Annotated in this window: 232 protein-coding genes and 9 tRNA genes (1 of these 241 cut by a window edge); 173 read left to right on the forward strand and 68 right to left on the reverse strand. The window is 53.7% G+C overall.

What is annotated here, in order from left to right:
* Positions 1-115 precede the first annotated feature (115 nt).
* The 9 genes from dnaA to AINA4_RS00045 all read left to right on the forward strand — a co-directional run bounded on the left by dnaA (position 116) and on the right by AINA4_RS00045 (position 10,013).
* Positions 116-1,516 (forward strand): chromosomal replication initiator protein DnaA, encoded by a 1,401-nt coding sequence (dnaA, locus tag AINA4_RS00005; RefSeq protein WP_114129767.1) that lies wholly within the window; start codon positions 116-118, stop codon positions 1,514-1,516.
* 344 nt (positions 1,517-1,860) lie between these two features.
* On the forward strand, positions 1,861-3,003 hold the full coding sequence (gene dnaN / locus AINA4_RS00010) for a DNA polymerase III subunit beta (protein WP_281786894.1): 1,143 nt from the start codon (positions 1,861-1,863) through the stop codon (positions 3,001-3,003).
* Between the two features lie 19 nt (positions 3,004-3,022).
* Positions 3,023-4,150, forward strand: coding sequence for a DNA replication/repair protein RecF (recF, locus tag AINA4_RS00015; RefSeq protein WP_281786896.1), 1,128 nt, complete (start codon positions 3,023-3,025; stop codon positions 4,148-4,150).
* On the forward strand, positions 4,150-4,692 hold the full coding sequence (locus tag AINA4_RS00020; RefSeq protein WP_281786898.1) for a DciA family protein: 543 nt from the start codon (positions 4,150-4,152) through the stop codon (positions 4,690-4,692). The genes recF and AINA4_RS00020 overlap by 1 nt, the downstream gene beginning before the upstream one ends.
* 123 nt (positions 4,693-4,815) lie before the next feature.
* Entirely contained in the window at positions 4,816-6,789 is a 1,974-nt protein-coding gene (gene gyrB, locus AINA4_RS00025) for a DNA topoisomerase (ATP-hydrolyzing) subunit B (RefSeq protein WP_281786900.1), read from the forward strand.
* A complete protein-coding gene (gene gyrA, locus AINA4_RS00030; protein WP_231951735.1) occupies positions 6,779-9,331 on the forward strand; it encodes a DNA gyrase subunit A in 2,553 nt (850 codons plus the stop codon). Before gyrB ends, gyrA begins: the two co-directional genes overlap by 11 nt.
* Entirely contained in the window at positions 9,324-9,761 is a 438-nt protein-coding gene (locus tag AINA4_RS00035; RefSeq protein ID WP_281786902.1) for a DUF3566 domain-containing protein, read from the forward strand. The genes gyrA and AINA4_RS00035 overlap by 8 nt, the downstream gene beginning before the upstream one ends.
* 61 nt (positions 9,762-9,822) lie before the next feature.
* A tRNA-Ile gene (locus AINA4_RS00040) sits at positions 9,823-9,896 on the forward strand.
* 44 nt (positions 9,897-9,940) lie between these two features.
* Positions 9,941-10,013: transfer RNA gene (locus AINA4_RS00045), tRNA-Ala, on the forward strand.
* A gap of 39 nt (positions 10,014-10,052) precedes the next feature.
* Here AINA4_RS00045 and AINA4_RS00050 read toward each other — a convergent pair.
* Positions 10,053-10,418 carry a hypothetical protein gene (locus AINA4_RS00050; RefSeq protein WP_281786904.1) on the reverse strand — a complete coding sequence of 122 codons (366 nt, stop codon included), beginning with the start codon at positions 10,416-10,418 and terminating at the stop codon, positions 10,053-10,055.
* 22 nt (positions 10,419-10,440) lie between these two features.
* On the opposite strand from AINA4_RS00050, the gene AINA4_RS00055 reads away from it, so the two are divergent.
* The gene (locus tag AINA4_RS00055; RefSeq protein ID WP_281786906.1) at positions 10,441-10,707 is read left to right on the forward strand and encodes a YdeI/OmpD-associated family protein; all 267 of its coding nucleotides are present in this window, start codon (positions 10,441-10,443) and stop codon (positions 10,705-10,707) included.
* A 1-nt stretch (position 10,708) separates the two neighbouring features.
* Here AINA4_RS00055 and AINA4_RS00060 read toward each other — a convergent pair whose 3' ends face one another.
* Together AINA4_RS00060 and AINA4_RS00065 are read right to left on the reverse strand one after the other, a co-directional pair.
* On the reverse strand, positions 10,709-11,341 hold the full coding sequence (locus tag AINA4_RS00060) for an LON peptidase substrate-binding domain-containing protein (protein WP_281786908.1): 633 nt from the start codon (positions 11,339-11,341) through the stop codon (positions 10,709-10,711).
* A gap of 5 nt (positions 11,342-11,346) precedes the next feature.
* Complete coding sequence (locus tag AINA4_RS00065; protein ID WP_281786910.1) at positions 11,347-11,829, reverse strand: hypothetical protein; 483 nt, start codon at positions 11,827-11,829, stop codon at positions 11,347-11,349.
* Between the two features lie 100 nt (positions 11,830-11,929).
* On the opposite strand from AINA4_RS00065, the gene AINA4_RS00070 reads away from it, so the two are divergent.
* Positions 11,930-12,469, forward strand: a complete 540-nt coding sequence (locus AINA4_RS00070) for a peptidylprolyl isomerase (RefSeq protein ID WP_281786912.1) — start codon at positions 11,930-11,932, stop codon at positions 12,467-12,469.
* A 141-nt stretch (positions 12,470-12,610) separates the two neighbouring features.
* Positions 12,611-13,357, forward strand: coding sequence for a rhomboid family intramembrane serine protease (locus AINA4_RS00075; protein ID WP_281786913.1), 747 nt, complete (start codon positions 12,611-12,613; stop codon positions 13,355-13,357).
* Between the two features lie 59 nt (positions 13,358-13,416).
* Here AINA4_RS00075 and AINA4_RS00080 read toward each other — a convergent pair whose 3' ends face one another.
* Entirely contained in the window at positions 13,417-13,662 is a 246-nt protein-coding gene (locus tag AINA4_RS00080; protein WP_096382882.1) for a cell division protein CrgA, read from the reverse strand.
* 70 nt (positions 13,663-13,732) lie between these two features.
* Between AINA4_RS00080 and AINA4_RS00085 the strand changes: the two genes are divergently transcribed.
* From AINA4_RS00085 to AINA4_RS00095, 3 genes are read left to right on the forward strand one after another with little or no spacing between them, the layout of a single operon-like run.
* A complete protein-coding gene (locus tag AINA4_RS00085) occupies positions 13,733-14,464 on the forward strand; it encodes a class E sortase (protein WP_281786915.1) in 732 nt (243 codons plus the stop codon).
* Entirely contained in the window at positions 14,464-14,622 is a 159-nt protein-coding gene (locus tag AINA4_RS00090) for a hypothetical protein (protein ID WP_281786917.1), read from the forward strand. The genes AINA4_RS00085 and AINA4_RS00090 overlap by 1 nt, the downstream gene beginning before the upstream one ends.
* Positions 14,619-15,251: a gamma-glutamyl-gamma-aminobutyrate hydrolase family protein gene (locus AINA4_RS00095; RefSeq protein ID WP_281786919.1), complete on the forward strand. Its 633-nt coding sequence runs from the start codon at positions 14,619-14,621 to the stop codon at positions 15,249-15,251. Before AINA4_RS00090 ends, AINA4_RS00095 begins: the two co-directional genes overlap by 4 nt.
* Here AINA4_RS00095 and pknB read toward each other — a convergent pair whose 3' ends face one another.
* From pknB to AINA4_RS00140, 9 genes are all read right to left on the reverse strand, one after another.
* Positions 15,252-17,012 (reverse strand): Stk1 family PASTA domain-containing Ser/Thr kinase, encoded by a 1,761-nt coding sequence (pknB, locus tag AINA4_RS00100; protein WP_281786921.1) that lies wholly within the window; start codon positions 17,010-17,012, stop codon positions 15,252-15,254.
* A gap of 52 nt (positions 17,013-17,064) precedes the next feature.
* Positions 17,065-18,711, reverse strand: a complete 1,647-nt coding sequence (locus AINA4_RS00105; RefSeq protein ID WP_281786923.1) for a protein kinase — start codon at positions 18,709-18,711, stop codon at positions 17,065-17,067.
* The gene (locus tag AINA4_RS00110) at positions 18,708-20,165 is read right to left on the reverse strand and encodes a penicillin-binding transpeptidase domain-containing protein (RefSeq protein WP_281786925.1); all 1,458 of its coding nucleotides are present in this window, start codon (positions 20,163-20,165) and stop codon (positions 18,708-18,710) included. The genes AINA4_RS00105 and AINA4_RS00110 overlap by 4 nt, the downstream gene beginning before the upstream one ends.
* A complete protein-coding gene (locus AINA4_RS00115; protein ID WP_281786927.1) occupies positions 20,165-21,553 on the reverse strand; it encodes an FtsW/RodA/SpoVE family cell cycle protein in 1,389 nt (462 codons plus the stop codon). The genes AINA4_RS00110 and AINA4_RS00115 overlap by 1 nt, the downstream gene beginning before the upstream one ends.
* Entirely contained in the window at positions 21,553-22,782 is a 1,230-nt protein-coding gene (locus AINA4_RS00120) for a protein phosphatase 2C domain-containing protein (RefSeq protein WP_281786929.1), read from the reverse strand. Before AINA4_RS00120 ends, AINA4_RS00115 begins: the two co-directional genes overlap by 1 nt.
* A 9-nt stretch (positions 22,783-22,791) precedes the next feature.
* Positions 22,792-23,307: an FHA domain-containing protein gene (locus tag AINA4_RS00125; protein ID WP_281786931.1), complete on the reverse strand. Its 516-nt coding sequence runs from the start codon at positions 23,305-23,307 to the stop codon at positions 22,792-22,794.
* Complete coding sequence (locus AINA4_RS00130) at positions 23,300-24,031, reverse strand: DUF3662 and FHA domain-containing protein (RefSeq protein ID WP_281786933.1); 732 nt, start codon at positions 24,029-24,031, stop codon at positions 23,300-23,302. Before AINA4_RS00130 ends, AINA4_RS00125 begins: the two co-directional genes overlap by 8 nt.
* An 85-nt stretch (positions 24,032-24,116) precedes the next feature.
* Positions 24,117-25,508 (reverse strand): ATP-binding protein, encoded by a 1,392-nt coding sequence (locus AINA4_RS00135; RefSeq protein WP_281786934.1) that lies wholly within the window; start codon positions 25,506-25,508, stop codon positions 24,117-24,119.
* Entirely contained in the window at positions 25,505-26,182 is a 678-nt protein-coding gene (locus AINA4_RS00140; RefSeq protein ID WP_281786935.1) for a response regulator transcription factor, read from the reverse strand. Before AINA4_RS00140 ends, AINA4_RS00135 begins: the two co-directional genes overlap by 4 nt.
* Before the next feature lie 122 nt (positions 26,183-26,304).
* Here AINA4_RS00140 and AINA4_RS00145 point away from each other — a divergent pair, with 122 nt between their 5' ends.
* From AINA4_RS00145 to AINA4_RS00180, 8 genes are all read left to right on the forward strand, one after another.
* A complete protein-coding gene (locus tag AINA4_RS00145) occupies positions 26,305-26,757 on the forward strand; it encodes a hypothetical protein (protein ID WP_281786936.1) in 453 nt (150 codons plus the stop codon).
* Complete coding sequence (locus AINA4_RS00150) at positions 26,750-27,145, forward strand: hypothetical protein (protein ID WP_281786939.1); 396 nt, start codon at positions 26,750-26,752, stop codon at positions 27,143-27,145. The genes AINA4_RS00145 and AINA4_RS00150 overlap by 8 nt, the downstream gene beginning before the upstream one ends.
* A gap of 4 nt (positions 27,146-27,149) precedes the next feature.
* Positions 27,150-28,106 carry an FAD:protein FMN transferase gene (locus AINA4_RS00155; protein WP_281786940.1) on the forward strand — a complete coding sequence of 319 codons (957 nt, stop codon included), beginning with the start codon at positions 27,150-27,152 and terminating at the stop codon, positions 28,104-28,106.
* Positions 28,103-29,635 (forward strand): 2Fe-2S iron-sulfur cluster-binding protein, encoded by a 1,533-nt coding sequence (locus AINA4_RS00160; RefSeq protein WP_281786942.1) that lies wholly within the window; start codon positions 28,103-28,105, stop codon positions 29,633-29,635. Before AINA4_RS00155 ends, AINA4_RS00160 begins: the two co-directional genes overlap by 4 nt.
* A gap of 47 nt (positions 29,636-29,682) precedes the next feature.
* Positions 29,683-29,765: transfer RNA gene (locus AINA4_RS00165), tRNA-Leu, on the forward strand.
* A 149-nt stretch (positions 29,766-29,914) separates the two neighbouring features.
* Complete coding sequence (locus AINA4_RS00170; protein ID WP_281786943.1) at positions 29,915-30,319, forward strand: hypothetical protein; 405 nt, start codon at positions 29,915-29,917, stop codon at positions 30,317-30,319.
* 190 nt (positions 30,320-30,509) lie between these two features.
* Complete coding sequence (locus AINA4_RS00175) at positions 30,510-30,926, forward strand: hypothetical protein (RefSeq protein WP_281786944.1); 417 nt, start codon at positions 30,510-30,512, stop codon at positions 30,924-30,926.
* A gap of 67 nt (positions 30,927-30,993) precedes the next feature.
* Positions 30,994-31,956 (forward strand): DMT family transporter, encoded by a 963-nt coding sequence (locus AINA4_RS00180; protein WP_281786945.1) that lies wholly within the window; start codon positions 30,994-30,996, stop codon positions 31,954-31,956.
* Here AINA4_RS00180 and AINA4_RS00185 read toward each other — a convergent pair.
* The 4 genes from AINA4_RS00185 to AINA4_RS00200 form a co-directional block, all read right to left on the reverse strand.
* The gene (locus AINA4_RS00185; protein ID WP_281786947.1) at positions 31,953-32,621 is read right to left on the reverse strand and encodes an HAD hydrolase-like protein; all 669 of its coding nucleotides are present in this window, start codon (positions 32,619-32,621) and stop codon (positions 31,953-31,955) included. The genes AINA4_RS00180 and AINA4_RS00185 overlap by 4 nt on opposite strands.
* Before the next feature lie 70 nt (positions 32,622-32,691).
* On the reverse strand, positions 32,692-33,387 hold the full coding sequence (gene nucS, locus AINA4_RS00190; protein WP_096382840.1) for an endonuclease NucS: 696 nt from the start codon (positions 33,385-33,387) through the stop codon (positions 32,692-32,694).
* Positions 33,388-33,391: 4 nt separating this feature from the next.
* On the reverse strand, positions 33,392-34,105 hold the full coding sequence (locus AINA4_RS00195; RefSeq protein WP_281786949.1) for an HAD hydrolase-like protein: 714 nt from the start codon (positions 34,103-34,105) through the stop codon (positions 33,392-33,394).
* A complete protein-coding gene (locus tag AINA4_RS00200) occupies positions 34,102-34,905 on the reverse strand; it encodes an SDR family NAD(P)-dependent oxidoreductase (protein WP_281786951.1) in 804 nt (267 codons plus the stop codon). The genes AINA4_RS00195 and AINA4_RS00200 overlap by 4 nt, the downstream gene beginning before the upstream one ends.
* Positions 34,906-34,969: 64 nt before the next feature.
* Here AINA4_RS00200 and AINA4_RS00205 point away from each other — a divergent pair, with 64 nt between their 5' ends.
* From AINA4_RS00205 to AINA4_RS00235, 7 genes are all read left to right on the forward strand, one after another.
* Positions 34,970-37,018, forward strand: coding sequence for a M13-type metalloendopeptidase (locus AINA4_RS00205; protein ID WP_281786953.1), 2,049 nt, complete (start codon positions 34,970-34,972; stop codon positions 37,016-37,018).
* 21 nt (positions 37,019-37,039) lie between these two features.
* Positions 37,040-38,425, forward strand: coding sequence for a glycine--tRNA ligase (locus tag AINA4_RS00210; protein WP_281786955.1), 1,386 nt, complete (start codon positions 37,040-37,042; stop codon positions 38,423-38,425).
* A gap of 14 nt (positions 38,426-38,439) precedes the next feature.
* Complete coding sequence (locus AINA4_RS00215) at positions 38,440-39,342, forward strand: hypothetical protein (RefSeq protein ID WP_281786956.1); 903 nt, start codon at positions 38,440-38,442, stop codon at positions 39,340-39,342.
* Between the two features lie 49 nt (positions 39,343-39,391).
* Positions 39,392-39,727, forward strand: coding sequence for a YtxH domain-containing protein (locus AINA4_RS00220; RefSeq protein ID WP_281786957.1), 336 nt, complete (start codon positions 39,392-39,394; stop codon positions 39,725-39,727).
* A gap of 2 nt (positions 39,728-39,729) precedes the next feature.
* Positions 39,730-40,152, forward strand: a complete 423-nt coding sequence (locus AINA4_RS00225) for a phage holin family protein (protein ID WP_281786959.1) — start codon at positions 39,730-39,732, stop codon at positions 40,150-40,152.
* Positions 40,142-40,456: a DUF3618 domain-containing protein gene (locus AINA4_RS00230; RefSeq protein WP_281786960.1), complete on the forward strand. Its 315-nt coding sequence runs from the start codon at positions 40,142-40,144 to the stop codon at positions 40,454-40,456. Before AINA4_RS00225 ends, AINA4_RS00230 begins: the two co-directional genes overlap by 11 nt.
* An 84-nt stretch (positions 40,457-40,540) precedes the next feature.
* Positions 40,541-41,329, forward strand: coding sequence for a uroporphyrinogen-III synthase (locus AINA4_RS00235; RefSeq protein ID WP_281786961.1), 789 nt, complete (start codon positions 40,541-40,543; stop codon positions 41,327-41,329).
* Here AINA4_RS00235 and AINA4_RS00240 read toward each other — a convergent pair.
* Positions 41,319-42,224: a rhodanese-related sulfurtransferase gene (locus tag AINA4_RS00240; RefSeq protein ID WP_281786962.1), complete on the reverse strand. Its 906-nt coding sequence runs from the start codon at positions 42,222-42,224 to the stop codon at positions 41,319-41,321. The two genes, AINA4_RS00235 and AINA4_RS00240, sit on opposite strands and share 11 nt — an antisense overlap.
* Before the next feature lie 80 nt (positions 42,225-42,304).
* On the opposite strand from AINA4_RS00240, the gene AINA4_RS00245 reads away from it, so the two are divergent.
* From AINA4_RS00245 to AINA4_RS00290, 10 genes are all read left to right on the forward strand, one after another.
* A complete protein-coding gene (locus AINA4_RS00245) occupies positions 42,305-43,297 on the forward strand; it encodes a metal ABC transporter substrate-binding protein (RefSeq protein WP_281786963.1) in 993 nt (330 codons plus the stop codon).
* Positions 43,294-44,070, forward strand: coding sequence for a metal ABC transporter ATP-binding protein (locus tag AINA4_RS00250; protein WP_281786964.1), 777 nt, complete (start codon positions 43,294-43,296; stop codon positions 44,068-44,070). Before AINA4_RS00245 ends, AINA4_RS00250 begins: the two co-directional genes overlap by 4 nt.
* A gap of 2 nt (positions 44,071-44,072) precedes the next feature.
* Positions 44,073-44,927, forward strand: a complete 855-nt coding sequence (locus AINA4_RS00255; protein WP_281786965.1) for a metal ABC transporter permease — start codon at positions 44,073-44,075, stop codon at positions 44,925-44,927.
* Positions 44,924-45,733, forward strand: a complete 810-nt coding sequence (locus AINA4_RS00260; RefSeq protein WP_281786966.1) for a metal ABC transporter permease — start codon at positions 44,924-44,926, stop codon at positions 45,731-45,733. The genes AINA4_RS00255 and AINA4_RS00260 overlap by 4 nt, the downstream gene beginning before the upstream one ends.
* A complete protein-coding gene (locus tag AINA4_RS00265; protein WP_281786967.1) occupies positions 45,730-46,110 on the forward strand; it encodes a transcriptional repressor in 381 nt (126 codons plus the stop codon). Before AINA4_RS00260 ends, AINA4_RS00265 begins: the two co-directional genes overlap by 4 nt.
* A 218-nt stretch (positions 46,111-46,328) precedes the next feature.
* Positions 46,329-46,565 (forward strand): 50S ribosomal protein L28, encoded by a 237-nt coding sequence (gene rpmB / locus AINA4_RS00270; protein WP_096382802.1) that lies wholly within the window; start codon positions 46,329-46,331, stop codon positions 46,563-46,565.
* Positions 46,565-46,732, forward strand: a complete 168-nt coding sequence (gene rpmG / locus AINA4_RS00275) for a 50S ribosomal protein L33 (RefSeq protein ID WP_114128369.1) — start codon at positions 46,565-46,567, stop codon at positions 46,730-46,732. The genes rpmB and rpmG overlap by 1 nt, the downstream gene beginning before the upstream one ends.
* The gene (rpsN, locus tag AINA4_RS00280) at positions 46,733-47,038 is read left to right on the forward strand and encodes a 30S ribosomal protein S14 (protein ID WP_096382798.1); all 306 of its coding nucleotides are present in this window, start codon (positions 46,733-46,735) and stop codon (positions 47,036-47,038) included.
* 248 nt (positions 47,039-47,286) lie between these two features.
* Positions 47,287-47,565: an HU family DNA-binding protein gene (locus AINA4_RS00285; RefSeq protein WP_096382795.1), complete on the forward strand. Its 279-nt coding sequence runs from the start codon at positions 47,287-47,289 to the stop codon at positions 47,563-47,565.
* Between the two features lie 91 nt (positions 47,566-47,656).
* Complete coding sequence (locus AINA4_RS00290; RefSeq protein ID WP_281786968.1) at positions 47,657-49,630, forward strand: cytochrome c oxidase assembly protein; 1,974 nt, start codon at positions 47,657-47,659, stop codon at positions 49,628-49,630.
* Here AINA4_RS00290 and AINA4_RS00295 read toward each other — a convergent pair.
* Positions 49,627-50,619 (reverse strand): hypothetical protein, encoded by a 993-nt coding sequence (locus tag AINA4_RS00295; RefSeq protein WP_281786969.1) that lies wholly within the window; start codon positions 50,617-50,619, stop codon positions 49,627-49,629. The two genes, AINA4_RS00290 and AINA4_RS00295, sit on opposite strands and share 4 nt — an antisense overlap.
* A 73-nt stretch (positions 50,620-50,692) precedes the next feature.
* Here AINA4_RS00295 and AINA4_RS00300 point away from each other — a divergent pair, with 73 nt between their 5' ends.
* Together AINA4_RS00300 and AINA4_RS00305 are read left to right on the forward strand one after the other, a co-directional pair.
* The gene (locus AINA4_RS00300; RefSeq protein ID WP_281786970.1) at positions 50,693-51,988 is read left to right on the forward strand and encodes a DEAD/DEAH box helicase; all 1,296 of its coding nucleotides are present in this window, start codon (positions 50,693-50,695) and stop codon (positions 51,986-51,988) included.
* A 2-nt stretch (positions 51,989-51,990) separates the two neighbouring features.
* Positions 51,991-52,425, forward strand: a complete 435-nt coding sequence (locus AINA4_RS00305) for a DCC1-like thiol-disulfide oxidoreductase family protein (protein WP_281786971.1) — start codon at positions 51,991-51,993, stop codon at positions 52,423-52,425.
* Here the strand turns inward: AINA4_RS00305 and purB are convergent.
* Positions 52,422-53,801, reverse strand: coding sequence for an adenylosuccinate lyase (gene purB / locus AINA4_RS00310; RefSeq protein WP_281786972.1), 1,380 nt, complete (start codon positions 53,799-53,801; stop codon positions 52,422-52,424). The two genes, AINA4_RS00305 and purB, sit on opposite strands and share 4 nt — an antisense overlap.
* 115 nt (positions 53,802-53,916) lie before the next feature.
* Between purB and AINA4_RS00315 the strand changes: the two genes are divergently transcribed.
* Both AINA4_RS00315 and AINA4_RS00320 read left to right on the forward strand, forming a co-directional pair.
* A complete protein-coding gene (locus AINA4_RS00315; protein ID WP_281786973.1) occupies positions 53,917-54,144 on the forward strand; it encodes a hypothetical protein in 228 nt (75 codons plus the stop codon).
* On the forward strand, positions 54,141-55,481 hold the full coding sequence (locus AINA4_RS00320) for an alpha/beta fold hydrolase (protein ID WP_281786974.1): 1,341 nt from the start codon (positions 54,141-54,143) through the stop codon (positions 55,479-55,481). Before AINA4_RS00315 ends, AINA4_RS00320 begins: the two co-directional genes overlap by 4 nt.
* Positions 55,482-55,487: 6 nt before the next feature.
* On the opposite strand, the gene AINA4_RS00325 is transcribed toward AINA4_RS00320, so the two are convergent.
* On the reverse strand, positions 55,488-55,886 hold the full coding sequence (locus AINA4_RS00325) for a phage holin family protein (protein WP_281786976.1): 399 nt from the start codon (positions 55,884-55,886) through the stop codon (positions 55,488-55,490).
* A 108-nt stretch (positions 55,887-55,994) separates the two neighbouring features.
* Here AINA4_RS00325 and AINA4_RS00330 point away from each other — a divergent pair, with 108 nt between their 5' ends.
* The 3 genes from AINA4_RS00330 to AINA4_RS00340 are packed head-to-tail and all read left to right on the forward strand — an operon-like array spanning position 55,995 to position 59,519.
* Positions 55,995-57,131 carry a thiamine pyrophosphate-dependent dehydrogenase E1 component subunit alpha gene (locus tag AINA4_RS00330; protein WP_281786978.1) on the forward strand — a complete coding sequence of 379 codons (1,137 nt, stop codon included), beginning with the start codon at positions 55,995-55,997 and terminating at the stop codon, positions 57,129-57,131.
* Positions 57,131-58,111, forward strand: coding sequence for an alpha-ketoacid dehydrogenase subunit beta (locus AINA4_RS00335; protein ID WP_281786980.1), 981 nt, complete (start codon positions 57,131-57,133; stop codon positions 58,109-58,111). Before AINA4_RS00330 ends, AINA4_RS00335 begins: the two co-directional genes overlap by 1 nt.
* A gap of 10 nt (positions 58,112-58,121) precedes the next feature.
* Positions 58,122-59,519, forward strand: a complete 1,398-nt coding sequence (locus AINA4_RS00340; RefSeq protein ID WP_281786981.1) for a dihydrolipoamide acetyltransferase family protein — start codon at positions 58,122-58,124, stop codon at positions 59,517-59,519.
* On the opposite strand, the gene AINA4_RS00345 is transcribed toward AINA4_RS00340, so the two are convergent.
* The 4 genes from AINA4_RS00345 to AINA4_RS00360 are packed head-to-tail and all read right to left on the reverse strand — an operon-like array spanning position 59,516 to position 64,125.
* Positions 59,516-60,151: a LysE family translocator gene (locus AINA4_RS00345; protein ID WP_281786984.1), complete on the reverse strand. Its 636-nt coding sequence runs from the start codon at positions 60,149-60,151 to the stop codon at positions 59,516-59,518. The two genes, AINA4_RS00340 and AINA4_RS00345, sit on opposite strands and share 4 nt — an antisense overlap.
* 8 nt (positions 60,152-60,159) lie before the next feature.
* A complete protein-coding gene (locus AINA4_RS00350; RefSeq protein WP_281786986.1) occupies positions 60,160-61,743 on the reverse strand; it encodes an NAD(P)/FAD-dependent oxidoreductase in 1,584 nt (527 codons plus the stop codon).
* A gap of 33 nt (positions 61,744-61,776) precedes the next feature.
* Positions 61,777-62,208, reverse strand: coding sequence for an Lrp/AsnC family transcriptional regulator (locus AINA4_RS00355; protein ID WP_281786987.1), 432 nt, complete (start codon positions 62,206-62,208; stop codon positions 61,777-61,779).
* Positions 62,209-62,250: 42 nt separating this feature from the next.
* Positions 62,251-64,125 (reverse strand): KUP/HAK/KT family potassium transporter, encoded by a 1,875-nt coding sequence (locus AINA4_RS00360; RefSeq protein WP_281786988.1) that lies wholly within the window; start codon positions 64,123-64,125, stop codon positions 62,251-62,253.
* Positions 64,126-64,265: 140 nt separating this feature from the next.
* Between AINA4_RS00360 and AINA4_RS00365 the strand changes: the two genes are divergently transcribed.
* From AINA4_RS00365 to AINA4_RS00380, 4 genes are read left to right on the forward strand one after another with little or no spacing between them, the layout of a single operon-like run.
* Positions 64,266-65,549 carry a MurT ligase domain-containing protein gene (locus AINA4_RS00365; RefSeq protein ID WP_281786990.1) on the forward strand — a complete coding sequence of 428 codons (1,284 nt, stop codon included), beginning with the start codon at positions 64,266-64,268 and terminating at the stop codon, positions 65,547-65,549.
* Positions 65,546-66,265 (forward strand): hypothetical protein, encoded by a 720-nt coding sequence (locus AINA4_RS00370; RefSeq protein ID WP_281786992.1) that lies wholly within the window; start codon positions 65,546-65,548, stop codon positions 66,263-66,265. The genes AINA4_RS00365 and AINA4_RS00370 overlap by 4 nt, the downstream gene beginning before the upstream one ends.
* A 9-nt stretch (positions 66,266-66,274) precedes the next feature.
* Positions 66,275-67,744, forward strand: a complete 1,470-nt coding sequence (locus AINA4_RS00375) for a peptide MFS transporter (protein WP_281786994.1) — start codon at positions 66,275-66,277, stop codon at positions 67,742-67,744.
* Complete coding sequence (locus AINA4_RS00380; protein WP_281786995.1) at positions 67,744-68,589, forward strand: alpha/beta fold hydrolase; 846 nt, start codon at positions 67,744-67,746, stop codon at positions 68,587-68,589. Before AINA4_RS00375 ends, AINA4_RS00380 begins: the two co-directional genes overlap by 1 nt.
* On the opposite strand, the gene AINA4_RS00385 is transcribed toward AINA4_RS00380, so the two are convergent.
* Entirely contained in the window at positions 68,586-68,912 is a 327-nt protein-coding gene (locus AINA4_RS00385) for a GNAT family N-acetyltransferase (RefSeq protein WP_281786996.1), read from the reverse strand. The genes AINA4_RS00380 and AINA4_RS00385 overlap by 4 nt on opposite strands.
* Before the next feature lie 37 nt (positions 68,913-68,949).
* On the opposite strand from AINA4_RS00385, the gene AINA4_RS00390 reads away from it, so the two are divergent.
* The 3 genes from AINA4_RS00390 to AINA4_RS00400 are packed head-to-tail and all read left to right on the forward strand — an operon-like array spanning position 68,950 to position 71,454.
* Complete coding sequence (locus tag AINA4_RS00390) at positions 68,950-69,801, forward strand: site-specific DNA-methyltransferase (RefSeq protein WP_281786997.1); 852 nt, start codon at positions 68,950-68,952, stop codon at positions 69,799-69,801.
* Positions 69,794-70,459, forward strand: coding sequence for a pyridoxamine 5'-phosphate oxidase family protein (locus AINA4_RS00395; protein ID WP_281786998.1), 666 nt, complete (start codon positions 69,794-69,796; stop codon positions 70,457-70,459). The genes AINA4_RS00390 and AINA4_RS00395 overlap by 8 nt, the downstream gene beginning before the upstream one ends.
* A gap of 50 nt (positions 70,460-70,509) precedes the next feature.
* Entirely contained in the window at positions 70,510-71,454 is a 945-nt protein-coding gene (locus AINA4_RS00400) for a hypothetical protein (protein WP_281787000.1), read from the forward strand.
* 73 nt (positions 71,455-71,527) lie between these two features.
* On the opposite strand, the gene AINA4_RS00405 is transcribed toward AINA4_RS00400, so the two are convergent.
* Positions 71,528-73,339 carry an MDR family MFS transporter gene (locus AINA4_RS00405; RefSeq protein WP_281787002.1) on the reverse strand — a complete coding sequence of 604 codons (1,812 nt, stop codon included), beginning with the start codon at positions 73,337-73,339 and terminating at the stop codon, positions 71,528-71,530.
* Positions 73,340-73,453: 114 nt separating this feature from the next.
* On the opposite strand from AINA4_RS00405, the gene AINA4_RS00410 reads away from it, so the two are divergent.
* Both AINA4_RS00410 and AINA4_RS00415 read left to right on the forward strand, forming a co-directional pair.
* On the forward strand, positions 73,454-73,840 hold the full coding sequence (locus AINA4_RS00410; RefSeq protein WP_281787004.1) for a helix-turn-helix domain-containing protein: 387 nt from the start codon (positions 73,454-73,456) through the stop codon (positions 73,838-73,840).
* Positions 73,841-73,842: 2 nt separating this feature from the next.
* A complete protein-coding gene (locus AINA4_RS00415; RefSeq protein ID WP_281787006.1) occupies positions 73,843-74,604 on the forward strand; it encodes a M15 family metallopeptidase in 762 nt (253 codons plus the stop codon).
* On the opposite strand, the gene pgm is transcribed toward AINA4_RS00415, so the two are convergent.
* Entirely contained in the window at positions 74,601-76,223 is a 1,623-nt protein-coding gene (pgm, locus tag AINA4_RS00420) for a phosphoglucomutase (alpha-D-glucose-1,6-bisphosphate-dependent) (protein WP_281787008.1), read from the reverse strand. The genes AINA4_RS00415 and pgm overlap by 4 nt on opposite strands.
* 34 nt (positions 76,224-76,257) lie before the next feature.
* Here pgm and pheA point away from each other — a divergent pair, with 34 nt between their 5' ends.
* From pheA to AINA4_RS00460, 8 genes are all read left to right on the forward strand, one after another.
* Positions 76,258-77,202 carry a prephenate dehydratase gene (gene pheA, locus AINA4_RS00425; RefSeq protein WP_281787010.1) on the forward strand — a complete coding sequence of 315 codons (945 nt, stop codon included), beginning with the start codon at positions 76,258-76,260 and terminating at the stop codon, positions 77,200-77,202.
* A 19-nt stretch (positions 77,203-77,221) separates the two neighbouring features.
* Positions 77,222-78,493, forward strand: coding sequence for a serine--tRNA ligase (gene serS / locus AINA4_RS00430; RefSeq protein WP_281787012.1), 1,272 nt, complete (start codon positions 77,222-77,224; stop codon positions 78,491-78,493).
* On the forward strand, positions 78,490-79,308 hold the full coding sequence (locus tag AINA4_RS00435; RefSeq protein ID WP_096382734.1) for an HAD family hydrolase: 819 nt from the start codon (positions 78,490-78,492) through the stop codon (positions 79,306-79,308). Before serS ends, AINA4_RS00435 begins: the two co-directional genes overlap by 4 nt.
* Positions 79,309-79,402: 94 nt before the next feature.
* A tRNA-Ser gene (locus AINA4_RS00440) sits at positions 79,403-79,490 on the forward strand.
* A gap of 25 nt (positions 79,491-79,515) precedes the next feature.
* Positions 79,516-80,829 (forward strand): LCP family protein, encoded by a 1,314-nt coding sequence (locus AINA4_RS00445; RefSeq protein ID WP_281787014.1) that lies wholly within the window; start codon positions 79,516-79,518, stop codon positions 80,827-80,829.
* Positions 80,830-80,898: 69 nt separating this feature from the next.
* A tRNA-Ser gene (locus AINA4_RS00450) sits at positions 80,899-80,990 on the forward strand.
* A 45-nt stretch (positions 80,991-81,035) separates the two neighbouring features.
* Positions 81,036-81,212, forward strand: a complete 177-nt coding sequence (locus AINA4_RS00455; RefSeq protein WP_281787016.1) for a hypothetical protein — start codon at positions 81,036-81,038, stop codon at positions 81,210-81,212.
* 242 nt (positions 81,213-81,454) lie between these two features.
* The gene (locus AINA4_RS00460) at positions 81,455-83,494 is read left to right on the forward strand and encodes a DEAD/DEAH box helicase (protein ID WP_281787018.1); all 2,040 of its coding nucleotides are present in this window, start codon (positions 81,455-81,457) and stop codon (positions 83,492-83,494) included.
* A 59-nt stretch (positions 83,495-83,553) separates the two neighbouring features.
* On the opposite strand, the gene AINA4_RS00465 is transcribed toward AINA4_RS00460, so the two are convergent.
* Positions 83,554-84,468 carry an EamA family transporter gene (locus AINA4_RS00465; protein WP_281787020.1) on the reverse strand — a complete coding sequence of 305 codons (915 nt, stop codon included), beginning with the start codon at positions 84,466-84,468 and terminating at the stop codon, positions 83,554-83,556.
* 226 nt (positions 84,469-84,694) lie between these two features.
* Between AINA4_RS00465 and AINA4_RS00470 the strand changes: the two genes are divergently transcribed.
* Complete coding sequence (locus AINA4_RS00470; protein ID WP_281787664.1) at positions 84,695-86,683, forward strand: acyl-CoA dehydrogenase; 1,989 nt, start codon at positions 84,695-84,697, stop codon at positions 86,681-86,683.
* 58 nt (positions 86,684-86,741) lie between these two features.
* Here AINA4_RS00470 and AINA4_RS00475 read toward each other — a convergent pair whose 3' ends face one another.
* The gene (locus AINA4_RS00475; RefSeq protein WP_281787022.1) at positions 86,742-88,355 is read right to left on the reverse strand and encodes an MFS transporter; all 1,614 of its coding nucleotides are present in this window, start codon (positions 88,353-88,355) and stop codon (positions 86,742-86,744) included.
* A gap of 57 nt (positions 88,356-88,412) precedes the next feature.
* Between AINA4_RS00475 and AINA4_RS00480 the strand changes: the two genes are divergently transcribed.
* Entirely contained in the window at positions 88,413-89,723 is a 1,311-nt protein-coding gene (locus tag AINA4_RS00480) for an Nramp family divalent metal transporter (RefSeq protein WP_281787024.1), read from the forward strand.
* Here the strand turns inward: AINA4_RS00480 and AINA4_RS00485 are convergent.
* Positions 89,720-89,950, reverse strand: a complete 231-nt coding sequence (locus AINA4_RS00485; RefSeq protein WP_281787026.1) for a DUF5652 family protein — start codon at positions 89,948-89,950, stop codon at positions 89,720-89,722. The genes AINA4_RS00480 and AINA4_RS00485 overlap by 4 nt on opposite strands.
* 60 nt (positions 89,951-90,010) lie before the next feature.
* Here AINA4_RS00485 and AINA4_RS00490 point away from each other — a divergent pair, with 60 nt between their 5' ends.
* From AINA4_RS00490 to AINA4_RS00510, 5 genes are all read left to right on the forward strand, one after another.
* Positions 90,011-90,661, forward strand: coding sequence for a Pr6Pr family membrane protein (locus AINA4_RS00490; RefSeq protein WP_281787028.1), 651 nt, complete (start codon positions 90,011-90,013; stop codon positions 90,659-90,661).
* A gap of 135 nt (positions 90,662-90,796) precedes the next feature.
* A complete protein-coding gene (locus AINA4_RS00495) occupies positions 90,797-92,179 on the forward strand; it encodes a DUF2252 domain-containing protein (RefSeq protein ID WP_281787030.1) in 1,383 nt (460 codons plus the stop codon).
* Positions 92,176-92,907, forward strand: a complete 732-nt coding sequence (locus AINA4_RS00500; protein ID WP_281787032.1) for a dienelactone hydrolase family protein — start codon at positions 92,176-92,178, stop codon at positions 92,905-92,907. Before AINA4_RS00495 ends, AINA4_RS00500 begins: the two co-directional genes overlap by 4 nt.
* Positions 92,908-92,968: 61 nt before the next feature.
* A complete protein-coding gene (gene metH / locus AINA4_RS00505; RefSeq protein WP_281787665.1) occupies positions 92,969-96,529 on the forward strand; it encodes a methionine synthase in 3,561 nt (1,186 codons plus the stop codon).
* A 112-nt stretch (positions 96,530-96,641) separates the two neighbouring features.
* Positions 96,642-97,127, forward strand: coding sequence for a hypothetical protein (locus AINA4_RS00510; protein ID WP_281787034.1), 486 nt, complete (start codon positions 96,642-96,644; stop codon positions 97,125-97,127).
* Here the strand turns inward: AINA4_RS00510 and AINA4_RS00515 are convergent.
* From AINA4_RS00515 to AINA4_RS00525, 3 genes are read right to left on the reverse strand one after another with little or no spacing between them, the layout of a single operon-like run.
* Positions 97,124-97,894: an ECF transporter S component gene (locus AINA4_RS00515; RefSeq protein WP_281787035.1), complete on the reverse strand. Its 771-nt coding sequence runs from the start codon at positions 97,892-97,894 to the stop codon at positions 97,124-97,126. The two genes, AINA4_RS00510 and AINA4_RS00515, sit on opposite strands and share 4 nt — an antisense overlap.
* Complete coding sequence (locus AINA4_RS00520; protein ID WP_281787037.1) at positions 97,888-99,702, reverse strand: ATP-binding cassette domain-containing protein; 1,815 nt, start codon at positions 99,700-99,702, stop codon at positions 97,888-97,890. The genes AINA4_RS00515 and AINA4_RS00520 overlap by 7 nt, the downstream gene beginning before the upstream one ends.
* 35 nt (positions 99,703-99,737) lie before the next feature.
* Positions 99,738-100,250 (reverse strand): hypothetical protein, encoded by a 513-nt coding sequence (locus AINA4_RS00525; RefSeq protein ID WP_281787039.1) that lies wholly within the window; start codon positions 100,248-100,250, stop codon positions 99,738-99,740.
* A gap of 139 nt (positions 100,251-100,389) precedes the next feature.
* Here AINA4_RS00525 and AINA4_RS00530 point away from each other — a divergent pair, with 139 nt between their 5' ends.
* Entirely contained in the window at positions 100,390-101,880 is a 1,491-nt protein-coding gene (locus AINA4_RS00530) for a hypothetical protein (protein ID WP_281787041.1), read from the forward strand.
* A 9-nt stretch (positions 101,881-101,889) separates the two neighbouring features.
* Positions 101,890-102,264, forward strand: coding sequence for a hypothetical protein (locus tag AINA4_RS00535; protein WP_096382699.1), 375 nt, complete (start codon positions 101,890-101,892; stop codon positions 102,262-102,264).
* Here AINA4_RS00535 and AINA4_RS00540 read toward each other — a convergent pair.
* The 8 genes from AINA4_RS00540 to AINA4_RS00575 all read right to left on the reverse strand — a co-directional run bounded on the left by AINA4_RS00540 (position 102,261) and on the right by AINA4_RS00575 (position 110,240).
* Positions 102,261-102,872 (reverse strand): hypothetical protein, encoded by a 612-nt coding sequence (locus AINA4_RS00540; RefSeq protein ID WP_281787043.1) that lies wholly within the window; start codon positions 102,870-102,872, stop codon positions 102,261-102,263. The two genes, AINA4_RS00535 and AINA4_RS00540, sit on opposite strands and share 4 nt — an antisense overlap.
* A 44-nt stretch (positions 102,873-102,916) precedes the next feature.
* The gene (locus AINA4_RS00545) at positions 102,917-104,176 is read right to left on the reverse strand and encodes a chloride channel protein (protein WP_281787045.1); all 1,260 of its coding nucleotides are present in this window, start codon (positions 104,174-104,176) and stop codon (positions 102,917-102,919) included.
* Positions 104,177-104,438: 262 nt separating this feature from the next.
* The gene (locus AINA4_RS00550; protein WP_281787046.1) at positions 104,439-104,999 is read right to left on the reverse strand and encodes a TetR/AcrR family transcriptional regulator; all 561 of its coding nucleotides are present in this window, start codon (positions 104,997-104,999) and stop codon (positions 104,439-104,441) included.
* Between the two features lie 47 nt (positions 105,000-105,046).
* The gene (gene hemL, locus AINA4_RS00555; RefSeq protein WP_281787048.1) at positions 105,047-106,357 is read right to left on the reverse strand and encodes a glutamate-1-semialdehyde 2,1-aminomutase; all 1,311 of its coding nucleotides are present in this window, start codon (positions 106,355-106,357) and stop codon (positions 105,047-105,049) included.
* Entirely contained in the window at positions 106,354-107,328 is a 975-nt protein-coding gene (gene hemB / locus AINA4_RS00560; RefSeq protein WP_280799426.1) for a porphobilinogen synthase, read from the reverse strand. Before hemB ends, hemL begins: the two co-directional genes overlap by 4 nt.
* Positions 107,325-108,071 carry a uroporphyrinogen-III synthase gene (locus tag AINA4_RS00565; protein ID WP_281787050.1) on the reverse strand — a complete coding sequence of 249 codons (747 nt, stop codon included), beginning with the start codon at positions 108,069-108,071 and terminating at the stop codon, positions 107,325-107,327. Before AINA4_RS00565 ends, hemB begins: the two co-directional genes overlap by 4 nt.
* Complete coding sequence (hemC, locus tag AINA4_RS00570; RefSeq protein WP_281787052.1) at positions 108,068-108,994, reverse strand: hydroxymethylbilane synthase; 927 nt, start codon at positions 108,992-108,994, stop codon at positions 108,068-108,070. The genes AINA4_RS00565 and hemC overlap by 4 nt, the downstream gene beginning before the upstream one ends.
* Positions 108,987-110,240: a glutamyl-tRNA reductase gene (locus tag AINA4_RS00575; RefSeq protein ID WP_281787054.1), complete on the reverse strand. Its 1,254-nt coding sequence runs from the start codon at positions 110,238-110,240 to the stop codon at positions 108,987-108,989. The genes hemC and AINA4_RS00575 overlap by 8 nt, the downstream gene beginning before the upstream one ends.
* A gap of 74 nt (positions 110,241-110,314) precedes the next feature.
* Here AINA4_RS00575 and hemE point away from each other — a divergent pair, with 74 nt between their 5' ends.
* Genes hemE through AINA4_RS00595 form a run of 4 tightly spaced genes read left to right on the forward strand, consistent with a single transcriptional unit; the run spans position 110,315 to position 114,529 of the window.
* Positions 110,315-111,394 (forward strand): uroporphyrinogen decarboxylase, encoded by a 1,080-nt coding sequence (hemE, locus tag AINA4_RS00580; RefSeq protein WP_281787056.1) that lies wholly within the window; start codon positions 110,315-110,317, stop codon positions 111,392-111,394.
* On the forward strand, positions 111,391-112,746 hold the full coding sequence (gene hemG / locus AINA4_RS00585; protein ID WP_096382677.1) for a protoporphyrinogen oxidase: 1,356 nt from the start codon (positions 111,391-111,393) through the stop codon (positions 112,744-112,746). The genes hemE and hemG overlap by 4 nt, the downstream gene beginning before the upstream one ends.
* Complete coding sequence (gene hemQ / locus AINA4_RS00590) at positions 112,743-113,429, forward strand: hydrogen peroxide-dependent heme synthase (protein WP_281787058.1); 687 nt, start codon at positions 112,743-112,745, stop codon at positions 113,427-113,429. The genes hemG and hemQ overlap by 4 nt, the downstream gene beginning before the upstream one ends.
* Positions 113,426-114,529, forward strand: a complete 1,104-nt coding sequence (locus tag AINA4_RS00595) for a ferrochelatase (RefSeq protein WP_096382674.1) — start codon at positions 113,426-113,428, stop codon at positions 114,527-114,529. Before hemQ ends, AINA4_RS00595 begins: the two co-directional genes overlap by 4 nt.
* A gap of 72 nt (positions 114,530-114,601) precedes the next feature.
* Here AINA4_RS00595 and AINA4_RS00600 read toward each other — a convergent pair.
* The 3 genes from AINA4_RS00600 to AINA4_RS00610 all read right to left on the reverse strand — a co-directional run bounded on the left by AINA4_RS00600 (position 114,602) and on the right by AINA4_RS00610 (position 114,908).
* Positions 114,602-114,677 (reverse strand) — tRNA-Phe (locus tag AINA4_RS00600).
* Between the two features lie 51 nt (positions 114,678-114,728).
* Positions 114,729-114,802: transfer RNA gene (locus AINA4_RS00605), tRNA-Asp, on the reverse strand.
* A gap of 30 nt (positions 114,803-114,832) precedes the next feature.
* Positions 114,833-114,908: transfer RNA gene (locus tag AINA4_RS00610), tRNA-Glu, on the reverse strand.
* A 167-nt stretch (positions 114,909-115,075) separates the two neighbouring features.
* Here AINA4_RS00610 and AINA4_RS00615 point away from each other — a divergent pair.
* Positions 115,076-116,335, forward strand: coding sequence for a M23 family metallopeptidase (locus AINA4_RS00615; RefSeq protein WP_281787060.1), 1,260 nt, complete (start codon positions 115,076-115,078; stop codon positions 116,333-116,335).
* A gap of 67 nt (positions 116,336-116,402) precedes the next feature.
* On the opposite strand, the gene AINA4_RS00620 is transcribed toward AINA4_RS00615, so the two are convergent.
* Entirely contained in the window at positions 116,403-116,894 is a 492-nt protein-coding gene (locus AINA4_RS00620; protein WP_096382673.1) for an inorganic diphosphatase, read from the reverse strand.
* A 48-nt stretch (positions 116,895-116,942) separates the two neighbouring features.
* On the opposite strand from AINA4_RS00620, the gene tilS reads away from it, so the two are divergent.
* The 14 genes from tilS (at position 116,943) to AINA4_RS00690 (ending at position 129,176) form a co-directional block, all read left to right on the forward strand.
* On the forward strand, positions 116,943-117,980 hold the full coding sequence (gene tilS / locus AINA4_RS00625) for a tRNA lysidine(34) synthetase TilS (RefSeq protein ID WP_281787062.1): 1,038 nt from the start codon (positions 116,943-116,945) through the stop codon (positions 117,978-117,980).
* Positions 117,981-117,992: 12 nt separating this feature from the next.
* Complete coding sequence (hpt, locus tag AINA4_RS00630) at positions 117,993-118,562, forward strand: hypoxanthine phosphoribosyltransferase (RefSeq protein ID WP_281787064.1); 570 nt, start codon at positions 117,993-117,995, stop codon at positions 118,560-118,562.
* Positions 118,563-118,641: 79 nt separating this feature from the next.
* Positions 118,642-120,666, forward strand: coding sequence for an ATP-dependent zinc metalloprotease FtsH (gene ftsH, locus AINA4_RS00635; RefSeq protein WP_281787067.1), 2,025 nt, complete (start codon positions 118,642-118,644; stop codon positions 120,664-120,666).
* 2 nt (positions 120,667-120,668) lie between these two features.
* Complete coding sequence (gene folE / locus AINA4_RS00640; RefSeq protein ID WP_281787068.1) at positions 120,669-121,253, forward strand: GTP cyclohydrolase I FolE; 585 nt, start codon at positions 120,669-120,671, stop codon at positions 121,251-121,253.
* The gene (folP, locus tag AINA4_RS00645) at positions 121,246-122,061 is read left to right on the forward strand and encodes a dihydropteroate synthase (protein ID WP_281787070.1); all 816 of its coding nucleotides are present in this window, start codon (positions 121,246-121,248) and stop codon (positions 122,059-122,061) included. Before folE ends, folP begins: the two co-directional genes overlap by 8 nt.
* Positions 122,012-122,416 (forward strand): dihydroneopterin aldolase, encoded by a 405-nt coding sequence (gene folB / locus AINA4_RS00650; RefSeq protein WP_281787666.1) that lies wholly within the window; start codon positions 122,012-122,014, stop codon positions 122,414-122,416. The genes folP and folB overlap by 50 nt, the downstream gene beginning before the upstream one ends.
* The gene (folK, locus tag AINA4_RS00655) at positions 122,416-122,925 is read left to right on the forward strand and encodes a 2-amino-4-hydroxy-6-hydroxymethyldihydropteridine diphosphokinase (protein ID WP_281787071.1); all 510 of its coding nucleotides are present in this window, start codon (positions 122,416-122,418) and stop codon (positions 122,923-122,925) included. The genes folB and folK overlap by 1 nt, the downstream gene beginning before the upstream one ends.
* Positions 122,922-123,395, forward strand: coding sequence for a DUF3180 domain-containing protein (locus AINA4_RS00660; RefSeq protein ID WP_281787073.1), 474 nt, complete (start codon positions 122,922-122,924; stop codon positions 123,393-123,395). Before folK ends, AINA4_RS00660 begins: the two co-directional genes overlap by 4 nt.
* Positions 123,379-124,107: a DUF2520 domain-containing protein gene (locus tag AINA4_RS00665; protein ID WP_281787075.1), complete on the forward strand. Its 729-nt coding sequence runs from the start codon at positions 123,379-123,381 to the stop codon at positions 124,105-124,107. The genes AINA4_RS00660 and AINA4_RS00665 overlap by 17 nt, the downstream gene beginning before the upstream one ends.
* Entirely contained in the window at positions 124,104-124,973 is an 870-nt protein-coding gene (gene panC / locus AINA4_RS00670) for a pantoate--beta-alanine ligase (RefSeq protein WP_281787077.1), read from the forward strand. Before AINA4_RS00665 ends, panC begins: the two co-directional genes overlap by 4 nt.
* Positions 124,970-126,472 carry a lysine--tRNA ligase gene (lysS, locus tag AINA4_RS00675; protein ID WP_281787079.1) on the forward strand — a complete coding sequence of 501 codons (1,503 nt, stop codon included), beginning with the start codon at positions 124,970-124,972 and terminating at the stop codon, positions 126,470-126,472. The genes panC and lysS overlap by 4 nt, the downstream gene beginning before the upstream one ends.
* Before the next feature lie 27 nt (positions 126,473-126,499).
* Positions 126,500-126,691 carry a hypothetical protein gene (locus AINA4_RS00680; protein WP_281787081.1) on the forward strand — a complete coding sequence of 64 codons (192 nt, stop codon included), beginning with the start codon at positions 126,500-126,502 and terminating at the stop codon, positions 126,689-126,691.
* The gene (cls, locus tag AINA4_RS00685; RefSeq protein ID WP_281787083.1) at positions 126,688-128,151 is read left to right on the forward strand and encodes a cardiolipin synthase; all 1,464 of its coding nucleotides are present in this window, start codon (positions 126,688-126,690) and stop codon (positions 128,149-128,151) included. Before AINA4_RS00680 ends, cls begins: the two co-directional genes overlap by 4 nt.
* 14 nt (positions 128,152-128,165) lie before the next feature.
* Positions 128,166-129,176, forward strand: a complete 1,011-nt coding sequence (locus AINA4_RS00690) for an aldo/keto reductase (protein WP_281787085.1) — start codon at positions 128,166-128,168, stop codon at positions 129,174-129,176.
* A 15-nt stretch (positions 129,177-129,191) separates the two neighbouring features.
* On the opposite strand, the gene AINA4_RS00695 is transcribed toward AINA4_RS00690, so the two are convergent.
* The 3 genes from AINA4_RS00695 to AINA4_RS00705 are packed head-to-tail and all read right to left on the reverse strand — an operon-like array spanning position 129,192 to position 130,953.
* Positions 129,192-129,674: a YbaK/EbsC family protein gene (locus AINA4_RS00695; protein ID WP_281787087.1), complete on the reverse strand. Its 483-nt coding sequence runs from the start codon at positions 129,672-129,674 to the stop codon at positions 129,192-129,194.
* A 2-nt stretch (positions 129,675-129,676) separates the two neighbouring features.
* A complete protein-coding gene (locus AINA4_RS00700; RefSeq protein WP_281787089.1) occupies positions 129,677-130,024 on the reverse strand; it encodes a carboxymuconolactone decarboxylase family protein in 348 nt (115 codons plus the stop codon).
* Positions 130,021-130,953 carry a pirin family protein gene (locus tag AINA4_RS00705; RefSeq protein ID WP_281787091.1) on the reverse strand — a complete coding sequence of 311 codons (933 nt, stop codon included), beginning with the start codon at positions 130,951-130,953 and terminating at the stop codon, positions 130,021-130,023. Before AINA4_RS00705 ends, AINA4_RS00700 begins: the two co-directional genes overlap by 4 nt.
* 183 nt (positions 130,954-131,136) lie before the next feature.
* On the opposite strand from AINA4_RS00705, the gene AINA4_RS00710 reads away from it, so the two are divergent.
* Positions 131,137-133,656: an ATP-dependent Clp protease ATP-binding subunit gene (locus AINA4_RS00710; RefSeq protein ID WP_281787093.1), complete on the forward strand. Its 2,520-nt coding sequence runs from the start codon at positions 131,137-131,139 to the stop codon at positions 133,654-133,656.
* A 3-nt stretch (positions 133,657-133,659) separates the two neighbouring features.
* Here the strand turns inward: AINA4_RS00710 and AINA4_RS00715 are convergent, their stop codons facing one another.
* Both AINA4_RS00715 and AINA4_RS00720 read right to left on the reverse strand, forming a co-directional pair.
* Positions 133,660-134,154, reverse strand: a complete 495-nt coding sequence (locus tag AINA4_RS00715) for a hypothetical protein (protein ID WP_281787095.1) — start codon at positions 134,152-134,154, stop codon at positions 133,660-133,662.
* Complete coding sequence (locus tag AINA4_RS00720; protein WP_281787096.1) at positions 134,147-134,383, reverse strand: helix-turn-helix transcriptional regulator; 237 nt, start codon at positions 134,381-134,383, stop codon at positions 134,147-134,149. The genes AINA4_RS00715 and AINA4_RS00720 overlap by 8 nt, the downstream gene beginning before the upstream one ends.
* A 60-nt stretch (positions 134,384-134,443) precedes the next feature.
* Here AINA4_RS00720 and AINA4_RS00725 point away from each other — a divergent pair, with 60 nt between their 5' ends.
* From AINA4_RS00725 to AINA4_RS00745, 5 genes are all read left to right on the forward strand, one after another.
* Positions 134,444-134,953: an amino-acid N-acetyltransferase gene (locus AINA4_RS00725; RefSeq protein ID WP_281787097.1), complete on the forward strand. Its 510-nt coding sequence runs from the start codon at positions 134,444-134,446 to the stop codon at positions 134,951-134,953.
* A gap of 13 nt (positions 134,954-134,966) precedes the next feature.
* A complete protein-coding gene (locus AINA4_RS00730) occupies positions 134,967-135,608 on the forward strand; it encodes a hypothetical protein (protein ID WP_281787098.1) in 642 nt (213 codons plus the stop codon).
* Positions 135,609-135,648: 40 nt separating this feature from the next.
* A complete protein-coding gene (locus AINA4_RS00735) occupies positions 135,649-136,938 on the forward strand; it encodes a helix-turn-helix domain-containing protein (protein ID WP_281787099.1) in 1,290 nt (429 codons plus the stop codon).
* An 89-nt stretch (positions 136,939-137,027) separates the two neighbouring features.
* Positions 137,028-138,551: an aldehyde dehydrogenase family protein gene (locus tag AINA4_RS00740; RefSeq protein WP_114128443.1), complete on the forward strand. Its 1,524-nt coding sequence runs from the start codon at positions 137,028-137,030 to the stop codon at positions 138,549-138,551.
* A gap of 43 nt (positions 138,552-138,594) precedes the next feature.
* The gene (locus AINA4_RS00745; protein WP_281787102.1) at positions 138,595-138,987 is read left to right on the forward strand and encodes a DUF779 domain-containing protein; all 393 of its coding nucleotides are present in this window, start codon (positions 138,595-138,597) and stop codon (positions 138,985-138,987) included.
* Here the strand turns inward: AINA4_RS00745 and radA are convergent.
* Positions 138,984-140,348 carry a DNA repair protein RadA gene (gene radA, locus AINA4_RS00750; protein WP_281787103.1) on the reverse strand — a complete coding sequence of 455 codons (1,365 nt, stop codon included), beginning with the start codon at positions 140,346-140,348 and terminating at the stop codon, positions 138,984-138,986. The two genes, AINA4_RS00745 and radA, sit on opposite strands and share 4 nt — an antisense overlap.
* 73 nt (positions 140,349-140,421) lie before the next feature.
* Here radA and AINA4_RS00755 point away from each other — a divergent pair.
* Positions 140,422-140,511, forward strand: a tRNA-Ser gene (locus AINA4_RS00755).
* A 74-nt stretch (positions 140,512-140,585) separates the two neighbouring features.
* Here the strand turns inward: AINA4_RS00755 and AINA4_RS00760 are convergent.
* Positions 140,586-141,422 (reverse strand): CPBP family intramembrane glutamic endopeptidase, encoded by an 837-nt coding sequence (locus AINA4_RS00760; protein WP_281787105.1) that lies wholly within the window; start codon positions 141,420-141,422, stop codon positions 140,586-140,588.
* A 107-nt stretch (positions 141,423-141,529) separates the two neighbouring features.
* On the opposite strand from AINA4_RS00760, the gene AINA4_RS00765 reads away from it, so the two are divergent.
* From AINA4_RS00765 to AINA4_RS00800, 8 genes are all read left to right on the forward strand, one after another.
* Positions 141,530-141,871 (forward strand): DUF2834 domain-containing protein, encoded by a 342-nt coding sequence (locus tag AINA4_RS00765; RefSeq protein WP_281787106.1) that lies wholly within the window; start codon positions 141,530-141,532, stop codon positions 141,869-141,871.
* Between the two features lie 9 nt (positions 141,872-141,880).
* Positions 141,881-142,114, forward strand: coding sequence for a hypothetical protein (locus AINA4_RS00770; protein WP_281787108.1), 234 nt, complete (start codon positions 141,881-141,883; stop codon positions 142,112-142,114).
* Positions 142,115-142,367: 253 nt separating this feature from the next.
* On the forward strand, positions 142,368-148,187 hold the full coding sequence (locus tag AINA4_RS00775) for an SdrD B-like domain-containing protein (RefSeq protein WP_281787110.1): 5,820 nt from the start codon (positions 142,368-142,370) through the stop codon (positions 148,185-148,187).
* Between the two features lie 120 nt (positions 148,188-148,307).
* Entirely contained in the window at positions 148,308-148,961 is a 654-nt protein-coding gene (locus tag AINA4_RS00780; protein WP_281787112.1) for a response regulator transcription factor, read from the forward strand.
* A gap of 4 nt (positions 148,962-148,965) precedes the next feature.
* Positions 148,966-150,741: a hypothetical protein gene (locus AINA4_RS00785; RefSeq protein ID WP_281787113.1), complete on the forward strand. Its 1,776-nt coding sequence runs from the start codon at positions 148,966-148,968 to the stop codon at positions 150,739-150,741.
* Positions 150,742-150,828: 87 nt separating this feature from the next.
* Complete coding sequence (locus tag AINA4_RS00790; protein WP_280799381.1) at positions 150,829-151,368, forward strand: NUDIX hydrolase family protein; 540 nt, start codon at positions 150,829-150,831, stop codon at positions 151,366-151,368.
* Positions 151,369-151,486: 118 nt separating this feature from the next.
* The gene (locus AINA4_RS00795) at positions 151,487-152,626 is read left to right on the forward strand and encodes a hypothetical protein (RefSeq protein ID WP_281787114.1); all 1,140 of its coding nucleotides are present in this window, start codon (positions 151,487-151,489) and stop codon (positions 152,624-152,626) included.
* Positions 152,627-152,634: 8 nt separating this feature from the next.
* Complete coding sequence (locus tag AINA4_RS00800) at positions 152,635-153,693, forward strand: hypothetical protein (RefSeq protein ID WP_281787115.1); 1,059 nt, start codon at positions 152,635-152,637, stop codon at positions 153,691-153,693.
* 3 nt (positions 153,694-153,696) lie between these two features.
* Here the strand turns inward: AINA4_RS00800 and AINA4_RS00805 are convergent, their stop codons facing one another.
* From AINA4_RS00805 to AINA4_RS00815, 3 genes are read right to left on the reverse strand one after another with little or no spacing between them, the layout of a single operon-like run.
* A complete protein-coding gene (locus tag AINA4_RS00805) occupies positions 153,697-154,167 on the reverse strand; it encodes a hypothetical protein (RefSeq protein ID WP_281787116.1) in 471 nt (156 codons plus the stop codon).
* 46 nt (positions 154,168-154,213) lie between these two features.
* A complete protein-coding gene (locus AINA4_RS00810; RefSeq protein ID WP_281787117.1) occupies positions 154,214-154,672 on the reverse strand; it encodes a SprT-like domain-containing protein in 459 nt (152 codons plus the stop codon).
* Positions 154,673-154,674: 2 nt separating this feature from the next.
* Positions 154,675-155,535: a fused MFS/spermidine synthase gene (locus tag AINA4_RS00815; RefSeq protein ID WP_281787118.1), complete on the reverse strand. Its 861-nt coding sequence runs from the start codon at positions 155,533-155,535 to the stop codon at positions 154,675-154,677.
* Between the two features lie 234 nt (positions 155,536-155,769).
* Here AINA4_RS00815 and rpoB point away from each other — a divergent pair, with 234 nt between their 5' ends.
* The 44 genes from rpoB to glmM all read left to right on the forward strand — a co-directional run bounded on the left by rpoB (position 155,770) and on the right by glmM (position 192,765).
* Positions 155,770-159,264, forward strand: a complete 3,495-nt coding sequence (gene rpoB, locus AINA4_RS00820; protein WP_281787667.1) for a DNA-directed RNA polymerase subunit beta — start codon at positions 155,770-155,772, stop codon at positions 159,262-159,264.
* A gap of 40 nt (positions 159,265-159,304) precedes the next feature.
* On the forward strand, positions 159,305-163,180 hold the full coding sequence (gene rpoC, locus AINA4_RS00825) for a DNA-directed RNA polymerase subunit beta' (RefSeq protein WP_096382575.1): 3,876 nt from the start codon (positions 159,305-159,307) through the stop codon (positions 163,178-163,180).
* A gap of 86 nt (positions 163,181-163,266) precedes the next feature.
* Positions 163,267-163,920 carry a hypothetical protein gene (locus AINA4_RS00830; RefSeq protein ID WP_281787119.1) on the forward strand — a complete coding sequence of 218 codons (654 nt, stop codon included), beginning with the start codon at positions 163,267-163,269 and terminating at the stop codon, positions 163,918-163,920.
* Between the two features lie 199 nt (positions 163,921-164,119).
* Positions 164,120-164,494 carry a 30S ribosomal protein S12 gene (gene rpsL / locus AINA4_RS00835; RefSeq protein ID WP_096382570.1) on the forward strand — a complete coding sequence of 125 codons (375 nt, stop codon included), beginning with the start codon at positions 164,120-164,122 and terminating at the stop codon, positions 164,492-164,494.
* Positions 164,494-164,964 (forward strand): 30S ribosomal protein S7, encoded by a 471-nt coding sequence (rpsG, locus tag AINA4_RS00840; protein WP_096382567.1) that lies wholly within the window; start codon positions 164,494-164,496, stop codon positions 164,962-164,964. The genes rpsL and rpsG overlap by 1 nt, the downstream gene beginning before the upstream one ends.
* 42 nt (positions 164,965-165,006) lie before the next feature.
* Positions 165,007-167,124: an elongation factor G gene (gene fusA / locus AINA4_RS00845; protein ID WP_281787120.1), complete on the forward strand. Its 2,118-nt coding sequence runs from the start codon at positions 165,007-165,009 to the stop codon at positions 167,122-167,124.
* An 83-nt stretch (positions 167,125-167,207) separates the two neighbouring features.
* Complete coding sequence (gene tuf / locus AINA4_RS00850; RefSeq protein ID WP_096382562.1) at positions 167,208-168,401, forward strand: elongation factor Tu; 1,194 nt, start codon at positions 167,208-167,210, stop codon at positions 168,399-168,401.
* A gap of 81 nt (positions 168,402-168,482) precedes the next feature.
* Positions 168,483-168,758 (forward strand): hypothetical protein, encoded by a 276-nt coding sequence (locus AINA4_RS00855; protein ID WP_281787121.1) that lies wholly within the window; start codon positions 168,483-168,485, stop codon positions 168,756-168,758.
* A 167-nt stretch (positions 168,759-168,925) separates the two neighbouring features.
* Positions 168,926-170,416, forward strand: a complete 1,491-nt coding sequence (locus tag AINA4_RS00860) for an amino acid permease (protein ID WP_281787122.1) — start codon at positions 168,926-168,928, stop codon at positions 170,414-170,416.
* A gap of 75 nt (positions 170,417-170,491) precedes the next feature.
* Positions 170,492-171,388: a cytochrome b/b6 domain-containing protein gene (locus AINA4_RS00865; protein ID WP_281787123.1), complete on the forward strand. Its 897-nt coding sequence runs from the start codon at positions 170,492-170,494 to the stop codon at positions 171,386-171,388.
* An 80-nt stretch (positions 171,389-171,468) separates the two neighbouring features.
* On the forward strand, positions 171,469-173,121 hold the full coding sequence (locus tag AINA4_RS00870) for a SulP family inorganic anion transporter (protein WP_281787124.1): 1,653 nt from the start codon (positions 171,469-171,471) through the stop codon (positions 173,119-173,121).
* Between the two features lie 360 nt (positions 173,122-173,481).
* Positions 173,482-173,790, forward strand: a complete 309-nt coding sequence (gene rpsJ, locus AINA4_RS00875) for a 30S ribosomal protein S10 (RefSeq protein ID WP_030147986.1) — start codon at positions 173,482-173,484, stop codon at positions 173,788-173,790.
* A gap of 8 nt (positions 173,791-173,798) precedes the next feature.
* On the forward strand, positions 173,799-174,455 hold the full coding sequence (rplC, locus tag AINA4_RS00880) for a 50S ribosomal protein L3 (RefSeq protein WP_280799368.1): 657 nt from the start codon (positions 173,799-173,801) through the stop codon (positions 174,453-174,455).
* A 3-nt stretch (positions 174,456-174,458) separates the two neighbouring features.
* Positions 174,459-175,106 carry a 50S ribosomal protein L4 gene (gene rplD / locus AINA4_RS00885; protein ID WP_280799367.1) on the forward strand — a complete coding sequence of 216 codons (648 nt, stop codon included), beginning with the start codon at positions 174,459-174,461 and terminating at the stop codon, positions 175,104-175,106.
* On the forward strand, positions 175,106-175,411 hold the full coding sequence (gene rplW, locus AINA4_RS00890) for a 50S ribosomal protein L23 (RefSeq protein ID WP_096382550.1): 306 nt from the start codon (positions 175,106-175,108) through the stop codon (positions 175,409-175,411). The genes rplD and rplW overlap by 1 nt, the downstream gene beginning before the upstream one ends.
* Before the next feature lie 25 nt (positions 175,412-175,436).
* Complete coding sequence (rplB, locus tag AINA4_RS00895) at positions 175,437-176,273, forward strand: 50S ribosomal protein L2 (RefSeq protein WP_096382548.1); 837 nt, start codon at positions 175,437-175,439, stop codon at positions 176,271-176,273.
* Positions 176,274-176,288: 15 nt separating this feature from the next.
* Complete coding sequence (gene rpsS, locus AINA4_RS00900; RefSeq protein WP_096382546.1) at positions 176,289-176,570, forward strand: 30S ribosomal protein S19; 282 nt, start codon at positions 176,289-176,291, stop codon at positions 176,568-176,570.
* Positions 176,571-176,595: 25 nt separating this feature from the next.
* Positions 176,596-176,991 carry a 50S ribosomal protein L22 gene (gene rplV / locus AINA4_RS00905; protein ID WP_114128466.1) on the forward strand — a complete coding sequence of 132 codons (396 nt, stop codon included), beginning with the start codon at positions 176,596-176,598 and terminating at the stop codon, positions 176,989-176,991.
* Complete coding sequence (gene rpsC / locus AINA4_RS00910) at positions 176,991-177,746, forward strand: 30S ribosomal protein S3 (RefSeq protein ID WP_096382541.1); 756 nt, start codon at positions 176,991-176,993, stop codon at positions 177,744-177,746. The genes rplV and rpsC overlap by 1 nt, the downstream gene beginning before the upstream one ends.
* 2 nt (positions 177,747-177,748) lie before the next feature.
* On the forward strand, positions 177,749-178,168 hold the full coding sequence (gene rplP, locus AINA4_RS00915) for a 50S ribosomal protein L16 (protein ID WP_096382539.1): 420 nt from the start codon (positions 177,749-177,751) through the stop codon (positions 178,166-178,168).
* Positions 178,168-178,470 carry a 50S ribosomal protein L29 gene (rpmC, locus tag AINA4_RS00920; protein WP_096382536.1) on the forward strand — a complete coding sequence of 101 codons (303 nt, stop codon included), beginning with the start codon at positions 178,168-178,170 and terminating at the stop codon, positions 178,468-178,470. The genes rplP and rpmC overlap by 1 nt, the downstream gene beginning before the upstream one ends.
* Positions 178,470-178,766 carry a 30S ribosomal protein S17 gene (gene rpsQ / locus AINA4_RS00925; protein WP_114128467.1) on the forward strand — a complete coding sequence of 99 codons (297 nt, stop codon included), beginning with the start codon at positions 178,470-178,472 and terminating at the stop codon, positions 178,764-178,766. Before rpmC ends, rpsQ begins: the two co-directional genes overlap by 1 nt.
* Positions 178,767-178,797: 31 nt before the next feature.
* The gene (rplN, locus tag AINA4_RS00930; protein WP_096382532.1) at positions 178,798-179,166 is read left to right on the forward strand and encodes a 50S ribosomal protein L14; all 369 of its coding nucleotides are present in this window, start codon (positions 178,798-178,800) and stop codon (positions 179,164-179,166) included.
* 2 nt (positions 179,167-179,168) lie between these two features.
* On the forward strand, positions 179,169-179,528 hold the full coding sequence (gene rplX / locus AINA4_RS00935; protein ID WP_281787125.1) for a 50S ribosomal protein L24: 360 nt from the start codon (positions 179,169-179,171) through the stop codon (positions 179,526-179,528).
* Entirely contained in the window at positions 179,528-180,115 is a 588-nt protein-coding gene (gene rplE / locus AINA4_RS00940) for a 50S ribosomal protein L5 (RefSeq protein WP_096382527.1), read from the forward strand. The genes rplX and rplE overlap by 1 nt, the downstream gene beginning before the upstream one ends.
* A 60-nt stretch (positions 180,116-180,175) precedes the next feature.
* Positions 180,176-180,574, forward strand: coding sequence for a 30S ribosomal protein S8 (rpsH, locus tag AINA4_RS00945; protein WP_114128470.1), 399 nt, complete (start codon positions 180,176-180,178; stop codon positions 180,572-180,574).
* 6 nt (positions 180,575-180,580) lie between these two features.
* Positions 180,581-181,117, forward strand: a complete 537-nt coding sequence (gene rplF, locus AINA4_RS00950; RefSeq protein ID WP_096382523.1) for a 50S ribosomal protein L6 — start codon at positions 180,581-180,583, stop codon at positions 181,115-181,117.
* 2 nt (positions 181,118-181,119) lie between these two features.
* A complete protein-coding gene (gene rplR / locus AINA4_RS00955) occupies positions 181,120-181,491 on the forward strand; it encodes a 50S ribosomal protein L18 (protein ID WP_096382520.1) in 372 nt (123 codons plus the stop codon).
* Positions 181,492-181,532: 41 nt separating this feature from the next.
* Entirely contained in the window at positions 181,533-182,162 is a 630-nt protein-coding gene (rpsE, locus tag AINA4_RS00960; RefSeq protein ID WP_256372996.1) for a 30S ribosomal protein S5, read from the forward strand.
* Positions 182,162-182,347 (forward strand): 50S ribosomal protein L30, encoded by a 186-nt coding sequence (rpmD, locus tag AINA4_RS00965; RefSeq protein WP_280797974.1) that lies wholly within the window; start codon positions 182,162-182,164, stop codon positions 182,345-182,347. Before rpsE ends, rpmD begins: the two co-directional genes overlap by 1 nt.
* Positions 182,347-183,051 (forward strand): 50S ribosomal protein L15, encoded by a 705-nt coding sequence (gene rplO, locus AINA4_RS00970; protein WP_281787126.1) that lies wholly within the window; start codon positions 182,347-182,349, stop codon positions 183,049-183,051. Before rpmD ends, rplO begins: the two co-directional genes overlap by 1 nt.
* A gap of 91 nt (positions 183,052-183,142) precedes the next feature.
* Complete coding sequence (secY, locus tag AINA4_RS00975; RefSeq protein ID WP_281787127.1) at positions 183,143-184,465, forward strand: preprotein translocase subunit SecY; 1,323 nt, start codon at positions 183,143-183,145, stop codon at positions 184,463-184,465.
* The gene (locus AINA4_RS00980; RefSeq protein WP_281787128.1) at positions 184,465-185,052 is read left to right on the forward strand and encodes an adenylate kinase; all 588 of its coding nucleotides are present in this window, start codon (positions 184,465-184,467) and stop codon (positions 185,050-185,052) included. Before secY ends, AINA4_RS00980 begins: the two co-directional genes overlap by 1 nt.
* Before the next feature lie 8 nt (positions 185,053-185,060).
* A complete protein-coding gene (map, locus tag AINA4_RS00985; RefSeq protein WP_281787129.1) occupies positions 185,061-185,906 on the forward strand; it encodes a type I methionyl aminopeptidase in 846 nt (281 codons plus the stop codon).
* Positions 185,907-186,040: 134 nt separating this feature from the next.
* Positions 186,041-186,262: a translation initiation factor IF-1 gene (gene infA / locus AINA4_RS00990; protein ID WP_096382508.1), complete on the forward strand. Its 222-nt coding sequence runs from the start codon at positions 186,041-186,043 to the stop codon at positions 186,260-186,262.
* A gap of 60 nt (positions 186,263-186,322) precedes the next feature.
* A complete protein-coding gene (rpmJ, locus tag AINA4_RS00995) occupies positions 186,323-186,436 on the forward strand; it encodes a 50S ribosomal protein L36 (RefSeq protein ID WP_047561540.1) in 114 nt (37 codons plus the stop codon).
* Positions 186,437-186,602: 166 nt separating this feature from the next.
* A complete protein-coding gene (gene rpsM / locus AINA4_RS01000) occupies positions 186,603-186,977 on the forward strand; it encodes a 30S ribosomal protein S13 (RefSeq protein ID WP_096382505.1) in 375 nt (124 codons plus the stop codon).
* A 44-nt stretch (positions 186,978-187,021) separates the two neighbouring features.
* A complete protein-coding gene (gene rpsK, locus AINA4_RS01005) occupies positions 187,022-187,420 on the forward strand; it encodes a 30S ribosomal protein S11 (protein ID WP_096382503.1) in 399 nt (132 codons plus the stop codon).
* 81 nt (positions 187,421-187,501) lie between these two features.
* Complete coding sequence (locus AINA4_RS01010; RefSeq protein WP_096382500.1) at positions 187,502-188,494, forward strand: DNA-directed RNA polymerase subunit alpha; 993 nt, start codon at positions 187,502-187,504, stop codon at positions 188,492-188,494.
* Positions 188,495-188,545: 51 nt separating this feature from the next.
* Positions 188,546-189,169, forward strand: coding sequence for a 50S ribosomal protein L17 (rplQ, locus tag AINA4_RS01015; protein ID WP_281787130.1), 624 nt, complete (start codon positions 188,546-188,548; stop codon positions 189,167-189,169).
* Between the two features lie 91 nt (positions 189,170-189,260).
* Positions 189,261-190,253 (forward strand): tRNA pseudouridine(38-40) synthase TruA, encoded by a 993-nt coding sequence (truA, locus tag AINA4_RS01020; RefSeq protein ID WP_348773303.1) that lies wholly within the window; start codon positions 189,261-189,263, stop codon positions 190,251-190,253.
* A 148-nt stretch (positions 190,254-190,401) separates the two neighbouring features.
* Complete coding sequence (gene rplM / locus AINA4_RS01025) at positions 190,402-190,848, forward strand: 50S ribosomal protein L13 (protein WP_096382496.1); 447 nt, start codon at positions 190,402-190,404, stop codon at positions 190,846-190,848.
* A 35-nt stretch (positions 190,849-190,883) separates the two neighbouring features.
* A complete protein-coding gene (rpsI, locus tag AINA4_RS01030) occupies positions 190,884-191,375 on the forward strand; it encodes a 30S ribosomal protein S9 (protein ID WP_114128477.1) in 492 nt (163 codons plus the stop codon).
* A gap of 28 nt (positions 191,376-191,403) precedes the next feature.
* A complete protein-coding gene (gene glmM, locus AINA4_RS01035; protein WP_281787131.1) occupies positions 191,404-192,765 on the forward strand; it encodes a phosphoglucosamine mutase in 1,362 nt (453 codons plus the stop codon).
* Between the two features lie 49 nt (positions 192,766-192,814).
* On the opposite strand, the gene AINA4_RS01040 is transcribed toward glmM, so the two are convergent.
* Positions 192,815-193,207 carry a DUF6069 family protein gene (locus tag AINA4_RS01040; protein WP_281787132.1) on the reverse strand — a complete coding sequence of 131 codons (393 nt, stop codon included), beginning with the start codon at positions 193,205-193,207 and terminating at the stop codon, positions 192,815-192,817.
* A 47-nt stretch (positions 193,208-193,254) separates the two neighbouring features.
* Positions 193,255-194,205 (reverse strand): type I pantothenate kinase, encoded by a 951-nt coding sequence (gene coaA / locus AINA4_RS01045; RefSeq protein ID WP_281787133.1) that lies wholly within the window; start codon positions 194,203-194,205, stop codon positions 193,255-193,257.
* Positions 194,206-194,262: 57 nt separating this feature from the next.
* Here coaA and glmS point away from each other — a divergent pair, with 57 nt between their 5' ends.
* Genes glmS through AINA4_RS01090 form a run of 9 tightly spaced genes read left to right on the forward strand, consistent with a single transcriptional unit; the run spans position 194,263 to position 200,890 of the window.
* Positions 194,263-196,113, forward strand: coding sequence for a glutamine--fructose-6-phosphate transaminase (isomerizing) (gene glmS, locus AINA4_RS01050; protein ID WP_281787134.1), 1,851 nt, complete (start codon positions 194,263-194,265; stop codon positions 196,111-196,113).
* 6 nt (positions 196,114-196,119) lie between these two features.
* Positions 196,120-196,479: a holo-ACP synthase gene (locus AINA4_RS01055; protein WP_281787135.1), complete on the forward strand. Its 360-nt coding sequence runs from the start codon at positions 196,120-196,122 to the stop codon at positions 196,477-196,479.
* Positions 196,476-197,603, forward strand: coding sequence for an alanine racemase (gene alr / locus AINA4_RS01060; RefSeq protein ID WP_281787136.1), 1,128 nt, complete (start codon positions 196,476-196,478; stop codon positions 197,601-197,603). Before AINA4_RS01055 ends, alr begins: the two co-directional genes overlap by 4 nt.
* The gene (tsaE, locus tag AINA4_RS01065) at positions 197,603-198,076 is read left to right on the forward strand and encodes a tRNA (adenosine(37)-N6)-threonylcarbamoyltransferase complex ATPase subunit type 1 TsaE (protein ID WP_281787137.1); all 474 of its coding nucleotides are present in this window, start codon (positions 197,603-197,605) and stop codon (positions 198,074-198,076) included. The genes alr and tsaE overlap by 1 nt, the downstream gene beginning before the upstream one ends.
* Positions 198,073-198,714, forward strand: a complete 642-nt coding sequence (gene tsaB, locus AINA4_RS01070) for a tRNA (adenosine(37)-N6)-threonylcarbamoyltransferase complex dimerization subunit type 1 TsaB (protein ID WP_348773304.1) — start codon at positions 198,073-198,075, stop codon at positions 198,712-198,714. Before tsaE ends, tsaB begins: the two co-directional genes overlap by 4 nt.
* Positions 198,711-199,193 (forward strand): ribosomal protein S18-alanine N-acetyltransferase, encoded by a 483-nt coding sequence (gene rimI, locus AINA4_RS01075; protein WP_281787138.1) that lies wholly within the window; start codon positions 198,711-198,713, stop codon positions 199,191-199,193. Before tsaB ends, rimI begins: the two co-directional genes overlap by 4 nt.
* The gene (gene tsaD / locus AINA4_RS01080) at positions 199,193-200,248 is read left to right on the forward strand and encodes a tRNA (adenosine(37)-N6)-threonylcarbamoyltransferase complex transferase subunit TsaD (protein WP_281787139.1); all 1,056 of its coding nucleotides are present in this window, start codon (positions 199,193-199,195) and stop codon (positions 200,246-200,248) included. The genes rimI and tsaD overlap by 1 nt, the downstream gene beginning before the upstream one ends.
* Before the next feature lie 9 nt (positions 200,249-200,257).
* Positions 200,258-200,641 carry a DUF4190 domain-containing protein gene (locus tag AINA4_RS01085; RefSeq protein WP_281787140.1) on the forward strand — a complete coding sequence of 128 codons (384 nt, stop codon included), beginning with the start codon at positions 200,258-200,260 and terminating at the stop codon, positions 200,639-200,641.
* Positions 200,642-200,647: 6 nt separating this feature from the next.
* Entirely contained in the window at positions 200,648-200,890 is a 243-nt protein-coding gene (locus AINA4_RS01090; protein WP_281787141.1) for a DUF4190 domain-containing protein, read from the forward strand.
* Positions 200,891-200,936: 46 nt separating this feature from the next.
* On the opposite strand, the gene AINA4_RS01095 is transcribed toward AINA4_RS01090, so the two are convergent.
* Both AINA4_RS01095 and AINA4_RS01100 read right to left on the reverse strand, forming a co-directional pair.
* Positions 200,937-201,281 (reverse strand): hypothetical protein, encoded by a 345-nt coding sequence (locus tag AINA4_RS01095; RefSeq protein ID WP_281787142.1) that lies wholly within the window; start codon positions 201,279-201,281, stop codon positions 200,937-200,939.
* Between the two features lie 341 nt (positions 201,282-201,622).
* On the reverse strand, positions 201,623-202,813 hold the full coding sequence (locus tag AINA4_RS01100; protein WP_281787143.1) for a class I SAM-dependent methyltransferase: 1,191 nt from the start codon (positions 202,811-202,813) through the stop codon (positions 201,623-201,625).
* A gap of 132 nt (positions 202,814-202,945) precedes the next feature.
* Between AINA4_RS01100 and groES the strand changes: the two genes are divergently transcribed.
* The 5 genes from groES (at position 202,946) to AINA4_RS01125 (ending at position 208,214) form a co-directional block, all read left to right on the forward strand.
* The gene (groES, locus tag AINA4_RS01105; RefSeq protein WP_096382469.1) at positions 202,946-203,242 is read left to right on the forward strand and encodes a co-chaperone GroES; all 297 of its coding nucleotides are present in this window, start codon (positions 202,946-202,948) and stop codon (positions 203,240-203,242) included.
* An 84-nt stretch (positions 203,243-203,326) separates the two neighbouring features.
* Positions 203,327-204,274 (forward strand): EamA family transporter RarD, encoded by a 948-nt coding sequence (gene rarD / locus AINA4_RS01110; RefSeq protein ID WP_281787144.1) that lies wholly within the window; start codon positions 203,327-203,329, stop codon positions 204,272-204,274.
* An 81-nt stretch (positions 204,275-204,355) separates the two neighbouring features.
* The gene (locus tag AINA4_RS01115; RefSeq protein ID WP_280799343.1) at positions 204,356-205,162 is read left to right on the forward strand and encodes an ABC transporter substrate-binding protein; all 807 of its coding nucleotides are present in this window, start codon (positions 204,356-204,358) and stop codon (positions 205,160-205,162) included.
* 201 nt (positions 205,163-205,363) lie between these two features.
* Positions 205,364-206,677: an ABC transporter substrate-binding protein gene (locus tag AINA4_RS01120; protein ID WP_281787145.1), complete on the forward strand. Its 1,314-nt coding sequence runs from the start codon at positions 205,364-205,366 to the stop codon at positions 206,675-206,677.
* A 226-nt stretch (positions 206,678-206,903) separates the two neighbouring features.
* On the forward strand, positions 206,904-208,214 hold the full coding sequence (locus AINA4_RS01125; protein WP_096382457.1) for an ABC transporter substrate-binding protein: 1,311 nt from the start codon (positions 206,904-206,906) through the stop codon (positions 208,212-208,214).
* A gap of 90 nt (positions 208,215-208,304) precedes the next feature.
* On the opposite strand, the gene guaA is transcribed toward AINA4_RS01125, so the two are convergent.
* From guaA to guaB, 6 genes are read right to left on the reverse strand one after another with little or no spacing between them, the layout of a single operon-like run.
* Positions 208,305-209,870: a glutamine-hydrolyzing GMP synthase gene (gene guaA, locus AINA4_RS01130; RefSeq protein WP_281787146.1), complete on the reverse strand. Its 1,566-nt coding sequence runs from the start codon at positions 209,868-209,870 to the stop codon at positions 208,305-208,307.
* Complete coding sequence (locus AINA4_RS01135; protein ID WP_281787147.1) at positions 209,867-210,382, reverse strand: DUF3817 domain-containing protein; 516 nt, start codon at positions 210,380-210,382, stop codon at positions 209,867-209,869. Before AINA4_RS01135 ends, guaA begins: the two co-directional genes overlap by 4 nt.
* Positions 210,383-210,386: 4 nt before the next feature.
* Positions 210,387-211,151, reverse strand: a complete 765-nt coding sequence (locus tag AINA4_RS01140; protein ID WP_281787148.1) for an SURF1 family cytochrome oxidase biogenesis protein — start codon at positions 211,149-211,151, stop codon at positions 210,387-210,389.
* Positions 211,151-212,902 carry a glycerol-3-phosphate dehydrogenase/oxidase gene (locus AINA4_RS01145; RefSeq protein WP_281787149.1) on the reverse strand — a complete coding sequence of 584 codons (1,752 nt, stop codon included), beginning with the start codon at positions 212,900-212,902 and terminating at the stop codon, positions 211,151-211,153. The genes AINA4_RS01140 and AINA4_RS01145 overlap by 1 nt, the downstream gene beginning before the upstream one ends.
* Positions 212,902-214,065, reverse strand: a complete 1,164-nt coding sequence (locus tag AINA4_RS01150; RefSeq protein WP_281787150.1) for a GuaB3 family IMP dehydrogenase-related protein — start codon at positions 214,063-214,065, stop codon at positions 212,902-212,904. The genes AINA4_RS01145 and AINA4_RS01150 overlap by 1 nt, the downstream gene beginning before the upstream one ends.
* Before the next feature lie 23 nt (positions 214,066-214,088).
* Positions 214,089-215,591, reverse strand: coding sequence for an IMP dehydrogenase (guaB, locus tag AINA4_RS01155; RefSeq protein WP_281787151.1), 1,503 nt, complete (start codon positions 215,589-215,591; stop codon positions 214,089-214,091).
* Between the two features lie 261 nt (positions 215,592-215,852).
* On the opposite strand from guaB, the gene AINA4_RS01160 reads away from it, so the two are divergent.
* The 6 genes from AINA4_RS01160 (at position 215,853) to AINA4_RS01185 (ending at position 222,217) form a co-directional block, all read left to right on the forward strand.
* The gene (locus AINA4_RS01160; RefSeq protein WP_281787152.1) at positions 215,853-217,205 is read left to right on the forward strand and encodes a branched-chain amino acid ABC transporter permease; all 1,353 of its coding nucleotides are present in this window, start codon (positions 215,853-215,855) and stop codon (positions 217,203-217,205) included.
* Positions 217,206-217,216: 11 nt separating this feature from the next.
* Positions 217,217-218,203, forward strand: coding sequence for a branched-chain amino acid ABC transporter permease (locus tag AINA4_RS01165; protein WP_281787153.1), 987 nt, complete (start codon positions 217,217-217,219; stop codon positions 218,201-218,203).
* Complete coding sequence (locus AINA4_RS01170; RefSeq protein ID WP_281787154.1) at positions 218,196-219,149, forward strand: ABC transporter ATP-binding protein; 954 nt, start codon at positions 218,196-218,198, stop codon at positions 219,147-219,149. Before AINA4_RS01165 ends, AINA4_RS01170 begins: the two co-directional genes overlap by 8 nt.
* The gene (locus AINA4_RS01175) at positions 219,149-219,910 is read left to right on the forward strand and encodes an ABC transporter ATP-binding protein (RefSeq protein WP_281787155.1); all 762 of its coding nucleotides are present in this window, start codon (positions 219,149-219,151) and stop codon (positions 219,908-219,910) included. The genes AINA4_RS01170 and AINA4_RS01175 overlap by 1 nt, the downstream gene beginning before the upstream one ends.
* A gap of 154 nt (positions 219,911-220,064) precedes the next feature.
* Positions 220,065-221,273, forward strand: a complete 1,209-nt coding sequence (locus tag AINA4_RS01180) for a DUF2130 domain-containing protein (RefSeq protein WP_281787156.1) — start codon at positions 220,065-220,067, stop codon at positions 221,271-221,273.
* Positions 221,273-222,217 carry an HNH endonuclease gene (locus tag AINA4_RS01185; protein WP_281787157.1) on the forward strand — a complete coding sequence of 315 codons (945 nt, stop codon included), beginning with the start codon at positions 221,273-221,275 and terminating at the stop codon, positions 222,215-222,217. Before AINA4_RS01180 ends, AINA4_RS01185 begins: the two co-directional genes overlap by 1 nt.
* 38 nt (positions 222,218-222,255) lie before the next feature.
* Here the strand turns inward: AINA4_RS01185 and AINA4_RS01190 are convergent, their stop codons facing one another.
* A complete protein-coding gene (locus AINA4_RS01190; RefSeq protein WP_281787158.1) occupies positions 222,256-224,016 on the reverse strand; it encodes a DUF262 domain-containing protein in 1,761 nt (586 codons plus the stop codon).
* 284 nt (positions 224,017-224,300) lie between these two features.
* Positions 224,301-224,810, reverse strand: coding sequence for a DUF3293 domain-containing protein (locus AINA4_RS01195; protein ID WP_281787159.1), 510 nt, complete (start codon positions 224,808-224,810; stop codon positions 224,301-224,303).
* A 357-nt stretch (positions 224,811-225,167) separates the two neighbouring features.
* Here AINA4_RS01195 and AINA4_RS01200 point away from each other — a divergent pair, with 357 nt between their 5' ends.
* Entirely contained in the window at positions 225,168-228,524 is a 3,357-nt protein-coding gene (locus tag AINA4_RS01200; protein WP_281787160.1) for a helicase-related protein, read from the forward strand.
* A protein-coding gene (locus AINA4_RS01205; RefSeq protein ID WP_281787161.1) for a DNA methyltransferase crosses the window boundary here: on the forward strand, positions 228,517-230,686 show its 5' portion. The gene runs 749 nt beyond the window's last position; only the first 2,170 of its 2,919 coding nucleotides appear in the window; the start codon lies at positions 228,517-228,519; the stop codon falls past the right edge of the window. Before AINA4_RS01200 ends, AINA4_RS01205 begins: the two co-directional genes overlap by 8 nt.

Raw genomic sequence — 230,686 nt, forward strand, 5'->3', positions numbered from 1 at the left:
AAGAGAGTTATCCCCAGCTTTTCACCCGTGAGGCTCTGGGTCCACGTGAAACACTCATACTTCGGTGGATAACTCGCATTGATTTTGAGAGAGGTTTTCCGTGGCTGACGACGGCATGCGCGATACGTGGAACTCCATCCTCGAAGCTCTTGCATCAGATCCCGGGGTAACTCCACCTCTGTACGGTTTTGCTTCCCTCATAGAACCAAAGGGAATTATGGCCGGAACCTTTTATCTAGAGGTTCCCAACGACTTCACCCGCAGCATGGTTGAACAACGCTTACGTGGACCTTTGCTTTCTGCGATTGGAAGCCTGGGTGAACTGAGCGAAATTTCGACCTTCGCCGTTGTTGTCAACCCAGATTTGGTTGCATTAGACGAGCCAGCTCCGGCTGTTGAAGTTGAAGAAGTCAAAGAGGATCGAAATCCGGTCACTGCGCCAACCATTATGGCGACGGAAAGTGAACTGGAATCACGACTTAACCCTCGTTATAACTTCGACAGTTTTGTTATTGGTGGTTCAAACCGTTTTGCTCATGCAGCAGCTGTTGCTGTTGCTGAAGCACCTGCAAAGGCTTATAACCCTTTATTTATCTATGGTGAATCTGGATTGGGTAAAACCCACTTGTTGCACGCCATTGGTCACTATGCGCAGAGTTTGTATCCCACCATTCGTGTACGTTATGTCAGTAGCGAAGAGTTCACCAACGATTTCATCAACTCCATTGCCAATAACCGTGGCGCTGCTTTTCAATCCCGTTACCGCAATATCGACATTTTGTTGATTGATGACATTCAATTCTTGCAAGGTAAAGCAGAAACTCAAGAAGCATTTTTCCACACCTTCAACACGTTGCATGATCACAACAAACAAGTTGTTATTACGAGCGATGTTCAGCCTAAACATCTCACTGGTTTCGAAGACCGCATGCGCACCCGTTTTGAATGGGGCCTGATTACAGATGTTCAAACACCTGACCTTGAAACGCGTATTGCCATTCTTCGTAAGAAAGCAGAACGCGAAAAGCTCAGTGTTCCAGACGACATCATGGAATTCATTGCTACCAAGGTAACCAGCAATATTCGTGAGCTTGAAGGAACACTCATTCGTGTAACCGCGTTTGCCAACCTCAACAAGCAGGCTGTAGATCTTCCTCTGGTACAAACCGTTCTCAAAGACCTCATCACTCTTGACGAAGATGACATCATTGCGCCGATTGACATCATCAACAACACGGCAGATTACTTCCGCCTCGGTATTGACGAACTAACTGGCACTTCTCGAGCCCAAGCAATTGCTACTGCCCGACAAATTGCTATGTACTTATGTCGTGAAATGACAAACCTTTCTTTGCCAAAGATTGGTCAGCTTTTTGGTGGCCGCGATCACACAACAGTGATGCACGCGTGTAAAAAGATTGCTGAATTAATGAAAGAACGTCGTTCGATTTACAACCAGGTCACCGAGCTCACTACACGTATCAAGCAACGAAACTCGTATTCACGAAACAACTAGGGTTTTCCCCCTGTGGATAACCCTGTGAATATGTGGGGAAATCGCCGGACGGGCCTGTGTATGAAAAATTTATTCTTGTGAATAAGAAAGTTCTTTACCTCTTCTAGATAAGACTCCTTGTGGGAAATACTCACACACCAAACACAACTTACGCTGATGTAGTTTCTAGTAGATATATGGAATTTGTTGAGTTATACACAATATCCACAGGCGTTAAGAAGATTAAAGAGTTATTTAAATGTTCATTGAGGTTCAATAACCTTTATGGGCCGGGCTTATTTCACCTACAAAAACCGCGATAGCATGAAAGACCCGGGTTTGGATTGAAGGAAAGGCGCCTCACGGTGAAGTTTCAAGTAAACAGAGATGTGCTCAGTGAAGCAGTTTCTTTTGCCGTCAAAATGCTCCCAGCGCGCACAACTTTGCCGATTCTCTCGGGAGTGCTTATTGAAGCGACCTCTGAGGGTCTCGTTTTCTCTTCTTTCGATTACGAAGTTTCAACCCAAACCAAAGTAGCTGCAACAGTTGAAACACCAGGACGCGTTTTGGTTTCAGGGCGTTTGTTAGCAGAAATTGCTAACCGTCTACCCAATGCTCCAGTTACTTTTGAAAGCGTTGAGTCGCGTATTCAAGTGAGCTGCGGATCAGCAAACTTCACTCTTCTTTCTATGCCTGTAGAGGAATACCCCACCATTCCCCAGGTTGAGGGAGAAACAGGTGTCCTTCCGGCGGAAGAATTCTCTTCTGCTGTCGCACAGGTTGCTGTAGCTGCATCACGTGATGATGTCACTCCAGTGATTACCGGTGTACAGCTAGAAATCACCGGAAATTCCTTGAGTTTGGTTGCTACAGACCGTTACCGCGTCGCAATCCGGGACATTCCTTGGGAATCCACGGGAACAGTTTCTGAACTTACTGCTCTAGTCCCTGCTCGTACCATGCAAGAAATCGGTAAAACCTTTGGTCACAGCGGAAATATTTCCATTTCAATCACCAACAAAGATGATCGTGAATTGATTGCTTTCACAGCCGATAACAAGACTGTTACCTCGCTGCTGATTAAAGGAAACTTCCCGCCCGTGAAACGTTTGTTCCCCGAAAAGGTTGAAAACTACGCAGTAGTAAACACTGCAGATCTCATTGAAGCAACCCGCCGCGTCAAATTGGTTGTTGAGCGTGAAGCTGCGTTGCGATTTACTTTTGCAAACAACTCATTGACACTAGAAGCCATTGGTGGAGAACAAGCTCAGGCTTCTGAAACTATCGATGCTGTTATTTCAGGGCCAGAAGTTGTTGTTTCACTTAAGCCAGACTTCCTCCTTGATGGATTGGGTGCTGTTCACTCAGAATTTACGCGCATTGGCTTCACCTCTGTTGAGAACCCTGCAAAGCCTGGTCCTGTGTTGATTACAAGCCAAACTTCTAAAGACACTCCTTCCGAAGACGCATACCGCTACTTACTGCAGCCAAACCTGCTTCTTCGCTAAGGCTCAAGGATCCTGAGCGATGCACGTAAGCTCACTCAGTCTTCGAGACTTTAGAAATTACGCCACTGCAGATATTGAACCATCGGTTGGTTCTGTTGTCCTTGTCGGATCTAACGGCCAAGGCAAAACAAATATCGTCGAAGCGATCAATTTTTTAGCAACCCTGGGTTCTCACCGAACAAGTATCGATTCTGCGCTGATTCGCCAAGGATCAGATGCCGCCATCGTGCGAGTAAACCTCGCACACGATGGCCGCACGATCCTTCTCGAAGCTCAATTGAATCGAAATGGCGCAAATAAAGCCCAGGTGAACAGGGCAAATGCTAAATTGCGTGATTTTCCGCGATACATTTCCACGGTCATTTTTGCTCCGGAAGATTTGATGTTAATTCGTGGCGAACCATCCGGGCGCCGCAAGTTCATGGATGACTTGATTATTCAGCGAACGCCGCGATCAGCTGGTGTTGTTTCCGACTACGACCGAGTACTCAAACAGCGCAATACCTTACTGAAAACAGCCAAGGTCAAAGATGTTGAGGCTGGAAACTTAGGAACTCTCGATATTTGGGATGAACGACTGGTTTCTCTAGGAACTGAAATCATGAGCGAGCGTCGCCGGCTACTTGCTGATCTTTCATCACCACTGACCGAGGCTTATCACGCTATTGCCGGCGCAGAGCATGAGGTTTCACTGGAAATTAAGCCCTCCATTACAGGAGCAGACAGCGCAGAAGAGTATTTCGCTGCGTTTACCAAGAGTCTGGAAACCGGCCGCATTCAAGAAATTGAACGTGGAATAACCCTGGTTGGTCCACACCGTGATGATGTGGAATTCACCCTCAACGGATTACCGGCAAAAGGCTATGCCAGTCATGGAGAAACCTGGTCTTATGCACTCTCCTTGAAACTAGCCGCAGCGCGGCTGCTTCGCAGTGAATCAGTATTGGGCGACCCCATCTTGATCTTGGATGATGTCTTTGCCGAGCTTGATTCAGCACGACGCCAACGTCTAGCCGAAGCAGTTGCCGATTTTGAACAAACATTTATCACCGCTGCCGTCGCAGAAGACGTACCAGAAGCTTTGATGACACAGGTGTTTCACGTGCAACGGGGAACAATTCAAGCCCACACAGGTGATCTCGCATAATGAGCTCTGAAGCCAACGGGCCTGGCGCCGCTGACGCGGCGGGGCCCGAAGAGACAGAATCCATGGCGCTGTATGCCCGGCTGAAGTCCCAAGCAACCGGCACTCCCCGGGCACAGCTTTCCCGGGATGCCAAGGCTAGACGTCGAAATGCGCAAGAGCATGCCAGCGAAATGCCCTTTTCTCCCGGGCGAGACCCCAAAGGACTCGATGACGTCCTGGCAAACCTCACACAAGAACTGGGATGGAAGGCGCCATTAGCCCAATCTGATGTGCTGACAGATTGGCCAGAGATCGTTGGCCCGGATATCGCTGCTCGCACTAAAGTTTTGGGAATTACGGACTCCACACTGTCTGTTTTATGCGAGTCAACAGCCTGGGCTACACAACTGAGATTAATGAGTTCTGAAGTGCTCACGAAGGTAATTAATTCCCACCCCGAATCAGGCATCACCGCTATCCGCTTTCAAGGACCCAACGCCCCAAGCTGGAAACGTGGCCCCAAATCAATTCCAGGGCGTGGTCCTCGCGATACTTACGGCTAAGAATAGGTTTCTGGTCAAGCGCTAAATAAAAACGCGCCAGAGCCCGTTTCTCCCGTTTTTCTCAGCTCGAAAAAGATAGAATTAGAGCTGTCACGAAACGTGCAAAAGGGAGTTACGCAACGAATGTCTGAAGAATCTGAAAAGCCAGCACCAGATGGCGAATATGGCGCCAGTAACATTCAGGTTCTTGAAGGACTCGAAGCAGTTCGTAAACGTCCCGGTATGTACATCGGTTCAACCGGACCCCGAGGCTTACATCACCTGGTCTATGAGATCGTAGACAACTCTGTCGACGAGGCGCTCGCAGGATACTGCGATGACATCAAAGTCTTCATGCGCAAAGACGGCAGCATCCGCGTTATTGACAACGGTCGTGGAATTCCGGTGGATACCCACCCCACCGAAGGTAAGTCCACGGTAGAAGTTGTTCTGACAGTTCTGCACGCCGGTGGAAAGTTCGGCGGCGGCGGATACGCCGTATCCGGTGGTCTCCACGGTGTGGGTAGTTCCGTTGTTAACGCGCTGTCATCTCACCTCGAAGTTGAAGTCAAACGTCAAGGCTTCTCCTACACCCAGAGCTACAACATAGGTGTTCCCGAGGCACCCCTCGCCAAGCAGGGACCAACCGATGAGACCGGAACCACCATCACCTTCTGGCCAAGCGCCGACATATTTGAAACCGTCGAGTTTGATTACGAAACCCTGCGTGCTCGATTCCAGCAGATGGCCTTCCTCAACAAGGGCCTGCGGATCACGCTGATTGATGAAAATCAAGAAGATGGTGAAGGCAACCCACTGACCGTTTCCTACATGTTTGAAAACGGGTTGATGGATTACGTCCAGTACTTGAACACCATCAAGAAGAATGACATCGTTCACGACGAGATCATTTACTTCGAATCCGAAGATGCCGAGAAGAAGATTTCTTGTGAAATCGCCATGCAGTGGACCACTGCTTACAGCGAGAGTGTTCACACCTACGCCAACACCATCAACACACACGAGGGTGGAACACACGAAGAAGGTTTCCGTGCAGCAATGACCACACTGGTCAACAAATATGCACGTGAAAAAGGCATCCTCAAAGAAAAGGATGAAAACCTTTCGGGTGACGATGTCCGTGAAGGATTGACGGCCGTTGTCTCGATCAAGCTCGGAGAACCACAGTTCGAAGGTCAGACAAAGACCAAGCTCGGTAACACCGAAGCGAAAGCATTTGTCCAGCGCATCACCGGTGACTTCCTCGGTGACTGGTTCGAACGCAACCCCAATCAGGCCAAAGAAATTATCCGCAAGGCACTGCAAGCAGCAACAGCACGTATGGCTGCACGCAAAGCCCGCGAAACAGCCAGGCGTAAGGGCTTGCTTGAGGGCGGCGGTATGCCCGGCAAGCTCAAGGACTGCGCGAGCAAAGACCCTTCGATTTCAGAAATCTTCATGGTGGAGGGTGACTCCGCAGGTGGTTCAGCCGTTCAAGGCCGCAACCCTGAAACTCAAGCCATCCTTCCTTTGCGAGGCAAGATCCTCAACGTTGAAAAGGCTCGTCTCGACAAGGCATTGGCGAACAACGAAGTCCAAGCCATGATCACGGCTTTTGGTGCAGGTATCGGTGAAGACTTCAACCCAGAAAAAGCCAGGTATCACAAGATCGTGCTCATGGCTGATGCCGACGTTGACGGTCAGCACATCACTACTTTGCTGCTAACTCTTCTCTTCCGTTACATGAAGCCACTGATTGAGCTCGGATATGTCTACCTTGCACAACCACCGCTGTATCGATTGAAGTGGTCGAACGCTGATCACGAGTATGTGTACTCGGATGAACAGAGAGACCGCCAACTTGAAGCTGGCCTTGCTGCCGGCAAGAAGATTCCCAAGGACAACGGAATCCAGCGCTACAAGGGTCTGGGTGAGATGGACTATCGCGAGTTGTGGGACACCACCATGAACCCCGAAACCCGCACGCTGCTTCAGGTCACTCTGGATGATGCGGTAGCTGCCGACGAAATTTTTTCAACCCTGATGGGTGAAGACGTGGAATCACGTCGAAACTTCATCCAGAAGAATGCAAAGGATGTGCGTTTCCTTGACATCTAACGACAACCTCGTCACCACTGACGAAAACGGAGAAAACCGCATCCAGCAGGTAGACCTGCAGCTGGAAATGCAGCGTTCGTACCTCGATTACGCCATGAGTGTGATCGTGGGCCGCGCACTTCCCGACGTTCGTGACGGGCTCAAGCCTGTTCACCGCCGTGTGATTTATGCGATGTACGACGGCGGCTACCGTCCCGACAAGGCATTCTCCAAGTGTGCCCGTGTTGTTGGTGACGTCATGGGTCAGTTCCACCCACACGGTGACTCAGCAATTTATGACGCACTCGTGCGTCTGGTTCAGCCGTGGTCACTGCGCTACCCACTGGCTCTTGGTCAGGGAAACTTCGGTTCTGCCGGCAACGACTCCGCTGCTGCTCCTCGTTACACCGAAACCAAGATGGCGCCGTTGGCGCTGGAAATGGTTCGGGACATCGACGAAGAAACCGTCGACTTCCAGGACAACTACGACGGCCGCACCCAAGAGCCTTCGATTCTTCCTTCCCGCTTCCCCAACCTGTTGGTTAACGGCTCGGTCGGTATTGCTGTGGGTATGGCCACCAACATTCCTCCCCACAACCTGCGCGAAGTAGCCGAGGGTGCACTGTGGGCTCTAGCTAACCCCGATGCAACCCGTGAAGAACTTCTAGAAGCGCTCATTGCTCGCATCAAGGGACCTGACTTCCCAACCGGAGCCCAGATTTTGGGCGTCAAGGGAATCCAGGACGCTTACCGCACAGGACGTGGATCCATCACGATGCGTGCCGTCGTGAACGTGGAAGAACTACAGGGCCGCACCTGTCTGGTCGTCACCGAACTTCCCTACCAGGTCAACCCCGACAACCTTGCCATCAAGATTGCTGAGCTTGTCAAAGACGGCAAGATCACCGGTATCGCAGATATCCGTGATGAGACCTCGGGTCGTACCGGTCAGCGCCTGGTTATCGTTCTTAAGCGTGATGCGGTAGCGAAGGTTGTTCTCAACAACCTCTACAAGCAGACACAGTTGCAGGAAAACTTTGGCGCGAACATGCTCGCCATCGTGGATGGCATTCCTCGTACCCTCTCTATCGATGGTTTCATCTCCAACTGGGTCGAGCACCAAATTGATGTCATTGTTCGTCGCACGCAGTTCCGACTGCGTAAGGCAGAAGAGCGCATGCACATCCTCAAGGGATACCTTGCAGCATTGGATGCTCTCGATGAAGTGATTGCACTGATTCGCAAGAGCCCCACAGTTGAAGATGCGCGTGATGGACTGATGTCCTTCCTCAAGATTGATGAGCTGCAAGCTCGCGCAATCTTGGAAATGCAGCTTCGTCGTCTGGCAGCCCTCGAACGCCAGAAGATCATTGATGAAGCCACTGAGCTCGAAGCACAAATCAAAGAATTCAACGCAATTCTGGCCAGCCCAGCCCGTCAGCGTGAAATTGTGTCTGAAGAACTCACCGACATTGTTGCCCGCTATGGCGATGACCGCCGTTCAGAAATCATGCCTGGTTTCGATGGCGACATGAATGTGGAAGACCTCATTCCTGAAGAGGAAATGGTCATCACCGTGACCCGTGGTGGTTACGTCAAGCGCACTCGCAGCGACAACTACCGTAGTCAGCACCGCGGCGGTCGAGGTGTGAAGGGCGCGCAGCTTCGCGCAGATGACGTCGTAGAGCACTTCTTCGTGACCACAACCCACCACTGGTTGTTGTTCTTCACCAACACCGGACGCGTATACCGCGCCAAGGCTTACGAAGTTCAAGAAGCAGGCCGCGACGCTAAGGGTCAGCACATTGCTAACTTGCTTGCACTGGGACCAGATGAGCAAGTCACTCAGATTCTGGACATTCGCGACTACCAAGCAGCTAAGTATTTAGCCTTGGCAACGCGCGATGGTTTGATCAAGAAGACGGCGCTGACCGAATACGACACCAACCGCACCGGTGGAATCATTGCTATCAAGCTGCGCGAAGGAGACGAACTTGTCTCGGCACTCCTACTTGAAGAAGACTCCGATGTTCTACTCGTCTCGCGCAAGGGTATGAGCATCCGCTTCACCGCAACCGATGAGGCACTGCGCCCCATGGGACGCTCAACCTCGGGTGTGACCGGCATGAAGTTCCGCGGCGGAGACAGCCTGTTGTCTGCATCGTTGGTATCTGACTCCGGATTCGTTTTTGTGGTGACCGAAGGTGGCTACGCCAAGCGAACTGACGCAGACCAATACCGCACACAAAACCGTGGTGGTCTAGGAATCAAGGTTGCCAAGCTCAGCGAAGACCGCGGAGACTTGGTCGGATCACTCATTGTGGGTGAAGATGATGAGGTTCTTGTCGTTCTTGAATCGGGCAAGGTTGTTCGTTCCGCAGTGAACGAAGTTCCTGCCAAGGGCCGTGACACCATGGGTGTTGTATTTGCCCGATTTGAAGAAGGCGACAAGATTCTTGCCGTCGCACGCAATTCAGAGCGTAATCTTGATTCTGCGGAAGAGCAGAACGAAGAAGAAGTAACCAGCGGAGACGCTGTAGTGGAAGAGGCACCAAATGAGTAGCTCCATGGCAGACAAGCTCAAGAGCAAACTCCCCCAAAAGGGAGAAAAGGCACCGAAAGGCCCTGAGGCTAAGCAGGTTCGACTCAAGCTTGTTTATGTTGATTTCATGTCAGCGCTCAAGCTGTCTTTCCTTCTCGGAGTGGCTCAGTTCATTGTTGTCGTCATCGGCACCTTCCTGATTTACCTCGTCTTTGTTCAGACCGGCATCTTCGAAACCGCCAACAGTGTTGCTGGTGAAGTCCTCGGTAGTGGCAGTGGTTTTGATCTGAACTCTGTCGCATCCATTGGTAGGACCGTCGGTGCAGCAGCAGCTGTTGGCCTGGTAAACCTGATTGTCATTACTGTTCTGGGTGCTATCTGCGCTGTTCTCTACAACGCAGCTGCAAAGATCACTGGCGGTCTTTCCGTCGGATTCACCAACCAGCAGTAAACAAACCCAGGCTCGATTTAGAGATTTGCCGAGATTCCGGTAGTCTCGAATCTGCCTAAGCGGGGCTATAGCTCAGGTGGTTAGAGCGCTTCACTGATAATGAAGAGGTCCCAGGTTCAAGTCCTGGTAGCCCCACGCAATTGCACTTTATAAATTGATGTAAAGTAGTAAAAGCAATCGGGGCCTTAGCTCAATTGGTAGAGCGCCTGCTTTGCAAGCAGGAGGTCAGGAGTTCGATTCTCCTAGGCTCCACAGCAAAAAACACCCGCCAGAAATGGCGGGTGTTTTGTTTTACTTCTTGGGCCTCAAGGATCTGTAATCCCAGATAATCTCAGTGCTCAGGCGTAAATATCTCCGGAGATCATCCACGTTTATAGAAGTGACATCCGTGTAGGTGATGCCAGCAGCTCGGTGCTTACCTATCCCTAGAAGGCCAGGTTCTGAGAAGTCTTTCCCACTCCAGAACAACACCTTTACGCCCAGCTTGTGGTCTTGGTATCCCACTACAGGAATGTCATCGAGGAACCACACTGGAGCACCATGCCACACCTTGTATGTCGCGGTGGGGAGTGCTTGAAGGAATTCCTGGAACAGGAAATCAATGACTGGTTTATTCTCTCCGGTCACTGCCTCGTTGTATTTCACCACGTCACTCATGTGTTCAGACTACGCTGACCACATGAGTTCTCGAGAGGTTCGCGATAAGAAAGGCAACCTACGCCGCAAGCTTGTTGAGATGCCTGCAGATGTGAAGCAGGCATTGGAACACCGCGGACTTCGCGCCGACTACGACCACCGGCCTGCCTATCAACGCAACGATTACCTTGCCTGGATTACTCGAGCAGTTCGCCCCGAGATTCGACAAAAGAGATTGAATCAAATGCTGGAAGAATTAGAAAAGGGTGGCGTCTATATGAGAATGGATCACCCAGCCTCAAAGAAGTAGATCAATCTTGAGGAGATTGACCCGCATCGAGTGCGTCCAGATACCTATTCCCGCCAGCGCAGATCGCGAGCGCATTCTCGATGAGTGTCTCAACATCTTCTGATTCCAAAAGGGTGTGAAGTTCCGGACCAGGAACGGGTAGCATCCCTGAGAGCTGCCAAATGGAAGCGATAGGTTCATCAGAGACTTCAGTATCAGCATCCCAGAGCATCTCACCATACTTACTCGCACGAGTGAGCAGGTTACGAACTTCTAATTCAAGACTCATGCGCTGTGAATCAAACTTATAATCCCAGACCAGCTCAGGAAGATACTCCACCTCTGCTCGTGGATAAGGATCTGGTTCTAACCACTTCGTAATGACGAAGCGCTTGGTACCTGTGGCGGTGATGCCCAGGTTCTCATCAGTCATGCCAAAGTCTTCTACTTTGGCAACCGTGCCAATAGTGAGGCGCTCGGGTTGTTGGCCTGCCGCAACACGTTGTGGATACAGGGGAACACCAAAGACCGGGTTATCGGAACCAACGAGGTCCCCCATGAGTTTGAGGTAACGGGGCTCAAATACTCGTAATGCCAAAGGCATGTAGGGCATCAAGACTGACCCCACAGGGAATTGGGGCAGAATCAACGCCATGAGGACTATTCGTCTTCAGAGACCCAGAGTTCGTCATCTGCGCGGAAGGTCTGCCAGACAACGTAACCAACACCAAGAAGCGTAGCTACACCTATGCCAATTGCGATGTACTTTCCAGCGCTCGCGGAGGAGGTAGCAGGTGCAGCCTGAGATACGGCTTTCTTGCCAGCAGCAAGTTTTGCAACCTGCTTGGTCAGTTCTCCGGCACGCTTGTCGCGTGCAGCATCGATGACAGAGAGGGTGCTTCCTATTGCGGCAGCAATAGAGGGAAGAACATCGTCCACGATCTTGTCGCGTGTTGTCGTGGCAGCAGTGCGGGTGCCGCGAACAACGCGCGGCACTACTTCTTCACTTGTGACGCGACCGAGTTCACGACTGGCCTGTCGAACGACACTTCCTGCGTGTGCGAGAACCTGCTGCTGTTCGTGCAACAGTGCTTCAGCTTGCGCTTTGAGTGCTTCTGCTTCTGTCATCTTTTTGCGTGCCATATTCCCATCTTGCCACTGTTGTCTGGGAAAGACACCAGAGCGGTTCCTCGTTCAGCGAACGCGCAGAGAATTGACAGCGTCTGTGTGGAAAGATTGAGGCATGTCAAAACACACTGCAGTTGCCACGATGAACACTTCTCTTGGCCCTATCAAGATCAACCTCTATGGAAACCACGCCCCAAAGGCCGTGAAGAACTTTGTTGGTTTGGCCACTGGAGACATCGAGTGGATCGACCCCAAGACCGGTGCAAAGCGCAATGACCCTCTCTACAACGGCGTCATCTTCCACCGCATCATTCCAGACTTCATGATTCAAGGCGGTGACCCTCTGGGCACCGGTACTGGTGGTCCTGGTTACCAGTTTGATGACGAGATTCACCCTGAACTCGACTTCACTCAGCCTTACATTCTTGCCATGGCTAATGCAGGTACCTACGGAGGTAAGGGAACCAACGGTTCTCAGTTCTTCATCACTACTGCACCCACCACCTGGTTGCAGGGCAAGCACACCATCTTTGGTGAGGTTGCAGATGACGCAAGCCGTGCAATTGTTGACCAGCTGGGTAATGTCTCGACTGATGGCCGTGACCGCCCACTCGATGACGTCGTGATCGAGTCGATCACCGTCGAACAGGTCTAACTTTTCGTGACCAACGAAGCAGGTTGGGGGGCTACCGAGGAGGTAGCCCCTTCCTGTTATCGCCATCCAGACGCAGCAACCTTTGTCCGGTGCCAGCGTTGTGATCGGTCAGTGTGTTACCAGTGCCAAACTCCGGCACCGGTGGGTGTTATCTGCCCGGAATGTCTAGGCCAAGCTCAAGCACGTGCACCCCGAGTAGGACGACAGGCTCTCGGTGGCAAAGCTAACCAAACTCCCGTGGTGACCTATTCCCTCATCGGGATCACGTTCTTCTTTTATGTCCTGCAATTGTTGCCTGGAATAGATGCCACTAGCTTTTTGGCATATGCCCCGTTGTACAGCTACGGCGAATACAATGCCATCGGTGCTCCGTATGAGCCGTGGCGCATGATTACCTCTGTTTTTGCGCATTCAACGGGCTTTATTTTCCACATCCTGTTGAACATGTACACCCTGTGGGTTTTTGGCCAAATGTTGGAGCGTTTGCTCGGCCGCGGTCGTTTTCTTACCCTCTATCTTGCGTCCGGATTAGCCGGATCGTTGGGCGTCATGTTCTGGGCTCCTCACAACACCTTTGTTGTGGGCGCATCCGGCGCCATATTTGGTTTGCTCGGAGCTTTCTTGGTTATTCAACGCAAGCTTGGCGGCGAAACAACCCAGCTATTAGTGCTTGTGGGAATTAACTTGGTCATTGGCTTCCTGCCAGGAATGAGCATCTCGTGGCAAGCACACTTGGGCGGTTTGCTCGGCGGCGCACTGCTGGGCTTGATCTTTGTACAGACCAGGAAGCCCTCACAACAGAAGCTTCAACTTGCTCTGATTAGTCTGACGGTGGCCGTTTTTGTCGGACTTGCCCTCTCACACGCCCCAATGTTTGTGGCGGGTTAACAAGCACAGTTATCCACATGCTTATCCACATGGGGAGAATTACACGCGTGTAATTAGAGTTATCGCCACCTTGTGGTCATCAAGAAACCGATGAAGGCGATGCCAAAACCGACCAAGATGTTCCAGGAACCAAGTGCCATGATGGGCAGAGTTCCCTGGCTGATGTAGAACACAATGATCCACACCAGGCCGATGAGCATGAAGCCAAACATCACTGGCTTGAACCAGACAGGATTCGGCGATTCATGAGCCGAGGTCTCGGGGTTGCGGGGAGCCTTTGTGCGCTTCTTTTTTTCTGCAGCCATAGTGTTCAGAAGTCTACCGAATTCAGCAACCCCACAGAAACACCCAGAGGACCCGGGTAAAGTTGGAAGAGTGTTTAAGCCAGCAACCCTCTCTAGAGTCATGGGCATCGTTGGCGAACTCCTGATCACCTTTGGTGTGATTGTTCTGCTTTTTCTGGCTTGGCAACTCTGGATCAATAACGCTGTTGTGGCAAATCAGCAGCAAGCTGCGTCCCAAGAACTCAGCAAAGAGTGGGCAACAGATAAAGATAAATCTGCGTCTGCACCGGCAAATGAAGACTTCGGCCCGGCACCGGCCTTTGGCGGTGTGGCCGAAGGGGCCAAGTTTGCCACGTTGTACATTCCCCGGTTAGGACCAGACTCTACTCGTGTTGTTGCTAATGGAATCGACCTCAGCACCATTTTGGACAAGGGTTACTATGGCCACTATCCAGATACCCAGTGGCCGGGTCAACCAGGCAACTTTGCGGTAGCTGTGCACCGCACCGGTAATGGAAGCCCATTTGCTGATGCTCCACAGCTTCAGCCAGGGGACAAGATTTATGTTGAAACACAGGACGGTTTCTACACGTACGCCGTGCGCAACTATGAATACGTGCTGCCCACCAGTGTCGACGTGTTGCTTCCTGTGCCCGGCTCTAACAATCCTGCCAACGGACAAAACATCATCACGATCACAACCTGTAATCCTCTACTTGGGGATGCTGAACGCATGATTGTGTATGGCGTGCTGGAATCATGGCGACCACAATCGGCCGGCCCACCACCAGCTATGGTGAAAAGTCAGAGCGGAGTGAGCTGATGTACGCAGCACTGTGGAGAATCTTGCCGGGAAGCCTGTGGGTAAAGATTGCTATTCTGGCGGCAGCAGCAATTGTGGTCATCACAATTCTGATGATGTTTGTTTTCCCTGCCGTGAATACGGCAATTTCAGTGCGAGAGGTGACGGTAACGCAATGACCAGCATTCTCGTTATTGATAACTACGACAGTTTTGTTTACACCCTCAACGGCTACCTCCAAGAACTTGGTGCTGAAACCGTCGTGGTGCGCAACGACCAGATTCCTCTCGAAGAACTTGACGAGACCTTGGCACAGTACGACGGAATTCTTGTTTCACCGGGACCTGGTAAGCCTTCGGATGCGGGAGTTTCCATCGCAGCGGTGCAGAGTGCACACAAACAAGGCATTCCGCTTCTGGGTGTGTGCCTAGGACACCAGGCCATCGGAGAAGCTTTCGGAGCGACAGTGACCAATGCTGAAGAGCTCATGCACGGAAAAACATCACTCATTACTCACGACGCTGGTCAGTTCTATCAGAATGTTCCTCAGCCCTTTACAGCAACGAGATATCACTCGCTAGCTGTGGTCAACGACACTGTTCCAGCGGAACTGTCGGTGACAAGTCAGACTGCAGGCGGCGTGATCATGGGCTTGCAACACGTTTCTGCACCGATCTTTGGTGTGCAATTCCACCCCGAATCCGTGCTCACCGAAGGTGGCTACACCATGCTCGGTAACTGGCTTGAGATTTGCGGGCTCAAGGGTGCTGCACAACTGGCTCTGACAAAGAGCCCATTGATTAGCTAATTAGCCAGCGCAGTAGCTGAGAGTAATTGGAACACCCTGGTTCGACAGTCCCGGAGGAACGGACTGTGAACGAACAGTAGGTTCTGCAGCTTTCGTGCAGCTCATGTCTGCTTGAACAACTGGGAAGAGGTTGAGATCCCCGAGTATGTTACTTGCTTCTGCCACACTCTTTCCACGAACATCAGGAATGTCAATCTTTCCGTTGGAGACGGAGATGTTGACCGTGGCACCTTGGAAACGTTGTGTTCCGAAAACGGGGTCAGTTGCAATTACTGCACCTGCAGCAACTGTGGGGTTTGTTGATTCGGTGACAAGGCCGACCTTAAAGCCAGCGTCTGTGATTGTCGTTTTCGCTTCTTCCAGAGGAAGACCCGACACATCAGGAATAGAAACTTTGGTTTTTCCTGTCGAAACGAAAACTTGAACTAACGCCCCAGGTTCAACAACTGTTTCTTTTCCAGGTTCGGTGCGGATGACCCTGCCGGTTTTGACCAAGCCACTACTTTCTTCCACCTTCGTGGGATAGAGACCAAGGTCCTTTAGTTCTTTTTCTGCAGCCTCATAGGTTTCACCCTTGAGTTCAGGAACCGTCAGCGTTGTTGTGGGGAAGAGATTGACCGGTTTGAGAGTTGCAACCCACAAGCCCATGCCCGCAATGGCACCGAATACCAAGGCAACAATTCCGACAATCGCAACTACTCGTTTAGGTTCTGGCCTGAATTCTTCAGGCTGAATCAGTGTTGGCGCAGTTTGTGGGTCGTCGCCAAACAAGAAAGCAAACTCCTCAGGCAATTCATTGCTTGACGTGTCTGTTTTTTCTAAAGCCGGTTCAGAGATGGGTCCTAGGAGTTCTTCAAGTGGTTCCGACTCTTTCACGGGTGGAAGCGCGGCTGCTACTACTTCAGTTTTTCCAGAAGCAGCGTCCTGAAGCGCGGTGCTAAATGCGCGGGTGGACTGGTAGCGATCCTTGGGAGATTTCGATAAAGCTCTGAGAACAACGGCGTCCAGCGCGGGGGTCACTTTCGCATTGAACGTGCTGGGGGCAACAGGCTGCGCGTGAATGTGTTGGTGAGCCACAGCAACGGCGGTGTCTCCCTCGAAGGGAACTTTACCGGTGAGCATTTCAAAAAGCACTACGCCAATGGCATAGATGTCGGTGCGAGCGTCGACCTTCTTGCCCTGAGCCTGCTCGGGGGAGAAATAGGCAGCAGTTCCCAACACAGAAGTTGTTTGGGCAAGGTCGTCGAATGCAGCAGCTGCAGCTCGAGCAATTCCAAAGTCAAGTACTTTCACGTTCCCCTGACGGGTAATCATGATGTTGTCGGGCTTGATATCACAGTGAACAATTCCAGCGCTGTGAGCAAACTCGACCGCACTCAGGATCTCTCCGGCAACACGAACTGCCTCGGGAACTTTCAGTGGCCCGCGGGCAACAAGCTTGGAAAGCTCGAGGCCCTCAACATATTCCATAACCATGTAGGCACGAATATGTTCGACACCGTCAACATCGGTGACGGTGTCCTCACCCGCATCGAGAACTTTGACAATGTTGGGATGAGTTAGCGAAGAAGCGGAGCGGGCTTCCTGCTGGAATCGTGAGAGAAACTTCTTGTTGTTAGCTAAGTCCTCATTGAGAACCTTAACAGCAACTTTTCTGCCCAAGACAGCATCCTGGGCGATATAGACCTCGGCCATACCACCGCTGCCAACAAGCTTGCCAAGCTCGTAACGCCCGGCGATTACCTGCTTATGTTCTGACACTGATTCCCCTGTAGATAGGCCAAAAGTCTATCAAAGTGAAGGCAATGACAAGTTACGGAACTGTAATTGAGGTTGGGTTAGACATTGCAGGCTCTAAACCGCTGCAAGTAACTTTGTAAGTTATTTTGTATGTTCCAGTTGGAGTTCCATTCATTTGGAACGGTGAATTACCCGAACCGACCGAGGCCCCATTTGAAAAGACTTCGTAGCCAGATAATGCGTGTCCCGAAGGGCAGCTATACGCCTGCCATTGGATGAGGATGTCATTGCCGCTTGCACCTGGAGTACTAGTAACAGTTGGTGCTGTCGGAGTGGTCAAGACGGGCAGAGCGTCGTAGTAGGTCAGGTTGATTGTGGTGCCGTTAGGAACCTGAGGCCCAGTGGGGTTGACGTCATAAACAACACCAACCTTGTCAGCACTTGGTGCCGCAGTACCCTTGACCGCGTTCACGTTCATGTTGAGCTTTTCCAGGGCAGAGGTCGCCTCATCTAAAGACTTTCCAACATAGTCAGCTTTGTTTATCGCTGCTGTTGTTGGTGTCGGGGTACCCGTTGGAGTTTTTGTAGGTGTTTTGGTCGGGTTAGCCGTAGGCGTCTCCGTGGTACTTGTTGGAGTTGGTTCTGGAGAGTTACCACCGGAAGTCAACGCAATGATTCCACCGACCAGAACGAGAAGGAGGACGCCACCAAGCGCAATGAGAGGCCACAACCAGGGGCTGCGCTTCTTCTTTTCTTCCTGGTCAACAGGTTCTGGAGCATCAGGAATGGTTAACACTGTCGTTGCACCAGTTGCTGCGGTGCGAGGCATCACAGTGGTGGCATCGAGTGGAGCAGTGGAGGTTCCGAGAACACCAGGAACTGCTGCTGCGGCGCCCTGGAGATCTCCGCGCCGCAACGCTTGTGCTGCACGTGCAAGATTCGCTGCCGACGCAGGACGATCTGCTGGCTTTTTTGCAATGCAGGAATACACAAGGTTACGAACAGGTTCAGCAATGGTGTCTGGAAGTGGTGGTGGCTCTTCATTGATCTGAGCCATGGCGATGGCAACCTGCGATTCACCGGTGAAGGGGCGCTTACCTGCCAAGCACTCGTAAGCGACAATACCCAGAGAGTAAATGTCTGTGGAGGGTGAAGCGGGGTGACCACTGGCCTGCTCGGGAGAAAGGTATTGAACAGTTCCCATCACCTGACCGGTTGCTGTCAAAGGAACCTGGTCTGCAATACGAGCAATACCAAAGTCGGTGATCTTGACGCGACCCTCAGGGGTAATCAGCATGTTTCCAGGCTTGATATCGCGGTGAACCAGGCCAGCACTGTGTGCTGCCTGCAAGGCAGCAGCAGTTTGAGCCATGATGTCGAGAACCTTGTCTATCGACAATGTCTTCTCACGCTCAATCACCGTCGAGAGAGGTTCACCTGGAACAAGTTCCATCACGAGGTAGGCGGAGCCTTCTTCCTCGCCGTAGTCATAAACGTTGGCGATACCTTCGTGGTTAACCAGGGCAGCGTGACGAGCTTCAGCGCGGAAACGCTCAAGGAACCCGGGGTCTCCCAGGTATTCGTCCTTCAAGATCTTGATGGCGACGAGTCGACCGATCACGAGGTCAGTTGCCTGCCAGACCTCACCCATGCCACCTATGGCAATGCGTGACTGGAGTTCATAACGACCACCAAAGGTCATTCCAGCTGTTGGCCTCATTTGTTTAACCCCGCCTCTAGTACTTTTCTCGCGATTGTTGCTGTTATTTCGTTGGAATCCCCGGACTGTCCGAGGCCGCCACCGTTTTCAACTAAAACAGTGACTGCGTATCGCGGGCTGTCTGCTGGGGCAAACCCGGTAAACCAGAAGGTGAATGGCTCACCATCACCGTTTTCTGCTGTACCAGTTTTACCCGCAACATCAACTCCGCTAATTCTCGCATTAGTTGCCAGTCCAGAGCGAACAGAAGCCACCATCATGTCCCTGAGCGTTGCCGCATTTTCAGGAGACATGGCTTGTGAGAATTCTTTCGCAGAAAACTGGGAAATTGGCTTGAGACTAGGCTCCAGCACTTGGTTGACCGTATTCGGATACATCACCATGCCAGCGTTTGCGATTCCCGCCGAAACCAAAGCAATCTGAAGAGGGGTTGCTCGCACGTCATATTGACCGAATGATGCCAGCGCTGTTTGTGGATCGTCCATAACCACAGGGAATTCGCTCACTGCCGTCTTCATGGGAATTTCGAAGCTCGTGTTGAAACCAAACTTCTTTGCCTGATCCAAAATGGCCTTGCGACCCAGCTCAAGCCCGAGCTCGGCAAAGGGAATGTTGCAGCTTTGCTTCAGTGCTTGCAACAGCGTTACTTCAGCACCGGCACCGGGGCAGGTGCCTCTGTTCCAGTTCTTAATGAAGACATCGGTTCCAGGAAGTTGGAAACTGGCAGGGTTCGGGAAGGTGCTCTCCGGTGTGTATTTACCGGACTCTAACGCTGCGGCGATCATGACGAGTTTGAACACAGAACCAGGAGGGTTCAAATCTCCTGCAATGGACTTATCAACGAGCGGCTTGAGTGGGTCATCGTTGAGCACGTTGTATGCCGCAATGACTTCGTTGGTGTTGTGCGAGGCCAACAGGTTGGGGTCGTATCCTGGCTTGGAAACCATGGCCAGAATCTTCCCTGTGCTGGGTTCGGTAACGATGATTGCGCCTTCATAATCACCGAGAGCATCCCAGGAAGCTTGCTGCAATACAGGGTCGAGTGTGAGTTCAACACTGGCACCTTGAGGTTCTTGACCAGTGAGGATGGCATTGAGCTGGTTGAGGAACTGCGACCCCGTCTTTCCACTGAGGTAGGAGTTCATCGCGCCTTCAATACCAGTCAAACCCTGGGTCAGTGTGAAGTAACCGGTCACATTCGAGTACACGAAAGGGTTCGGGTAGGTGCGCTGGAAGCGGTATTTGTTATCGACAGGAACAGATTCAGCAATTGGAGTTCCCGCAACAAGAATGGGGCCACGCTTATAGCGGTAGCTTTCATACATTGTTCTGGTGTTCCTGCTGTCAGCTGAAAGCTGATCAGCGGTAACGACCTGGACCACGCTGGCGGCAATAAACAGCGCAGTAAACATTCCAATCACCGCGAGGGTGACGCGTTTGAGCTCTCTGTTCATCAGACCACCAACCGCGGTTCGTTCCTGATGGAGTCAGACAAACGCAGCAACAACGCCGCAATCATCCAGTTCGCAACCAGCGAGCTACCACCTGCTGCCAGGAATGGTGTGGTCAGACCCGTCAAAGGAATCACACGCAGCACCCCACCAATCACGATGAAGCACTGCAAGGCAATTGTGAAGGACAGCCCCACTGCGAGCAGCTTGCTGAAGTCATCGTGACCGGCAAAACCGATGCGCAGTCCGCGGCCAACCAGCAAAAGGTAGAGACACAGAATGGCAAAGATTCCGGCCAAGCCTAGTTCTTCTCCCAAGCTGGCAATGATGTAGTCGCTTTGAGAAACCGGGGTGATTTCCGGCATTCCTTCACCCAGACCGGTTCCAATAATCCCGCCGTGGGCCAGGCCAAACAGCCCCTGGACCAACTGGAAACTTCCACCGGTGGCATTGAAGTTGTCGTTGTTGAATGCGTCGTACCAGTTGGCAAATCGGCTGTTGACGTAATCCAACGTTTGGTTGGCAACAACGGCACCCAAGCCGACAAGGCTCAGACCTAGGATGACCCAACTTCCTCGACCTGTAGCGGTGTACAGCATGACAAGGAACAAGCCGAAGAACAGCAAACCAGTTCCTAAGTCACGCTGAAGCACAATCACACTCATTGACAGCGCCCAGACAACCAAGATGGGTCCGAGGTCGCGGCCACGAGGAAAACGCATACCGAGGAACGTGCGCCCCACCATCGACAGGCTTTCTCTGCGTTGCACCAAATAGCCGGCGAAGAAGACAGCAAGTGCAATCTTGGCTATTTCACCCGGTTGGAAGGTCAGGCCTGCAATTTGAATCCACACCCGAGCACCGTTGACTGTTAGTCCCAGTCCGGGAACCATCGGCAAGAGGATAAGGATTACTGCAGCAAGTCCTGCCACGTATGTGTAACGCTGCAGGATGCGCTGGTGACGAATGAGAATAATCGTTCCCAATGCAGCACCCATAGCCAGCGCCGACCAAGCTATTTGCTTAGTTGCAAAACCGTCCCAACCCTCGGCACCTACCGCGAGGTCGATGCGGTAAATCTCGGCAATACCTAAACCGTTGAGAAGAGCAGCAATAGGCAGAATCAACGCATCAGCTTGGGGTGCAACAAATCGCATAGCGATATGAATGGCGAAAACCAATACAGCGAGAAGAGCACAGATTGCTAACGGACCAGCATCTACTTTGCCCAGAACCCCTAACTGCACCAACACCAGCGCGGCAACATTGATCGCACTGGCAAAAATGATGAGAACCAGTTCAACATTGCGCATGCGCTGAGACACACGAACGCGCTTAAGTCGCCCAATGGATCCGGTGGCTACAAAATCTGCTGGAGGAGTGACGCTCATTACTTCTGGGCCTCACTGGCAAGAGAGTCGACCAACGCCTGAGCCTCACCATAGGTGGCGAAAGGGATGGTTTGTGCTATTTGGGCCTTTTGGTAGTCCGTCAAACTTTCCAGAGGTAGATCGGTGTCGACATACACATGAGACAGGCTGATGCCAGCAAAGTTTTGAGAGATACCTTGATAAATCACGACAGAGTCGGCGTCACTGCCGACATAAAACTGGGTTTGGCTCCACCGATAACCCAAGATTCCTGCAATAACGAGAGCGCCGATAACCAGAATGAGAGAACCAATGAGCATGACACGGCGACGAATGCGCCTGGCCTTCACGGCGTCAAGCTGAGCGGTCAGGGGCGGCGGTGGAACCGTCATTCCGCCGGTTGAAATGGGTAGTTTCTTTGGCTTAGGCCGGGGTTTATTTGTGCCTGAGGGAATAAGGCGAGGCTCAGGCCGCTTGATGGGCATGGGGCCTGCAACAGAACCAACAAGCTCAGCAATCTTCTCTGGCCCATCAGCAGTGATGTCCACCACAACAACAGTGACGTTATCGGGTGCGCCACCGGAGAGACTTGCCTGCACAAGAGTATCGGCGGCATCTTCTGCCGTTTCTGCTTCTTGTAAGAACGGAAGTAGCCGGTCGGTATGAACGACACCGGTCAACCCATCTGAGCACAGCATCCAGCGGTCACCAACAGAGACTTCTAACACCACGGTGTCTATTTCTGGAGGCCCGTCCACATCACCGAGTACACGCATAAGTACAGAGCGACGCGGGTGGTCGTGTGCTTCTTCTTCTGTGATGCGGCCACTATCTATCAGGCGCTGCACAAAAGTATGATCAACAGTGACTTGGCTCAAGTTTCCTTCGCGCAAGAGATAAATACGTGAGTCACCAATGTGTGCCAACACAACCTGGTTGCCCACGCGGAGCATCGCACTAACCGTGGTGCCCAGACCAGCAAGTTCAGGATGTTCATAGACAACATCGGCAAGCATGTCATTTGCCTGCAACAGAGTTTGAATCAGATCCTGCTGTGCAGCTTTTACATCGTCGTACTCTTTATCCAGCTGCAGCATGTGGCGTATCACCAGGTGAGAGGCAACATCTCCACCAGCGTGACCACCCATGCCATCGGCAACAACACTGAGATAGGTTCCCGCGTAGCCGGAATCCTGGTTGGATGCCCTGACCTTGCCCACATTGGAGGCTGCTGCGCTGAACTGAGACATATGCCTGGCCTAGCGGCGAACCTCAAAGGTTGTTGCGCCAACGGTAATGGGAGTGTTCAGGGGAATAGGAACAGGCGAGCTGACCCGTGAACCTGCCAGCGTAGTTCCATTGGTGGAGTCCAAGTCTCTTAACAACCACGACCCTCCACGAACCTCAAGACGGGCATGGTGAGTGGAGGTGTAGTCATCCTGAATAACAAGACTGGAGTCAGGAGATCGACCAATAGTAATCACGTCACCTTGCAAAGGAAGTTCCTGGCCAGCGAGATCACCTGAGGTGATTACAAGGCGTAGCGGGGTTCCATCAGCAGGGGCTATGTCTTGTGAAGGCTCAGGAGCCAGACGCGGTTGCGCAGAGGTAAGGAAAGACTGTGCACCAGGCGTGCTTGCCGGTTGTGGGGTGGGAAGTTTACGAACACGTTGACCAAAAAGATCGCTGCGTACCGCGTACACAACAAAGAATACGAAGACCCAGAGCGCAACAAGAAAACCTATGCGCAGGATCAGAAGTGTGAGCTCACTCACGTGGACCCCAGAATCCACCAGGCGCTGACGCTGGAGGAGGTGAAGTAGTTTCTTCACCTGCTGCCTGTGGCAGGAGGCGAAGGGTGATGGAGGTCTGTCCGATTGTGATGATGGAGTCGGCCTCTACTGCAGAGGAGACGAGTTTGTGTCCATTGAGCTTGGAGCCATTAGTGGAACCTAAGTCATTAGCTTGAGCACGGGTGCCATCCCACAGGATTTCCACATGCTTACGCGAGATGCCTGAGTCATCGACGGTGATATCTGCTTCAGTTCCACGTCCGATAATCGTGCGAGATTTGTTGATGGGGTAACGCTTTCCTGCAATTTCTAGAACAGCAACCCAGGTGACAGAGCCACTTACGTTTTCGGACGTGACCTGAACAACTCCCACAGCAAGAGCGGGGTCTTGCTTGAGAGAAATCTTGATGCCCCCAGCGAACTGGTAGTGCTGAGTTGCCGCGTGCTTGGCCACGAGCCGGGTGAGCTCGTCAATGAGGGTGTCACCCATGCTGGACATTTGTTCAAAGTCGGAGGGGGAGAGGTGCACAACAAAACGGTTGGGCGCGATGATGCGGTCACGGGAGAGCACTGCCGCTTTGGTGTCAAGTTCACGACGAAGCGCGGCAGTAATTTCTACAGGCTGCAGACCGGAGCGAAAGGTCTTCGCGAACGCGCCATTGACAACGCGTTCGAGGCCGCGCTCAAGGTTGTCCAGAATGCCCACAGGTCTCCTTTGGGGGATAAATCTCCTCCCCAAATCGTACTCGGCTCACTGTGAGCAAGCTGAATGCGCGCCGGTGCTGGGCTACTTAGTCCTGAGCAAGGCCGAAGGTTGCCGATGCATCCAATCCACCTTCAGGTCGGGGAGTCAATTGTGCTGTTCCTCCTGAGGCTCGGGCCAATTGGGCAACGATAGCTAAACCGAGGCCACTTCCATGACGGTCAGAATTTGCTCGCCAGAATCGGTCAAAAGCTCGAGAACATTCAGCAACACTCAGACCTGGCCCCTGGTCAAGAACATGAAGTTGGGCAACTGAACCTGCGCTGACAACTCGCACAATCAAACGCGAGCCCTCGGGGCTGACCGAAAGAGCGTTGTCGATGTAGTTGTCGACAATTTGTTCGATAGCGTTGGGAACTGCTGTCACTCCCAACTGCTGAGGGCCTTCATAGCGCAGCTTCACACCAGATTCTGCGGCCAGGGCTTTCCAATGATTAACACGATCCTGACTGAGCGCAGCTAGGTCGAATGTTTCACGCTGGACATTCGCAGCTTCTGTTCGGCTGAGCAAGAGCAGGCCCTCAAGGAGGTTGCTCAGACGATCTGCCTCGGCCTCCGCTGCGGCAAGGCGCTCAGTGGCTCCGCCAGGATCAGTTTCTAACAGGTCATGTGCCCGCTCAAGTCGAAGACGCAAGGCCGTTAATGGCGTGCGCAGTTGGTGGGAAGCATCCGCCGCAAAAGTTCTTTGTTGGTTTATCAACAGCTCTAACCGCTCAGCCATGTCGTTGAAGGACTCTGCGAGGGAGCGAATTTCCTTCGCTCCCGCTGTTTCATCAGCGCGCGCCGTGAGGTCACCAGAAGCCAAAGCTTCTGTTGCTTCTTGCAAACGACGCAGTCTTCTTGTGATGGTTCCCGAAACGATATATCCCACAATCGCAGCGAGCAGAAGGGCAATGAGAGCCACCCCACTTAGCAAGCCAATTTGCTCGTTCACCTTGTTCGTCACCACGTAGTCGGGATAGGTCAGCCTCACAGCGCCAAGGATCTCAGAGCCACTCAAAATAGGAACCGTGACATAGAGCAACTCTTGATTCAAGGTTGCGGAGAAGCGATGGCCAGTGCTGATTTTTCCAGACAAGGCTTCAGCGATCTCGGGCCTGTTGAGATACGAGGTTCCCAAATCTGCTTGGTCATCGTCGCTGACAACGACAGCGGTTCCTTCTTTATTCACGATTACCACGCGAGAGCCACCGGCATCGCGATAGTTCTTAACGGTTTGGATCAGCTCGCTGTCATCCTCCGTAGCTAAGGTTTCCAGAGCCTGCTCACTTCGGCCAGCCAATAAGAAAGCGTCACGTTCGAGGGAAGTAATGATTCGGTCGTGTTCAACCTGCTGGAGATAGAAACCCAGAGGGATATCTTGAGCCAAAAGCACAAGCAGCGTCACCGACATCAACGCGGTAATGAAGCGCCATTTCATTGGGGCTGCTCAAATCTGAACCCCACACCTCGAACTGATTCAATCCAGCCTGCGTGGCCAAACTTCTTCCGAATGGCAGCAATGTGTGCATCGAGAGTTTTACTGGTGCCATACCAATTGGTATCCCACACGTCATGCAAAATATCTGAGCGCTTAAACACTGCGCCAGGGTCACTGGTGAGATACTCCACGAGCTCGAATTCTTTAGCAGTGAGGTGTATTTCTTCCTCGTCAAGATAGACACGTTGCGCTCGCAGATCGATGCGCAAAGAACCAAAGACCCTGTCGTTTTCAGGCGCAGGTTGTGTTTCTTCCGGTTGGGTGCGTCGGGTGACAGCTCGAATTCGCGCAACTAACTCGCGCATACCGAAAGGTTTGACAACGTAGTCGTCTGCCCCAATCTCTAAGGCAACAACACGATCAATTTCTTCATCACGAGCACTGACCACGATGATGGGCACACCAGAAACTGCTCTCATTTTGCGACAAACTTCAGTGCCATCCATATCTGGTAGCCCTAAATCTAGGAGGACTATCTCTGGCTCGAACGAGAGAAGTTCTTTCAGCGCGTCTTCACCTGTGGTGACGTGCCGAGTATCGAAAGCAGTTCCGGAAAGACCGTCCAGGATGCCGTCGGCAACGGACTGGTCGTCTTCCACCACGAGTACTCGCATGTTTCCATTCTGTCTCTCCTCTGAAATCCCTGCTATCAGGAGCAGTCATGCTGTGGAAAATTGGATAAATCTTGGATTTTCTCTAGCCGTGCCTTTAATTCCTTTTTCGTAGCGTTGAAGCTATGAAGTCACAACTCTTGACCACACTGTCAATCGTCGGAGTCCTCGGCACGGCGACCACCGCTATGGCTGCAAACACAGATGTTTTGGCCAGCCTTGACTCACCTGAGATTGGTTCAGCAACTGAAGTCCTGTTGCCCGCCACGTCATCAACGACTGAACCGATTGTGTCTGACCCCACAGCAACTCCCGCACCAACTGACCCTTCAGCGACTCCCGCACCTTCTCCAAGCACGAGTTCATCAACAACCTCAGCAAACGGACAAGCTCCATCAGGCGGAGGTGCACCTGGGGCACAACCTGCCGCAGCGCCCGTCGTTAATGGAACTTCTGGCGGATCTGGTTCTCGCGTAGCACCTGCGGCGGGGGTTCCTGGAGCTACCACTTACAACGACGATGACGAAGATCACGAAGATGGGGACCACGAAGAAGAGCACGAGGAAGACGATGACTAAGCGAGTTCACCCCGCTCAGTCAGCACGCAAGCTGGTCGGTGTTGCTTCGGGTGTTGCTCTTGTGGGTATTGTTACTGGCTTCCAGCTTGGCGCTAACGCCCAGGAGTCTCAGCAAGCTCCGGTTGCCACAGAGACAAGCTCCCCCACGTCGTCGTCGACTGAACCTGTTGCACCTACTGCGGCTCCTGAGGCAGTGCCTGCACCAGCAGCGCCTGCGGCACCGGCTGAGAACTCCGCACCGGTGCAACAACAGGCACCCGCAGCTGTTGCACCGGTAGAAGCCCCCGCCCCTGCTCCCGCAGCTCCTGTCCCGGCCGCACCAGTCGCTGTTGCCCCTGCTGCGCCTGCGGCTCCTGTGGTCAACGGAACAACTGGTGGCTCTGGTTAGAGTCATGACTTCCGAGGACATTTCGAAAAGTGCCCTGCGCGCGGCTTTCACTCAAACGAAATCCTTGCCCGGGGTTCTTTCGCGTCCCGCAAAGATTATGGGTGGACATGGAACCATCACTCTTGTTGGGGGTGGCGAGGACATCATGGAGCAATGTTGGGACCTTGCTCAAACCTGTGAGGAATTGTGGAGCAGGTTCATCCCGGAGAGCGATATTTCTCGCCTCAATTGGGCAGAAGGCCAACCCGTGGAGGTTGCGCCCCTCACTAGACAGCTCATCGCCTCGATGATTGCTGGCCATACTCTTACTCGGGGCGCCTATGACCCCACACTGCTGCCAGATGTTTTGGCGGCGGGGTATCAGGCTTCGGTTCTGGATCCGACAAAGACCTCAAGCCTGCCCAGTACTGCACAAGCACCAGGCCATTTGGAAGGAATTGTTTTTTCTGACAACACAGTTGCACTGCCTTTAGGCACAACGTTGGATCCAGGCGGAATCGGCAAAGGGTGTGCCGCGGATGTCATCGCAGACTTTGCTCTAGAAAAGGGCGCATTTGGTGTCATGGTTGAGCTGGGCGGAGACATCGTCGTCAAGGGGGATGCCCCCGATGGCACCGCGTGGATACTCGGTGTCGAAGACCCCATTGATGAAGATAGTCATGTCTCGATTGTTCGCTTGCAAGCAGGAGCGATAGCGACCTCGAGTCAACTCAAGAAGCGTTTTCGTGATGACCAACACCACCTCATTAATCCAGCCACTCACCGCAGTGCAACAAGCGCAGCTCAAACAGTGAGTGTGATTGCTGCCACAGGCGCCCGGGCCGAAGTCCTCACGAAGCGCGGCTTTGTAGATGACGAAAAGACCTTTCTCGATTGGTTGCCTACAGTGGGAGCAGCAGGATTGATTGTTCGCGCGGATAGAACAATTCGGACCTCAGCTAATTGGAGTGTGTACGCATGAATGATCCACATATTTGGTGGTACATCACGCGAGCAAGCGCACTGATTGCTTGGGTGCTTATGACGTTATCTGTGGTGTGGGGAATTTTGCTCTCCACCCGAGTGATGCGCCGCATCGACAACCCTGCCTGGCTGCAAGACCTTCATCGCTATCTCGGCGGCATGACCCTCATCATGGTTGTTCTGCACATGGTCTCGCTCATGCTTGATGGTTGGCTTCAGTTCTCTATTGCTGAAACCTTGGTGCCCTTCGCCACCGACTATAAGCCGCTTGCTGTTGCTTTGGGCATTATTGCGTTCTACATTCTCGTGGCAGTGCAGGGTTCTTCGCTGATGATGAACCTGCTCCCTAGGGCATTTTGGAAGGGGCTGCACTATTCGAGCTATGTCGCGCTTCTCTTGGTTTCGCTGCACGCGGGGTGGAGCGGAACTGATGTGAGCAGCTGGTGGTACAAGGTCCTCGCGATTGTGCTGATTGCCGTTGCCACAATCTCTGTTCTGGTTCGCATCATTGTGGGAACCAAGACGTCAGGAACACGGCCTCAACGCGAATCGGTTGACATGTCCCCAAGTAGCGAGGTCATCCCGGAGATCAAGAAGGTTGAAACTCGCACGATGGTTGTGAGTTCCCTCATTCCTATCGCACAAGATGTATTACTCATCCGCCTTCTTCCTCTTGGCGGTGGGCAACTCCCTGTGTGGTATCCGGGATCACACATTACCCTTCATCTACCTAACGGCATGCAGAGACAGTATTCCTTGTGCAGTGATCCAGCTGAACGATCCCACTTCGAAATTGCTGTCTTGAAGACAAAGCAATCTGAGGGCGGCAGTGAATGGATTCATGCGAACCTCTCTCTTGGGATGACCCTAGAGGTTTCTGGTCCACTTAATCACTTTGAGCTGGAACCCGCGAATGACTACTTGTTTATCGCCGGCGGAATTGGAATTACCCCCATCAAGGCAATGATCGAATCATTGCCCGAGCGCAGGAATTGGAAGCTTATCTACGCTGGACGAAGCAGACAGACTATGGCTTTTGTGGAGGAACTACTCGAGCGCTATCCCGAAAAAGTAGAAGTGTATGCCTCGGATGAAAACGCGGACGCACTGGACGTTTATGCCAATGTCGCGGCCAGCACTGCCGAGGTGTATTGCTGTGGTCCTGAGTCTCTGATGAGTTCGGTCTCCAGTTTTGTTCCCTCGGAACGAATGCACCTGGAGAGGTTCGTTCCTCTTGTTCGGCACAGCTCACTTCCAGCCGAACCTATTGAGGTTGACTGCCGCAAGAGCAAGAAGAGTTTCGTGGTGGATGCGGAAGAAAGCATCCTCGATGCGCTTGAAGAAAAGGGACTTCCTCTGATTGGTTCCTGCCGTAAGGGTGTGTGTGGAAGTTGCGAGGTGAGGGTTGTCGAAGGCACACCCATCCACCTTGATTCTGTTCTTGATGACGAAGAAAAAGACCGGTTACGCGTGATGTATCCCTGCGTTTCCCGCGCTGAAGCAGGCAAGCTCGTTCTCGACATCTAGGCTCAAATGGCGCAGGGGCACTGCTCCGTGATAACCTCGACCAGTTCGCGCGAGTGGCGAAATGGCAGACGCGCTGGCTTCAGGTGCCAGTGCCCGCAAGGGCGTGGGGGTTCAAGTCCCCCCTCGCGCACGAACAAACCCCCGGTTTATTGCCGGGGGTTTTGCCATTTATGACACGAATATCTCTTGAGAAAATTAGTTCATTTTCTGGGTGCAAGCTGAAAGAATCATTTTGAGCGCACTGATGCGCATCCCCCACGTAATTAAGGAGTCATTTTCATGGCTAAGTTCACTTTTGGTAAGGCGGTAGCTGTTGTTGCTATTGCTGCAGCTGCAAGCTTTGGTATGTCTGCATGTGCAACCCCTGCACCTGAGCCAACCGAGACCACCATCGGTGGCGACATCGTTGCACCCATCGAAATCAACTACCAGGAGATCGACGGCCAGACTCTTGAGTTGGTTGTTGGCCAGGTTGTCAACATCAACTATGGCGGCATCAACGACGGTGAAGTTGAAGTTGCTATCTCAGACCCTAAGGTCGTGGAGTACTCCGCAGCTGCTTATGAGAACGACACTCAGTTCTCTGCAGGCTTGTTGGCACTCTCTGGCGGTGAGTCAACCGTGACCTTCACCTTCGCTGGTGAGGACCCACGCGAGCTGAACATCCAGGTTCTTCTCAAGTAGTTCTGCTGAAGTATGAGGGCGCCCCGAAAGGGGCGCCCTTTCTTCGTTAACGCCACCCATTTATCACTCAGAAAACTCCCAGACTACACACAGCTGAATCCCAACTTAAACGAATGGTACAGAGCTAACGTTGTCTTATGAGCACAACAGCTCACACAGCACAAAGACTTTTACACCAAGGAGAAACAACATGATCAAGAACCACAAAATCGCAAAGGCAGGAGCTATTGCAGCTCTTGCTGCAGCAGCAACCTTCAGCCTCGCAGCTTGCTCAAGCGCAGCAGATGAAGATTCATCGGGCGCAGACGAGTCCAGCGAAACCAGCCAGGTCGTTGCCCCCACCATCGTTGACGTAGCAACCGTCAACGGACAGACCGTTGACATCAACAATGGTGCATTCGTGGACATCACCACCGGTGACACTGACCCAGCTGACTGGTCTGCAGTCATCAAGGACCCTGCTGTGGTGGCCTTCACCGCTGGCGGTAAGTCCGGCGATGCAGTCCTCAACCCTGGACTCCAGGGCACCAAGGCAGGATCAACTCAGGTTGAACTGACCAACAAGACCACCGGAGAGGTAGTTACCTTCACTGTCAACGTGAAGTAATTTCTCTCACGGCCTCCAAGACAGACGGCCTCTCCCGAATACGGGAGGGGCCGTTAGTCTGTTAACAATGACCGGTCACCAGCACTCTTCGGCACTGCCGACCTGGTTGGCGTTGGTCGTGGCATTCATTGCCGGGTGCTTCATGACAACCCAAGCTCGCCTCAACGGTGAACTTGCCGTTGATCTCGACAACGGTTTTGTTGCCGCCAGCATTTCCTTCGGGTCTGGGTTTGTGTTGCTGTGCATCATCATGCTGGCCTTTAAGCGTGGGCGGCAAGGCTACGGACGTATTGTTGCTGACATCAAGCAACGCACCATTCCATGGTGGTTCACCTTGGCTGGATGCGCAGGTGCTGGATATGTTCTTTCCCAGTCCATCGTGATTGGTTTCACCGGTGTTGCCCTCTTCACGGTGGCCTTTGTAGCGGGACTCACTATCGGCTCGTTGTTGTTGGATGTCTGGGGTATCGGCCCTGCCGGAAAACGACCCCTTACTCTCAACAGAGTCTTAGGTGCAATGCTCGGTCTAGTTGCTGTCGTAGTGGGAGTAATGGGTCAACCCATTCAGGCCGAAGGCTTGTTCTTGCTTGTTATGCCATTAATTTTTGGGGCAACCGTGGCCTGGCAACAGGCAGCGAACGGTCGGCTAACAGTCTCGGCGGGAACTCCTTGGAGCTCCACGTTTATTAACTTTGGTGTTGGAACAGGGGTGCTGCTCATCGCTACAGCCATTCGTGTCGTCCAAACAGGTTTCCCCACCAGCTTTCCCAGCGAATGGTGGCTATATGCCGGCGGACCTATCGGCATCGTCTTTATTGCAGCAAATGCTGTCGTTGTTCGATCAATCGGTGTGCTGCTGCTGAGCCTCGGAACTATTGCCGGCCAGCTGACTATGGCGATCGTCTTTGACTCTGTGAATTCTCACGGACACCCTTTGGGGCTATCCACTTTTGCCGGCACAGCACTGATATTTGTGGCCGTTCTCATTGCGACGCTTCCTCAGAAGCAGGTAGCAGAGCACGCCGCTTAACCCAGAAGCAGCTCTCGCAAGCGATCTGCTGAATAAACGGTCGCAATTGCTCCGACAGCTTCTGCAGGGGAGCCGTAACCCCACTCAACAATGATCGTGGGCACGTTGTGTGCAGCTGCACCTTCAACGTCATAGATACGGTCACCGATCAACACGGCTTGGGACGTGTCAGCGCCAGCTTTGGCCAACTCAGCGAGGGCGTGACCGACCACATGAGCTTTAGAAGTGCGGGCATCATCCTCAGAAGCACCAGCGATCACAGTGAAGTAAGGGCTGAGCTCAAAGTGATCCAAGATTGCTTGGGCTTGATTCTGTGGCTTGCTGGTTGCAATGCCCAAAGGAATGCCCGCATCACGCAGGGAGTCCAGCAAACCCACAATTCCAGGGAAGATAGCTGAATCGAATGCGCCATCACGGCGATAGTCGTTGCGATAAATCGCGAGCGCTTCCCGCGCCTTTTCTTCTGACAATCCAGCTCGTTCCTGCAAGGAGGACAGCAAAGGAGGACCGATGTACGCCATGAACTCCTCACGGCTTGGAACGGGAAGTCCCAGGTGTGCAAACGTGTCGGTGAGAGCATCGATGATGCCGGGAGCGGAGTCGAGGATGGTGCCGTCCAGATCGAAGAGGACAGCTGACCAAGTGCGGGAAACTACAGAATTCATAACTTGGCAAGCTTAGGGCGCAAACCTGCGAACGTGAACGAAGCTGGCAGGGTTTTCATCCAGAGTGCTTCTAGAACAAGCGGCCGTGCTTGTCTTCAACACCGCGCATCTCGTCATAATCCAAGATGAGGGTGCGAATGCCGCGGTCCTCAGCCAACGTTTTGGCCTGAGGCTTAATTTCCTGGGCAGCAAAGACACCCGTCACAGGTGCCAGGTGGGGGTCACGGTTCATGAGTTCCAGGTATCGAGTCAGTTGCTCAACCCCATCAATCTCGCCCCGGCGCTTAATTTCTACAGCTACGCTGTTTCCTTTCTCATCACGAGCAAGAATGTCCACGGGCCCAATCGCGGTCATGTACTCGCGGCGGACGAGGGTGTACCCCTCACCGAGGAGTTCAATTTGTGCCGCTAAGAGTTCCTGTAGTTCTGCCTCCACACCGTTTTTGATGAGCCCGGGATCTTCACCAAGTTCATGTTCAACATCGTTGTAAATCTCATAAATACTCACAACGAGCATGTCTGCTGTCTTGGCATGAGTGACGCGCCAAATTTCGGTCACTCCCACGTCAGCCTGATCTTTTTCAGGCTCGTGTGTGGTGAGTGAACAGGGTGGACTCATCCAGTTCAGCGGTTTGTAGGACCCGCCATCTGAGTGAATCAATAGAGAGCCATCTTGTTTGAGCATGAGTACTCGTGTTGCCAGAGGAAGGTGTGCACTCAGTCGACCGGCATAGTCAACAGAGCATTTGGCTACAACAAGACGCATAGTTTTAGGCTACTTCGTTGTTCTGCATGAGCAAGTTGAGCAGTTCCTCCGCGTTCGCGACGGTTGCCATAGCTCCAGCGAATTCTTTCTCGTGGGCATAGCCCCATCGCACCAGAACAGTGGGGATGCCGTTGAGCGCGGCACCATCGGTGTCATAGAAACGATCCCCAATCATGAGGGCGTTGGTATTTCCCAGCTGCTTAAGTGCCTCAGCAATAACAGCAGCTTTGTCTTGACGCTTCTCATTTCCGCCAACGATGGCCGAGAAATATTCAGCCATGCCATACGCCTCACACAGACGCTCTGCTTCATGCTGAGGTTTGCTGGTGGCGACAGCCATGGGGAATCCGGCCTCATGCAGCGTTTTGAGCGTGGACAAAATCCATGGAAAGAGATGCTGATCCTCCAGGCCATCTCGCTCTGCAAGTGAGCGGTAGTAGGCACGAGACTCATCCAGATGTTCCGGGGCAATAAATCGCTGCAGTGAAGTGCCGGTCGGGGGACCAATGAGGTATCTCAACTGGTCTGCCGGTGGAGGGGTCACGCCAAAATGCAGGAGCACCTCTGTCAGTCTGCGTACGATGGCCACAGCTGAATCCAGCAAGGTCCCATCCATATCCCACAGCAATGGCGTCCATGGTCCAGCGGTGGAAATCACGGGGCCTGGGGTGTAGTCAACCTCAACGGAGGTAGGTGGAACGGGATTAGCTGCGCTCACGCCTGAGGTATCCGTTCTTCACCAATAGTGTTTCCGCCGTCAACGGCAATGACCTGGCCGGTGATGTAACTGGCGCCCGGGGAAGCAAGCCATGCCACGGCAGAGGCAATCTCCGCGGGAGTGCCGCTGCGCAGTACAGGAACCACGCGCCCTTCGGCGGCTTCGGATTCCAATTGAGATCCAGTAGCAATCCACCCCGGTGCCACCGCATTCGCGGTGATACCGTGAGCAGCTTCATCCACCGCAAGAGCACGCGTGAAGCCAACCATTCCCGCTTTAGCTGCGGCATAAGCCACATCGCCACGTGTTGCCATCAACGAACCTGAAATGGAGCTGATGTTAATGATGCGTCCCCATTTGGCTGAGCGCATGAAGGGAACAACCGCCCTGGTGGCATGAAATGCCGTGGTGAGATTCATCGCCAACGTAGCTTCCCACTGACTTGTTGACATTTCGATGCCGCCCTGTGCAATAGTGTCATCCCCAACTGTCACCATCCCGGCATTATTGACCAGGATGGTAGCTTGAGCAGAGACATCAGCAAGAGCTTTTGACAGCGAAGCTGCCCCGTCTTCACTCTCGAGTGTGCAGACAATCCCGAGGGCATCAATACCTTGAGCTTCCAACTCAGCCACTCGCTCATGAATGCGTTCGGTGGTGCCCGTCACAATAACGCGGGCACCGAGTTCTCCCAGCGCAACTGCACATGCAAAACCAATACCGGTTGGGCTCCCCGCACCCGTGATTAATGCAGTGCTGTTTGCCAAGCTCAAAGATGAGGGCAGATGAGGAAAAGTCATAACTTCAGGCTACCTAACAGCGAACATGCAGATGGAGCGCTGTTCAAACTTCTAGGCTTGACCTATGAGCAAAAACAGCGACCTTTCGGGAATCGACATCATCGAATTAGATGAGAACGTTCGCCCACAAGACGATCTTTACCGTCACGTCAACGGCAAGTGGGAAGAGCGTACCCCTATCCCTGCAGACAAAGCACGCTATGGCTCATTTCACATCCTTGCCGAGGAAGCAGAAAAGGCTGTTCGCGACATCATCATCGAAGGACAGCAAGCCCCCGAAGGAACCCAGCAGCGCACCGTGGGTGATCTGTACACCAGTTTCATGGACACCGAACTGATCGAGTCCTTAGGTGTTGCCCCTATCGAATCTCAGCTTGCTGTTGCTTCGAACGTCGCTACGATTTCGCAGCTCTTAGACACGGTTGCCCGACTCGAACGTCAAGGCGTCGGCGGATTCCTGGAACTGTTCGTCGACAACGATCCCGGCAACCCAGAACGCTATCTGGTTTTCGCGGAACAAGGCGGAATCAATTTGCCAGATGAAAGCTATTTCCGCGATGAGAAGTTTGCTTCTGCACGCGAGGCATACCTCAACCACATTCAACGCATGTTTGAACTCACAGCAGAACACCTGCCCACAACTGCGGGACTCGATAACGCTGCCGTACGCGCACAACGCGTCTTTGATTTAGAGACTGCGCTCGCCGCTGCACACTGGGACAACGTTCGCACCCGTGATTCGGTAGCAACCTATAACCCCATGACCTGGACTGAGGTGAAAGACCTTGTCGCATCCGGTGCGCGCGAAGCGATCGATCTCGAGGCGATTGTGGGATCTGACCCGAATGAGCATGTTGCCGACCTGGACTTGTGGCTCACTGCTCTCGATGCGCCTGCCGGTGCATTGGACACTGTTGTTGTCCGCGAACCAAGCTTCCTGGAAGGACTCGGTGCCCTGCTGACGCAGGAGCACCTCGAAGCATGGCGTGACTGGCTCAGCTGGAACATCATTCACTCGGCAGCTCCATTCCTGCCAGCTGCCTTTGTCTCTGAAAACTTCGACTTCTACGGACGCACCCTCACTGGAACCCCGGAACAGCGCGAGCGCTGGAAGCGCGGAGTGTCCCTCGTTGAAGGATCCATGGGTGAAGCAGTCGGTCGGGTGTATGTGGAGCGACACTTCCCCGAGCGAGCTAAAGCAGAAATGGATGTGTTGGTTGCCAACCTTATTGAGGCCTATCGCCAGTCCATTACTGAACTGGATTGGATGAGCGAAGCAACCAGAAAGCGTGCTCTAGAAAAACTAGATAAGTTCACTCCGAAGGTTGGATACCCCGTCAAGTGGCGGGACTACTCCAGTCTCGTCGTGAGCCCCACCGATCTGGTAGGCAACATGCGACGAGTTGCCGAGTTTGAATTCCAACGTGAACTGGGCAAGATTGGCAAGCCCATTGACCGCGACGAGTGGTTCATGACTCCTCAAACCGTCAACGCCTATTACAACCCGGGCTTTAACGAGATTGTGTTCCCGGCAGCAATCTTGCAGCCACCTTTCTTCCACCCAGATTGGGATGACGCCGCCAACTATGGCTCCATCGGAGCCGTGATTGGCCACGAGATTGGTCACGGTTTTGATGACCAAGGCTCACGCTTTGATGGTGATGGTCTGCTGACTGACTGGTGGACGGATGAGGACCGTGCTGCCTTTGAAGAGCGCACCAAGAGCCTCATTGATCAATACAACGCACTTTCGCCCAAGCAAGTTCCCGGCCACTTCGTCAACGGTGAACTCACCATTGGTGAAAACATTGGTGACCTCGGTGGTCTGGCCATTGCGTGGAAGGCATACCTCATCTCGCTCAATGGTGAGGAGCCTCCGGTCATTGACGGTCTCACCGGTGCGCAGCGCTTCTTCCTCAGCTGGGCACAGTCCTGGCAGCAGAAGGGACGAGATGAAGAAGTCATTCGTCTTCTCGCCATCGACCCCCACTCACCAAACGAATTCCGTTGCAACCAAATTGTCCGCAACATCGATGCGTTCTATGACGCTTTTGATGTTCATCCAGCTGATGAGCTCTGGCTTGATGCCAATGAGCGCGTCAGTATCTGGTAGCCCTTAGTAAGATTGCTCCTTATGGCCCCCACCTCACGTCTTGACGCTGTTATTGCTCTCGCCCAACACCGTGGCTTTGTTTTCCAAGCAGGTGAAATTTATGGCGGCTCCCGCTCCGCATGGGACTACGGCCCCTTGGGCGTTGCCCTGAAAGAGAACATCAAGAAGCAGTGGTGGAACTACATGGTTCAGCGCCGCGACGATGTCGTTGGCTTGGACTCTTCGGTCATTCTTCCCCGTAAGGTATGGGAAGCCTCTGGTCACGTTGAAGTGTTCTCTGACCCACTCGTGGAGTGCACCAGCTGCCATAAGCGCCACCGTGAAGATCACCTCATTGAGGCATTCGAGGAGCGCAAAGGTCGCGCCCCTGAGGGTGGCCTCGCTGAAGTTCCCTGCCCGGACTGTGGAACCCGTGGTGCATGGACTGAACCAAAGCCGTTCTCTGGTTTGCTGAAGACGTACTTAGGTCCCGTCGCCGAAGAAGCAGGTATGCACTATCTGCGCCCCGAAACGGCACAGGGCATCTTTGTGAACTTCGCCAACGTGCTGCAAGCAGCACGTATGAAGCCTCCCTTTGGTATTGGCCAGATTGGTAAGAGCTTCCGCAACGAGATCACTCCTGGAAACTTCATCTTCCGCACCCGTGAGTTTGAACAGATGGAGATGGAATTCTTCGTCGAGCCTGGAACTGACGAAGAGTGGCATCAGTACTGGATTGATCACCGCTTAGCGTGGTATGTCGACTTAGGGATCAACCCCGACAACCTGCGTCTCTACGAACACGCCAAAGAGAAGCTTTCTCACTATTCAAAGCGCACTGTCGATATCGAGTACCGCTTCGGTTTCCAAAGCGGTGAGTTTGGTGAGCTGGAAGGTATTGCAAACCGCACTGATTTTGATCTCAAGACTCACACCGAACACTCTGGCAAAGATCTTTCCTACTTCGATCAGACCAAGAACGAGCGTTGGACCCCTTACGTTATTGAACCTGCGGCTGGTTTGACCAGGTCCTTGATGGCATTCCTTGTCGATGCCTACGTCGAGGAAGAAGTAGAAAACGCCAAGGGCGGAACTGACAAGCGCACCGTGCTCAAACTTGATCCTCGTCTTGCACCGATCAAGGCAGCTGTGCTTCCTCTGTCTCGTAATGAACAGCTTTCTCCCATGGCCAAGGAGCTTGCTTCTGAACTGCGCCAGTCCTGGAATGTTGACTTCGATGACTCAGGTGCCATCGGACGCCGTTACCGTCGTCAAGATGAAATCGGGACGCCGTTCTGCATCACTGTTGACTTTGAATCTCTTGAGGACAAGTCAGTGACCGTTCGTCACCGTGACACTATGGCGCAGGAGCGCATCCTCATCGAGGACCTGCACATGTATCTTGCTCTTGCCCTCAAGGGTGCATAGCTCACCCACGTCTTATGGCAGCAGCAAAGGCTTCCTCATCACGATGTGATGTGTTGACAATTGGTAGCGACCTCGCCGCTTTCGTCGCCGCACTCGATTGTGCCCGTATTGGGCTCAAGGTTGATTTGTGGATTCCGAAGGATGCGGATTTCTCTGGACCAGCAGAGTTCTCTCACCGGGCTGGAATTGTTGCTGCGGTTCTTGATGACCTCGGCGTTGACTACGAGATTGTGATTCCCGCCAAGGGCGAGGAAGAGATCTGTGGCATCCCCGCCAATCCGTTTTCCCCTGCCGTTCGCGCCGCTGTGGGATGGTCGGGCGCCTGGAGAATCTATCTTGACCGCATTAAGCCAGTGCTCACCATTGGCAATGAAACCAATCTCGGCACGCTTGTTTCGCAGCGCTTGGGCGAGGGTGCACTGACCAAACTAGTGAACCCTGTGACCACACAGCGTTATGGCTATCCAGCACAAGAACTTACAGTTGATGCAGTTGCGCCGGGTCTTGCTCAGGCGCTGACTCGCGGCGGCTCGCTGAGCAACGCAGTGGTGGAGCTCATGTTGGCTGATCACCGAATTGTTGAACGTGTGATTGTTCCAGGCGGTCAACAAGCAATTCTTGACGCTGTGATTGCCAAGATGGACTACTTCGCCGAAAAGGTGACGCGGGTCGCGGACCCAACCAAGAAACTGGCATCTGCCTGGAAGAAAGCGGGAGTTATTCTTGCGGACTTCGGTGACGTTTCCATTCCCGAAGAAATTGATCCCGAACGCATCGCTGAGGTAGGAATTTCCTCGAAACTCCCAGGTTTAGAGAGCGCTATCCCAGCTTCACAGCATGCCGCCTTGGGCATGAGAAGGGTGCTTTTGAGTGACCCTGAAAAACCTCCCATTGGGACTCTCAGCTTCGAGGGATAGGCTAGAGATGCAACATATGCGATTTTCGACATATTGAACGGAAGAAATCATGAAGGGCAAGCTCCTTTTCATTGCAGGTCTCGCAATTGGCTACGTCTTTGGCACCCGTGCGGGCCGTCGACGCTACGAGCAGATTAAGTCTGCCGCCCAGAACATCTGGGAGTCAGAGCCCGTTCAGTGGTCAGTCAAACAAGCGCAAGACGCTGTCGGCGATGTCGCTGAAGAGGCGCTCACCGTCGCAAAGCGCGTGATCCACCAGGTCACCGGTGAGAAGCCCGCCGCCAAGAAGGCACCAGCCAAGAAGCCCGCTGCGAAGAAAGCTCCAACCGAGCCCACAGCAAAAATGGCCGCACCAAAAACTGAACCTAAGCCTGCCGCGAAGTAACCATGTCTGCGTCTCAACCGTCAAATAAGGAATCGTCAGAGAAGTCCCTGTTTACGCTGCTGCGTGAATTGCCCGGCATTCTGATGGATCTGCTGCAGGCAGAGTTTGAACAGTTCAAGCGTGAGATGGCACGCAAGCTCAAGAACTTGGGCGTCGGAGCCGTTCTTATTCTTATTGCCGTGACGCTGCTCAGCTTCCTGGCTTTCACTCTGCTGCTAGCTGGCATTTTCGCGCTGGCGCTTGTTATGCCAGCTTGGGCAGCAGCACTGACCGTTGCCGGCATTCTTGTGGTGATCATCGCCATCTTGGTGGGGGTTGCTGCTATGCAATTCAAAAAGGGTAGCCCTCCTTTGCCGACCGAAACTTTTGACAGTGTCGTGAAAGACGCTCATGCCTTCAAGGGAGATGACAACAATGGCATCTAACCCTCAGTTGAAAAAGGTCTCAGAAGAAGAGTTTTATGCAGAGCCTTCATACGTTTCTACTCTGAGCAACACAGAACTCCAGGAGCACCTCAGCGCAACACGGAACAAGCTTTCTGAAACACTCGACGGACTTGAAGATAAAGCCAACGTCCCGAAGCAGCTCGGTAAGGCGAAAGATCGTCTCCAGGCACGCTTCATGGTGATGCGAGAAGAACAACCTCTTGTGTTGCTGGGCATTGGCGTGGGAGCCGTGGCTCTTGCTGGCGCCATCATCGCGGGCGTAATTCGTTCAGCACGGAAGTAGCGCCCGAACACCTAGGTCATTAATGGCCGGTCAGCGGTTTCTTCAGTTTGTTGTCTGGAGCAACAGAGGAGCACAATAGAGGCGATGTCATTTACCTCACCTATTGAGACGCGCCCTCTGTATGGGCATCGCGTCCTTGTACCTCGCGGTGGACCCTGGGGCGACTCTGTCGCATCAGCTCTCCGCGCTAAAGGTGCATCAGCGGTAATTGCACCCATGGTGAACTTTGCTCCAACCGATGATGCCCCTGCGCTTGATGCTGCACTGAAGTCGTTAGCTGCAGGTGAATTCGACTGGGTCACATTAACGAGTGCAACAACAGTCGATGTTCTCTCGGCACACCAGGCGGTCATTCCTGCCAGCACCAAGGTGGCATGTGTTGGTGAAACAACGGCTACCGCTTTGGCGGCTGCTGGCTACAAAGCGGACCTTGCACCCAGCGAAGAGAACACCGCTCACGGCTTGCTCGAAGAGTGGACTGCTGCAACCGGTGGCGTCATTCCTCTTCGTGTTCTCACTCTGCGCTCACAGATTGCGCTTCCTGTTTTGACCGAAGGATTGATTCGTATCGGCCACGATGTTCACTCCGTGGTGGCATACCGTTCTGTCGGTGTTGATGTGTCCGAGGGTGTCATCAATGATGTTCGCCAGGGAAAGTTCAGTGCCATTCTTGTGACGTCGGGTTCTGTTGCAGAACAGATCTCGCTTCAGATAGGCGAAATTCCCGAGAAGACCTTCACGGCAGCAACTGGTCCTCGCACTGCAAAGGATGCGCGTTCATTTGGTTTGCGGATTGATGCCATCGCAGATGAAATCAATATTGAATCAATGGTCGACCTTCTCGTCGACCACGCTTTGAAGACTAAGCCCTAATGTTGGCGTGCTCGTCACAGTAGACGGGCTTGGCTGCACATTCCTCGCAAACAACCATTTGTTCGCGGCAGGATTTGTCGACACAGTTGACCATGTGGTTGGACTTGGTTCCACAGCTCGTGCAGGTGCCTAAGAGTTTGACGTCAGGAGCGAAGTCCATGGTGATGCGCTTGTCGAAGACATAAAGCGAGCCTTCCCAGAGTCCCTGGTTTCCGCGGGCTTCGCCATAGCGAACGATGCCACCATCGATTTGGTAGACCTCCTTGAAGCCGCGGGCCTTCATGATGGGGGTGAGGATCTCGCAACGAATTCCACCTGTGCAGTAGGTGACGATGGGCTTGTCTTTGATGTGGTCGTATTTGCCACTTTCAAGTTCACGCACGAAGTCTTGTGTGGTCATCACGTCAGGAACGATCGCGTTCTTGAAACGACCAATCTCTGCTTCCCAGGCATTGCGTCCGTCGAAGAAGAGGACTTCGTCACCACGCTCTGCCACGAGGGCATCAAGCTCGTGGGGTTTGAGCTTTTTCCCGCCGCCAACGATTCCGCGGTTGTTCACTTCGATTTCGTCGGGCACTCCAAAAGCAACAATCTCAGGACGTGCCTTCACGCTGAGTTTGGGGAAATCGAGGCTCAGGCCGTTTTCGTCAAGCCCTGTGCCATCACTCCACTTGGCATCCATCTTTTTGAAGCCGGGGTATTCCTTTGTTTTGCGCAAGTACATCTTGACGTTGTCGAGGTCACCGCCAACGGTTCCGTTGATGCCGTGCTTCGAGATAAGGATGCGTCCACGCAGGTTCAAGCTTTCACACAGGTCACGCTGCCAGAGACGAATTGCATCAGGGTCAGCAATGGGGGTGAATGCGTAGTAGAGAAGAACTTTGGGAACTGCCATGTGTATAAGGGTACGCGCCCTCGGCGAACATCGCACTATTCATATTGACAATCATTCTCAATAAGGATTAGCTTGGTAACGTGAAAAAAGTAGCCGCTCTCATTGCCCTTGCACTAGGTGCACTCAGTCTGAGTGCCTGCAGTGCACCCGCCGAGAACCCTGAAGGACTGAGCATTGTTGCAACAACAACGCAAGTCACTGAATTCACCAGCACCATAGTTGGCTCCGAAGGAACTGTCACCGGACTGATTCAGCCCAATCAGAGTGCTCACTCTTTTGACCCTTCGGCCAAACAACTGTTGCTGCTATCTCAAGCTGATGCCGTAGTCATGAACGGTGCTGATCTTGAACCGTGGCTCCAAGATGCACTAGATGCCGCTAACTTCCAAGGCGAGATCATCGACGCCTCAACCGGAATCGAACTGCTAGCTGCAGGCGAATCTGAAGAAGATCACGCTGCGCATGCCGAAGATGAACACAATCACGGTGAGGGAGATCCGCATGTGTGGACGTCCCCTGCCAATGCTGAAGTAATGGTCTCGAACATCGCAACAGGACTTACAGCCCTGCCTGAGGTAACTGACCAGATGCAGGCAACCTTTGAGGCAAATGCCACTGCGTATAACCAACAACTGACCATCTTGGATGAGTGGATTGTGGCGAACTTTGCACAAGTTCCCGAGGCACAGCGACTGCTGGTTACCAACCACGACGCATTTACCTACTTTGTTGATGCATACGGCATCACTTTCCTGGGTTCCATCATCCCGAGCTTCGACGACAATGCTGAACCAAGCGCTGCAGAACTTGATGCGCTTATTGCTCTCATTAAGGAGTCCGGTGCAACAGCAGTCTTCTCGGAAAGCTCTATCTCCCCCAAGCTCGCAGAAACCATTGGCACAGAAGCAGGGGTGAAGGTGTATTCAGGTGAAGATGCACTCTATTCAGATTCACTCGGTGTTGCCGGTTCGGAAGGGGAAACCTACATCAAAGCAACAATTCATAATGTGACCAAGCTGATGGAAGCATGGGGATACCCCGTGCTTCCAGTTCCCGCTGAGCTAGCCTCATGAGTCCACGAACGCGGCCGATTCCTATCGTCACCAATGATGCACTCACCATTACTGGAGGTGCCTTCAGCTATGGCACAACCCCGGCGCTGACAGATGTCACAATCACGGTAAAACCCGGTGAAGCCATGGCCCTGATTGGGCCCAATGGTTCTGGTAAGTCAACCCTGCTCAAAGGAGTGTTGGGACTCATTCCACTTGTGGAAGGGTCAATGGGCTTGGGAAAGATCGAAGGCATCGGTTACCTGCCACAGACAGAACATATCGACCCCGAGTTCCCAGTCACCCTCAAGCAGGTCGTCATGATGGGGCGTTATCGCAAGCTGGGATTGTTTCGCTTTCCCTCAAGTTCAGACAGAGCAGCAGTTCGGAAAGCCATCGCCAGTGTGGGGTTGACCAATGTGGCCAACAAGCGTTTTGGGTCGCTTTCTGGAGGACAGCAGCAACGAGGATTCCTCGCTCGTGCCCTAGCGTCAGAGCCAGGGCTTTTGCTTTTGGACGAACCTTTCAACGGTTTAGATCAGCCCAACCGTGATGCATTGATGCAGACTCTGCGTCAACTCAAGTCAGCGGGTGTAGCCATCATCGTGACCACTCACGATTTGGATCTCGCTCGCGAAGTTTGCGACACCGTACTCTTTGTCAACGGTCGTCAAGTTGCTTTCGGGCCCAAAGAAGAAGTTCTTACCCTGGCCAACCTGCAAGAAGTCTTCGCCGACTTCCAGGTTGAAATTGATGAGCACACTGTGGTCGTCCCCGGACACGAAGGTCACTAAAAGTGAACCTGCTCGACTCCTTCACAACCGCATTTACCCTGCCCTTTATGGGCAGGGCTTTGTTGGTGCTGATGGTGTTGAGTATTGCCGCAGGTGTCATCGGTGTTTTTATCAACCTGCGTGGATTGGAATTCCTCAGTGACGGACTGACACATGCTGTATTTCCTGGCCTTGCCGCTGGCTTTGTCTTTGCCGGTCAGGGCGGAGTCATTATCGGTGCACTTGTCGCGGCAGCAGCCGCAACGATTGTGCTCACTCTCATGAGTAACAATCGCGTGACCTCAGATGCCACCACGGCCATCGTGCTCACCGCGATGTTTAGTATCGGTGTGATTATCGTGTCCGCATCCCCAGGCCGTGCTGGTGGGCTGGAACAGCTGCTCTTTGGCCACCTGCTTACCGTGACGAATACTGAAGCCCTCACCACTATTGCTGTCGCAGCTGTTGCCTTGGTGCTTGTCTTACTGACTTTTCGCAGGCAGGTATTTCGCGCGTTTGATCCAGAAGGCAGCGTTGCTGCCGGCTATCGCCGGGTCAGCACCGAGTTGGTCTTGAATGTTGCCATTGCCTTAGTGATTGTTGCGGCGTCCAATGCAGTGGGGAACCTTCTCGTCCTTGCTGTGTTGATTGTGCCCGGGGCACTGTCACGGTTGGTCTCGAGCAAATTAGGTGGCATCTTCGCTGTCGCCATCGGTTCAGCTTTGCTTGCCTCCTGGCTAGGACTTTCCATCGGATTCAATATTTCTGTTGTTGGTGGCGTAGATGTTCCCGCCGGAGCAACCGTCGCGTTGAGCTTTGTTGCGCTCTATGCCATCGCATTGATAGCTCGAGTGCTGCGAAGGGGTGTCAACGCATGAGTTACTTCGAGCGTGCCCTTGTCGTGATTGTGCTCATTGGTGCACTTGCAGGACTTGCAGGAGTCTTGGTTGTGTTGCGCAAGCGTGTGCTTTTTGCCCAAGCTCTCACTCACGCAACATTCCCCGGCGCCGTCATCGCCACCATTCTGGGCGCAAGCCTGCAGGTCGGTGCACTGATTGCCTGTATCAGTTTGGCTGTGATCTTGACATTCCTCAGTCGCATCCGCGGGCAAGGAACTCAGGCAGCATCAGGAGTGATGCTCACTGCAGGTTTTGCTGCGGGAGTTCTGCTGCAAGCGCTAAACCCCAGCATCCCCATTCAAATCGATTCCTTCCTTTTCGGATCAATTCTTTCGGCCACGTGGCTCGACGGAATTGTTGCGGCAGCAGCACTCTTCGCGGTGATTGTGGCATTGCTGATTTGGGGGAAGCAGATACTCTTCTACCTCTTCGACGCTGAAAGCTATGCAGCAACAGGAGCGAAGCCGTGGCTCATGGACGCAGCCTTGCTCCTCATCACCACAGTTGCCATCGTTGCCGCTATTCCTGCCGCTGGCGCAATCTTGGCAATCGCGCTCATCGCCGCTCCGGCAGCTGCCGCCCGGTATTTCACCGACAAAATTGTGGTGATGTTGTGGCTCTCGCCCACGCTCGGAGTGTTTGCCGGAGTCAGCGGCCTTCTTCTTTCTCGGTGGGTTGGAGTCAGTGCCGGCGCAAGCATTGCCCTGGTTTCTGCCACAATCTTCTTCATCGCATGGGGAACATTCACTATGCGCCGCCCTGCAGTTTTGGGAGCAACAGCATGAAACGTAACACCTGGCAACGCGAAGCCGTCAGGACAGCACTGACTGAGCGCGGAGATTTCATCAGCGCACAGAAACTCCATTCAGAACTCAAAGCAGAAGGCTCACCGATTGGTTTGGCTACGGTCTACCGTGCACTAACAGATCTCGTTTCGAGCAATGAGGCAGATGCCCTCCAGTCACCCGATGGAGAAAACCTCTATCGCGCATGTTCGAGTGATGGACATCACCATCACCTAATTTGCCGACAGTGTGGTCACACCGAAGAAATCGAAGCTGAAGCCGTGGAGTCGTGGGCTGCGGAAGTAGCTGCAGACCATGGATTTACTCAGCCACGACACGTTGTGGATGTTTTTGGGCTTTGCCAGAAGTGTTCTTAACGCACCTGCCGGGGTCAACTTTGGCTCAGTGTGGCGGAAGTTGAGCTCAGTGAGTTTGCTTTAACACAGAGCCTCAACGTAGACTTGACCCTTGGCTGCGCGGAATTCCTCGCGTATGCAGTGCACGTTCTCTCTCCCTTCGTGAGTCGGGGGTGTTCGTGTGCAGACAAGGAATCTTGGGCAAGACAATCTCGTCTTGCGGTATTAGGAGGATAGACATGGCTGCGACCTGTCAGGTGACCGGAGCCGTACCCGGCTTTGGGCACAACATTTCACACTCGCACCGACGCACCAAGCGTCGTTTCGATCCCAACATTCAGAAGAAGACGTACTACGTACCTTCTCTTCGTCGTAATGTAACGCTGACTCTGTCGGCTAAGGGAATCAAGGTTATTGACGCACGTGGCATTGAGTCCGTGGTCAAGGACCTTCTCGCTCGTGGGGAGAAGATCTAATGGCTAAGCAACAGGACGTACGTCCCATCATCAAGCTGCGCTCTACCGCGGGAACTGGTTACACCTACGTAACCCGCAAGAACCGCCGCAACACCCCCGACCGTCTTGTACTCAAGAAGTACGACCCCGTAGTGCGTCAGCACGTTGAATTCCGTGAGGAGCGCTAAATGGCTAAGAAAAGCAAGATTGCTCGTAACGAGCAGCGCAAGGTAGTAGTAGAGCGTTACGCTGCAAAGCGTCTCGAACTCAAGAAGGCTCTGGTTGACCCCAACGGTACCCCTGAGTCTCGCGAAGCAGCTCGTCTCGGACTGCAGAAGCTTCCTCGTAACGCTTCTCCCATCCGTGTTCGCAGCCGTGACGCCATCGATGGCCGTCCCCGTGGTGTTCTCACCAAGTTCGGTATCTCTCGTGTGCGTTTCCGCGAAATGGCTCACCGTGGCGAACTGCCCGGTATCACCAAGTCAAGCTGGTAATCCACGCGCATTAACTCTGCTGGCCTCGAACTTCACAAAGTTCGAGGCCAGCACTGATTTAAGCCCATTTCAAACCTTCAACCATCACTTCAAGTGTTCTCGTGCCACGCCGGAGCGAATTCCGCGTAAACACGCGGAAGTGCTGATACTTTTTCGAATGGTCAGACAGACCAAACGAGACGGCCCTTGTGGCTCAACCGTTCCAAACAAAGCGCTACTTCGGTAGCTCAAAGTCCAGGAGGACACAAATGGCTCTCAACAAGTCTGAGGTTGTCGCAGCAGTTGCCGCTCACACCAACCTTTCACAGGCAAACGTCAACGGCGTTATCGACGCTCTCTTCGCAGTTGTTTCTGCTGAAGTTGCTAAGGGTGGAAAGGTAACCATCCCTGGCTTCATCTCCTTCGAGCGCACCAACCGTGCAGCTCGCACCGGTCGTAACCCTCAGACCGGCGCAACCATCCAGATCGCAGCTTCCAAGTCTGTCAAGGTCTCGGCTGGTAGCAAGCTCAAGGCTGCTGTCAAGTAGTCACGAGTTTTACTCGCTTAGGTGGGTGTGGGCCTTCGGGTCCACACCCACTATGCATTTAACCTTCAGCAATAATCTCTAGGCTTGACTTGTGTCTAGATTGTTCAAGATTGCTGCACCAGCACTCGCGCTGCTGGTTGCCTTCATTGCACTCTTGATCGCACTTTCTGTTGGCGGAGGTTCGCGCACACAAGCCCTGGGGGACCCCGGTGATGTTGTTCGAATCGGGCTGCCGATTGCCAAGCTTGCCGTCAACCTGTCTGCGGCAACACTCATTGGTTCACTAGCCCTCGCGCTGTGGGCTTTCGCCTCGCGGGAACGGGCCTACTTTCGCAGCATTGATATCGCCGCTGCTGCAGCGTTAGTTTTGACGCTGGCCTCAGCTGCGACAGCATTCCTAACGTTCCTCAACGTTAGCGCGATGCCCTTCTCACTCGATGACAAGTTCGGTAATCAACTCGGGTTCTTCCTCACCGAAATTGCCTTAGGCCAAGCCTGGTTGATCACGACTATCGTGGCGGCGTTCGTTGCGGTGTTGTGTATCGCGGTGACAAACCAGACCGCACTGTTCTTTGTCGGACTGGCAGCGGTGGGAACCTTGGTTCCCATGGCACTGCAAGGTCACGCAGCTGGTGTCTCAGGCCATGCGATGGCGATTACGTCAATAGGTCTCCACCTCGTCTTTGTTTCTGTCTGGCTCGGTGGTGTGGTCACGCTTGTGTTGCTGCGCGGAATCATTGAGCCCGAGCGACTTCAGGTCATCGTTGCCCGCTTCTCCACGCTGGCCATCATTGCCTTTATCGTGGTAGCTGTTTCTGGTGTGGCCAACGCAATGCTGCGCGTGGGAACACTCGACAACCTTTTTGGAACCGCATATGGACAGCTCGTCCTTGCCAAAGTTGCCGCCATGACTGCCTTGGGAGTTTTTGGTTTCTGGCAGCGCGGTTTCTTGGTCAAGCGCATGACCGGGGCCGCTGTTCAAAAAATGTTCTGGTGGTTTATTGCCATCGAACTAGTTGTCATGGGTATAGCCTCTGGAATAGCAGCCGGGTTGGCACGAACTCCCACACCAGTTGATCAGGTTTTGAACCCCAATCCCACACCAGCCGAGATTCTGACGGGTGAACCTCTTCCTCCGGAGTTCACCTTTGTGCGCCTCTTCACCGAATGGCGCCTAGATCTGATATGGATGCTGGTGTGTGGATTCGGCATCTTCTTCTATCTGGTTGGGGTCTACCGCCTGCACAAACGAGGCGACAAGTGGCCTTGGTATCGCGCAGTGTTATGGGTTTCAGGTCTTTTCCTGCTGTTCTACATCACTAGTGGTGGCATCAACGCCTACGAGATGTATCTCTTCTCAGCTCACATGGGTGCACACATGGCATTGGGAATGATGGTTCCCATCTTGCTGGTTCCAGGTGCTCCGGTCACACTGGCTATGCGTGCCATTGACAAACGTCAGGACGATTCCCGAGGCGGCCGTGAGTGGATTCTCAAAGCAGTGCACTCCGGTTATGCCAATGTAATCTCCCACCCGATATTTGCCACCGTGAACTTTGTTGGTTCGTTGTGGCTGTTCTACTACACCCCCATCTTCCGTTGGGCAACTAGTGACCACATCGGCCACGAGTGGATGATTGTTCACTTCTTGCTAGCTGGATATTTGTTCGTGCAGTCCCTGATCGGTATTGATCCGGTCAAAACGCGATTCCCCTATCCCTTCCGACTGATTCAGCTTCTTGCTGCCATGACGGTGCATGCCTTCTTTGGGCTGGGCGTCATGTCGAGCGAGAACTTGCTCTTAGCCGATTGGTATGGAGCTATGGGCCGAACTTGGGGCTCAACACCGCTCGAAGACCAGCAAGCCGGTGGCGCGATTGCGTGGAGCGTCGGTGAAATTCCAAACATGATCCTTTCGCTCATTATCGGCTACCAATGGTTCCGTTCAGATGCCAGAGAAGCTAAGCGGAAAGACCGTCAAGCAGAGCGCACCGACGATGCAGAACTCAAGGCATATAACGAGATGCTCGCCCGCCAAGCACAACGGGATGCGCAGCAGAGCTAGGTCAACACGATGGCAAGATTGCCATCGCTTCGAATAGTGATGCTGATGTTAATGACCGCATCCACAGTTTGATCAAGCGGGGTTACTGATCCGTCAAAGAGGGACTGCACTTCACCAGTGATGCGCATCTTTCCCACAGCATTCGTGACCTGCCATGTTGTCTCACCGGGTTGGACATCAATGACGGGGTATTCCACAACCTCCCAGGTCGGTTCCCCAACGATGCGGTTACCTGTTTGGTATCCAAAAGGACACCCGGTGGGTTGCAGCACTTGCTGTTTCACGCACTCGTCCAGGTAGTCGTTGACTTCTTTCTGTACGCGCTTATTGAATGCTTTATTTGCCTGTACGTCGACAACAACTTCAGCTGTCTCTCCTGGGCTGGCCACATCAAGCACAACCTTTTTCGCCGTCAGCCAGGTTGAGGTGTGATCAAAGACATAGTTCCCTGGAGCAAACAGGACAAAGGTTCCTGTTCCACCCCACACCGTTGCGTCCTTGCCGGTAGGCGTTGAACGCAGATCGATCTGTCCCGAATCTCCCACACTAAAGGCAGCATCATGCCAAACAGTGACTTTGGCTCTGGCAAGGGGTGGTTCAGCAAACGCCCACGACTCAAACACACCGAACGTGTTTCCTAATCGGGTGAGCACAAAAGTCCCCGACGTTTTCTTTCCCCCGAGGGTGTAGCTCGCGGTGACCGTGGTCTTCTCGTCATTTCCTTGAACATCGGTAATAGAGATATCACTGAGTTGTCCCAAAGCAGAGCCTCGTAACAGCGTCTTATCCACTTCTTCAGGCAGAGCATCTGCAACACCGGGCATAGAAAGCGCCGAGGCAGCATCATGTCGAGCAAGAGCGGACAGGTATTGGTTCACGAAACCCGAAGCGCTAAAGAGCGCGTTGTTGATTCCCACACCAATGAAGAAAGTCAGGATGAGCAAGAGGGCAGTGGCGCCACCTAAAATCACGCCTTGGCGTTTGCTCAATTTCACTTCTTCATCCTACAAACCGCGGCTGGGGGCCACCTTCTGCTCAGGCGGCGGCGAGTAAACTTGGGGAGTGAACACCGTCTCCCTGTCGCCGCAACAGCAGGAGGTGTTTAAGCTCATCGAGGAAACTCGAGAGCACGTGTTCATCACGGGCCGTGCAGGAACAGGCAAGTCCACTCTGCTGAATCATTTGGCATACACAACAGAGAAAACTATTGCGGTGTGTGCTCCCACAGGAGTGGCCGCTTTGAATGTCGGCGGCCAAACAATTCACTCCCTCTTTCGCCTGCCCACTGGATTGATTGGTTCTTTGGATCTGAACCACGGTCCTGACCAGCGCAAGATTTTGAACGCCATCGACACTCTTGTGATCGATGAGGTATCGATGGTCAACGCCGACATCATGGACGCGATAGATCGTGCACTGCGTGAGGCGCGTCACCGTAAAAAGGAGAGCTTCGGTGGCGTGCAGGTCATCATGTTTGGTGACCCTTATCAACTCTCACCTGTTCCACCGCGCACCCCCGAAGAGAAGGAATACCTTCAAGCCCGATATGCCTCGAACTGGTTCTTTGACGCTGCGGTCTGGCAAGACACCCCGCTGCGCATTATTGAACTCACCGAGATTCACCGCCAACGTGACGATGCGTTCAAAGAAATGTTGAACGCTGTTCGTCACGGAACGGTGACACCCTCTTTAGGCGCTGCGCTCAATGCCGCAGGAAACAGACCTGTTCCAGAGGGCGAAGACATCATTATCTTGGCCACCACCAATGCCCGCGTGAATGCCATCAACGCAGAACAGTTAGCCAAACTGCCAGGGAAAAAGAAAGTTGCTGCTGCAGACATCAGTGGTGATTTTGCTGCGAACGCATTCCCCGCCGATGAGGATTTGGAACTCAAGCTCGGTGCTCAAGTGATGTTCTTGCAAAACGACAGTGAGGGCCGCTGGGTCAATGGCACAGTCGGCACTGTCACCAAAATCACGGACACTGTTTTTGTCTCCGTTGCCGGCGTTGAACATGAGGTTCATCCCGTGACCTGGGAGCGATATAAGTACTCCTACAAGTCAAGCACCGATGAGCTCAGCCGTGATGTGGTTGCAGAGTTCACTCAGTTCCCGTTGCGGCTCGCTTGGGCGGTCACGATCCACAAAGCGCAGGGTCAAACCTATGACCGAGCACTGATTGATATGGGTTCTCGGGCTTTTGCACCTGGACAAACCTATGTTGCTCTCAGTCGAATCACCTCCCTTGAGGGTCTTTATCTCTCGCGGCCTTTGCGCCCTTCTGATGTCATTGTTGATCCTGATGTTGAACGGTTTATGGGACGGGTCGAGTCTCTCGGCCAGCCCCTCGAGGGATAGTGATGATTGTCCTCATCGATGGTGACTGCGCACTGTGTGTGGGACTGATCGAATGGTTGGGAAAACGAATCCCTGAAGACAAACTCACAGCTGAGAACATCTGCATTGTTCCGGGCGAATCTGACTGGGGTGCCGAACTGCTTCAGGCGGCCGCAATCACAGACTTTGACTCGGTTGTCGTAATCAGGGATGGCCTTGTTCTTCAAGAAAGCAATGCTGTTCTCGCGCTTTCTGACGTGTTGCCCAGGCGCTGGAATGTGCTTGCCACGATGGCAAGAATCATTCCTCGGCCCTGGCGTGATGCGCTGTATCGGTACGTTGCACGGCACCGAATTAAGTGGTTCGGCCGTAAGGAGATGTGCGCACTCGAGTCACCAATAGCCAGAGTTACCTATGGCCCACGGGGGAAGCTCACACGACCCCCAGGCCGGGATTAGTTCAGGCGATCTACCAGCTGTGAAGCCAAGCCAACGTATCCGGCAGGAGTGAGTTCCAACAGACGAGCCTTCGCTTCGTCACCAATCTCGAGTTCGGAAACAAAAGCAATCAGGTCGTCACGACCAATGCGCTTGCCGCGAGTGAGTTCCTTGAGCAAAGCGTAAGGGTCAGAGATGGTCGAGCGTCCTGCGGCAACTTCTGCACGAATCACTGTCTGGATAGCTTCGCCCAGGATTTCCCAGTTGGTGTCCAAATCGTAAGCAAGGGCATCTGAATCGAGGTCGATTTCGCTCAGTCCACGACGGATGTTATCCAGAGCCAACAGGGAGTGACCAAAACCCACACCCACGTTGCGCTGGGTGGTGGAGTCGGTGAGGTCACGCTGCAGACGGCTGGTCACCAAGGTGGCAGAGAGGGAATCCAAGATTGCGCAGGAGAGCTCGAGGTTTGCCTCAGCGTTCTCGAAACGAATCGGGTTGATCTTGTGAGGCATGGTTGAGGAACCAGTAGCGCCTGCCTGAGGAATCTGGCGGAAGTAGCCCATCGAGATGTAGGTCCAGATGTCTGTGGCCAGGTTGTGTACAACGCGGTTCGCGTGAGAAATCTTGGTGTACAGCTCAGCTTGCCAGTCGTGAGATTCAATCTGAGTAGTCAGCGGGTTCCAGGTCAGACCCAATCCAGTGACGAACTCTTCAGAGATCTGTGGCCAGTTTGCTGCAGGGTCTGCTGCAAGGTGAGCGGAGAAAGTTCCGGTTGCGCCAGAGAACTTACCCAAGTATTCAGAGTGCTCAATCTGCTTCTGAATACGCTCAAGACGGTACACAAACACCGCAAGTTCTTTACCCATGGTGGTGGGGGTTGCAGGCTGACCGTGGGTCTTCGCCAACATCGCTTCGTCGCGGTAGTCTACGGAGAGTTCCCGCAAGCGCGCGATGACGGAGCTCAGCGCTGGCAGCCAAATGTTCTTGGTGGCGTCCCGCACGATGAGGGCGTAAGAGAGGTTGTTGATGTCTTCACTCGTGCAGGCAAAGTGGGTCAGTTCAGCAATGTGATCTAAGCCAAGCTCGGAGAGCTTCGCACGAACCAAATATTCAACAGCTTTAACATCGTGACGGGTTGTGGCTTCGAGGCGAGCAAGCTCATCAATCTCTGCCTGTCCAAAGTTAGTCACGAGTGCACGCAGAGCGGCGATGTTTGCTTCGCTCAAGGGGCTCGTGCCAAACATGCTGTGGTTGGTGAGGTAAATCAACCATTCCACTTCCACCGTCACACGTGCACGGTTGAGCCCTGCCTCAGAGAGGTATTCACCCAATGGGGAAACAACTGCGTGGTATCGACCATCGAGCGGGCTAAGAACCTGAGGAGGAAGCGTCATACCTCTATTCTCCCAAACATTTAGGGCATCCCTTCACAGGCAGAGCGGGGCAATCCTTTCCACAGAAACACCTTGAGACAGTTGTGTCACGGCAATACTCCAGCACAGTAGCCCTGTGCCCGACGACTTCATACCGCTCACCCTGCCACCCCAGACACGCATGATCTGGCATGACCTCGTAGCCACCATTGACGCCAGTATTCACACCCTCCACAACGGTATTCCCGACCCACTGTGGTGGGGTAGCGCCAGAGCCGCCTATGACGCTCAGGTTGAGGACATCATTTCTGAGTTACGTCAGGCCAAGAGGGAGATCCTTACCGCACTGGAGCATCCAGGATGATGCGAACTTTCACCAGCACTGCAGTAGACACCGTCATCCTCGATGATCTCTCCGCCAGATTGCATGCCCGGGCAGTAGAACTCGAGCATGCCCTTTCCCGGGCACTTCACTCCTCCTTCACATCAGCATCATTGCGACACTGTTTTCTTCGAACTGCTCAGTGCGCTCACCGAGTAAAAGATCTCGCAGCGAAAGCTGGTGAGGGGTCCCGGCAGTATGCCCAACGGGAGTTATATCTTCGCGGCGTCACGGAAGAAATCAGTTCCACGCTGTTGTGGAACCTTGGCCGAGTAATGCCGGCTCTGGTGGCTGCCTATGGCCCCGCCATTATTGGTGGCGTGGCCATCGTGCTGGGATTGGCTGCAGCACGACGCATTGCACCTGGAAGTGCCTATGACGCATTTCTGACGCAGTTTGAGAAAAGATTGCCAGATTCAGGACAGGTTTTCAGTAGCCCTCTTCTCGTCACGGCAACGGCACATCTCGTCTCGGGTACCGATGATTTCGTGGCAGGGGTTGTAGGGCTGCCCAAACCATCACGGGATGGGGTTTTCTCCGGAGAAGATGCGATTGCTACCGGAGTGATTGCGGGTTTAGGTCTAGTTGGTGCACGCACCTTGCAAGAGACTCCCGTTCGAGTTCGTGAAGTGTCACAATTCACAGCACCAGCCCCGCAGGGATATCAGGACGTGATTTCACGAATACCTCGTGCCGAGGACGGCGCCGAACAAATCCGCATCGAACGATATGACAGCGGCTATGTGGTGTATCTCGGTGGAACCATCGATGCTGGTGTTGAACCCGGTGCTGAACCGTGGGACATGACCAGCAATATGCATTCAATTGCGGAGCTGGATTCGGGAAGTTATCGTGCAGCTGTGATGGCCATGAAGGAAGCTGGCATCTCAGCCAGCGACAATGTCATTCTTGTCGGCCACTCTCAGGGCGGATTGATTGCAGCACAGCTGGCAGCCTCAGGGGAGTATCGAGTCAGTGATGTGGTGACGGTGGGAGCACCACTGCACCATATTGAGATTCCGGAAGACGTTCATGTTTTGTCAGTCGAACATAGTGAAGACGTCATTCCATCCCTCAGTGGCGTTGCTGCACCGGTGGCAGTGGCCACACATCTCACTGTGAAGCGTTCGCTCTATTCAGGTACGAGTGCACCCAGGGATCAAGTGCTACCTGCACATAACCTTTCCCGCTACATCGAGACAGGTGCGGTCATGGACCGAAGCACCGACAACAAACTAGTTACACAACAGCACCGGCTATCCCAGCACATGCGTGGAACAGCAACGGTCACCACATTTCGTGGTGACCGTGTGCAATGAAAGTAATTAAGCCCCAGCTGCTGGCCGCAGAATCAATCCAAGAAGCCAACTGATAATGGAGAGCACCAAGGCTGCCCAGAAGCCAGCCCAGAAGCCAGCAACCTCGAGGCCGTAACCAAATCCGAAGACCTGAGTCAACCAAGCAACAAACATCAGCAGAAGTCCGTTAACTACCAAGGCCATAAATCCGAGGGTCAAGATAAACAGTGGGAATGCGAGGAAACGAAGTACTCGACCCACAGTTCCGTTGACAAAACCGAAAACAATGGCAACAAAAGCCAAGGTGAGAATGTGACCAATCGCCTGTTGGTCACGGGGAATGATCCAGAGGTTTTCGGGCAGCAATACAGTGGTCAGCCAGAGCGCAATCGCGTTGATCACGACAGAAAGAGAAAAAGACTTCATTCTCTTATTCTCTCAGTTCTCCGATTTAGTGAGTAGCTCCTAGGGTTTTGGCAAGAGATTGTAGAAGACCTACCAGTTAGGACCCCTGAGACGGGATAGATTGGGTACATGGCCGATGAGACTTTAGATCCCATGGTGCAGTTCCTCACGCCCGAAGGTAACTTTGCTCCCAGCGAGAGCGCTGAAGAGTTTATGCCCTACTTCCAGCGCTTGACTGAGGCTGATCACCGCAAGTTCTACCGCGACATGGTTGTCATTCGTCGTTTCGATACCGAAGCAACCAACCTGCAGCGTCAGGGACAACTCGCGTTATGGGTTCCTAGCCACGGCCAAGAGGGTGCACAGGTTGGTTCAGCCCACGCCACCAAAGACCAAGACCACATTTTTCCCGCATACCGCGAGCATGCCATCGGCATGATTCGTGGCATTGATGTCTTAGACATCATCCGTGTTCTTCGCGGATTGACGCACGGCGGCTGGGATCCCAAAAACCCTGCGTATAAGAACTTCCATATCTATACCCTCGTGATTGGTTCGCAGGCTTTGCATGCCACCGGTTATGGCATGGGCATCAACTTTGATGGCACCACCAACACCGGGAACCCTGACACAGACCAGGCCGTCATTGTGTATTTCGGTGATGGTGCAACAAGCCAGGGTGATGTCAGCGAAGCCTTTGTCTTCGCTGCCAGCTATCAAACGCCTCAGGTGTTCTTTGTGCAAAACAACCACTGGGCTATCTCGGTCCCGGTCAGCACTCAAGCACGTGTTCCGCTGTACAAGCGCGGTGAAGGCTTCGGCATCCCCGGCGTTCAGGTAGACGGTAATGACGTCTTTGCGAGCTATGCGGTTACCGCGAAACAGCTCGATGATGCCCGCAGCGGTAAAGGCCCGAGCCTGATCGAGGCACACACCTACCGCATTGGTGCACACACCTCGAGTGATGATCCCACCAAATACCGCACCGATGCGGAACTGGATTCCTGGATCGCCCGCGACCCCATCAGCCGTATGGAAGCATTCCTACGCAACGCAGGTGCGCCCCAGTCCTTCTTTGATGAAGTTCACCAGGAAGCTGCAGACTTCGCCAGCGATATTCGCCGCCGCACCGTCGATTTGAAGAACCCTGAACCTGCCAGCATGTTCAACCACGTTTACACCGACCCACATCCAGTCATGGATGAGCAAAGCGCATGGCTGGCTGCCTATGAGGCATCCTTCGACGAGCAGGGAGGTGGTCACTAGTGGCTATTGAAAACCTTCCATTAGGTAAGGCCATTAACCTGGGTCTGCGTCAGGCGATGCTTAATGACCCCAAGGTCATCATGATGGGTGAAGATATTGGAACCCTCGGTGGTGTCTTCCGTGTCACCGAAGGACTCAAGCAAGAATTTGGCGCTAACCGCGTGCTCGATACCCCGCTCGCCGAATCTGGAATCGTGGGTACAGCCATTGGTTTGGCCATGCGCGGCTACCGCCCCGTTGTCGAGATTCAGTTCAACGGTTTTGTGTATCCCGCCTTTGACCAAATCACTAGCCAGCTGGCGAAGCTCACCAACCGCCACGAGGGCGCCATGCAATTCCCCGTCGTGATCCGTATTCCTTATGGTGGCCACATTGGTGCAGTAGAGCACCACCAGGAAAGCAATGAGGCCTATTTCTTGCACACTGCAGGTTTGCGCGTGGTCAGCCCCTGCAATCCTCACGATGCCTATTGGATGATCCAAGAATCCATCCAGTCCAACGACCCCGTGATCTTCTTCGAGCCCATGAGTCGATACTGGCCCAAGGCAGATGTTGACACCTCAGCATCAAACTTCCCTCTGCATGCATCACGAGTCGTGCGCCAAGGAACCGACGTGACGGTTGTTGGTCACGGAGCGATGGTCAGCGTTCTGCTGCAGGCAGCAGAAGTCGCTGCCCAAGAAGGCATGAGCTTGGAAGTGATCGACCTGCGTTCACTCTCTCCGATTGATTACGCGCCAGTGTTGGAATCCGTTCGCAAGACCGGTCGTTGTGTGATTGCTCAGGAAGCCCCCGGCAATGTGAGCCTGGCTTCAGAGGTTGCCGCCACCATCACAGAGAAGGCCTTCTACTCTCTCGAAGCCCCCGTGCTGCGCGTGACAGGATTCGACACCCCCTTCCCTCCAGCAAAGCTTGAGGCCATCTACCTACCCGACTCGGACCGCGTCCTCGACGCTGTCGACCGAGTGCTGAGTTACTAGGAGTGACCAGATGACGGTATCTAAGTTCTACCTCCCCGACGTGGGTGAAGGCCTTACAGAGGCAGAGATTGTTTCCTGGAAGGTCAAGCCCGGAGACTCCGTCGCCATCAATGACATCTTGGTTGAGATTGAGACGGCCAAGTCTCTGGTTGAACTGCCCAGCCCCTATGAGGGGCAGGTCAGTGAACTGCTTGCCCAAGAAGGTGAAACCGTTGAGGTTGGCACAGCAATCATCACCATTTCTTCTGCCGGCGACTCTATGCTGACAGCGCCCACACCTACCCTCGCTCAGGCAGCAATGGCGAATGAAGTGTTCGTCACCGCAGACAGCGAGATGGATGGCGCCAAGGATGCCAAAGACGAAGCCTCCGGAAGTGTTCTGGTTGGTTACGGCGTTGGTGGCCACGCCGCTACACGCCGTCGTCGTGGTGGAAATGCTCCTGCTCCCACCCCACCAGCTGCACCCGCAGTTGTGACACCCGTTCCTCAAGCACTTACACCTGCTCCTGTTGCTAAGCGCCCAGCATCCCTTCCGGTCACAGAAGCAGTGCCCGTCATTGCGAAGCCGCCTATTCGTAAGTTGGCCAAGGATCTCGACGTGAACCTCGCTGAGGTTCAGGCAACTGGTATTGCCGGAGAAATCACCCGTGATGACGTGATTCGCCACGCCTCACAAGCATCCGTTTTCCGCAACATTCAAACTCCTGAATGGCCTGAAGAGCGCGAAGAGCGCATCCCCGTTAAAGGCGTGCGCAAGGCCATTGCGACGGCGATGGTGCAAAGCGCGTTCACAGCTCCACACGTTTCCGTTTTCGTTGATGTTGATGCCACCCGCACGATGGAGTTCGTCAAGCGACTCAAGAACTCTCCTGACTTTGCTGGTGTGAAGGTGTCGCCACTGCTGATTCTGGCCAAGGCCATCATCTGGGCAGTGCGACGCAACCCCACCGTGAACTCGACGTGGACCGACAAAGAAATCATTGTTCACCGCTATGTGAACTTAGGTGTTGCCGCAGCCACACCGCGTGGTCTCATTGTTCCCAACGTCAAAGACTCTCATGAGATGAGCCTGCTTGAGCTCGCTCAAGCTCTCGAGAAGCTCACCCTGGATGCTCGTGACGGTAAGACCTCCCCAGCTGACATGGCCGGCGGAACAATCACCGTGACCAACATTGGTGTGTTCGGCATGGACACCGGAACCCCCATCCTGAACCCCGGTGAAGTGGGCATCCTTGCCCTGGGAACAATCAAGCAAAAGCCCTGGGTTGTTGACGGTGAGGTTCGTCCACGTTTCGTCACCACCTTAGGTGCTAGCTTTGACCACCGCGTGGTTGATGGTGACGTGGCCAGCCGCTTCTTGGCTGACGTGGCCAGCGTGGTCGAAGAGCCTGCTCTACTTCTTGACTAAAGAGAGTCGAAGAAGGCTACCCAGATAGCCAAGCCAATAATCAGGATGCCTCCGGTGCCCTGAACAATAGCTAAACGCTTGGGGTCTTTGGCAAACCAGTCGCGCGCCAAACCAGCTCCGATGGCATACATCGAGTCACTCAAGACACCAATGATCTCGAAGATCAGTCCCAAGATCAGCAATTGCAGCATGACATTGCCTTGCTTCACATCCACAAAGCCCGGAAGCACCGCGGTGAAGAACACCATGGTCTTGGGATTACTAATTCCCACCAAGAATCCTTCACGCAATGTCTTGAGTTTGGATTGCTGCGGGCCACTGGCGTCAATATCAAAGCCGTGGTCTTTGCGGTGGCGGAACGCTTGGATGCCTAGATAAGCAAGATAGGCCGCACCCAAGTACTTGATTCCATAGAACAGGAACTCTGAACTGGCAACTATGGCGCCCAAGCCCAACACAACAGCAATCAACCAGACTGAGGTGCCTATCGCGTTACCGACAACCGTGAGAACACCGGCGCCCTTGCCCAGGGCAAGAGAGCGCCCGACCGCGAACATGACGGAGGGGCCAGGGATCAAAATGATCACCAGCGCCGCAATGGTGAACGCAATCAGATTCTCAATGGGTGGCATGAGAACAGCTAGCTGCTTTCGAGCACGGCCATGGCGGCGTTGTGGCCACCAATACCGGAGACGGCACCACCGCGACGAGCACCAGAACCACAGAGCAATACTCCGGGGTAGTCAGTTGCCACACCCCACCGAGCTGCAGGGGTGGAGAGATCTTCATCGTCCTCGACCCATGGCCAGGAGAGAAGACCGTGGAAAATGTTTCCACCGGTCATATTGAGGGCATCTTCGAGATCAAGTGTGGTCTTAGTTTCTACACACAGCTCACCATTGGCATCACGCATGAGCACGTCTTCGATGGGCTCAGCGAGCACGCTGTTGAGTGACCGCAATACTGCCTCTTGCAGCTGTGCTCGAACGGCATCATTGTTCTCACGGTTGACCAGAGAGTGAGGTGCGTGAATACCAAACACTGTCAGTGTCTGTGCCCCTGCAGCACGTAGCTCTGGACCCAAAATGCTGGGATCACTGAGCGAGTGGCAATAGATTTCACACGGCATGGTTGACGGAACCTTGCCCGCAGAGGCCTCTTCGAAAGCTTTCTGCAGTTGGCCGTATGTTTCGTTGATGTGGAAGGTTCCGCCAAAAGCTTGCTCAGGTGTAACAGTCGGGTCCGCCAGCTTTGGCAATCTCTTGAGCAGCAAATTGACTTTAACTTGAGCGCCCTCCGGGCGCTTCTCAGGTGCCAGTTCTTCGCCCAACAATTGAGCAAGAACCCAGGGAGAAACGTTAGCGAGAACCCAGGGAGTGCTCACTTCGTGCGCCTGACCGTCCCTGGTGTAGAACACAGCGTTGAGGTCACCAATTGATTCAGCTGGAGCAATAGCTGTAACTTCGGCTTCAGTGAGCAAGGTAGCACCTGCCTGGCGTGCTGCGCGAGCTATCTCACCCGAGACAGCACCCATGCCACCAACGGGCACATCCCAGTCACCCGTGGTGCCGCCAATCACGTGATACAGGAAGCAACGGTTTTGATCCAAGCTGGCATCGTGTGGTGCGGCGAAGGTTCCGATAATGCCGTCAGTGTAAGCAACACCACGAGCAATGTCGCCCTTAATGTCACGTTCGATAACTTCACCGAGTGGGCGTTCGATAAATTCATCCCATACAACGTCGTTCCCCAGGAGCTTCTTGGCTTCTGAGCGTGTGACGAGAGGCTCAGTCACGGTTGGCCACAGCACCTTGGCTAACTCGATGGTCTTGGCATAGAACGCTTCAAAGCCGGCAGCATCTTCTGCTTCACCAATGCGAGAGAACGAGGACGCGGTCGCAGAAGAATCCTGGTTATCTACCAGTAAACCCAGTTCAGGGTTTGCGGGCACTGGAGTGTAGGAAGAGTAGCGGCGACGAATGAGTTTCACATCCAGTCCAAGATCATCAATGATCTTTTGGGGTAGAAGGCTCACCAGGTAGCTGTATCGGGAGAGCCGGGCGTCAATGCCCTCAAATGCCTCAGCAGATATTGCAGCACCACCGACGTGGTCACTTCGCTCCAACACAAGAACAGACCGTCCGGTCTTAGCTAAATAGGCGGCGGCGGTCAGGCCGTTGTGACCCCCGCCAACGATAACGACGTCGTAGGCTTCTTTGCTCATTCCTCCAGCCTAGCGGGGACGTTTGGGAACAAACTATTCGCGATAAATGAGTCGCGACATCACGATAGAGGTTCTCGTGTGGTCCACGTTCGGGGCGTTGCGCACGGCTTCTAGTGCATCCTCCAGGCTGGCAATGTTGTGGCTGCGCATGTGCACAATCGCGTCAGCGCTTCCGGAGACGGTGCCCGCATCGACAACATCTGGAACTCCTTCGAGGAGTCGGCGAAGCTCATCGGGTGCAACCGTGCCACGGCAGAACAATTCGACGTAAGCCTCGGTCTCCAGGCCCTCAACAGAAGGATCAACGTGGATGGTGAATCCACGAATGACCCCGTCAGAGATCAAGCGATCAACACGACGTTTGACGGCTGATGCAGACAGCCCTATGACGCTTCCGATGTCTCCATAGGCGGCTCGAGAGTTCTGACGCAGTTGATCAATGATGCGACGGTCCAAGTTGTCCATGAGATGAGCTTATTAGGGCTCCTGAACTCAGACAGGAATTAGTTACTCCATTGAAATGGAGATCGTGATGACTCGGCCCGGCGGCAACTTGAAATATTCCGAAGCAGATTCTGAATTCCGGTGCATTGCCGAGAAGATGAGATCTTCCACTTTGTTGAGATCACCGGTATGTGGATTCACGAATTTACGTGAAGCAACAAAGTAGGTGGCTTCCTTTTCATCAAAATGCGGCTTAATGTGTTTAGAGCGCAGAGCACGAGGAATATCTGTCCTCTCCATGAAACCGGTGAAGATAGTCACCTTGGCAACGTATTCGGAGAGCTCCGTGTAGAGCGGCTTCTCTTTGGAATAGGGGTGTTCCGTCGTTACCACGTGGACCATGATGATCTTCTCTGGCATCGATTTCAACGCACGAATCTGTGCTTCGAGCGCCTGGGGGACAAGGCTGGGGATCGCAGCTAGGTAAATACCAACAGAATGCGTGACTGAAATCTTTGAGGATTTACGTAATTTGTCTACTTTGTCCCAGGTCATTGACTCATTGGCAAGCATCTCGTTAAGCAGGAATCGACCCTTGCGCCAGATCCACATAATCGAGGCAACAACAAAACCAACAGCTAAAGGAACCCAGGCATCCTTGAAAATCTTGGTGGAAGTTGAAATGACAAACGATAAGTCAATGATGAGGAACAACGACAGCAAAGGAATGGCGAAAACAGGTTTCCACTTCCAGTTTTCGATTGCCACCCAGAACAATGCGATTGTCGTGATGAGCATGGTTCCGGCGATGGCAAAGGCATATGCTCCAGCAAGCGCTGCAGAAGTTTCAAAAATGATGACTAGAGCTATGGCACCAACGCCGACGATGGCGTTGACAAATGGAACATATATTTGCCCGACGTGACGGAAGTTTGTGTGCACAACCTTCATACGAGCTATGAGGCCCATTTGAATTGCTTGGCTCGCAATGGACGCAACGCCTGTAATCAATGCTTGTGAGGCAATGATTGTTGCTGCTGTGGAGAGCAAAACCATATAAATGACCACTGCAGGATTGGGAGCGAGTCCGAAGAAGGGGTTTTCGGCCATTTCAGGTTCACGCAAAACTAGCGCTGCCTGGCCCAGGTAACACAGCACCAAACTGATGTTGACCAGACCAAACCATCCAATCCGAATGGGGGACTTACCGAAATGTCCCAAGTCTGCATACAGAGCCTCTGCTCCCGTGACAGCCAGAATGACAGAAGACATCACGATGAGTGTGAACCATCCGTGACGGGCGATGTACTCGACTGCATAAACCGGGTTGAGACCGATGAGAGCGACGGGGTTCTGGACGAGTTGGAGAACTCCCAAAATTCCAATTGTGGCGAACCACAGCAGCATAACGGGACCAAAAATAGTTCCCAGGAATCCAGTTCCACGGAATTGGAAGATAAACAACAGAGCCAAAATAATGACCGTCGCGGGTACCGCATATTGTGCCAGGTCTGGGTTGATTGATCCCAAACCTTCGGTTGCTGAAAGAACCGAAATAGCAGGAGTAAGTAAACCGTCAGCAAAAAGGAGAGCTGCAGCAAGAAGCATCATAAAGACGATTGCTGCTTTAGTTCCTTTACGCGCCTCTCTAATTCGTTGAGGCAGTTGGGCAAAAAGTGCGAGCACCCCACCTTCGCCATGGTTGTCTGCGCGGAGAACAACAACGAGATATTTGATGCTGACGACAATGGTGATCGTCCAAAAGACCAGCGAGACAATTCCGAGAACATTTTCTTCAGCTGTTCCGCCGGCATTCACTGATTCTTTGAAGGCATAGATAGGGCTTGTTCCAATGTCACCGTAGACGACACCAAGAGCTCCAAAAGCAAGGAGTAGAGAACCTTTGAGGGACTTCGTTGATTGTGCGGCTTTCGCCATGGTGTTCCGTTCGATGAAGAAGTAGGTAGCCGTCAGAATTCGCGACTCACAAGCGTCGAGAATATACCTCTTTGCTTAGAGCATCCATATTTATGACGTACTTCGTCAAGGATTGAAAGGGCAGAGCATAAAGTAGAGGAGTGAATACGCCCCTGCGAACCCGTCTGGCGATTTCTGCAGGAAAACTTGCAGCCGCCACTTCGAGGCTTGCTGGCCGTGGCGAGGGAATGATTATTGGCGGCAAAGTTGCTCTCAGACTTTCCCCCCATGCGCTTAAACATCTCTCCCAAGGACGTGTTGCTGCTCTCGTTTCAGCAACTAATGGAAAGACCTCCACTACACGATTACTTGCCACTGCGCTGAGCCAAAGTGGACCGGTTGCTTCTCCCACCACCGGTGCCAATATGACCGAAGGTGCTGTGTGGGCGCTGGCAACAGGTGAGCCAGGTGCTCAGGCTGTTCTCGAAGTGGACGAGGCTTATTTGCCGCGGATTGTGAAAGAGACACAACCAAAGGTTGTGCTCCTAGGTAACCTCAGCCGTGACCAGCTCGACCGCATGAGTGAAGTGGCCATGCTGGCTCGCAAGTGGCGCAAGATGATTGAACAGAACCCCGAGGTTCTCATCATCGCTAACGCCGATGATCCCATGATTGTTTTTGCTGCAGAAAAGGCAAAGAACATTGTCTGGGTTGCTGCGGGCCAAGCTTGGACCGCAGATTCTTCTGTCTGTCCTGAGTGCGGAACGTTACTCGTGCGTGATGAGAACACATGGAACTGTTCAGGGTGTGGACGCAGCCGCCCAACACCCGATTGGGTTTTTGAGTGGACGGCCTCTGCCGGAAAGCTTCATGCAACGGCGGTCTCGCCGCAGGGCAAGAAATATGACCTGTCAAAACTGAATTTGCCTGGCCGGTTTAATGCGTCAAATGCAACGATGGCGCTTGCTGCGTGCAGTGTGCTCAAAGTTGACCTCGATAAAGCGGTGCAGCTCATGTCGAGTGTGGCTGCAGTTTCAGGTCGCTATGCCATTGTGAAATCGGGCGCCCTCAAGGTTCGTTTGTTGCTTGCAAAGAACCCTGCGGGCTGGAGTGAACTTCTCGACATCATGCCACCGTCACCAACCCCAGTGATCATCATGATTAATTCCAATCATGCTGACGGGCGAGACCCGTCCTGGTTGTGGGACGTTCCCTTTGAACGTTTAGCCGGGCGCACAGTTATTGCATCTGGTAATCGCCGCCGTGATCTTGCTGTTCGACTTTTGCACGCGGGCGTTGATGCTCTGGTTGTGGAGGATCCCTTTGCCGCAGATGCCGATCTGCCTGCCTCTGTTCGAGAGCTTGACGTCATCGACTGCGCAGCAACCTATACGGCATTCCAAAAGATTCGTGTAGGAGCTCTCGAAGGCGAGGTGGATGCATGAGCAAGGTTGTGAAGATTGCTTCGATCTATCCCACCCTGTTGGGAACCTATGGTGATGGCGGCAATGTGGCTGCCCTCAAACACATTGCCGGCCTACATGAGATAGCTGTTGAAATTCTCGAGATTTCTCCTGGCCAAACTGTTCCGCATAACGCAGACATCTATGTTCTTGGCGGTGGTGAAGACACTGCGCAGTCCGCTGCCGCAGCTGCGCTGCACGCCAGCGGTGCGCTCGCCGAGGGTGTGAAGAATGGCGCAGCTGTCTTTGCTATTTGTGCCGGATACCAAATCTTGGGACACACTTTCCTTGACGCTGAAGGCAAACCATCGCAAGGGTTGGCTCTGCTGGATGTCACCACAGATCGTTTGGACAAACGGGCTGTCGGTGAAATGATTGCGATTCCCAGCGAGTTCGCTCCCGCAGGACTCACCCAAGCGTTTACTGGTTATGAAAACCATGGTGGTCACACACACCTAGGGTCTGATGTCCGCCCGCTCGCAACTGTCTCGCAAGGCATCGGAAATGGTGATGGCACCGAAGGCGCCATCAATGGCAGGGTCATCGGAACCTATTTCCACGGACCTTGTTTGGTGCGTAACCCACTCATGGCTGAGCAGTTGCTGAGCTGGGCAATTGATCGCCAGCTAGAACACATCGTTGAGGCTGAAGTTGAAGCACTTCGTCAAGAACGATTCGATTTTGTCTCCAAGAATTAGGATTGCCAGATGACTACTGTCGCACCTGCAACGAAGCCTGAGAAATTATTCTTTGGCCAACCCCGCCAACTCACCACGATCTTTGGCGTGGAAATGTGGGAGCGTTTTTCCTTCTACGGCATGCAGGGAATCCTGCTGTTGTACATGTTCTACCCTGCTGACAAGGGTGGCCTCGGTATCGATGTCAAGGTCGCTACCGGCATCGTCGGCGCCTATGGCGGTGGTGTTTATCTGGCCACCATCTTGGGCGCGTGGTTAGCTGACCGCCTTTTTGGTAGCGAACGTGTCCTGTTCTTTGCTGCCGTCATGGTCATGTTTGGCCACGTGGCACTTGCAGTTCTTCCCGCCTACACCGGACTGATTGTCGGGTTGATTCTGATTGCTATCGGTGCCGGTGGTGTGAAAGCAAATGCCACCAGCATTGTGGGGCAACTTTATGCACCCGGCGATGTTCGCCGAGATGCGGGTTTCTCTCTGTATTACTTAGGTATCAATCTGGGTGCATTCGTTGGCCCGCTCGCTACGGGTTTCTTGCAAACCACCTACGGATTCCACTGGGGCTTTGGCCTAGCTGCAGTCGGTATGGCTGCCGGTTTGACCCAGTACTCGATTGGGCGCCGCAAGCTTCCTGAACAAACACGTCTAGTTCCTAACCCACTTCCTTCAAACAAGAAGTGGGTAGTGGGAGCGTTGGCACTGGCGGGCATTGCCCTCATTGTCATTCTGGTTCTCTCTGGAGTGATCACCAGCGGCAACCTCTCCACCGTGATTATTGTTGTGACGCTTGCTGCAGCTATTGCGTATTTCGTCGTCATCTTGGGCAGCAAGCTCATCACCACAGTGGAACGCAACCGGGTGTTGGCGTTCATTCCACTCTTTATTGCCTGTGCTGCATTCTGGTCTCTGTATCAGCAGCAGTTCACGGTCGTGACTGTCTTTGCCAACGACCAGCTGAACCTGAGCATTTTCGGATGGGACATGCCAGTCTCGTGGGTCCAGTCCATTAACCCCATCTTCATCCTTGCCCTCTCTGGTGTGTTCGCTGCACTGTGGACCAAGTGGGGAACCAAGCAGCCCAGTACCCCGGTCAAGATGGCTTTGGGAACAATCGTGATGGGTATTGCTTTCTTGCTGTTCCTCACGATTTACAGCGCTGCTCCTCACACTGCGCCATTGCTCGCATTGGTTGGGATTTTGTTTGTCTTCACTATTGCTGAGTTGTTGATTTCTCCAGTCAGTCTCTCGGTGAGCACCAAACTGGCACCCACTGCGTTCCGCACCCAGATGGTGGCGCTGTTGTTCCTCTCCAGTGCATTGGGAACAGCGATGTCAGGTCAGCTTGCTGGTCTCTATGACGAGAAGCACCCAGAAATGAACTTCGATTACTTCGCCTACTCTGGCCTGGCAGCTATTGGTCTCGGTATTGTGCTCTTACTCATACGTAAGTGGGTTCTGAAGCTGATGGAAGGCGTTCGCTAATGAAAACGGCCGAATATATTGATCCACAAGGCGTGACCATCGTTTATGACGTGTATTCGGTAGAGAAACCGAGAGCAGTTGTTCAGATTATGCACGGCCTCGGTGATCACGCTGGACGCTATGCACACGTCGCAGCGGCGCTTAACTCGGCAGGCTACTCGGTTTATGCCCCCGATCAGCGTGGCCACGGCCGTACCGGAGTTAAGCAGTTTGGTGGAGATCTTTCCAAGCTAGGAAAGTTGGGCCCGGGTGGCCTGCGCGCTGCGGTGGCAGATTTCACTCAGATGACCGAGATTATTCGGGAGCAAAACCCTGGAGTTCCGATCGTTCTCTTAGGCCACAGCATGGGCTCTTTGATGGGGCAAATCCTGATCAACGATCACGCTGCGGACTACGCCGCCGTGGTGTTCTCGGGAAGTGCCTACCGCCAGCCTGGCTCGATGAATGCTGGCAAGCTCAATAAGCGCTTTGATACACCCGGCTGCACCGGACACGAGTGGCTCAGCCGTGATCCTGCTGTGTGGACATCTTTCAAGGAAGATCCGTGGACCTTTGAAGCAGACACTCTTAAGCTCTATGGCGTTGCCGATGGATTACGCCTGTTCGGCAAGCCCGCCAAAGATATGGCACAGGTTCCCATCTTGCTCATCGTGGGCGAAGATGATCCTTTAGGCGGCAAGCCCAGCAACATCAAGCTCGCCGAGAGCTATATCGAGCGTGCAGGCCAAACAGATGTGACCGTGGGCGTGTATCCCGAGGCTCGTCACGAAATCTTCAACGAGACCAACAAAGAAGAAGTCATCGACGACATGATCTCGTGGATTTCTGAACGGGTAGCGTCCTAAACATTTCGGCAGGTGTTGCCCAGTTCGGCATCCACCCCGCCAGACCGTGCCTTGTCCACGTAGTTTGGGTGCAGATCGAGCCATTGGGTGACAAACCAGCATCCTGAGGTGACCTTCTTGGTCGTGGTGGCAATGATGTCATCAATGGTGCGACGAACCAGGATGGCCCCCAGGCCTTCATTGCGATGAGCGGGGTCAATGAAGGTTCCGGTAATCATGATGTCGTTCTCTCGAGAGAGGTAGTGGGCTACGCCAACTTCCTTGTCATCAATCAGGATGACGTAGCGAGATTTACTGGGCTGGTGAACCACTTCAGTGCTCATAGAACGAGCCTACGACGAGAACTGCCAGAATAGGCAGGTGAGTTCTGCAACCGGTCGCATCATCAAGGGAAACAACCTTGATGTCTTAGCGACGTTGCCAGATGAGTCCGTCACCCTGATTTATATCGACCCGCCGTTCAACACCGGACGTGAACAAACACGAAGCAAGGTCACCTCGGTGCTGGCCGCGGATGATTCGACCAAGGGTTTGGTGGGCTTCAAAGGTAAGAGCTATGAGCGCACGCGCAGCGACCTCATGAAATATGACGATCGCTTTGATGACTATTGGGCGTTCCTTGAGCCGCGCCTGCGCGAGGCGTGGCGTCTGCTAGCTGATGATGGAACGCTCTATCTTCACCTTGACTATCGCGAGGCACACTATGCCAAGGTGATGCTGGACGCCCTCTTTGGCCGTGACAGTTTTATCAACGAACTCATTTGGGCATATGACTATGGCGCAAAGGCCAAGGGTCGCTGGCCTGCCAAGCATGACACCATCCTGGTTTATGTGAAGAACCCGAAGACGTACTACTTCAACTCTGAAGAGGTCGACCGGGAGCCCTATATGGCTCCAGGTTTGGTCACTGCTGAGAAGGCCGCTAAAGGAAAACTTCCCACTGATGTGTGGTGGCACACCATCGTCTCTCCAACCGGCAAAGAGAAGACGGGCTATCCCACGCAAAAGCCTGAAGGTATTCTTCGCCGCATCATTCAAGCCTCCAGTCGCAAGGGCGACACTGTGCTCGACTTCTTTGCTGGGAGTGGAACAACCGGTGCTGCCGCCTTGGGCCTTGGCCGAAACTTCATCTTGGTGGATCAGAACCCTGAATCGCTCAAGGTGATGAAATCTCGTTTTGCTGAGTATGACAAGCAGGTGTCTTTTGAGTAATCACGAACTTCCTCGCACGGAACAAACACGAGTTAAGCGTCTTGATGAAAAGCAAGTCTTTGACCGTGATGCGTTAAACGCTCTTCTCGACGAGGCCATTTATGGTCACGTTGCTGTAGTTCGAGATGGTAAACCGATGGTGTTGCCTGTGGGTATTGGTCGGGATGGCAATCACTTGCTCATTCACGGTTCAACCGGCTCGGGAATCTTCCGAGAAATAGCGGATGGCCGAGACGTGTGTGTGGCGGTGACACTACTGGATGGACTTGTCTATGCACGCTCAGCTTTTGAAAGCTCCATGCATTACCGATCCGCTGTCATCATGGGCACAGCAACAGTTATTGAGGGGGAGCAGAAACTCTCCGCACTTGCGACTCTGACCGACCACATGATGCCAGGTCGCTGGGATGAGGTTCGCGAGACCACCAAGAAAGAACTCGCCGCGACCATGGTGCTGAGCATCCCGTTGGATGTAGCCAGCGTGAAGGTGAGTGCTGGACCGGTTGATGAGTTTGAGGACGATGGAGATGACCGCTCAATCTGGGCTGGCATTCTCCCCTTGCGCGTGGTTGCCGGTGATCCCGTTCCATCTGAAATGACTCCGGAGGGAACCCCCGTGTCACCCTCGGTTATCAAACAACGACAGCGGTTGATCTAATTCCTTGGTTGTGGGGTTCCTCCGCTTCTCACGAGACCTAGACTCAAAGAATGAAGAGCTGGAACCTTAATCCCATCGCTGCAGTTGTCGCATTATTTTGTGCGGTTGCATTTGGCGCGGGGGGAGCCATTGCCTATGTGAACTTGAGTTCAGAGCCCGAAGCTGCTCCAGATAAATCTTCTTCCCTGATGTATGTGTTGAATGCGGGTGAAGGCAATCTTGTTCAGAACGAAGCCAAGAATTACACAATGACATTAAGCGAAACAAGTGAGTCGATTATTTGGTTCACAGATCGACCTGAACGTCTAGCGGACTCTGTCTCGACAGCACGATTTATAGACAGTTGGCAAAAACTAGGTTTTACTGATGATCCTCCCAATATCACCATGACCTTAGAGCCGGCGGACGGCACTTCCAACGAAATGACCATTGTTGCGACATTGACCGATCCTGTATACGACCGAGCTGCCGGAACACTCACAAGTCAGCTGCTGATTGTTTTGGAAGAGGACTTGCGGTCAAACGGTGGTGAACTTGATTTAGAAAAAGCATCAAGTGAAGCTGAACTACCACCATCCTTCGAAAAGGTAACTGTATTTATTGACAATTCAGGATATGTCGATGAAAACGGAGAACTGGTTCTTTGCACCAATGACTTTGGTCAAGAAAACGAAGGGTGTACTACATTTTCTGGTGATCAAATGAGGGAGTTGTGTGAGTCGAACGTTGACTGTGCACGCAATCTAGACGCCGACGGGAATCTCTCAGTGTGCTACACCAACCAGGACTGTGGGTTCTATCCGGCAGACGCACTCCGTGAACTTTGTTACTCAGACGAAGCCTGTTTTCAATACACACAGCTCTATCAAAAGGAAAAACAAGGACAAAGTGATGAGCAACAAATGATTGATACTTTTATCAATGAATCTATTGCCGCCTACGATGAAAAGCTAGGCGTTATCCAACTTTGTGAATCTAGTTCTCCCTGTAAATGAATAAGAAATAGCTACAGAGAAATGCTTGTCTAACAGATCTGCCCCGTGGTTAGCTGGGGCAGATTTGTAACAACTAAGAAGCAGATTTAACTTTCTTCTTTTCCTTGGCTAATGCTTTTTCTTTGTGTGCTTGACGGGCAGCTTCACGCTTTTCTGCCTCTTTGAGTCGAATTGCGCCTGTAGCTGTTCCAGGTTCGACCATGGAGCCCATCATCTCAGCGGCATTTTCAGCGAGCAACACGGCGTCCTCGTCTGCTGCTTCTTGCATTGCAGACTTCTGACGAAGGGGAGTCGCCTTGAGGAACCAGCTGAGGATGAAGGCGATTGTCACAACAACCAGGCCAATCCAATAAACCTGAACGGTTGCGTCAGCAAACCCAACGAGGAAGGGCTTAGCTAATGCTTCGTTGGCCCCAACGAGGAATGAGGTGTCTCCGTTGAGGGAGGTTCCGATGGCGGTTGGGTCTTTGTATATCTGAATGATGGCCGCATTGGCAGGATCTGACGCAATTGCGGGATCTGCCAAAGCTTTGGCTACACCAGCGGTGATTGAGGGTGTGGTGAAGGCAGTCTTGAGTGCTTCAGGAATGGCGGTGAAGAGTACCGAGAACAAGATTGCTGTTCCCGCGGTTCCACCCATCGTGCGGAAGAAGGTGGACGAGCTGGTGGCAACACCAATGTCACGTGGGCCTACAGAGTTCTGGCTGGCCACGGTGAGGGTTTGCATCAGCTGACCCAGACCTGCACCCATGAAGAACATGCCCAACATGACGAACCAGAAGGGGCTATCCCAGGTCAAACGCGTGAAGAGCAAGAAGCCCAAAATCATGAAGGCAGTACCTATGCGGGGGAACCACTTGTAGCTTCCTGTGCGGGACATAATCTGGCCACTCACGATAGATGCAATCATCATGCCTAAGATCATCGGCAGCATGAGCAGACCGCTCTCGGTGGGGGTAGCACCCTTGACCAACTGGAGGTAGAGAGGGATGGTCATCATGGCGCCGAACATTCCAAAACCAACAAACACACCCAAGATGGTGGCCATGGTGAACGTTTGAGACTTGAACATCTTCATGGGGATGAGTGCGTCATCACCCATGGAGCGTTCAATCATGACGAACGCAACAGCAGAAGCTATACCGATGAGATAGCAGGATAGGGATGCTGTGGATAGCCAGCCCCACTCGCGACCCTGCTCGGCGACCAGAAGGAGGGGGACAGTTGCGGTAATGACCGTGGCGGCACCCCACCAGTCAATGCGAACACGGCGGTGCGTCTTGGGCAGGTGGAGTGCCTTGAGAACGATGGCGAGAGCAACGATTCCAATGGGCACGTTAATGAGGAAGACCCAACGCCATCCGGCGATGCCAAGAATTTCTGGAGTTCCAGAAAGCACACCACCGATGAGTGGTCCAATCACACTGGAGACACCAAAGACGGCAAGGAAGAAGCCCTGATACTTTGCGCGCTCACGCGGCGCAAGCATGTCACCCATGATTGCCAGCGGCAGCGCCATCAAACCACCGGCACCCAGTCCCTGAATGGCACGGTATCCAGCCAACGAATACATAGTGTCTGCTGTTCCAGCAAGGAATGAACCGATGACGAAGATACTGATGGCAATGATGAACAGTGGGCGTCGGCCGAAGATGTCGCTGAGCTTGCCATAGAGAGGGGTCGAGATGGTCGACATGATCATGTAGGCCGTGGTGACCCAGGCCTGGAGGGCCATTCCGTCGAGGTCGTCAGCGATGGTGCGCATCGAGGTGCTGACTACGGTTTGGTCGAGAGCAGAGAGGAACATACCGGACATGAGTCCGATCATCACGAGCATGATCTCCCGCTTGGACATCACCGCGTCGGCGACAGCTTTTGCAGACATATAAAGCCTTTGGTTAGAAGGAAAACTTATGTGAAGTTACTAAAAGTAACTGCGGTAACACATAGTATCCTAGAAATGCTCAAGTCGACCACAATTTCCACAGGGGGTGAACACATGAATACTGACCTGAACAGCATCAAAGAACGTATCCAGGCAACGGACAGGGACGTCTTCTTTTCAGTGCTCTCCCACATCGGTGACAAGTGGAGCCTGGTTTTGCTCGGAGTGCTCAGCAGAGAACCTATGCGGTACACCCAATTGGTGGAACGCATCCCCAAGATTTCTCGGCGCATGCTTACTGTCACACTTCGGCAGCTGGAACGTGACGGATTGATTGAACGTGTCGTTCACGCTGAAACACCACCGTGGTTTGAATATGCGCTGACCGAATTGGGTCAAACGCTCATTGTTCCTGTTCGCGCGCTTGCGGACTGGACGCTGGATAACATCGATCTCATTATTGAGAATCGCGCAGCATACGATCGGGAAAACCCTTCCTGATGATGCGCAGAACGACCGCACTGAGCTCAGTGTTGATTGCTTCTGTCTTTCTGGGAGGTTGTGCCACAGGAAGCGTTGACACTGTCACATCAACCCCCACAGTCACTCAGAGCGTAACCGCAAGCCCCACAGCGACGTCAACCCCAACACCAAAGCCTGCTCGCACGCCCTTTTTCAACATCGATGACCCCAACTCCATCACTGTGGTGGTGAATAAACACCGCCCGCTCAATCCCAGCAATTTTGAATCTCCAGACATGGCCGTGCCCACAGCACTATCGAATCCCTATAGTCGCCCCCTGCGTACTGAAGCAGCACAAGCACTCGACCGCATGGCCACCGATGCTTCAGCGGCAGGAATACAGCTCAGCGTGGCAAGTGCATACCGCAGCTATGACACCCAGGTCGCAACCTATAACGGCTTTGTCGCCAGGGATGGCCAAGCACGAGCAGACACCTACTCTGCGAGACCAGGCCACTCTGAACATCAAACCGGGTTAGCTGTTGACCTCAACGATGGCGGTCCCTGCCAAGTCGATGTCTGCTTCGCAGACACTGCCGCAGGGCAGTGGCTTGCAGCCAATTCCTGGCAGTACGGCTTCATTGTTCGCTATCCCAATGGCTTCGACTCCATTACGGGGTATCAGTATGAGCCCTGGCATTTCCGCTATGTCGGTACCCGGGTCTCAACCGCGATGCACAACCTGAACATCCCCACTCTGGAGCAGTTCTTCAATCTCGAACCAGCTCCGAGTTACTACTAAGAGTTCAGCGCAGCGTCAACAATCTTCTTCGCTTCGGCCTGGACCTGCTTGAGATGCTCAGGACCGCGGAACGATTCAGCATAAATTTTGTAGACGTCTTCTGTTCCTGAGGGGCGGGCAGCAAACCAGGCATATTCGGTTTCTACTTTCACCCCGCCAATTGCTTCGCCATTGCCTGGAGCGTGAGAGAGCTTGGCAATAATGGGATCGCCCGCAAGCTCCGTGGCGTTGATGTCATCACCGCTGAGCTTGCCCAGGCGAGCCTTCGCTTCGCGGTCTGCTGGCGCATCCACGCGAGCATAGGCAGGGTCACCAAACTGCTCAGTGAGGTTGGAATACAATTGCGAGGGAGTCTTGCCGGTGACGGCAATAATTTCTGCAGCCAACAAAGCCAAGATGATTCCGTCCTTATCGGTGGTCCACACGGTTCCGTCTTTACGCAGGAACGAGGCACCGGCGCTTTCTTCACCACCGAAACCAACCGAGCCATCTACCAAACCGGGAACAAACCATTTAAAGCCCACCGGAACTTCCCAGAGCACTCGGCCTAAACCATCGGCAACAAAGTTGATCATTGAGCTGGAGACCAGGGTCTTGCCAATGCGGGCATCTTGACGCCATCCGGGACGGTTGGCAAAAAGATATTCAATAGCCACAGCGAGGTAGTGGTTAGGGTTCATCAGTCCCGCATCTGGGGTGACAATGCCGTGACGGTCAGCATCAGCGTCGTTACCTGTGAGCACATCAAAATCGTGCCGCTTCAAAATCAGAGAAGCCATTGCATTGGGGCTTGAAGGATCCATGCGAATCTTCTCATCCCAATCCAACGTCATAAACGACCAGGCTGGGTCAACCTCGGGGTTCACCACGGTGAGGTTGAGTCCATAGCGTTCCTTGATGGCCGTCCAATACGCCACCGATGCACCACCGAGAGGATCAGCACCGATGTGAACGCCGGATTCAGCAATAGCTTGCATATCGATGACATTCTCAAGATCTGCAACGTAGTGCTCGAGGAAGTCATACTCCTCAATCACACTCTCAGGGTTTGTGCGCTTGACATCAACCAAGCCGCCTTCGATGAGTTCATTAGCGCGAGCAGCAATCCAGTTCGTTGCAGAAGAGTCCGCAGGACCACCATGAGGAGGGTTGTATTTGAAACCGCCATCCTGAGGTGGGTTATGGCTGGGAGTCACCACAATGCCGTCAGCTTCATCCCCATGCCCGGCTTTGTTGTATTCCAAGATGGCGTGAGAAACCGCAGGCGTGGGTGTGAAACCGTCACGTGAATCTTTGAACGTACGAACCCCGTTAGCGGCAAGAACTTCCAGTGCAGTTTCATGGGCAGGGCGGGACAGGCCGTGGGTATCCATGCCGATAAAGAGAGGGCCGGTAATTCCCTGCAGGGCACGATATTCCACAATGGCCTGGGTTGTTGCAAGGATGTGTTGCTCATTGAAAGCCGCATTCAGCGAAGAGCCACGGTGGCCACTCGTGCCAAAAACGACGCGCTGTTCAGGCACGGTCATATCTGGAGTCAGGTCGTAATAGGCCCTCACCAACTCACGAATATCAATAAGGTCAGAGGGCAGGGCAGGGGTTCCAGCGCGAGTAGTCACAAGCCAAGTTTGCCAGTGCAGGTACATTTGGAACATGAGTTCTTCAGAAAAAGTTTCAACGGCGCCGGCATACAGCTATCTCGGGCCTGCCGGAACCTTTACTGAAGCTGCCCTCTCGCAGGTTCCTGAAGCCGCCGGAAAGACGTGGCACTCGGTCAATAACGTGGGCGAGGCGCTTGCCGACGTGGTCTCAGGCCGTTCTGTTGCAGCCATGATCGCGATCGAAAATTCTGTCGAAGGTGGCGTCACAGCAACCCAGGACGCTTTGGCCAACATTCCCAACCTGCGCATCATCGGTGAATACCTTGTCCCCGTTGAGTTCGATCTCGTTGCGCGCCAGGGAACTTCCCTCGCCGACATCAACGTCATCAACGCTCACCCAGTCGCCTATGCACAGTGCCGGGGCTGGTTAGAAAAGACCCTGCCTCACCACGGACACATACCCTCTTCGAGCAATGTGGCGGCAGCGGCCAGTCTCCTCGAGACTGACACCGCTGATGCAGCAATAGCTCCTGCGGGAATAGCAAAGCACTACGACGTTGAGGTTTTAGCCTCAAGAATCGCAGACAACCCCAACGCGGTAACCAGATTCGTGCTGGTCAGCAAGACCACCGAACTTCCTGCACCCACCGGTTCAGATAAGACCAGCTTGATTGTGGAGCTACCGGATGACCGCGCCGGTGGTTTGCTGGAGATGTTGGAGCAGTTCGCAACCCGTGGTGTGAATCTGTCGCTGATTCAGTCACGTCCCATCGGGGATGAATTTGGCCGATACCGCTTCGTCATTGACGCGGAAGGTCACGCCCGTGATGAACGCGTTGCTGACGCACTTCTTGGTTTGCGCCGCTTCAGCCCCAAGGTCATCTTCCTGGGTTCCTATCCTCGTGCAGACAAAGTCACCACCCAACATTCCCAGCGTTACGCCGACGGCATCTTCCAAGATGCACGAGCGTGGCTTGCGGAAATACTCGGCGACTAGCCTGAACTAAACTGGGCATGTGATTGACCCAGTATTGCTTCGCGAAAACCCTGACGTTATCCGTGCCTCACAGGTGGCCAGAGGGTCAGACCCTGGATTAGTCGACGCTGCCATCGAAGCTGATGCTGCCCGCCGTGCTGCGCTTGCCTACTTTGAAGAGCTGCGTGCAGAACAGAATGTGTTCAGCAAGAAAGTTGGACAAGCTCAAGGTGACGAGAAGAAAGCACTCCTCGCTGAGGTTGCCGAGCTAGCTGCCAAAGTGAAGGAAGCTAACGCTGCTGCCACAGCAGCTGATGAGGCATACACCGAAGCTGCACGCAAGATTCAAAACCCCATCATCGAGGGAATTCCTTCTGGTGGTGAAGAAAACTTTGTCACCCTGCGTGAAGTGGGAACCATCCCCAGCTTCGACTTTGAAGCCAAAGACCACCTCGAACTTGGTGAACTTCTTGGCGCTATCGACATGCCCCGAGGCACCAAAGTTTCTGGTTCACGTTTTTACTTCCTCAAAGGAATTGGTGCTCGCCTCGAGCTTGCTCTGATGAACTTGGCACTTGATCGTGCACTTGAAGCCGGCTTCATCCCCCTCATCACACCCACACTCGTGCGACCTGACATCATGCAGGGCACCGGATTCTTGGGTGAGCACTCCGACGAAATCTATTACCTCCCCGCAGATGACCTCTATCTCACGGGGACAAGTGAGGTTGCGCTCGCCGGATATCACGCCGATGAAATTATTGATCTCAGCGACGGCCCACTGCGTTATGCCGGATGGTCAACCTGCTATCGCCGTGAAGCAGGTTCTGGCGGTAAAGATACGCGCGGAATTATTCGTGTTCACCAGTTCAACAAACTGGAAATGTTTGTCTACACCACTCCTGAAGAGGCAGAAGCTGAGCACGACCGTCTCGTCACATTGCAAGAAGACATGTTGAAATCCTTGGGTCTTGCCTACCGCGTCATTGATGTGGCTGCCGGAGATTTGGGCTCGAGTGCTGCACGCAAGTTTGATATCGAAGCATGGGTCCCCACTCAGGGTGCCTTCCGAGAACTCACCAGCACCTCGAACTGCACCACGTACCAGTCGCGCCGCCTGGACACCCGCTATCGCACCGACAGCGGAAAGACAGCACCGGTTGCCACGCTCAATGGAACTCTCGCCACAACGCGTTGGCTGGTTGCGATTTTGGAAACCCACCAGCAAGAAGACGGTTCCGTTATTCTTCCTGAAGCTTTGCGCCCTTACCTTGGCGGTGTTTCTGTCCTGACCCCATTGGATGCTCAGTGACCCAGGTTGCCCCAGAAGACCGATGGCTTGTTGCCCTGGATGTTGATGGGACCCTGCTCACCCACCGCGGAGATGTAGCTCCGGAGGTTGTCGAGGCAGTCCGTGCTGCAGCAGCACGAGGTCACGAAGTGATGCTGGCAACGGGACGAGCGCTCGTTGAAACAATTCCCGTGCTGCGCCAACTCGATATTTGGCCGGAATATGTAGTGTGTTCCAACGGAGCTATGCTGCTCAAGCGTGACCCGCTTGCCGATGACGGTTATGTAAAGCATCACGTCGAAACGTTCCGCCCTGAGAATGTGCTCAACCTTGTTAAAGGTCATCTTCCTGAGGGCATGTATGCCGTGGAAGATGAATTCGGTGACTACTACTTCACCGAGCCAATCCCCGGAGTAGATCACAACTTGCTCGCCCACCAGGTCAAGTTCGAAGAACTTCTCAACCTGCGTGCAACGCGTGTAGTCGTTGTTTCTCCCGATCATGAAACAGAAGACTTCCTCCAGGTTGTTGAACGTATTGGTCTTAAGCAGGTGAGCTACTCCATCGGCTGGGCTGCTTGGCTCGATATTGCGCCCGAGGGCGTGAGCAAAGCCTCTGCCTTAGAGAAGGTTCGTGAGGCTCTCGGCTTCCCACGATCTCGACTGTTTGCTGCCGGAGATGGCAACAACGACATTCAAATGATTGAGTGGGCTGCACAGCTAGGACGCGGCGTTGCCATGGGCAATGCAGAGCCAGAAATAAAGGCCGTTGCGAACGAAGTATGCGGCCAAGTACACGAGCTGGGATTGCTCGAAGCACTCAATAAATTGCCTTAAATTCTGCTTTCAGGTCTTTCGCAGGATGCTCTGAGAGCCTAGAGGCTGTCATTCGGGTAGACTCATCCAGTCGAATTCTTCGTGAACTCGACAAGGAGGGCTGTCCGAGCGGCCGATGGAGCTGGTCTTGAAAACCAGTGTGCAGCAATGCATCGTGGGTTCGAATCCCACGCCCTCCGCCATATTCCGTCACTGATCGGGGAAAGCATGAGTGAGCAGAAAGCAACACGTGCGCGCCGCATTCGCAGCGCGCGTGCCGCTATTCGCCACGGCAATGTGGCACCCCGTAAGGGCGGGCGCACTCTCCTGAGTTGGATTGGTGCCGGACTTGCCGTAGTCATGGTTGCTACGGCATCCATTGCCGGTATTGCATTCTGGGATATCTCACGCAGTGCAAAAGAAGGTGTTGCGCTCGCGAACGATCAGCGCATTCCAGACATCGGCGCTATCGAGGGTGGTGTGAACTTCCTTCTGGTTGGTAGTGACTCTCGCGAGGGCACAGACCCCGGAGTTTTCGATGCTGACCCCGGTAGCGTGCTCAACGATGTCAACATCCTGCTTCATATCTCAGCAGATCACACCAATGCAACCGTGGTCTCCATTCCCCGTGACATGGTCGTGCACTACGCGGATTGCCCCGACGGTGGTGGTGGCTGGTCTGGGCCGATCAACGGTGTCCTCAACGAGGGCGGCCTGCCCTGTGTAGTTCTCACCGTTGAAGAACTCACCGGGTTGAGCATTCCCTTTGCCGCCATGATTCAGTTCAACGGTGTGATTGAGATGGCAAATGCCATCGGCGGTGTTGAAGTCTGTGTGGCCGAACCCATCGAGGACGAATACACCCAAACATTCCTCGATGCCGGAATGCACACCCTCTCAGGTCTCCAGGCACTGCAGTTCCTGCGCACCCGTCACGGTGTTGGTGACGGTAGTGACCTCGGCCGTATCTCCAACCAGCAGGTTTTCCTCTCCTCCTTGGTACGCAAGCTCAAGAGTGCACAAACTCTGACCAACCCTGTTGCCCTCTTTGGTCTGGCCAAGGCAGCCATCTCGAACATGACGCTCTCGAACAGCCTCAACAACGTCGACACCATGATGTCTATCGCGATGGCGTTGAAGGACATTCCATTGGAGAACGTTGTCTTCGTTCAATACCCCAGCTCCACAGGGGGAACCGGAATTTATGCCGGCAAGGTTCAGCCCAACCAAGCTGAAGCAGATGCGCTCTTTGCTGCACTTCTCGCAGATCAACCCATTGCATTGAGCGGAACAACCGGTAATGGTTCCGTGGTTGACCCTGATGCGGCAGCAAAAGCTGCTGCTCAAGCTGAAGCAGAAGCAAAGGCAGCAGCCAAAGCTGCCAAGAAGGCGACTGCTACCCCCACTCCTACAGCGACTTCCGGAGCAACCGCAACCCCCACTCCAACCTCAGCTCCAGTTGCTGTGCTGCCGGAGAACGTGAACGGTCAGACCGCAAACGACTACACCTGCTCTGCTGGCCGCACCCTCGACCAGCAATAAAGCTCGATTATTCTCGGCACAACAGTGCCGGTATGATTGCTCTGGTGCTTCTGCATGCCAGAAGTCCAAGGAGACGTCGCATAGTTCGGCCTAGTGCACCACCCTGCTAAGGTGGAGTCCTCGTAAGGGGACCGCGGGTTCAAATCCCGCCGTCTCCGCCAGAAAAGAAGCCCCGTAAGGGGCTTTCTTTATCGGAAAGGCGCATCGTGAAAAGACTCAGCCCCGCACTGTCGGCTTTGTATCTTGTTCTCATGATCACCGTGGTCGTCAGTGTGGATACTGCTTATCTCCAGCAACACCCTGAAGTGCGGCTCATCGGCAACATTCTCATTGTTGCTGTTTTCACCGCGGGGTATTTCTTGCTGGCACGCTTCAAAAAGTAATCCAGCGCTGCTAACTTTCAACTTTTTCTTGAACCTTTGTGCTTTCTCCCGTATAGTCAAAAGGTCGGCTCTTGACACTGCATTGTGATGCAGATGGGTTTGTAAGTCAGGTGGGCCGGTTCCCCAACAATTCTGTTGGTGATAGTCACTCGAAGTGAATCGGTCCCGGCCAAAGACTGCCCGGGTTCTTATCAGCACGTTTGTGTGCTGTTTTGCAACGAATCCAACCCAGAGAAAAAGTCATGCCTAAGAATAAGAAACCTGCCGGCGGTCGTCCGGCTAAGAATTTTGAACCACGCTACGGCGCGAAGAAGTCGGGCGGTCCTTCCGCTGGTTCTCGTAGCCCTGGACACCGCGGATACCGTCCCGAGTCCACTGAAGCACCACGTAAAAACCGCTGGAGCAATGAAGACCGTGACGCACGTCGCGGAGCACCTGCGGGCGAGCGTCCCGCTTACGGTGACCGCGCACCACGTGGTGACCGTAACGAACGCCCCGCCTACAACCGCGGTGAGCGTTCCGAGCGCCCTGCCTACGGTGAGCGCACCGAGCGTCCACGTTACGAGCGTTCTGAACGTGCTTCCTACGGAGATCGTGCACCACGCTCAGATCGTCCAGCATATGGTGAGCGTTCTGAGCGTCCTTCGTTCAACCGTGGTGACCGTAATGAACGTCCCGCATACAACCGTGGAGAACGTCCCGCTTACGGAGATCGCACGGAGCGTCCCCGCTACGACCGTGATGGAGCACGCGCAGAGCGCGCTCCATATGGAGACCGCGCACCGCGGAACGACCGACCTTCCTATGGTGACCGCAACGATCGCCCCGCTTACAACCGCGGTGAGCGTTCAGAGCGCCCACGCTATGAGCGTTCAGATCGTCCCTCCTACGGTGACCGTGCTCCACGCGGAGAGCGTTCCTATGGTGAGCGTAATGACCGTCCCGCACGAAACTTTGGTGGAGACCGTCCACGCTGGAACAAGGACGAGGCACCTCGTCGTTCCGCTTCAGACTTCTATCCCGCAAAGGACGAGAAGGCCCGCTTTACTCCTGAAGAAGACGTCGTACTTGAGCGCCTCGAAGCACAAGCAACCACCGCAGCCGATGTTGACGGTGTGAGCTTCTCCGACCTTGGCTTGGGAGATAACATCTGCCGCCAGCTGACCGCAATGGGTGCTGTTGCACCATTCCCCATTCAGGCAGCAACAATTCCTGATGTGCTCTCCGGCAAGGATGTTCTTGGCCGTGGAAAGACCGGATCGGGTAAGACCATTGCCTTCGGTTCACCTGTTGTTGAACGCCTCATGGAAAACAATGGTGGCAAGGACCGCAAGCAGGGTCGTCCACCCCGTGCACTCATCTTGGCTCCAACCCGTGAGCTCGCAATGCAGATTGACCGCACCGTGCAGCCCATTGCTCGCTCTGTCGGTTTGTTCACCACCACCATCTTTGGTGGAGTTCCTCAGCACAAGCAGGTCATGAGCCTGCGCCGTGGTGTGGACATCATCATTGCGACCCCAGGTCGTTTGGAAGATCTCGTGGAGCAAGGTCACATTGACCTAGGCCACATCGCCATCACTGTGCTCGATGAAGCAGATCACATGTGTGATCTGGGCTTCCTCGAGCCCGTGCAGCGTATCCTCCGCGCCACCAAGGCTGATGGTCAGCGACTGCTGTTCTCGGCAACCTTGGACAAGGGTGTTGCAGCTATTGTGAACGAGTTCCTCAAGGATCCTTCTGTTCACGAGGTTGCTGGTGAAGACCAGGCTTCTTCCACCATTGATCACCGTGTTCTCGTTGTTGATCACCGCGACAAGCCTTTCGTGATTGAACAGCTTGCAGCTCGTGAGGGAAAGACCCTGATCTTCTCGCGCACCCGCGCCTATGCTGAGCAACTTGCTGACCAGCTTGAAGATGCAGGTATTCCTGCAACCAGCTTGCACGGTGACCTGAACCAGAACCGTCGTACTCGTAACCTTCAGTTGCTTACCAGCGGACGTGTCAACGTTCTCGTGGCTACAGATGTTGCTGCACGCGGTATCCACGTCGATGACATTGACTTGGTTATCCAGGCAGATGCACCTGATGAGTACAAGACTTACATGCACCGCGCCGGTCGCACCGGACGTGCAGGCAAGCAGGGAACTGTGGTGACGATTATTCCTCGCACTCGTCAGCGTCGCATGAACGACCTGTTGGGCCGTGCAGAGATCGAAGCCGAAATGGTTCCAGCGTCCCCTGGTGATGAACTGCTTCAGCAGCTCGCATCAGCTAACGCCTAGTTCTCACAAGACGAGTGCCGCGCCCTTCGGGTGCGGCACTCGTTCGTTAACCTAGGGAACTAGCTCAGTGCGAGAAGTGCTGCTGCTGTGAGTGCAAGAACCATACCCACCAGTTGAAGTTTGGTGATCTTCTCCCGCAGCACAAGGGCAGCAAGGATGATGGTTCCTGCTGGATACATCGCGGTGAGCACCGACATCACACTCAAGTTTCCGGTTTGGATTCCCAGTAGCAGCAGTGCGTTTCCGGTGGCGTCTAATACTCCGCAGCCGAGTGCGAGCAGGATTCCGTTGCGGTAGTCGGTTGCTCCGGCGTCACCAACGACGAGGTCTGCCCGGGGTGAGCCATCTTTTCCGAAATAACCTTTTCGGTGTGCCCACCGAATGAGCGCCATGCCGAAAACCACAGAGAACATGATGGTGATGTTCACGAAGCGGTTAAATACCAACGGATAAATTCCGGCATTCGAGGGTGCTTGATCTAAAACAATAAGGAATAGCCCAATCAGGATGCCCGAGATGACTGCGAAGATAATGCCTCGAGCTTTGGGTTTCACCGCTTCTTTTTCTGGGGTGAAAGCAACCAGAACGATAGCAATGGCACCAATGACAAGGGCGACGTAACCAAACCACACCAGGCTTTCGCCGTTAATGAGCAGGGCCCACATCACAGGGAAGATTGCAGAGATCAAAGCACCCAGAGGGGAAAGAATGCTCATGGGGCCAATGGCTAGTGCTGCATAGAGCAAGAGAATGGCTACAGCCCCACATAGTCCAGAGAGCAAGCCCCACACAATGGCGCCGTCACTGATTTCACCGGGGATGATGAAGGTGAAACCAAAGAGGAGAAACAGGCCAATGAGTCCAGCGATGCCGGTGGCCAAAAAGGCACCCATACGCTTGGAAGCGAGGCCTCCGAGGAAGTCACCGCTCCCAAAAACGAGGGCCCCAGACAGGCCAAAAATGACGGTGAGCATTACTCCAGCCTAGATGTTTCCTGAGAGCCTCGGTGAGGAAACAACAAAGATAACCGGTACTACTAGCTCAAAATTGTAGGAGCCCCACACACTGTTTGAAACCGTGTTCGTCATGCGCTCAAATAGGGCATACGTTGTAGGTATCCGCCATGAAAGGCCACACACGATGTCTATCCTCGACAAAGTTGAGACAGTAAATGACGTAGCAACAGAAAATGATGCCGCGATGATTGATCGCGCCTATTTATCGCGCTACTTGCTGGGCAAATGGGCAGATGTTCGCCTTGCTTCGCGTGCTCTCGCTGGCAAGCCTGAAATGCACAACATCCCAGGCCTCGGTATGGATGAACACCGCGCCCGTGTGCTTGGACAACTCAAACTTCTGGTGGAAAACGGACAGGTTCACCGAGCTTTCCCAGCCGCGTATGGCGGGCTCGATGACCACGGTGGAAACTTGGCAGCTTTCCAGGAACTTGTAGCCGCTGACCCCTCACTCCAGATTAAGTCGGGCGTGCAGTGGGGTTTGTTCACTGCTGCAATTGCTCACTTGGGAACCAAAGAACACCACGATCGTTTTCTGCCCTCGGCAATGTCTTTGGAGACCCCTGGTATCTATGCCATGACCGAAACCGGGCACGGCTCCGATGTGTCTTCTATTGCGACAACCGCCACCTTCGATGAGGCAACCGGGGAATGGGTGATCAACACACCTTTCCGCGGAGCATGGAAGGACTACTTGGGTAATGCAGCACTGCACGGAAAAGCAGCAGTGGTTTTCGCTCAACTCATTACCAAGGGAGTCAACCACGGAGTCCACGGGTTCTATGTCCCAATCCGTGATGAGAACGGAAACTTCCTTCCCGGTATCGGCGGAGAAGATGACGGATACAAGGGCGGACTGAACGGTATAGATAACGGCCGTCTGCACTTCGACCACGTCCGCATTCCACGCAACAACCTGCTCAACCGTTACGGTGACGTCGATGAAAACGGCAACTACACCTCACCGATTGCCAGCCCAGGACGTCGATTTTTCACCATGCTGGGAACACTGGTTCAAGGACGTGTCTCCCTTGATGGCGCCTGCGTCAATGCTTCCAAGATTGGTCTGCAAATTGCGGTGACCTACGGCAACCAACGCCGCCAGTTCTCCAACCCTGGCCAGGAAGAAACCGTGCTGCTGGATTACCAGCGCCACCAGCGTCGCCTTATTCCACTCATTGCCACGACTTATGCTCAGACGTTCTCTCAAGAAGTTCTGCTGGAGAAGTTTGATGCCGTCTTTAGTGGCCTTGATGATTCAGACGCGAGCCGCGAAGACTTAGAAACCATGGCCGCTGCCTTCAAGCCGCTGTCCACCTGGCACGCGCTCAAGACTTTGCAGGATTGTCGTGAAGCATGTGGTGGTCAAGGGTTCTTGGCAGAAAACCGACTGACTCTGCTGCGTGCAGATATGGATGTCTATGCGACCTTCGAAGGTGACAACAATGTTCTCCTTCAGCTCGTTGCCAAGCGTCTGCTCACCGATTACAGCAGAAAGTTCAAAGATGCTGACACGGGCTCCCTTGCTCGCCTGGTGATGGAGCAGGTCACCGAACGTGCAGTGACCGGATCTGGTTTGCGCCGTCTGGGCCAGAACGTTCATGACCTTGGCTCAACTGCTCGTTCCGTGAAGGAACTTCGTGACCCTGAAACGCAACGTGATCTGCTCACCGACCGGGTAGAGACGATGATTGCGAACATCGCTCTTGAACTGCGTGATGCAAAGAAGACGGGCGAGGAAGCAGAAGCATTCAACCGAAACCAGAGCGCCCTTATCGAAGCAGCTATTGCACACGGCCACTTGCTGCAATGGGAAGCATTCACTAATGCTCTCGACAAGATCACTGATGAGGGAACTCGTCAGGTTGTGACTTGGGTGCGCGATCTCTTCGGCCTCCACGTCATTGAACAAAACCTGTCCTGGTATTTGATCAACGGTCGTCTTTCTGCGCAGCGCGCATCGGCAGTGACCGCATATGTGGATCGTTTGATCACTCGTCTGCGCCCCCACGCACAAGACCTTGTTGATGCTTTCGGGTATAGGCAAGAGCACCTGCGTGCAGAAATTTCTTCCGGAGTGGAGCAGGAACGACAGGACGAAGCTAGGGCCTACATTGCTGAACTTGTGCGTTCTGGCAAAGCACCCATTCCAGAAAAATCTTCCAGACAGTAGCCTCCAAGCACACAGAAGCCGCCTTCCAGATTCGGAAAGCGGCTTCTGTGGTTAGTGCCTAGATGACGTGGTTTTCGTCAGATTCTTTGATCTGCTCTACTTCCACTTTGCGAGTGGAGCCCAGTGACAAGGTTGCCAAGAAACCAAGGACTAAGAATCCTGCTGCGGCAAAGGCGCCGTAGCGTGTTCCGTCAGAAAGCGCTTGCTTGGCATTATCTGCTACAGGTTGCGTGGTGGGATCTGCCTCAAGCTGGACGATGGCACCACCAGCGCTATCCACAACCGCGGTAACCACCTGAGTCACCTGAGCTTCCGGTAGTCCCTCAGAGGTGAGGTCATTGGTGAGCTGGATTTGCACCGAGGTGAACAAGATTGTTCCCAAGATGGCGATACCCAGTGCGGAACCAAGCTGGCGCGAGGTGCTTTGGGTTCCTGAAGCCTGACCGGATTCTTGGACGGGAACATCCTTCAAGATCACGTTGGTCAGCTGAGCGGTGGCAAGACCAACACCCAAACCGTAAACGAACAACCATGGCACCACGTTGACCCACGATGCACTTGGAGAAATGGCGAAGCCGACACCGGTTACACCCACAATTTCCAGCAGGATACCCATGCGCACCATCGTGACCGGAGAGACACGACCGGACAGACCTCCGGCTAAACCGGAGGCGACGAACGCACCACCGGCGAGACCCAACAGAACAAAACCTGTCTGCAGTGCGTCATAGCCAATAACGAACTGCAACCACAGAGGAAGTGACAAGATGATGCCGAATTCGCCCAACGAGATCACCATGGCTGCGATGTTTCCGTTGCGGAAGGAGGCAATCGTGAACAGGTTGAAGGAGATCAGGGCGGACTTACCCTTGCGAATGCGGTTAGCGCCGTGGGCAATAAACAACGTGGACGCGAGGATGAAGATGAGGAACAGCACAGGAATGATAGAAATCTTTCCTGGCCACGTCCAGTCGCCCACAGTGAATGGCTTGTTGACTTCCCACCAACCGTAGGTGCGGCCTTCGATGAGGGCAAACACCAGAGTCGACATTGCTATGACGGAGTAGAACGCACCCATCCAGTCGATACTGCCTGTGGCGGATTCTTCTTTGGATTCCTTAACCGTGAGCAGTGCACCAATAATGATGATGATTCCGACAGGGATATTGATACCAAAAGCCCAACGCCATGAGTAGTCAGTGGTCAACCATCCACCAAGAAGCGGCCCAACGGCCACCATTCCACCAATGGTTGAACCCCAGATAGCAAAGGCGATGCCTCGCTCTTTGCCCTGGAAAGTGGCATTGACCAACGAAAGTGTGGTGGGCAGAACCATGGCGCCACCGAAACCTTGCAGCACACGAGCAGCAATGAGGATGTCGCCGCTTTGGGAGAATCCGGCAATCACCGAGGACACAACAAAGATGGCCATACCGAGAATCATCACCCGGCGGCGGCCGAAGCGGTCAGCGAGTGCACCAAACACGAGGAGTAACGCGGCAAAGACGAGAGTGTAGGACTCTTGAACCCACTGCACCTGGGTGCTGGTAATTCCTAAGTCTTCGATGATGGAAGGAATCGAGACATTGATGATGGTCGAGTCAACGATGATGAGCGAAACGGCAAGGCTGATAAATAGCAGGCCGAACCAGCGTGTACGTGGAGAAGTCATGAATTCAATCTACTCCCCAGAGCAACTGCGTAGGCTGTAGGCAAGGGAGGTGGGCACATGGCAGAACATGACGTAGAAATCGCCGAACCTCTCGAGCCTGGGCAAAAACCTAGCCCGCACCACCCTTCACGTGAACGCGTTAAGGGAAAAGGGTATTTCCGTCGTCTTGGTCCCGGCATTGTCACTGGCGCTGCCGATGATGATCCTTCTGGAATCGGCACCTATTCTCAGGTAGGTGCTGCCACAGGTAACCGGTTGCTGTGGAGCGCCCCCCTTCTGCTGCCCCTCGCTTTTGCCGTTCAAGAAGCCTGCGCACGTATTGCTCTTGTGACCGGACACGGTTTGGCTGGAGTCATCAAGAGGCGCATGCCTGCCCCCATTTTGTATCTGTGCTTGGCGTTGGTTGTGGTGGCGAACACGGTCAATATTTCTGCAGATCTTGGTTCAATGGCAGCGGCGTTGCAGCTTCTGGTCCCTGTTCCACAGCTTCTGGGGGTGGTGCTTTTCGCCGCAATTATTGTTATCGCTGAGGTGTTTGTTCCGTATCACCAATACGCAAAGATTCTGCGCTGGTTGTGTTTGTCGCTGTTGGCCTATGTGGCCGTGATGTTCGTTGCTCAGGTTGAGTGGTCCCAAGTCCTTCACGATCTCCTGATCCCTCAGTTCACCTGGAGTAAAGGTGACATCGCTTTGTTGATCGCCATTGCAGGAACAACCATCTCTCCCTATCTGTTCTTCTGGCAATCTGCTGAAGAGGTTGAGGAGCGTCGAAAGAGTTCTCACTATCGTGTGACATCAACCCATGTTCGCGCCATGCGCGGAGACGTTTTTGCTGGGATGTTCACCGGTGTCTTCGTTATGGCAGCCATCATGATTACCGCTGCGGCCACCCTGCACAAAAACGGAATCACCGATATTCAAACTGCCGAACAGGCAGCCCAGGCTTTGACCCCGATTGCTGGAGATTTTGCGGGAGTGTTGTTCCTGTTGGGCATTGTGGGAACAGGTTTGCTTAGTGTTCCTGTCCTCGCGGGGGCAAGCTCCTATGCCATGGCTGAAACTTTTGGCTGGCGAGAAAGTTTAGAGAAGCGCCCCAGCCAAGCCAGGGCCTTTTATGGCGTGATTTTCTTTTCCATTCTGGTGGGGCTCATTCTCAACCTCATCGGGCTCAACCCCATGCAGTTCCTTGTCATCGCCGCAATCACCAACGGTTTGGCCGCACCAATCTTGATGGCCGTCATTTGGTGGCTTGCCAGCGATGAAAAACTCTTGGGCAAATGGAAGAGCCCCCTGTGGTCGCGCATACTGTTGGGTATTGCGACTATCGCAATGGCTCTATTGCCATTGCTGTGGTTGTTAGCGCCCTAGGCTGCTACTTCTTCTTGCTTCTTCTTATTGCTGAAGACGAAGAGGTAAAGAATTTCGAGGATACCTGCCGTGTTGAGAACAAACAGCACGGTGAACCATGGAACAGACCTCAATGACCCTGCGCGATACAGCGCGAAGGCCTTCCAGATTGAGCTCCAGAGAACGAGGATAAGGATGAGGGCAAAGAGGCCAGGTTCTTCAACCAGGAGGCCTTGATCAGTGTACATAGCACCAGTTTAGGAAACTCACCCTGTTAGTGAGCTGAAACTGTTGATAACGTCGAGCATGTGAGCACAACGTCGCGCAAAATCACTGCATTAGTCCGCTGGGGAATTTCAGCTTGGGTCTTCGCAGCCATCGCCACCCAAATCTGGTCAGAAGTTGTTAACGATGCCTTCTATCCAGAGAAGTACTTCAGTTACTTCACCATTCAATCCAGCCTGATCAACATCGTCGCGTTTGCGGTCGGTGGCTGGTTAGCGTGGACTCGGGTGCAAGATACGAGACTCTTCACGATTGTTCGTGTCTCTGTCTTCTCGTATGCGATTGTCACCGGTGTCGTTTACAACCTGCTGCTGCGCAACATTCCTTCCGAAGGTTACGAACCTCCTGCATGGTGCAACGAAAGCACACACGTGTGGGTTCCCATCGTGATTGTGCTCGAATGGCTTTTTGCTTCTGGCCGCATCTCCTTGCGTCTCAAAGCAATGTGGTGGGCATTGCTTTATCCACTTGGGTGGGTTGCCTTCACTGTGATTCGAGGAATGATTACTGGATGGTGGCCTTACCCCTTCCTTGAACCGGATGGACCCAACGGAGTTGGAGGGGTAGTGGCATACATCTTTGGCATTGCCGCGTTCATGGCGTTCAATGCGTTTATCGCATTGCTGATTGCCCGTGTGTGGGCTCGCCTGCGCTCACAGCCTCTGCACCCATAGTGAGATCTAGGCTGAAGCAATGAGCGACACGTTCCACACCGTAGGAATTCTTCGGGCCAGTTTCAGGCTGAAAGATGTGATGAAAGTCAAAGCTCACCGAACTGTCGTTCCCTATGCCACGAAGTTGAGGTAGACATGGCTGTGAATTTTGGCGCCCAAGCAGCTATCGAATTCTTTTCTAGGCCCAGACCCACTCGTGAACAACGACGAGTTCTTGGGGAACACCGCCGGGAACAAGTTCCTCTGGAAAGCCATGCAGTTCTCCCTGCACCACACGAACGCATTGATGCGCTGGGTATTTTGCGTGGACAAGAAGCAGATCGCGAACAGTCTTTAGTACCGCTGCGCTATGAGCGCATGTCGCAAAACCCATTCGCCTATCTGCGCGGGGCAGCTGCAGTCATGGCACACGACCTATCTTTGCTGCCCAACAGTGGTATTGAAGTGCAGTTGTGTGGAGATGCTCACCTGGCCAACTTCGGCATGTTTGCTTCACAAGAGCGCAGCCTGGTTTTTGACCTCAACGATTTTGATGAAACCGCCCCAGGCCCTTTTGAATGGGATGTCAAACGTTTAGCAGCCAGCTTTGCGCTGGCTGCTCGCAACAACGGGCTGAGTAAAGAAGAACAGTTCACTGCGTGCAAGATTTCAGCACAGTCCTATCGAGAGTGGATGGCGGCCTTCAGTGAACGTAAAACACTCGATCTGTGGTTTGCGCAGGTTGACGTCGAATGGATGATGTCACAAATGACAAACCCTGACATTCGTTCCATGTTTGAAAAGGCAAGCAATAAAGCCAAGAAGAAAACGGTTGATTCTGCCGTGAACAAACTCACCGAGGTAGTTGACGGGCAGCGACGCTTCCGCGCCGATCCACCCCTGCTGACTCCTATTGATGACGCGGCCGTCGGCACTGTCGTTGAAGCATTAGCACCAGTCTTTACTGACTACATCAGAACGCTACAACCTGATCGTGCCATTTTGCTCTCTCGCTACTCGTTCAAACACCTTGCTTTCAAAGTTGTCGGAGTGGGGTCTGTGGGAACACGCGCATATGTCATGTTGCTCGAATCAGGTGATGGTGAACCTCTGATTCTCCAGGCGAAGCAAGCCAGCGCCTCAGTACTCGAGCCCTATGTGGGGGAGAGTGTTTTCTCTAACTCGGGTGAACGTGTAGTTGTCGGAACCCGCCTCATGCAGGCAACCGGTGACCCTTTCTTGGGGTGGTGTCATGGTGGCGCGGCTACCACACATGATTTTTATTTCCGCCAACTGTGGGACATGAAAGGCTCCATCGACGTGGCAAAGCTCGATGTGGACGGCATCAATTCCTATGCACGCATCTGCGGAGCTGTGCTCGCACGGGCGCAAGCCCGTGCAGGCGATGCCTCCTTCATCACGGGTTACTTGGGGACCACAAAGGTTTTCGATAATGCCATCGCAGAGTACGCCTTGGGCTATGCCGATATTTCTGAACAAGATCATCAACTACTTCTGACAGATTTGGCCACGCAATGACATCTGCATCACCGGTTCTTTCTGATATCTCCATCGCGCTTGATTCGGGCGAGCATATTCCTGGCAGGCTTGCTGTTCCTCAGGGGAAAGGCCCCTTCCCAGCAGTGGTGATTGTGCACGAGGTGTTCGGTATTGATGAATCCATGACCGCCCACATCACTCGGATGGCCAGCGCTGGCTACCTGGTTCTCATGCCTGATCTCTATAGCCGAGGTGGCATGAGGAAATGTTTGAAAGCGACATTCCGCGCACTGGTGGATGGAACTGGTCAGGCATATCTCGATATTGAGGCTGCCAAAAACTATCTCCTGTCCAGGCCTGATTGCACCGGAAAGATTGGCGTGATGGGCTTTTGCATGGGCGGTGGCTTTGCGTTGCAGCTGGTGAATAAAGGCTATGACGCTGCTGCGGTGAATTACGGTCAAGCTGCGAAGGATCTCGATGCACAACTGCAAGGTTCTTGTCCGATTGTGGCCAGCTTCGGAGGGAAGGATCTCTCCCTCAAAGGTGCAGGACCCAAGTTGGAAGCAGCTTTGACCAAGGCAGGTATCCCGCACGACGTGAAGGTATATCCCGAAGCTTCCCACGCATTTATGAACCCCACACAAGCTGGCCCGAAAGCTCTGAGGCCACTGATGAATACCGTGGTCGGTTTCAAGCCACGACCGGAGGAAGCCGCCGATGCCTGGCAGCGCATCGAGCGCTTCTTCGGCGAACATCTTGGCTAATGCACGCCATTAAGCTTGGAGAGTGAATACCCTTCAGCTTCCTGCTCGTTCCAAGGCGCTCATGGACGCGCTGTCCGAGCGCGTCGTTATCGCTGATGGCGCCATGGGAACCATGCTGCAAGATCACAACCCCAGCCTGGACGATTTTCAACAGCTAGAGGGGTGTAACGAAATTCTTAATGTGAGCCGCCCCGACATTGTCGGCGCGGTTCATGATGCCTATTTTGAAACAGGGATCGACTGTGTAGAAACCAACACTTTTGGCGCTAACTGGTCCAACTTGGGTGACTATGGCATTGAAGATCGCATCACAGAACTGGCACAAGCGGGAGCAGAAATTGCTCGAGCTAGTGCTGAAAAGTTTGAAGCTGCTGACGGTCGGATGCGGTGGGTGCTGGGCTCGATGGGTCCGGGAACAAAACTTCCCAGCCTGGGTCACACCACCTATGCACACCTGAAGGCAACATTCGCAGAACAAGCTGTGGGACTTATTCGCGGTGGAGCAGATGCCTTCTTGGTTGAAACTTCGCAGGATCTGCTCCAAACCAAAGCAGCCGTCAACGGCTGCAAGCAAGCCATCGAGGAAGAGGGCATTAAGCTCCCTATCTTTGTTGAAGTCACCGTGGAGACCACCGGAACCATGTTGATGGGTTCCGAGATTGGTGCAGCACTGACCGCTCTCGAGCCGCTCGGCATCGACATGATTGGGTTGAACTGCGCCACCGGTCCCGCCGAAATGAGCGAGCACCTTCGCCAGCTTTCCAAGAACTCCACCGTTCCGGTCATGGTGATGCCCAACGCTGGTTTGCCAGAGCTCACCGCAGACGGCGCTCGTTATCCCCTCGGGCCAGAAGAGTTGGCAACTGCACACGAACAGTTTGTGAAAGAGTTTGGTATTGCCCTGGTTGGTGGCTGCTGTGGCACAACACCTGCCCACCTCAAGGCTGTGGTTGACCGTGTTGGCGGAATGAAACTTACCCCGCGCAATCCCCAGCATGAAGCTGGTGTTGCCAGCCTCTACCAGCACGTTCCTTTTGACCAGGACAACACATTCCTCGCTATCGGTGAACGCACTAACGCCAACGGTTCAAAAGCCTTCCGTGAAGCGATGCTCGAGGGCCGCTGGGATGACTGTGTTGAGATTGCACGCAAGCAAGTTCGTGACGGTGCTCACTTGCTCGATGTCTGCGTGGACTATGTCGGTCGTGATGGCACCGATGACGCCCGCGAAATCGTGTCACGATTCGCGAGTGCGTCCACGCTGCCATTAGTCATCGACTCCACAGAACCTGCCGTGCTGCAGGCGGGAATGGAATTGATTGGTGGCCGTCCGGTTGTGAACTCGGTCAACTTCGAAGATGGCGATGGCCCTGATTCTCGTTTTGGCAGAATTATGCCGCTGGTCAAAGAGCATGGCGCAGCTGTGATTGCTCTGACGATCGACGAAGAAGGTCAGGCGCGCACCACCGAAGACAAGGTGCGCATCGCTAGTCGTTTGATTGACACTCTCGTCAACGACTGGGATATGCGTGTGGATGACATCATCGTTGATGCTCTCACGTTTCCCATTGCCACCGGTCAGGAAGAAACGCGTCGTGACGCGATTGAAACCATTGAAGCTATTCGCCAGATCAATGCGAAATACCCCGGTATCCACACCACACTCGGTGTCTCCAATGTGTCCTTCGGTTTGAACCCCGCCTCGCGTGCTGTGCTGAACTCGGTTTTCATCCACGAAGCTGTGGAGGCCGGACTAGATTCAGCCATTGTGGATGCTGCCAAGATTGTTCCCCTGGCTTCCATCCCAGAACAGCAGCGCAAAGTTGCTTTGGATTTGGTGTGGGACCGTCGCGAATACGATGCTGAGGGCAACCTCACCTATGACCCCCTCGCGACCATGCTGGATCTCTTTGACGGGGTTGACTCGGCCAGCTTGAAAGATGCGCGTGCTGCAGAACTTGCTGCTTTGCCTGTGGGCGAGCGCCTCGAGCGCCGCATTATCGATGGCGAATCCAAAGGCCTCGAGGAGGACCTCGACCTCGCTCGCGCTGAAGGTACTTCAGCACTCGACATCATTAACAATCACTTACTGGCAGGCATGAAGGTGGTAGGCGAGCGTTTCGGCAGTGGTGAAATGCAGCTTCCTTTCGTGTTGCAGTCCGCCGAGGTCATGAAGACCGCCGTGGCGTTGCTTGAACCCCACATGGAAAAAAGTGATGAAGCCGGCAAGGGAACCATTGTCCTGGCCACCGTCCGTGGTGACGTTCACGACATTGGTAAGAACCTGGTGGACATCATCCTCACCAACAACGGCTATGACGTCATCAATATCGGCATCAAGAAAACCATCAACGAAATCATTCAGGCCGCCGAAGAAAACAACGCAGATGTGATCGGCATGAGTGGTTTGCTGGTCAAGAGCACCGTGGTGATGAAAGAAAACCTCGAAGAACTCACGAGTAGAGGGCTAGGCACCAAGTGGCCTGTCATTCTCGGCGGGGCCGCCTTGACCAGAACCTTCGTGGAAGATGATTTGGCCTCTATGTTCGATGGCACCGTGCGATACGCACGCGATGCCTTCGAAGGTTTAGCCCTAATGGAACCACTGGTTGCAATCAGTCGTGGTGCAGATCCTGAGAGCGTTGGATTACCTCAGCTGAAGAAGCGTATTCACAAGCAGAGCCTTCTTGAAGTAACCGAACCCGAGAACATGCCCACTCGGTCGGATGTGGCACTGGATAACCCCGTCCCCACGCCACCATTTTGGGGAACGCGCATCGTCAAGGGTATTGCCTTGGCCGATTACGCGGCTTTCCTCGATGAACGTGCCACGTTCATGGGGCAATGGGGCCTGAAACCCAGCCGTGCTGATGACGGGGCCAGTTATGAAGAGCTAGTCGAGACCGAAGGTCGCCCACGGCTGCGTTATTGGCTTGATCGTATCCTTGCCGAGGGCATGATGGATGCCTCGGTCGTGTATGGCTACTTCCCTGCTGTGTCGGAAGGAGATGACCTTGTCATCCTGAACCACGGCGATGATCCTCAAGGAATTCTGGGTCAACCAGGACTTTTGGCCCCCGATGGTGGCTCAGCACAGCTTCCAGGCGGGGGAGCCATCGGCTCCGACCGCCTGCGATTTACCTTCCCACGCCAACGCCGTGATCGTCACTTGTGCCTGTCTGACTTCGTCAAGTCTCGAGAAAGCGGCCAAGTAGACGTGGTGGGCTTCCAATTGGTCACCGCTGGTGCAACAGTTGACCAGTTCACCGCCAAAATGTTCGCAGAGAACGCTTACCGCGACTACATGGAGCTCAACGGTTTAGCAATGCAGCTCACGGAGTCCTTAGCTGAGTTCTGGCACTCCCGAATGCGTGAAGAACTGGGCTTCAAGGCTGAAGATCCTGAGGATCTCGCCGGAATGTTCAAGCTGAACTACCGCGGTGCTCGTTTCTCCCTGGGTTACCCCGCGTGCCCTGACATGGAGGACCGCCGCAAGGTGGTCGAACTCCTAAGGCCAGAACGCGTCGGAGTTGAACTCTCTGAAGAACTGCAATTACACCCAGAGCAGTCCACTGACGCTTTTGTGTTCCACCACCCTGAGGCAAAGTACTTCTCCGTCTAACTGAGGGTTCTCGTCGGCGTCAAAAGATGCCCATCCTCCTTCAATTCGCATATTTCAAAATATGTACATAATAAATACACAAAATTATGTACAAATTTAGTATTCTCAGAACGTGTGGTACTCAAACCCGGATGTCATCGTCAGCGTTGCCGATGCCAGGGAGAATCTTTCGAAGATTTTGAAGACTTTTCGGGCAGACCCGAATGCTCTTCCCGTGGTGATGGGTGCACACCGCAAACCTGAGGCGGTCATTGTTCCCTATAAGGAATACATGGCCGGTCGAAAGGTCCTCCTGGGCGGATCGGGAAACGTGAGCATGGAAGCACTCGGTGAAATGAGTGACGTTCTCCACAAACTGGCGGCTATGAACAACATTGATGAGTTGGCAATCTTTGGGCCTGCGCTAACAGATTCCCTGCAAGAAGACGATCCTCTCGACATGTTGGTGGGACCTAGCCCACAGGCGACCTATTTTGACTTGGTCCAGTTCGCCACTGAAATGGAGCTGGTACTGCGCAGGTTCGTCAACGTGGTCAACCGTGACGGATTACACCCCATCTCGGATGCACACATCCTCGAAGAGGCTGTGTATATCTAGAGTTTTGCTCGGCGCAGTGCTTTCAAAGCAGGTGCACCAATAAGTGCAAGACCGACTGCCGTGGTGATGGCACGCACGGTGTCCCAGGTGAGAGTCGACGTCAGAAGCGTATAGACCGCAAAGTGGCTGAGGTTCTCAAACAGGCTACCACCAGGAACGTAACTGATATCTGTTGCTGGCCCTACTCCAAACGGCCAGAACCAGAGGTTCATTATTGCGCCAAAAAGATATGAGGCACAGACGCCGTAGACCGCAAGCAGCACAATTTCTTTGCGACGAGATGATTTATCCGTTGGAGCTTTGTTGCGCCCCGGCAACAAACCAGCACCTGCCCCCACCCAGCCGGCGGCAAACATTTGGAAAGCAGTCCAGGGACCAAACCCGCCCCACAGCACAGAAGACAACGCAATGGTGAGCATGCCGAGCAGGAAACCAAATCGTGCACCATAAGCACGACCGCCCAGAATTAGCACAATAAAGACGGCTTCAAAGCCGCCCACCCCCGTGCTGGCAATACGCACGGCAGTGCCCACGGCAGTGAGCAAACCAAGGAGGGCAAGAGTTTTGGAACTGGTGATGCTGCCATCCAAGATCAGCGACATCATCACAACGAGCAAAGGAACAACAGCAAACACAACGAAAGGAATGGCAACTTGAGCCTGGGCGGGAAGTGCTGAAGTGAACAGTGGCCAGGCAAAAGCAGCAAGTGCCATCAGCGAGGCAGCCACCACAAGGCTCGTTCTCAGTGAACTCAGTCGCGTCAGCATGCGTTTACCTGCTCGGGGTGGATGAGTGTCCCTTCTGCCACGGTGAAGATTCGCGCATTGAGACTGCGTGCGAATTCACCATCGTGCGTTGCAAACACCACAACCGTTCCAGTTTCGGCAACACATCGCAGAACCTCTGCCATAGCAGCGCGTGAGTGAGGATCTAGGCCTCGAGTGGGTTCATCGATTGTGATGACACCTGGTTTCCAGCTGAGTTGAAGCGCAATAGCCAAAGCGCGCTGTGTTCCAGCAGATAAGTCACGAGGATGAGTTCTCAACAACTCCGGAGGTAAAACATCACGAGATAACAGAGATCGGAAGGTGAGCTCGGTCAACCCTGTGTCGGCAGGAACACCAGCAATATTGTCCGCATACTCGAGTTCCTCCGCCAGGCTTTCTGTCATGAACAGCCCTGAGGCCTCTTCTGGAACAGCTGCAATTCGGGTAACCCTTTGTGTTGCAGGAAGGGTCGACAGGTCAGTTCCTAAGACCTCCACTACCCCAACAGACTGTGTGCTGCTTAGCCTAGTAAGAAGGGAAGTTTTTCCCACTCCGTTTGCGCCAGTGAGTGCAATGATGTCTCCTGTGCGTGCAGTGAAGGAGACATCACTTAAGATCTTCTTTTCGCCGTGAGCAACTCCTAAGCCGGTGACAGCAAGGACCAGATCAGAACTAGTCAAGGGCAGAGCACGAGGAGGAAACATTGATGCAGGTACAAACTGTCCCTCGGATACTTCCCCAGCTTCAAGCACGAGCCAGCGAGGATCAAGTGCTTGCAATGCTGCTGTGTGGTGTTCAGACAGCACGATGGTCATGCCTGAAGTACGCAGGCGATCCAGAATGTCGATGAGCTCTGACACTGAAGCAGAATCAAGATCTGCCAGTGGCTCATCGAGTAAAAGAATTTGTGGTGATGCCGCCAGTGCACTCGCGAGAGCTACGCGAGTTGCCTGACCAGCTGAGAGTACATCCACGGGCACATCTGCATAGTCACGGAGACCATACTCACTCAGGAGCTCGTCAACTCGGGAAGGAATGAGCTCCTTGGTTTCACCGTGTAGACGAAGAGTAAATTCCAGTTCTTCACGTGCGGTGGATGCAGTGAAACTCAGGCGAACATTTTGGGGAACGAAACCGATTAAGGCTGCGGTGTCGCGCGGTGGAACACGGAGTCGGTCAATGGTGCCCAGTGTGAGAGTACCGGTGGCAATACCCGCATGGAAATGCTGGCTCAGGCCAGCGATGCTTTCAAGCAGCGACGTCTTCCCTGACCCTGTTGCACCGGTTAGCACGGTCACAGTGCCTGGGGCAAAAGAAACGGACAGGTTGTTGAGCACGGTGTGATCAGCGAAGCGCAGTGAGTACTGATCCAACGTGATGGGACTGGGGTTGGCTTCACGAAGTTGCCCCCTCGAGCCAAAACCTGAAAGCTCCATTGAAGCAGCGAGGGCAACGGACTTTTCAACGGTGTGCTCGAGAACGGGAACGACCACGGCAAAACGAGAGGTGATTCCACGCAGGGTTCGATAGGTGTTGATCTTCTTCACTTGAGCAAGCAACGTGGGGAAGCTTGCCAACGCAATCGTCAGCGCTGTTCCGACAGAACGCGAATACTTCAATCCAGAAAGTGAGACCAGCAGCTTCCTGAAGTCAATGAGAGAACTGAATAAACCACAGGCCACGATGACGGCCACAAAAGGGAGTGCAAGCAGTGCTGCTTGCCCCACAGCCATCCAACTGAAGGAACCAAAAAGAAGGCGATAGAAAATACGAAGCGCAATGAAGATGGCGGCAAACGACAGACTCACCCACAAGGGCGTCCATCGTGAGCGGCCGGGCAACATTATTCGCTCACGGGAGTGGGGGTGCTGTCACCGGTGGTGAAAACCAACCCGAGAGACTCACCCTTCTTAATCATCAGATCGCCCAAACCAGACTGGGCATATTCCCACTGGCCGCCGGCAGAAGATTTCTGCCACAGCGCCCAATAGGCGAATGCTGGAGGCATATCTGCACACGATTCGGTGAACTCTGCTTGACCTTCCACAACTACAGGCTCGGTTGGAGAGGGCAACCCGTTGACACGGCAGACAATGGCATCGCCATAGGTTGCCGTTCCTTCGGTTTCGAAGCCTGCCTCGTGCACCACATCAATTGCTTTGGCGGAGTCGCCAGAAATCTCAACACACGTGGTGCTTCCGGTTCCATCGAGAACACCAAAGTTCACAACAACTTCTACGCCGTTACATCCTGAAGTTTCTTCAGAGGTTGTTTCGGTCGGTGCCGAAGAGCAGGCGGTGAGAGTGAGGGCAAGCAGCAGACCACTGGTTGCCAGAAGAGCGCGGGGGATAGACATGGGTTCTCCAGAGTTAGAAATAGTACGCAGCTGGAGGCTTCCTTTGAGTGCGCTGTAGTGTGATTCTATCTTCCGTAAACAAATTTCAAACTTACCCGATGTTGCCTCAAGCTCATCAACCAACTCTGAGGAGCTAGAAATGACAATTGGCCTGAAGAAATTACTGGCCGCAGGCGCAATTGTCGCATCGACAGTGGCACTCAACTCAACCGGCATACTTGCTACGGGCGAGGCAGTTGGCATACCGGTTCCGGACTTATCGGCACAAAGTTTGGGCGGGAGACAACCTGCAGATGCCTTTGGAACAGTTCCTGTTGGTGTTTGTAGTGCATCTTTCCTCGTTCAAGGTGCTGCGGGTGAAGGCCCAGGAGGTGTTGGCGGAAAGGGCGGGTTGATTATTGGCACACTTCCAGTTACTGCTGGTTCCCAACTTTCTCTGACTGCTGGTTCATCCCCTATAGGTGGAATGGCAGGCACTTCTTCTATGTCGCAACTTAATGGTGGAACTGGGTTCTATGCAGGTGGTGCAGGTTCTGCAATCCAGCTAAACAATCATTGGGTTGCCTTAGCAGGTGGGGGTGGTGGTGCCGGTTCAGATTTCTCTGCAAATGGTGGTGATGCTGGAGCTACCGGATCAGCCGGAGGAAATGGAACCTCTGGGGCAGGAGGTGCCGGGGGGTCAATCTTAATAAATAGTGGTGTTATCGATGCTGCAGGACCTAACCCTACAGCTGGTGGCGGCGGCGGAGGAATTGGAGCTAACGGTTCAGCTGGCACTGGAAATAGTGGTGGAGGTGGTGCTGGGAACTCAAGCGGTTCATTGACTGGAACAATCATTTCCGTGAATGGAACTGCTCCCTCAGTAGCGACAGGGAAGGCAGAAGTTACCTACACTTCCTGTGCAACCCCATCCCAGCCTGGATCAATTTCTGAAATAGGACAAACGTCAACTTCTAGGTCAATTTCTTTTGCAGCATCCTCCACATCTGGAATTGCTGTCTCCGGATACAAGTACACGCTAAACGGCGGATCCGCCCAAACTTTATCTACCGCTGGAACTACAACGCTCACTGGAACAATCTCAGGGCTCACGCCGGGAACTGTTTACTCGCTTTCTGTACAACCGAGCTACGTCGTTCCAAATATTCAATCCGAAATCAATCGTGGACAAACAGTGCTTGGTGCGGCAAGAACTTATTCATTGACTATTCCACTGAGCTCAGCAACGAACGTGTACGCAACAGCTAGTGACGGAGTAGCGGTTGTTACCTGGAACAATCCAGCGGACTTGAATTTCTCTGACACAGTCGTAACAGCACAGCCAGGTGGTCAAACATGCACCACCACCAACACAAACTGCACATTCAACAACCTCACAAATGGAACAAACTACACATTTTCTGTAGTGAGTCGGTCAATTAACGCTGGAGCTAACTCGGCCGCAGTAACTTCAAACTCAGTGACCCCAGCGGGAGCGCCTCAATCTCAATCCCAATCTCAATCAGTAACTTCAACAGGACTCGTTCAGACAGGAATGCAGTTTTTCCCACAATTGGAAGCTGCAGTACTTTTCCTCTTGGCTGGAATCGGATTGATTCTGTACCCAAAAATTGTGCGTAGCAGAAATTAGACTTCGTATATGACTGAACACGAACTACTTGAGCTGTGGAACAAAGCACGATTCCACATCGTTGTTTCACAATTTGCCCCCACCTTTTTGCTCATTGTCACCGTGGGTCTCATTACCCTCGGCTTAGCGACGGCGCCACTGTTCCTCACCCTCGCAACAGTCGGAATCTTGCTCGCTTCAGGAATTTTGGGGGCGCTTGCTCAGTACTCCAGCGCAACACAGGCGCAGGCTATCGCTGAAGATCTCGCTGCCGTGAAGAACCCTTCAGCAGCAACACGTCAGGCCATCGCCTTCTCAAAGTGGCTCAACGTTGTGCGCTTTGTGACGCCAACAATCTTCGTGCTGATTTTCTTACTGCTGACTGCAGTTTTGCTTGTGGGTTAGAACCCAAAGTCTCCGAAGTCACCAAACCCGGCGTCACCGAATCCGGCATCACCCATGCCGGGGTCTGCAAATCCACCGTCGGCAGAGATGGTCTCATTTCCACCAAAATCTGATCCAGCATCGCCTCCGGTGTCAGCACCTGCGGTGTCTGCTCCAATATCCATCGGCATGAAAGCAGTCATCAAGCTTGATGCGATGACATAACCGGCAACGCTTCCAAGTAGCGAGCTCGCAAACATGGTTCCAAATCCGGGAGCCCCTCCAGCTTGGCCAAGCGTGCGCTCCATTGTTCCTGGCTGGCGCATTTCAGAGCGTGTGGCTGACACTGCAAGAGCACGGGGCTCCTCGCTCAGGGGAGCTTCTCCAGCAGGAGCGTCTGCACTGAGCTGTGTGTAAAGCATGTGACGCTGCTCGGGGGTGAGCTTGCTAAAGGCTTCCTCATGCACCTGTTCTATTGCTTCAGGGGAAGCGGTGCGGAGCAGGTAGCGGTAACGCTCAACAGCTATCTCGTCTTCGTTGCGAGCAGCACTGGCCTGACGAACCTGCTGTGTGGTGCGACGATATTCTTCGTCCTGATTAGTTCCAAAGAGTTTGTCGAGAAATCCCATGGCTACAATCTATGGCTGGTTGCTGAAAGATTGCCGAAAGATTCTTAGGAGTGAGCTGGAGTCTCCTGGGGAGCCCGGGCATCTGCCATCGCGCGGATGATGAAACCGACCACAGCACCTGTAATGGCAATGGGAGCTATAGCCTCCCCAGCACCACCAATCAGCACTGCGGCAAGAAGTGCACTCGTTGCGGGCAGTTTCAGGAAGGCTGCTGAAGCCCCAGCAATTCCTGCAGCTGCAAAAGCGCTCACAGGTGAACCGGGGAAATGGAGGCTCACTAAAACTCCTACTGCAACGCCTAAGAATGTGATGGGGAAGATTGGTCCACCACGGAAACCAGAACCTAAGGTCAGCGAATAGATCGCTGTCTTGGCTAGCAGAACAAAGATCACAACAAACACTGAGCTCTCGGCAATCAGCCCGGACATTCCGCTGTTGCCACTAAAAAGCAGCTGGTTGAGCTCTATTCCAAAGAAGGTCTGGCCAACAAATACCAGCGCAATAATGATGGCAATCGAGATAAACAAAGTGGGAGCGAACTTCTTGTCAGAGAAGGCTTGAACACGACCACCCAGGGCACGGGTAGACAGTGCAATGAGACCGGCAATGACAGCCACCAACACAGCTCCGAGAAAATCACCAGGGTCGATTGTGGAATAGTCAGGAATTCCCTGCACGGCCAATGGGTGCACTTCAAAACCTTTGAATCTCCAGATTCCGGTTTGAACGATAAAGCTCGCAGCTAAAGCTGTCATCACTGGAAGGATCAGCGCGTAGGGGACTATTCCAATTGCAGCAAACTCCAAGATCATAAAGGCTGTAATAAAGGGGTTGCCGAAAACAGCACCAATTGCAGCAGCACCAGAGATGAACATTGCCGCCTTGCGTGTTTGTTCATCATGACTTCGCGTAGTCAACAGAGCAAGTATGGTTCCCAAGATAATCAGTGGAGCTTCTGGGCCAAGGGAAGCTCCAGCAATCAGGCTCACTAAAGCTGTGAGCAAAATAGCGGGGGCAAATTCACGCGGAGTATCAAAGTGGAATCCGGTCAAAGGTCCGGGACCTGCCTGCCCAGGCATTTTGCGAATCAACAGAATCAACACTGCAGAAACGAGCAGATAGATTCCCGCTAACCACCACGGGGTTTCCGTGAAACCCAGTGAGTGAGGAATAACTCCGTACAGTAGCTCTTGGCCAACTTCAACCAGCTTCAGAAAAAAGGTCGCACCCAAAGCTGCGATGACGCCGTATCTGAATGGATTGATCAGCAAAGCAAGTAGCTGTTTCCAAGGAGAAGTCTTCATCCCTTTATTGTGGCGGGAAACTCGACGTCATGCTCCAGAAAACATAAAAGCCTCTGAATGAATCAGAGGCTTCCAGTGGTGGCTCCGACGGGCGTCGATCCCGTGACCTCACGATTTTCGGTCGTGCGGGGGACGATTCTGATGAATGAGTTTCAGCCACAAACCCATATATTGCTTATTTCTATGGTGCTAATCGTTGACTTAAGTCGGGTTTGTTCTGAGGGTTTAGTGGCATTTACAATTCGGTTTCAAACATGAATTGCTATAGCGCGGCTTCTACTCCAGCAATCACAAATTTCTCTAAAGCAGCTGCTTCTGCGATGAAAGGCTTACCCGAATCGATTCGCTCTGCAGCTGAGGCAATTGCAGCAAAAATCAGGCTGACCTGAGAAGAGGGGTCTTCGATCCCCAACTCTTTTAGTGGCGAAATCAGGCTAGTCATAAAGTAGCCGTGCATTGCCATCAGTTCGCCGCGTTGATCTTCACGCAGATTTTTGACGGAGATCTCTCTGACGACTCGGTGTTCTTTGCTTGCCATGTGTGCCAGGGAGTAGTGAATCCACAAACGAACTTGTTCCATTGGTTCTTGTTCGGCAGAAACAATACGGTCAATCTCATTGCTGAGATCTGCCATGTCGTTGATGAGTAGTTCACCAAGAATGTTTTCTCGGGAAGAGAAGTATTGATAAATCGCGGGGCGTGACAATCCAGTTACGTGGGCGATTCTCGCCATGGAAATTCCCTCGATTCCTGAAGCATCGAGCAACTCGAGAGAAGCCAACAAGATTGCTTCTCTGCGGGTATCTGCAATCTGGGAAACCATGATGGTTAATCCTATAAGCGTGCGGTAATACCGCTTTCAGTAATTTCTCAGCTTGAGCGCAGTTTCACCTGTTGCGCAGCGACTGACGCTGCCTTGGCAATCTTGTCCACGTCGTCATCTGTCAAAGCACCGGAGACAAACCACGCCTCAAATGCAGACGGAGGTACCGAAATTCCCTGTTCAAGAAGCGAATGGAAGAACACCGCAAATGCCGAAGTGTCCTGCTTTTTTGCATCATCAAAGTTACTGACGTTTTGAGAAGTGAAGAAGAAGGAAAAGAGGTTTCCCGCCTGCTGAAAACTGTGTTCGACATCTGCTGCGGTTAAGGCATTGGAGATAGCGGAACCCACTTCAAGAGATCTGGAATCAAGTGCCAAATAAAGCTCAGAGTCACACAGTTCCAGCGTTGCGAGACCCGCAGTGGTGGCAATAGGGTTACCGCTCAGTGTGCCTGCTTGGTAAACAGATCCGCTTGGGGCGAGAAGCTCCATGACGGCAGCAGAGCCACCAACGGCAGCCAAAGGCATACCTCCGCCAATGACCTTCCCGAAGGTAAACAGGTCGGGAGTCCAGTCCTCTTCAGAACCAAACTTTCCCCACCATCCACCTTGAGAAATGCGGAAGCCCGTCATAACCTCATCCAGGATGAACAGCGCACCGTGCTTCTTCGTAATGTCTGAGAGGAACTTGTTGAAACCTGGCAGCGGTGGAACAACACCCATATTCGCGGGGGTTGCTTCAGTGATCACTGCGGCAATCTCAGAACCTCGCTCGGCAAAGAGCTGCGTCACAGCGTCCACGTCGTTGAAGGGAACAACAACGGTGTCCTGAGTTTGACCGGGTGTTACACCTGGCGAGTTGGGCAATCCAAGGGTTGCAATTCCGGAGCCTGACTGAACTAGAAGGGAATCACTGTGCCCGTGGTAGCAACCCGCAAACTTCACGATCAGGTTGCGGCTAGTTGCAGCACGAGCGAGTCGAACTGCTGTCATTACAGCTTCTGTTCCAGAGGAAACAAAACGCACGCGTTCACACGTAGGAACACGAGCTGCAATTTCTTCAGCAAGCAATACTTCGCCCGGTCCTGGTGCACCGAATGAGAATGATTTCTCCATTGCTGACTTCACCCGGCTCACAACATGAGGATGTGCATGTCCCACAATCATGGGACCCCACGAACCCACAAGGTCCACGTATTCGTTGCCGTCAACATCCCAGATCTTTGAGCCTTCGCCTTTAACGAAGTAGCGAGGAGTGCCACCTACCGACTGGAAGGCGCGAACGGGTGAACTCACACCGCCAGGAATGATGCGCTTGGCGCGGTTATGCCATTGAAGTGATGTCTCAAGAGTGGTCATGATTGCTCTTTCAGTTTTTGGGCAAATTCAAGAGCCCAGTAGGTGCAGATAATGTTTGCTCCCGCTCGTTTGAGGGCATAGAGCAGTTCGAAAATGGTTGCCTCGCGCGGGATTACGCCTTGGGCTGCTGCCGTTTCCACCATGGAATACTCGCCCGAAACCACATAGGCGGCCACTGGCTTGGAAGATAGTTGCGCTGCCTGGGTGAGCACGTCCATATATGCGAGCGCAGGTTTCACCATCACCATGTCTGCGCCCTCTTCGAGGTCCAGGAGAATCTCTTCTGCGCCCTCTTTGGTCCGGCGGAAATCTTGTTGATAGGTTTTGCGGTCGCCCGAGAGTTGTGATTCCACGGCATTGCGGAAGGGGCCATAAAAGTTCGAGGCATACTTCGCCGCGTAGGCAAGGATTCCGGTGTTTACAAACCCGCGAGCATCCAGCCCGGCACGAATGGCTGCGACCTGTCCGTCCATCATTCCGCTGGTCCCAAGAAGATCAGCTCCTGCGTCTGCAAGGGCTGATGCCATCGCTACGTAGTGCTCCAGTGTGGCATCATTATCGACAGCACCTGAGGAGTCTAATACTCCACAATGGCCATGATCGGTGAACTCATCCAGACACAGATCCGCCACTAGAACCAGTGCGTCTCCCACATGCTCACGTGCTGCTCTAGTCACTCGAGACATTATTCCCTCGGATAGGCATGCCTGACTTCCTGTCTCATCTCTGTGCTCTGGAACAGCAAAGAACATGACAGAAACGATTCCGGCAGCAATCGCGTCATCGAGGATGTGAAGGAAGGATTCTTCCGTGTGCTGAAGCACTCCAGGCATGCCTGGGATTTCACGAGGTTCAGTAATCCCCTCTTTCACGAAGACGGGGAGCATGAGATTCTTTGGACTTAATGTGACATCTGCAACGAGCTCACGCATCGCTGGGGTTGTCCGGAGTCGTCGGGGACGATTAATCATGAGCCGTGTGCTTTCAGATATTCGGAGATGGTTAGGGCAACAGTTTCAGGGCTTGGATCTGCTGAAACCGCAGAAACGTTCAGTTTGAGCATCCCCGCTTGGGCAGCAGTTGTGAGACCGGCGCAAAAGACGGGGATATCGACAACGCCGTTGAAATTAACAAAAGCTCTAACGGCACTTGGGGAGCGAAGAAGGATACCTGAAATCTGACCTTCAGCAATCTGCTTCACAGATGAGGGGAAATGCGACACAGTTTCCGTCGAATAAATCACTTCTTCAACAAGATCAAAACCGTGCGACTGCAACGTTCGAGAGAGGGACTTCATGGCTATGGAACTTGAGGGGATGACGACAGGGCACGGTTCTGTCTCTGCGATCACCGTGGCTAATGAGTGGGAGTCTGCCTCGGATGCGCGAAGCACATTCACCGCCCCCACGTCACGCAGTTGCTGTTCTGTTTGAGCGCCGATGGCAGCGAATTTAAGGTCAGGCTGCGACTGAATAATCTGTTCGAGCGCACCTGGGCCGAGTTCTGCCTGGAAAAAGGACAACGCATTAGTTGACGTAGCGACGAGCCATTTGTTTCCTGGCGCAATCAAGGCTTCGCGCAGTCGTGCGATGCCCACTGGGTTATCCACCTTGGTAATGCTCAGATAGGGGTCGACAATGCTCTCAACGCCATACGCGTCAAGTGCTGCCCGATCGACATCATTTCTGTTTGCACGGATGAGGAGAATGCTCACTTCCACGCCACCCTCTCTGCGATAGGGCTTGCCTTCAAACGGGAAGCAATTTCTAGACCTAACTCACTTGCCCGGAGGCACTCATCAAGTCCGAGCTCAGCGCTGAGCTCAACCCGCTGGGACTCTCCCGTGCTTTCTACAGAGAGCTCCGCACGAAGAGTGAAGGTTCCCTGATCCAAGGAAGCCCATGCACCAATCGCTGTGGCACAACCAGCGTCCAGGCCGACTAAAACGTGGCGTTCCGCCGAGACAAGTAGTCGGGTCTCCTCATCATTGAGAACAGCAAGGAGCTCTCTGGTCTCTGAATCTTCCGAGCGGCATTCAATAGACAAAGCGCCCTGTCCCGCTGCCGGGATGAAGTCCGTGTTGTCAAAGATTTCACACACCACATCTGCCCGCCCAATACGCTTAAGACCTGCCATTGCGAGCAGAGTGGCATCGAACTCGCCCCGCTCAACTTTGGCAATTCTGGTATCGATATTTCCACGGATGGACATCACGGTGAGATCGGGGCGCAGCTGGCGAATACGTGCCGTACGGCGTGGTGAAGACGTTCCGATGACTGCCCCTGCAGGGAGTTGCATGAGGGGGATATTTCCTCGACTAACAAATCCATCTCGCGAATCTTCGCGGAGAGGAATACAAGCTGTGTCGATTCCTGGAAAGGGTTGGGCGGGGAGGTCTTTCAACGAATGCACAATGAAGTCGACCTCATGCGAGAGGAGTGCATCGCGTAAAGCTGAGACGAACAGACCCGGAGTCTTTGCTTGATTGAGCGGTTCGGTACTGATATCGCCCTGCGTCTGGATCAGTACTTCCTCAATCTGAAGATCGGGATGTTTCAGGCATAGCAGGGAGGTAAAGAGTCGGGTCTGGGTGAGAGCCAGAAGACTTCCTCGCGTGCCCACACGTAATTTAGTCACGCTCATTCACCTCGATGTTGAACAGGAGTCGAACAGCATTGATGTAGTCGTCGTGATTGCCATCAACAGCGAGCTCTTTGGCCTTTACTGAGGGCGCATGCAAGATTGCATTTGTGACCTTGCGCAGGGACTTCTGCACTTCCTCGGCAGCTGAATTCCCGGACTTTCGTCTCACGCTTTCAATCTCTTCATCAACCCAGAGGCCGATGTGTGAGCGGAGAGCGGCAACGACAGGATCAATGCTCCGAGACGCCATACTATTTTCAAAATTAGTCACAGCAGTATGAATGATTTCTCGTGCAGTGATGACAGAATCAATGTGTTCTTGAGGAGCCCGATGTTTGATCTGCTCAAGATCAATCACACTCGTATGCTCAAGTTGAGACACTTCGGGCGCGACATCTTTCGATAGTGATACATCGATGAGGACTAAATCCGGCTTGCCAGATCGGTGGGCGAGTACTTCCTGTGCAAGGGCTACGTCAACGGCATACCCAGTTGCGCCACTTGCGCTAATGATGAGATCTACCTCTGCCATGACCTGGACAAGTTGGTCTTTGCGCACGGGAGTAGTTTCATGGTTTTCTGAAAACTTCTCTGCCCGTCCCGCACGTGAATACACAAAGATGTTGTCAACGCCGAGTCGATGAATTGCCGCAGTAACTACTCTGGAATAAGCACCGGTTCCAATGAGGAGAACGGACTTCCCGGCAATTCCACCCAGCTCTTCTGAAGCGATTTCTAGCGCCGTCATGATGACCGAACGTCCCGAAGCGCCGAGACCAGTTTCTGTCATCACGGCCTTGGCGACAGATGCTGCGTTTTGGAACAAATGGTTCAAGTTTTTGGAGACAAAGCCACGCTGATGCGCTTGTGTGAGTGAGCGTTTTACTTGGCCCGAAATTTCTTCTTCGCCCACAATCATGGACTCAAGTCCTGATGCCACAGAAAACAAGTGCTGGGCAACACTATTGCCATAGAGGACCTTCAACATTGAGGTCACCACGTCAGTAGGAACTCCTAAAGCTTTTGCGACGACAGATGTGACGTAATCCATAGAGTCGTGAAAAGACTCAGCTTCGAAATAGATCTCAAAACGGTTACAGGTCGCCAACACGACGACCCCTTCAAGAACAGAATCGCTCGGACTCAAGGCATTTAGTACCTCTGCCGATGCTGATTCAAACTTCTCGAGATCAGTTAACGGGGTGTCGTGGAAGTCAGTTCCTAAATAGACGAGTGCCACAAAGCTCAAGATAACAACAGGCCTTCTGACACCGTGTCAGCTTTTCTGATCGCACCGCTCTAGAGAATAAGCCTGTGATACTTCCTGCCGAACATCCTCTGAACACCGGCAAGACCAGTGCGTCTCTCTTGGTGCTGAACATGCGCGGTCACCGCACTTGTCCGTTGCCAGTGTGGTTCATGCGGCAAGCAGGGCGTTCACTTCCTGAATATCGGAAGTTGCGCGAAGGCATTGCGATGCTAGACAGTTGCCTCACTCCTGAGCTTGTCGTTGAGATCACCATGCAGCCGGTTCGCCGCCACGGTGTGGATGCTGCTATCTTCTTCTCTGACATTGTGATCCCCCTCAAACTTGCAGGACTCGATGTTGACATCAAGCCAGGAGTTGGGCCTGTGTTGGAACATCCGGTGCGCACCCAAGAAGCCGCCGACGCGTTGCACCACATCGATGCCGACGCCTTTGCTCCCATCACCACCGCTGTTGACATGCTCGTGAAGGAACTGGGTTCAACCCCCCTGATCGGGTTTGGTGGCGCTCCCTTCACCCTCGCCTCCTATCTCATCGAAGGTGGCCCATCGAAAGACCTTCCTCATTCCAGAGAGATGATGCGAAACCAGCCTGAGCTGTGGGCACAGATTTTGAACTGGTGTGCTGACATCACGGCACAGTTCATTTCTGCCCAGGTCGTTGCAGGTGCGAGTGCACTCCAAGTATTTGATAGCTGGGCAGGACGTTTGAGCCCAGAAGAATACGAAACGTTTGCCAAGCCCTATTCAGAACGATTGTTTTCACAGCTTGCACTTCTCGTTGACAAGGATGGAGTTCCGGTTCCGCGCGTTCACTTTGGCGTAGGGACAGAGCCTCTCTTGGAATCCATGCATGGAGTTGGTGCAACCGTGATGGGTATTGATTCGCAGACTGATCTTGCTCGAGCATCTGCCCTCTTCCACGACAAGGTCCCTCTCCAAGGCAACATCTCTACAGAACTGTTGACAGCAAACTGGGAGACGTTGGCAGAACACATAGATGCAGTTATCGCCTCAGGTGCCAATGCTCCAGGTCATGTGGTCAATCTGGGCCATGGTGTTCCTCCTGAAACAGATCCAGACGTGCTCACCCGAATTACTGAATACATCCACCGCACAACAACATGATTCAAGCAGATCGGGTCGTCATTGGTGCCGGGATTTCCGGCTTGCTAGCAGCGCTTCGGGCGACTTCCCGTGGCGAAACGGTTGTAGTTCTCGAGAAAGAAGCGCACGCAGGTGGACTGATTGCCCCCGTCACTATTGGCGAGATTGATATCGATGCTGGCGCTGAAGCGTTTTCAACCGCCGGGGAGAGCTTCCTGCAGCTGCTGAAAGAATTGGGTTTGAACGATCACATCGTTTCCCCCCAGCGAACCGATGCGCGCATCGTTGCCTCCCCGACGCTTCGATATCCGATTCCGCATGGTGTTTTAGGGATCCCGAGTTCACTTGATGACCCCGAGCTCGCTTCCATCATTTCTCCTCAGGGACTGGAAGAAGCTCGCCGCTTAGATTCTCAACCAGTGGGTGAGCTCCAAGGTATGAGCGTGGCGGAATTGGTTGACACACGTCTCGGTTCTGAGTTTGTCGACAAGCTGGTCGAACCTCTGTTTAGCGGGGTTCACGGTTCCTCAGCGCAAACGCTGTCTGCCGAATCCACCATACCCGCACTTCTGCGAGCGATGAGTGAAACAGGTTCTCTGTGTTCAGCAGCACGACAGATTCGTGCCGCCCAGCCGCGGCCTGGAGCCGCTGTGGCAAGTCTTGATGGCGGCATGTTTACTCTCGTCGCTGAGCTCTATCGCCTTTTGCTGAGCAAGAAAGTTTGGTTCTCTTTCAACAGCGACGTCACCAGTGTCCAGCAGGAGAATGACCAGTGGTGCTGTAAAACGAGTAACGGAACCTTCGTCAGCACCCAAATGACTATTGCGACCGGAATCAGCACGGCTGCATACGTCCTCGCCTCCTGGGACAGTCAAGAAGTAGTTGCTGAACTTGCAACACCGGAGACTCATTCCGTCGATGTTGCACTAGTGATTTTGTTGGTCGAATCGACCCAACTGGACTCCTTCCCCCTCGGTAGTGGAGCGCTCATTACGGAGAGCAGTGGCGTGACAGCCAAGGCATCAACTCATGTGAATGCCAAGTGGGAATGGGTAGACAATGCTCTGCCAGAGCATCACCATCTCATTCGCCTGAGTTACGGCAGAGATGGAATTCTTCCCGAGGGCGATCTCATTGCACTTGCTCACGATGACCTTCCCCGCCTCTACCAAATTGATGACGCGACTATTCACAGCGCAACAATTCACCATTGGCCCGGTTCGCTCTATCAAGCAAGTACTGCCGCCAAGGCAAAACAAGAGCAACTTCTTATCACTGCACAAAAACTCGAAGTCGAACTGTGTGGCTCCTACATTTCCGGGAACGGACTACTTGGCATTACTCGTGATCACTACCAAAGGATGACCCCGTGACAGAAACTAAATTCGACACCATCAACGACACCATTCGCTACACCAACTGGACCGCATATCGCATGACGAGTCCCGTCGGTCTGCCTGACGATGCGCAAGAAGAGTTCACCGAATGGGTTGCGAGCTTGGCTGCCCGCGACATCACCCTGCGTGGAACATACGACATTCGAGGGTTCCGTGGCGATACTGCATTGCTGTTATGGATTCATGCCAGCTCTGCAGAAGAAGTTCAGGATGCTCTCAAAGAGTTCTCCCGCCTTGAATTCGGCAAACACTTTGAATCCACCTGGTCTGGAATGGGACTTCATCGCCCTGCAGAGTTCAATCGGACTCACGTGCCCGGCTTCATGTTGGGCAAGGAAGCAAAGAGGTGGCTGTGCATGTATCCCTTCGTGCGCTCTTACGACTGGTACCTCATTCCTGAAGAGGAGCGTCGGGAGATGCTCGTCGAACATGGTGTTGCTGGTCACAAGTATGAAGGCATTACTTCCAGCACGGTGGCGTCTTTTGCTCTTGGCGATTACGAGTGGCTGTTGGCTCTTGAATCTGAAGACCTCCACGAAATTGTCGACATGATGCGCGACCTCCGGTACACCAAAGCCCGTATGCATGTCCGTGAAGAAGTCCCTTTCTTCACTGGCCGCAAAGTTGAACTCTCTCAGATTGCAGGTACTTTCTCATGACTTATGATGCAATACTCCTCACCTCTTTTGGAGGACCTGAAGGTCCAGACGAAGTGATGCCTTTTCTCGAGCGCGTTACTGCCGGACGTGGTGTTCCGCGAGAAAGGTTGGAAGAGGTCTCGCACCACTACCTCGCTCTGGGGGGTGTCAGCCCCATTAACGAACAAAACCGTGCTCTCCTTGCCGCAATGAAGGAGAGGTTCCCTGAACGTGGAATAGATATCCCGATCTATTGGGGTAATCGCAACAGTGCACCGTTCTTTGCTGATGTCGTCAAGGAAATGTATGACAACGGCCATCGTCGTGTTCTTGCGTGGGTGACGAGCGCTTACTCCTCCTACTCAGGGTGCAGACAATATCGAGAGAACCTCTATCAAGCCCTGACGGACAATGACCTCGTCGGCAAAATGGTCATAGACAAAGTTCGTCACTACTTTGATCACCCAGGTTTCCTCCAGCCTGTTATTGGAGACCTTGAGGACAAACTCCAAGCAATGGTCAAGAACGGCCTAGATTTTTCAGAAATCGACGTCATGTTTGCCACCCATTCCATCCCAGATGCCATGGGTGAAACGAGTGGACCACCAGCTTTGCGAGAAACCTTTGAAAAGCCAGGCGGTGCCTATGCAGCGCAACATCTTGCTGCTGCTGAAATAGTGATGGATAAAGTCCACTCTGACCTAGGAATTTCTCCGGTCTCATGGCAGCTCGTCTATCAATCTCGCAGTGGCTCTCCACAGGTACCTTGGCTCGAACCTGACGTAAACGACGCCATTCGGGATATTCACGCATCGGGAAAGAAAGGTGTCATCGTTGTTCCTATCGGTTTCGTGAGCGACCACGTTGAAGTAATTTGGGATCTCGACAACGAAGCACAGGAAACTGCTTTAGAGCTTGGGATGGACTTTGCTCGTGTCACTACTCCTGGGAGTAGCCTCGCTTTTACGGATGGCATCGCGGATCTCATTTTGGAACGGATCAACGAAGCTACGCCTCAAGCACTCTCACCTCTGGGACCTTGGCCAAGCCAATGTGCGGTGGGGTGTTGCCCTAATTTGAGACGTGAACTCAAAGTCATAGCCGAGGCCAGCGCAGAATAAGCAGGAAGCTCTGAAATCTGCTAATGATACATCCGACAGAAAATCTAAAACCCCCGCTCAAGCGGGGTTTGGTGGTGGCTCCGACGGGCGTCGATCCCGTGACCTCACGATTTTCAGTCGTGCGCTCTACCAACTGAGCTACAGAGCCCTAAGCAATAGTGCCGCTTAGATGAAAAACCCTTCCGAAGAAGGGCATCCGCGACCCTGACGGGACTTGAACCCGCGACCTCCGCCGTGACAGGGCGGCGCGCTAACCAACTGCGCTACAGGGCCTTACTTGGTAACTAGTTTCAGTCTATATCCTGGTGACCCCAACGGGATTCGAACCCGTGTTGCCGCCGTGAAAGGGCGGAGTCCTAGGCCGCTAAACGATGGGGCCGGGAAGCAGACTGAAAGCAGCTACCGAGAGTCAAGCATAGGGAATATTTGTGCGCTGCGCCAATCGAACTATCCACAGCTTCGGAGAGCCTTCCCAGCTTTCTCCAAGTTCGCTTGTTACTGTCGAAAAGACCGTGCCTATAAACGAGTGGAGAAAGCATGCCTCGCATGAGTGAAACGCGCGCAGCGTCACTTCGTTCGTTGCGTGTTCTTCCCATCCTGCTGCTAACAGCAGTGCTTGCAGTTGTTGCTCTCGTGGTGGGTAATTCTCTTGCCCAACCTGCTTATGCCGTGGACTATCCGTCCTGGCAGGACGTTCAAAACGCGAAGGCAAACGAGGCAGCAAAGAACGCACAGGTCCAAAAGATTCAAGGTTTGATAGCTGGTCTGCAAGCAGAAGTTGAGGCAACTCAAGCGGAAGCTGAAAAGAAGGGTGCTGAGTATCAGATTGCTCAGCAGAAGTTTGACGAGGCCGACATTCTGGCTCAGAACCTTACCGCTCAAGCACAAGCTAGTGCCGAGAAAGCAAAGAATGCTTCTACCCAGGCGGGACGTCTTGCTGCACAGCTCTATCGCTCAGGTGGTAGTGATCTGAGCATTAACTTGCTGATGCAAAAGACGGCTGATGGAAGTGACAAGCTTCTGCAGAAGCTGGGCAGCATGAGCAAGATGGTCGAACGCTCCAACGCGATCTATGCGCAAGCACAGACTGCAAAGAACGAAGCAGAGTCACTGTCTAAGCAGGCAGAGGTTGCTAAGACTGCACGTGAAGAGCTTCGAGTCCAGGCAGAGACAGCCATGAACGAAGCTATTGCTGCGAACGAGGCTGCCAACGCAAAACTTGCGGAAAGCGAACAGCAGTCAGCAATTCTTGAAGCACAGCTTGCCGCTCTTAAAGACACAACAGCTCAGACCGTTGCTGGTTACCAGGCCGGTGTTGAGGAACGTAAGCGTCAAGAAGAGGAAGCACGACGCCAGGCAGCTGCAGCTGCTGCCGCAGCTCTTGCTGCACAAGGCGTGACAATCTCTGATGCAGGGTGGGCTCACCCCGCACCTGGATATGGCGTAACGAGTGACTACGGCTGGCGTTCTATGGGTGACTTCCACCTCGGAACCGATATTGGGTCACGCTGTGGCTCCCCCCTTTATGCAGCATCAAGTGGAACCGTAACCTATGCCGGTTGGCAGGGTTCTTACGGAAACTTGATTCGTATCAACCACGGGGGCGGAGTTTCTACTGGCTATGCTCACATCAGCCCTGGCGGCATCATGGTGAGTGTCGGTCAATGGGTTTCTGTCGGTCAGCAAATTGCGACAACAGGTACTACCGGTAACTCCACCGGTTGCCACCTCCACTACGAAGTCCGTCTCAACGGATCAACCACCAACCCTCGCGCATTCATGGCAGACCGTGGAGTTGGTTTCTAAACCACAACAGAGTTAACGACTGATGCCCCGCTCGCCAGAGCGGGGCATCAGTATTTTTGCGAAGTACTTAGTGGCCTTCTGCCTTGAGGCGAGCAAAACCGTCAACAACGATTTGCTCTGCTTCGGCAGCGTTGCCCCAACCCTCAACGTTGACAAACTTGCCAGGCTCGAGGTCCTTGTAACGCTTGAAGAAGTGGTCGATTTCGTTCTTGGTCTGCTCAGGAACGTCAGAGATGTCCTGGATGTGTGCCCAGCGAGGGTCCTTAGCTGGAACACAGATGACCTTGGCATCTGATCCAGCTTCGTCGCTCATGTTGAGTACACCAACGGGACGAACGCTGACACCAACGCCAGGGAAGACAGGGTACTCAAGCAGAACCAGTGCGTCTACGGGGTCACCGTCGAGTCCGAGAGTGTTCTCGAAGAATCCGTAATCTGTGGGGTAGACGAAGGTGGTGAACAAAACGCGGTCGAGGTACACACGACCTGTTTCGTGGTCTACCTCATATTTGTTGCGACTTCCCTTAGGGATTTCAATAATGACATCGTACGCGGCCACGAGGGCTCCTTCACGGTTGGGATGAATACCTAATAACGTTACTTGATAATGACTCAACGACCTCGACTCACGCCAGCTGTGGCTGACGTTCGTCGTGCCGTTCGAACGAACCTCGCAGATGTGGAACACGGCAGTGTCGTTCTCGTCGCGCTTAGTGGCGGACCCGATTCTCTTGCTCTAGCGGCCGGGCTTGGCTTTGAAGCCCCGAAATTAGGCCTTCGTGCTGGTGCCGTCATTGTGGATCACGGTTTGCAGGACGGTTCTGCCGAGGTTGCTGCGCGTGCTGCAGCACAAGCTGAAGCACTTGGCTTGGACCCGGTCATTATCCGTTCAGTGAAAGTCGAGCCACAGTCAGGACCTGAGGCTGATGCCCGCACTGCACGCTATGCCGCATTGGAGGCAGTTTCCGAAGAAATAGGTGCTGTGGCTGTTCTGCTAGGCCACACACTCGATGATCAAGCAGAGACTGTTTTGCTCGGGCTCACTCGTGGTTCGGGCGCAACAAGTCTTGCCGGAATGAGCGAGATTAATGGAATCTATCGCCGACCGCTGCTGGGTATTCGTCGTACCGACACGGTTGCCGCGTGTGCTGACCAGCAATTAACCCCCTGGAATGATCCTCACAATGAGGACAGTGCCTACACGCGGGTTCGTATTCGCACTGAGATTATGCCGCTGCTCGAAGACAAGCTCGGACCAGGTGTTGCAGAGGCTCTCGCTCGCACCGCTGAACAACTGCGACAGGATGCCATGGTGTTAGACGCACTCACTGTAGAAATTATGCCGACTGTTCTCCTACCCGCGCTGGGAGAGCCTGCTGATAGCAGGCGCGCTGTGTTGGAGATTTCTCAATTGGAAGCATTGCCCGCGGCCATTCTTAATCGGGTTATCCGGCGCAGTGCACTTGAGGTTTTTTCGGTCAGTTTGAGTGCAGCACACACCACTTCCATTACCAGACTCATTACGCACTGGCATGGACAGGGTGAAGCACACGTTCCCGGTATTAGAGTTGAGCGACAAGGTACTCAACTCGTTATGAGTTCCACCTCGTCCCCGCCCACCGAGTCTTCAGCTCACCAGCACTAAAGGATCGCACGCATGGAGTTGCGCGACGTCGAATCAGACATCACCGAAATCCTCTTCACAGAGGAGCAAATTCAAAACCGCCTCGCTGAGCTTGCTCGCGAGATTGAGCGTGATTACGAGGGCAAAGACGTTCTCATCATTGCCGTTCTCAAGGGCGCTGTGATGGTGCTCAGTGATTTGGTGCGCGAGCTGAAGTTCCACGCACACATCGACTTCATGGCTGTCTCCTCCTATGGTTCCAGCACGAAGTCTTCTGGTGTTGTTCGCATTGTGAAAGACCTCGATGCTGAAATCGCTGGTCGTCACGTGCTGATCGTGGAAGACATCATTGACTCTGGTCTGACCTTGAACTGGTTGATGGGAAACCTCGAGTCTCGTGGTCCTGCCTCGATTGAGGTCGTGGCAATGTTCCGCAAGCCAGAAGCCATCAAAGAACCTGTTGACGTGAAATATGTAGGCTTTGATATTCCTCCTGCCTTCGTTATTGGCTATGGCTTGGACTACAGCGAGGACTACCGCAATGTTCGTGGTTTGGCAGTTCTGGCTCCCCACGTATATGGCGGAGAAGACCCCCACGCCTAAGAATTCATGGGCGGATGTGATTCCGCCCTCGGCAAACACCCAGCGGGCATAGCGTTCCGCCCGATACCCTGAGAAGACCATGAAACTGAAGAACCTTCTGCGCGGTCCCCTGCTGTACATCGTTGTTGCCGTTGTTGCGGTCTGGGTTGGCTCCTCGCTGATCTCCATGACCGGATTCCAATCGGTGAGCACCGATGACGGCTTGACCTTCCTCAAAGACAACAAGGTTGCCAGCGCTACCATCGTTGACATTGAGCAGCGTGTAGATCTCAAGCTCAAAGAAGCTGATGAGAAATACGGCACGGACGTGCAGTTCTTCTATGTTGCCCCTCGTGGTGTTCAGGTTGTCGATGAGGTTAACGCGTCCGACCTGACCGATGGCTTCAACGATGAGGTTCCCAAAGAGAACTGGTTCCTCAGCATGCTGGGTATTCTGTTGCCCGTCATCTTGATCGGTGCCTTCTTCTGGTTCATGCTCTCCTCCATGCAAGGTGGAGGCCGCGGTGTGATGCAGTTTGGTAAGTCACGCGCCAAGATGGTCACCAAGGAAACCCCCACCGTCACCTTTGCTGACGTAGCTGGTGCCAACGAGGCCGTGGAAGAACTGGCAGAAATTGTCGACTTCCTCAAAGAGCCAGAACGCTTCCTTGCCGTTGGAGCTCGCATCCCGAAGGGTGTGCTCCTCTATGGCCCTCCCGGAACGGGTAAAACCCTCCTCGCACGTGCTGTCGCTGGTGAAGCGGGCGTTCCCTTCTTCTCTATTTCTGGTTCCGACTTCGTTGAAATGTTTGTTGGTGTGGGTGCCAGCCGTGTTCGTGACCTTTTCGAACAGGCCAAGCAAAACGCCCCCGCGATTATTTTCATCGATGAAATCGATGCCGTAGGCCGACACCGTGGTGCCGGTATGGGTGGTGGCCACGACGAGCGTGAGCAGACCCTCAACCAGATGCTGGTCGAGATGGACGGATTCGACGTCAAGGCCAACGTGATCTTGATTGCCGCCACCAACCGTCCGGACATTCTTGACCCTGCTCTTCTGCGTCCTGGCCGTTTCGACCGCCAGATTGGTGTGGACGCTCCAGATCTTGAAGGCCGCAAGAAAATCTTGGAAGTTCACGCCAAGGGCAAGCCCATGGCGAAGAACGTTGACCTCGAAGTTGTCGCACGCAAGACTCCAGGTTTCACCGGTGCTGACCTCGCGAACGTCTTGAACGAAGCGGCACTGTTGACTGCCCGTTCCAACGCACAGCTGATCGACAACCGTGCACTGGATGAATCCATTGACCGCGTGATCGCCGGGCCTCAGCGTCGCAGCCGTGTGATGAAGGATCAAGAAAAGCTCATCACTGCTTATCACGAGGGTGGTCACGCTCTGGCAGCTGCTGCAATGAACTTCTCTGACCCCGTGACCAAGGTGACTATCCTTCCTCGTGGTCGCGCACTCGGATACACCATGGTGCTTCCGCTGGAAGATAAGTACTCCGTCACACGTAACGAACTACTTGACCAGCTCACCTATGCCATGGGTGGCCGCGTTGCTGAAGAAATCGTTTTCCACGACCCCACCACCGGTGCATCGAATGACATTGAGAAGGCAACCAACATTGCTCGCAAGATGGTCACCGAATATGGCATGAGCGCAACTGTTGGTTCAGTCAAGCTCGGTGGCGCATCCGGTGAGATGTTCCTCGGTCGCGACATGGGTCACCAGCGAGACTACTCCGAGGTCATGGCAGAGCACGTGGATAAAGAAATCCGTGCTCTCATCGAGAACGCTCACACTGAAGCGTGGAAGGTTCTGAACTCGAACCGTAAAGTTCTGGACCGCCTCGCTACCGAACTTCTTGAGAAGGAAACTCTCGATCACAACCAGCTCGAGGAAATCTTTAAGGATGTGAAGAAGCTTCCTCTGCGCAAGCAGTGGCTTTCGAGCAATGAGCGTCCAGTTTCGAAGCTTCCACCTGTGAAGGTTCCAGCAAAGAAGGCAGAACCAGCTGCGAAGGCAGCTAAGCCTGCCGCCAAGCCAGCTGCCAAGAAGGCTCCTGCCAAGGCAGCAGCTAAGCCTGCTGCGCGCGCACCCAAGAAGCCAAGCACCAAGGCATAATCATGGCTATCGACCGGGCACGTATTGAAGCTGCCGTCGTCGAGCTCCTGCACGCCATCGGCGAGGACCCGACGAAGGAGGGTTTTTCTACGACCCCGGAAAGGGTTGCTCAGGCTTACTCAGAATTCTTTGCTGGCGTGGGAGAAGACCCTCTGGTGCATCTTGCCGAGAGTGTGCCTGTTGACCAACTCTCCGATGCCGTGGTGGTCACGAATATCACCGTTAGGTCGATGTGTGAACATCACCTTCTGCCCTTCTTAGGTGTTGCTCACTTGGCCTATCTGCCCGGCGACCGGGTTGTCGGGTTGGGGAAGCTTCCTCGCGTGGTGAACACTCTTGCCGCACGTCCGCAGATGCAGGAAAGCCTTACCGAACAGATTGCTGACACTCTCGTGGAAGGCTTAGACCCCCGCGGGGTCGTAGTGGTAGTTGAAGCCAAGCACCAGTGTGTGGGAGCACGCGGTGTTGAACAAACAGACAGCCGGACCATCACCATCGCCTCTCGAGGGGAATTGACCGACCCTGTTGCACGTGCTGAAATTATGACGCTGATTGGTACGTCAACCGCAGGACACGAGCATGGCTGAGCACCGCACCCTCATCATGGGGATTCTCAACGTCACTGAAGACTCATTTAGTGACGGCGGAAAATTCCTCAACACCGAAGCCGCCATCAAGCACGGCATCGCCATGATGGAACAAGGCGCGGACATCATCGACATCGGTGGAGAATCAACCAGGCCCGGTGCGCAACGCGTCACCGTGGAAGAAGAACAACTTCGCGTACTGCCGGTGGTGGGAGCGCTGGTGCGCTCTGGCGCCATCGTCAGCATCGACACTATGAACGCCGCCACGGCACTGCTCGCGGTTGAGCACGGGGCAACCTATGTCAACGATGTCTCAGGTGGTCTCGCAGATTTCTTTATGCCCAAGATGGTCGCGCAGTCCGACGCTATGTATATCGCCAGTCACTGGCGTGGCCACTCCGTGGACATGGACAACAAAGCTCTCTATAAAGATGCTCCCACGGACATCACCCGTGAACTGAGCGACCGAGTCGAGGCACTCCTTGAAGAAGGCATCAAACCTGAGAAGCTCATTCTGGATCCTGGCTTAGGTTTTGCAAAAAACTCTGAACACAATTGGCAGATGCTCGGTCGTCTGGATGAGCTCAAAGCACTGGGTTATCCATTGTTGATCGGTGCCTCTCGCAAACGTTTCCTTGCCGCTTTGCTTCCTGAAGACGCCACGATGGAAGATCGTGACTCTGCCAGTGTTGCCGTGAGTGTTTTGGCAGCACAGGCTGGTGCCTGGGGTGTTCGAGTTCATGACGTGGCACGCACATATGGGGCGCTGCGCGTATTGGAATCCTGGAATAAGGGTGCCCGTGGCTAAGGATCGCATCACACTTACCGGTTTACGCGTCCACGCCAACCACGGCGTCTTCGACTTCGAACGCGAACAAGGTCAGCCCTTCATCGTTGATGTCACCGCATGGCTTGACCTCTCACCAGCCGCACTCTCAGATGACCTTGCGCAAACAGTGCACTATGGCGAACTGGCAGAAGAAGTGGTGGCAGCAGTCGCCAGCGAACCAGTAGACCTCATCGAAACAGTCGCAGAACGGGTCGCTCAGGTCGTGCTCGCACATAAGCCAGTTGACCGCGTTGAGGTCACCGTGCACAAACCCGAAGCACCCATCAGCGTCCCCTTTGCCGATGTTGCCGTGACGATAGAGCGCACACGCTAATGGATGCTCAACGCAGAAATGCCGTCATCGCTTTTGGCTCCAACTTGGGCGATCGTGCACAGACAATCCGTGACGCAGCCCGGGAAGTAGGCGACCTGGGCGGAACAGTGTTGTTGTCGATGTCGCCGCTGTATCAATCAGCTGCCATCAAACCTGAGGGTGTCGATCTGGATGCGCCTGAGTATCTCAACGCTGTCGCGTTAATCAACACGGATCTTCCTCCGCAGGATCTGTTGACCGAGCTTGCCGGAATTGAACAAGACCACGGCCGTGAGCGTCACGAACGCTGGGGTGATCGCACCCTCGATCTCGATATTGTGTGGATGGATGGCGTGGAGATGACCACTGAGCATCTCACCATTCCTCACCCTCGCGCACTAGAACGTTCCTTTGTTGTCGTTCCCTGGTGTGATGTTCAACCAGATGCCACAGTAGAACCAGTTGGAGCACTTGCTCCCTTGGCAGATCAACTGCGTCACGAACTTCAACGATGGGAGGCCACAGCATGAAACGCACTGGGCCCGCTCCATTGATTGGGTTGTTCCTCATCGGAACAGTTGCGGCATACCTTCTTGAGCTAATTGTCCAATCACGTGGCGGGTTTATCTATATTCCGCCCATTACGGTTGCCTTTACTCTCTTTGCCGTCGCTATCTGTGTTGTGCTACTGGCTATTCCTATTCGCCGCCGCGTGACAGGAAAACGCAAAGAGCCTGTTGATCCTCTTTACGCTGCCCGGGTTGTCGCTTTGGCAAAGGCAAGCAGTTACGCAGGGGCATTGCTGCTTGGTCTTGGTGCTGGAGTTCTCCTGTATTTATTTGGGCGCCCCATTTCTCCAACCGGCTTCATGCTCGCTAATGCGCTAGCCCAAGTTACTTCCGCTGCTCTACTTATCGCCGCTGGTTTGATTGCCGAATGGTTATGTGTTTTGCCTCCAGAAGATAAAGACGAGGAGACGGTCGGTGAACCAGCAGCGTGATGGACGCCTGGGCGTTGGCATCATCGGTGCTGGAAACGTCGGGCCGATTCTGGGTGCTGCGCTAGCAGGAGCTGGCCATGCTCTTGTCGGGATCTCCGCAATTTCTGAGCAAAGCAAAGAGCGCGCAGCCGCACTACTTCCACAGGTACCCGTCTTGGATGTCACTCAGATTGTTGAGCGCAGCGAACTCGTTCTCATTGCTGTTCCTGATGAGGAACTTCCAGGCTTGATTACCGGCCTTGCCACTGCGGGAGCATGGCAGCCAGGACAGATCGTGCTGCACACCTCGGCGAAGTATGGGGTTGATGTTCTCCTCCCTGCTCAACAAGCAGGAGTAATTCCGCTGGCATTGCATCCGGCAATGGCGTTCACGGGAACCAGCATGGATATTTCCCGACTGAGTGAAAGCTACATTGCCGTGACAGCACCAACACCGGTTTTGCCGATTGGTCAAGCGCTCGCCGTGGAGATGGGTGGCGAACCTATTGTTATTGCCGAGAACCAGCGACCTGCCTATGCCGAGGCCATTGCAACGGCCTCACAGTTTTCACTAGCCATAGTGGAGCAGGCAACCGGATTACTGGCAGAGATGGGCATCGAGAATCCGGGACGCATTGTTGCGCCCTTGATTCGATCCACCGTGGACAACGCCCTCGGTCAGGCAGGAGATGCGTCACGTTTGGGCTTTACTGGAATCGACGATCTCGTATGAGCACACCCGTCGTTCTTCACACCGCGGCCGAGTTAGCAGAACTGAGAGCACGGCTGGCCGCAGATGGTAAGACCCTGGCACTCGTGCCAACTATGGGTGCTCTCCACCGAGGACATTTGGCACTGGTATCACGGGCCCGTGAATTAGCAGATGTGGTGGTGGTTTCCATCTTTGTGAACCCACTGCAGTTTGGTGCTGGGGAAGATTTTGATCGGTATCCGCGCACCCTCGATTCAGATGTTGCTGCGCTAGCCGAAGTAGCAGACTATGTCTTTGCTCCTGATGCAAATGAGGTTTATCCAGATCGACTTGGGGGACAAGCAGTTCCTGCACAGCACGCAGGACCAGTAGGTGATCTGTTTGAAGGGGCAAGCAGACCAGGCCATTTCGATGGTGTGCTGACGGTGGTTGCCAGACTCTTTGATCTCGTGAAGCCAGATGTTGCTGTGTTTGGGCAAAAGGATGCCCAGCAAGTGTTCTTAGTACGTCAGCTCATTTCAGAAAAGAAGCTGCCCATCACCTTTGAGGTGGTTCCCACTGTCCGTGAAGAAGACGGCGTTGCCCTCTCCAGCCGCAACCGTTATCTCAGTGAGGAAGAGCGCGCGGCGGCAGCAGCGCTGCCGCACGCTCTTCTTGCTGCTTCTCATGCAGCACTGCATGAAGGCCTACAGGGTACTCGGGAAGCAGGCATCCGAGCATTCGAGCAGTACCCGCTGGTTAGACTTGAGTATCTCGACCTTGTCGATCCCACCACTTTCTTGCCTGCTGCAGATGACCATCAGGGGCCAGTCACTGTGGTGGTGGCCGCGAAGGTGGGAAATACACGCCTGATTGATACCGAAAACATCGAAAGACTCCACGCATGAGTGAGAACACCGCACCTGAGCCCGAACTGACAGAAGCCGAAGTCAGCGAGCAGAAGGCCGTTCGTCTCACAAAGCGCGAGCGCTTAAACGAACTAGGTATCGGGGCATACCCCGTGACCGTTCCTGTCACCGACAGCATTAGCTCTGTTCGTGAACGCTTTGATGGTCTTGAAGCAGACGCCACCACCGGTGTGACCGTGGGCGTAGCTGGTCGTATTGTTCACCTGCGCAACACTGGCAAGCTGTGCTTTGCCAGTTTGCAGTCAGGTGATGGCAGTCGCATCCAGGCAATGGTTTCTCTGGCAGAAGTCGGCGACGAACAGCTTGAACTTTGGAAAGACCTCGTTGATTTAGGTGACCTCATCTTTGTCAGCGGTGAAGTGATCTCCTCACGCCGCGGTGAACTCTCGATCATGGTCTCCGATTGGAAGATGGCTTCTAAGGCTGTTCTTCCTTTGCCGAACATGCACAATGAGCTCAACGAGGAAACTCGTGTTCGTGCCCGCTACCTTGACCTCATCGTGCGTGAACAAGCACGCAAGACTGTTTTCGCTCGCGCGAAGACCATGGCCTCACTGCGTGAGACCTTCACTTCACTCGACTTCGTTGAGGTTGAAACTCCCATGCTGCAGGTCATGCACGGTGGTGCATCAGCTCGCCCCTTCGTGACCCACTCCAATGCCTTCGATATGGAGCTGTTCTTGCGCATCGCTCCCGAGCTGTATCTGAAGCGTGCACTGGTTGGTGGCATCGAACGTGTCTATGAGATCAACCGCAACTTCCGTAACGAGGGTGCTGACAGCACACACTCACCCGAGTTTGCGATGCTCGAAGCCTATGAGGCATACGGGGACTACAACTCGATTGCAGACCTCACTCAAAAGCTCATACAGGATGCTGCTCTGGCTGTTGCCGGAAGCCACGTGGTCACCTGGGCTGATGGCACCGAGTTTGATCTCGGTGGCCAGTGGGACCGCATCAGCATGTACCACTCACTCAGCGAAGCTTCCGGTGTAGAAATCACTCCTGAAACCTCGGTTGCCGAATTGCAAAAACTGGCAGATAAAGAAGGCGTCGACGTTCACCTGGCTAACCATGGCAAGCTCGTGGAAGAACTGTGGGAGCACTTTGTCAAAGATGGCCTCAGCCGTCCGACCTTCGTCATGGACTTCCCCGTCGAAACAAGCCCGCTCGTGAAGGAGCATCGCTCGATTCCTGGAGTGGTGGAGAAGTGGGATCTCTATGTTCGCGGCTTTGAACTAGCGACCGGTTATTCCGAGCTCAATGACCCTGTCATCCAGCGAGAGCGTTTTGTGCAGCAAGCTGCACTGAGCGCCAAGGGTGATGTTGAAGCAATGCGCTTGGACGAAGATTTCCTCAAAGCTCTCGAGCACGCCATGCCACCTGCCGGCGGCATGGGTATGGGTATGGACCGCCTTCTCATGGCCATCACTGGTCTGGGCATCAGGGAAACCATCCTGTTCCCACTCGTGAAGTAATCAGGTCACACCGGTAGTCTGACAAGCATGGATAACTTCTGGATTAATGCCCTGTGGTCAATCACACCCACTGTCATTCTGGGGCTTTTGTTCTGGTTGATTATTCGGTCAATTTTGCGTTCGGACCGAACCGAACGTGAAACTTATGCGCGGCTTGAGGCGGAAGAGCGCGCCAAGCGTGGTCTCTCTGCGGATGATCAATCGGGGGCCCAACAATGACACAAGGTGATGTGAACTTCTGGATCACCATTGTCCTGTTCCTGATTGACTTCGCTATCCGCGTTGCCGCCATCATCATCGTTCCGCGCAACCGTCGTCCATCCTCTGCTTTGGGCTGGTTGCTCGCCATCTTCTTCATCCCGTTCATCGGTGTGATCTTGTTCCTGCTGATTGGTAGCCCACGACTGGGACGCAAGCGTCGTCGTCGCCAGGCAGAAATCAACCAGTTCATCATGGATGCCACCGAGGGAATGGCAACGGTCAAACACGACAAGTCGTGGCCGGCCTGGTTGGATTCCATCGTTCAGATGAATCGCAATTTGGGCGCCATGCCCATGATCGGTGGAAACAACGCACAGATGCAGATCGATTACGAGAAAAACTTTCTCGATATGGCAGCTGACATCGACAAAGCGAAAAAATATGTTCACGTCGAGTTCTATATCTTGGCGGCTGACTCCACAACAGAACCACTATTCCAAGCGATGGAGCGTGCTGTTCAGCGTGGCGTCAAGGTACGTGTGCTCTTTGACCACATAGCTGGAAAGCGCACCGTCGGTTATAAAGAAACCAAGAAGCGTCTGACTGCTATCGGTGCCGAATGGCACCTCATGCTTCCTTTCCTCCCTCTTGAAGGAAAGTACGAGCGTCCAGATCTGCGCAACCACCGCAAGCTCTTGATCATCGACTCGAAGATCGGCTGGATGGGTTCACAAAACCTCATTGACTCCAGTTACCTCAAGAAGTCCAACATCAAGCGTGGACTGCACTGGAAAGATGCCATGGTTCGCCTGGAAGGACCCATTGTTGCTGGTCTGAACGCCATCTTCATTACTGACTGGTATTCCGAGACAGACATTCTGCTCACACGTGAGGCAGCACCACTGACAACCACGTCCAAGAAGAATGCCCTCGATTGCCAGATCGTTCCCTCAGGACCAGGCTTTGCTTCCGAGAACAACCTGCGGATGTTCTTAGCGTTAATGTATTCAGCACAAGAAAAGATCATCATTACTTCGCCCTACTTCGTTCCCGATGAGTCGTTGATGTATGCCATCACCTCGGCATGCCAGCGTGGTGTTCGTGTGGAACTGTTTGTCTCCGAAATTGGAGATCAGGCGTTGGTGTATCACGCACAGCGTTCCTACTACGAAGCACTGCTTCGTGCCGGTGTTGTTATTTGGCTCTACAAAGCACCCACCATCTTGCACTCCAAGCACATGTCTATCGATGACGAGGTCGCAGTCATCGGATCTTCCAACATGGACATGCGATCCTTTTCCCTCAACCTTGAGGTCTCCCTCATGGTCAAGGGCGCTTCTTTCGTCAAGCAGATGCGCGAGGTTGAAGATGCTTACCGTGAAGACTCTCGTGCGCTCACCCTGGATGAGTGGATGAAGCAGCCTCTGCGCTCAACTGTTCTTGATGGTTTAGCCCGCTTGACGTCTTCACTTCAGTAAAGAAAGTTTTCTCTATGGCATACGAAGCTGCACCTTCTCGCTACGACATCATGAACTACCGCAGAAGCGGTAAATGGGGTTTGAAGCTTCCTGAGATTTCCTTAGGCCTCTGGCACAACTTCGGTGACGAAGGATCTCTCAAGAACCAAAAGCAGATTCTGCGTCGTGCTTTTGACTTGGGCGTGACCCATTTTGATCTCGCAAACAACTACGGCGTTCCTGCCGGCTCTGCCGAGAGCCACTTCGGTGAAGTGCTGGCTTCAGATTTCAAGCCCTATCGCGACGAGATGGTCATCTCGTCCAAAGCCGGATATTTCATGTGGGATGGTCCCTATGGCGAGTGGGGAACTCGGAAGTACCTGATCTCTTCTCTTGATCAGAGCCTGACCCGTATGGGGCTGGACTATGTCGATATCTTCTACTCCCACCGCCCAGACCCCAACACCCCCATTGAAGAAACCATGGGCGCACTGGCTTCGATCGTGCAGCAGGGCAAGGCACTGTATGTTGGAATCTCCTCCTACACGCCAGCGCAAACCATGGCAGCGAGGAAGGAACTGGATCGACTCGGAGTTCCTCTGCTGATTCATCAGCCTCGCTACTCGATGTTTGATCGCACCATCGAACGCTCAGGCCTGCTTTACACCCTTGACGAGATCGGTGCCGGGTGCATCGTTTTCTCGCCACTAGCTCAGGGCCTTCTCACCGATCGTTACCTTGGTGGGGTTCCCAAAGACTCCCGTGCTGCTGTGGGTGAACACCTCAAAGCGTCCACAATCACCGACACCTATCTCGAGCGCGTCCGTGGTCTGGCGGCTATCGCCGAGGCCCGCGGCCAGACGCTCGCTCAGATGGCACTGTTATGGACACTGCGTAACCCTGGGGTCACCTCAGCTTTGATTGGTGCTTCTTCGGTGAAGCAACTCGAAGACAATATCGCAGCTATTCACGGGCCAGAGTTTGAGCCAGAAGAACTCGACGCGATTGATGAATTTGCGGTGCACGGCACCGAATCAGGTAAGTAAAACTAGGCGGAGTTTTTACTCACCAATATCGGCGGGAGTTCCCCCGGTCATGCGAACCAGTTCGCTAAAAGTGGTTTGGTAGACATAGGCCGGGTGACCTCCTGCAGACCAGATGGTGTCGTACTGGGCTAGGTCGTTGTCCACCAGAGTGGGAAGTTCGGTGGCAAGGCCCACGGGTGAGACTCCACCAATGACATAGCCAGTGGCAGCACGAACGTCATCGGCGTTGGCCTTCGTAATCTTCTTTCCACCAAACGCAGCAGAGACTTTGTCGGTGTCCACGCGGTGTCCACCAGAACTCATTACGAGAACGGGTTCGCCATCGGCGAGGAAAACGAGCGAGTTCGCTATCTGGCCCCTCGTAATTCCGAGGCCTTCAGCTGCGGCTTGGGCGGTGTGGGCATTGTCATCGAGGCGAACAACATCACCTTCCGCGCCGTGCTCTTTCAGAGCTCCGCGGAAACGTTCGACAGATTCAGGGTGTTGGATTTCGGTCATGGTTAGTGTTCGTGATTTACAGCGTCACTGATCTGAAGTGCCATTCGCCCGTGGGTAAACGCACCACCTGCACGCAGTGCTGCAGCAATCCACGCTGCTTCGGCAATCTCAGCATCCGTTGCTCCTGCCTTCACGGCGCCCTTGGTGTGAGCATCGATGCAGAAAGAGCACTGTGTGGTGAAGGCCACACTGAGTGCCATGAGCTCGCGGAATTTGAGCGGGATAGCGCGGCCCTCTTCAGCGAAGACCGCATTGTCGAAAGCCAGGAAAGCTTCCATGATGTCGGGGGTTTCTTTTTTATACACTCGACCGAATTTGCGGTTCTCGGTTCCGTCGTAGAGATCACTCATGGCCTGGGCAACTTTCGTGGTCGAAGGTGAACGTGAGGCATTTCTGGGGCAGGAATTACGGGGCCCTCGTATGCGACGGTACCAAATACTCCGTCAGGATTGGAGCCCTCAACAACATCGCTTTGCCACTGCTGACGCATCTGAACGATTTCTTCATGGCTGCGGCCAATGAAGTTCCACCACATCACGAGCTCTTCTTCGAACGGCTCGCCACCGATCATTAACATTCGAGAGGGAACATCACCGGTGGCGATGGTAATGCTGCTGTGGCCAGGCTCAACATAGGCGAGCTCATCTTTGAGGGCCTGCTCATCGTTGACGGTGAGCTCACCCGAATCAATGAGGAAACCGTGCTCATAGCTGTGGTCAACGGGGATGGTGATGGTGGTGTTTTCAGGAATCAAGATTTCAGCAGCAACAAGACCAGTAAACGTAGTGGCTGTGGAGGTGGCGGCCACTCCATCGCCTGTGAGACTTCCCACAAACACAGTGAATTGGGCTGGACCAATAGTCATCCGGGGAGAGACGTGGTGCTCAAAGAAAGGAGCAATGAATCGGTGATCATCGGGAAGTGCAACCCACAACTGCACACCATGAAGTCGGGAGGTGGTGGAAGTCGAAACTTCTGAGTGAGAAATCCCCGCACCTGCAGTCATGAGGTTCACCTGACCAGGGCTAACCAACTGCCTACTTCCCACACTGTCGTGGTGCTCCACTTCACCCTCAAAAAGCCAGGTGACCGTTTGTAAGCCCGTGTGTGGGTGAGGGGCAACATGCATGCCACCACTGTGTTCAACAAGGTCTGGGCCAAAGTGATCAACAAAGCACCAGGCACCAATGGTGGTGCGGTGTCGGTTCGGTAAAGTTCTGCGCACCGTCATCGCTCGCAGGCCACCCAGGGGCACATCGCGAGGAGTCAGAATGCTCATACTTACAGACTACGTTTCGGGGTGGGTATTTATTCCGTGGCACCGGACGTTCCCCCTCCAGCGAACATCACCATTCCAGCTCACGCCGTGGGCGAACAGGGGCATCTTTAAGAGCAATACGGCGTTACTCTCAAAAGCAAGACCTGCACTGGATACGAACACCACAGTGCTGATGGGAGAGAAATGTTTGAGAGATTTACCGACCGCGCTCGCCGCGTCGTTGTCTTGGCGCAAGAAGAAGCCAAGATGCTCAATCACAACTACATCGGCACGGAGCACATCCTTCTAGGTCTCATCCACGAAGGCGAAGGTGTTGCAGCGAAGGCTCTCGAGTCCCTCAACATCTCCCTCGATGCCGTGCGTGAGCAGGTCCAAGACATTATTGGTCAAGGCCAGCAGCAGCCCACCGGCCACATCCCTTTCACTCCACGTGCGAAGAAAGTTCTCGAACTCTCGCTGCGTGAAGCATTGCAGCTTGGTCACAACTACATTGGCACCGAGCACATTCTCTTAGGTCTCATCCGTGAGGGTGAAGGTGTTGCTGCACAGGTTCTGGTCAAGCTCGGTGCTGACCTCAACCGTGTTCGTCAGCAGGTTATTCAGCTTCTCTCTGGCTTCCAGGGCAAGGAGCCTGTTGCTGCCGGAAACAAGGACGAAGCCGCTTCTGCTCAGGGTGGTTCTCAGGTTCTTGACCAGTTTGGTCGCAACCTCACCGCTGCAGCCCGTGAAGGAAAGCTTGACCCTGTTATCGGTCGTGAAAAAGAGATCGAACGCGTCATGCAGATTCTCTCTCGTCGCTCCAAGAACAACCCTGTTCTCATCGGTGAGCCCGGTGTTGGTAAGACTGCCGTTGTGGAAGGTCTTGCTCAGGCGATAGTCTCCGGCAATGTTCCTGAGACCCTCAAGGACAAGCAGCTCTACACACTCGACCTGGGCTCACTCATCGCTGGTTCGCGTTACCGCGGTGACTTTGAAGAGCGTCTCAAAAAGGTCACCAAAGAGATTCGCACCCGCGGAGACATCATCACCTTCATTGATGAGATTCACTCACTCGTCGGTGCTGGTGCTGCTGAAGGCGCCATCGATGCCGCCTCGATCCTCAAGCCACTGCTTGCTCGTGGTGAACTCCAGACCATTGGTGCGACAACTCTGGATGAGTACCGCAAGCACTTTGAGAAGGATGCAGCGCTGGAGCGCCGCTTCCAGCCCATCCAGGTTGCTGAGCCTTCCTTGCCTCACGCAATCAACATCTTGAAGGGTCTGCGCGACCGTTACGAAGCACACCACAAGGTCCAGATCACCGACGGTGCTATTGTCGCGGCTGCTAACCTTGCCGACCGTTACATCCAGGACCGCTTCCTTCCTGATAAGGCCATTGACCTCATCGACGAAGCAGGTGCTCGTCTGCGCCTATCCATCCTCTCCAACCCACCAGAGTTGCGTGAATTGGATGACCAGATTGCTCTGACCCGCAGCAAGAAGGAAGCAGCTATCGAAGATCAAGACTTCGAACGTGCTGCCGCACTGCGTGATGAAGAAAAGCAACTGCAAGCTGAGCGTGTTCGCCGCGAGGCTGAATGGCGCAAGGGTGACGCAGGCGGCCAGGGCATCGTGGACGAGGGCGTTATTGCTGAAGTTCTAGCCCAGGCAACCGGTATCCCCGTCTTCAAGCTCACCGAAGAAGAATCAGCCCGCCTGGTCTTCATGGAGAAGGCTCTTCACCAGCGTGTGATCGGTCAGGAGAAGGCCATCGCGGCTCTGTCCAAGACCATTCGACGCACCCGTGCAGGACTGAAGGACCCCAAGCGTCCTGCTGGTTCCTTCATCTTCGCGGGTCCTACCGGTGTGGGAAAGACTGAGCTTGCTAAAGCACTTGCTGAGTTCCTTTTCGATGACGAAGACGCCATGATTTCTCTCGACATGAGTGAATACGGTGAAAAGCACACCGTCTCACGTCTGTTTGGTGCTCCTCCTGGGTTCGTCGGATTCGAAGAGGGTGGTCAGCTCACCGAGAAGGTGCGCCGCAAGCCATTCAGTGTTGTTCTCTTCGATGAGATTGAGAAGGCACACCCTGACATCTTCAACTCTCTTCTTCAGATTCTGGAAGAGGGTCGTCTCACCGATGGTCAGGGTCGTGTTGTTGACTTCAAGAACACCGTCATCATCATGACCACCAACCTAGGAACCAAGGAAATCTCCGGTGGTCCTGTTGGTTTCCAGCTTGAAGGCGACGCTGTCAATGACTACGACCGCATGCGCGGCAAGGTCAACGAAGAGCTCAAGAAGCACTTCAAGCCTGAGTTCCTCAACCGTGTTGACGACATCATCGTGTTCCCTCAGTTGAGCAAGGAAGAGCTGGTTCAGATCGTGGATCTGTTCACCAAGCGTCTGAGCGACCGCATGATGGATCGCGACATGACCATCGAGCTCACTCAAGCTGCGAAGGACCGCCTCATCGAGGTCGGCTTCGACCCAGCCCTGGGTGCTCGTCCGTTGCGTCGTGCGATGCAGGCCGAGGTCGAAGACCGTCTCTCCGAGAAGATTCTCGAAGGCCAGCTCGCAGCTGGAGACCACGTTCACGTGGACTTCATCGGTGGCGAATTCGTATTCACCACCACTGCGCGTGAAGCTGTTGGTGTGTCCGTTGCCTCTCAGGCCAACGGTATTTCGGCTACACCTGAGATCGTCGCTGAGGGCGAGTAGTTCCTACTCGCCCTTCTCTCCCCAGGCAATGACTGCAGAGGGGAGAGCCGCTAAGAGGAACAAGGTTCCGACGATCAATCCCATGGTTTGTTCGTCACTGAGGAAGTCAATCCGTAATCCAAACGCAGTGCCGATGAAAATTAGTGTGAGTACCGCTGCCATGATCCGGTAGGCGTGCAAATAAGCGTTATCTCTCAGTTGCTGTTGGCGCTCATCAATGAGTTCGTCAGGTGCGTCCGCGATTTGGCGAATAGATGTTCTCAGCAAAAGGTAAACAGTCAACATCAGCACGCATGCACCTAGTGCAACGATGTCATTGATTTTGCCGTCGAAGTAGTCGGTTGCGATTGCAAATGCGTAGAAGGCCGATAGAAGAATCACGAGGGTTCGGCGTGCTCGTGTTGTCCGAAGGTAGTTGAATTTTGTGTCAGTGAGGGACTTTTTCATTTCTTTCTCGGTGACGCCCTCGACCCAATAGACCTTGTTCTCTTTAGACATGTGCTTCTCCAAATTGTTCTAGGGAAAATACAGCAGTTACTTCGTGTTCGAGAACACGGGAGATACGTAAAGCCAGGACCAAACTGGGGCTGTATTCGCCTCTCTCGAGGTAGCCAATTGTTTGGTAATGAACCCCCACCGCATCAGCGAGTTCCTGTCGCGACATGTTCTTCGCGGTCCGCAGCTCTTCAATGCGATTGAAGACGGGTTCCTCGGGATTACGACTCATATTTGTAGCATAAATGCTATGTAGCATTAATGCAACATTTTTGATTGGTAACCTGTCAACATGTCTTTAGAGTCCATTTCTGTGCGTCGTGCTCGCACGGCAGACGTGCCATGGATCTTGGATGTCACGAAACCGCTTGTGGACTCACGGGTTTTGTTGGGCAAAGACGCTGTCTCTATTTATGAGGCTGTTCAAGAATTCCGTATCGCTGAAGACAGCGACGGCAACCGCATCGGCTGTGGTGCTCTGCACGTGATGTGGCAGGACTTGGGTGAAGTTCGTACCCTCGCAGTGACCCCCGAATGGCTGGGCAAAGGCGTTGGTGCTGCCATTTTGGCCAGGCTTGTCGACGATGCCACCGAGTTGGGATTAGGTCGACTCTTTTGCCTCACCTTTGAGGTGGACTTTTTTACCCGCCACGGGTTTGTGGAAGTCTCCGACGCCATCATTGATCCTGAAACCTATGCTCAACTGGTGCTCTCGCACGATGAGGGTGTTGCCGAATTCCTGGATCTTGCCCGTGTAAAACCCAACACTCTGGGAAATACAAGGATGCTGCGCGTCCTGTAGGTAATTTAGGGGCATGAGCTCTCAGATGCCTGGACAACCTAGACGCGTCTCACCCGCGGTGTATCGTCGCCGCAGACTGGTCGCTCTTCTCGCACTCATTGCTGTCGTTACTGCGGTTGTGCTCATCATTGTTCGACCTGGACAGGCAACGCCAGAGCCCACACCTACCGCAACGGCGAAACCCACTCCGACTGTTGTTGCCTCCGAGACTCCAACCCCTAGCCCCACTCCCACCGTTGACGTGTCGTCTTATAAAGAGTGCGCTGTGAAGAACCTCGTGGTCACTCCAGTCACCGATGCGGTCGACTACCAAGCAGGTGTTCTGCCTAATCTGTCTTTGACGATTCAGAACACGGGAAGCACAGCCTGCTACTACAACGTGGGAACATCTGCACAGCAGCTCACCATTACTTCTGGTGCAGAAACCTACTGGGTTTCTACTGACTGCCAAACAGAAAAATCAGATACGGTCGCCATTTTGGAACCCGGTGTGGTCTACCCATCAGCTCCAGTTGCCTGGCCTCGTGAGCGCAGCGCACCCGACACCTGTGGCGGCGTGCGCGATCAGGTTCCTGCAGGTGGTGCTTCCTACTACCTCACTGCCAAAGTGGGCGAAGCAACCTCAAAGACCTCCAGCCAGTTCCTCCTGTACTAGTTCTTTTCTTTGAACGCCGAAGAGGCGTAAGCTCGAGCACGTGACAAGTCCTTGGCTTGCCGACCCCGACGTTGTGGTTTCCGGCACTATTCGCGCAGTCGTTCGCGACTCGTGGTCGCGCGCGGAACAAAGCCAACTTGATCCAGATCGGATGCTGTCTCCACTGCTGTTTGAAAGCAGTGAACTACATGACTATCGCGAAGCACACCCGCTGGCAGAAATGATGCCAGTTATTCGCAAGCTTCTCGTGCGCGATGCAGACAACGATTCAGGAATGCTTGTTGCGGTGGGGGATGCGATGGGGCGCCTGCTCTGGGTTGAAGGTGACCAGGGGCTTAAATCTCGTGCCGAGTCGATGATGTTTGTTGAAGGCTCAGACTGGAGTGAGTCCGTGGCGGGAACCTCGGCACCGGGAACAGCCCTCGCCTTAGACCATGCCATTCAGATTCGCCGGGATGAGCATTACAACCGACTGGTTCACGCCTGGAGTTGCACGGCAGTTCCTGTTCATGACCCTGAGACCAAAGCCATCATTGGTGTCATAGATATCACCGGGGGAGACCAAGCGGTGGATCGTCACACCATGCCCTTGGTGGAGGCAACTGCTCACGCTGTGGAGACAGAGCTCATGGTGAGCAGGCTGCGCAGTCGTGATGCCGCTTCCTCGCGGTCAGCTGCGAATTCCAAGTTTGTCCTGTTCAATAACTTGCCATCCTCAGTGAAGAACAAATCAGCCCGAGCCACCTTGCATATCCTCGGCCGTGACACCGCACTTCTCACCATTGGCGATCACTCCATTGAGCTCACTCAGCGTCATGCCGAGATCATGACCCTGCTGGCTTGGAATCGCTCAGGGTTATCTGCCGAACGGTTGTCGGAACTGTTATGGGGAGACCCTTATGCAACCTCACGCTTGCGCCCAGAAATGGTGCGTTTGCGCAAGCTCCTAGACAAGTTCCATCCAGGAATTGCGCCAGAGTCCAAGCCGTATCGTCTGCCCGAGCAGGTTGAGATAGATGCTCAGCACGTCGTGGCATTGCTCGATCGTGGAGCACACAGGGCAGCGTTGTCCGCGTTCCGCGGGACGCTGCTTCCGGACTCGGTCTCCCCGGGTATTGAAGACATCCGCACTGAAGTGTGTTCACACCTGCGGGAGTCACTACTGAGTGATGCCTCCGTGGATGTCCTGATGGACTATGCCAACTCCGAGCAAGGCTTAGAAGATCTGGATGTGTGGCATCAGGTGCTTAGAATGCTGCCGGCAAAATCTCCTAAGCGAGCACATGTGGTTGCTCACGTGGAGAACCTCGTCTTCCTGCAAGGGCAATAGCTCCCCTTCGCAACTTTCTGCAACCTTTCGGTCCCTAATGTTGGAATGCCATATCCGGCACTACGACAAAGACGTCGAAAGGTACATAAATGACTGTCTATGCAAACCCCGGCACACCTAATGCCGTCATCACGTTCAACCACAAATACGACAACTTCATTGGTGGCAAGTATGTTGCACCGTCGTCAGGTGAATACTTCGAGAACATCACGCCGGTAACCGGCCAGGTGTTCTGCGAGATCGCCCGCGGTAACGCCAAAGATGTTGACATGGCTGTTGCAGCCGGGTGGAAGGCCTTCGAAACCTGGGGCAAGACCAGTGCCACCGAACGTGCCATCATCCTGAACAAGATTGCTGACCGTATGGAAGCAAACCTGGAGCTCCTCGCTGTCGCAGAAACCTGGGACAACGGTAAGCCTGTTCGTGAAACCATGGCCGCAGATATTCCTCTGGCCATTGACCATTTCCGCTACTTCGCTGGTGCCATTCGTGCACAAGAAGGTGGCATCTCCGAACTAGACCACAACACTGTGGCCTACCACTTCCACGAGCCACTGGGTGTTGTTGGCCAGATCATTCCCTGGAACTTCCCCATCCTCATGGCTGTCTGGAAGCTTGCTCCAGCACTGGCTGCAGGTAACTGCATCGTGCTCAAGCCAGCTGAGCAGACCCCTGCATCAATCCACGTACTGCTGGATCTGATCAAGGACCTCATTCCAGATGGTGTGCTCAACATTGTTAACGGTTTCGGTATCGAAGCTGGTGCACCTCTTGCCTCTCACAACAACATTCGCAAGATTGCGTTCACTGGTGAAACCACCACTGGTCGCCTCATCATGCAATACGCAAGTGAGAACTTGATTCCTGTCACCCTCGAACTCGGTGGCAAGAGCCCCAACATCTTCTTCGAAGACGTTGCAGCTCAGAAGGACGCCTACTACGAGAAGGCTCAAGAAGGTTTCACCATGTTCGCCCTGAACCAGGGTGAAGTCTGCACCTGTCCTTCACGTGCACTTATCCAGGGCTCCATCTATGACGGATTCATGGCTGACGCACTGCCTCGTGTGGGCAAGATCATCCAGGGCAACCCTCTGGACACCAACACCATGATTGGTGCACAGGCATCCAACGACCAGCTGGAGAAGATCCTCAGCTACATCGACATTGGTAAGGCTGAAGGCGCCAAGGTTCTTATCGGTGGTGAACGTGCTGACCTCGGTGGTGAACTCTCCGGTGGCTACTACGTCCAGCCCACTGTCTTTGAAGGTAAGAACTCTATGCGTATCTTCCAAGAAGAAATCTTTGGCCCAGTGGTGTCTGTCACCTCCTTCAAGGACTACGACGACGCCATCAGCATCGCCAACGACACCCTCTATGGTCTTGGCGCAGGTGTGTGGAGCCGTACTGGCGACATCGCTTACCGTGCTGGCCGTGCCATTGAGGCCGGTCGTGTGTGGACCAACACCTACCACCAGTACCCTGCTCACGCTGCCTTCGGTGGCTACAAGCAGTCTGGTATCGGTCGCGAGAACCACAAGATGATGCTCGATCACTACCAGCAGACCAAGAACCTCTTGGTCTCCTACGCAGAAGGACCCATGGGCTTCTTCTAAATCGGCATTATCAAACAGGTAACAAACACAGGAGAATCATTACATGGACCTCACCAGAGTTGATTACACACCAGAAGCCGCTGAGCTTCTGCGCAAGATGACTCTCAAGCACGGTCCGTTGATGTTTCACCAGTCGGGGGGCTGCTGTGATGGCAGCTCCCCGATGTGTTACCCCGTCGGGATGTTTCGGGTCGGGGGATCCGACGTCCTGCTACAGAAGCTCGAGATTGACGGTTTGGAACCAATCGAGTTTTATATGTCGGCATCGCAATATGAGTATTGGAAATACACCCACCTCACCGTTGATGTGGTGAAGGGTCGAGGTAGCGGATTCTCTGTTGAAGCTCCCGAGGGAGTCCGTTTCATGATTCGCTCACGCATGCTGACAGACGAGGAGATCGAACACTTCGGCCTCCTCAAAGCCGAAGCTGTTTAGAACGCAGCATCGATTTCGCGCTCGCGGGCGTCCTTGGCTGTGTCAAAGGCTGCCTTGAGAGCTGAACGTAGCGTTCCCACATTGTGATCAATACGGGTACTAAATCCCAAGCGGGTCGCTTCGGCATCACGTTGCTTACCACCAGTGACAGGGCGGATTTCTCCGGCCAGAGAGATTTCACCAAACGCTGCCACAGTGTGAGCGATGGGCTTGTCATGGAATGCACTCGCCACAGCAATGGCAATGGCCAAGTCGGCACCAGGCTCATTCAGACGAACACCACCAACAGTTGAAACATAGACATCCTTGTCACTGAGTTTGAGTCCAGCGCGACGTTCGAGCACAGCAAGAAGCATTGCTACGCGTGAACTGTCTAACCCGTTGGTGACTCGGCGAGGATTGGGTGCACTGCTGGGAACCACCAGCGCCTGAATTTCCACAGGCAATGGCCGCTTACCTTCCAATGCAACCGTTGCACACGTTCCCGAAACAGCAACGGAAGACCTACTCAAGAACAAACCACTGGGGTCGGGGACTTCGGCAATACCGTCTCCGGTCATTTCGAAGCAGCCCACTTCGTCGGTGGGCCCAAAGCGGTTCTTCAGTGCGCGGACAAACCGCAAGGCGGTTTGTCGGTCGCCTTCGAAGTGGCAGACAACATCAACTAAGTGTTCGAGAAGTCTGGGTCCGGCAATAGTGCCGTCTTTGGTGACGTGACCAACCAAGAGGATAGGAAGGTTGCGTTCCTTTGCTACGCGAATGAGAACGCTGGCAACCTCGCGCACTTGACTGGGACCACCCGCAAGACCATCCACTGCAGAACTGGCTACAGTCTGCACAGAGTCAACTATGAGCAAGGCAGGTTGCACCGCATCAATTTGGCCAATGATGGTGGAGAGATCTGTCTCAGCTGCGAGATAGAGGTTCTCAGTTAGTGCGCCCGTGCGGGACGCACGCAAGCGCACTTGACTCACGGACTCTTCTGCGCTGACATAAAGAACCTTGATGCCGGTCTTGGCAGCGCGGGATGCCACCTCGAGAAGCAGCGTTGATTTACCCACACCGGGTTCACCAGAAAGCAGGATGGCAGCACCGGGAACAATTCCTCCGCCAAGTACACGGTCAAACTCGTTGATGCCGCTGGCCCAGTGAGTGAGTTCGCCATCGGCGGGAACTTCCGTGATAGGTCTGGCGGCATTGTCTTCGCTGACAAAAACCGGGGTCATCTTGACTTGGATGCCGGTCTTTGTTGACTCCTCAACGACGGTCCCCCACGCCTGGCATTCACCACAACGACCAACCCACTTAACTGTGTTCCAGCCACATTCAGTGCAGGTGTATCCAGGAGTTGCTTTGGCCATGCCGACAGCCTAGCTGTGGCGGCGGACAGTGGATTGGTGGCGTGCGCAAGCTGTGCGTAAACTCTTTACTACTGGTTCCGTGTCCGAGCGGCCGAAGGTGCAACTCTCGAAAAGTTGTGTACGTGAAAGCGTACCGTGGGTTCAAATCCCACCGGGACCGCCAGAAAAGCCCCCTCAATTTCATGCTCTATGAACTTCAGGGGGCTTTATCTTTTCTCGACCTCAGCGATTTATCTACTACGGTGCTGGGAACAAGAAGATGGGTGCCCACTGGGGGTGGTAGGCATAAATCAGAACTAGGAAGACAACAACATCAAAGAGTAAGTGCACGGTAATGACGTAGTAGACCGATTTACTCTTCTCAAAAATCCACGCTTGAATGAGCGCGAACGGAATAGTGAGCAGCGGCCCCCACGAGCGGTAACCAAGTTCCCACAGGAACGAAACAAAAACGATGGCTTGTAAACCATTAGCAACCCACAACGGGAAGTGTCGCCTCAAGAGCGCGAAGATAGTGCAGATGAAGAAGAGCTCATCCCAGATGCCAACAAAGCCAACGCCAACAAACAGTCGAGCAATTTCGGACGGCTCGGCGACTGCTGGCCAGTTGAGGTAACTTCCCGAGCCGATGAAATACACCGGCAGGATGAGCCATCCCAAAACGAGAACTAGTCCAAGCCAGATCCACTCCAGCCTGGTCCACGGTTGTCCTGGTCTACCTGGGAACGTAATCGCATGGTCTTTGAATACCCACCTACTCAGTGAGTAGGGAACAGCAACAGCCAGAACCAGCACTGTTCCCATCAGGGCGATATTGCCCCATTCAAGATTGGCCTTAAGAGAAATCTGTTCAATTCCCACCAAGGGAATGGCGATGAGCAAAAGGTCCCTGGCAAAGCACCATGAGATCGAGAACGCGAGAGCGAGTCCTGCAACAACGGTGAGGTATCCCCACGAGGTGTGGAATACAAAAAACAGCGGAGCAGAACTGACAACTAACAGCGCGGAGAGAAACATCCGAGCCTGAGTCCACTGAGTTGCGGGCAGGGTAAAACTGGGCGCACTGGCAGTCATGCCTCAAGAGTAAGTGACGATGGTTCGGAGTACTCTCAGCAAATTTCAAGCATTGAGTTTGAGTGCTCACGCGCTAGGGTGAAGTCACGACAGAGGGGCAATACATCATGCATAAAAAGCTGTTCTGGGTTTATCTCGTGCTCTCTATTGTGGGACTGATCACTGCCTGGATTTTCAATGGGATTGCTGTGATGAATCAGGAGGACTACCTCGGTGCCTGGTTTGGGTCTGCGGTTGACTGGGTACTTTCGGCCGATCTCACTATCGTTGCCATCGCGGTCGTGGTGTTCATGATCACCGAATCCCGACGTATCGGAATGAAACGAGTGTGGCTCTATATCCTGCTCTCAGGTGTGACCGCGATGGCTTTCACCTTCCCACTGTTCATGGCCATGCGTGAACGTCGACTGGGTGAACTTTCTTCAACTGCTCCTGCTCTAAAGAACTAGGCTGGCACCATGGAAAACGAAAACTCGGTCATGAGTGTGGGATCGAAGAACTCGGTGTTGAGTTTGTGGTCAACGAATTCGTTTATGTCCATTGGTTCTCGAGGCTCAGCTTTTTCCATCGGCTCGATTGGATCTTTCGGCAGCATTCTCTCCATTGGCTCATTTCTGAGCGTCCTGAGCATAATGTCGAGCCTCGCTTTTCTGGGTTTGATGGCTTCCAAGAAGCGCATGAAGCGTAAATAAGTTTCACTCTCATATTTCTCCACTGCTGAGGGGGTTTCCCCTCCCGGCGGGGAATTCACCATGTGCCATGTCGCGCAAAAATTGCGAGTTGACCATTCTTGAATTCAAGGTGATCTAACGGACGTGAGGCATGCCCGTGCAGTTATTTTCTCGCTCGAGAGTAACGAAAACTCGGCGTGCCCTCAGGCGGCTTCGCCGCCGTCAACTGGCCTCGGCAAGATTCTTACTCGTCACAATTTTGACTTTAGGAATCGTGGCCTCAGGCGCAAATACAGCTCAAGCTGTTGATGCAGTGACATTGAGTGTTTCTGCCACTAGTGTGGCCCCTGGTTCCACGGTTGATTTAACTGCATCCATGCCAGTTGTTTCGGCGGGCTCAACGACCCAGACCTTGACACAAACTATTGACCCAACAAAAGTCAAACTAACGAGCGTAAACGACATTACTTACCCTGCCGGATGGACTCTCTCGTTCTCCACTGATGGAACAACCTTTACGACAACAGCACCCACAACAACTAATGGCTGGGCTTCAGTCGTCGCTGTCAGAGCATCCGGTCCAATAAATTCAAATGGAGCGGATGGAAATGGCTACCAAATCGCAACCGGAACTGCTACTGGTTCTGCAGTAAGTCTGACCCCTGCGTCAATTCCCTCTTCTGGAGTCAGCGGCACGGATGGATACCAAGCATTCTTTGATGCAGGTCGCACACGTGTTTTCAATCTTTTTCACCACTCAGTTGGGGCCACTCTTGATTGCCACGTTATTGCAACTGGTTCAACATGTGTGGGATTTCCATTTAACTATGGTGGTTCAACTGAAGAGGCAGCACATGGTGTGGTTGTGGGGAACACGATTTGGGCAGCAAGCCTTTCCGGGTTCTATTGCATAGATATCTCTGCTGTTTTGGCCAACACAGGAAACACCGTTGGAGGAGGTTCGCCAGCTAGATGCTTTGGTGCAAGCGCGCTCGTCCCCGGAACCTCTAGCTTGCCCTTGGTTTACTTCACGGGAGCATCTCAACTTGGTCAAGCGGAGGAAACAAAACTTTATGCTCTCAGGACGAATGCTGTTTCGGGCGCACAGGTTTATTGCATTGATACTGCAACTCGCGCTCTTTGCTCGGTCCCAACTCTGGACACAATGATCAGCAAAGGCGCACAAGCTGATGGTGATGTTGAACTCATTGGGCAGAATTTGTACGTTTTTGTCTCAACCGACACGGGCCAAAACACTGTCAATTGCATCAATGTAGTATCTGGCAATCGCTGTGCTGGCTGGAATAGTAATTTTCTTGCTCAATCAAGCGGTGCCTATTGGAATCAAATGGGCAAATTTGCTCAGATTCCCAATGCTCAGGGAATTTTGAGAGGCATTTGCTACCTCCGCAATGAAACAAATATCACGTGGACTGATCAGCTATGGGCAGATCAACCTTGCTGGAACTTAGACGGTTCCACATTTACGCCGGGTTCCATTAATCTCCCGCGTCTTTCACCTGGAATTTTTCGAACCTACGGTAGCCCGGTTGTTTTGGGCTCGAGGCTATACATGAGCAACGGTAATACCGGAACTAATTTGGGTGAAATTTTATGTTACGACGCCGCAGCAAACAATGGCATGGGTGGCCGTTGCAACGGTGCGGCAAGTAACGCAGCATTCCTTCCACCCTCACTCGCGGAAAATTACACTGTCACCCCAGACCCACTTATTCAAGACTGCATTTGGGTTGCAAGACACACTGACCCGGTTCTCAAGACATTCAATATTTTGACTGGTCAAAGTGGCTGTTCTGCCCTTTCTCCCACAACAGCAACATTTGCAGGCAACGTCATTGTTCCTCGTATGTCATGTAGCAGTGGCTCACAACAGGTGCGGTCCTGGGTTTCATTCATGCTGAGTAGTGCAGGATCTGGATCATTCACTTCTGCAAAACTGACAATTAAGAATTCATCAAATACCGTCATCGCAGGCTGGGTGGATGTCCCACTTTCGCTCAATAGTCCCCTAGATTTGAGTTCATTGAGCACTGTAGATACAGGAACCACCCCAACATTTAGTGTTGCGTTTAACGGAATAACAGGTTCAATTACAACCGCAACGGCGGTCCTTAAAGCAGTGGGTGACGCACCAGAACTGTGTACCAGAGTCACAGCGGTGTATCCATGCCCAAGCGGTCTAGGCCCCATGTCTTCTTTACCAGACTTAGCTACAACTGTCGGAGCATTTGGAACTTCTGTGTTGGGCGGCGTGACGACGACGCTGACTTCTGCATCGCGGAACCTAACAGTGCAAGCACCGTCGTTAGGTTTTTGCACGACCTCAATTTCCGGCCGAGCAGGTGATGCTGGGGGAGGTACTTCAGGTACTGCCATACCGGGCGTGACGGTCACTTTGTTAGATTCCTCGGGAAACCCCATTCTCAGTAATGGAAGCCCTGTCACGACAACTACTGCAAGTGATGGCACTTACACTTTCGCCAACCTTTTACCTAACTCATACAGGGTGAGCTTCAACAGTCCTTCAGGAAAAACCCTTGTCAGCTCCACCACCTCATCCGGCGCTGCAGGAACTACCGTCGGTGCGAGCAGTAATCTGACTGCGATCTGTCCTGGTGGCGGAACCGGGACCACTCTTCAATCCAATTTCAGAACTATTTCGGGTTCTTCTGTTCTAGATAGAACTACTCCTACAAACCTTGTTCAAAACGGTGACTTCACAACGGCGAATACACCTGGGGATCACATGTATTTGTTTGGAACAGTTGGCGGGACAAGAACAGTCAACGGTGTGACCGCTCCAATTGGAACTATTCCGAACTGGACTATTACTGGTGGTGGAACAGATACTTACGCTTTTTGGTCGAAGAATCTTGATTATGCCCCCATTGCGAGTATTAGAACGACTACATCTGCAGGCAATAACCAAAATCTTGTGTACTTCGGCAATGAAGCCGGAGCATCGGTAACTCCTGCGGTTACTTACAACGCAGATGGCTGGTCTGCAGGAACGCACACCCTCACAACCTCCGGGCCAGCGTATGGAACAGGTTCCAATCCTCCTCAGCTAAGCCAAACAATCTCAACTGTTGCAGGAAAGACTTATCGCCTCCAGTTCTTGCAGGCATATGAAAACTATGGAAGTTTGGCTGGTATCGCTGCTTTGGATATTTCCGGATACTCCCGCAGCTATTTCAAGGTCCTTAAAGCTGTCACACGAAACACCATTGAGTTTGTTGCGACTTCATCATCAACAACCATTTCCTTCTTGAGCTGGGGGCACCTCCCTTCAGCTACCGAGCTAGCTCTTGATGATGTCATTGTCAACGAATGTGCGCCAGCACCATCGACTTTAAACTCACCGCTCGCGGCCACCGTCGTTGGTACGAATGCTGTCGTGAATGCGTTGTACTCGCTTCCAGCTGCTGCTGGTTCTGACCTTTCTTCTGGCGCCTGGGACTCCAATCAGACGATCAGCCCCTTAACTAATGACAATGCGTCATCGGGAGCAACACTGACTGCCTCCAGTGTGAAGGTGTGCACAACATCGACATCGACAGGGTCGTGCACGGGAACGACGTTGACCGTTCCAGGTGAAGGAACATATACGGCGAACGCCAACGGCACCGTCACCTTTGATCCGCTGCCTACGTTCTCGGGAACTGCAACCCCGGTTAAGTACGTCGTTTCTGATTCTGCATCGAATGTAGTTTCGTCAACGATTACTGCGTCTGTTTCCGCTCCTGCTCCTTCGTCAGCTTCGGCGGATTCGACCTCGGGGTTGAAGGGTGCAACTCAGACAGTCACCCCCCAGTCGAATGACACACCTGGTGCCGGTATTACGTTTGTGAATTCGTCGGTGAAGTTGTGCGCGGTGGGGATTTTGCCACCGAACTGTTCGGCTACGTCACTCACGAATGCTGCTGGTACGTATTCGGTGAACGCCACGACGGGCGTAATCACCTTCACACCTGATGCATCGTTTAGTGGTGTTGCTCCTGCGTTGACGTATCAGGTCTCGGATACGTCGGGTCAGACGGTGTCGTCGACCTATACGGCTACGGTGACCGGTGTCCCCACCACAGATAATGAATCCACCAGTGGTGCCTGGAACCAGCCACAGTCGGTGAGTTTGATTACCGGCGATGTTGCCGGTTATGGCACAACATTGACTTCTTCAAGTGTGAAGTTGTGTGGCCCAAGTGATACTGCACCGAACTGTTCCCAGACGTCGTTGACGGTTGCTGGTGTGGGAACGTATGTGGTGGATTCGACAGGTTCGGTTACGTTCACACCGCTTGCTTCCTTTACGGGCACTGCTGCTGCGGTGACGTATTCGGTGACGGATTCGTTGAACCAGAAAGCTACGGGAACGTATACGGCGGCGGTGACACCTCCTGCAGCTCCTGCTGCGTCTTCGGAGCAGAAGGCCGTGTTGCCTGGAGGTACGGTCTCTTTCACAGCGACGGTGTCAGGATCTTCTCCTCTGGCAACGGGTACTCAGCTGAAGACGGGCGCTTCTGGTGGTCCACAGTTTGTGTGTCCCGTTACTGGTGCCTCGTCCTGCTCTGCCACCTCGGTGGTTGTCACGGGTGAGGGCACGTGGACAATGAACCAAACCACAGGCGTTGCCACATTTATTGCCAGCAATTCGGCAACACCTGGCACGCTCACTGCGGTGACGTATCGGGTTACGGATGTGACAGGGCAGACAGCAATAGCAACGTTGACTCCTATTGTTCCTCCGGCACCAACTGCTGCTGCTGACGCTTCACGTGGTGCTGTGGATGCAACACAGTTCGTTGCCGTGTTGGGTAATGACGCTCCTGGTGCTGCTGTTGCCGGCCTCGTTGGTTCCACGGTGAAATTGTGTGATGTGAACCAGAGCGCTCCTAGCTGCACTCTCACGTCAAAGACGGTTGCAGGTGAGGGAACCTATACCGTTCTCGCGAATGGCGTGGTGAAGTTTGTTCCTGTTTCGGGCTATCACGGCACTGCTACGACCGTGAACTATCAAGTCCAAGATGCTCTTGGTCAAACAGCGAACTCCACTCTTCAAGTTGTTGTTGTTCCACCACCGTTCCCCCTGGCAACAATCGATACTGGCTCTGCTGCATATGGACAAACGGTCACGTTGAAGCCTCTTCTCAACGATGCGCCTGGAGTTGTTCCTTCCGGAGAAACAGCTCCTGCACCCAACATTGTTGCTGCTTCGTTGAGGTTGTGTGGTGCTGGTCAAAGTGCGCCTACGTGTTCTGCAACGAGCGTCACCACCGCGGATGGAACTTATGTTCTCAACGCCTCTACCGGTGAGGTGGTGTTCACTCCAGCCACTGGTTTCAGTGGCACGGTGACCTCTCCTGTGACCTATCAGGTCAGTAATGACTGGACGGGACTGTCGGGCCCTGGCACAGCTACTTCAGTGTTACTGCCGACAATCGCACCTCCTGGCTCACCTGTTGCGGTCGCCGATACGCGAGAGACTTCACCGATGACGCCGGTCACACTCTCTCCTGTTACTAATGATGTGAATGGAACAGGAACGCTTGTTCCCGCCAGCCTCAGGCTGTGTTCTTCAAGTGAGATTGCACCTGCTTGCACACAAACCACAGTGACAGTCAACGAAGGTGTGTTCACGGTGAATACGTCCACCGGTGACGTGACGTTCACTCCTAATAGTTCGTTCGACGCAACTCATCCCGCGCAGGTCGCCTATGCAATCCAGGACTCGTTGAACTTGTGGACCCATGCCACCATCACGATTACTGATCCTCCTCTTGCGCCGTTGTCACAAGTTGCAAACCTTGCACAAACAGGCATGAACTTCTTTGGAGGGCCCGGACCATTTAGCGTTCTGGTTTCCCTCGTAGCTGGAGTTACTCTCGTTGCGTATGCAAAGTATTCACGACTCAAGCCTGGAACTCACATGCTCAAGATTGAATACTCTGACTCATATGTCAAACTCATGGACACCTTGGCGGGAACTGCTGTTCCTGCCACAAGAGAACCCGACGTTTACGAGGACAAGGACGTTCCACAAACCTATCGATACGTTGACGGCAGACCAGACTGATTTGCGATAAGTGCTCTCCATAGACAATGAGGGGTTTTCCCACATTTGTCCTTGCATTTACCCAGAATCACGCTGATTCTTGTTAAATCTGTATCTAAACGAAAGCACGTCATGCCTTCCATGAACTCAATCAGAGTTGCTGTTGTTGAGGATCAGCAGCTTTTTCGGGAGTTGCTGACCACTTATCTTGATTCGGTTGATGACATCGAGGTTGTTGTTTCTGCAGGCACGGTTGAAGCCGCTCGCGCCATGATTCACGAGAACGAGGTTGATGTCGCCATATTGGACATTGATCTACCGGACGGAAATGGAATTGGACTTGGAGTTAGCCTCCGAAGAGACCAACCACACATCGGCATTCTTCTTTTGTCGGAGAAAGACCTTTTGGAGTTGGTAAGGACTTTGCCGAAAGATACCCAACGCGGATGGAGCTATCTAGCTAAGTCCTCCTCGACCGATTTGGAAGTTTTGACTTCAACGATAAGGTCAACTGCACGTGGCTACTCGGTCATCGATCCCAAACTTGCATTACGGGTTGATGCCCGGGAAGGAACAGGAGTTGCGGCACTTTCAGCTCGCCAATTCGAGGTGTTGCGTTTGCTGGCGACAGGTAAATCAACAGAAGCGATTGCTGCCGAGATGGAGTTGGCTCCCAATTCAGTGGTGAATATGTTGACAGCTATTTACAGCACTTTGAAGGTACCTGAGGACGCTAACCCACGCGTCTACGCGGTTCTTCAATTCCTGTCTGATACGGCACGAGAAATCAACTAGTGCAGTGATAAAGAAGTGGTTCGCGCTACTCACCCAGCGTGTCATGGGGGATAAAGCGTATTCGCTTCCAACTTTCTTGGTTGTTGTAGTTCCAGCGACGCTGTTAGCTGTTATTGCGGATCCTGCTGCGACCGGCAGTAATTTTTTTGCCTGGGCCGCAGTTGTTGTCTCCGCTTCTGTAATTGCTGGCGTTTTTTTCATTCTTTATGGTCGAGTGGTTTTTTCTACAGTTCCACGGCGTTACAGACTCGCAACCGGGCTTTTCGGATATGCGCTTATTGGCGCACTACGTGGTGGCCTCATTGGCTTATTGAGCCAGTGGAGTGGAGTTTTAGAGTCAATTAATTGGCAATTTAGACTCGGCGGAGGAGCACTCGTTGGCCTCGTGCTACTGCCAGTCGCAGCAGCATTCGTCAACGACTACTTCGCATTCCAAGCTTCACTGAGAGAGTTAATGTCAAGTAGAAAACGGCTCTCAGAACTTACAGCTAATGCCCAGTCAGAGTTAGATTCTGAACGTGCATTGATGCTAGAAAGCATCAACTCAAAGCTAACTGCCGCAGTTGATGAAATCTCAGTTCAAGCCAGCCCGGGTCAATCTGTTGAGTCCTATCGCACTGTAGTAAAGAACTTATTGGGCGTTGCAGAAACAGTGGTACGTCCTTTGAGTCGACAACTTCTTTCCGGTGCACAAATCCCCAGCACATCGACCGCCGATAAAGGTCTGGGAACAGGAACCGTACAAGATCTAGTGAGAGCTTCAACACTTGCTCAGCCATTTCGGCCCCTTCCAATTACCCTGATTTGGGCAGCAATCGGGGCATCAACTATGTCTGCGCTGAAACCAGGTTTTCCAGAAATTTTGGCTTATCCACTTTTTGTTTCTTTGACAGGGCTGTTTTTGTGGCTGGGTAAGAAGTTCCTCGTACCTCACTTGCCAAGGGTCTTATTCACAACCCGTCTTGTCATTATTTTCTGTTGGTTTGTTATTGTCTCCTTCGTTCCCGCGTATCTCAGTTGGCTACCCTTGGCGCAAACTCAACGCGATGGCTTTAGCTCGCTGACTGCTACGTTGCTCATCCTTGACCCCGTAGCAACATTCATTATGTGTTGTGTTTTTGCCTCCTTTGCAGGCCTCAAAAGTGAGCGCGCGCGCATTCTGGCTGAAAACAATGCCATCAATAACGACCTGAGGTGGAAGCTAGCTTCGATTAGAGGTCTTCTCCGTGCGCAAAGAATGGAACTCTCCCGCACCGTTCATGGTGACGTTCAGTCAGTGTTTATTGCCGTCGCTTTGAAACTCCAAACAGCAATTTCAAAGGGCTCGGTCAGCGATGTTGTGCTGGAGGAAATCAAGCAGGAGTTGGCTGCAGTAGCTAACTTCACAGTGGGAGCCAAGGAGTATCCGATGCTCGGCCAGGCTGTGGAAGAGCTTCGATCGTTGTGGGGAGAGAGTCTTGTAATCTCGTTCAATCAGGATTCTGAATCTGAACCAGTGATCGCCACCAACGACGTGCTTCGGGCAACACTCATTGACGTCATGTGGGAGGCCGTGACTAACGCAGTAAAGCACGGCTTTGCTCGAGAAGTTTCCATTTCCGTCAGACGCGTTGGACAGACAATTCAAATGTGGGTTGAAAATGATGGCACCCCAGTTCCTGAAAACTTCGATGTCGGTGCCGGGTCCGAACTTATTGCTGAGGTCACTGTCAAATTTGACCTTCGTAACTCGGGCAACAAAGTAGTACTTCTAGCCGATATTCCAATATTTGCTCTCTAGTTTTCAGAACTTTCAGTTCGAAGTTGAGTTCTGGCTCGCTCGGGATATATCCCACAGCCACAGCTCTGATTCCGGTAGAAATAGGTCATGAGCGTGCGAACTCCTGATCCCAACGGCGGCTGGCTAAGTGACGACGAGCTTTCCTCGATCCGCCGCCGACTTCCCCTTCTCTACGTTGAGGCGGTGCCTGTTCGGGTTGACGGTCTCGGTGTTGTTACCGAAGTTGGATTGTTACTTCGCGCTAATTCGACCGGCGAAATGACCCGCACCATCGTCTCAGGCCGAGTGATGTATGGCGAGACTCTACGCGAAGCGCTGTTTCGCCACCTTGAAAAAGACTTAGGCCCCATGGCGTTCCCGCTCCTGCCTGCTAATCCCAATCCTTTCCACGTGGCTGAGTATTTTCCTCTTCCGGGCATCTCGCAGTTCACTGATGAACGCCAACACGCGGTCTCCTTGGCCTATGTGGTCCCCGTCACGGGTACCTGTGACCCGCGTCAAGACGCTTTGGAAATTACCTGGCTCACACCTCGCGAAGCAGCTAGCGATGCCGTGACCTCTGAAATGGAAGGTGGTCGCGGAGCATTACTTCGCGCGGCGCTGGCTTCTGTGGGAGCACTGAACTAAAGAAATGCGGTCAAGGGGATAACCCCCGGCTTATACAAAACCCCTGTTTTTGCTCTAAATTCTGCCCGTATACTGATTCAGATTGTTTAATCCAGGTTTGTCGAGGCGAAAGGACATCGTGGATATCGAACTTCCCGTTGTGCCTGACAAAAAAGGACTAGATCCCCAGCAGGTTAACGTAGCGCTGACTGACGTGCAGATTGAGGTCTCACGCCTGGAATCGGAGCGCGCAGAAATTGATAAGCGTATCGACGCCCTCACTCGTGAGGTTGCTGAAGTTCGAAGTGCTCTCAAGCGTGCCAGTGCAAAGCCTTCCTTCTCCGACCTGGGTGCAGCTTTCGAGCAGACTCTTCGCGTTGCCGAAGAACAGGCTGGCAAGCTCATCGCTGATGCCCAGACGACAAGCGCTCTCACTCGACGCTCTGCCGAAGAAGAAGCCGCAACTGTCACAGAGAACGCCAAGAAGCAGGCAGCCAAGCTCCTTGCCGACACTGAGGCACGTGTTGAACGCCTGATTAAAGAATCAGATAAGAAACTCAATGACGCACTGAGTACCGCTCGTTCCACTCTCGCTAACGCTGAAATTCAGCATGATGAGGCTATGAAGATTGCAGAAGCAATCACCATTGAGGGCGCTCAAAAGCGTGAAACCCTCGAAACAGAGCTTGCTCAAGAAATAGAACAGTCACGAAGTGAGATCGGAACTTTGCGTCAGGTTCACGAGCGGGACAAGCGTCGCATCGAAGAAGAGATTGACGTTCTGCGCGCTAAGGCGGAGCGTGACAACGGTCGCCTTATCGCTGAAAACGAAACATATATCGCCCGGCTTCTTGAAGAATCACAAAAGAATCTGGACATTGCACGTGAACGTGCTCGCGAGATTCTTGTCGAATCGCAAAAGAACTATGCAGCTTCACGCCAGGAGGGTGTGGCCTTGGTTCGCGAAGCTCGCGAAACTGCGGCAGGAATTATTCGCCGTGCTCGTGCTCGTGCCAACACCTTAACTGAGCGTCTCGAAGAACGTTCAGCAATCTTGCTGGAAAACGGCGAAAACCTGCTCGACGGCATCAACACCGAACGTGAGACTGTCGAAGCCTTCAATTCAGAACTTCGCATCATTGCTCTTTCTGAGCAGAACCAAGATGACGACACCCTGTTGAACTATGTCTCCGTAGCAGATGATGAGCTCGCTGAAGAACTCACCGTCGAAGCGTTGGACATGAACGATGATTCCCCAACCGATGAGATGAAACGGTAGGGCTGAAAATGGATCTGACCCGCTCCTTTAAGACCGTTCGTCGCAACGGCTATGACCCCAATGACGTCAAGCGTGTCTTCCGTGATGCTGAAGCACGCATGGAAGAACTTCGCCAGAGCACTCGCTCAGGTATTGCAACTGTTGAAAAGTTGGAACGTGAGCTCGCCGACTTCCGTGACGCTCTTCGTCGCTCTAACGCCAAACCCACTTTCGCCGATTTAGGTTCAGCCTTTGAGCAAACCCTCCGTGTTGCAGAAGAACAGGCTGACAAGCTTGTTGCCGATGCCGAAGCAGACGCCAAGGTTGTTCGCGAGTCTGCTCGAGCTGAGGCAGAAACAGTTACACGCGCAGCCAAGAACAAAGCGTCTGCATTGCTCGCCGAGACTGAAGAGTCGATTGAAGATAAGCGCTTAGAAGTTGAGCGTGAAATTGCTCAACTGAACATGAAGGCTGAATCTCTCATTCTTCAGGGCAACACCGCTAAAGAAACTGCGCAGCGTCGTGACGCTGCTCTGCTTGCCGAAGCAGAGCGTGATGCTGCTGATGTTCGCGCTCGTTTGCACCAAGAGATCGAAGACGCAAAGACTGAGCTGGAAACATTGCGTCAGATTGCCGAGCGTGAACAGCTTCGTATTGAGCGTGAAATCAAGCTCGCAATGGAAGAGTCAGAGCGTGAGCGTCTTGCCCGCCACGAAGAAGCTGTTGCTTTTGTCGAAGCACAAACTCAGGAAGCGAATGAGCTTCTTCGCGCTGCGGAAGAAGAAGCACAAAGTCTCAACCAGCAGATGGATGACTTTGCTGCAACAACCCGCTCAGATGCTGAAGCTCTTCTCAACGCAGCACGTGAGAGTGCAACCAACCTGATTAGCCGTGCTCGTTCACGCGCTGAAACATTGGCTATCCTCTTCGACGAGCACGCTCTCGAAATGATGGAGAAGGCAGAGCGTCGTCGTGACAGCCTCGAACGTCAGCGTGAGGCAATGCGTGAATTCTCACTCGAGCTTAAGGCACTGGCTTCGGCGGATGCCATGGTTTCGCTCGACGAATCTGAATCGCAGCGCGACTAAGTTCTAGCTCCAGGTTGGGGCAAGCTTCTTCAGCTTTGCTCCGCGAATCTGCCAGAACGTCCACAGCCCTATAAAGACAAAGGGCGTGAGCAGTCCAGCTTTGACGACCAAGCGGTCGCGGTAAAGCGTCTGGTTGTTATCTGCAGGTGAGATGGCCATGCGATGATCCCAGTTCTTGACCATTTTCATGGGACCACTGAGCGGCTTGCCTGAGTCAATCATCATGCGAACGCCGCCGGGACGCTGGGTGAAACTGACGTCAATGGTTTGGTGGCCCATCGGGATGATGCCGAATAAGCGCATGGAAACTTCGTGGGGTCCATCACCTATCCACGCCTGAGGAAAGCCACTTTGTTCTTTGGAAACAATCTTGAGCCAGGGAGAGGAAACCGCCGTGAACACCTTCGGGTTGGCAATAGCTCGCCAGGCAACATCAGGTTCGCAATCGAGTGTGAGTCGGAGAAAGACGTTCATGGGTGCCCCTGGTGTTGTGTGGGGGATATCCCCCTCACTTCACACGCTAGCTGATTTCTCGCTTTTCCCAGTGAATTAAATTGGCACGATTAAATCCGCGGCCGCATTCACCGCAGCTCAGGACTTTTTTGGGCTGACGGAAACGGTAGTGTTCATGCCCTGCTGGGCAGGTTCCCAGCCAGGGGGCAAGTTCATGTGCCGCGCTTCCGTCATGGGTACGCTTGCCGTCATATCCCAAGTCGTAGGCAATCTTTTTCCAGGTTGGGCCGTGCCCGGCACGGGGTCCTGCTATCGCGTGGGCAACTTCGTGCAAAAGAATCTGGTGGACCTCATCGTCTTCATATTTGGCTGCTAAGTGCCTAGAGACAGAGATCTTTTTCTCTGTGAAATTACACAGACCTGCCCGCGTGCGAGCATGGTCGAATCCGAAACTCCACACAGCGGGGTCAAGATGCAGGCGGATGAGGGCATCCGCCCACTTGGTTACTCGTTCCAGATCTGCCATGACTACTTTTTCGAAATCTGGAAGATCGTTTTATTCGGGGTGGGGGAGGCTATTGCGGTGGTGTCCAACACAATAGGGGCGCTACCAATGAACTGTTTCATTTCTGCACCCTCAACAGCTTTTGCTGGGTGCGGTCCACCAGCAAGCAGGCGTGGAAGCCAGTGACCAATGGCAGGATCCTGGGTTCCCACGAGAACCACATTTCCGAAGCGCCGCCCTTTGAGAACTTGTGTTTCTGCCAAAGCAATCACATGGGGAAGGACGGCGTTCAGTGTTGCTGCTTGACCCCGGGCAAAAGCTAAGCCTGGACCGTCGGCCACATTAACAATGAGCACACCAGTAGGAGCTAGAAGCTTGGCTGCCTCGGTGTAGAACTCAACGCTGGTGACATGAGCGGGAGTGCGGGCGCCACTAAAAACATCCACGATGACCACGTCGACGTTGCCGTGAAGTCCACTGGGCAATTTGCCCAGGACTTCACGAGCATCGCCATAACGAATACGAATGTTTGCATTTTTTTGCAAGGGAAGGTGCTCCCGGACAAAGTCGATGAGGTCTTGCTCGAGTTCGATGACCTGTTGCCTGGAGCCTGGACGAGTTGCCTCGATATAGCGGGGGAGCGTGAGAGCGCCACCGCCTAAGTGAACTGCAGTAATTGGTGCCCCGGTTTCGCCAACTTGGTCGAGGACGTGGCCAATGCGACGAATGTATTCAAAAAAGAGCTCGCTGGGATCGTCAATAAAGACATGAGATTGGGGGGTTCCATCGATATCAAGGATGTAAGCGCCGTCTTGATAGGGATCGGGCTCGATGGTTGCGCGCAGGCCGGAAGACTTCAGGGTGATGGCCGGGTTGTTCGCCATGTGCTTACACCACCAGAAAAATCCAACTAGACATTGGCCCGCAAACCGTTATAGAGTTGTAATTTGCGCTCGATGTTTTGTCATGCCCTCATATTGCGGTCGGGGTGACAGTACAACAATCTCGTGGAGAACTCTACGAGTGGCCCCACTTTAGCGGGTCTCATCGGGTTTGCAATTTATCCCACACCAACCACAACCATGATGGTCCATGACGGACCCACGGAGGTTATTTCCTTGGCTGCTGCGCGCAACGCAAAAGACACCAAGTCCATCAAGAACGGCCGTAGTGCATCGCGCTTGTCGTTCGCGAAGATTACGGACACTCTGACTGTTCCCGATCTTCTGGCACTTCAGACCGAGAGCTTTGACTGGCTCGTCGGAAATGAACACTGGCAGAAGCGTGTGGAGGAAGCAAAGAAGGAAGGTCGCCAGGACCTGCCTTCACGCACTGGTCTTGAAGAGATCTTTGAAGAGATCTCTCCCATCGAGAACCTCGATGAGACCATGCAGCTCTCTTTCACCAACCCCTACCTCGAGCCTGAGAAGTACTCGATCTTCGAGTGCAAGGAGCGTGGCAAGACCTACGCTGCTCCTCTCTATGTCGAGGCTGAGTTCATGAACCACGTCACGGGTGAAATCAAGACCCAGACCGTGTTCATGGGTGACTTCCCCCTCATGACCGAAAAGGGAACCTTCATCATTAACGGCACCGAGCGTGTTGTTGTGTCTCAGCTGGTTCGTTCACCCGGTGTGTACTTCGAGCGTGCACAGGAAAAGACCTCCGACAAGGACGTCTACTCCGCACGCATCATTCCTAGCCGTGGCGCATGGCTCGAATTCGAAATCGACAAGCGTGACGCTGTTGGTGTTCGTATCGACCGTAAGCGTAAGCAGTCTGTCACCGTCTTCCTCAAGGCCCTCGGTCTGACCAGTGAAGAAATCGCAACCGAGTTTGCCGGTTACGACTCCATCCTGCAGACCCTGGAAAAGGACACCATCCTCACCAAGGAAGACGCACTACGCGACATTTACCGCAAGCTCCGTCCAGGCGAGCAGGTTGCTGCTGAAGCTGCACGTGCCCTGCTGGACAACTTCTACTTCAGCCCCAAGCGTTACGACCTGGCCAAGGTTGGTCGTTACAAGATCAACCGCAAGCTCGGTCTTGAAGCTCCGCTGACTGACTCTGTTCTTCGCGTTGAAGACATCATTGCAACCATCAAGTACCTGGTTGCTCTGCACAACGACGAGAAGACCTTCCCCGGTGTTCGCGATGGCAAGAAGGTTGACATTCGTCTCGACGTAGACGACATCGACCACTTCGGTAACCGTCGTATCCGCGCCGTCGGTGAGCTCATCCAGAACCAGGTTCGTACTGGTCTGTCCCGTATGGAGCGCGTTGTCCGCGAGCGTATGACCACTCAGGACATTGAGGCAATTACTCCTCAGACCCTGATCAACGTACGTCCCGTTGTGGCAGCAATCAAGGAGTTCTTCGGAACCTCTCAGCTGTCACAGTTCATGGACCAGAACAACCCGCTTGCTGGTTTGACCCACAAGCGTCGTCTGTCCGCTCTGGGCCCTGGTGGTCTTTCTCGTGAGCGTGCAGGTGTTGAGGTTCGTGACGTTCACTCCTCTCACTACGGACGTATGTGTCCTATTGAAACTCCTGAAGGTCCCAACATTGGTCTGATTGGTTCGCTCGCATCCTTCGCGCGTATCAACGCCTTTGGTTTCATTGAGACCCCCTACCGCCGCGTCGTCAAGGGCAAGGTAACCGAGCACATCGATTACCTCACCGCTTCGGAAGAAGATGACTTCGTTGTGGCACAGGCAAACGCTCCACTAACCAAGGACAGCCACTTCGCTGAAGAGCGTGTTCTGGTTCGTCGTAAGGGTGGCGAGGTTGAACTCGTTCCTGCGGCTGAGGTGGACTACATGGACGTGTCTCCACGTCAGATGGTGTCTGTTGGTACCTCGCTGATTCCATTCCTCGAGCACGACGATGCAAACCGCGCACTTATGGGTGCCAACATGCAGCGTCAGGCTGTGCCACTGCTGCGCAGCGAAAGCCCACTGGTTGGTACCGGTATGGAAAACTTCGCCGCAATCGATGCTGGTGACGTGATCCTCGCTAACGCTGCTGGTGTTGTCTCTGAGGTATCGGCTGATGTCGTCACCGTTCAGCTCGACGCTGGTGGAACCGAGGACTACTTCCTGCGCAAGTTCGACCGCTCGAACCAGGGCACCAGCTACAACCACCGTGTCATCGTGACCGCTGGTGAGCGTGTTGAGGTAGGTCAGGTCATCGCTGATGGTCCTGCCACCGAAAACGGTGAATTGGCTCTGGGTAAGAACCTACTTGTGGCATTCATGCCGTGGGAAGGTCATAACTTCGAGGACGCAATCATCCTCTCCCAGCGTCTGGTTCAGGACGACGTTCTTTCTTCGATTCACATCGAGGAATATGACGTTGATGCTCGTGACACCAAGCTGGGTAAGGAAGAGATCACTCGCGACCTGCCCAACGTGTCCCCTGAATTGATCGCTAACCTCGATGAGCGCGGCATCATCCGTATCGGTGCTGAGGTTCGCCCCGGCGACATCCTCGTCGGTAAGGTCACTCCTAAGGGTGAGACCGAGCTTTCTGCTGAAGAGCGCTTGCTGCGCGCTATCTTCAACGAGAAGAGCCGCGAAGTTCGCGACACTTCATTGAAGGTGCCTCACGGTGAAGCCGGAACCATCATTGGTGTGAAGGTATTCGACGCAGAGAACGACGAAGACGAGCTCGGCTCGGGCGTCAACCAGCGCGTTGTTGTCTACATCGCCCAGAAGCGTAAGATCACCGAAGGTGACAAGCTTGCTGGTCGTCACGGAAACAAGGGTGTTATCGCCAAGATCCTCCCCGTTGAAGACATGCCATTCCTCGAAGACGGAACTCCTGTCGACGTCGTACTCAACCCATTGGGTATTCCCGGTCGTATGAACTTCGGTCAGGTTTTGGAAACCCACCTCGGCTGGATCGCGAAGCAGGGTTGGAAGGTTGAAGGCAACCCAGAATGGGCTGCAAACCTTCCTGCAGAAGCATTCGAGGCTGCCCCAGGCACCAAGGTTGCAACCCCCGTGTTCGACGGTGCTCTCGAGGAGGAAATCGCTGGTCTGCTCGATGTGACCACACCTACTCGTGATGGACAGCGCCTCATCGGTGCTTCCGGTAAGGCCCGTCTGTTCGACGGTCGTTCCGGTGAGCCATTCCCTGAGCCCATCTCTGTGGGTTACATGTACATCCTGAAGCTGCACCACCTTGTCGATGACAAGATTCACGCACGTTCAACGGGTCCTTACTCGATGATCACGCAGCAGCCTCTTGGTGGTAAGGCACAGTTCGGTGGACAGCGCTTTGGTGAGATGGAGGTGTGGGCACTGGAAGCTTATGGTGCCGCTTACGCACTTCAGGAACTTCTCACCATCAAGTCCGACGACATCGTGGGCCGTGTCAAGGTTTACGAAGCCATCGTCAAGGGCGAGAACATCCAGGAGCCCGGTATCCCCGAGTCGTTCCGTGTTCTCATGAAGGAAATGCAGTCCCTCGGTCTCAACGTTGAGGTTCTCAACGAAGCTGGCGATGTCGTCAGCCTCCGCGACGCCGACGATGAGGCATACCGCGCCGCTGAAGAGCTCGGTATCAACATCTCTACCCGTTTCGAGTCTTCGTCCATCGACGAGATCTAAACGACAGTCAGACAAGTAAGAATCTAAGGAAAGAGTTAAATTGCTCGACGCAACCGCTTTTGACAAGCTTCGTATCGGTCTGGCCACTGCTGACGACATTCGTCGTTGGTCGTTTGGTGAGGTCAAGAAGCCCGAAACAATCAACTACCGTACCCTCAAGCCTGAGAAGGACGGCCTCTTTGGTGAGCAGATCTTCGGACCTTCTCGCGACTGGGAATGCTCCTGTGGCAAGTACAAGCGTGTCCGCTTCAAGGGCATCGTCTGTGAGCGCTGTGGCGTAGAGGTCACCAAGTCATCCGTGCGCCGTGAGCGCATGGGTCACATTGAGTTGGCCGCTCCCGTTACCCACATCTGGTACTTCAAGGGTGTTCCTAGCCGTCTGGGTTACCTCCTGGACATGGCACCGAAGGACCTTGAAAAGGTCATCTACTTCGCTGCCTACATGGTTATCGACATCGATGAAGAGGGCCGTCATGCTGACATGCCTGGTCTGGAGAACGAGCTTCGTCTCGAGCTGAAGACCCTTGGAGACCAGCGCGATGCTCGCATTGCTGACCGCATGCAGCGTCTGGAAAACGACCTCGCAGCTCTCGAAGCTGAAGGTGCAAAGTCAGACCAGAAGCGTCGTGCGAAGGACGTAGCTGAGAAGGAAATGTCTCAGATCCGCAAGTCCATCGACGACGAAATCGCTCGCCTCGAGCGCGTCTGGGAAGACTTCCGCAACCTCAAGGTTGGCGACCTCAAGCCTGAAGACGCTGTCTTCAACGAGCTGGTAGACCGCTACGGCCTGTACTTCGACGCCTTCATGGGTGCTGAAGCAATCAAGCGCCGTCTAGAAACCTTCGACCTGGAAGCAGAAGCGGAAGCTCTGCGTCTGGAAATCACCGAAGGTAAGGGTGCTAAGAAGATCCGTGCGATCAAGCGCCTCAAGGTTGTATCTTCCTTCATCAACACCGGAACCAGCCCTGCGGCTATGGTTCTCGATGTTGTTCCCGTTATCCCACCAGAGCTTCGCCCCATGGTTCAGCTCGACGGTGGACGCTTTGCGACCTCTGACCTCAACGACCTTTACCGTCGTGTGATCAACCGCAACAACCGTCTGCGTCGTCTGCTTGACCTGGGTGCTCCAGAGATCATCGTGAACAACGAAAAGCGCATGCTGCAGGAAGCAGTTGACGCGCTGTTCGACAACGGTCGTCGTGGACGTCCAGTTACCGGAACCGGTAACCGTGCGCTCAAGTCACTCTCTGACATGCTCAAGGGTAAGCAGGGTCGTTTCCGTCAGAACCTGCTTGGTAAGCGCGTGGACTACTCCGGTCGTTCCGTGATTATCGTTGGTCCTCAGCTCAAGCTGCACCAGTGTGGTCTGCCTAAGCAGATGGCGCTCGAGCTGTTCAAGCCATTCGTCATCAAGCGTCTGATCGACCTGAGCCACGCTCAGAACATCAAGAGCGCCAAGCGCATGGTTGAGCGTAGCCGCCCCCAGGTGTGGGATGTTCTCGAAGAGATCATCCGCGAACGTCCTGTTCTGCTGAACCGCGCACCAACCCTGCATCGTCTCGGTATTCAGGCATTTGAACCTCAGCTCATTGAAGGTAAGGCTATTCAGCTTCACCCTCTCGTGTGTGCTGCGTTCAACGCTGACTTCGACGGTGACCAGATGGCTGTTCACCTTCCTCTGTCGGTTGAGGCTCAGGCCGAAGCACGCATCTTGATGCTTGCTTCGAACAACATCCTCAAGCCTTCAGACGGTCGCCCCGTGACCCTGCCTACTCAGGACATGATCATTGGTCTGCACCACCTCACTACCGTGAAGGAAGGTGCAACCGGTGAAGGTCGCGCATTCAGCTCGATTGCTGAGGCAATCCTCGCTCACGACCAGCACACGCTGGACCTCAACGCGATGGCACGCATTCGTCTGAATGATGTTGTCTTTGCTGAGGGTGAAGCACCTGAGGGTTACACCGGTGGTCCCGTTTTGGTCAACACCACTTTGGGTCAGGCACTGTTCAACGAGGCTCTGCCCGCTGACTACCCCTACGTCCAGAAGGTTGCGGACAAGGGAACCATCTCTGCAATCGTCAACGACCTCGCTGAGCGTTACCCCAAGACTGTGGTTGCGGCGACCCTTGACAACATCAAGGACGCTGGTTTCCACTGGGCTACTCGCTCCGGTGTGACCGTTGCACTCTCCGACGTTCTGACTCCTCCAAACAAGCGCGAAATCGTTGCTGGTTACGAGAAGTTGGCTGCGAAGGTTCAGTCTGAGTTCGAGAAGGGCATGATCACTGACAACGAACGTCGTCAGGAACTGATCAAGATCTGGACCGACGCTACCGCTGAAGTTGCTGAAGCTATGCAGAAGAACTTCCCTGCGAACAACACCATTAACCGCATGGTCACCTCTGGTGCTCGTGGTAACTGGCTGCAGGTTCGTAACATCGCGGGTATGCGTGGCCTGGTGAACAACCCGAAGGGTGAAATTATCCCTCGCCCGATCATCAACTCTTACCGTGAAGGTCTCTCCGTTGTGGAGTACTTCATCGCTACCCACGGTGCTCGTAAGGGTCTGGCTGACACTGCTCTGCGTACCGCAGACTCCGGTTACCTCACTCGTCGTCTCGTCGACGTCTCGCAGGATGTCATCATCCGCGAAGAGGACTGTGGCACCACTAAGGGTCTCGACCTGCCAATCGCTGCCGCTAACGCAGCCGGTGAGCTGGTTCGTGACGCCAACGTGGAGAACTCCATCTACGCTCGTAGCCTCGCTGCAGACGCAGTCGACGCTCAGGGTAACGTCATCGCCAAGGCTGGCGACGACGCAGGTGACGTTCTGATCGACACCCTCATCGCTGCTGGCATCAACGAGGTCAAGGTCCGTTCGGTCCTGACCTGTGAGTCTGCAACCGGTGTATGTGCTGCCTGCTACGGCCGTTCACTTGCTACCGGCAAGCTGGTAGACATCGGTGAAGCCGTCGGTATTATCGCTGCTCAGTCCATTGGTGAACCTGGAACCCAGCTCACCATGCGTACCTTCCACACTGGTGGTACCGCTGGTGCAGACGACATTACCCAGGGTCTGCCACGTGTTCAGGAGCTCTTCGAAGCACGTACCCCTAAGGGTGCATCGCCTATCGCTGAGACTGCTGGTCGCATCACCATCGAAGAGACCGACAAGAGCCGTAAGGTCATCCTCACACCAGACAACGGTGATGAGCCTGTGATCTACCCCGTGCTCAAGCGTTCGACTCTCCTCGTATCAGATGGAGACCACGTTGAACTCGGACAGCAGCTCCAGGTTGGAACCGTTGACCCCAAGGAAGTTCTGCGCGTACAGGGCGTTCGCGCCGTACAGCAGCACCTCGTTGGTGGCGTGCAGGGCGTATACCGCTCGCAGGGTGTACCTATCCACGACAAGCACATTGAGGTCATCGTTCGTCAGATGCTCCGCAAGGTAACTGTTGTTGAGCACGGTGACACCGAACTGCTCCCCGGTGAGCTCGTTGACCGCTCGCGTTACACCGAGCTCAACCGTGCTGCGCTGCAGGAAGGCAAGAAGACTGCTTCGGCTCGTCAGGAAGTCCTCGGTATTACCAAGGCGTCGCTGGCAACCGAGTCATGGCTGTCGGCTGCCTCCTTCCAGGAGACCACCCGTGTTCTCACCCAGGCTGCGATGGACGGCAAGTCCGATCCTCTCGTCGGCCTTAAGGAGAACGTCATCATCGGTAAGCTCATCCCCGCCGGAACCGGTCTTGCGAAGTACCGCAACATCGCCGTCGAGGCAACCGAGGAAGCTAAGGCAGAACGCTACCCCAACCGCATCTTCGCGGCTGAGGGTGACTTCTCTGACGCTGACCTGAGCTTTGTCGACTTCGAGTCTTTCTCGTCGGATGACTTCTCTGGTAACTACAACTAAGTAGGAACACACTCAGTACTGAGTTTGTGACTTACCGAAAGCCCCGCCACGAGGCGGGGCTTTCGTCGTTGTACGCTGGGCGCATCATGAGTGATGTTGCACAGGAACACCCCGAGTTTTTCAAGCCAACTCCTGAAGAGGAGGCCGCTCGCGGTGCTGGTTTTGCTTCGGTGGCAGCAGGCACGAGTGAAGATTCTCCCGCTGTAGATACCAAGCCCAGCAACCGCACCACGGCAGCGCTAGTGGCACTGCTCGGGGGTGCGATCTTTGCTGTTCTCTACGCTTTAGCTGCGTGGGGCTATTCGGCAGCAGCCTGGCTTTATGGCTCATCCTCCGAAGGCACGGAAGCTGCTGCGTTCATTCAAGAACGCAGTGTGAGCTTCTTGCTGACTCCGGTGTATTGGTTGACCGTCTTTGCCTTCACGCTCTACTTTGTCCTACTTGCCATCCTGGTGAACAGGGGCCACTGGCGCTCTTTTGTGCTGTGGGGCTTGCTTGTTGCTGTGCTGACGTATGCCACCGCAATTGCAGCAGGATTGCTCACCGTTCGCGCGTGGACCTTGACCTACAGCGAAGCTATTGAGTTTATGTGGCGCGGAATTGCCTTCAACCCGTTGGTTTTGGTTGCCGTAGTGCTCTCTCGAGAAATTCCCATCTGGCTCGGTGGCTGGATTGCTTTGAAGGCACGCAAATATCGTGACGCGGATCAGACCGCCGCTAGCGAGGAAATTGCCGTTTGACCCGGTGCCATCTGCTGGGATAAGCTCTTCAATTGGTGCGTTTTGCGCGCCAGAAACACCTTAAGGGTCAACCCACTATTCCGGTGGCGAACCCCCACGGCATATCTGTTATTAATGACTCCACACTCGTGGCGTCGCGGCAGATGTTCAGCTAAATCGTTTAGCGACTGTCACCGTGCAGTTTTAATAAGGAGAAATAGTGCCAACTATTAACCAGTTGGTTCGTAAGGGACGTACGCCTAAGGTCACCAAGACCAAGGCTCCAGCCCTGAAGTCGAACCCACAGCAGCGTGGCGTATGCACCCGTGTGTACACCACCACCCCCAAGAAGCCCAACTCGGCTCTTCGTAAGGTTGCTCGTGTCAAGCTCAGCAACGGAACCGAAGTAACCGCCTACATTCCCGGTGAAGGTCACAACCTCCAGGAGCACTCGATGGTGCTCGTTCGTGGTGGTCGTGTAAAGGACCTCCCCGGTGTTCGTTACAAGATCGTTCGTGGTGCACTCGACACCCAGGCCGTGAAGAACCGTAAGCAGGCTCGTAGCCGCTACGGAGCGAAGATGGAGAAGAAGTAATGCCTCGTAAAGGTCCCGCTCCTAAGCGTCCCGTTGTCGCCGATCCCGTATACGGCGCCCCCATTGTTACCCAGCTCGTCAACAAGATTCTTCTTGATGGCAAGAAGGGTCTCGCAGAGCGCATCGTTTACGGTGCACTCGAAGGTGTAACCGCAAAGACCGGTGCAGATGCAGTCGTCACTCTCAAGAAGGCACTCGACAACGTGCGCCCCACCCTTGAGGTTCGCTCTCGCCGTGTTGGTGGTTCGACCTACCAGGTCCCCGTTGAGGTTAAGCCTCACCGTGCAAACACCCTCGCACTGCGTTGGTTGACCAGCTACGCCAAGGCTCGCCGCGAAAAGACCATGACTGAGCGTCTCATGAACGAGATTCTCGATGCATCAAACGGTCTGGGCGCAGCAGTCAAGCGTCGCGAAGACACCCACAAGATGGCCGAGTCGAACAAGGCCTTCGCTCACTACCGCTGGTAGACCGAGCCAGTCCCTGTTCACCCCTAATTTCGGAGGAATCCTGTGGCACAAGACGTGCTTACTGACCTAAACAAGGTCCGCAACATCGGCATCATGGCTCACATCGATGCTGGAAAGACCACCACAACTGAGCGAATCCTGTTCTACACCGGTGTTAACCACAAGATCGGTGAAACTCACGATGGTGCGTCAACCATGGACTGGATGGCCCAGGAGCAGGAGCGTGGTATCACGATTACTTCTGCTGCAACCACCTGTTTCTGGAACAAGAACCAGATCAACATCATTGACACCCCCGGTCACGTTGACTTCACCGTGGAGGTGGAGCGTTCGCTCCGCGTTCTCGACGGTGCTGTTGCTGTGTTCGATGGTAAGGAAGGTGTTGAGCCTCAGTCTGAGACCGTATGGCGTCAGGCTGACAAGTACGACGTTCCTCGTATCTGCTTCGTCAACAAGATGGACAAGCTGGGTGCTGACTTCTACTTCACCGTAGACACCATCGTCAAGCGTCTGGGTGCTAAGCCACTTGTTATCCAGCTTCCTATCGGTTTCGAGAACACCTTCGAAGGTGTTGTTGACCTGGTAGAGATGCGCGCACTCACCTGGCGTGGAGACGCAAAGGGTGACGTGGAAATGGGTGCCAAGTACGACATCGAAGAGATCCCTGCTGATCTCGTTGACAAGGCAAACGAATACCGCGCCAAGCTCATCGAAGCTGTTGCTGAAGGTGACGACGAACTCCTCGAGCGTTACCTCAACGGTGACGACCAGTTCACTGTTGCTGAGATCAAGAAGGCTATCCGCAAGATGGTTATCGCTTCTGAGATCTACCCCGTTCTGTGTGGCTCTGCCTTCAAGAACCGTGGTGTTCAGCCCATGCTCGACGCTGTAGTTGACTACCTCCCCAGCCCGCTCGACGTTCCTGCAACCCAGGGTCACGACGTGCGCGATGAGGAAAAGGTCATCGAGCGTAAGCCAGATGCAAAGGAGCCTTTCTCGGCTCTGGCCTTCAAGGTTGCGGTACACCCCTTCTTCGGTCGTCTGACCTACACCCGTGTTTACTCGGGTGCAGCTGACTCCGGCGCCCAGGTGCTCAACGCAACCAAGGACAAGAAGGAACGTATCGGCAAGATCTTCCAGATGCACGCCAACAAGGAAAACCCTGTTGAGTCGATGTCTGCTGGTCACATCTACGCCGTGATCGGTCTGAAGGACACCACCACTGGTGACACCCTCTGCGATCCTGCAAACCCCATTGTTCTGGAGTCCATGAGCTTCCCCGAGCCTGTTATCTCGGTTGCTATTGAGCCCAAGACTAAGGCTGACCAGGAGAAGCTGGGTACTGCTATCCAGAAGCTTGCTGAAGAAGACCCCACCTTCCGTGTTGAGCAGGACCAGGAAACTGGTCAGACTGTGATCTCCGGTATGGGTGAGCTTCACCTCGACATCCTCGTAGACCGTATGCGTCGCGAGTTCAACGTTGAGGCAAACGTGGGTAAGCCACAGGTTGCCTACCGCGAGACCATTCGTCGCAAGGTAGACAAGCACGACTACACCCACAAGAAGCAGACCGGTGGTTCTGGTCAGTTTGCTAAGGTTCAGATCTCGCTCGAGCCTCTCGAGGTCCAGGGCGACAAGATCTACGAATTCGATAACCAGGTCACTGGTGGACGTGTTCCTCGTGAATACATCCCATCCGTTGACGCTGGTTTCCAGGCCGCTATGGCAGTCGGTGTTCTCGCCGGCTACCCCATGGTCGGCGTCAAGGGCATCCTCGTTGATGGTGCCTACCACGACGTTGACTCATCGGAAATGGCCTTCAAGCTTGCAGGCTCTATGGCCTTCAAGGAGGCGGCCCGAAAGGCTGACCCCGTACTTCTCGAGCCATTGATGGCTGTTGAAGTTCGTACTCCTGAGGAGTACATGGGTGACGTTATCGGTGACCTCAACTCTCGCCGTGGACAAATTCAGTCCATGGAAGATGCAACAGGCGTCAAGGTCGTTAGCGCCCTTGTCCCACTGTCGGAAATGTTCGGATACGTCGGTGATCTGCGGTCGAAGACCTCAGGTCGTGCGGTGTACTCGATGACCTTCGACAGCTACGCCGAGGTCCCGAAGGCTGTCGCCGACGAGATCGTCCAGAAAAACAAGGGCGAGTAATTTCGCTCCTTGTGAGTTCAGTAAAATAAATCCAACACTGTAGTTTCCAACCGGAAGCTACTCGAATGTCCTAGGAGGACCCCGTGGCTAAGGCCAAATTCGAGCGCAACAAGCCTCACGTAAACATCGGAACCATTGGTCACGTTGACCACGGTAAGACCACTCTTACCGCAGCTATCTCCAAGGTTCTCGCTGACACCTACCCATCCGCAACCAACGTTCAGCGCGACTTCGCGTCGATCGACTCCGCTCCTGAAGAGCGTCAGCGCGGTATTACCATCAACATCTCGCACGTTGAGTACGAGACCCCTAAGCGTCACTACGCACACGTTGACGCTCCTGGTCACGCCGACTACATCAAGAACATGATCACCGGTGCTGCTCAGATGGATGGCGCAATCCTCGTTGTTGCTGCTACCGACGGTCCTATGGCTCAGACTCGCGAGCACGTTCTGCTCGCAAAGCAGGTTGGTGTTCCTTACCTCCTCGTTGCTCTGAACAAGTCCGACATGGTTGACGACGAAGAAATCCTGGAGCTCGTAGAGCTCGAGGTTCGTGAACTCCTCTCCAGCCAGGGCTTCGATGGCGACAACGCTCCTGTTGTTCGCGTATCTGGTCTCAAGGCTCTCGAGGGTGACCCCAAGTGGACTCAGTCCATCCTGGACCTCATGGAAGCAGTAGACACCTCTGTTCCAGACCCAGTACGTGACAAGGACAAGCCATTCCTCATGCCTGTTGAGGACGTCTTCACCATCACCGGTCGTGGAACTGTTGTAACCGGTCGCGCCGAGCGCGGTACCCTCCAGATCAACTCTGAAGTTGAAATCGTTGGTATCCGCCCAACTCAGAAGACCACTGTTACTGGTATCGAAATGTTCCACAAGCAGCTCGACGAAGCATGGGCTGGCGAGAACTGTGGTCTTCTTCTTCGCGGTACCAAGCGCGAAGAGGTTGAGCGTGGCCAGGTTGTTGTAAAGCCTGGTTCGGTTACTCCTCACACCAACTTCGAAGGAACTGCTTACATCCTTTCCAAGGATGAGGGTGGGCGTCACAACCCATTCTTCGGTAACTACCGTCCACAGTTCTACTTCCGTACCACCGACGTAACCGGTGTAATCACCCTGCCTGCTGGCAAGGAAATGGTTATGCCTGGTGACACCACTGACATGACCGTTGAGCTTATTCAGCCCATCGCTATGGAAGAGGGCCTCGGCTTCGCTATCCGTGAGGGTGGTCGTACCGTAGGTGCTGGTACCGTAACCAAGATCATCAAGTAATTTCGATTACTCGATAGAGGGGCCGAGCTTTTGCTCGGCCCCTTTTCTTCTGCCCAAAACCTCTTTTGGTAGCTTTGTTCCATGAGTTTGACTGAGCTACTGACCTGGGTTGGGGTTATCGCCCTCGTGATCTTCGTGATCTCATATCCCGCTCAGCGCCGATACAAAAAGCTCGGTAAGAAACCTTCCGGAGGAGCAGCCGGTGCCTTTGCGGTGATGGATGAGCTCTTTCACCCCAGCGCCCGTGAGCCTCGAATTGTCGCTGAGGAACAGGCAGAAGCCAGAGCACCAATGCCTTCAGCCGATGACAAACCATTTGACGACAATCGGATCGTCATCACGCTCCCACCAAAGTAACCTCGCTGTTCATCGCGACAAAGCGGGCAATCTACCAACAGTTGACGAAATATCGATGATATTTGGGACTGGCGTTGCGTGCTTTCTGGGAATAGCCTGATTCCCAGCACGCCGTTGTGCAGCCTCGAATCAGGACCGCACTGAGCGTGAAAACCGAAAGGTCTCGCATGTCGCAGTCCGTTTCACAAACGCACCAAGACGATGATGCGCATCTGAAAGCCCTGGGTTACCAGACAAGTTATTCACGCACCATGTCACTCTGGGGGAACATCGCTCTCGGATTCACGTACCTGTCTCCGTTGGTTGCGATTTATTCACTGTTCGCTCTTGCCGTCTCCACCGGTGGTCCGCCGTCCATGTGGTGGATTGTCATTGTGGCAGCAGGTCAGCTTCTGGTTGCACTGGTGTTTGGCGAAATTGTCTCCCAATTCCCGATCGCGGGCGGACTCTATCCGTGGGCTAGGCGACTGTGGGGGAAGAGATATGCCTGGCTGATTTCATGGATTTATGTCTGGGCAATGCTGGTAACTATCACCGCAGTTATCGAGTTCAGCACCGGCTATGCGATGGAGATCTTTGGTGTTGAAGTGACACCAGAATCAACTCTGGCATTTGCTATCGGTATTTTGCTTGTGGCGCTGTTACTCAACCTGGGCGGCACCAAGACCATGTCACGAATTGCACGTATTGGTCTTGCTGCCGAACTGGTCGGTGTTGTCGGCGTCGGTCTTTTCCTTCTAATCTTTGAACGCAAGAATGACTGGTCTGTATTCTTTGACACCTTCGGCAAAGGTGACGGGGACTACATGACAGCCTTTGTTGCCTCGGCATTGGTTGGTCTGTTTATGTTCTACGGTTTCGAAGCCTGCGGTGACGTTGCTGAAGAAGTGAGCAACCCTGGTCGACGTATTCCGAAGGCAATGTATTTGACGATTTTCGTTGGTGCAGTTTCGGCACTGATGTCCTTCGCTGGATATGTCATGGCAGCACCTAACCTGATCAGCATTGTCAACGGGGAAGACATGAATCCGATACCTGCCATTTTGGAATCGTCTCTCGGTGTTGTCGGCGCCAAGATCTTCGTGGGTGTTGCTGTGCTTGCATTCATCTCGTGTATTTTGAGCCTGCAAGCAGCCGCAAGCCGCTTGATCCAGTCCAAGGCACGTGATGGCATGCTTCCTGCAAGTGCGTGGTTGGCCAAGCTCACTCCTCGCACCAAGGTGCCACGCAACGCGCTGTTTGTTGCCAGTGTGATCCCCATCATTTTGGCCATTGTGATTTATGCAATGCCTGACACCCTGGTTCCCATCACCGCCTTTGCAGTGCTAGGAATTTACATCGCGTTCCAAGCTGTGGTTTTGGCTTCGTTGGTTCAGCGCTTCAAAGGCTGGAAGCCTGCAGGTCAATTCCAGCTTGGCGCGTGGGGCATGGTCATCAACATCGCTGCACTGGCATATGGCATTTGGGCAATCCTGTGGTTGCTTCAGCCTGGAGCCAGCGGCAACTTTGTTGCGGACTGGGCTTCGTGGCTTGGTTTAGGCGTGGTTCTCGTGGCGGGCATTTTGTATATGCTCATCGCCCGTCCTGCTTCTAAGTCTGATGCTCCTGCTGGGGATGCCATTGAGGTGGCAAACCAGATGAGAGCAGCAGCGAAGTAGTTCACTCGCGTAATCGAAGTTGTGGGCTCCGGCAATTAGCCGGGGCCCACACTCGTTCACGGTAGATTTGGGGGTGTGAGTGTGCAGCGTAAACAGCTAGTCGGCTACAGTGCCGTTGCTCTGGTGATACTTGCTGCGCTCATCCTGATAGCGCAGTGGCTGCGCACACTTCCTGAGGTGGAACGTTTTCTCACCACATATCCGGGAACGACACCACTACCCGAAAATGCTCCCGTGGGGATTCCCGCCTGGTTGGCCTGGCAGCACTTTTTGAATTTCTTCTTCCTGTTGTTTGTCATCCGCACGGGGTGGATTATTCGCTCCAAAAAGCGCCCTCCTGCTTTTTGGACTCCCACGAAGTTTCGTCTGAATAAGAACGCACCAGCTCAGCGCATGGGGTTGTATCACTGGTTCCATATCCAGATGGATTTCTTGTGGGTGCTCAATGGTGTGATCTTTATCGTGTTGCTTTTTGTCACCGGGCAGTGGATGCGTATCGTTCCCACATCGTGGGACGTGTTCCCGAACGCCCTCTCGGCAGGCCTGCAATATGCGTCTCTAGATTGGCCCAGCGATAACGCGTGGGTGAATTACAACAGCCTGCAGGTGTTGGCCTATTTCCTCACTGTCTTTATTGCCGCACCGATTGCAATTAAGACCGGCCTACGGCTGTCGCCGCTGTGGCCGAAAGAGGGCTGGATGCACCGCGTGTTCCCCGAGAAGCTTGCTAGGTCCCTGCACGTGATCGTGTTGTTCTATTTCTTTGTCTTCATCGTCGTGCATGTCACCCTCGTCTTCACTACGGGTGCTCTGCGTAATCTCAACATCATGTTTGCCGGCAATGATGGAACTTCGTGGCTGGGAGCAGGAATCTTTGCACTCTCGGTTGTGGCGATGGTGATTGGCTGGCTGCTGATGCGTCCCAGCATCCTCAAACCCATTGCTGCATTTTCTGGAAAAGTCCAAGGCTAAGCCCTTCCCCCTCAGCGGAAGAGGGTGTGCGGTGAAAAGGCAACAACAGGAATAGTCTTTCTGGCATGTGGGCGACATTGATGTCTCTACTGCCGAACCGCGCAGACTATGCCGCCTTGCCTCGTACCTGGAAATCAGATCTGCTTGCCGGTCTCACCGTCGGTATCGTTGCCCTGCCGCTCGCTCTCGCATTCGGAGTGAGCTCAGGTGTGGGGGCTGAAGCCGGATTGATCACGGCAGTAGTTGCAGGGTTTATTGCCGCCGTCTTTGGCGGCTCCAATGTTCAAGTCTCGGGTCCCACCGGGGCCATGGTGGTGGTCCTGGCGCCGATTGTGGCCAATCACGGTGTTGCCTCGATTGTGATTGTTGGCTTGTTGGCTGGGGTGTTTGTTCTCGTGATGGGAATCTTCCGACTAGGCAGGGCAATCAGCTTCATTCCCTGGCCAGTCATCGAAGGCTTCACGCTCGGAATTGCGGTCATCATTTTCTTGCAGCAAATTCCTGCTGCGGTGGGCTCGCCTGAATTCGCGGAATCACCAAGTGCACTGATTTCTGCGTGGAATGCCATCGTTGCAAGCAACCTTAACCTCGCGCTGTGGTCTCTGGGTGTGGTGTTACTGGTTGCCCTCATGATGGTTGCTGTTCCCAAGGTGCTGCCGGTTGTTCCCGGTTCCATCGTGGCGATAGTGGTGGTCACTCTGGTGGCTGAAATCACCGGCTCACCCCTGCAGCGTATTGGTGAACTTCCCAGCTCCCTGCCGCTTCCGGCCCTGCCGGACTTCGCAGGCATCTCCGCGGGGGAGTTGATTGTTCCTGCGCTCGCCGTGGCAGCTCTAGCGACAATAGAGTCTTTGCTCTCGGCACGCGTGGCAGCCTCGATGGCGAATACCGGACTGTTTAACCCCAACCGCGAACTCATCGGTCAAGGCTTGGCTTCGGTCGGGTCAGCGCTCTTTGGTGGCATGCCTGCCACCGGAGCGATTGCCCGCACCGCTGTTAATGTGCGTTCAGGTGCCCAGACCCGCATGGCAGCAATCGTGCACTCGGTGGTGTTGTTGGCCGTGGTCTATATCTCAACCGGTCCCGTCTCGAGGATTCCACTGGCCGCGCTTGCCGGGGTGCTCATGGTGACGGCGGTGCGGATGGTTCCCAACCGAGCTGCATGGAAGATTTTGCGCAGCACCAAACATGATGCGGCAATCTTTATTGCCACCGCGGTGATTACCGTTGCTCTTGATCTGATCGAAGCGGTCGTCGTGGGGATTCTGGTGACAGTGCTGTTCTCCATACGAGCACTCATCATGCGGGGCAAGGTTCATCAGGTTGAACTACCCGGACCTCCTGTTTTTGGAGATGACCGCATTGCACTATTTCGGATAGAGGGAGCACTGTACTTTGGTGTGGCCGACAAGATTCATGAACAAGTCACGACTCATCCTGATGTGACCGTGGTGATTATTCAGCTCTCGGGTGTGCAATTCCTCGATGCCACCGGCGCACAGATATTGGCAGAGATCGTTACTCAGCTCGAACGCGACGGCAAAACCGCCATCATCAAAGGAATTCCTCAGCAACACCGAGAACTCATTACCCGCGTGGGAGTGCTGGGACAACTGCGTCATCCCAACCATGTGTTTGATAATTTAGAACTCGCGATTGCTCACGCACGCTCGCATATAACACGTGAAGACGCGGCGGCGGCGGAAGGTCGTCCACGGCCCTTCTTCAGTTGAGGTAACTGTGGCGTGTTTGTAGGGCAAAGCCCTCGACACGCCCGGGTTGCACTCCGGTTGTAAAGTGTGGCAGACTCTTCAAGTTCGACATTTTCTGCCCTTGTGCAGAAATCACTACCCTGGCAGTGCATAACGACGGAATATTCCGATCACGTTAGGCCGCAGGTAGAGAACATCGCCAAAGCTCTCAGCTGAGCCTGGGGTAACCCAGACTTTGCCGTGTTCGCGCGGGAGAGAGCCCAAGCACATTGACATGTAAACAGTGGTGCGACACCTAAAAGTAGAGTGCCAGCGTTTTAACGCGATGCGTCCAATGCGGTCCCGAGGCTGTACGACGCACTGAATGAAAGAGAGAGTCACATGGCGGGACAAAAGATCCGCATTCGACTTAAGTCATATGACCACGAGGTCATTGACTCCTCGGCGCGCAAGATTGTTGACACAGTAACCCGTGCGGGTGCAACTGTTGTCGGCCCTGTGCCCCTTCCTACCGAGAAGAACGTAGTTTGTGTAATCCGTTCTCCTCACAAGTACAAGGACAGCCGCGAGCACTTTGAGATGCGCACCCACAAGCGTTTGATCGACATCGTCGACCCCACGCCTAAGGCTGTTGACTCGCTCATGCGCCTTGACCTTCCTGCTGACGTCAACATTGAGATCAAGCTCTAGGGGACGACATGGCAAACGCAACTAAGACTGTTAAAGGTCTGCTGGGCAAGAAGCTTGGCATGACCCAGGTATGGGATGAGAACAACAAGCTTGTTCCCGTCACCGTTATCGAAATCACTCCTAACGTGGTTACTCAGCTGCGCACCACTGAGAAAGACGGCTACGAAGCTGTTCAGATCGCCGGTGGCGCTATTGACCCACGCAAGGTAAACAAGCCTGCAACCGGTCACTTCGAGAAGGCCGGAGTTACTCCTCGCCGTCACGTGACCGAAGTTCGCACCCCTGACGCATCCTCCTACTCCGTAGGCCAGGAACTCACCGTTGACTCCACCTTCGAAGCCGGCCAGAAGGTTGACGTCGTCGGAACAAGCAAGGGTAAGGGTTTTGCCGGTGTTATGAAGCGTCACAACTTCGCTGGTGTTTCTGCATCTCACGGTGCACACCGTAACCACCGTAAGCCTGGTTCTATCGGTGCTTCGTCGACCCCTAGCCGCGTCTTCAAGGGCATGCGCATGGCCGGTCGCATGGGTGGAGAGCGCGTCACCGTGCTCAACCTCAAGGTTCACGCAGTAGACGCAGAGAAGGGCCTCTTGCTCGTCAAGGGAGCTGTTCCTGGTGCACGTGGCCGCCTCGTATTCGTTCGCAACGCAGTGAAGGGGGCGTAGTCCATGGCTACCGTTACCACTCTCGACGTCGTTGACCTCAAGGGCAAGAAGGCAGGCTCTGTTGAGCTTCCTGCTGAGCTCTTTGACGTTACCGTCAACGTCCCACTGATCCACCAGGTTGTCGTCGCTCAGCTTGCTGCTGCCCGTCAGGGTACGCACAAGGTCAAGGGCCGCGGCGAAGTTTCTGGTGCAGGTCGCAAGCCTTTCAAGCAGAAGGGAACCGGTCGCGCTCGTCAGGGCTCGATCCGTGCTCCTCACATGACCGGTGGTGGCATCGTGCATGGACCCGTGCCACGTAGCTACGCACAGCGCACCCCCAAGAAGATGATCGCTGCAGCTCTGCTCGGTGCTCTCTCTGACCGCGCTCGCGGTGGACGTATTCACGCTGTGACTGCATTTGGTGAGAAGACCCCTTCCACCAAGGTTGCATCTGAGTTCTTGAACACCATCGCTTCGAGCAAGAACGTACTCATCGTTCTTGACCGCAACGATGACCTGTCGCTCAAGAGCGTTCGCAACCTGCCTAACGTTCACGTTCTGAACTCAGACCAGCTGAACGCTTACGACGTGCTCGTCTCTGACGACATCGTGTTCACTCAGGAAGCAATTACTTCCTTCGTGAACAGCAAGAAGAAGGAAGAGGCCAAGTAATGACTAACGCAGCTTGGAACAAAGACCCACGCGATGTTGTCATCGCTCCGGTTGTCTCCGAAAAGAGCTACGGTCTGATCGACGAGGGTAAGTACACCTTCCTGGTTGACCCTCGCTCCAACAAGACCGAGATCAAGCTCGCTATCGAGAAGATCTTCTCGGTTGAGGTTGCTTCCATCAACACCCTGAACCGTCAGGGTAAGACCCGCCGTACCAAGTTTGGAATGGGTAAGCGCAAGGACACCAAGCGCGCCATTGTCACTCTGAAGTCCGGTTCCATCGACATCTTTACGGCCGTTGGCTAAGCGGAACGGATAAAGAGGATTAATCATGGCTATTCGTAAGTACAAGCCCACAACCCCGGGCCGTCGTGGCTCGAGCGTTGCGGACTTCGCTGAAATTACCCGTTCGACTCCTGAAAAGTCGTTGCTTCGCCCCCTGTCTAAGACCGGTGGCCGTAACAACCAGGGTCGCATCACTACCCGTCACATCGGTGGTGGCCACAAGCGCCAGTACCGCGTTATCGACTTCCGTCGTAACGACAAGGACGGCGTATTGGCCAAGGTCGCTCACATTGAGTACGACCCCAACCGCACCGCACGTATTGCACTGCTCCACTTTGTTGATGGCACCAAGCGTTACATCTTGGCTCCCAACAAGCTGAGCCAGGGTGACTTCGTTGAGTCCGGCCCCAGCGCCGACATCAAGCCAGGTAACAACCTGCCTTTGAAGAACATCCCGACCGGTACCGTTATCCACGCGATCGAGCTCAAGCCCGGTGGCGGAGCAAAGATGGCGCGTTCGGCTGGTGCATCTGTTCGTCTCGTTGCTAAGGATGGCCCCTACGCGCAGCTTCGTCTGCCTTCGGGTGAAATCCGCAACGTTGATGCTCGTTGCCGCGCCACCATTGGTGAAGTTGGTAACGCAGAGCAGTCCAACATCAACTGGGGTAAAGCAGGCCGTATGCGTTGGAAGGGCGTTCGCCCAACCGTTCGTGGTGTTGCTATGAACCCAGTCGACCACCCACACGGTGGTGGTGAGGGTAAGACCTCCGGTGGTCGTCACCCTGTCAGCCCCTGGGGTCAGAAGGAAGGCCGCACACGCCGTCCTAACCAGGAAAGCGACAAGCTCATCGTCCGTCGTCGTACCGTCGGCAAGAAGCGCTAGTAGGAGTTTAAGAAGATGCCACGCAGTCTTAAGAAGGGCCCCTTCGTTGACGAGCACCTGCTTCGCAAGGTTGTTCGCCAGAACGAGGCCAACACAAAGAACGTAATCAAGACCTGGTCGCGTCGATCGATGATCATCCCCGCGATGCTCGGTCACACGATTGCAGTTCACGACGGTCGCAAGCACATTCCTGTGTTCGTTACCGAAACCATGGTTGGCCACAAGCTTGGTGAATTTGCACCAACTCGTACCTTCCGTGGCCACGTGAAGGATGACAAGAAGGGCCGTCGCCGTTAATCGCGGTGACGAGAAGGAGTAGAAAATGGTGGAGTCAGTCGCACGCGTGCGTCACATCCGCGTTACCCCGATGAAGGCCCGACGCGTTGTAAACCTCATCCGTGGAAAGCAGGCTCACGAAGCTCTCGCGATTCTGAAGTTCGCACCTCAGACCGCATCCGAGCCCGTATACAAGCTTGTTGCTTCGGCAATCGCTAACGCTCGCGTCAAGGCAGATGCGTCTAACGCATTCCTCGACGAGCAGGACCTCTTCGTTTCAGCAGCTTTTGTTGACGAGGGTGCAACCCTGAAGCGTTTCCGTCCCCGTGCACAGGGTCGCGCATTCAAGATCTTGAAGCGCACCAGCCACATCACTGTCGTACTTGCTACCCCCGACGAGCTCGAGGTTGCTGGCAAGGCTGCGAAGAAGGAGGCCAAGTAATGGGCCAAAAAGTAAACCCCTACGGCTTCCGTCTGGGAATCACCACTGACCACGTGTCACGTTGGTTCTCCGACAGCACGAAGAAGGGTCAGCGTTACGCCGACTTCGTGACTGAGGACGTCAAGATCCGTCACATGCTCAGCGAGACCCTCGACCGTGCAGGTGTTGCACGTATCGAGATCGAGCGCACCCGTGACCGCGTTCGCGTCGACATTCACACTGCCCGTCCCGGCATTGTGATCGGTCGCCGTGGCGCCGAGGCAGAGCGTATCCGCGCTGACCTCGAAAAGCTCACTGGTAAGCAGATCCAGCTCAACATCCTCGAGGTGAAGAACCCTGAGGCTGAAGCTCAGCTGGTAGCTCAGGGTATTGCTGAGCAGCTTGCAGGTCGTGTGGCTTTCCGTCGCGCAATGCGTAAGGGCCTTCAGGGCGCTCAGCGCGCTGGCGCCAAGGGTATTCGTATCCAGGTGTCCGGTCGTCTGGGTGGCGCTGAAATGAGCCGCTCCGAGTTCTACCGTGAAGGCCGTGTGCCACTGCACACCCTCCGCGCGAACATCGACTACGGCTTCTACGAGGCCAAGACCACCTTCGGCCGCATTGGTGTGAAGGTATGGATTTACAAGGGCGACATCACCAACAAGGAGCTTGCTCGCGAGCAGGCAAACCAGAAGAGTGTCCGTCCCGAGCGTAGCGACCGTCCACGCCGTGCCCCTAAGGCAGAGGCTGCAGCGGTTCCAGCAGGAGTTGAGGCATAACCATGTTGATTCCACGTCGTGTAAAGCACCGTAAGCAGCACCACCCCGGCCGTTCCGGCCAGGCAACTGGTGGCACCAAGGTTTCCTTCGGTGAATTCGGTATCCAGGCACTGACCCCCGCCTATGTGACCAACCGTCAGATCGAGTCCGCTCGTATCGCGATGACCCGTCACATCAAGCGTGGTGGAAAGGTTTGGATCAACATCTACCCTGACCGTCCTCTGACCAAGAAGCCAGCTGAAACTCGTATGGGTTCCGGTAAGGGTTCACCAGAGTGGTGGGTAGCTAACGTCAAGCCAGGCCGCGTCCTCTTCGAGCTCAGCGGTGTGAACGAGACCATTGCTCGTGAAGCAATGACTCGTGCAATTCACAAGCTGCCCCTCAAGGCACGCATCATCAAGCGCGAGGAGGGAGACGCATAATGGCTGTCGGATCCAAGGAGCTTCGTCCCAACGAACTCGACACTTTTGACAACGAGCGCCTCGTAGAAGAGCTCCGTAAGGCAAAGGAAGAGCTGTTCAACCTGCGCTTCCAGTCTGCTACCGGTCAGCTCGAAAGCCACGGACGCCTCCGTGCTGTCAAGCGCGATATCGCACGCATCTACACGGTTCTCCGTGAGCGCGAGCTCGGTATTCGTGCAACGCCTGCTGTAGCAGCTGCTCCAGCTAAGGCTGAGAAGAAGACCAAGGCCGCTAAGGCCGAGACCGCGGAGGAGACCGAATAATGGCTACCGCAAAGGCTAAGAAGGCCGAAGAGACCGAAGTACTCGTTCGCGGGTACCGCAAGGTTCGTCGTGGCTACGTCACCAGCGACAAGATGGACAAGACCATCGTTGTTGAGGTTGAAGACCGCGTGAAGCACCCTCTCTACGGCAAGGTTATTCGCCGCAGCTCGAAGGTGAAGGCTCACGATGAGCTCAACACTGCCGGCATCGGTGACCTGGTTGTTATCAGCGAGACCCGTCCGCTCAGCGCTTCCAAGCGCTGGCGCCTGGTCGAAATCGTCGAGAAGGCTAAGTAGGCCCTGGCCTACTTCGTAAAAGGAGTTAGAAGTGCTTCAGCAAGAATCACGCGTCAAGGTTGCCGACAACACCGGCGCCAAGGAGCTGCTCACGATTCGTGTTCTCGGTGGTTCCGGTCGTCGTTACGCCGGTCTCGGTGACGTTATCGTGGCAACCGTCAAGGACGCTATCCCCGGCGGAAACGTGAAGAAGGGTGACGTCGTTAAGGCTGTCGTCGTTCGTACCGTCAAGTCGACCCGTCGTCCCGACGGTTCCTACATCAAGTTCGATGAGAACGCAGCTGTCATCCTCAAGTCGGATGGCGAGCCTCGCGGTACTCGTATCTTCGGTCCTGTCGGTCGCGAACTGCGCGACAAGAAGTTCATGAAGATTGTTTCATTGGCTCCGGAGGTTATCTAGTCATGGCAAACATCAAGAAGGGTGACCTCGTACAGGTCATCACTGGTCGTAGCCAGGCTCGCGGCGGAGACCGTGGCAAGCAGGGCAAGGTAATTGAGGTTCTCACCGATCGCAACCGCGTCATCGTTGAGGGCGTCAACTACGTAACCAAGCACACCCGCGTTGGCCAGTCTGCCCGCGGCACCAAGACCGGTGGTATCGAGACCGTTGAGGCTTCGATCCACATTTCAAACGTGGCAATTGTTGACCCCTCGACCAAGAAGCCAACTCGCGTTGGTTTCCGCACCGAGACTGTCACCAAGAACGGCGCAAGCAAGACCGTGCGAGTCCGTTACGCCAAGAAGTCAGGTAAGGACCTGTAATGACGAACACCGCAGTAGCTGGCAAAATCCAGCCACGTCTCAAGGCAAAGTACAAGGCAGAACTTCAGCAGGCTCTGGCCACTGAACTCGGCCTGAAGAACGTTCACGAGATCCCAACCCTCACCAAGATCGTGGTGAACATGGGTGTTGGTGAAGCAGCCAAGGATGGAAAGCTCATCGACTTCGCCGTCGCTGACCTGACCGCTATCACTGGCCAGAAGCCTTCGGTAACCAAGGCTCGCAAGTCAATCGCACAGTTCAAGTTGCGTGAAGGTCAGCCCATTGGTGCGCACGTTACCCTCCGTGGTGACCGCATGTGGGAATTCCTCGACCGCACCCTGTCGCTGGCTCTTCCTCGTATCCGTGACTTCCGTGGTCTCTCCGACCGCCAGTTCGACGGACACGGAAACTACACCTTTGGTCTCACCGAGCAGACAATGTTCCACGAGATCAACCAGGACAAGATCGACCGTCCTCGCGGTATGGACATCACTGTTGTGACGACTGCCAAGAACGACACCGAGGGACGCGCATTGCTTCGTGCACTGGGCTTCCCATTCAAGTCGGTAGACACCTCTACCAACTAAGCACCACAGGTCGCCACCCGCGTAACGGATGGCGAAACCTGGTGAAAAAAGGATAAACACATGACAATGACAGATCCGGTCGCAGATATGCTGACCAGACTGCGCAACGCTAACTCGGCACACCACGACTCCGTGTCCATGCCGAACAGCAAGCTCAAGACCGGCATTGCCGAAATCCTCAAGTCTGAGGGTTACATTGCTGGTTGGGAAGTTGCAGATGCACGCGTAGGCAAGACCCTGACACTGAACCTCAAGTACAGTGCAGATCGCCACGCTTCTATCGTCGGCATCAAGCGTGTATCGAAGCCTGGTCTTCGTGTCTACGCAAAGTCGAACGAAATCCCCAAGGTCCTCGGTGGCCTCGGTATCGCCATTCTGTCCACCTCGAGCGGTCTTCTCACTGACCGTGAAGCTGAGAAGAAGGGCGTAGGTGGGGAAGTCCTCGCCTACGTGTGGTAACCGAGAATGTCACGTATTGGTCGTCTTCCTATTGACATCCCTGGTGGTGTAACCGTGACCATTGATGGTCAGGACGTTACTACCAAGGGTCCTAAGGGCGAACTCAAGCTCACCATTTCTGCTCCAATCACTGCTGTGATTGAGGAGAACCAGGTAGTTGTGAGCCGTCCCGATGACGAGCGCAACTCGCGTTCGCTGCACGGTTTGACTCGTACCCTCATCGCTAACCAGATTGTTGGCGTAACCCAGGGCTACGAAAAGGGTCTCGAAGTAGTCGGTACCGGTTACCGCGTTGCTTCTAAGGGCGCTGGTGTTGAGTTTGCTCTTGGCTACTCACACCCCATCACCGTGGAGCCTCCTGCAGGCATCACCTTCACTGTTGAGGGCAACAACAAGCTCATCGTGAGCGGCATCGACAAGCAAGCTGTCGGTGAAGTTGCTGCCAACATTCGTAAGCTGCGCAAGCCAGAGCCATACAAGGGCAAGGGTGTGCGTTACGCCGGCGAAGTTGTTCGCCGCAAGGCTGGAAAGGCTGGTAAGTAGCCATGGCACTCGGAACCCGAGGAAAGTCCAAGTCGGCCGCACGCGACCGCCGTCACGCACGTCTTCGCAAGAAGATCGAAGGAACTGCTGCACGTCCACGTCTGGTCGTCACCCGTTCCGCACGCCACGTATTTGTACAGCTCGTCGACGACTCACAGGGTGTCACCGTTGCTTCGGCATCGACCCTCGAGTCCGACATGCGCACATTCGCTGGTGACAAGACCGCTAAGGCTCGCAAGGTCGGCGAACTCGTCGCTGAGCGTGCAAAGAAGGTTGGAATTGAAGCTGTTGTCTTTGACCGCGGTGGAAACAAGTACGCCGGTCGCGTTGCCGCGATCGCCGATGGAGCTCGAGAGGGTGGATTGAGCCTGTGAGCGAGAACACTGTTAACGAAACTGAAGCTGCAGAAGCAGCTGTGGAGACTGCACTCGTAGACACCACCAACGAGCCTCGTGAGGCTCGCCGTGGTGGCCGTGAGCGCAACCCCAACAAGGATCGCAACCGCGATCGCGACGCTGAGAAGAGCCAGTTCCTCGAGCGCGTCGTTACCATCAACCGTGTATCCAAGGTGGTCAAGGGTGGTCGTCGCTTTAGCTTCACCGCTCTCGTCGTCGTTGGTGACGGTAACGGTATGGTTGGCGTTGGCTACGGTAAGGCGAAGGAAGTTCCCCTCGCTATCTCCAAGGGTGTTGAAGAAGCAAAGAAGGCTTTCTTCCGCGTACCACGCACCGGTAACACCATTCCTCACCCCGTACAGGGCGAGGCTGCTGCCGGTGTTGTACTCCTTCGTCCCGCTGCTGCAGGTACCGGTGTTATCGCCGGTGGTCCAGTGCGTGCCGTACTCGAGTGCGCAGGCATCCACGACGTTCTGAGCAAGTCTCTCGGTTCGTCCAACACCATCAACATTGTTCACGCCACCGTGGAAGCACTGAAGCAGCTCGAAGAGCCTCGCGCAGTAGCAGCACGTCGTGGTCTGGACTTTGACCAGGTTGCTCCTGCACGCCTCGTGCGCGCAGAAGCTGAGGCTGCAAAGGCAGGTGCCTAATGGCTGCTCGTCTAAAGGTCACACAGATCAAGTCCGTAATTAGCGAAAAGCAGAACCAGCGCGACACTCTTCGTAGCCTGGGTCTCAAGCGCATTGGCGACATCGTCGTCAAAGAGGACAGCCCGGTAACTCGCGGATACGTTCGCGCCGTGGCTCACCTCGTCAAGGTCGAGGAGATTGACTAATGGCTGAAGAGAAGAAGGAAGCCGCAAAGAAGGCTCCAGCTGCGAAGGCTGCTGCTCCTAAGGCTGCCGCTGCAAAGGCACCTGCTGCCAAAGCTGCTGCACCTAAGGCTGCTGCAAAGCCAGCTGCAGAAAAGGCTCCTGCTGCAAAGGCTGCTCCTAAGGCTGCCGCTAAGCCAGCTGCTGAGAAGACCGAAGCTCAGGCTGAGGCTCCCAAGGCTGCTGCAGCAAAGAAGCCTGCTGCGAAGAAGGCTGCTGCTGAACCTCGTGAGCACGTCCTCAAGGTGCACCACCTTCGTCCCGCTGAGGGCGCGAAGAAGGCTCGCACCCGCGTAGGCCGTGGTGAAGGTTCTAAGGGTAAGACTGCAGGTCGTGGTACCAAGGGAACGAAGGCTCGTTACCAGGTCAAGATCGGCTTCGAGGGTGGACAGATGCCTCTGCACATGCGCACCCCCAAGCTCCGCGGCTTCAAGAACCCCTTCCGTGTTGAGTACCAGGTTGTGAACCTGGATGCTCTCGCTGAGCTGTACCCCAACGGCGGAGATGTCACAGTAGCTGACCTCGTAGCCAAGGGCGCAGTTCGCAAGAACGAGAAGGTCAAGGTTCTTGGTAACGGCGACATCGCTGTTAAGCTGAACATTGCAGTAGACAAGGTCTCGAGCTCAGCAGAGCAGAAGATCATGGCTGCAGGCGGTTCGATCAAGTAACCACCTGCTGGTTGCGCAAACGTAGCGTTACTGGCTCCCCGCAGGGGGAGCCAGTACGCGTTACAACCCCCAAGATTTACAGGAGTCATTTGTGATTAGTGCAATTGTGCGAATTTTCCGCACTCCAGACTTGCGCCGCAAGATTGGCTTCACGCTGGGAATAATCACCCTGTTCCGTTTGGGATCATTCATCCCCGGACCCTACGTTGATTTTGGCAACGTTCAAAAGTGTCTCAACGCTAACCAAAACACTTCGGGCCTCTATGAGCTCGTCAACCTCTTCTCTGGTGGAGCTCTCCTCCAGTTGAGCATCTTTGCTCTGGGCATCATGCCCTACATCACGGCGTCGATCATCGTGCAGTTGCTGCGCGTAGTGATTCCTCACTTTGAAACGTTGTACAAGGAAGGTCAAGCTGGCCAGTCCAAGCTGACCCAGTACACCCGTTACCTCACCATTGCACTTGGTGTTCTGCAGTCCACCACACTGATCACTGTTGCTCGCTCGGGTGCACTCTTTGGAACCAACTCCACTCCTGAGTGTTCTCAGTTGCTCACCAACGACGCGTGGTACGCCATCTTGCTCATGGTCATCACCCTCACCGCTGGTACTGGTCTGATCATGTGGATGGCTGAACTGGTCACCGAGCGCGGTATCGGTAACGGTATGTCCTTGCTGATCTTCACCTCGATTGCAGCTGGTTTCCCCCGCTCTCTCGGAAACGTTTACAGCGCACGTGGTTTGAACACCCTGTTGATTGTTCTGGCACTGATCTTGGTCGTCATCATCGCCGTTGTCTTCGTGGAGCAGTCACAGCGTCGTATTCCTGTTCAGTACGCCAAGCGTGTTGTGGGACGTCGTACCTACGGTGGTAACAACACGTACATCCCCATTAAGGTCAACATGGCTGGTGTGGTCCCCGTGATCTTCGCTTCCTCACTGTTGTACCTCCCCGCACTGATTGCACAGTTCAACCAGCCTGCAGCTGGTCAGCAGCCTGCGGCATGGGTGACCTGGATTTCTACCTATCTCACGCAGGGTGACCACCCGGTCTACATGCTGATGTTCTTCCTGCTGATTGTGGGCTTCACCTACTTCTATGTCGCCATCACCTTCAACCCTGTTGAGGTTGCCGACAACATGAAGCAATACGGTGGCTTCATCCCCGGTATTCGTGCCGGTCGACCCACTGCCGAATACCTCGACTATGTGCTGACTCGAATCACCTTGCCTGGTTCGTTGTACTTGGGTCTCGTGGCGATTTTGCCACTTATCGTGCTCGCTCTGGCAGGCGCCAGCACCTCCTTCACTTTTGGTGGAACATCTATACTTATCGTTGTAGGTGTCGGGCTGGAGACCGTGAAGCAGATCGATTCACAGTTACAACAGCGCCACTATGAAGGGCTATTGCGATAATGACTGGTACTCGCCTGCTGCTGATTGGACCACCCGGAGCAGGTAAGGGTACACAGGCAGCAATCCTCGCCGAAACATACGGTATTCCCGCTATTTCTACGGGAGATATCTTCCGTGCCAACGTCAAGAACGAGACTCCGTTGGGCCTCGAGGTGAAGGCCATCTTGGCTCGTGGAGAGTATGTTCCAGATTCGCTGACGAACTCTATCGTCGAAGATCGCCTGCACGAAGCAGACGCTGCGAATGGTTTCCTCCTCGACGGATACCCTCGCACCATTGATCAGGTGAACGAGCTCGACCGGATGCTTTCCGCTGACGGGAAGGCTCTGGATGCTGTTGTTCTTATCACTGCGGACACCGATGTTGTGGTGGGCCGTTTGCTTAAGCGTGCTGAAATTGAAGGCCGTGCCGACGACACTGAAGACGTCATCCGTCACCGCATGTCTGTCTATGAGGAGCAGACCGCACCATTAATCGACACCTACTCTGCTCGTGGCATTGTTGTCACCGTTGACGGTCTCGGTGCTGTTGAAGAAGTGACCGGTCGCATCGTTGATGCTCTTGCTGGTGCCGGCGTTCAGGCCTAGAACCACAGATGGGTTTCCGCACCAACATTTATAAGTCCCCAGCACAGCTGAGGCTCATGGTTGAACCCGGACTCATCACTGCTGCCGCGCTCGATGCTGCTCGTCCACTCATTCGTGCTGGAGTCTCCACACTCGAGATTGACGCTGCTGCAGAGAAAGCCATTCGTGACCGTGGCGGCGAACCCAACTTCAAGCTTGTTCCTGGATACCGTCACACCGTGTGTGCCTCGGTGAACGACGAAGTCGTTCACGGCATTCCTGGCGGACGCATCCTTGAGCCAGGAGACATCGTCTCGATCGATGCCGGTGCTCAATACCAGGAATGGAATGGCGACTCCGCCATTACCGTGGTTGTTCCGGATCCCAGCCGTCCCGAGGTTGTGGCCGAGCGTGAACAGCTCTCGAAGATCACCGAAGGTTCTCTCTGGGCAGGTATTGCTCGCTTGGCCAAGGCCAAGTACCTCAACGAGGTGGGCGACGCCATCCAGGGCTACATCGAACTGGAAGGCATGAAGGTCGGCCACCGCTATGGCATCCTGACCGATTACATCGGTCACGGCATTGGCCGCGACATGCACGAAGCACCACCGGTGTTCAACTACCGCGTGAAGCAAAAGGGCCCTGAAGTGAAGCCTGGTTTGGTTGTTGCTATCGAACCCATGGTGGTCACCGGCAAGATCGACACCTACGTCGCCGAAGATGACTGGACCGTCATCACCGAGGACGGTGGCATGGCCTCGCACTGGGAACACTCGGTTGCTGTGCACAAGGATGGCATCTGGGTTCTCACTGCACATGATGGTGGGGCAGCAGGTTTGGCGCCCTTCGGTGTTGTCCCAACGCCGATTGCCTAAATCCGAGTTGGCTTTCTGCCCGAATATCACATAAGCTTGTACTTTGGTGTCTGTTGCCATGCCTTTGGCGTGTCGTCAGAAACCATATTGCAACCGCAAGACCAGTAATCCCCAATTAAGCGATAAGTGAGTATATGGCGAAAAAAGACGGCGTCATTGAGATCGAAGGAACGATCACAGAAGCGTTGCCAAATGCCATGTTCCGCGTTGAGCTAACCAACGGACACAAGGTACTTGCCCACATTTCGGGCAAGATGCGCCAGCACTACATCCGAATCCTCCCCGAGGACAAGGTCATCGTAGAGCTGAGCCCATACGACCTCACTCGTGGCCGTATCGTTTACCGCTACAAATAAGGATTCCTGAGAAGTAACGGCCTGCGTGCAGGTACGAAGACAGCGAAATAGGTAAGAAAAATGAAGGTTAACCCCAGCGTTAAGCCCATCTGCGACAAGTGCAAGGTTATTCGCCGCCACGGAAACGTCATGGTGATCTGCGAAAACCCTCGCCACAAGCAGCGCCAGGGCTAGTAACACCCCCACAGATTTTCACTCGCAAGAGTGAGAGACGCGGTTTCACCGCAACAACTGAAAAAAGCACTCCCAAGAATCTCAAGAAATTGAGAGGACACCTACGGTTGGAGGCCGTGGCACCGGGAATGCTCCACACCTCCACTACACACAAGGAGATGCCACCATGGCACGTCTTGCCGGAGTAGACATTCCACGCGAAAAGCGCGTGGAAGTTGCACTGACATACATCTACGGTGTTGGCCGTACGCGAGCTCTTAAGACTCTCGCCGACACCAAAATCAGCGGAGACATCCGCGTCAAGGACCTCACCGACGACCAGCTGGTCGCTCTGCGTGACTACATCGAAGGCAACTTCCGCGTAGAGGGTGACCTCCGCCGTGAAGTTCAGGCTGACATCCGCCGCAAGGTTGAGATCGGTAGCTACGAAGGTCTTCGCCACCGTAAGGGTCTGCCGGTTCGCGGTCAGCGCACCAAGACCAACGCTCGTACCCGCAAGGGACCAAAGCGTACCGTCGCCGGCAAGAAGAAGGCTAAGTAATCCGCGTAGGCGGGTACTAGCCCCATAAGGTTTTAGGAGAAATCATGGCAGCACCTAAGTCGGCAGTTCGCAAGCCGCGCAAAAAGGACAAGAAGAACGTAGCTGTGGGCCAGGCTCACATCAAGAGCACGTTCAACAACACCATCGTGTCAATCACTGACACCACTGGTGCCGTAATCAGCTGGGCATCGTCCGGTGGAGTTGGCTTCAAGGGTTCACGTAAGTCAACCCCGTTTGCCGCTCAGCTTGCAGCGGAGTCTGCAGCACGCCAGGCACAAGAGCACGGCATGAAGAAGGTAGACGTCTTCGTCAAGGGCCCCGGCTCTGGACGTGAAACCGCAATCCGTTCGCTTCAGGCCGCAGGCCTCGAGGTTGGATCGATCTCCGATGTGACCCCACAGGCTCACAACGGATGCCGTCCACCTAAGCGTCGTCGCGTTTAGTTTTCCCCCTCTTTCATAACTCAATAATTCATCGCTCACGCAAGTGTCATATATCGGACACTTAGCCGAAAGGAATACATAGTGCTCATTGCACAGCGCCCCACGCTTTCCGAAGAGAACATCTCCGAATACCGTTCACGTTTCATCATTGAACCGCTTGAACCAGGTTTCGGTTACACCCTCGGTAACTCTTTGCGTCGTACCCTGCTCTCCAGCATTCCTGGTGCAGCAGTAACCAGCATCCGTCTTGATGGCGTACTCCACGAGTTCTCCACCATCCCCGGTGTTAAGGAAGACGCAACTGAAATCATCCTGAACATCAAGTCTCTGGTTGTTTCCAGCGAGCACGACGAGCCCATCACCGCTTACTTGCGTAAGCAGGGTTCCGGTGTTGTCACCGCTGCAGACATCTCCGCACCTGCTGGTGTTGAGATCCACAACCCTGAGCTCGTGATCGCAACCCTGAACGACAAGGCAAAGTTCGAACTCGAACTGACCATCGAGCGTGGACGTGGATACGTCTCCAGCGCTCAGAACCGTTCAGAGTTCTCCGAGGCAGGTCAGATTCCTGTTGACTCGATCTACTCTCCCGTACTCAAGGTGACCTACCGCGTCGAGGCAACTCGTGCCGGTGAGCGCACTGACTTCGACCGTCTGGTTGTTGACGTGGAGACCAAGCCAGCTATCACTCCTCGTGACGCTATGGCTTCTGCTGGTCGTACCCTGACCGAGCTGTTCGGTCTGGCACGCGAGCTCAACACTGCTGCTGAAGGTATTGAGATCGGTCCTGCACCAGTAGACGCAGTCCTCAGCTCTGAGCTGTCGATTCCTGTTGAAGACCTCGACCTCTCTGTTCGTTCCTACAACTGCCTCAAGCGCGAAGGCATCAACACTGTTTCTGAGCTCGTAGCTCTGTCTGAAACTCAGTTGATGAACATCCGCAACTTCGGTCAGAAGTCGGTCGACGAGGTTCGCGACAAGCTCATTGAGATGGGTCTGTCTCTCAAGGATTCTGTCCCCGGATTCGACGGAGCACACTTCTACGGTGGCTTCGACGACGACGAGAACATCTAAGCGACGTCTCTTTTAGACACGTCACAGTATTGATTTACGGAGATATAGAAAATGCCTACCCCAACTAAGGGTCCACGCCTCGGAGGCGGTCCTGCACACGAGCGCTTGATGCTCGCGAACATGTCCGTTTCCTTGTTCACACACAAGTCGATCAAGACCACCGAGACTAAGGCAAAGCGCCTGCGTCCCGTGGCTGAGCGTCTCATCACGTTTGCAAAGCGTGGAGACCTTCACGCACGTCGCCGTGCACTGTCGATCCTGCGTAACAAGGAAGCCGTTCACATCCTTTTCGCTGAAATCGCTCCACTGGTTGCTGAGCGTGAGGGCGGTTACACCCGCATCACCAAGCTCGGTTACCGCAAGGGTGACAACGCTCCTCTGGCACAGATCGAGCTCGTGCTCGAGCCAGTCAACAAGAAGCCTGCCAAGGCAAAGGCTGCTAAGGCTGAGGCTCCTAAGGCAGCAGCAGCTCCTGCAGCTGAGGTTGTTGAAGAGGTCGTTGTTGACGAGGTGACCGAAGAGGTCGCAGTAGACGCTGCCGGTGAAGCAGAAGTTGAAACCGTTGTAGAAGAAACCGTTGCAGAGGTTGTTGAAGAAGCACCCGCTGCAGAGGAAGCACCAGCAGCTGAAGAAGCTCCTGCAGCTGACGAGGCTCCTGAAGAGGAAGCTAAGTAGTTTTCACACAGAACATGTTCGAAGCCCCGGTGTTTATCGCCGGGGCTTCGAACGTTAACTCTGCTGTGTTTGAGACTTTAGACTCATAGACGTGAATGAGGAAGCAACAGAGAATGACGTCCTAGAGGACGACTTTTCTGACCTCATTCCTGTTGATGGTGTTGTTCGGCTTCGTTTGGACTTTGGCTATGACGGCACCGACTTTGCCGGCTGGGCTAAACAGCCAGGTTTGCGCACGGTGGAAGAAACTATGGAGCACGCCTTTGCGCAGGTGTTGCGCATGGATGTTTCCCCACGCATCGTGGTTGCCGGTCGCACCGATGCCGGTGTTCATGCCGCCGGCCAGGTCGCTCATATTGATGTTCCCCTCGAGCAGCTCATTCGGGTTTCTTTTTCCCGGGTTGAACGCCGTGAACTCCAAGAGCAGGGCGGCATTCCCTTCGTGGATGGCCTGCCTCAGGTTCCCCACTCCATGCTGCATGCACTGATGCGCCGCGTGGACGGATCAATGGGACGCAATGCGGATGTGGTGATCAATAAGGTCACGGTCGCACCTGCAGGTTTTGATGCCCGCTTTTCTCCTCTGGCCAGACGGTATGAATACCGTCTGGCTGATGGCCTTGAGCACTTGAACCCCATCGACCGGCGCAGAACTGCCTTTCACTTCTATCCGCTGGATGTGGTTGCCATGAACGAGGCTGCCGAGATGATGCTGGGGTTGCGCAATTTCAGTGCGTTTTGTCGCCCCCGCCCTGGTGCCACCACGATTCGTGAATTGCAAGAGTTCCACTGGGAACGCGATGAGCACGGGGTGATCGTCGCACAGCTGCAAGCAGATGCGTTCTGTCACTCTATGGTGAGATCTCTTGTGGGCGCGTGTGTGGCGGCAGGGTCGGGAACACACTCCTTGGATGCCATCGAGGATTTGCGCGATAAAGGTGATCGTACGAGCGTGTTTAAGGTCATGCCCGCCCACGGTTTGACCTTGACCCAGATTATTTACCCGCCAGATGATGAGGTGTGCCAGCGGGCAGACCTTACTCGCAGCCGTCGCGAATTGACCGACGACGCTCCCATAGCGTAAATTAGACCCTTGGTGCTTGTTCTCTATGGACAGGCCGCCGAAGTTGAGCCCTCGACTGACGGGTTCTGCAAGCGAGATACTGCTTTCAGAACGCGACGACTGAGCGGGATACACGGACCACTCATTTCGACAAGAAAGCAGTATTACTGTGACTCGTACCTTTACGCCTAAGGCTGGAGAAGTTACACGCGGCTGGGTCATCATTGACGCAACCGACGTTGTTCTTGGACGCCTCGCCTCTCACGCAGCAACCATCCTGCGTGGAAAGAACAAGCCCACCTACACTCCTCACATGGACATGGGTGACTTCGTCATCATCATCAACGCAGACAAGGTTGTCCTCACCGGCAACAAGGCTGCACAGAAGAAGGCTTACCGCCACTCTGGTTACCCAGGTGGTTTGACCGCTACTACCTACACCGATCTGCTCGAGAAGAACCCTGAGCGCGCAGTCGAGAAGGCTATCCGTGGCATGCTCCCCAAGACTTCTTTGGGACGTGACCAGTTCCGCAAGCTCAAGGTCTACCGTGGCGCAGAGCACCCTCACGCTGCACAGCAGCCCAAGGTATACACCCTCACTCAGGTAGCTCAGTAGAGCCTCGAAGATTCAGATAAAGGATTAGAAAAATCATGGCGGACAACGCAGAAATCGAGACCGAGACCGAAGAGGTCACCGAGTACTCAACCGAAACTCCTGTTGCAGCAGCTCCTAAGGCTCCTCGCGCAGTTCTCAACGTTCCAGGTGCAGCTGTAGGTCGTCGCAAGCAGGCTATTGCTCGCGTACGCCTCGTACCCGGTTCCGGCACCATCACGGTCAACGGCCGTGAGCTTGCTAACTACTTCCCCAACAAGCTGCACCAGCAGCTCATCAACGACCCCTTCACCGTGCTTGAGCTCGGTGGCGCATACGACGTTGTCGCACGCATCACCGGTGGTGGCCCTTCCGGTCAGGCTGGCGCACTGCGTCTTGCTATTGCTCGCGCACTGAACGAGATTGACCGCGACAACAACCGCGCGACCCTCAAGAAGGCGGGCTTCTTGACTCGTGACGCACGCGTCATCGAGCGCAAGAAGGCTGGTCTGAAGAAGGCTCGTAAGGCTTCACAGTTCTCGAAGCGTTAATCTCGCTTCTGTACTGAACGACTGTCCCTTGGCACGTCTATTCGGCACGGACGGTGTCCGAGGCTTAGCAAACCGTGAACTCACGGCAGATCTAACCTTGGCACTGGCCCAGTCGGCTGCGGTGGTTCTCACCAGCGGTCGCAGAGCCGAGGCTAGACGAGCTGAGGGACGTCGTGCTACAGCGGTCATTGCACGTGACCCTCGTATCTCGGGTGAATTCCTCACCGCGGCGTTATCTGCCGGGTTAGCGAGCTCGGGTATTGACGTTCTCGATGCGGGTGTTATCCCAACCCCCGCAGCTGCCTACCTGGTGAGCTCGATCGGTGCGGACTTTGGTGTGATGGTTTCTGCCTCACACAACCCCGCTCCTGATAACGGCATCAAGTTCTTTGCTTTCGGCGGAACGAAGCTTCCCGATGAGGTCGAAGACCGCATCGAAGCTGCGTTAGACGCCGATCACCTGCTGCCCACCGGTGGTGAGGTTGGTCGTATTCGTCGCTTCGCAGATGCTGAAGACCGTTACGTTATTCACCTGCTGGGCACCCTGCCCAACAAACTCAATGGCCTACACGTGGTGTTGGACTGTGCTCACGGTGCAGCCTCGGCAATCTCTCCCGAGGTCTTCACCGATGCCGGTGCCAAGGTCACCGTCATCGCGGCAGACCCAGACGGATTAAACATCAACGACGGTGTGGGCTCCACCCACCTCGACGTGGTCGCTGCTGCCGTGGTTGCTCACGGTGCTGATATCGGTATTGCACACGATGGTGACGCGGATCGCTGCCTGGCTGTTGATGCACAGGGGAACGTTGTCGATGGCGACCAGATCATGGCGATCCTCGCGGTGTCCATGAAAGAACGCGGTCACCTCAAGAACGACACTCTCGTTGCCACTGTGATGAGCAACCTTGGCCTGCACAAAGCCATGGAGAAGCACGGCATCAGAGTCATCCAGACTGCTGTGGGAGACCGCTACGTTCTCGAGGGCCTTGCCGAACACGATGCTTCCTTAGGTGGCGAACAGTCTGGCCATGTCATCATGACCGAATACGCCACCACTGGTGACGGAATTTTGACCGGTTTGCACCTGGTTGCAGAAATGGCCCGCACCGGCAAGACCATTGCTGAGCTCGCCTCAGTGATGACTGTCTACCCTCAGATTCTGGTCAACGTCCGCGGTGTTGATCACCAGGCGCTTTCTGGAAACACCGTTATCGAGGACGCAGTCAAGGCAGCTGAAGCAGAACTAGCCGACACTGGCCGTGTTCTGCTGCGTCCTTCGGGAACCGAGCCTATGGTTCGTGTCATGGTCGAAGCAGCCGATCAGGCAACTGCTGACCGTCTGGCACACAGCCTCGCTGATGTGGTCAAGGCAGAGCTTTCGCTCTAAGTACACAAGCGGGGCCTCAGTAAAGAGACCCCGCAAAATTGTGTGCAGATCAGTTAGCTGAACGCTTGATCCCGAGGAACCAGCCCAAGCCGGCGACGATGTGCATGGCTGCAAGAACGATTCCCGTAGTCATATCAACGGCAACCATGAGCGGGCTTGCTATTGAAACCAAGGCAAAAACAAGACCAAGCCATGCTGCGACATTCACAAACTTGGGTGCCTTTTTCCCAATGAGCCAGGTGATAAATCCAGCAATGAGGAGGGGTGTCACTGTCGAGCCAAAAGCTGCAAAGAAGGGGATCTCAAGAAGTGCAGGGCTATTGACGGCCATAGCTCCTCCCAATGCACCACCTACAAAAAAGAGCACAAGGTTGATTGCTCCAGCAATCAGAGCAAATACGGCAAAGCGTCCATATCGAAATGGGGCGGTTGAGCTAGACATCACTGACCTTTCTAAGAATGAGCAAAGAAAGCTTATTGGTCTACTGACTAAATCTTGCGCAGCAAGACGGTGGAGACTGCGTGGTTTGCTGACTTGCGCAGCACCAAGGTTGCACGTGAGCGCGTAGGGCGAATGTTTTCTTCCAGGTTGGGAAGGTTAATGCGCTCCCAGAAATCTTGGGCTGTTGCCCGAGCTTCTTCTTCGGACAGCTGTGAGTAGCGATGGAAGTAGGAGTCGGGGTCAGTGAAGGCACCACGTTGCAGGCTGAGGAATCTTTCCTGATACCAAGCGGCAATATCTGCCGTGCGGGCATCAACATAGATCGTGAAGTCGAAGAGGTCACTCACCGCTAAGCCACCGCGGGCGGGAGGCTGCAATACGTTGAGGCCTTCCACAATGAGCACGTCAGGCTGGCGCACCACAATCTCTTCATCAGGGAGGATGTCGTAGCTCAGGTGGGAATACACCGGAGCGGTAGCTTCTTCAGCACCGCTTTTAATCTTGCTCACAAAACGCAACAGAGCACGGCGGTCATAGCTTTCAGGGAAACCTTTGCGATCTAAGATTCCGCGGCGGAACAATTCCGCATTGGGGTAGAGGAATCCATCGGTGGTGACCAGTTCCACCCGGGGAGTGTCCTCCCAGCGAGCCATGAGCATTTGCAGCAGGCGTGCCACCGTCGATTTCCCCACGGCGACCGAGCCGGCCACACCAATGACAAACGGAGTTGTCGTGGCGCGCTCGCCGAGGAAATCGGTGGTGTCCCGGTGCAGCTTGCGTGCCCCGGTGGCATAGATGGAGAGCAACCTGCTCAGTGGAAGGTAAACATCCTCGACTTCTTTGAGATCGAGGCGGTCACCCAGACCACGAAGACTTTCAATATCTGCCTCGGTGAGGGGAGCTTTGGTCGTGGGCGCCAACTCAGCCCACTCTGCCCTGGAGATTTCCACAAAGGGGGTGGTGTGCGTATTGATTGCGCCGGTGTGCTCTAGCCTCACCTGCCTATTCTGCCCTAAACCAGGCAAATGCCGCTCGTGAACTAAACTAGAACTCTTATGTGTGGAATCGTGGGTTACGTCGGTCAGCAAGACACTCTTGCCGTTCTTTTGGGCGGTCTGAAGCGTCAGGAGTACCGCGGATATGACTCTGCCGGTATTGCTGTGCTCACCGAATCGGGGGCAATTGAAACAGCAAAGAAGGCAGGAAAGCTGCAGGCACTGGTTGACCTGTTAGAAACCAGCCCTGTCTCAGCAGGCCACACCGGTATTGGTCACACTCGCTGGGCTACCCACGGTGGACCCACCGATGTGAACGCTCACCCGCACTTAGGTGACGGCGGCAACCTTGCCCTCATTCACAACGGCATCATTGAAAACTTTGCTGAAATCAAAGTCGAGCTTCTTGCTAAGGGCTATGAGTTTGTCTCAGAAACGGACACCGCAGTGGCGGCTGTTTTGCTCGGAGATGTGTACCGCGAGGTCGGTGACCTGCGCGAAGCAATGCGCTTGGTAGTCAACCGCCTCGAGGGTGCATTTACTCTGCTGGCAGTTCACACTGATGCTCCGCACCAGATTGTTGCGGCCCGCCACAACTCACCTCTGGTGATTGGTTTGGGTGAGGGAGAAAACTTCCTCGGTTCCGACGTTGCCGCCTTCGTTGAATACACTCACCGCGCTGCCGCAGTTGGTCAGAACCAGGTTGTCAGAATTACTCCAGAGACTGTGGAGGTCATCGACTTCGACGGTAACCCTGTTGCGATCGAAGAGTACGAGATTGCCTGGGATGCCTCCGCTTCCGATAAGGGTGGCTGGTCGTCCTTCATGGCCAAAGAAATCACCGAGAACCCCGACGCGGTAGCGAACACTGTTCGCGGACGCGTCGTGGATGGACTCGTTGAGGTTCCTGAACTCACTGAACTCGGTGATGATGTCTTGAACGGCATCAACCGCATCATCTTGGTTGCCTGTGGCACTGCTTCTTATGCCGGTATGGTCGGCGCCTATGCCATCGAGCAATGGGCACGCATTCCGGTCGAAGTTCAGCTCTCCCACGAGTTCCGGTACCGTGACCCCGTGATTACCCCAGAGACGCTCATCATTTCGATCAGCCAGTCTGGTGAAACCATGGACACCCTGATGGCGGTCAAATATGCCCGCGAACAGGGTGCCCGCACCATTTCGGTGTGTAACACCCAGGGTGCAACTATTCCTCGCGAATCTGATGCTGTGGTCTACACCCACGCAGGCCCCGAGGTTGCTGTTGCCTCCACCAAAGCCTTCGTTGCACAGATCACTGCGCTCTATTTGATCGGCCTGCACATTGCGCGCTCGAAGAATACCGTGGATGAGAAGGAACTGCGCCGTTTAGCTACTGACCTCCAGGCGTTGCCTGCCAAGGTCACCAAGGTGTTAGAAACTGGCGAAAAGATTTCACAGCTGGCTAAGTGGATGAGTGACACCCCTTCGGTGTTATTCCTCGGTCGCCACGTGGGATACCCCATCGCGTTGGAGGGTGCCCTCAAGCTCAAAGAGCTTGCCTACATCCACGCTGAAGGTTTTGCTGCCGGTGAGCTCAAGCACGGTCCCATTGCTCTCATTGATCACGGTCAGCCCGTGTTCGTGATTGTTCCTAGCCCCCGCGGTTCAGCACTGATTCACTCCAAGGTTGTTTCCAACATCCAGGAAATTCGTGCGCGTGGTGCTCGGGTGATTGCCATTGCGGAGCAGGGCGATGCTGCTGTTCTTCCCTATGCCGATGAGGTCATTCAGATTCCTCTGGCAGACCCCATGTTTGAACCCATCCTCGCTGTTGTTCCACTGCAGATCTTCGCCATGGAACTGGCAGATGCTAAGGGCTTGGATGTTGACCAGCCACGTAACCTGGCCAAGTCGGTCACGGTCGAATAGACGCTCATGATCATGGGAGTGGGCGTCGACATCGTCGACATCGCTCGCTTTGAGCGGGCGCTTGAGCGCACCCCCAAACTTGCGGAACGACTCTTTGTCGAATCGGAACGTGAACTTCCCGCACACTCTTTAGCGGGCCGGTTCGCAGCCAAGGAAGCTCTCATTAAAGCTTTCGGCGGCTCAGGTTCGATGACCTTCCACGACATGGTTGTTATCAAAGACCAGCTGGGCAAGCCTTCCTTTGACTTGAGTGGGGCAGCTGCCCAGATGGCACACGAACGGGGAATAACCTCGGTGCACCTGTCTATTTCGCATGACGCCGATGCTGCTGTTGCGTTCGTTGTTGCCGAAGGCAGTGCCGCATGAGCCACACACCGTTTCGCATTGCCCGCGTTAACACCGATGCCATAGCTGGCAACGTTCGACGCATCCGGGAGATCACCGGCGTGGACGATGTTTTGATTGTGGTCAAAGCTAATGCCTATGGCCATGGCATGGTTCCTGCAGCCCGTGCAGCGTTAGCCGGCGGTGCAACTTGGTTGGGCACAGCAGATATTGGCGAGGCACTTACCCTCCGCGAGGCAGGAATCACCGCACCGGTGCTGTGTTGGATTCATGCTCCGGATGAAACCTTCGACGAAGCAGTTGAGGCAGACATCACCTTAGGCGTTGCCTCAGTTGCGCAACTAAACGCCATCGTGGTGGCCGGACATCGTGCACACAAAACCCCACGCGTTCACCTCAAATTGGACACCGGGCTCAGCCGTAATGGTGCCAGCCCAAACCAGTGGGATGCGTTTTTCCACACCGCTGCCGAACTGCATGCCTCGGGAGATCTTGTCGTTGAGGGTGTGATGAGTCACCTCTCCAACACCACCCCAGAAGATGACCTCGAACAGCTCAAGTTCTTTCAGGTGGGGATCTCTGAGCTGGCAGATGCCGGGATTGAACCTCCCTATGTTCACTTAGCTGCCTCTTTGGCAGCGCTGACGCTTGCTGAGACACGATTCAATATGGTTCGTTCAGGAATTGCTGCCTATGGCATTGGACCCACAGAGGAACACCGCCCAGAACAGTTTGGTCTCACCCCGGCAATGACGCTCGAGGGACGTGTGGTGGCAGTTCGTCGCGTTCCCGAGAACACGGGTGTGAGCTACGGTTACCTGCACCGCACGCCACACGAGAGCACCCTGGCGTTGATCCCGTTTGGCTATGGTGATGGCATCAACCGTGACGCGTCAATGAATGGCCCGGTCTTGCTCAATGGATCTACTTATCCAGTGGCGGGCCGTATTGCGATGGATCAGTTCCTGGTGAATGTGGGGGATGACCCTGTTGCGGTGGGAGACCACGTGGTGCTCTTTGGCAACCCTGAGCTCGGCCACCCTTCTGTGCATGACTGGGCTGCTGCTGCCGGATCTATCGGCTATGAGATTGTGACCAGGCTGATTCCTACGCGCCTGGACTACATCTATGAAGGCCAGGTCTAATGCTGGGCACACGCACCATTTCCACTCCGGAAGAGATGCATGAGCTCGGTCTCGAGATTGGCCAAGAGCTTCGTGCCGGAGACGTTCTTGTGTTGACTGGCCCCTTAGGCGCGGGCAAGACCACGCTCACACGCGGTATTGGTGAAGGCCTGCAGGTTCGCGGACCTGTTACCTCTCCCACTTTCGTTCTTGCCAGAACCCACCCCAGCCTGATCGACGGTGCACCCTTGGTACACGTCGATGCCTATCGCTTGAATAGCGCCGTTGAACTCGATGATCTCGATATCGACTTTGCCAACTCGGTCGTCATTGTTGAGTGGGGTGCCGGCATGCTTGACGGCATCGTGGACTCTTGGCTCGATGTTGTTATTGAGCGCCCCGAGGGCGGCCAAGCTGGTGAGCTCGGTGAGGAACTCGTCGAGCCACGTCATGTCACCCTTACCGGGCACGGGGCACGGTGGGAGAAATCATGACCACCATCATTCTTGCCATTGACACCTCTGCGGGAACAAGCGTTGCCCTGGTCAGTCAGGGTCGTGTTCTCTCTTCCCGCTCCACTCCCGACACCATGCGTCATGCCGAAGTGGTGGGGCCATTCATTCAGGAGGTTCTCACCGAGGCTGGAGTGCAGGCAGAGAACGTAAGTCACGTAGCTGCAGGGATGGGGCCTGGCCCGTTCACCGGTCTTCGTGTGGGGATTGCTGCCGCCGATGCGTTCGCATTCGGTGCCGGGGCAATCCTGTTGCCCATGGTGAGCCATGACGCTGTTGCTGCTGAACATTTCGCACATAGTCATGAACCTGTTCTGGTGGTCACCGATGCGCGGCGGAAGGAATTGTTCTGGAGTGCGTACTCCCAGAACACGGACGGAATACCTGCCCGGGTAGAGGGCCCCGCTCTCGCGAAAGCCGCTGAAGTGCCAGAGGCAGAAGGCCTCCGGTTGGATGCTCGTGAAGTTCACGCCGAGTGGTTGGGTCTCGTTGCAGAAGCAATGCTGACCCACGGAAAAGAGTTCCCTCCAGCAACGGCAGTGTATTTACGCTCACCTGATGTAACCATGAGCAACGGGCCCAAAAGGGTTGTCCAAGAAATGCGTGGAGGTCAGAAATGATTAACAGCATTGTCTTGCGCCAGGCGGGCATCGACGATGTACCCGCCATTATGGAGATAGAAACACCGGTGTTCGGCGAGGAGGCCTGGTCTGTTGACGCCATGGCTCGTGATGTTGCCGATCACAACTGTTTCTATCTCATCGCTGAAGCACACACCGATGCGTTAGGTGGAGACCCGCTCCTGGTGGGTTACGCAGGCTTGCTCGCTCCGAAAGGTTCTGGCGATGGTGATATCCAAACCATTGCTGTTCATCCAGATTTCCGCAGCCACGGTCTTGGCCGCCGGCTCATGGAAGCTCTCTTAAAAGAAGCAGAAGCGCGCCATGCGCGCCGCATCTTCTTAGAGGTGCGAGCAGATAATCCTCACGCAATCGCGTTGTATTCCTCGTTGGGCTTTGAAGAGATTGCGGTGCGCCCGGGCTACTACCAACCCGAAGGTGTGGATGCGGTCATCATGAAGAAGGGGGCAGATCTGTGATGAATAGAGAAGCACCCCTCGTTTTGGGTATTGAGACCAGCTGTGATGAGACCGGTATAGGTATTGTTCGTGGCCGCGAACTGTTAGCAAATGTCATTGCTTCCTCGATGGATGAGCATGCTCGCTATGGTGGCGTGGTTCCCGAGGTTGCTGCTCGTGCACACTTGGAAGCTTTACGCCCCGCCCTCACCGAAGCTGTTGCCACGGCAGGCATCGAGCTCACAGATCTCGATGCAGTTGCCGTCACGAGCGGACCAGGCCTTGCAGGTGCTCTCATGGTGGGAGTCGGTGCAGCTAAAGCTTTGGCACTTTCGCTGGATAAACCGCTGTATGCCGTCAACCACTTGGTTGGCCACGTGGGAGCAGATGTTCTGGGCGAAGACGGCCCCCTGGAATATCCCACCATCGCGCTTCTTGTCTCCGGCGGTCACACCTCGTTGCTTCTTGTGAAAGACCTCACCTCGGATGTGGTGATGCTCGGTGAAACCATCGATGATGCAGCTGGTGAAGCCTTCGACAAAGTCGCACGAATCCTGGGCCTCCCCTACCCTGGCGGTCCCCACATCGACCGCATTGCCGCCGACGGAGACCCGAAAGCGATCCGCTTCCCCCGAGGGCTCACGCTGCCTAAGGACATGGACAAGCACCGCTATGACTTCTCCTTCTCTGGTTTGAAAACTGCTGTGGCCAGGTGGGTGGAAGTGCGCCGGGATGCTGGAGAAGAAATACCCGTAGCTGATGTTGCAGCCAGCTTCCGCGAAGCAGTAGTAGACGTATTGACGGCCAAAGCTATTGCAGCCTGCCAAGACTATGGCGTTCCCCGCCTGTTACTGGGCGGCGGAGTTGTCGCCAATGCTCGCCTGCGCGAAGTGGCAAGCCAGCGGGCAGAAGCTGCCGGTGTTGAGTTGAGAATTCCTGCATTCTCACTGTGCACCGATAACGGCGCCATGATTGCTGCGCTTGCGTCAGAGCTCATTATGGAAGGCGCTCAGCCCTCCTCACTGAGTTTTGGAGCTGACAGCACACTCCCAGTTACAGACATCCACGTTCATTAGAATTAAGTCATGACAGAAAAAGCACCAAAGACATCTAAGCCTGCAACCAAGGCAGCAGCGGCAAAGCCTGCTGCGGCGGAGACTGCAGCTCCAGCCGCACCAGCCGTGACCGTTGTCTCGTCTCAGAAGACCAACACTCTTGCGATTGTTGCCCTCGTGTCAGGTATCGTCGGCCTGACCTTCATCCCTTTCTTGGCCAGCATCGTTGCTGTGGTCACCGGCCACATGGCTCGCGCTGAGGTTCGCCGCACTGGTGAGCAGGGTGCAGGTCTTGCACTAGCTGGCTTGATCATGGGTTATGTCGGTATCGGCCTTGCCGTGATTGTTATCTCCCTGCTCTTTGCATTCCTGGGCGTTGTTATTGCCTCAGGCATGGGAAATTACTACTACTAAATCCTCATGACCTCACCGACCGAACACAAGCTCACGGGCTACAACCCGTGGGCATTTGTGTCGTTGGCGTGTGTGCTGTTTCTTGTGCTCGGCATCTTTGCGGTCATCTTTGGCAACAAGGCCTTGCGTGAAATCAAACAAACCGGTCAGCGTGGAGCAAAGCTTGCCCAGCTCGGCGTTGCCCTCGGTGCAGTTGAGATTGTCTCAGGAGTGATTGTTCTCACAGCAATACTGGCAATTTCGTTCTAGTAGCCAAAACAAATCAGTCGGCGGGCAACGCTGCCTGCGCTCAGCATCACCATTTGATGAGCTGTTGCTCCACAAAGTTGTATTCGGCTGTCTCTTGGCCTGTGATGACATAGTCGTTGCTCTCCCAGCCAGGAGTGAATCCACCCGCTGCGTGAATTGCCGAACGGATTGTTGCCATTGCTAAAGCCGCGGCCTCGTCAAAGGTGTTGGCCTGAGCTGAGGAATTGATGCACACAAAACCAGTCTTGATTGTGGCGACGTAGTCAGAATCTGAAATACGGGCGTCAGCAGTTTCGATGGCCATCAATGCAGTCATCACCTGATCGAGGTGGTTATCGAGATCCATTTCACCGGTGACAAAGAAACTCACCGAAACACGAACTGTTTCCATTTCTATTTCCTTCCCCGGTTAACGAAACATGTTGTTCGTTCTAAGTATCTCAAAATGTTTTTCGCATAGTGAGGGTTGCTTGGCGTCAGATGAATACCTGTCTGATGCTTTTCAGGACAAGGACAAAACGCCCTGTAGTACGTCGGCGGATTCTTTATTCGCCAACCCTGGTCATCCAGCATCAACAACAGAGCCTGTAACTCTTTAGTGGTGTGCTTCTTCCAATACCCATTGCGGCGAACCATGCGGTAACCATAAGGTTCCAGCTGGAACTACCCGTTTGCTGGCGTGACAACTGTGAGTGGTTAAGGAGAAATCAGAACTGTGGACAACAGGGGGAGTTAGTTCACCCGCTGGGCTAGGAGTGCGACTCTGCGCTCGCCGAGGCGAGTAAGTAACAATGTTGCAGATTCCGGTCCAGAGAGTTTGAGTTTCTTTCGGAACTCTGCCGGGTCGATATCAACACCGCGCTTCTTGATTTCCAGGGTGCCGATGTTGCGCTTGCTTAGTTCAGTAGCAAGCTGCTTCACGTCTAAGGGGAATTGCTGATGAATTTCGAAGGCAGTAGCAAAAGGGGAGTGGACTAACGTCTCACTGCTCATGTAGGCAATGTGTTCATCGATCATGTGAGCACCAAGTGAGCGAGCTAGGTCACCGATGAGGCGGGCACGAATCACAGCACCGTCAGGTTCGTAGAGGTATTTGCCCAGAGGCCCCACTTCAGCATCTGCAGAGTCTGCTGCTGCGGTGAGCTCATGCATTCCCTCTGGAGTCATGATCAAGGCGCTGCGGGTTATGCCTTCCCTCGCGAGGGGGCCAAACCACAACCCCAGTTCCACGACATCTCCTCCAACAGAAACCCACTGGGCTTCACAATTATCTGGAATGAGGTCACGATCAAAGCCAGGGCCTAGTTTGATCCCGGTCGGCAGCTGCGCTGCGAGACCGAATGCAAAATCAAGAGACGGCGAATAGTCTTCAGACTTCGTCAAGCGACTGGTGTTGCTGTGACCGGAGGTCCTGCGGGCAGGATCGAGATAAACACCCTCGATGCCGGTGAGGTCTGCTTCTTCGGCGGTGCCGTGAGAAACTGTTGCTTCGGGGAAGGCGCTGAGGTTCACTACGGCAATGGCAGCGGTCACTTCATCGGCATCCACTGCATGAACGGTCAGTCCAGCCCCAGCAAATGCAAGCGCATCTGCCCCAATTCCACACCCCAGATCAGCAACGCGAGTGAGCCCTGCGCGAACAAAACGACCGGCATGGAGTGCCGCCACAGGCAACCTGGTTGCCTGTTCGAGGCCTGCCTCGGTGAACAACATCGTGGAGGCAAAGTCTCCGAACTTTGCTTGAGCTTTAGCTCGCAACTTGGCTTGGGTAAGCACCGAAGCCACTAATGACGCGGAATTTCCGGCTTTGCGCAACTCTGAGACGATCTTGAGTACGTCTGTCGTCGAGGAATACTCGGGCAAAGAATTCAGGAGAGCGAGCCCCTCGGGGGTGAGCAGTTCGCGTAGTTCAGCACTCTCCATGAGAGTAAACCTACCAAGGGATGAATTGGCACTCACATTGCGCGAGTGCTAATTGCCGTCTAGACTTGACCTCAGTACACGAACTGAATGTGTACTCCATTACTTACTTCCCGTTCAAGAAAGAGGTCAACCGTGTCGGTCGCCATTAAGCCGCTCGAAGATCGCATTGTTATCAAGCAGGTAGAAGCCGAGCAGACCACTGCTTCTGGTCTCGTCATTCCTGACACTGCTAAGGAAAAGCCCCAGGAGGGTGTTGTCGTTGCAGTAGGCCCCGGCCGCATCGACGACAACGGTAACCGTGTTCCTCTGGACATCGCCGAAGGTGACAAGGTTATCTACTCCAAGTACGGCGGAACCGAAGTAAAGTACGCCGGTGAAGAGTACCTCGTACTCTCCGCTCGTGACGTTCTCGCTATCGTTGTTCGCTAACACAAACTCACTAGTGTGGGCCCCGGTTTTCCGGGGCCCACACTGTTTAACCTCTCGGGCTATTCACAGGAGTAGTCTCGAATAATGACTTCTCCAGCTGCACCTGCACCCGAGAAGCTCTCCCGCTCCGGTTTGCTCTATGCCTTCGGCGCATATGGGCTGTGGGGTTTGTTCCCGCTGTACTTCCTCACCTTGGAACCTGCGACGCCTTTTGAGGTGGTCGGCTATCGCATCCTGTTCTCTCTTGTCTTCTGCGTTTTCTTAATTGCGGTCTCGAGGAAATGGCGACAACTTGTTGTCATTTTGAAACAGCGCAAGCTCATGCTCACCTTGGGTGTGGCAGCAGTGCTGATTTACATCAACTGGCAGGTCTTCATCCTGGCGGTGCTCAGTAACCAGATCGTCGAGTCGTCACTGGGCTACTTCATCAATCCCATCGTCACGGTTGTCTTGGGTGTGCTTGTTCTGCGGGAGAAACTGCGCCGGATGCAATGGGTTGCCGTAGGCATCAGCTTTGTTGCCGTCATCGTATTGACCGTGAGCTATGGAGCCATTCCGTGGATCTCGCTCACGTTGGCAACGTCCTTTGGTTTGTATGGCCTGATCAAGAAACGCACCGGCGTCTCGGTCGATGCCATTAGCGGTCTCACTATTGAGACCATGTGGATGACGCCGGTCGCGATCATTCAACTCATGATTGTTTCCAACCTGGTTGGACTTTCCTTCTTTGGTTATGGTCTTACCCACACTCTTCTGCTTGCTTCAGCTGGTGTGGTCACCGCGGTGCCACTGATCATGTTTGGTGCAGGTGCACGCCGCCTGCCGTTGACCGCTATTGGTTTGATTCAATACTCCACACCTGTGTTCTCGTTCTTAATGGCCGTCTTCGTGCTTCATGAGCCCATGCCACCGGTGCGCTGGGTGGGCTTCTTCATCATTTGGGTGGCGCTGATTGTGCTCACCACAGACATGCTGCGCCACGGCAAGGCGAACCGCCTTGCTCGCGCAGCTGAAGAACTCACTATCGAATAGAGCGCGTGCCATCAAAGCGAACCCGCACAGTGCTCGGTACTGTGGAGGCGGTAGTTAGTCGTTCACAGAAATGGGTACATCGTGGGTCTGAATAAGATTGCCGCCACAATCGTTGCAGGTGCGCTTGCACTCACGTTGGCTGGATGCTCCGGCGGTGAGGTCACACCCACTGCTACCCCGACTCCCGTGAAGCCCTCTGGTGATGGTGTGCTGCGCATCGGCGACATGACTCCTGTCACCGGCGACCTCGCTGCCTACTCTGCTTCTCAAGCTGCCGGTATCGAACTTGCTGTTCGTGAAATCAACGAACAGGGTGGCTACAACAAGGTTCCCGTTGAGGTCCTCCACCGCAACGCCGGTGACGGCGATGCGGCTGCAACAGAAGCCAGCTTCAACGATCTGGTCTCTCGTGGCGTAGACGTCATTATTGCCCCTGCCTCCACTGGTGTTGCAGAAACCTTGGCCGAGCTGGTGGCTAAGAACGACGCCAACGTGGCCATCGTCTCGATTGCCACCAAGGACAATGCACCCAAGGGGGCGACGGTTACTGCCGTGAAAGCAGATGACGCTTTCGTTGCACAACTGAAGAGCTCCGACCCTTCCGTGACCGAATATGGCTACGGCGCTGAGTCCTATGACCTCACTATTGCGTCAGCCCTGGCAGCAACTGTGTCCAAGGATGACGGTGGAGCCTCAATTACTCAGGGTCTCATTGCTGTGACCAACCAGGCCGGCTTCAAGTGCACCAGCTACGGCATGTGTGTCTCGGCTGTCAACGACAAACAAGCCATCAACTACGTGGGGCCTGCAGGCCAGATTAACTACGACACTGAAACCGGTGTTGCCTACTTTGGCAAGACCATCGTCGTAGAGAAGAAGAAAAAGTAGTCTTCGGCGCACAATTCAGGCGCCATTTGCACAATTTGTGCGCATAATCTGCGCAATATGACTATTTCTTTCGGTGTCTAACAGTTTGTTACCGAGTTGTAACCCGGAAATGTTGTTTCAGGAAACATCTCTCGCCTAGTTTGGTAGTACAACGAAGTGCGTCCTGCGCGCTTCGACTCATATAAATCACCAAGGAGTACCATGCGAGAAATTTCTCTCCGCACTCGTGCACTCGGTGGTCTGGCTCTCGCAGCTACGTCAGCATTGGTGCTGGCTGGTTGTGCGTCTGGATCTTCCGACAGTGGCTCGAAGGACGCTGCATACACCGCAGCTGACTGTGCCGCTGACAGCACCAGCGAAAACACCTTCAAGGTAGGAACTATCCTCCCCGTAACCGGTTCGCTTGCGTTCCTCGGCCCACCCGAAATTGCTGGTGTTGGCCTTGCAGTAGCTGACATCAACGCTGCTGGCGGCGTAAACGGTATGGACGCTTGCCTCTACCAGACTGACTCTGGTGACTCAAGCGACATGTCTGTTTCTACCGCTTCAGCTGAAGACCTCATCAAGCAGAAGGTTTCTGTTGTAATTGGTGCAGCATCTTCGAGTGTTTCTCTCAACGTTGTTGACTCGTTCACCGAGGCTGGCATTGTGCAGATCTCTCCTGCTAACACCTCTGCAGCACTTTCTGGCTACAGCCCCTTCTACTTCCGTACTGCACCACCAGACACCGTTCAGGGTTCTGCTCTCGGTCAGCTGATCGTCGGTGACGGAAACTCAACTGTTGCATTCCTCGTATTCAACGACTCCTACGGAACCGGTCTTCGTGACTCGACCGAAGCTGCAATCGTTGAAGGTGGCGGAAGCGTTGTTTACGGTGGAACCGGTAAGGGCCAGGAGTTCCCTCCTGCTCAGACCACCTTCTCCTCCGAAGTAACTGCAGCACTTGCAACCAACCCTGACGCTCTTGTTGTCATCGCATTCGATGAGACCAAGGCAATCATCCCCGAGCTCGTAGCTCAGGGCTGGACCATGGCTAACACCTACTTCACCGATGGAAACACCGGATCCTTCGAGAAGGACTTTGAAGCAGGTACCCTCGAAGGTGCTCAGGGAACCATCCCTGGTGCAGCTCCTTCGGACGAGCTGAAGGCACTCCTCGGCAAGTACTGGTCTGATGTTCAGGGCGAAGAGCTCACTGACTTCAGCTACGCTGCTGAGTCCTACGACTCGACCGTTCTTGCAGCTCTCGCTGCAACCTTGGGTGGCGACAACAGCCCAGCAACTATCCAGGCTAACCTGGCTGCAGTTTCTGGTGCTAACGGCGGCGAAAAGTGCACCACTTACACCGCTTGTGTCGACCTGATCAAGGCTGGCAAGGACATTCAGTACCAGGGTCCATCTTCGGTTGGTCCTTTCAACGACAAGAATGACCCATCCTCCGCGTTCATCGGTATCTACAAGTACAACGATGTCAACGTTCCAGTATGGGCATCTGCTGTTGAGGGTAAGTCCTAAGCAGTAATTGCACAGTAAACAGCACCCCCGGTCTTCGGACCGGGGGTGCTGTTCTTTCATCCCATGGAATATTTCGGAGGACGTCTTTCCGTCATTTCCCCGACTTAGCAGGGATGTTGTGTCGTGTGGCTCCGAACGATTCAGATAAATGAAAAACGATTAATCTCATTCGTATTACCGTGAGGTGGGTTTGCTCTCTGCAGGCCCCTAATCAAAGAGGAGCATTATGCGTGAACTTTCACTCCGCACACGTGCGCTCAGTGGTCTAGCTCTCGCAGCAACGTCAGCACTCGTGCTGGCAGGTTGTGCAAGCGGATCTTCTGACAACGCATCTGGCGCGACATACGCCGCTGCTGATTGTGCTGCAGACAGCACCAGCGACAACACCTTCAAGGTTGGAACTTTGCTTCCCACCACCGGTAACCTAGCGTTCCTCGGCCCACCTGAAATTGCTGGTGTTGGTCTCGCAGTAGCAGACATCAACGCAGCAGGTGGCGTCAACGGTACCGACGCATGTGTTTACAACACCGACTCTGGTGACTCTAGTGACATGTCTGTATCTACTGCATCTGCAGAAGACCTCATTCAGCAGAAGGTGTCCTTCGTTCTTGGTGCTGCATCCTCGAGTGTGTCTCTTAACGTTGTTGACGCCATCACCGAAGCAGGCATCGTTCAGATCTCTCCTGCAAACACCGCAGCAGCACTGTCTGGCTACAGCCCCTTCTACTTCCGTGTTGCACCACCAGACACCGTTCAGGGTAACGCTCTCGGTCAGCTCATCACCGGTGACGGAAACTCCAGCGTTGCATTCCTCGTCTTCAACGACTCCTACGGAACCGGTCTTCGTGACTCGACCGAAGCAGCTATCAATGAAGCAGGTGGAGAAGTTGTTTACGGCGGTCAGGGCAAGGGCCAGGAATTCCCTCCCTCTCAGACCACCTTCTCTTCTGAGGTCACCGCAGCTCTGTCTGCAAACCCAGATGCACTCGTTGTGATCGCATTCGATGAGACCAAGGCAATCATCCCCGAGCTTGTTGCTCAGGGCTGGGACATGGCTAACACCTACTTCGTTGACGGTAACACCAGCTCATTCGAAGCAGACTTCGAAGCCGGCACACTTGAGGGTGCTCAGGGAACCATCCCTGGTGCAGCTCCCTCAGACGAGCTCAAGGCTCTGCTGACCAAGTACTGGTCTGACGTGCAGGGTGAAGAACTCACTGACTTCATCTACGCAGCAGAATCCTACGACGCAACCATGCTTGCAGCTCTCGCTGCAACCAAGGGTGGCGACAACACCCCAGCAACCATCCAGGCAAACCTGGCTGCTGTTTCTGGTGCTAACGGCGGCGAGAAGTGCACCACCTTCGCAGCCTGTGTTGACCTGATCAAGGCTGGTAAGGAAATTCAGTACCAGGGTCCATCTTCGATTGGTCCCTTCAACGAACTGAACGACCCATCCTCCGCATTCGTTGGTATTTACCAGTTCAACAACAAGAACGTTCCCATCTGGGCAACAGCTGTTGAGGGTAAGTCCTAACAACCACGTCCAAGCGTTTTGGTGATCGCTTGGTCTGAACAAAAGATGCTCCGAGAAGAAATTCTCGGAGCATCTTTGTGTTGGGGGAACTTACTCCCACTCAATAGTTCCTGGGGGCTTGCTGGTGACATCCAGCACGACGCGGTTGACCCCAGCCACCTCGTTGGTAATGCGGTTAGAGATCTTGGCTAGGAGGTCATAGGGCAGACGGGTCCAGTCTGCTGTCATAGCGTCCTCTGAGGAGACAGGGCGCAACACAATGGGGTGTCCGTAGGTGCGACCATCACCCATGACGCCTACCGAGCGCACATCCGCGAGCAGAACAACAGGGCACTGCCAAATCTCATCGTCCAGACCAGCTGCGCTGAGTTCGTGACGAACAATTGCATCTGCTTCGCGCAGCAGGTCGAGACGCTCTTGCGTGACCTCACCGACGATGCGAATACCCAGTCCAGGACCAGGGAAGGGCTGGCGTCCCACGATCTCGTGAGGAAGACCCAGCTCGCGGCCGATGGCGCGCACCTCATCCTTGAAGAGGGTTCGCAGAGGCTCCACGAGTTCAAACTGGAGGTCTTCGGGAAGACCACCAACGTTGTGGTGGCTCTTGATGTTGGCAGTTCCACTGCCACCACCAGATTCCACGACGTCGGGGTAGAGCGTTCCCTGAACCAAGAACTTGATGGGTTCCCCATCTGCCTCAGCTTCGGCCATGAGGTCGCGTTCTGCCTGCTCAAAGGTGCGAATAAATTCGCGGCCAATAATCTTGCGTTTGGTTTCGGGGTCGCTCACACCCGCTAGTGCGGTGAGGAACTGTTCGCGGGCATCGACGGTGACCAGGCGAATACCGGTGGCCTTGACGTAGTCTTCTTCAACCTGGCGGCGTTCATCTTGACGCAAAAGTCCGTGGTCCACAAAGACACACACCAGCTGGTCGCCCACAGCCTTGTGAACAATGGCAGCAGCCACAGCGGAGTCCACACCACCAGAAAGACCACAGATCACGCGTCCTGAGCCCACCTGAGCGCGGATAGCAGCAACCTGAGTCTCAATGACGTTCTCGCTGTTCCAGTCCGCAGGAAGCCCAGCACACTTGTGCAAGAAGTTCTCCAGCAGGTCCTGGCCGCACTCTGAGTGCTTGACTTCAGGGTGCCATTGCACGCCATAGAGTTTGCGCTCGTCGTTGGCGAAGGCCGCAACCGGGGTTGCGTCCGTCGAGGCAACGACAGTGAAGCCAGCCGGTGCAGTGGCAACCTGGTCACCGTGACTCATCCACACGGTCTGGGTGACAGGCTGACCGCCCACGAGGGCGTGTTCTGCCGTGATGGCCACATCGGTGGCGCCGTATTCACGGCCACCGGTTTGTGCAACCGTTCCACCTAGAGCCTGAGCCATGACCTGGAAGCCGTAGCAAATACCAAAGACGGGAATTCCCAGCTCCAAGATGGCGGGGTCGAGCGTGGGGGAGCCAGGCTCATAGACGCTGGAGGGTCCACCCGAGAGCACAATACCCACAGGGTTCTTCGCGCTTACTTCAGCGGCAGTAATCGAGTGAGGAACAATCTCGGAATACACACCAGCTTCGCGCACACGGCGAGCAATGAGCTGAGCGTATTGTGCTCCGAAGTCAACGACGAGAACGGGCTGGGGCTGGCTCACGCGGCCTCTCCTTTGGTAGCGGCTGCGGTGTTCTGTGTTTCCAGAAATGCATCGACCAGCTTGGCGTATTTAGCTTCAACGTAGAAAGAAAGACCGGGGATGATTCCACCCAAGGCAATGAAGAAAAGCTTGCCAAAGTCCCAGCGCATTTTGGACCAGATGCGGAAGCCTGCGAAGAGATAAATCACATATAACCAACCGTGGATAATCAAGATACCCAGAGACAGGTTTATAGCTTCCACGGTGTCAGAAGGCACGAGAGCAAGGAAACCATTGGGCCCAAATGCTTCAATTTCGTAGCCAGGTTCAAAGAAGACAAACTCTCCGGTTTCAGGATTTGTCATTCCACCCGGCCACACAAAAGAGTTGGTGCGGATATCGATGCAGTACTTCAAGATCATCTCTGCACACAACAGCAGCAGGAAGCCACCTGTGATGAAGGACATGACCTTGTAGAACTTCAGTGCCCCAGGAATTCGTGGGATATCAGCGGCGCGAGGGGCTAAAGGCATGGCTCTAGTTTACTTGTCCCTGTGCTTGCTCTTGTTCCTCAAGTTCGCGCTCATAGGCATCTTTAACCAAGCGCCACCAAATAAAGAACGCAAAGCCAGCAAAGATAATCCACTCGAGCGCATAGAAGATGTTGAGCCAGTTCACCGCACCCTCATTCATGGGTGGAATGGACTCAATGACGTCAAAACCAGGGGGCGCTTCACTATCAATGAGGTAGCCCTCATAGACGAGCCCGGCGAAGTCGGGCCAGATGTTCACCAGAGAAGCAACAGAAAGTGTGTTCTCGCTGAGCGGGTCCATGCCAGGGTTTGGAACATCCGGTGCCTCGGTGGGCATAAAGCGTCCGGTGTAGAGCTTTTCTTCCCCGGCAGGAGCAGCGTTGAATTCTGCCAGGGCAGTCAGCGCAACGTCCTCATCCGGTGTCCAGCCCAGGGCAACAGGAAGTGATGCCTCTGGAGTGATCAAGCGACCAACCAACCAATACCCTGACTCGCCATAGTTGAGACGGCCTGTGAGCAGCGTGTAGGACTCGGCAGCGAGATAACCCGTAACCTCTGTCATGTGTCCACCCGCTATTTCAGAAATAGCGACACCGGGAACCTGCAGTTCCTCCAGCGGAACCACAATCTCCGACTCGGTGTTTACCGGCTGAGAAGACAAGATGGCGCGTTCTAACTGCCACTTTCCTGCCCAGGCAAAAACAGCAGCGGCTGCCATCACGAAAATGAGAAAGGCAATCCACTGAGGTTTCAGCGCGGTCTTGAGCATTAGGCCGGAGCCTCAACAATGTTGGGCACGGCTGTCCGAATAGCGTTGGCTGCCTCGTCAGTGGTTTGCTGTTCGGCTGCAAACTCTGCCTCGATGGTCAAGCGATAGTTCTTCACTTCGGTCTTTTCTTGTGCTGCACTCCAGCCCAGGTGCTTGCCTAAAATCTTGGCCACGAGCGGTGCCGCGGCAACGCCGCGGTCGCGGGTTTCAATGTTGACGCGCGTGCGACGGGTGAGCACATCTTCGATGTGCAAAGCACCTTCGTGCGTCACCGCATAGGTCACCTCAGCGAGCAGGTAGTCAGGGTTACCCGGCAAAGTCTGTGCTTGGGCAGCATCCTGCGCAATGATCTCCAGCACCTCATCGGCCATCGAGCCGTAGCGGTTGAGCAGGTGTTCCACCTGTGCAACAGTGAGCCCACTATCGCGTGCGGTGCGAGCACGACGGTTCCAGGCACCCTTGTATCCGGCAGCGCCCAGCAGGGGAACAGCAGAGGTGATGCTTCCTGGAATATTCCACGCAGGGTCACCAGCATTGAGCTCCTCCACGGCTGCATTAACGGCGTCATTGGCCATGACGCGATACGTGGTCCACTTGCCGCCTGCAATCAGCACGAGACCCGGCTTGGGCTTGACCACCACGTGTTCACGGCTGAGCTTGGCGGTGGATTCAGAGTTGCCTGCCAGCAATGGACGCAGACCCACATACACACCCTCAATGTCATCGTGGGTGATGGGGTCGTCGAGTACTGAGTTCACGTGGTCAAGGAGGTATTGAATATCTTCTGCGGTGGCAGATGGGTGCACCTTGTCGTAGTGCCAGTCCGTATCTGTGGTGCCAATAATCCAGTGACGTCCCCACGGAATAACAAAGAGCACACTCTTCTCGGTGCGCATGATCAAGCCCATGACGGACTTGAAGCGGTCCCGAGGAACCACAATGTGGATTCCCTTCGATGCTCGCACGCGCAGCGTGCCACCATCGTGCACGAGCTCTTGGGTTTCCCCTGTCCACACTCCGGTGGAGTTAATGATCTGCTTGGCACGGATAGGGAATTCGTTTCCGGTTTCCACATCCCGCACGGTCACACCCACAACGCGCCCTTGTTCTTGGATGAAACCAATTACCTCGGTGCGGTTCGCCGCGTAGGCGCCGTTGGCGACCGCAGTGCGAACCAGGTTCGCCACATAGCGCGCATCATCCACGCGACCGTCGTAGTAGCTCATGCCGCCGATGATGCCCGAGGAGCGCAAGCTGGGCGCGGCCAAACCAATCTGACGTTTGCTGAGGTGACGGTGGTGTCGAACCCCAGGGCGGCGTCCGCCCATCCAGGAGAACGCGTCATAGAGCAGCATGCCTGCCCCCACATACGCACGCTCCCAGACGGGGTGCTCTACGGGGTAGAGAAAACGGATGGGCTTGACTAGGTGGGGAGCAATCTGCTGCAGCAACAGACCGCGTTCAATGAGCGCTTCACGAACAAGGTGGAAGTCCAACTGTTCTAAGTAGCGAATACCACCGTGCACCAACTTGGAGGAGCGGCTCGAAGTTCCTGCCGCCCAGTCCTGAGCTTCAACAACACCAACAGTCAATCCACGGGTAGCCGCATCAAGGGCACACCCAGAGCCGACAATGCCGCCACCAATAACAAGAACATCAAGTTCCTGCGACTGCATGGCAGCCAAGGCTTCAGCGCGGGTGTGTGCATTGAGAATTCCGTGAACACCCGAAGCTGAAGCTGACTGAGACATTAGAGAGCCGGATCTGCCGAAGAAATCGTTGTGGCACCGTGTGCCGCAGGGTTGTAGGGAGAAACAACAACCTCAACCCGCTGGAACTCTTTGAGGTCCGAGTAACCAGTGGTGGCCATCGAGCGACGCAGAGCGCCAACGATGTTGGCGCTACCGTCAGCGACGGTGGCAGGACCGTAGAGAAGTTCTTCTAACGGTGCGACCTGGCCCACGTGAACACGGTTACCGCGAGGAAGCTCACCGTGGTGTGCTTCCTGACCCCAGTGCCATCCGCCACCAGGCGCTTCCGTGGCACGAGCCAGTGCAGAACCGAGCATGACAGCGTCAGCACCACACGCAATCGCTTTGACCACGTCACCAGAGGTGCCTAAGCCACCATCTGCGATGACGTGGACGTAACGGCCACCAGACTCATCCATGTAGTCACGGCGTGCACCGGCAATATCTGCGATGGCAGTAGCCATCGGTGCGTGAATACCGAGAGAAGCACGTGTGGTCGTAGCAGCGCCACCACCGAAGCCGACCAAGACACCAGCAGCACCGGTGCGCATCAAGTGCAGGGCTGCGGTGTAGGTGGCTGCGCCACCAACAATGACAGGAACATCCAGTTCATAAATGAACTTCTTGAGGTTCAGTGCTTCGGTTTCTTTCGAGACGTGCTCTGCCGAGACCGTATTGCCACGGATCACAAACAGGTCAACACCGGCATTGACCACGGTTTGGTAAAACTCTTGTGTGCGCTGAGGAGACAGTGCTGCAGCAACGGTCACACCAGCTGCGCGAATCTCAGCCAGACGTGCAGTAATCAGCTCTGCCTTAATGGGCTCGGCATAAATCTCCTGCATCCGCTTGGTTGCGGTTGCTGCAGGGAGAGAACGAATCTCGGAAAGAACAGGAAGAGGGTTCTCGTAGCGAGTCCACACACCCTCGAGGTTGAGTACACCCACACCACCGTGCTTGCCCATGGCAATGGCTGTCTCGGGGGAGACCACAGAGTCCATGGGGGCAGCCAAGATAGGAATCTCAAACTGGTAGGCATCAATGCTCCAGGACACCGAGACATCCTGAGGGTCACGTGTGCGCCTGGAGGGAACGACAGCAATGTCGTCAAAGGCGAACGCCCGGCGTGCGCGCTTTGAACGCCCAATTTCAATTTCAGTCACGGTAGTTCCCCAGACGTCTTTCGTTACTTACGGTAGTTCGGTGCTTCGACAACCATCTGGATGTCGTGAGGGTGGGACTCTTTCAAGCCGGCAGCAGTAATGCGAACAAACTTTCCTTTCGAGCGAAGCTCGTCAATACTGCGAGCACCCACATAGAACATGGACTGGCGTAAACCACCCACCAGCTGGTGTGCCACCGCGGCCAAGGGACCGCGGTAGGCCACACGGCCTTCAATACCTTCAGCAATGAGCTTGTCATCGCTGGGGACGTCAGATTGGAAGTAACGATCCTTCGAGTAGGAGGTGCGCTCGCCGCGAGTCTGTAGGGCACCCAAAGATCCCATGCCGCGGTAGCTCTTGTACTGCTTGCCGTTATCAAAGACGAGATCTCCTGGGCTCTCGTCGCATCCTGCGAAGAGAGAGCCCAGCATGACGGACTCAGCACCGGCAACCAATGCCTTAGCAATGTCACCGGAGTACTGCAGACCGCCATCAGCGATCACGGGAACACCGGCAGGACCAGCAGCCTGGTAGGCCTCCCAGATCGCGGTGACCTGAGGAACACCCACACCAGCAACAACACGCGTGGTGCAAATAGAGCCGGGGCCCACACCCACCTTGATGCCGTCAGCGCCGGCATCAACGAGTGCCTGTGCGCCCGAACGTGTTGCCACGTTGCCACCAACAACATCGATGTGTGCAAAAGAAGGGTCAGCCTTGAGCTTCTTAATGATCTCCAGCACGCCAGCAGAGTCACCGTTAGCGGTGTCCACAACGAGAACATCGACGCCTGCATCGCGCAGTGCTTCTGCGCGCTGCCAGGCGTCACCAAAGAAACCAATAGCGGCACCGACGCGCAAGCGTCCTGCTTCATCTTTGGTGGCGTCGGGATACTTCTCGGACTTGTCAAAGTCTTTGGTGGTGATCAAACCGGTGAGCTTGCCAGCACCATCAACAATGGGCAGCTTCTCAATCTTGTGCTTGGCCAGCAGAGCAATAGCGTCATCGGCAGAGACACCCACCTGAGCAGTGACCAACGGCATGGGGGTCATGATTTCTTTGACGGTGAGGTTTTTCTTATCTGCTTCAGAGACAAAGCGCATATCGCGGTTGGTAATAATGCCAACGAGCGTTCCTTCGGCATCGACCACAGGAAGACCGCTGACACGGAACTGACCACACATACGGTCTACCTCAGCAACGGTGGCGTCCGCGGTAGTGGTGACAGGGTTGGTAATCATGCCGGACTCAGAACGCTTGACCTTATCTACCTGGTCAGCCTGGTCCTCAATAGAAAGGTTGCGGTGCAAGATGCCAATACCGCCCTGGCGGGCCATGGCGATAGCCATGCGTGCCTCGGTCACGGTGTCCATGGCACTAGAGATCAGAGGCTTCGACAGCGTAATGCGGCGAGTAAAACGGCTCGAGGTGTTTGCTTCACTGGGAATAACATCCGTGTGGCCAGGAAGAAGCAGCACGTCGTCGTAAGTGAGTCCAACAAAACCAAATGGATCGTTCTCGACCATTGATTCCTCAATTTCTTAATCTATTTATCCGAAATTTTGGGCATTTTTCCGCGCCGTTACAGTAAACCCTTTGACATCCAGCTTAACGGGTTGCACAGAGCACATATTCCCGTACTAAAGTTTTCCTTTGTTGGCAATATCGCGCTCATGTAATAAGTGCGACATAATCAACACGTATCGTCTGTCAAAGTCGACATTCGAGAAGCAAAACGGAGGGCATTGCGTGACCAACAGTTCGAATGCTCTCCCTATGGAGGTGCAGTGGTAAACACAGCTTTAGCGCGCCGTACCAGCCCTAAAAACCTACGAGTGCTCTTCGGCGTACTCATGGGACTGTTGGTTCTGACTTTCACGCTCGGGCAGGGTATTTCTGCTCACGCCGCAACCAGCGAACCTTGTGTTCCTGACGCGGCGACTGCGTGTTTTAACGGAACCATCAAGGGTGCTGGTGAAGGCGTCGAAATCACCGTGTCAGGTAACGACCAAAACGTCGTAGCTGTCACGGACAAGGACGGAAAGTGGAGCGCTGCAGTTACTGTTGCAGGCGTTTACACAATCACACTCGATGAGGCCACTCTTCCCGATGGCGTCACCCTGGAGGGTGCAGCAAGCCAAGAGCGTGACATCACGCTGGGATTCGCTAAGGGTGCGATCTTCAAAGTCTCCGGTGGAGACAATGGAGGCGCAGACAACGGCGGTGGCACTAACCCGGATGCAGCAGCAACCGGCTTTGACTGGGACCGCCTTGCACAGCAAGTCGTCTCCGGTTTGCGCCTGGGTCTGCTCCTCGCGTTAGCATCGATCGGTCTGTCCCTCATCTACGGAACCACTGGTCTCTCCAGCTTCTCTCACGCTGAACAGGTCACCTTGGGTGGTTTGCTGGGTTACACCTTCGCAAACGTTCTCGGCCTGAACATCTTCCTCACCGTCCTCATCGTGGTTGTGCTCACCGGTGCCACCGGTTACATCCAAGATGCGGTGATATGGAAGCCTCTGCGTAAGAAGGGCCTGAGCCTCACCCAGATGATCATTGTGACCATCGGTCTGGCACTGGCCCTGCAGTACACCTTCCAGATGTTCTACGGTGCATCCACCGTCCGCATCCTGATGAAGAACCCCGACACCTTCACCATCGGCCCCGTCACCTTGACCTTCGAGTCACTGTGGGCCATGGGATTGTCCATCGTGGTCCTCATCCTGGTAGGTCTGTTCCTGCTCAAGACTCGTACCGGTCGTGCGACTCGCGCCGTATCTGACAACCCAGCACTTGCTGCAGCATCAGGTATCGACGTAGACCGCATCATCCGCCTCGTCTGGGTACTCGCTACCGCGCTCGCCGGTCTCTCCGGTGTCATGCTCGGTCTGGTACTCAACGGTATTAACTGGCAGACAGGTATGCAGCTTCTGCTCCTCATGTTCGCCGCAGTTACCCTGGGTGGTCTTGGTACCGCCTTCGGTGCCCTCGTTGGTTCGCTCATTATCGGTATGACCGTTGAGCTTGCCAACCTGGTCGTCCCTGGTGACTTCAAGTACGCAACAGCCCTTGTGCTTCTGATCATTGTCCTGCTGGTTCGTCCGCAGGGTATCTTCGGTCGCAAAGAGCGGATCGGTTAAGGAGGACAGTCATGGATATGTGGATCAAAGTCTTCTATGACATGTCGGCGAACGCTATTCTGCCGACCACCGCAGCCTTTGCTATCGCAGCAATTGGTTTGAATGTGCACTTCGGTTTCACCGGACTGCTCAACATGGGGCAGGCAGGCTTCATGCTTGTTGGTGCCTACGCATTCTCCGTCACCACCATCATGGGCTGGCCTTTCTGGGCAGCCGTGCTGGCCACCCTCGCCGGTGGAACCCTCTTCGCGTTGCTTCTGGGTATACCAACCCTGAAACTGCGTGGTGACTATCTGGCTATCGTGACCATTGCCGCCGCGGAAATTGTCCGTATGGTCGGCCGTGCTTCGGTACTCAACGATGTCACCGGTGGTTCTAACGGTCTTGCTGGTGAGCGTTACCGCAACGACTTCTCCGCCCTCTCACCATTCCCCGACGGCCAGACCACCATCTTGTGGTTCACCTTCGACAACACTGGTGTGAACGGATGGTTCATCCGCATCGTTGCCTGGTCACTTGTAGTGATTTTCGCCATCCTGGTCTGGCTGCTCATGCGCAGCCCCTGGGGTCGTGTGATCAAGGGCATCCGTGAAGACGAAGACGCAGTTCGCAGCCTCGGCAAGAACGTCTTCGCCTTCAAGATGCAGTCCTTGATCATCGGTGGTGTGCTCGGTGCTATCGGAGGTATGTTCTACGTCCTCCCCACCTCGGTGCAGCCAGATGCTCTCGGTCGTAACATGACCTTCCTCATCTGGACCGCGATGCTCCTCGGTGGTGCTGCCACCATCTGGGGTCCCGTCCTCGGTTCCATCCTGTTCTTCGCACTGCGTATCTTCATCCAGGGCACCGTGGACATCCTTGTCCCCGATGCCATCTTGAACACGCAGCAGACCGAACAGTTCTCCTGGATCATGGTCGGTGTCGCACTGATGCTTCTGGTCATATTCAGACCGCAAGGAATTTTGGGTAACAAGAAGGAGCTGAACTTCAATGTCTAGCACCACAAACAAGACCGCTGCTGAAGCTCGCGCTGAGCTCAAGAGCGTTGCCCACACTCCTGGCGCATCCAAGCCCGATGCCATCCTCACCGTCGATAACGTCGTTCGTGAGTTCGGTGGTAACCGTGCTGTCGATGTAGACCACCTCGAAGTTCAGCGCGGTGTTATCACCGCACTGATCGGACCTAACGGTGCCGGAAAGACCACCTTCTTCAACCTCATCACCGGATTCGACCAGCCAACTTCTGCAAAGAAGATGTTTGGTGGACCCTCCGCTGACAAGGCTGCGAAGTGGACCTTCAACGGAAAGTACCTCGGAAACACCGCTGCTGCTTCGGTAGCAAAGAGCGGTATGGTCCGTACCTTCCAGCTGACCAAGGCACTGTCCCGTCTGACCGTTCTCCAGAACGTTCTCTTGGGTGCTAAGGACCAGCGTGGAGAAAACTTCCTCGCAGCCTTTGTCAAGCCTCTCTGGGCAGCCCAGGAGAAGGAAAACACCGAGAAGGCTCTCGCCCTTCTCGAGCGCTTCAAGCTGCTCGAGAAGAAAGACGACCTCGCCGGTAGCCTCTCTGGTGGTCAGAAGAAACTACTCGAAATGGCCCGCGCTCTCATGAGCGACCCCGTCATGATCATGCTCGATGAGCCCATGGCTGGTGTGAACCCCGCACTGACACAGTCACTGCTGGGCCACATCCAGTCCCTGCGCGACGAGGGCATGACCGTGCTCTTCGTAGAGCACGACATGCACATGGTTCGCCACATTTCAGACTGGGTTGTCGTGATGGCAGAAGGTCGCGTCGTAGCGGAAGGTCCAGCGGACACCGTCATGAGTGACCAAGCTGTGATCGACGCCTACCTGGGAGCCCACCACGACACCGACCTCGGCGATGACGCATTGCTCGAAGACGGTGCCATGGATGCTCCAGCTGCAAAGGAGAAGAAGTAATGGCAAATGACATCAAGCCTGGTGTTGAGCCAGTACTGCGCGCCGACAACCTTGTTGCCGGTTACCTCCCCGGTGTGAACATCCTCAACGGATGTTCCATCGAGGCCTACCCTGGTGAGCTCATTGGAATTATCGGCCCTAACGGTGCCGGTAAGTCCACCCTGCTCAAGGCACTCTTCGGTCTGGTCAAGATTCGTGAGGGCAATGTCGTCCTCAACGGTGAAGACATCACCGGTTTCAAGACCAACAAGCTGGTACAGATGGGTGTGGGCTTTGTGCCTCAGACCAACAACGTCTTCCCCAGCCTGACCATTGAAGAAAACCTTCAGATGGGTCTGTTCCTGCAGCCCAAGCGTTTGAACGAACGTCTCGAGGCCATCTTTGACATCTTCCCCGTGCTCCGAGACCGTCGTTCTCAGAGTGCAGGGTCGCTGTCCGGTGGTGAGCGTCAGTCCGTCGCAATGGCTCGCGCCCTGATGATGGACCCCAAGGTCCTTCTTCTGGACGAGCCATCGGCTGGTCTGTCTCCTGTTCGTCAGGATGAGACCTTCATTCGTACACGTCGAATCAACAAAGCTGGCGTCTCGGTAATCATGGTGGAGCAGAACGCTCGTCGTTGTCTCCAGATTGCTGACCGTGGATATGTTCTCGACCAGGGACGCGATGCCTACACCGGCACCGGTCGCGAGCTAGCCGATGACCCTAAGGTCATCGAGCTGTACCTCGGAACCCTGGCTAAGGATGTTGACGAGAAGAAGTAGTCGATAGACACATAAAGAAAGCCCCCGCATAGCGGGGGCTTTCTTATTTACAAATACGCTGACATGTTTTTTTGGTGACTCTATGCTGAGAAGCGAGGACCATTCCTTAAAGACTTTGCTCATCTAAAACTATTTTTCGGGAGGGGCCGAACAAATGCACGAAATAGTATGCCCACACTGCAACAAAGCATTCAAGATTGATGAAGCAGGGTATGTAGACATTCTGAACCAGGTCCGTACACAAGAGTTTGAATCTGAACTACAACAGCGTCTTGCTTTGGCTGAAGAGCAAAAAGCAACAGAAATAGAGCTTGCTGAAGCTAAGGTTGCTGAAAAGCTCAAGGCCAAGGTAGCTGAGAAAGAAAACGAGATTCAGCGTCTTGTTGCAGAGCTAAGCAACATGGAGACGGTTAAAAAGCTTGCAGTTACAGAAGCGCTTTCTAAAGTCGAGAAAGAACGTGATGACTACAAGCACGCTGTCGAGCGTGCTGAGCTCGAAAAACAAATGGTGGAACAATCTCTCAACGACAAACATGAAACCCAATTAAAGGATTACAAAGAGCAGATTGAGAGGTTGAAAGATCTAAAGACTCAGCTCTCCACCAAGATGTTGGGAGAAACTCTCGAGCAGCACTGTCTAAATGCGTTTGATGCTGTTCGTGCGATGGCCTTCCCCAATGCCTACTTCGCAAAGGATAATGACGCCAAGGATGGTAGCAAGGGAGACTTCATCTTCCGAGAGAACACTTCTGACGGTGTTGAGGTGATCTCAATCATGTTTGAGATGAAGAACGAAGCTGAAGAAACCTCTGCTAAAAAGAAGAATGAAGACTTCTTCAAAGAACTTGACAAGGACCGCCACCAAAAGGGTTGTGAGTACGCCGTCCTCGTTTCAGTACTCGAATCAGACAGTGAGCTCTACAACGCGGGAATTGTTGACGTGTCTCACAGATACCCCAAAATGTTTGTGGTTCGCCCTCAATTCTTTATCCCCATGATTACTCTGCTGCGTAACGCAGCATTGAAATCAGTTGAGGTAAAGACAGAGCTTGCTCAAATGCGAGAGCAGAACATCGACATCACTAATTTTGAAGTCCACTTAGAAGCATTCAAAGATGGGTTCTCCAAGAACTACAGCACCTACACAGCAAAACATGCTCAAGCTATCGCCGATATTGATCGCTCCATAAAGGTGATGGAGAAGGTCAAAGATGAACTTATCTCTGCAGACCGTCAGCTGCGGCTTGCTAATGACAAGGCCCAAGATATTTCAATTAAGAAGTTGACAAGGGGTAATCCAACGATGGCGGCGAAATTTAAACAAGTTAGAGCAATATCTAACGAAGGTAATGAGCTCGAGTAATGATCAACATAAATGATGTTGAGTACTGGTGGGTCACCCAAAACCAAACCTTTGAAGAAGAAGTTCGTGGGGGTTATATGTGGGCCCCGAAATTCCAAAAAGATGGGAAGAGCCTAACTGCGTACACCAATGTGTCCTTGGTCAAACCTGGAGACATCATTTTCAGTTATGTCAACACTCGAATTGTTGCCGTAGGTACAGCTCTCTCCAGCGGATATACCTCAATGAAGCCACACACTGGTGATGCGGGAGAAGTCTGGGCAAATGAGGGTTGGCGCGTTGATGTTGATTACTCTTTAGTTCCAAGAGAATTCAAACCTAAAGATCGGCTTGATGAAATTGGGCCTTTATTGCCTGCAAAATATTCGCCTTTGATTGCGAAAACAGGGCATGGAGCGCAGGGAATGTATCTTTCTCTCATCTCTGAACAACTGGGGGAATATCTGCTGCGTCAGATAGGAGTCAAGCCAGAGTCACTATTTTTTGTTGAGCCAGATCCTTTCGAAAAAGCCCTTGTTGAAGATGAGCAGGCGATCTGGGAAAACTCAGTGCTCAGTGAGACCGAGAAGCAGCGCCTTGTACTTTCACGTGTTGGCCAAGGACTGTTTAGAAAACGAGTCAAGCTTTTTGAAAACACGTGTCGAGTCACTGGAGTAAGTGATGACAATTACCTCATTGCTAGCCATATTAAGCCCTGGTCTGTTGCTGGGAGCGATGAGCGTCTAGACGGGAATAACGGACTTCTGCTATCGCCACATATCGACCGGCTATTTGATCGAGGCTATATGACCTTTGCTAAGAACGGTGACGTTTTCCTCAGCAACGAATTAAACCAAGACGTTGTTCAACGTTGGTCGCTGCAAGGAATTGAAAACGTTGGTGAATTCTCAGAAGCACAGGAGCATTTCCTTGAGCACCATCGAGATTATGTGTTTAAGCAATAACAGCCATAAGAATACTTCGGGACAAACGTTACTGAATGTTAGAGCAGTTCGTAGTATTCACGAATTTTTTGAGCCATGAGTTTTCGTCTGTCAGCGAGGAACACCTTATAAGTAGAAGCATCGACTTCAGCGAAGTTTGCTGGGAGAGCATTGTCCTGAAGGTTTTTATCGAGATCGGCCTGGTCCACAATTTCGCCTAGGTTAAGTTTCCCGGTATTGATTTGTTGCTCTACCCGGGCCATATAAACATCAGGCGGCTGGTTACTGATCGAAATGTTGATGGAGGTTTCAGTAAGTGCAAAGTTTGCAACCTGGTTGTAGTCTTCACGATCACTAAATCCATTGTTCTGAAGGTAATCCTTCGGAACTACGTGGTGGATATCACCCGAGTGCTGAAGCATCTCAGAGACCTTGATGCTCTTCGACAGGAAACCTCTCGTGCCCGTCGAAACCTGTGCAGCAAGGTATGTCTGGAAGTATGGGCTGATAGTGCTTGTGGTTTCAAGTGCTGCAGGAAGTGCAACTTCCCAGAAAGCATCAGAAAGGTCTGATTCCTCGAGTTGTTTCAAATACTCTGCCGGGCCAATCTGTCCGATACGTCGGATATCTTGTTCCCAGGTGCTTTCAAAACTTCCTGAGTTACGGCCCGTGAGCATAGACAAGACAAACCATCTCTTGATGATGCGTTTTCTCTCACCTTCGCTGACTTCTTTATCTTCACGAAGTCGGAGATACAAGGCATAGGCAAAGTTCAAAGCGTTCTGCGAATTGATCAATTTTGGAGAGATGAATCCTGCAGATTTGATTGTCATTAGGAAGTTTTCAAAGTTGTACTTCGACACAATCTTCTCAAGTGCAGATTCGAGAGTGTCAAAAGCCAGTGGGATTCTTGCCTCATCAACTTTCCGGGTTTCTGGGTCGCGGCCAGAAAGCTCACTCACAATAGAAGCAGCCTTACCTCGGCTAAACCCTACGAGACCAGCAACACGAATGATGTCACCGTAACTAGGGTCATACAAATCCTCAGCATCATCTTTCAACCACGCGATTTGTCTGAGGTATGGGGTTGCTTCGAATTCTTTATCGTTCTCTGCAATGTCTTTATATATGTGAGGAGCCACAGCCAAGTTGCAGAAGTAATCGATGAGCTTCCGGAGATTACGACCGCGCTCGCCGTAGGTGGCAATCTTGCTCATAGCAAAATCAGCACTGGAAAGCGGAACGCCCTTTGAGTTAATGCGAATAAAGATTTCAGAGACTGTTTCAACATCGAGATCATCGCTGAGCGCGATAATTCCAATTTGAGCATTCTTGATCTCAGCAAGCTTGCCAATGTTGCCAGCAGCAACATTGGCATCGATATCTGGGTTGGCCTGTAAATATTCGTTGACGTAACCAAAAGTTGACGCATGTTTGAAGATTTCGCTGATGTCATGAATCCACTGCGAACTCTTCTTAATTGCAGGTGTTAGAGTCGCAAACTCTTCGGTAACTGGATTGAATGCAATGGTGATTCGAACCTGCTGGTATCGCTTGTTAATGACGAGGAGACCTGCCACCGCAGCACGAAGTGCAGTAATTCGTTGTTGTCCATCAATAAGGATTTGCTGAAAGCCGGCAACGTGGCCACCTCTGAGGTGTGCACCAATAGATTGCCACGTGATCAAATATCCAACGGGGTAGCCGTTGTAAAGGGAATCCATGAGGTCACGGACTTTAACGCTGTCCCATACAAAGGGGCGTTGCAGCTCGGGGATAGCAATCTGGTCACTTTCCACCTGAGCAAGCAGATTGCTCACTGGACTTTGGTTGACGCTGTATTTGGCCAAGAGAATCCCCCTGAAATTGTGAAACTTTATGTCCAACATAGTCGATGGCATGAGTGTGACATCGGTTTCTACATTGATTTCTTGGCGGCAGTTCGCGCCTGAATTCAATACAAATAACACCATTTTCTGCAAGCGCTCTTTGCATCAATCGCGAAATTTACCACTTAGGAGAGAAGCAGGGTAGATGGCTTAGCCGTAATAGCGGAGAATGGCCTGTATCGAATTGTGGGCTTAAGTCAATCAACTCGGTTGCATTAATCCAATATGCAACTGTAATTCGATGTGAAAAGTACTTCCGATTTTTCATTACGACTGTCACCAAGAGTAGAAATCATGCTGAGAATAGACGGTGTTACCTTGAATACAGCGTTTTGCCCAAAACATCGGGCCAATTTATGAATTTCAATTTGGATTTTGTGAGCGCTCAAGTTAGTTGCAAGAACTGCGAATGAATGCTCAGACCAGCTTCTGTCGGGAGAGCTGCAGAAGGCTTCAAGAAAGTCGATGCCTTTGTTAGCAAGTGCAGCGTGAAGCGATTGTTGACGTTGGAGGTTATCTTCTGGACTGAGTAGCTTGCTAAAGGGATTATCAGCAGTGATCACCCAGAGTTCTTGGATATGTGCACCGAAGAAATCAAGAAAGTTAGCAGAATCCGTTTCCGCGATAGTGCCCTTAATGACCACAGATTGAAAGTTATCTAGCTGAATGCTTATGGTGGTTTCAGAGTATGCAATAACAAGTTCGGAGGGAATTGATGCATTCATGATTTATACACTCTATAAATCAAAATCATGGCAGGGAATAGGCCTGATAAGTAGTAGTTGCGCCACCTTTATACCTGTGCTTTCTAGGAACTTTGCGAGGAAATCTATTGGTAGTTAACAGATGATGTCCTTGATTGTTGTCCCCTCCCCTCAGCGCTTGACTGCTGATTTGCCTGGGTCTACTACCGTTTCTCCTTATTGCTTATTCAAGAGTATTCATGAATAAATACAGAGGTTAGAGAATCAACAAAATCTGAAGCTGTCTGATTCATAAAGAGATAAGAATACTCATGTTGGTTCAATACGAATCCCCATTTTTCAGGCATACTCAAATCAAGCTATTTTTTGGGGGAATTGATGCCGCAAATTTTTGACAATGTCTCACTGAAGCTTGGTGATGATCTTAAAAAAGTATTTGCACAAGCTGAGGCTCTCGACTCAGTGGTCGGCTATTTCAACCTCCGGGGATACCAACTACTTTCTCAAGAAATCGAATCACGTGAGCCGAGTGAAAAACCTATTCTCAGACTTCTTGTTGGTATGTCAGTAACTGATGAGACCAGGTTAGATCGCTTTTTGAGAATTAGGCCCGAGGGAGATAACTCACTCGCCTTTGAACATCTAATTGACCTCGATGAGGCTCAGGCAAGAAAACTCTTAATCCTAGATAATTTTAGGAATCAACTTGCTGGTGGTGCCCCAAACAATTCTGATTTAGCCACACTGAAGTTATTGAAGTCCCACTTGAAAGATGGACGTGTTCAAATCAAGGTTTTTGCTGAACAACCGCTTCACGCAAAGGCCTACATTCTTCACACACCGCATGTTCACCAGGTACCTCGGACTGCGTACGTAGGCTCTTCCAACTGGACCATGGCAGGTATGAGCAAGAACCTTGAGCTCAATGTTGATGTAGTGGATCAAGACGCTACAAATAAGTTGCATGTTTGGTTCGAAGACAAATGGAATAGCCCTTTATGTCTAGATATCGATGAAGATTTACTTGAACTTCTTTCAAATGCATGGATCGCAGAAGAGCAACCCAGTCCTTATGAGTTATATCTAAAGGTCTGTTTCAACCTTTCTGTAGATGCACGTGATGGAGTAGATGAGTATTCGCTACCAGAGGCTTTTGAAATCAAACTTCTTGATTATCAAAAAGAGGCGGTGAAGATTCTAGCCAAACGACTTTCTTCACGCGGTGGGGCAATGCTTGGCGACGTGGTTGGTTTAGGTAAAACCCTCACTGCCGTTGCTGTCGCAGCTGTACTCCAACAAGCAGAGGGACTAGCTCCGCTGGTACTTTGCCCGCCTAATCTAGTAGCGATGTGGGAAGAAATTTTTGCCCAGTACCACTTGTATTGCAGGGTAGTTTCTTACTCGATGGCAACTAAGAAATTGCCTGATATGCATCCACATCAAATCGTAATCATCGATGAATCACACACTCTTCGTAATGAAACTCGTCAAGATTACGCAGTAATCAAAGACTTCATTGAGAAGTGGAGTGCTCGCGTACTTTTACTGTCAGCTACCCCTTACAACACTGGTTTTAGCGACGTTTCTGCTCAACTAGGGCTTTACATCAACGAAGACGATGACATGGGTATCGAGCCCTTGGAAGCTATTGCTAATAACCCACGTTTCAGTGGAATGGTAGGTGGAAGAACCCGCTCTTTCGGGGCATTCAAGAAATCAAAGTTTGCGGAGGACTGGAAAAGACTTCTCAGTGATCACTTGGTCCGTAGGACGCGTTCATTTATTCGCGCTCTTGCTGACAAAGACGAAGAAGGCGAGTACATGACCTTCTCAGACGGACAAAAATTTTACTTTCCGGATCGAATTGCAAAGCCCATAAACCTTGAATTCGATCAAGACGATCCTGCTGCACTTATGCAAGATGAAGAAACACTAGAAGTAATCAGTGAATTGCTTCTCCCCCGTAATGACTTAACTTCCTATTGGAATCATGAAGTTGAAAATACCGATGAAGAAAAGCAATTGCTTGAGAGTTTGGAACAATCAGGCGGCAACCTTCTCGGAATTACCCGAGCCAACTTCTACAAGAGATTGTCTAGTTGTGGTTTTGCCTTTGAGCTGAGTGTTAAAAGACACATACAACGAAACAAAACCTGGCTGCATGCGCTCGACTACGGTCTGGAAGTACCTGTCGGTACCCCACGAGTAAAACTTGCGGATCTTTCTCTGGACGATTTGGGGCTTGAACTTGATCAAGACATTGAGATGGCCGGCTTATCGAGCAATGATGATCGAATCTCTGACGACTCGGAAATTTCTTTAGTTGAACTGGAAGAGAGTAAACCTCAAGGCATCGCTGCGCTGTATGAGCAAATTCAAAAATCAGATGACAAAACTCTTACTTGGGTTCGTCCCACGGTTTTCACAGAAGGCCTTAGAGAAGCTTTGGAAGAAGATACTGCTGCACTTTCCGCTTTACTAAAGCGTTATGGAGCTTGGTCGGCTTCCAGGGATTCAAAACTTAAGAAGCTAATTGAGTTGATTCAGGTAACGCACAAAGATGACAAGTTACTCATTTTCACTGAATACAAAGACACGGCAAAATATCTGCTTTCTTCTTTAGAGTCTGCTGGGATTACCAACATAGGAATTGCATCAGGTGACTCAAGTAATCCGACTAAGGTCGCCCACGCATTTTCGCCTTTCTCGAATGGCAAAAAATCAACATTTGATTCTAAATTTGAAGGCGAATTAAGAGTTCTGATTGCGACTGACGTTCTCTCAGAAGGCCAAAATCTACAAGATGCATATGTAGTAGTTAATTTCGATCTTCCATGGGCAATTATTCGGTTGATCCAAAGAGCTGGGCGTGTAGACCGAATCGGACAGCGAAGCAAACACGTCTATGTTTACTCGCTGTTCCACAACAGCCTTGAGCCTATGTTGAAACTTCGCTCGATGATTCGCCAACGCTTTGCGGACGCAAACAAAGTGTTTGGTAATGATGAAAAGTTCTTTGGTGACCCTGAGGAAGTCTCGTTGCTAGAAGATTTTTACAAAGGAAATATGGCTGGGCTTGAATCAAAGTTTGAGGGAGAGGTGGATGCTCTCAGCCGCGCATATCAGACTTGGACTTCACTAAAGACCGAAAACCCTGAGCTAGCAGAAAAAATATCCGCAATGCAGGATCAGATTTTTACGACAAGAAAAGCTTTCTCAGGTAAGAGTTTTGCACTAGGTCAACAAATTCTTACGTACACAAAAACTGGACCGCTGCATCAATTCACAGTTATTGAAGGCGGAGTAGGGACAAGGGAGCTTCCTTCACCGCTTTCGGATAATGAGGCGTTAAACAGGCTTGAGTCTGCCCCTGATGAATATGCGATTGCTAAACGAGCAGATCACTTCGAACTTGTTTCAAAATCGGCAAGTTTTGCAGCCTCGAACACTGCATTCGGGTTTGGTTACATTGCTGGAGTGCGTAAACGCCTCTTGAATGATTTCAGATTGGATCAAAGTAGCGATTTACAACCTGCGATTCAAGCATTACGTGAAAGCCCCCTTACACGATCTTCAGAACGAAAACTACTTCAGGCTAGAAAAGGCGGTCAGGTTATTGCTGCAAGACAACTACTTATCGAGCTTTTTGAGGCTGGAACGCTCGTTGTAGCTAAAGTCGGAGATCCTGACGAGACACGTATTATTTGCTCGATGGGAGTTTCAACTAATGAGTAACAACATTTTAAAAAGAATAAATTCACAAGAATTCCCTGAGCTTTTCATCAGTGAATTGCATTGGAACATTCCCAAAGATGTGAATGCTAAATCCATCACATCGACATTAAATGGTGAAAACTATTCATTATCACCTGTGGGTAAATATCAAGGACTAACAGCTTGGGTTTGCAACTCTCTTCCTAAAAGGTCAATAAGAACTGAGCTTTCTAAAGAACTGAGTAAACAAAATTTCGATTACGTCCTGATCTTCAGTGACGGGGAGAATCAGGTTTGGACTTGGCCCTCAATAAGTGAAACCAGACTTGGATTCCGGAGACTAACTGCCCAGCACCATAGAGTTGGCGATAAAAATGATGCATTAGCTCGAAGGCTTGATCGATTTAAGATCGATCCTAAGAACCCCCTGAGCGTTGCCGACTTGCTAATTTCTGTAAAAAACGGCTTTGACACAGATACTGAAGCTGCCTTACGAATTGCAGACCTCCACTCTCACCTCCTCTCAGTCGGATTAGAAGGAACAGACCTCGAGGTTTTTCTAACAAGGCTGTTATTCCTTTTTTTTGGTGAGGATACAGATTTATTCGCACAAGGTCCTTACGACGCTGGTGTTGCATTCAGGGGTGATGTTTCAGGTGGCGATGAATTCAGAAATCTCATTGTTCAATATCCGGATGGAACCGGATTTAGAGAGCTTGTTCAGGATCTTTTCGCTGCATTACGAACGCCAATCGCAGAAAGAATAAACCTCTCTTCATTAGTTAAAGATTTTCCATATGTGAACGGCGGGCTTTTTCAAGACGAGAAACCTGTTCCAGAGTTCGACGAGAAACTCATCGAACTTGTACTTGCATGCTCAAATTTAGATTGGTCCGACATTAGCCCAGCAATCTTCGGCTCAATGTTTGAGGGTTTGCTAGAAAGCACAATTGAACACGTTGTTAATTCTGCAGAAGGCCACGTTGCGACGAGAAGACAACTTGGCGCTCATTACACAAGTGAAGAAAATATTCTTCGCGTAATCGAGCCACTATTTCTCGGAGAACTAAATCTTGAGTTAGAGAATGCTGGAATAGACCCAGTCAAACTAAAGCAACTTCACGCGAAGATTAGCTCTTTAACCTTTTTCGACCCAGCTTGTGGTTGCGGCAACTTCTTAGTGGTGACATACAAGGAACTTCGCCATATAGAAAACATGATCATTGAACGACTTCTTTCAACTGGTGAATTGAAAGTTGAAGATGTTCCTGCCTCGATGACAGTTCGGATTGATCAATTCTTTGGAATAGAAATAAGTGCTTCTGCAAGCCAGGTGGCACAAGTCGCTATGTGGATCACAGATCACCAAATGAATGTTGAATCTTTTGAGAGATTTGAACGTGTTAGGCATTCAATACCTCTGGCTGAAACCCCGGGAATCGTCAGGGCTGACGCGTTAACTTATCCCTGGGATGAAGTTATTCCGGCCGAAGACTGTGACTTCATCATTGGGAATCCCCCATACCTCGGTAAATCTAATCAAGATGATTCACAGAAGGCGAGTTTTTCAACTGCCATGGCGGTAACCTCAGGTGCTGGAGGTATACGAAAGCCAGGAATTTTAGATTTCGTAAGCGCATGGCTGGTGAAATCCGCCATTTATATGAAAAAAAGTACCGATGGTGGAATCACTGAACTTGCGTTGTTCGAAGAGGAAGATGAATCCTGGGGGAAGTCGGAACATAAAGTTGAAAATATACCGCCTAGGCTTCAGGGGACTTTCGACAACTACGGAACAAAGTCAGCTTTTGTTACTACCAACTCGATAACTCAGGGTGAACAAGCCTCTGAATTGTGGCCTTGGCTGTTATCGCAGGGCCTTCACTTACAATTTGCCCATTCAAGTTTCAAGTGGACGAATAACAACCCAGGTGCAGCACAAGTATTTTGTGTAATCCTAGGTCTCGGTTTTGAACCAACCTCGAAAAGAGAACTTTACGTTCATCACAAAAACGAGATACAACAGCCCACTGTCAAAATAGTTGAAAATATCAGCCCCTACTTGGTTCCTGGAAGTGAAGCGGTTGTTGAAACAAGTAAAGTTGCACTTTTCGCTCCCCGAGAAATCGTTTACGGAAGTATGCCCAACGACGGGGGTAATTTAATTCTGAGTGTCGCCGAAG

This window comes from Aurantimicrobium sp. INA4 (assembly GCF_027924525.1).
In the GTDB taxonomy this organism is placed as follows: Bacteria; Actinomycetota; Actinomycetes; order Actinomycetales; family Microbacteriaceae; genus Aurantimicrobium.

Bases quoted from the DNA above. Each gene is read 5' to 3' on its own strand.
- hpt (WP_281787064.1), top strand. From the start codon at position 117,993: ATGGAGTTGCGCGACGTCGAATCAGACATCACCGAAATCCTCTTCACA.
- rplV (WP_114128466.1), top strand. From the start codon at position 176,596: ATGGTGGAGTCAGTCGCACGCGTGCGTCACATCCGCGTTACCCCGATG.
- rpsJ (WP_030147986.1), top strand. From the start codon at position 173,482: ATGGCGGGACAAAAGATCCGCATTCGACTTAAGTCATATGACCACGAG.
- AINA4_RS00535 (WP_096382699.1), top strand. From the start codon at position 101,890: ATGACTGAACACGAACTACTTGAGCTGTGGAACAAAGCACGATTCCAC.
- AINA4_RS01055 (WP_281787135.1), top strand. From the start codon at position 196,120: ATGATCATGGGAGTGGGCGTCGACATCGTCGACATCGCTCGCTTTGAG.
- folK (WP_281787071.1), top strand. From the start codon at position 122,416: ATGGATGCTCAACGCAGAAATGCCGTCATCGCTTTTGGCTCCAACTTG.
- AINA4_RS00380 (WP_281786995.1), top strand. From the start codon at position 67,744: ATGAAAACGGCCGAATATATTGATCCACAAGGCGTGACCATCGTTTAT.
- AINA4_RS00780 (WP_281787112.1), top strand. From the start codon at position 148,308: ATGAACTCAATCAGAGTTGCTGTTGTTGAGGATCAGCAGCTTTTTCGG.
- AINA4_RS01090 (WP_281787141.1), top strand. From the start codon at position 200,648: ATGACCTCACCGACCGAACACAAGCTCACGGGCTACAACCCGTGGGCA.
- AINA4_RS00360 (WP_281786988.1), bottom strand. From the start codon at position 64,125: ATGGCGAAAGCCGCACAATCAACGAAGTCCCTCAAAGGTTCTCTACTC.
- rplW (WP_096382550.1), top strand. From the start codon at position 175,106: ATGACTAACGCAGCTTGGAACAAAGACCCACGCGATGTTGTCATCGCT.
- AINA4_RS00410 (WP_281787004.1), top strand. From the start codon at position 73,454: ATGAATACTGACCTGAACAGCATCAAAGAACGTATCCAGGCAACGGAC.
- AINA4_RS00860 (WP_281787122.1), top strand. From the start codon at position 168,926: ATGTCGCAGTCCGTTTCACAAACGCACCAAGACGATGATGCGCATCTG.
- AINA4_RS00470 (WP_281787664.1), top strand. From the start codon at position 84,695: ATGATTGATCGCGCCTATTTATCGCGCTACTTGCTGGGCAAATGGGCA.
- AINA4_RS00540 (WP_281787043.1), bottom strand. From the start codon at position 102,872: ATGGGATTTCTCGACAAACTCTTTGGAACTAATCAGGACGAAGAATAT.
- AINA4_RS00155 (WP_281786940.1), top strand. From the start codon at position 27,150: ATGACTTCCGAGGACATTTCGAAAAGTGCCCTGCGCGCGGCTTTCACT.
- AINA4_RS01040 (WP_281787132.1), bottom strand. From the start codon at position 193,207: ATGTCTAGCTCAACCGCCCCATTTCGATATGGACGCTTTGCCGTATTT.
- AINA4_RS00730 (WP_281787098.1), top strand. From the start codon at position 134,967: ATGAGCTCTCAGATGCCTGGACAACCTAGACGCGTCTCACCCGCGGTG.
- rarD (WP_281787144.1), top strand. From the start codon at position 203,327: ATGACTTCTCCAGCTGCACCTGCACCCGAGAAGCTCTCCCGCTCCGGT.
- AINA4_RS00545 (WP_281787045.1), bottom strand. From the start codon at position 104,176: ATGAAGACTTCTCCTTGGAAACAGCTACTTGCTTTGCTGATCAATCCA.
- rpmG (WP_114128369.1), top strand. From the start codon at position 46,565: ATGGCTAAGCAACAGGACGTACGTCCCATCATCAAGCTGCGCTCTACC.
- AINA4_RS00465 (WP_281787020.1), bottom strand. From the start codon at position 84,468: ATGCTCACCGTCATTTTTGGCCTGTCTGGGGCCCTCGTTTTTGGGAGC.
- folE (WP_281787068.1), top strand. From the start codon at position 120,669: ATGGCTATCGACCGGGCACGTATTGAAGCTGCCGTCGTCGAGCTCCTG.
- AINA4_RS00200 (WP_281786951.1), bottom strand. From the start codon at position 34,905: ATGACTTTTCCTCATCTGCCCTCATCTTTGAGCTTGGCAAACAGCACT.
- rimI (WP_281787138.1), top strand. From the start codon at position 198,711: ATGATTAACAGCATTGTCTTGCGCCAGGCGGGCATCGACGATGTACCC.
- AINA4_RS00350 (WP_281786986.1), bottom strand. From the start codon at position 61,743: ATGAGCAAAGAAGCCTACGACGTCGTTATCGTTGGCGGGGGTCACAAC.
- ftsH (WP_281787067.1), top strand. From the start codon at position 118,642: ATGAAACTGAAGAACCTTCTGCGCGGTCCCCTGCTGTACATCGTTGTT.
- AINA4_RS00285 (WP_096382795.1), top strand. From the start codon at position 47,287: ATGGCTCTCAACAAGTCTGAGGTTGTCGCAGCAGTTGCCGCTCACACC.
- rpsN (WP_096382798.1), top strand. From the start codon at position 46,733: ATGGCTAAGAAAAGCAAGATTGCTCGTAACGAGCAGCGCAAGGTAGTA.
- AINA4_RS01095 (WP_281787142.1), bottom strand. From the start codon at position 201,281: ATGGAAACAGTTCGTGTTTCGGTGAGTTTCTTTGTCACCGGTGAAATG.
- AINA4_RS00690 (WP_281787085.1), top strand. From the start codon at position 128,166: ATGGCATACGAAGCTGCACCTTCTCGCTACGACATCATGAACTACCGC.
- AINA4_RS00345 (WP_281786984.1), bottom strand. From the start codon at position 60,151: ATGCCACCCATTGAGAATCTGATTGCGTTCACCATTGCGGCGCTGGTG.
- map (WP_281787129.1), top strand. From the start codon at position 185,061: ATGGGTTTCCGCACCAACATTTATAAGTCCCCAGCACAGCTGAGGCTC.
- AINA4_RS00080 (WP_096382882.1), bottom strand. From the start codon at position 13,662: ATGGCTGCAGAAAAAAAGAAGCGCACAAAGGCTCCCCGCAACCCCGAG.
- AINA4_RS00370 (WP_281786992.1), top strand. From the start codon at position 65,546: ATGAGCAAGGTTGTGAAGATTGCTTCGATCTATCCCACCCTGTTGGGA.
- AINA4_RS01100 (WP_281787143.1), bottom strand. From the start codon at position 202,813: ATGGAGAGTGCTGAACTACGCGAACTGCTCACCCCCGAGGGGCTCGCT.
- AINA4_RS00260 (WP_281786966.1), top strand. From the start codon at position 44,924: ATGAGTTACTTCGAGCGTGCCCTTGTCGTGATTGTGCTCATTGGTGCA.
- AINA4_RS00055 (WP_281786906.1), top strand. From the start codon at position 10,441: ATGAGTTCTCGAGAGGTTCGCGATAAGAAAGGCAACCTACGCCGCAAG.
- AINA4_RS00740 (WP_114128443.1), top strand. From the start codon at position 137,028: ATGACTGTCTATGCAAACCCCGGCACACCTAATGCCGTCATCACGTTC.
- AINA4_RS00140 (WP_281786935.1), bottom strand. From the start codon at position 26,182: ATGCGAGTACTCGTGGTGGAAGACGACCAGTCCGTTGCCGACGGCATC.
- AINA4_RS00415 (WP_281787006.1), top strand. From the start codon at position 73,843: ATGCGCAGAACGACCGCACTGAGCTCAGTGTTGATTGCTTCTGTCTTT.
- AINA4_RS00070 (WP_281786912.1), top strand. From the start codon at position 11,930: ATGTCAAAACACACTGCAGTTGCCACGATGAACACTTCTCTTGGCCCT.
- infA (WP_096382508.1), top strand. From the start codon at position 186,041: ATGGCGAAAAAAGACGGCGTCATTGAGATCGAAGGAACGATCACAGAA.
- AINA4_RS00815 (WP_281787118.1), bottom strand. From the start codon at position 155,535: ATGGCGAACAACCCGGCCATCACCCTGAAGTCTTCCGGCCTGCGCGCA.
- AINA4_RS01195 (WP_281787159.1), bottom strand. From the start codon at position 224,810: ATGAATGCATCAATTCCCTCCGAACTTGTTATTGCATACTCTGAAACC.
- metH (WP_281787665.1), top strand. From the start codon at position 92,969: ATGGACGCGCTGTCCGAGCGCGTCGTTATCGCTGATGGCGCCATGGGA.
- AINA4_RS00110 (WP_281786925.1), bottom strand. From the start codon at position 20,165: ATGAACAGAGAGCTCAAACGCGTCACCCTCGCGGTGATTGGAATGTTT.
- AINA4_RS00225 (WP_281786959.1), top strand. From the start codon at position 39,730: ATGTCTGCGTCTCAACCGTCAAATAAGGAATCGTCAGAGAAGTCCCTG.
- AINA4_RS00745 (WP_281787102.1), top strand. From the start codon at position 138,595: ATGGACCTCACCAGAGTTGATTACACACCAGAAGCCGCTGAGCTTCTG.
- hemL (WP_281787048.1), bottom strand. From the start codon at position 106,357: ATGACCACTCTTGAGACATCACTTCAATGGCATAACCGCGCCAAGCGC.
- AINA4_RS01185 (WP_281787157.1), top strand. From the start codon at position 221,273: ATGATCAACATAAATGATGTTGAGTACTGGTGGGTCACCCAAAACCAA.
- folB (WP_281787666.1), top strand. From the start codon at position 122,012: ATGGGGCGCTGCGCGTATTGGAATCCTGGAATAAGGGTGCCCGTGGCT.
- AINA4_RS00065 (WP_281786910.1), bottom strand. From the start codon at position 11,829: ATGGCACGCAAAAAGATGACAGAAGCAGAAGCACTCAAAGCGCAAGCT.
- AINA4_RS00145 (WP_281786936.1), top strand. From the start codon at position 26,305: ATGAAGTCACAACTCTTGACCACACTGTCAATCGTCGGAGTCCTCGGC.
- AINA4_RS00445 (WP_281787014.1), top strand. From the start codon at position 79,516: ATGAGTGAGCAGAAAGCAACACGTGCGCGCCGCATTCGCAGCGCGCGT.
- panC (WP_281787077.1), top strand. From the start codon at position 124,104: ATGAGCACACCCGTCGTTCTTCACACCGCGGCCGAGTTAGCAGAACTG.
- AINA4_RS01140 (WP_281787148.1), bottom strand. From the start codon at position 211,151: ATGCTCAAGACCGCGCTGAAACCTCAGTGGATTGCCTTTCTCATTTTC.
- AINA4_RS01180 (WP_281787156.1), top strand. From the start codon at position 220,065: ATGCACGAAATAGTATGCCCACACTGCAACAAAGCATTCAAGATTGAT.
- AINA4_RS00810 (WP_281787117.1), bottom strand. From the start codon at position 154,672: ATGGCAGATCTGGAACGAGTAACCAAGTGGGCGGATGCCCTCATCCGC.
- AINA4_RS00035 (WP_281786902.1), top strand. From the start codon at position 9,324: ATGAGTAGCTCCATGGCAGACAAGCTCAAGAGCAAACTCCCCCAAAAG.
- rplF (WP_096382523.1), top strand. From the start codon at position 180,581: ATGTCACGTATTGGTCGTCTTCCTATTGACATCCCTGGTGGTGTAACC.
- AINA4_RS01085 (WP_281787140.1), top strand. From the start codon at position 200,258: ATGACAGAAAAAGCACCAAAGACATCTAAGCCTGCAACCAAGGCAGCA.
- alr (WP_281787136.1), top strand. From the start codon at position 196,476: ATGAGCCACACACCGTTTCGCATTGCCCGCGTTAACACCGATGCCATA.
- AINA4_RS00400 (WP_281787000.1), top strand. From the start codon at position 70,510: ATGAAGAGCTGGAACCTTAATCCCATCGCTGCAGTTGTCGCATTATTT.
- AINA4_RS00330 (WP_281786978.1), top strand. From the start codon at position 55,995: ATGGCCGATGAGACTTTAGATCCCATGGTGCAGTTCCTCACGCCCGAA.
- folP (WP_281787070.1), top strand. From the start codon at position 121,246: ATGGCTGAGCACCGCACCCTCATCATGGGGATTCTCAACGTCACTGAA.
- rpmC (WP_096382536.1), top strand. From the start codon at position 178,168: ATGGCTGTCGGATCCAAGGAGCTTCGTCCCAACGAACTCGACACTTTT.
- AINA4_RS00725 (WP_281787097.1), top strand. From the start codon at position 134,444: ATGTCTTTAGAGTCCATTTCTGTGCGTCGTGCTCGCACGGCAGACGTG.
- AINA4_RS00495 (WP_281787030.1), top strand. From the start codon at position 90,797: ATGGCTGTGAATTTTGGCGCCCAAGCAGCTATCGAATTCTTTTCTAGG.
- pheA (WP_281787010.1), top strand. From the start codon at position 76,258: ATGAGTTCTTCAGAAAAAGTTTCAACGGCGCCGGCATACAGCTATCTC.
- hemB (WP_280799426.1), bottom strand. From the start codon at position 107,328: ATGATTAATCGTCCCCGACGACTCCGGACAACCCCAGCGATGCGTGAG.
- rpsQ (WP_114128467.1), top strand. From the start codon at position 178,470: ATGGCTACCGCAAAGGCTAAGAAGGCCGAAGAGACCGAAGTACTCGTT.
- AINA4_RS00475 (WP_281787022.1), bottom strand. From the start codon at position 88,355: ATGACTTCTCCACGTACACGCTGGTTCGGCCTGCTATTTATCAGCCTT.
- AINA4_RS00340 (WP_281786981.1), top strand. From the start codon at position 58,122: ATGACGGTATCTAAGTTCTACCTCCCCGACGTGGGTGAAGGCCTTACA.
- lysS (WP_281787079.1), top strand. From the start codon at position 124,970: ATGAGTGAGAACACCGCACCTGAGCCCGAACTGACAGAAGCCGAAGTC.
- AINA4_RS00705 (WP_281787091.1), bottom strand. From the start codon at position 130,953: ATGAGCATTCTGACTCCTCGCGATGTGCCCCTGGGTGGCCTGCGAGCG.
- AINA4_RS01145 (WP_281787149.1), bottom strand. From the start codon at position 212,902: ATGTCTCAGTCAGCTTCAGCTTCGGGTGTTCACGGAATTCTCAATGCA.
- rplP (WP_096382539.1), top strand. From the start codon at position 177,749: ATGTTGATTCCACGTCGTGTAAAGCACCGTAAGCAGCACCACCCCGGC.
- rpsK (WP_096382503.1), top strand. From the start codon at position 187,022: ATGGCAGCACCTAAGTCGGCAGTTCGCAAGCCGCGCAAAAAGGACAAG.
- AINA4_RS00150 (WP_281786939.1), top strand. From the start codon at position 26,750: ATGACTAAGCGAGTTCACCCCGCTCAGTCAGCACGCAAGCTGGTCGGT.
- AINA4_RS00215 (WP_281786956.1), top strand. From the start codon at position 38,440: ATGGCAGCAGCAAAGGCTTCCTCATCACGATGTGATGTGTTGACAATT.
- AINA4_RS00805 (WP_281787116.1), bottom strand. From the start codon at position 154,167: ATGAACGTCTTTCTCCGACTCACACTCGATTGCGAACCTGATGTTGCC.
- dnaA (WP_114129767.1), top strand. From the start codon at position 116: ATGCGCGATACGTGGAACTCCATCCTCGAAGCTCTTGCATCAGATCCC.
- AINA4_RS00115 (WP_281786927.1), bottom strand. From the start codon at position 21,553: ATGAGCGTCACTCCTCCAGCAGATTTTGTAGCCACCGGATCCATTGGG.
- nucS (WP_096382840.1), bottom strand. From the start codon at position 33,387: ATGCGTCTTGTTGTAGCCAAATGCTCTGTTGACTATGCCGGTCGACTG.
- AINA4_RS00095 (WP_281786919.1), top strand. From the start codon at position 14,619: ATGACCAGCATTCTCGTTATTGATAACTACGACAGTTTTGTTTACACC.
- AINA4_RS00615 (WP_281787060.1), top strand. From the start codon at position 115,076: ATGAGTGAAACGCGCGCAGCGTCACTTCGTTCGTTGCGTGTTCTTCCC.
- AINA4_RS00405 (WP_281787002.1), bottom strand. From the start codon at position 73,339: ATGTCTGCAAAAGCTGTCGCCGACGCGGTGATGTCCAAGCGGGAGATC.
- hemG (WP_096382677.1), top strand. From the start codon at position 111,391: ATGATTCAAGCAGATCGGGTCGTCATTGGTGCCGGGATTTCCGGCTTG.
- AINA4_RS00770 (WP_281787108.1), top strand. From the start codon at position 141,881: ATGGAAAACGAAAACTCGGTCATGAGTGTGGGATCGAAGAACTCGGTG.
- radA (WP_281787103.1), bottom strand. From the start codon at position 140,348: ATGGCCAAAGCAACTCCTGGATACACCTGCACTGAATGTGGCTGGAAC.
- rpmB (WP_096382802.1), top strand. From the start codon at position 46,329: ATGGCTGCGACCTGTCAGGTGACCGGAGCCGTACCCGGCTTTGGGCAC.
- rpsM (WP_096382505.1), top strand. From the start codon at position 186,603: ATGGCACGTCTTGCCGGAGTAGACATTCCACGCGAAAAGCGCGTGGAA.
- AINA4_RS00800 (WP_281787115.1), top strand. From the start codon at position 152,635: ATGGATCTGACCCGCTCCTTTAAGACCGTTCGTCGCAACGGCTATGAC.
- AINA4_RS01135 (WP_281787147.1), bottom strand. From the start codon at position 210,382: ATGCCTTTAGCCCCTCGCGCCGCTGATATCCCACGAATTCCTGGGGCA.
- AINA4_RS00485 (WP_281787026.1), bottom strand. From the start codon at position 89,950: ATGTACACTGATCAAGGCCTCCTGGTTGAAGAACCTGGCCTCTTTGCC.
- AINA4_RS00760 (WP_281787105.1), bottom strand. From the start codon at position 141,422: ATGACTGCCAGTGCGCCCAGTTTTACCCTGCCCGCAACTCAGTGGACT.
- rplX (WP_281787125.1), top strand. From the start codon at position 179,169: ATGGCAAACATCAAGAAGGGTGACCTCGTACAGGTCATCACTGGTCGT.
- AINA4_RS00720 (WP_281787096.1), bottom strand. From the start codon at position 134,383: ATGAGTCGTAATCCCGAGGAACCCGTCTTCAATCGCATTGAAGAGCTG.
- AINA4_RS00050 (WP_281786904.1), bottom strand. From the start codon at position 10,418: ATGAGTGACGTGGTGAAATACAACGAGGCAGTGACCGGAGAGAATAAA.
- AINA4_RS00090 (WP_281786917.1), top strand. From the start codon at position 14,464: ATGTACGCAGCACTGTGGAGAATCTTGCCGGGAAGCCTGTGGGTAAAG.
- AINA4_RS00385 (WP_281786996.1), bottom strand. From the start codon at position 68,912: ATGAGCACTGAAGTGGTTCACCAGCCCAGTAAATCTCGCTACGTCATC.
- AINA4_RS00500 (WP_281787032.1), top strand. From the start codon at position 92,176: ATGACATCTGCATCACCGGTTCTTTCTGATATCTCCATCGCGCTTGAT.
- AINA4_RS00980 (WP_281787128.1), top strand. From the start codon at position 184,465: ATGACTGGTACTCGCCTGCTGCTGATTGGACCACCCGGAGCAGGTAAG.
- AINA4_RS00175 (WP_281786944.1), top strand. From the start codon at position 30,510: ATGATCAAGAACCACAAAATCGCAAAGGCAGGAGCTATTGCAGCTCTT.
- AINA4_RS01125 (WP_096382457.1), top strand. From the start codon at position 206,904: ATGCGTGAACTTTCACTCCGCACACGTGCGCTCAGTGGTCTAGCTCTC.
- purB (WP_281786972.1), bottom strand. From the start codon at position 53,801: ATGACGCTTCCTCCTCAGGTTCTTAGCCCGCTCGATGGTCGATACCAC.
- rpmJ (WP_047561540.1), top strand. From the start codon at position 186,323: ATGAAGGTTAACCCCAGCGTTAAGCCCATCTGCGACAAGTGCAAGGTT.
- AINA4_RS00160 (WP_281786942.1), top strand. From the start codon at position 28,103: ATGAATGATCCACATATTTGGTGGTACATCACGCGAGCAAGCGCACTG.
- AINA4_RS00205 (WP_281786953.1), top strand. From the start codon at position 34,970: ATGAGCAAAAACAGCGACCTTTCGGGAATCGACATCATCGAATTAGAT.
- AINA4_RS01175 (WP_281787155.1), top strand. From the start codon at position 219,149: ATGGCAAATGACATCAAGCCTGGTGTTGAGCCAGTACTGCGCGCCGAC.
- AINA4_RS00530 (WP_281787041.1), top strand. From the start codon at position 100,390: ATGACAATTGGCCTGAAGAAATTACTGGCCGCAGGCGCAATTGTCGCA.
- AINA4_RS00710 (WP_281787093.1), top strand. From the start codon at position 131,137: ATGTTTGAGAGATTTACCGACCGCGCTCGCCGCGTCGTTGTCTTGGCG.
- guaB (WP_281787151.1), bottom strand. From the start codon at position 215,591: ATGGTCGAGAACGATCCATTTGGTTTTGTTGGACTCACTTACGACGAC.
- AINA4_RS00305 (WP_281786971.1), top strand. From the start codon at position 51,991: ATGATTGTCCTCATCGATGGTGACTGCGCACTGTGTGTGGGACTGATC.
- AINA4_RS00105 (WP_281786923.1), bottom strand. From the start codon at position 18,711: ATGAGGCCAACAGCTGGAATGACCTTTGGTGGTCGTTATGAACTCCAG.
- AINA4_RS00870 (WP_281787124.1), top strand. From the start codon at position 171,469: ATGTCTCTACTGCCGAACCGCGCAGACTATGCCGCCTTGCCTCGTACC.
- AINA4_RS01120 (WP_281787145.1), top strand. From the start codon at position 205,364: ATGCGAGAAATTTCTCTCCGCACTCGTGCACTCGGTGGTCTGGCTCTC.
- AINA4_RS00715 (WP_281787095.1), bottom strand. From the start codon at position 134,154: ATGTCTAAAGAGAACAAGGTCTATTGGGTCGAGGGCGTCACCGAGAAA.
- cls (WP_281787083.1), top strand. From the start codon at position 126,688: ATGACACAAGGTGATGTGAACTTCTGGATCACCATTGTCCTGTTCCTG.
- AINA4_RS00700 (WP_281787089.1), bottom strand. From the start codon at position 130,024: ATGAGTGATCTCTACGACGGAACCGAGAACCGCAAATTCGGTCGAGTG.
- AINA4_RS00185 (WP_281786947.1), bottom strand. From the start codon at position 32,621: ATGAATTCTGTAGTTTCCCGCACTTGGTCAGCTGTCCTCTTCGATCTG.
- rpsC (WP_096382541.1), top strand. From the start codon at position 176,991: ATGGGCCAAAAAGTAAACCCCTACGGCTTCCGTCTGGGAATCACCACT.
- rplR (WP_096382520.1), top strand. From the start codon at position 181,120: ATGGCACTCGGAACCCGAGGAAAGTCCAAGTCGGCCGCACGCGACCGC.
- AINA4_RS00265 (WP_281786967.1), top strand. From the start codon at position 45,730: ATGAAACGTAACACCTGGCAACGCGAAGCCGTCAGGACAGCACTGACT.
- tsaB (WP_348773304.1), top strand. From the start codon at position 198,073: ATGACCACCATCATTCTTGCCATTGACACCTCTGCGGGAACAAGCGTT.
- rplD (WP_280799367.1), top strand. From the start codon at position 174,459: ATGGCTACCGTTACCACTCTCGACGTCGTTGACCTCAAGGGCAAGAAG.
- AINA4_RS00660 (WP_281787073.1), top strand. From the start codon at position 122,922: ATGAAACGCACTGGGCCCGCTCCATTGATTGGGTTGTTCCTCATCGGA.
- AINA4_RS00020 (WP_281786898.1), top strand. From the start codon at position 4,150: ATGAGCTCTGAAGCCAACGGGCCTGGCGCCGCTGACGCGGCGGGGCCC.
- AINA4_RS01165 (WP_281787153.1), top strand. From the start codon at position 217,217: ATGGATATGTGGATCAAAGTCTTCTATGACATGTCGGCGAACGCTATT.
- rpsG (WP_096382567.1), top strand. From the start codon at position 164,494: ATGCCTCGTAAAGGTCCCGCTCCTAAGCGTCCCGTTGTCGCCGATCCC.
- tsaD (WP_281787139.1), top strand. From the start codon at position 199,193: ATGAATAGAGAAGCACCCCTCGTTTTGGGTATTGAGACCAGCTGTGAT.
- AINA4_RS00855 (WP_281787121.1), top strand. From the start codon at position 168,483: ATGAGTTTGACTGAGCTACTGACCTGGGTTGGGGTTATCGCCCTCGTG.
- AINA4_RS00830 (WP_281787119.1), top strand. From the start codon at position 163,267: ATGAGTGATGTTGCACAGGAACACCCCGAGTTTTTCAAGCCAACTCCT.
- AINA4_RS00240 (WP_281786962.1), bottom strand. From the start codon at position 42,224: ATGGCAGTTCCCAAAGTTCTTCTCTACTACGCATTCACCCCCATTGCT.
- AINA4_RS00460 (WP_281787018.1), top strand. From the start codon at position 81,455: ATGCCTAAGAATAAGAAACCTGCCGGCGGTCGTCCGGCTAAGAATTTT.
- AINA4_RS00375 (WP_281786994.1), top strand. From the start codon at position 66,275: ATGACTACTGTCGCACCTGCAACGAAGCCTGAGAAATTATTCTTTGGC.
- AINA4_RS00515 (WP_281787035.1), bottom strand. From the start codon at position 97,894: ATGCTGACGCGACTGAGTTCACTGAGAACGAGCCTTGTGGTGGCTGCC.
- gyrB (WP_281786900.1), top strand. From the start codon at position 4,816: ATGTCTGAAGAATCTGAAAAGCCAGCACCAGATGGCGAATATGGCGCC.
- AINA4_RS00170 (WP_281786943.1), top strand. From the start codon at position 29,915: ATGGCTAAGTTCACTTTTGGTAAGGCGGTAGCTGTTGTTGCTATTGCT.
- AINA4_RS00120 (WP_281786929.1), bottom strand. From the start codon at position 22,782: ATGTCTCAGTTCAGCGCAGCAGCCTCCAATGTGGGCAAGGTCAGGGCA.
- rplC (WP_280799368.1), top strand. From the start codon at position 173,799: ATGGCAAACGCAACTAAGACTGTTAAAGGTCTGCTGGGCAAGAAGCTT.
- AINA4_RS00320 (WP_281786974.1), top strand. From the start codon at position 54,141: ATGATGCGAACTTTCACCAGCACTGCAGTAGACACCGTCATCCTCGAT.
- rplO (WP_281787126.1), top strand. From the start codon at position 182,347: ATGGCTGAAGAGAAGAAGGAAGCCGCAAAGAAGGCTCCAGCTGCGAAG.
- rplB (WP_096382548.1), top strand. From the start codon at position 175,437: ATGGCTATTCGTAAGTACAAGCCCACAACCCCGGGCCGTCGTGGCTCG.
- AINA4_RS00230 (WP_281786960.1), top strand. From the start codon at position 40,142: ATGGCATCTAACCCTCAGTTGAAAAAGGTCTCAGAAGAAGAGTTTTAT.
- AINA4_RS01200 (WP_281787160.1), top strand. From the start codon at position 225,168: ATGCCGCAAATTTTTGACAATGTCTCACTGAAGCTTGGTGATGATCTT.
- tilS (WP_281787062.1), top strand. From the start codon at position 116,943: ATGACTCAACGACCTCGACTCACGCCAGCTGTGGCTGACGTTCGTCGT.
- recF (WP_281786896.1), top strand. From the start codon at position 3,023: ATGCACGTAAGCTCACTCAGTCTTCGAGACTTTAGAAATTACGCCACT.
- AINA4_RS00790 (WP_280799381.1), top strand. From the start codon at position 150,829: ATGAGCGTGCGAACTCCTGATCCCAACGGCGGCTGGCTAAGTGACGAC.
- rplE (WP_096382527.1), top strand. From the start codon at position 179,528: ATGACGAACACCGCAGTAGCTGGCAAAATCCAGCCACGTCTCAAGGCA.
- tsaE (WP_281787137.1), top strand. From the start codon at position 197,603: ATGCTGGGCACACGCACCATTTCCACTCCGGAAGAGATGCATGAGCTC.
- AINA4_RS01170 (WP_281787154.1), top strand. From the start codon at position 218,196: ATGTCTAGCACCACAAACAAGACCGCTGCTGAAGCTCGCGCTGAGCTC.
- AINA4_RS00680 (WP_281787081.1), top strand. From the start codon at position 126,500: ATGGATAACTTCTGGATTAATGCCCTGTGGTCAATCACACCCACTGTC.
- AINA4_RS00180 (WP_281786945.1), top strand. From the start codon at position 30,994: ATGACCGGTCACCAGCACTCTTCGGCACTGCCGACCTGGTTGGCGTTG.
- rpsH (WP_114128470.1), top strand. From the start codon at position 180,176: ATGACAATGACAGATCCGGTCGCAGATATGCTGACCAGACTGCGCAAC.
- AINA4_RS00695 (WP_281787087.1), bottom strand. From the start codon at position 129,674: ATGACCGAAATCCAACACCCTGAATCTGTCGAACGTTTCCGCGGAGCT.
- glmS (WP_281787134.1), top strand. From the start codon at position 194,263: ATGTGTGGAATCGTGGGTTACGTCGGTCAGCAAGACACTCTTGCCGTT.
- AINA4_RS00480 (WP_281787024.1), top strand. From the start codon at position 88,413: ATGGCAGAACATGACGTAGAAATCGCCGAACCTCTCGAGCCTGGGCAA.
- AINA4_RS00595 (WP_096382674.1), top strand. From the start codon at position 113,426: ATGACTTATGATGCAATACTCCTCACCTCTTTTGGAGGACCTGAAGGT.
- AINA4_RS00235 (WP_281786961.1), top strand. From the start codon at position 40,541: ATGTCATTTACCTCACCTATTGAGACGCGCCCTCTGTATGGGCATCGC.
- AINA4_RS00060 (WP_281786908.1), bottom strand. From the start codon at position 11,341: ATGGCGTTGATTCTGCCCCAATTCCCTGTGGGGTCAGTCTTGATGCCC.
- AINA4_RS00325 (WP_281786976.1), bottom strand. From the start codon at position 55,886: ATGAAGTCTTTTTCTCTTTCTGTCGTGATCAACGCGATTGCGCTCTGG.
- AINA4_RS00250 (WP_281786964.1), top strand. From the start codon at position 43,294: ATGAGTCCACGAACGCGGCCGATTCCTATCGTCACCAATGATGCACTC.
- AINA4_RS00355 (WP_281786987.1), bottom strand. From the start codon at position 62,208: ATGGACAACTTGGACCGTCGCATCATTGATCAACTGCGTCAGAACTCT.
- AINA4_RS00550 (WP_281787046.1), bottom strand. From the start codon at position 104,999: ATGGTTTCCCAGATTGCAGATACCCGCAGAGAAGCAATCTTGTTGGCT.
- AINA4_RS00525 (WP_281787039.1), bottom strand. From the start codon at position 100,250: ATGTCTATCCCCCGCGCTCTTCTGGCAACCAGTGGTCTGCTGCTTGCC.
- AINA4_RS00220 (WP_281786957.1), top strand. From the start codon at position 39,392: ATGAAGGGCAAGCTCCTTTTCATTGCAGGTCTCGCAATTGGCTACGTC.
- rplQ (WP_281787130.1), top strand. From the start codon at position 188,546: ATGCCTACCCCAACTAAGGGTCCACGCCTCGGAGGCGGTCCTGCACAC.
- AINA4_RS00135 (WP_281786934.1), bottom strand. From the start codon at position 25,508: ATGAAATGGCGCTTCATTACCGCGTTGATGTCGGTGACGCTGCTTGTG.
- rpsI (WP_114128477.1), top strand. From the start codon at position 190,884: ATGGCGGACAACGCAGAAATCGAGACCGAGACCGAAGAGGTCACCGAG.
- AINA4_RS00765 (WP_281787106.1), top strand. From the start codon at position 141,530: ATGCATAAAAAGCTGTTCTGGGTTTATCTCGTGCTCTCTATTGTGGGA.
- AINA4_RS00210 (WP_281786955.1), top strand. From the start codon at position 37,040: ATGGCCCCCACCTCACGTCTTGACGCTGTTATTGCTCTCGCCCAACAC.
- rpsS (WP_096382546.1), top strand. From the start codon at position 176,289: ATGCCACGCAGTCTTAAGAAGGGCCCCTTCGTTGACGAGCACCTGCTT.
- rpmD (WP_280797974.1), top strand. From the start codon at position 182,162: ATGGCTGCTCGTCTAAAGGTCACACAGATCAAGTCCGTAATTAGCGAA.